The sequence below is a fragment of the Colwellia sp. Bg11-12 genome, from assembly GCF_014076955.1.
GTDB lineage: Bacteria > Pseudomonadota > Gammaproteobacteria > Enterobacterales > Alteromonadaceae > Colwellia_A.
Genome location: NZ_JACGUZ010000080.1, coordinates 1 through 181,941 on the forward strand (window position 1 = coordinate 1; position 181,941 = coordinate 181,941).

Annotated in this window: 156 protein-coding genes, 1 other RNA gene and 2 pseudogenes; 55 read left to right on the forward strand and 104 right to left on the reverse strand. The window is 37.4% G+C overall.

Annotated features, from left to right (window positions below):
* Nucleotides 1-52 precede the first annotated feature (52 nt).
* Complete coding sequence (locus H4J39_RS16425) at nt 53-748, reverse strand: pseudouridine synthase (protein ID WP_182229441.1); 696 nt, start codon at nt 746-748, stop codon at nt 53-55.
* A gap of 379 nt (nt 749-1,127) precedes the next feature.
* Between H4J39_RS16425 and H4J39_RS16430 the strand changes: the two genes are divergently transcribed.
* From H4J39_RS16430 to H4J39_RS16440, 3 genes are read left to right on the forward strand one after another with little or no spacing between them, the layout of a single operon-like run.
* A complete protein-coding gene (locus H4J39_RS16430; RefSeq protein ID WP_182229442.1) occupies nt 1,128-4,832 on the forward strand; it encodes a hybrid sensor histidine kinase/response regulator in 3,705 nt (1,234 codons plus the stop codon).
* Between the two features lie 31 nt (nt 4,833-4,863).
* Complete coding sequence (locus H4J39_RS16435) at nt 4,864-5,499, forward strand: LysE family translocator (RefSeq protein WP_182229443.1); 636 nt, start codon at nt 4,864-4,866, stop codon at nt 5,497-5,499.
* Between the two features lie 24 nt (nt 5,500-5,523).
* The gene (locus tag H4J39_RS16440) at nt 5,524-5,832 is read left to right on the forward strand and encodes a DUF962 domain-containing protein (protein ID WP_182229444.1); all 309 of its coding nucleotides are present in this window, start codon (nt 5,524-5,526) and stop codon (nt 5,830-5,832) included.
* Nucleotides 5,833-6,144: 312 nt separating this feature from the next.
* Here H4J39_RS16440 and H4J39_RS16445 read toward each other — a convergent pair whose 3' ends face one another.
* A complete protein-coding gene (locus H4J39_RS16445) occupies nt 6,145-9,012 on the reverse strand; it encodes an ATP-binding protein (RefSeq protein ID WP_182229445.1) in 2,868 nt (955 codons plus the stop codon).
* Nucleotides 9,013-9,114: 102 nt separating this feature from the next.
* A complete protein-coding gene (locus H4J39_RS16450; RefSeq protein WP_182229446.1) occupies nt 9,115-9,945 on the reverse strand; it encodes an ion transporter in 831 nt (276 codons plus the stop codon).
* A 342-nt stretch (nt 9,946-10,287) separates the two neighbouring features.
* Between H4J39_RS16450 and H4J39_RS16455 the strand changes: the two genes are divergently transcribed.
* Entirely contained in the window at nt 10,288-11,625 is a 1,338-nt protein-coding gene (locus H4J39_RS16455; RefSeq protein WP_182229447.1) for a sodium-dependent transporter, read from the forward strand.
* Nucleotides 11,626-11,703: 78 nt separating this feature from the next.
* On the opposite strand, the gene H4J39_RS16460 is transcribed toward H4J39_RS16455, so the two are convergent.
* The 4 genes from H4J39_RS16460 to H4J39_RS16475 form a co-directional block, all read right to left on the reverse strand.
* Nucleotides 11,704-12,903: a GGDEF domain-containing protein gene (locus H4J39_RS16460; RefSeq protein ID WP_220462234.1), complete on the reverse strand. Its 1,200-nt coding sequence runs from the start codon at nt 12,901-12,903 to the stop codon at nt 11,704-11,706.
* Between the two features lie 43 nt (nt 12,904-12,946).
* The gene (locus H4J39_RS16465; RefSeq protein ID WP_259368865.1) at nt 12,947-14,425 is read right to left on the reverse strand and encodes a DNA recombination protein RmuC; all 1,479 of its coding nucleotides are present in this window, start codon (nt 14,423-14,425) and stop codon (nt 12,947-12,949) included.
* Between the two features lie 99 nt (nt 14,426-14,524).
* Nucleotides 14,525-14,743 carry a TIGR02922 family protein gene (locus tag H4J39_RS16470; protein ID WP_182229448.1) on the reverse strand — a complete coding sequence of 73 codons (219 nt, stop codon included), beginning with the start codon at nt 14,741-14,743 and terminating at the stop codon, nt 14,525-14,527.
* A gap of 132 nt (nt 14,744-14,875) precedes the next feature.
* Nucleotides 14,876-16,399, reverse strand: a complete 1,524-nt coding sequence (locus H4J39_RS16475) for a fumarate hydratase (protein WP_182229449.1) — start codon at nt 16,397-16,399, stop codon at nt 14,876-14,878.
* Between the two features lie 168 nt (nt 16,400-16,567).
* On the opposite strand from H4J39_RS16475, the gene pabB reads away from it, so the two are divergent.
* The 3 genes from pabB to H4J39_RS16490 all read left to right on the forward strand — a co-directional run bounded on the left by pabB (nt 16,568) and on the right by H4J39_RS16490 (nt 20,133).
* Nucleotides 16,568-17,989, forward strand: coding sequence for an aminodeoxychorismate synthase component I (gene pabB / locus H4J39_RS16480; RefSeq protein ID WP_182229450.1), 1,422 nt, complete (start codon nt 16,568-16,570; stop codon nt 17,987-17,989).
* 51 nt (nt 17,990-18,040) lie between these two features.
* Nucleotides 18,041-18,610 carry a CoA pyrophosphatase gene (locus tag H4J39_RS16485; protein WP_182229451.1) on the forward strand — a complete coding sequence of 190 codons (570 nt, stop codon included), beginning with the start codon at nt 18,041-18,043 and terminating at the stop codon, nt 18,608-18,610.
* A gap of 131 nt (nt 18,611-18,741) precedes the next feature.
* Nucleotides 18,742-20,133 carry an L-serine ammonia-lyase gene (locus H4J39_RS16490; RefSeq protein ID WP_182229452.1) on the forward strand — a complete coding sequence of 464 codons (1,392 nt, stop codon included), beginning with the start codon at nt 18,742-18,744 and terminating at the stop codon, nt 20,131-20,133.
* Here the strand turns inward: H4J39_RS16490 and H4J39_RS16495 are convergent.
* On the reverse strand, nt 20,130-20,270 hold the full coding sequence (locus tag H4J39_RS16495) for a hypothetical protein (protein ID WP_182229453.1): 141 nt from the start codon (nt 20,268-20,270) through the stop codon (nt 20,130-20,132). The genes H4J39_RS16490 and H4J39_RS16495 overlap by 4 nt on opposite strands.
* A gap of 81 nt (nt 20,271-20,351) precedes the next feature.
* Nucleotides 20,352-21,326, reverse strand: a complete 975-nt coding sequence (gene cysB, locus H4J39_RS16500; RefSeq protein WP_182229454.1) for an HTH-type transcriptional regulator CysB — start codon at nt 21,324-21,326, stop codon at nt 20,352-20,354.
* 327 nt (nt 21,327-21,653) lie between these two features.
* On the opposite strand from cysB, the gene H4J39_RS16505 reads away from it, so the two are divergent.
* The 4 genes from H4J39_RS16505 to H4J39_RS16520 all read left to right on the forward strand — a co-directional run bounded on the left by H4J39_RS16505 (nt 21,654) and on the right by H4J39_RS16520 (nt 24,870).
* Nucleotides 21,654-22,421: a hypothetical protein gene (locus H4J39_RS16505; protein ID WP_220462235.1), complete on the forward strand. Its 768-nt coding sequence runs from the start codon at nt 21,654-21,656 to the stop codon at nt 22,419-22,421.
* Nucleotides 22,422-22,496: 75 nt separating this feature from the next.
* Nucleotides 22,497-22,874 carry a ribosome recycling factor family protein gene (locus H4J39_RS16510; RefSeq protein ID WP_182229455.1) on the forward strand — a complete coding sequence of 126 codons (378 nt, stop codon included), beginning with the start codon at nt 22,497-22,499 and terminating at the stop codon, nt 22,872-22,874.
* A gap of 81 nt (nt 22,875-22,955) precedes the next feature.
* Nucleotides 22,956-23,489, forward strand: a complete 534-nt coding sequence (locus H4J39_RS16515) for a YaeQ family protein (protein WP_182229456.1) — start codon at nt 22,956-22,958, stop codon at nt 23,487-23,489.
* A 16-nt stretch (nt 23,490-23,505) separates the two neighbouring features.
* Nucleotides 23,506-24,870, forward strand: coding sequence for a M20/M25/M40 family metallo-hydrolase (locus H4J39_RS16520; protein ID WP_182229457.1), 1,365 nt, complete (start codon nt 23,506-23,508; stop codon nt 24,868-24,870).
* A gap of 194 nt (nt 24,871-25,064) precedes the next feature.
* Here the strand turns inward: H4J39_RS16520 and H4J39_RS16525 are convergent, their stop codons facing one another.
* Nucleotides 25,065-25,511 carry a GNAT family N-acetyltransferase gene (locus H4J39_RS16525; RefSeq protein WP_259368866.1) on the reverse strand — a complete coding sequence of 149 codons (447 nt, stop codon included), beginning with the start codon at nt 25,509-25,511 and terminating at the stop codon, nt 25,065-25,067.
* Between the two features lie 297 nt (nt 25,512-25,808).
* On the opposite strand from H4J39_RS16525, the gene H4J39_RS18970 reads away from it, so the two are divergent.
* The 6 genes and pseudogenes from H4J39_RS18970 to H4J39_RS16550 all read left to right on the forward strand — a co-directional run bounded on the left by H4J39_RS18970 (nt 25,809) and on the right by H4J39_RS16550 (nt 30,434).
* Nucleotides 25,809-26,021 (forward strand): transposase, encoded by a 213-nt coding sequence (locus H4J39_RS18970; RefSeq protein ID WP_220462236.1) that lies wholly within the window; start codon nt 25,809-25,811, stop codon nt 26,019-26,021.
* Nucleotides 26,022-26,081: 60 nt separating this feature from the next.
* A pseudogene (locus tag H4J39_RS18975) lies at nt 26,082-26,243 on the forward strand (transposase); the annotation flags it as partial.
* A gap of 16 nt (nt 26,244-26,259) precedes the next feature.
* A pseudogene (locus H4J39_RS19215) lies at nt 26,260-26,558 on the forward strand (aldehyde dehydrogenase family protein).
* A 630-nt stretch (nt 26,559-27,188) separates the two neighbouring features.
* The gene (locus H4J39_RS16540; RefSeq protein WP_182229458.1) at nt 27,189-27,977 is read left to right on the forward strand and encodes a glycosyltransferase family 2 protein; all 789 of its coding nucleotides are present in this window, start codon (nt 27,189-27,191) and stop codon (nt 27,975-27,977) included.
* Between the two features lie 131 nt (nt 27,978-28,108).
* Nucleotides 28,109-29,869 carry a DUF5666 domain-containing protein gene (locus tag H4J39_RS16545; RefSeq protein ID WP_182229459.1) on the forward strand — a complete coding sequence of 587 codons (1,761 nt, stop codon included), beginning with the start codon at nt 28,109-28,111 and terminating at the stop codon, nt 29,867-29,869.
* A gap of 58 nt (nt 29,870-29,927) precedes the next feature.
* Nucleotides 29,928-30,434 carry a helix-turn-helix transcriptional regulator gene (locus H4J39_RS16550; protein WP_182229460.1) on the forward strand — a complete coding sequence of 169 codons (507 nt, stop codon included), beginning with the start codon at nt 29,928-29,930 and terminating at the stop codon, nt 30,432-30,434.
* 432 nt (nt 30,435-30,866) lie between these two features.
* On the opposite strand, the gene tnpB is transcribed toward H4J39_RS16550, so the two are convergent.
* Together tnpB and H4J39_RS16560 are read right to left on the reverse strand one after the other, a co-directional pair.
* Nucleotides 30,867-31,079 (reverse strand): IS66 family insertion sequence element accessory protein TnpB, encoded by a 213-nt coding sequence (gene tnpB, locus H4J39_RS16555; protein ID WP_182229461.1) that lies wholly within the window; start codon nt 31,077-31,079, stop codon nt 30,867-30,869.
* Complete coding sequence (locus H4J39_RS16560; protein WP_259368867.1) at nt 31,076-31,336, reverse strand: IS66 family insertion sequence element accessory protein TnpB; 261 nt, start codon at nt 31,334-31,336, stop codon at nt 31,076-31,078. Before H4J39_RS16560 ends, tnpB begins: the two co-directional genes overlap by 4 nt.
* Before the next feature lie 226 nt (nt 31,337-31,562).
* Between H4J39_RS16560 and H4J39_RS16565 the strand changes: the two genes are divergently transcribed.
* Nucleotides 31,563-32,015, forward strand: coding sequence for an isoprenylcysteine carboxylmethyltransferase family protein (locus tag H4J39_RS16565; RefSeq protein WP_182229462.1), 453 nt, complete (start codon nt 31,563-31,565; stop codon nt 32,013-32,015).
* Between the two features lie 104 nt (nt 32,016-32,119).
* On the opposite strand, the gene H4J39_RS16570 is transcribed toward H4J39_RS16565, so the two are convergent.
* The 20 genes from H4J39_RS16570 to rpsB form a co-directional block, all read right to left on the reverse strand.
* Nucleotides 32,120-32,689, reverse strand: coding sequence for an alkylphosphonate utilization protein (locus H4J39_RS16570; RefSeq protein ID WP_182229463.1), 570 nt, complete (start codon nt 32,687-32,689; stop codon nt 32,120-32,122).
* Nucleotides 32,690-32,854: 165 nt separating this feature from the next.
* Complete coding sequence (sstT, locus tag H4J39_RS16575; protein WP_182229464.1) at nt 32,855-34,096, reverse strand: serine/threonine transporter SstT; 1,242 nt, start codon at nt 34,094-34,096, stop codon at nt 32,855-32,857.
* A gap of 108 nt (nt 34,097-34,204) precedes the next feature.
* Nucleotides 34,205-35,575, reverse strand: a complete 1,371-nt coding sequence (tilS, locus tag H4J39_RS16580) for a tRNA lysidine(34) synthetase TilS (RefSeq protein ID WP_182229465.1) — start codon at nt 35,573-35,575, stop codon at nt 34,205-34,207.
* A gap of 143 nt (nt 35,576-35,718) precedes the next feature.
* On the reverse strand, nt 35,719-36,675 hold the full coding sequence (accA, locus tag H4J39_RS16585; RefSeq protein WP_182180258.1) for an acetyl-CoA carboxylase carboxyl transferase subunit alpha: 957 nt from the start codon (nt 36,673-36,675) through the stop codon (nt 35,719-35,721).
* Between the two features lie 171 nt (nt 36,676-36,846).
* Nucleotides 36,847-40,311 (reverse strand): DNA polymerase III subunit alpha, encoded by a 3,465-nt coding sequence (gene dnaE / locus H4J39_RS16590; protein ID WP_404842697.1) that lies wholly within the window; start codon nt 40,309-40,311, stop codon nt 36,847-36,849.
* 104 nt (nt 40,312-40,415) lie between these two features.
* Nucleotides 40,416-41,141 carry a ribonuclease HII gene (rnhB, locus tag H4J39_RS16595; RefSeq protein ID WP_182229467.1) on the reverse strand — a complete coding sequence of 242 codons (726 nt, stop codon included), beginning with the start codon at nt 41,139-41,141 and terminating at the stop codon, nt 40,416-40,418.
* On the reverse strand, nt 41,138-42,340 hold the full coding sequence (gene lpxB / locus H4J39_RS16600) for a lipid-A-disaccharide synthase (protein ID WP_182229468.1): 1,203 nt from the start codon (nt 42,338-42,340) through the stop codon (nt 41,138-41,140). Before lpxB ends, rnhB begins: the two co-directional genes overlap by 4 nt.
* Nucleotides 42,341-42,375: 35 nt before the next feature.
* Complete coding sequence (lpxA, locus tag H4J39_RS16605; protein WP_182229469.1) at nt 42,376-43,167, reverse strand: acyl-ACP--UDP-N-acetylglucosamine O-acyltransferase; 792 nt, start codon at nt 43,165-43,167, stop codon at nt 42,376-42,378.
* A 3-nt stretch (nt 43,168-43,170) separates the two neighbouring features.
* Complete coding sequence (gene fabZ / locus H4J39_RS16610; RefSeq protein ID WP_182229470.1) at nt 43,171-43,623, reverse strand: 3-hydroxyacyl-ACP dehydratase FabZ; 453 nt, start codon at nt 43,621-43,623, stop codon at nt 43,171-43,173.
* Nucleotides 43,624-43,627: 4 nt separating this feature from the next.
* Nucleotides 43,628-44,668, reverse strand: a complete 1,041-nt coding sequence (gene lpxD, locus H4J39_RS16615) for a UDP-3-O-(3-hydroxymyristoyl)glucosamine N-acyltransferase (protein ID WP_220462239.1) — start codon at nt 44,666-44,668, stop codon at nt 43,628-43,630.
* A gap of 174 nt (nt 44,669-44,842) precedes the next feature.
* A complete protein-coding gene (locus tag H4J39_RS16620) occupies nt 44,843-45,361 on the reverse strand; it encodes an OmpH family outer membrane protein (RefSeq protein ID WP_259368868.1) in 519 nt (172 codons plus the stop codon).
* Nucleotides 45,362-45,506: 145 nt separating this feature from the next.
* Nucleotides 45,507-47,981: an outer membrane protein assembly factor BamA gene (gene bamA, locus H4J39_RS16625; protein WP_182229472.1), complete on the reverse strand. Its 2,475-nt coding sequence runs from the start codon at nt 47,979-47,981 to the stop codon at nt 45,507-45,509.
* A 27-nt stretch (nt 47,982-48,008) separates the two neighbouring features.
* Entirely contained in the window at nt 48,009-49,364 is a 1,356-nt protein-coding gene (gene rseP / locus H4J39_RS16630) for a sigma E protease regulator RseP (RefSeq protein WP_182229473.1), read from the reverse strand.
* Nucleotides 49,365-50,612: a 1-deoxy-D-xylulose-5-phosphate reductoisomerase gene (ispC, locus tag H4J39_RS16635; RefSeq protein WP_182229474.1), complete on the reverse strand. Its 1,248-nt coding sequence runs from the start codon at nt 50,610-50,612 to the stop codon at nt 49,365-49,367. It abuts the gene before it with no gap.
* Nucleotides 50,613-50,620: 8 nt separating this feature from the next.
* Nucleotides 50,621-51,490 (reverse strand): phosphatidate cytidylyltransferase, encoded by an 870-nt coding sequence (locus tag H4J39_RS16640; protein ID WP_182229475.1) that lies wholly within the window; start codon nt 51,488-51,490, stop codon nt 50,621-50,623.
* A 56-nt stretch (nt 51,491-51,546) separates the two neighbouring features.
* Entirely contained in the window at nt 51,547-52,290 is a 744-nt protein-coding gene (gene uppS / locus H4J39_RS16645) for a polyprenyl diphosphate synthase (protein ID WP_259368869.1), read from the reverse strand.
* A gap of 99 nt (nt 52,291-52,389) precedes the next feature.
* On the reverse strand, nt 52,390-52,947 hold the full coding sequence (gene frr, locus H4J39_RS16650) for a ribosome recycling factor (RefSeq protein ID WP_182180236.1): 558 nt from the start codon (nt 52,945-52,947) through the stop codon (nt 52,390-52,392).
* Nucleotides 52,948-52,971: 24 nt separating this feature from the next.
* A complete protein-coding gene (gene pyrH, locus H4J39_RS16655) occupies nt 52,972-53,712 on the reverse strand; it encodes a UMP kinase (RefSeq protein WP_182180233.1) in 741 nt (246 codons plus the stop codon).
* A gap of 144 nt (nt 53,713-53,856) precedes the next feature.
* On the reverse strand, nt 53,857-54,729 hold the full coding sequence (gene tsf, locus H4J39_RS16660; protein WP_182229477.1) for a translation elongation factor Ts: 873 nt from the start codon (nt 54,727-54,729) through the stop codon (nt 53,857-53,859).
* A gap of 120 nt (nt 54,730-54,849) precedes the next feature.
* Complete coding sequence (rpsB, locus tag H4J39_RS16665; protein WP_070374057.1) at nt 54,850-55,578, reverse strand: 30S ribosomal protein S2; 729 nt, start codon at nt 55,576-55,578, stop codon at nt 54,850-54,852.
* A gap of 461 nt (nt 55,579-56,039) precedes the next feature.
* Between rpsB and H4J39_RS16670 the strand changes: the two genes are divergently transcribed.
* From H4J39_RS16670 to H4J39_RS16690, 5 genes are all read left to right on the forward strand, one after another.
* Nucleotides 56,040-56,648 carry a hypothetical protein gene (locus H4J39_RS16670; RefSeq protein WP_182229478.1) on the forward strand — a complete coding sequence of 203 codons (609 nt, stop codon included), beginning with the start codon at nt 56,040-56,042 and terminating at the stop codon, nt 56,646-56,648.
* A 76-nt stretch (nt 56,649-56,724) separates the two neighbouring features.
* A complete protein-coding gene (gene map, locus H4J39_RS16675) occupies nt 56,725-57,513 on the forward strand; it encodes a type I methionyl aminopeptidase (protein WP_182229479.1) in 789 nt (262 codons plus the stop codon).
* A gap of 115 nt (nt 57,514-57,628) precedes the next feature.
* A complete protein-coding gene (glnD, locus tag H4J39_RS16680) occupies nt 57,629-60,232 on the forward strand; it encodes a [protein-PII] uridylyltransferase (RefSeq protein WP_182229480.1) in 2,604 nt (867 codons plus the stop codon).
* Between the two features lie 50 nt (nt 60,233-60,282).
* Nucleotides 60,283-61,113, forward strand: a complete 831-nt coding sequence (gene dapD, locus H4J39_RS16685; RefSeq protein WP_182225408.1) for a 2,3,4,5-tetrahydropyridine-2,6-dicarboxylate N-succinyltransferase — start codon at nt 60,283-60,285, stop codon at nt 61,111-61,113.
* Between the two features lie 270 nt (nt 61,114-61,383).
* The gene (locus tag H4J39_RS16690; protein WP_182229481.1) at nt 61,384-61,713 is read left to right on the forward strand and encodes a hypothetical protein; all 330 of its coding nucleotides are present in this window, start codon (nt 61,384-61,386) and stop codon (nt 61,711-61,713) included.
* A 9-nt stretch (nt 61,714-61,722) separates the two neighbouring features.
* Here the strand turns inward: H4J39_RS16690 and truC are convergent, their stop codons facing one another.
* A complete protein-coding gene (truC, locus tag H4J39_RS16695) occupies nt 61,723-62,484 on the reverse strand; it encodes a tRNA pseudouridine(65) synthase TruC (protein ID WP_220462240.1) in 762 nt (253 codons plus the stop codon).
* Between the two features lie 109 nt (nt 62,485-62,593).
* On the opposite strand from truC, the gene H4J39_RS16700 reads away from it, so the two are divergent.
* Entirely contained in the window at nt 62,594-63,643 is a 1,050-nt protein-coding gene (locus tag H4J39_RS16700; RefSeq protein ID WP_182229482.1) for a DUF3549 family protein, read from the forward strand.
* A 15-nt stretch (nt 63,644-63,658) separates the two neighbouring features.
* Nucleotides 63,659-63,958, forward strand: a complete 300-nt coding sequence (locus tag H4J39_RS16705; protein ID WP_182229483.1) for a DUF3301 domain-containing protein — start codon at nt 63,659-63,661, stop codon at nt 63,956-63,958.
* 218 nt (nt 63,959-64,176) lie between these two features.
* Here the strand turns inward: H4J39_RS16705 and H4J39_RS19335 are convergent, their stop codons facing one another.
* Nucleotides 64,177-65,295 (reverse strand): methyl-accepting chemotaxis protein, encoded by a 1,119-nt coding sequence (locus tag H4J39_RS19335; protein ID WP_182229484.1) that lies wholly within the window; start codon nt 65,293-65,295, stop codon nt 64,177-64,179.
* A 143-nt stretch (nt 65,296-65,438) separates the two neighbouring features.
* On the opposite strand from H4J39_RS19335, the gene H4J39_RS16715 reads away from it, so the two are divergent.
* Nucleotides 65,439-65,957 carry a fused DSP-PTPase phosphatase/NAD kinase-like protein gene (locus tag H4J39_RS16715; protein ID WP_182229485.1) on the forward strand — a complete coding sequence of 173 codons (519 nt, stop codon included), beginning with the start codon at nt 65,439-65,441 and terminating at the stop codon, nt 65,955-65,957.
* Between the two features lie 58 nt (nt 65,958-66,015).
* Here H4J39_RS16715 and H4J39_RS16720 read toward each other — a convergent pair whose 3' ends face one another.
* The 11 genes from H4J39_RS16720 to H4J39_RS16765 form a co-directional block, all read right to left on the reverse strand.
* Complete coding sequence (locus H4J39_RS16720) at nt 66,016-66,345, reverse strand: YbaB/EbfC family nucleoid-associated protein (RefSeq protein ID WP_182180286.1); 330 nt, start codon at nt 66,343-66,345, stop codon at nt 66,016-66,018.
* Nucleotides 66,346-66,408: 63 nt separating this feature from the next.
* Entirely contained in the window at nt 66,409-68,481 is a 2,073-nt protein-coding gene (gene dnaX, locus H4J39_RS16725) for a DNA polymerase III subunit gamma/tau (protein ID WP_182229486.1), read from the reverse strand.
* Nucleotides 68,482-68,489: 8 nt separating this feature from the next.
* Nucleotides 68,490-69,044, reverse strand: coding sequence for an adenine phosphoribosyltransferase (apt, locus tag H4J39_RS16730; protein WP_220462241.1), 555 nt, complete (start codon nt 69,042-69,044; stop codon nt 68,490-68,492).
* 52 nt (nt 69,045-69,096) lie between these two features.
* A complete protein-coding gene (locus H4J39_RS16735) occupies nt 69,097-69,480 on the reverse strand; it encodes a response regulator (RefSeq protein ID WP_182229488.1) in 384 nt (127 codons plus the stop codon).
* A gap of 40 nt (nt 69,481-69,520) precedes the next feature.
* On the reverse strand, nt 69,521-69,646 hold the full coding sequence (locus tag H4J39_RS19230) for a hypothetical protein (protein WP_259368870.1): 126 nt from the start codon (nt 69,644-69,646) through the stop codon (nt 69,521-69,523).
* A gap of 195 nt (nt 69,647-69,841) precedes the next feature.
* Nucleotides 69,842-71,113 carry a lipopolysaccharide assembly protein LapB gene (locus tag H4J39_RS16740; RefSeq protein ID WP_182229489.1) on the reverse strand — a complete coding sequence of 424 codons (1,272 nt, stop codon included), beginning with the start codon at nt 71,111-71,113 and terminating at the stop codon, nt 69,842-69,844.
* A gap of 5 nt (nt 71,114-71,118) precedes the next feature.
* Entirely contained in the window at nt 71,119-71,733 is a 615-nt protein-coding gene (locus H4J39_RS16745; RefSeq protein WP_182180204.1) for an energy transducer TonB, read from the reverse strand.
* Nucleotides 71,734-71,736: 3 nt separating this feature from the next.
* Nucleotides 71,737-72,138 carry a biopolymer transporter ExbD gene (locus tag H4J39_RS16750; protein ID WP_182180202.1) on the reverse strand — a complete coding sequence of 134 codons (402 nt, stop codon included), beginning with the start codon at nt 72,136-72,138 and terminating at the stop codon, nt 71,737-71,739.
* Nucleotides 72,139-72,150: 12 nt separating this feature from the next.
* Nucleotides 72,151-72,675 (reverse strand): MotA/TolQ/ExbB proton channel family protein, encoded by a 525-nt coding sequence (locus H4J39_RS16755; RefSeq protein WP_182180200.1) that lies wholly within the window; start codon nt 72,673-72,675, stop codon nt 72,151-72,153.
* Nucleotides 72,675-74,018, reverse strand: a complete 1,344-nt coding sequence (locus H4J39_RS16760; RefSeq protein WP_182229490.1) for a MotA/TolQ/ExbB proton channel family protein — start codon at nt 74,016-74,018, stop codon at nt 72,675-72,677. Before H4J39_RS16760 ends, H4J39_RS16755 begins: the two co-directional genes overlap by 1 nt.
* A complete protein-coding gene (locus H4J39_RS16765) occupies nt 74,018-74,797 on the reverse strand; it encodes a DUF3450 domain-containing protein (RefSeq protein WP_182229491.1) in 780 nt (259 codons plus the stop codon). Before H4J39_RS16765 ends, H4J39_RS16760 begins: the two co-directional genes overlap by 1 nt.
* A gap of 446 nt (nt 74,798-75,243) precedes the next feature.
* Between H4J39_RS16765 and H4J39_RS16770 the strand changes: the two genes are divergently transcribed.
* From H4J39_RS16770 to H4J39_RS16780, 3 genes are all read left to right on the forward strand, one after another.
* Nucleotides 75,244-76,029: a TSUP family transporter gene (locus H4J39_RS16770; protein WP_182229492.1), complete on the forward strand. Its 786-nt coding sequence runs from the start codon at nt 75,244-75,246 to the stop codon at nt 76,027-76,029.
* Between the two features lie 21 nt (nt 76,030-76,050).
* Nucleotides 76,051-76,656 (forward strand): primosomal replication protein PriC, encoded by a 606-nt coding sequence (gene priC / locus H4J39_RS16775; RefSeq protein WP_182229493.1) that lies wholly within the window; start codon nt 76,051-76,053, stop codon nt 76,654-76,656.
* 99 nt (nt 76,657-76,755) lie between these two features.
* Entirely contained in the window at nt 76,756-77,019 is a 264-nt protein-coding gene (locus H4J39_RS16780; protein WP_182229494.1) for a late competence development ComFB family protein, read from the forward strand.
* A gap of 3 nt (nt 77,020-77,022) precedes the next feature.
* On the opposite strand, the gene H4J39_RS16785 is transcribed toward H4J39_RS16780, so the two are convergent.
* Entirely contained in the window at nt 77,023-77,718 is a 696-nt protein-coding gene (locus H4J39_RS16785; RefSeq protein ID WP_259368871.1) for a flagellar brake protein, read from the reverse strand.
* 250 nt (nt 77,719-77,968) lie between these two features.
* On the opposite strand from H4J39_RS16785, the gene H4J39_RS16790 reads away from it, so the two are divergent.
* Entirely contained in the window at nt 77,969-78,622 is a 654-nt protein-coding gene (locus H4J39_RS16790) for a nitroreductase family protein (RefSeq protein ID WP_182229495.1), read from the forward strand.
* A gap of 806 nt (nt 78,623-79,428) precedes the next feature.
* Here H4J39_RS16790 and H4J39_RS16795 read toward each other — a convergent pair.
* The 16 genes from H4J39_RS16795 to pspA form a co-directional block, all read right to left on the reverse strand.
* Nucleotides 79,429-80,607: a primase-helicase family protein gene (locus H4J39_RS16795; RefSeq protein ID WP_182229496.1), complete on the reverse strand. Its 1,179-nt coding sequence runs from the start codon at nt 80,605-80,607 to the stop codon at nt 79,429-79,431.
* Between the two features lie 385 nt (nt 80,608-80,992).
* Nucleotides 80,993-81,571, reverse strand: a complete 579-nt coding sequence (locus H4J39_RS16800; RefSeq protein WP_182229497.1) for a recombinase family protein — start codon at nt 81,569-81,571, stop codon at nt 80,993-80,995.
* Between the two features lie 284 nt (nt 81,572-81,855).
* Entirely contained in the window at nt 81,856-82,605 is a 750-nt protein-coding gene (locus tag H4J39_RS16805) for a hypothetical protein (protein WP_182229498.1), read from the reverse strand.
* A complete protein-coding gene (locus tag H4J39_RS16810; RefSeq protein ID WP_182229499.1) occupies nt 82,605-83,432 on the reverse strand; it encodes a hypothetical protein in 828 nt (275 codons plus the stop codon). The genes H4J39_RS16805 and H4J39_RS16810 overlap by 1 nt, the downstream gene beginning before the upstream one ends.
* 301 nt (nt 83,433-83,733) lie before the next feature.
* On the reverse strand, nt 83,734-84,792 hold the full coding sequence (locus H4J39_RS16815; protein ID WP_182229500.1) for a site-specific integrase: 1,059 nt from the start codon (nt 84,790-84,792) through the stop codon (nt 83,734-83,736).
* A gap of 68 nt (nt 84,793-84,860) precedes the next feature.
* Nucleotides 84,861-84,957: signal recognition particle sRNA small type (ffs, locus tag H4J39_RS16820), an RNA gene on the reverse strand.
* A 149-nt stretch (nt 84,958-85,106) separates the two neighbouring features.
* A complete protein-coding gene (locus H4J39_RS16825) occupies nt 85,107-85,964 on the reverse strand; it encodes a DUF3014 domain-containing protein (protein ID WP_182229501.1) in 858 nt (285 codons plus the stop codon).
* Nucleotides 85,965-86,112: 148 nt separating this feature from the next.
* Nucleotides 86,113-86,766, reverse strand: coding sequence for a maleylacetoacetate isomerase (gene maiA, locus H4J39_RS16830; protein WP_182229502.1), 654 nt, complete (start codon nt 86,764-86,766; stop codon nt 86,113-86,115).
* A 33-nt stretch (nt 86,767-86,799) separates the two neighbouring features.
* On the reverse strand, nt 86,800-88,350 hold the full coding sequence (gene tyrR / locus H4J39_RS16835) for a transcriptional regulator TyrR (RefSeq protein WP_182229503.1): 1,551 nt from the start codon (nt 88,348-88,350) through the stop codon (nt 86,800-86,802).
* A 112-nt stretch (nt 88,351-88,462) separates the two neighbouring features.
* A complete protein-coding gene (locus H4J39_RS16840) occupies nt 88,463-88,801 on the reverse strand; it encodes a 4a-hydroxytetrahydrobiopterin dehydratase (RefSeq protein ID WP_182229504.1) in 339 nt (112 codons plus the stop codon).
* Between the two features lie 9 nt (nt 88,802-88,810).
* On the reverse strand, nt 88,811-89,623 hold the full coding sequence (gene phhA / locus H4J39_RS16845) for a phenylalanine 4-monooxygenase (protein WP_182229505.1): 813 nt from the start codon (nt 89,621-89,623) through the stop codon (nt 88,811-88,813).
* A 230-nt stretch (nt 89,624-89,853) separates the two neighbouring features.
* On the reverse strand, nt 89,854-90,897 hold the full coding sequence (locus H4J39_RS16850) for a YcjF family protein (protein WP_182229506.1): 1,044 nt from the start codon (nt 90,895-90,897) through the stop codon (nt 89,854-89,856).
* Nucleotides 90,898-90,957: 60 nt separating this feature from the next.
* Nucleotides 90,958-92,388, reverse strand: coding sequence for a YcjX family protein (locus H4J39_RS16855; RefSeq protein WP_182223152.1), 1,431 nt, complete (start codon nt 92,386-92,388; stop codon nt 90,958-90,960).
* 225 nt (nt 92,389-92,613) lie between these two features.
* Nucleotides 92,614-93,060: an envelope stress response membrane protein PspC gene (gene pspC, locus H4J39_RS16860; RefSeq protein WP_182229507.1), complete on the reverse strand. Its 447-nt coding sequence runs from the start codon at nt 93,058-93,060 to the stop codon at nt 92,614-92,616.
* Nucleotides 93,057-93,269 carry an envelope stress response membrane protein PspB gene (pspB, locus tag H4J39_RS16865; RefSeq protein WP_182180172.1) on the reverse strand — a complete coding sequence of 71 codons (213 nt, stop codon included), beginning with the start codon at nt 93,267-93,269 and terminating at the stop codon, nt 93,057-93,059. Before pspB ends, pspC begins: the two co-directional genes overlap by 4 nt.
* A 52-nt stretch (nt 93,270-93,321) precedes the next feature.
* Entirely contained in the window at nt 93,322-93,993 is a 672-nt protein-coding gene (gene pspA / locus H4J39_RS16870) for a phage shock protein PspA (RefSeq protein WP_182223150.1), read from the reverse strand.
* A 191-nt stretch (nt 93,994-94,184) separates the two neighbouring features.
* Between pspA and pspF the strand changes: the two genes are divergently transcribed.
* From pspF to H4J39_RS16900, 6 genes are read left to right on the forward strand one after another with little or no spacing between them, the layout of a single operon-like run.
* The gene (pspF, locus tag H4J39_RS16875) at nt 94,185-95,276 is read left to right on the forward strand and encodes a phage shock protein operon transcriptional activator (RefSeq protein ID WP_182229508.1); all 1,092 of its coding nucleotides are present in this window, start codon (nt 94,185-94,187) and stop codon (nt 95,274-95,276) included.
* Nucleotides 95,277-95,286: 10 nt separating this feature from the next.
* A complete protein-coding gene (locus H4J39_RS16880) occupies nt 95,287-96,912 on the forward strand; it encodes an ABC transporter substrate-binding protein (RefSeq protein WP_259368872.1) in 1,626 nt (541 codons plus the stop codon).
* A gap of 1 nt (nt 96,913) precedes the next feature.
* Complete coding sequence (locus H4J39_RS16885) at nt 96,914-97,942, forward strand: ABC transporter permease (RefSeq protein ID WP_182180166.1); 1,029 nt, start codon at nt 96,914-96,916, stop codon at nt 97,940-97,942.
* Nucleotides 97,932-98,825, forward strand: coding sequence for an ABC transporter permease subunit (locus H4J39_RS16890; RefSeq protein WP_182180164.1), 894 nt, complete (start codon nt 97,932-97,934; stop codon nt 98,823-98,825). Before H4J39_RS16885 ends, H4J39_RS16890 begins: the two co-directional genes overlap by 11 nt.
* Complete coding sequence (locus H4J39_RS16895) at nt 98,825-99,814, forward strand: oligopeptide/dipeptide ABC transporter ATP-binding protein (protein ID WP_182229509.1); 990 nt, start codon at nt 98,825-98,827, stop codon at nt 99,812-99,814. The genes H4J39_RS16890 and H4J39_RS16895 overlap by 1 nt, the downstream gene beginning before the upstream one ends.
* Before the next feature lies 1 nt (nt 99,815).
* Nucleotides 99,816-100,598, forward strand: a complete 783-nt coding sequence (locus tag H4J39_RS16900) for an ATP-binding cassette domain-containing protein (protein ID WP_182229510.1) — start codon at nt 99,816-99,818, stop codon at nt 100,596-100,598.
* A gap of 94 nt (nt 100,599-100,692) precedes the next feature.
* Here H4J39_RS16900 and yeiP read toward each other — a convergent pair whose 3' ends face one another.
* The 4 genes from yeiP to H4J39_RS16920 all read right to left on the reverse strand — a co-directional run bounded on the left by yeiP (nt 100,693) and on the right by H4J39_RS16920 (nt 105,835).
* Entirely contained in the window at nt 100,693-101,265 is a 573-nt protein-coding gene (gene yeiP / locus H4J39_RS16905; RefSeq protein WP_182229511.1) for an elongation factor P-like protein YeiP, read from the reverse strand.
* A gap of 203 nt (nt 101,266-101,468) precedes the next feature.
* Entirely contained in the window at nt 101,469-103,868 is a 2,400-nt protein-coding gene (locus tag H4J39_RS16910; RefSeq protein ID WP_182229512.1) for an ABC transporter permease, read from the reverse strand.
* Entirely contained in the window at nt 103,858-104,565 is a 708-nt protein-coding gene (locus tag H4J39_RS16915) for an ABC transporter ATP-binding protein (protein WP_182229513.1), read from the reverse strand. The genes H4J39_RS16910 and H4J39_RS16915 overlap by 11 nt, the downstream gene beginning before the upstream one ends.
* Nucleotides 104,558-105,835: an HlyD family secretion protein gene (locus H4J39_RS16920; RefSeq protein WP_182229514.1), complete on the reverse strand. Its 1,278-nt coding sequence runs from the start codon at nt 105,833-105,835 to the stop codon at nt 104,558-104,560. The genes H4J39_RS16915 and H4J39_RS16920 overlap by 8 nt, the downstream gene beginning before the upstream one ends.
* Nucleotides 105,836-106,195: 360 nt before the next feature.
* Between H4J39_RS16920 and H4J39_RS16925 the strand changes: the two genes are divergently transcribed.
* On the forward strand, nt 106,196-106,666 hold the full coding sequence (locus tag H4J39_RS16925) for a hypothetical protein (protein ID WP_182229515.1): 471 nt from the start codon (nt 106,196-106,198) through the stop codon (nt 106,664-106,666).
* Nucleotides 106,667-106,869: 203 nt separating this feature from the next.
* Here H4J39_RS16925 and H4J39_RS16930 read toward each other — a convergent pair whose 3' ends face one another.
* The 10 genes from H4J39_RS16930 to mgtE form a co-directional block, all read right to left on the reverse strand.
* A complete protein-coding gene (locus H4J39_RS16930; RefSeq protein ID WP_182229516.1) occupies nt 106,870-107,790 on the reverse strand; it encodes a M14 family metallocarboxypeptidase in 921 nt (306 codons plus the stop codon).
* 199 nt (nt 107,791-107,989) lie between these two features.
* A complete protein-coding gene (locus H4J39_RS16935) occupies nt 107,990-110,530 on the reverse strand; it encodes an exo 1,3/1,4-beta-D-glucan glucohydrolase (protein WP_182229576.1) in 2,541 nt (846 codons plus the stop codon).
* 46 nt (nt 110,531-110,576) lie between these two features.
* The gene (locus tag H4J39_RS16940; RefSeq protein ID WP_182180146.1) at nt 110,577-111,854 is read right to left on the reverse strand and encodes a sugar MFS transporter; all 1,278 of its coding nucleotides are present in this window, start codon (nt 111,852-111,854) and stop codon (nt 110,577-110,579) included.
* 151 nt (nt 111,855-112,005) lie between these two features.
* Nucleotides 112,006-114,981 carry a TonB-dependent receptor gene (locus tag H4J39_RS16945; RefSeq protein WP_182229517.1) on the reverse strand — a complete coding sequence of 992 codons (2,976 nt, stop codon included), beginning with the start codon at nt 114,979-114,981 and terminating at the stop codon, nt 112,006-112,008.
* Nucleotides 114,982-115,088: 107 nt separating this feature from the next.
* A complete protein-coding gene (locus H4J39_RS16950; RefSeq protein WP_182229518.1) occupies nt 115,089-117,692 on the reverse strand; it encodes a glycoside hydrolase family 16 protein in 2,604 nt (867 codons plus the stop codon).
* Between the two features lie 269 nt (nt 117,693-117,961).
* Nucleotides 117,962-118,795 carry a LytTR family DNA-binding domain-containing protein gene (locus H4J39_RS16955; protein WP_259368874.1) on the reverse strand — a complete coding sequence of 278 codons (834 nt, stop codon included), beginning with the start codon at nt 118,793-118,795 and terminating at the stop codon, nt 117,962-117,964.
* A 13-nt stretch (nt 118,796-118,808) separates the two neighbouring features.
* A complete protein-coding gene (locus H4J39_RS16960) occupies nt 118,809-119,921 on the reverse strand; it encodes a sensor histidine kinase (RefSeq protein ID WP_182229520.1) in 1,113 nt (370 codons plus the stop codon).
* Between the two features lie 153 nt (nt 119,922-120,074).
* Nucleotides 120,075-121,841: a nitrilase-related carbon-nitrogen hydrolase gene (locus tag H4J39_RS16965; RefSeq protein ID WP_182229521.1), complete on the reverse strand. Its 1,767-nt coding sequence runs from the start codon at nt 121,839-121,841 to the stop codon at nt 120,075-120,077.
* Nucleotides 121,842-122,024: 183 nt separating this feature from the next.
* Nucleotides 122,025-122,945, reverse strand: a complete 921-nt coding sequence (locus H4J39_RS16970) for a phospholipase A (RefSeq protein WP_259368875.1) — start codon at nt 122,943-122,945, stop codon at nt 122,025-122,027.
* A gap of 264 nt (nt 122,946-123,209) precedes the next feature.
* Nucleotides 123,210-124,565: a magnesium transporter gene (mgtE, locus tag H4J39_RS16975; protein WP_182229522.1), complete on the reverse strand. Its 1,356-nt coding sequence runs from the start codon at nt 124,563-124,565 to the stop codon at nt 123,210-123,212.
* A gap of 294 nt (nt 124,566-124,859) precedes the next feature.
* Between mgtE and H4J39_RS16980 the strand changes: the two genes are divergently transcribed.
* On the forward strand, nt 124,860-125,567 hold the full coding sequence (locus tag H4J39_RS16980) for a hypothetical protein (protein WP_182229523.1): 708 nt from the start codon (nt 124,860-124,862) through the stop codon (nt 125,565-125,567).
* Between the two features lie 10 nt (nt 125,568-125,577).
* Here H4J39_RS16980 and H4J39_RS16985 read toward each other — a convergent pair whose 3' ends face one another.
* Together H4J39_RS16985 and H4J39_RS16990 are read right to left on the reverse strand one after the other, a co-directional pair.
* On the reverse strand, nt 125,578-126,543 hold the full coding sequence (locus H4J39_RS16985; protein WP_182229524.1) for an alpha/beta fold hydrolase: 966 nt from the start codon (nt 126,541-126,543) through the stop codon (nt 125,578-125,580).
* 187 nt (nt 126,544-126,730) lie between these two features.
* Nucleotides 126,731-127,399: a glutathione S-transferase family protein gene (locus H4J39_RS16990; protein WP_182229525.1), complete on the reverse strand. Its 669-nt coding sequence runs from the start codon at nt 127,397-127,399 to the stop codon at nt 126,731-126,733.
* 176 nt (nt 127,400-127,575) lie between these two features.
* Between H4J39_RS16990 and H4J39_RS16995 the strand changes: the two genes are divergently transcribed.
* Nucleotides 127,576-128,397 (forward strand): AraC family transcriptional regulator, encoded by an 822-nt coding sequence (locus H4J39_RS16995; RefSeq protein WP_182229526.1) that lies wholly within the window; start codon nt 127,576-127,578, stop codon nt 128,395-128,397.
* A gap of 362 nt (nt 128,398-128,759) precedes the next feature.
* Here H4J39_RS16995 and H4J39_RS17000 read toward each other — a convergent pair whose 3' ends face one another.
* Entirely contained in the window at nt 128,760-129,443 is a 684-nt protein-coding gene (locus H4J39_RS17000; protein ID WP_182229527.1) for a glucosaminidase domain-containing protein, read from the reverse strand.
* Nucleotides 129,444-129,687: 244 nt separating this feature from the next.
* Between H4J39_RS17000 and H4J39_RS17005 the strand changes: the two genes are divergently transcribed.
* From H4J39_RS17005 to H4J39_RS17035, 7 genes are all read left to right on the forward strand, one after another.
* A complete protein-coding gene (locus H4J39_RS17005) occupies nt 129,688-130,437 on the forward strand; it encodes an ABC transporter substrate-binding protein (RefSeq protein ID WP_182229528.1) in 750 nt (249 codons plus the stop codon).
* A 254-nt stretch (nt 130,438-130,691) separates the two neighbouring features.
* Complete coding sequence (locus H4J39_RS17010; protein ID WP_182229529.1) at nt 130,692-132,560, forward strand: glutathionylspermidine synthase family protein; 1,869 nt, start codon at nt 130,692-130,694, stop codon at nt 132,558-132,560.
* 195 nt (nt 132,561-132,755) lie between these two features.
* A complete protein-coding gene (locus H4J39_RS17015; RefSeq protein WP_182229530.1) occupies nt 132,756-133,379 on the forward strand; it encodes a DUF502 domain-containing protein in 624 nt (207 codons plus the stop codon).
* A 120-nt stretch (nt 133,380-133,499) separates the two neighbouring features.
* Nucleotides 133,500-134,771: a flavohemoglobin expression-modulating QEGLA motif protein gene (locus H4J39_RS17020; protein WP_182229531.1), complete on the forward strand. Its 1,272-nt coding sequence runs from the start codon at nt 133,500-133,502 to the stop codon at nt 134,769-134,771.
* Between the two features lie 690 nt (nt 134,772-135,461).
* Nucleotides 135,462-137,270, forward strand: coding sequence for a winged helix-turn-helix domain-containing protein (locus H4J39_RS17025; RefSeq protein ID WP_182229532.1), 1,809 nt, complete (start codon nt 135,462-135,464; stop codon nt 137,268-137,270).
* A gap of 485 nt (nt 137,271-137,755) precedes the next feature.
* Nucleotides 137,756-138,349 carry a hypothetical protein gene (locus H4J39_RS17030; protein WP_182229533.1) on the forward strand — a complete coding sequence of 198 codons (594 nt, stop codon included), beginning with the start codon at nt 137,756-137,758 and terminating at the stop codon, nt 138,347-138,349.
* Nucleotides 138,350-138,464: 115 nt separating this feature from the next.
* On the forward strand, nt 138,465-138,968 hold the full coding sequence (locus H4J39_RS17035; protein WP_182229534.1) for a hypothetical protein: 504 nt from the start codon (nt 138,465-138,467) through the stop codon (nt 138,966-138,968).
* Nucleotides 138,969-139,556: 588 nt separating this feature from the next.
* On the opposite strand, the gene H4J39_RS17040 is transcribed toward H4J39_RS17035, so the two are convergent.
* The 3 genes from H4J39_RS17040 to H4J39_RS17050 form a co-directional block, all read right to left on the reverse strand.
* Nucleotides 139,557-139,862 carry a hypothetical protein gene (locus H4J39_RS17040; protein ID WP_182229535.1) on the reverse strand — a complete coding sequence of 102 codons (306 nt, stop codon included), beginning with the start codon at nt 139,860-139,862 and terminating at the stop codon, nt 139,557-139,559.
* 2 nt (nt 139,863-139,864) lie between these two features.
* Nucleotides 139,865-140,248: a hypothetical protein gene (locus H4J39_RS17045; RefSeq protein ID WP_182229536.1), complete on the reverse strand. Its 384-nt coding sequence runs from the start codon at nt 140,246-140,248 to the stop codon at nt 139,865-139,867.
* A 449-nt stretch (nt 140,249-140,697) separates the two neighbouring features.
* The gene (locus tag H4J39_RS17050) at nt 140,698-141,096 is read right to left on the reverse strand and encodes a hypothetical protein (protein WP_182229537.1); all 399 of its coding nucleotides are present in this window, start codon (nt 141,094-141,096) and stop codon (nt 140,698-140,700) included.
* A 414-nt stretch (nt 141,097-141,510) separates the two neighbouring features.
* Between H4J39_RS17050 and H4J39_RS17055 the strand changes: the two genes are divergently transcribed.
* The gene (locus tag H4J39_RS17055; RefSeq protein ID WP_182229538.1) at nt 141,511-142,611 is read left to right on the forward strand and encodes a hypothetical protein; all 1,101 of its coding nucleotides are present in this window, start codon (nt 141,511-141,513) and stop codon (nt 142,609-142,611) included.
* A 339-nt stretch (nt 142,612-142,950) separates the two neighbouring features.
* Here H4J39_RS17055 and H4J39_RS17060 read toward each other — a convergent pair whose 3' ends face one another.
* The 4 genes from H4J39_RS17060 to H4J39_RS17075 all read right to left on the reverse strand — a co-directional run bounded on the left by H4J39_RS17060 (nt 142,951) and on the right by H4J39_RS17075 (nt 147,357).
* Nucleotides 142,951-143,892, reverse strand: a complete 942-nt coding sequence (locus H4J39_RS17060; protein WP_182229539.1) for an ABC transporter substrate-binding protein — start codon at nt 143,890-143,892, stop codon at nt 142,951-142,953.
* Between the two features lie 668 nt (nt 143,893-144,560).
* Entirely contained in the window at nt 144,561-145,337 is a 777-nt protein-coding gene (locus H4J39_RS17065; protein WP_182229540.1) for an ABC transporter substrate-binding protein, read from the reverse strand.
* Between the two features lie 172 nt (nt 145,338-145,509).
* Nucleotides 145,510-145,830, reverse strand: coding sequence for a DUF4144 family protein (locus tag H4J39_RS17070; RefSeq protein ID WP_182229541.1), 321 nt, complete (start codon nt 145,828-145,830; stop codon nt 145,510-145,512).
* A 69-nt stretch (nt 145,831-145,899) separates the two neighbouring features.
* Nucleotides 145,900-147,357, reverse strand: a complete 1,458-nt coding sequence (locus H4J39_RS17075) for an NAD(P)/FAD-dependent oxidoreductase (protein ID WP_182229542.1) — start codon at nt 147,355-147,357, stop codon at nt 145,900-145,902.
* A gap of 487 nt (nt 147,358-147,844) precedes the next feature.
* Between H4J39_RS17075 and H4J39_RS17080 the strand changes: the two genes are divergently transcribed.
* Together H4J39_RS17080 and H4J39_RS17085 are read left to right on the forward strand one after the other, a co-directional pair.
* Nucleotides 147,845-148,627 carry a 3-hydroxybutyrate dehydrogenase gene (locus H4J39_RS17080; RefSeq protein ID WP_182229543.1) on the forward strand — a complete coding sequence of 261 codons (783 nt, stop codon included), beginning with the start codon at nt 147,845-147,847 and terminating at the stop codon, nt 148,625-148,627.
* A gap of 17 nt (nt 148,628-148,644) precedes the next feature.
* Complete coding sequence (locus H4J39_RS17085) at nt 148,645-149,013, forward strand: carboxymuconolactone decarboxylase family protein (protein ID WP_182229544.1); 369 nt, start codon at nt 148,645-148,647, stop codon at nt 149,011-149,013.
* A gap of 102 nt (nt 149,014-149,115) precedes the next feature.
* Here the strand turns inward: H4J39_RS17085 and H4J39_RS17090 are convergent, their stop codons facing one another.
* The 3 genes from H4J39_RS17090 to H4J39_RS17100 all read right to left on the reverse strand — a co-directional run bounded on the left by H4J39_RS17090 (nt 149,116) and on the right by H4J39_RS17100 (nt 153,536).
* A complete protein-coding gene (locus H4J39_RS17090) occupies nt 149,116-151,116 on the reverse strand; it encodes an alpha-amylase family protein (RefSeq protein ID WP_182229545.1) in 2,001 nt (666 codons plus the stop codon).
* A 303-nt stretch (nt 151,117-151,419) separates the two neighbouring features.
* The gene (locus H4J39_RS17095) at nt 151,420-152,349 is read right to left on the reverse strand and encodes an alpha/beta hydrolase (protein WP_182229546.1); all 930 of its coding nucleotides are present in this window, start codon (nt 152,347-152,349) and stop codon (nt 151,420-151,422) included.
* Nucleotides 152,337-153,536: a CynX/NimT family MFS transporter gene (locus H4J39_RS17100; RefSeq protein ID WP_182229547.1), complete on the reverse strand. Its 1,200-nt coding sequence runs from the start codon at nt 153,534-153,536 to the stop codon at nt 152,337-152,339. Before H4J39_RS17100 ends, H4J39_RS17095 begins: the two co-directional genes overlap by 13 nt.
* A 191-nt stretch (nt 153,537-153,727) precedes the next feature.
* On the opposite strand from H4J39_RS17100, the gene H4J39_RS17105 reads away from it, so the two are divergent.
* Nucleotides 153,728-157,183: a PAS domain-containing hybrid sensor histidine kinase/response regulator gene (locus tag H4J39_RS17105; RefSeq protein WP_182229548.1), complete on the forward strand. Its 3,456-nt coding sequence runs from the start codon at nt 153,728-153,730 to the stop codon at nt 157,181-157,183.
* Nucleotides 157,184-157,241: 58 nt separating this feature from the next.
* On the opposite strand, the gene H4J39_RS17110 is transcribed toward H4J39_RS17105, so the two are convergent.
* Nucleotides 157,242-157,925, reverse strand: coding sequence for a 3-oxoacid CoA-transferase subunit B (locus tag H4J39_RS17110; protein WP_182229549.1), 684 nt, complete (start codon nt 157,923-157,925; stop codon nt 157,242-157,244).
* 2 nt (nt 157,926-157,927) lie between these two features.
* A complete protein-coding gene (locus H4J39_RS17115; protein WP_182229550.1) occupies nt 157,928-158,638 on the reverse strand; it encodes a CoA transferase subunit A in 711 nt (236 codons plus the stop codon).
* Between the two features lie 128 nt (nt 158,639-158,766).
* On the opposite strand from H4J39_RS17115, the gene H4J39_RS17120 reads away from it, so the two are divergent.
* Nucleotides 158,767-159,657, forward strand: a complete 891-nt coding sequence (locus H4J39_RS17120; protein WP_182229551.1) for a LysR family transcriptional regulator — start codon at nt 158,767-158,769, stop codon at nt 159,655-159,657.
* A gap of 22 nt (nt 159,658-159,679) precedes the next feature.
* On the opposite strand, the gene H4J39_RS17125 is transcribed toward H4J39_RS17120, so the two are convergent.
* The 4 genes from H4J39_RS17125 to H4J39_RS17140 all read right to left on the reverse strand — a co-directional run bounded on the left by H4J39_RS17125 (nt 159,680) and on the right by H4J39_RS17140 (nt 168,212).
* Nucleotides 159,680-163,603: a response regulator gene (locus H4J39_RS17125; RefSeq protein ID WP_182229552.1), complete on the reverse strand. Its 3,924-nt coding sequence runs from the start codon at nt 163,601-163,603 to the stop codon at nt 159,680-159,682.
* 355 nt (nt 163,604-163,958) lie between these two features.
* Entirely contained in the window at nt 163,959-164,624 is a 666-nt protein-coding gene (locus H4J39_RS17130) for a response regulator transcription factor (protein ID WP_182229553.1), read from the reverse strand.
* 162 nt (nt 164,625-164,786) lie between these two features.
* Entirely contained in the window at nt 164,787-167,072 is a 2,286-nt protein-coding gene (locus H4J39_RS17135) for a TonB-dependent receptor (protein ID WP_182229554.1), read from the reverse strand.
* A gap of 189 nt (nt 167,073-167,261) precedes the next feature.
* A complete protein-coding gene (locus tag H4J39_RS17140) occupies nt 167,262-168,212 on the reverse strand; it encodes a PHB depolymerase family esterase (protein WP_182229555.1) in 951 nt (316 codons plus the stop codon).
* Between the two features lie 350 nt (nt 168,213-168,562).
* On the opposite strand from H4J39_RS17140, the gene H4J39_RS17145 reads away from it, so the two are divergent.
* A complete protein-coding gene (locus tag H4J39_RS17145) occupies nt 168,563-169,453 on the forward strand; it encodes a dienelactone hydrolase family protein (RefSeq protein WP_182229556.1) in 891 nt (296 codons plus the stop codon).
* Between the two features lie 137 nt (nt 169,454-169,590).
* Here H4J39_RS17145 and H4J39_RS17150 read toward each other — a convergent pair whose 3' ends face one another.
* Nucleotides 169,591-169,752, reverse strand: a complete 162-nt coding sequence (locus H4J39_RS17150) for a hypothetical protein (RefSeq protein ID WP_182229557.1) — start codon at nt 169,750-169,752, stop codon at nt 169,591-169,593.
* A gap of 645 nt (nt 169,753-170,397) precedes the next feature.
* On the opposite strand from H4J39_RS17150, the gene htpX reads away from it, so the two are divergent.
* Together htpX and H4J39_RS17160 are read left to right on the forward strand one after the other, a co-directional pair.
* On the forward strand, nt 170,398-171,267 hold the full coding sequence (htpX, locus tag H4J39_RS17155) for a protease HtpX (protein ID WP_182229558.1): 870 nt from the start codon (nt 170,398-170,400) through the stop codon (nt 171,265-171,267).
* A gap of 14 nt (nt 171,268-171,281) precedes the next feature.
* Nucleotides 171,282-172,958 (forward strand): SulP family inorganic anion transporter, encoded by a 1,677-nt coding sequence (locus H4J39_RS17160; RefSeq protein WP_182229559.1) that lies wholly within the window; start codon nt 171,282-171,284, stop codon nt 172,956-172,958.
* Nucleotides 172,959-173,223: 265 nt separating this feature from the next.
* Here the strand turns inward: H4J39_RS17160 and H4J39_RS17165 are convergent, their stop codons facing one another.
* The 3 genes from H4J39_RS17165 to H4J39_RS17175 form a co-directional block, all read right to left on the reverse strand.
* Complete coding sequence (locus tag H4J39_RS17165) at nt 173,224-173,718, reverse strand: fasciclin domain-containing protein (RefSeq protein ID WP_182229560.1); 495 nt, start codon at nt 173,716-173,718, stop codon at nt 173,224-173,226.
* A gap of 781 nt (nt 173,719-174,499) precedes the next feature.
* Nucleotides 174,500-174,751, reverse strand: coding sequence for a GlsB/YeaQ/YmgE family stress response membrane protein (locus H4J39_RS17170; protein WP_182229561.1), 252 nt, complete (start codon nt 174,749-174,751; stop codon nt 174,500-174,502).
* A 156-nt stretch (nt 174,752-174,907) separates the two neighbouring features.
* The gene (locus tag H4J39_RS17175) at nt 174,908-176,287 is read right to left on the reverse strand and encodes a CorA family divalent cation transporter (RefSeq protein WP_310649771.1); all 1,380 of its coding nucleotides are present in this window, start codon (nt 176,285-176,287) and stop codon (nt 174,908-174,910) included.
* 335 nt (nt 176,288-176,622) lie between these two features.
* Between H4J39_RS17175 and rimK the strand changes: the two genes are divergently transcribed.
* Entirely contained in the window at nt 176,623-177,549 is a 927-nt protein-coding gene (gene rimK / locus H4J39_RS17180) for a 30S ribosomal protein S6--L-glutamate ligase (RefSeq protein ID WP_182229563.1), read from the forward strand.
* 204 nt (nt 177,550-177,753) lie between these two features.
* On the opposite strand, the gene H4J39_RS17185 is transcribed toward rimK, so the two are convergent.
* The 5 genes from H4J39_RS17185 to H4J39_RS17205 all read right to left on the reverse strand — a co-directional run.
* On the reverse strand, nt 177,754-178,656 hold the full coding sequence (locus H4J39_RS17185) for a radical SAM protein (RefSeq protein WP_182229564.1): 903 nt from the start codon (nt 178,654-178,656) through the stop codon (nt 177,754-177,756).
* 183 nt (nt 178,657-178,839) lie between these two features.
* Nucleotides 178,840-179,649: a crotonase/enoyl-CoA hydratase family protein gene (locus tag H4J39_RS17190; protein ID WP_182229565.1), complete on the reverse strand. Its 810-nt coding sequence runs from the start codon at nt 179,647-179,649 to the stop codon at nt 178,840-178,842.
* 321 nt (nt 179,650-179,970) lie between these two features.
* Nucleotides 179,971-180,237, reverse strand: coding sequence for a hypothetical protein (locus tag H4J39_RS17195; RefSeq protein ID WP_182180055.1), 267 nt, complete (start codon nt 180,235-180,237; stop codon nt 179,971-179,973).
* Between the two features lie 111 nt (nt 180,238-180,348).
* The gene (locus tag H4J39_RS17200; RefSeq protein WP_182229566.1) at nt 180,349-180,744 is read right to left on the reverse strand and encodes a DUF3465 domain-containing protein; all 396 of its coding nucleotides are present in this window, start codon (nt 180,742-180,744) and stop codon (nt 180,349-180,351) included.
* Nucleotides 180,745-181,415: 671 nt separating this feature from the next.
* A partial coding sequence (locus H4J39_RS17205) for a hypothetical protein (RefSeq protein ID WP_220462242.1) occupies nt 181,416-181,941 on the reverse strand: 526 nt, incomplete at its 5' end.

Genomic DNA, 181,941 nt, shown 5'->3' on the forward strand with positions numbered 1-181,941 from the left:
TTATTTTCTTTTTCTATTGTGCCTTCTGTGTATTATTACCCCTAATGTTTTACTAAAAACTATTAACTTCATCATTAGTGAGGTAGCGCCAAGTACCTAGTTCAACATCTAAGTTGATCTTGCCAATTTGCTGGCGATGTAAACCAACCACTTTGTTACCAACCGCGGCAAACATACGCTTAACTTGGTGGTATTTACCTTCAGTAATAGTGAGTAGCACTTCTTTTTCATTGATGATGTCTAATATAGCGGGTAGCGTTAGTTGGTCTTCACCTTGTAATTGTAATCCAGATTTGAACCGTTCGATTAGCTCTACTGACTTTTCTGACAATATTGCATTGCGTAAATTAACGCGATAAACCTTAGCACACTCTTTTTTGGGTGAAATAATATTATGTGACCAGCGGCCATCGTCAGTAACGAGTACCAACCCCGTTGTATCTGCATCAAGACGACCTGCGATATGAAGATCAAACGCTTTATCTACTTCGATATAGTGGAGTAATGACGGGTAAACTTCATCAACATTAGAACAAATGGTATCAAGGGGTTTATGCATCATAATATAACGAGAACTGCGCGCAGTAAGCTCAGCACCATCAACGGTGACGCTGTTATTTTCATGTACTTGTGTTGCCGCATTTTTAATAACTTCACCATTGACGCGCACTTCACCCATTTTTAGTAATTTTTTAGCTTCACTTCTGGTGAGTTCGGTACTTTTACATATAAATTTATCAATGCGCATAGTTAATTGGATTCTGTAGTTAGTTATGACTAGGCCGGCTATTATCCTTAATAGCTCGCAAGAATCAACTAAGAAAAAGAAAAAGAGAATAAGATTCCCATACATTTATAAGTGTTATTGTTAAAAATCAATTCAATTTTTTTTTAGCTAGCGTTAAAAGTGGCTATTAATGTGTAGAACGTGTGCTGAAAATGACTAGGCTGTAATTTTAATACACAACATAGCCGTTAAAAATTAACGATTAACCTATAAATATGGGTATAACTTAAAAAACTTTAAGTCTTTATTATGAAAGACTTAAAATTGTGTCTATAATTTATCAGATATAAATTAACAGATATAAATTAACAGATATAAATTAACAGCAGGGTAAAATAACTTGAGTCTCGTATCAAACAGTGAATATCGTCAAAATAATATTGTCATTATTCTTATACTATTAGCTGTTGCCATTGGTTTTACTGAGTTTTTAATCATGCAGTTTTTACCTTGGCTACAAGCCATATTTCCCTATTTACCAAAAGCACTATTAGACTCACTATTATTAAGCCTATCGATCACTCCTATTGTTTACTTACTCATTAGAAAACATATTGTTAATATTTCATCAGATGGCTCTAATATTCGCAAAAAACTGATAGTTTCTTCTGGTTTACCCCTTATTATTGCTATTGCATTGATGTTAAATATCGTCAATAAAAATCAAGATGACATAGCCATTTTAAACCATACCGAAAGCATCATTAAACTCGATATAAAGATTGCTCAACTGATCGATGCAACTAACCAAGAATTAGAGTTTAGCGCCCTTTTATTGTATGAATACTCTGCTACGCCAGAAAAAAAACAGTCAAAAAGTGAGCCACTAAGTCAACTAAAAGCCCTTCGCATAACTGTTGATACGTTAATTCAGTCATTGAAAGAAGGGATAACCACTAAGCACATAGAGGTAGGTGAGTTTAATCAACAATATATAGCCCGCTTTAAAAGCGACTTACTAGATATCAGACATGCGATTGATGAACGGAATGTATCTTGGCTGCAAGTCATTAGTTATTATATTGATTGGAAAGATCAATTTTTAAGTCGATTACAAACATTTTCAGACCAAATTAGCCATAAAGACATCGGGAGAATGCACAGTAATTTTATTACGTTATTAAAGCTAAAATCTTTAAACCTACTGAGTAACTCTATTTGGGTTATCGCTTTTGAAAATGAAAAAAGAAAGATTAATACGCTTGATATTCGTCCTCTTAAGCTAAGTATTCGCCAGCTAAATAATCAGGAAAAACTCTACAATGATATATTTATTTCATCACTCTTTAAACGTGATGAAAAACATGTCATTCAATTACTTGATAACACCACAATAAAAGAAGCTTACCGACTTCAAAACGTGTTATTTGAAAAAAACACCGAACAGCTTGTCGCTCAACTAAAAGCATCAATCGGTTATAATGGCCTTATTCACCAATTTAAGAATTATGTACTACGTGATAATGAAAAATACCGAGCCAATTATTTAACGCTGCACCATGATGTAGAAAAAATTATAGACAACTTACGAGATATCAATCAGTACAATAAAAAAGCACTTTTCCACCTTGATGAATTTTCAGCGGTAATCAACCAGTATCAACAAAAACTCTCCAGTATTAGTAAATATAGAAAACAAGGTAAGTCTGTTTCTGAAATTGATCAGCTTGTTATGATAGACGACGCTCCAGCGAATAAAGCTTTAGAGTATTTACAAAACAACTTATGGGAAACGGATCCGCAATATACTTTAGGTGTGCTTAAGGATAAAAGTGTAATTCTAAAGAATATTGAAAACTTCCTTAGTCAACAAATACAAAATAAGCTGAATAACTTACTAACAGAAAAGCAAAATGAGTCATATATTACCGCGGCCATCGCTCTGTTTCTCAGCCTCTTTGTTAGTGCTCTTTTACTCGTTACCAGCCGAAATATTAATGATTCATATCAAGAAAGGATCGCAGCACTTAAAAAAGCGGAAGAAGCCGCAAAACTAAAATCAGAGTTTTTAGCGAATATGAGCCATGAAATACGCACCCCCATGAACGGCGTATTAGGAATGCTAGGATTATTACTCAATAGTAATTTAGATGAAGAGCAAAAACACAGAGTTAATATCGCTAAATCAAGTGCAGACTCTTTGTTAACTTTAATTAATGATATTTTAGACTTTTCAAAAGTTGATGCTGGAAAACTAGAATTAGAACACTTGGACTTTAATTTAAGAAACTTATTTGGTGATTTTGCTGAATCGATGGCATTACCTGCACAAGAAAAAGGGTTAGAAATAGTACTTGATTTAGCCGGTATAGAAGACTCGATGATCAAATCTGACCCGGGCAGAATTAGGCAAATACTGACGAACCTTTTAGGTAATGCTATAAAATTCACCCATCACGGCGAAATAGTGATTAAGGCGAAACTGATCACAGAAAATATGAATAATGACAAGAAATTAATCTTACAATGTAGTATTTCAGATACCGGCATTGGCATACCCGAAGATAAAAAAATGTCTCTTTTTTCTGCATTTAATCAAGTAGATTCTTCAACGACTCGAAAATATGGCGGTACCGGTCTTGGACTAACCATTACGAAAAGGCTGTGTAATTTAATGAATGGCGATATAAAAGTTGTTGATAAAGAGGGAGAAGGTAGTTGTTTTGAATTTACCTTATTAGTTGAAAAGAGTGACCGTTCAACACTTGTCATACCCAAAGTAGATATTTCAACTCTGCACATTCTAATTGTTGATGACAATGAAACTAATCGAGATGTACTGCGCTCTCAATTACAACTGTGGGGCGCAAATATTAAAGAAGCGAGCAGTGGCGCAGAAGCATTAGCGCTATGTAAAGAAAGAGAAGAAGATAAGAATCTGCCATTTTTTGATATTGCTTTGCTTGATATGCAAATGCCTAATATGTCAGGTGAATCGTTAGCTAAAATATTTCAAGGTGAACCTGCTTTTAAAGCAATGAAACTGGTCATGATGACATCAATGGGTGAAAGAGGTGATGCAAAATATTTTGCAGACATTGGCTTTAGTGCTTACTTTCCTAAACCAACAACTACATCAGATCTCTTTAAAGCACTGTCTGTTGTTGCCCACGGTGGTGAAATTCTAAAACAAGCCTCTCCTTTGGTTACTCATCATTATTTAAACGCGATGAATATTGCAGAAACCAATGATACAAAAATATTAACCAGTAGTTGGCCTAAAGGCACCAGGATATTGGTTGTTGAAGATAATCGTATAAACCAAATGGTTGCTTTAGGCGTTTTACAAGAATTGGGATTACTTGCTGATGCCGTAGCAAATGGCTTAGAAGCGTTAACAAGCTTAAAAGAAGCATTAAAAAACCATCCCTACTCTTTAGTTATCATGGATTGCCAGATGCCTGAAATGGATGGCTATGAAGCAACACAACGTATTCGCCTTGGTGAAGCAGGAGAAGAAAACAAAATAATACCGATTATCGCCATGACCGCTAATGCAATGCAAGGTGATAAAGAAAAATGCTTAACCGCAGGTATGGATGACTATCTAACCAAACCTATAGAGCCAAATAACGTCAATAATAGATTAAAGTTATGGTTAGGTGTTAAAGCAGAGCAAATAACGACTGTAGATGCCCGTACGTTAAATACAGACTATTTAACGTTGAGCCCCGAATCAAAAGAAAAGTCAGCAAGCGAAGATGACTGTCTCTGGCAGCAATCGGCACTATTAAAAAGGCTCGGTGGTAACCCTAAAAAAATGACACTATTAGTAAAATGTTACTTAGACGACTGTGAAGAAAAAACACTCGATTTAAAAAATGCCATAAAGGAAGAGAACTGGCAGCAAATAAATTATAACCTGCACTCAATAAAAGGGGCTGTAGGTAATTTAGGGGGATCTCAAGTACAAACCTTAGTGAGTTCAATAGAAGCGCTATCAAAAGAAGAAGATATAACGTTACTGAACGAAAGCATCCCTGAACTTTATCTGGCTTTAGATACTTTTAATTCATTACTTGCTGAACACTTAAAAGAACATTAAAGTTTCATAAATAATATCAACGAGAAATATCATGGAACTTTTACAAGGTTTACTATTAATTAGTTCAATTCACCTGTTAGCCGCTGCCTCGCCAGGCCCTGACTTTATTTTAGTTTCTCAGCAAACATTAAGCCAAGGGAAAAAAGCGGGCTTAATGTGCAGTATTGGTATTGCGTTGGGCTTATCTATACACATTATTTATTCTGCCTTAGGTTTAGCGGCAATTATTGCCAATTCATCAGCGACTTTGTGGGTAATAAAAATACTGGGGGGAAGTTACTTATTATATTTAGGAGTTCAGGGGATCCGCGCAAAAGCCTCTTCAACCACACCCACAAAAGTTAAGTTGCAAGCAACGCTTAAACGTTCATCTTTAAAAAATATTGGTGTTGGATTTTTATGTAATGCCTTAAACCCCAAAGCACCTATTTATTTCGTCGCACTTTTTACCGTTGTACTCTCTCCCAACTTACCCTTATCACATTTAGTTATTTATGGGCTTTGGATGATGGCAATACAGCTTGCATGGTTCTCATCCGTAGTGATGTTGTTATCCCAACCCAAAATAAATGAAAAATTTCAGCGTTTAGGTCATTGGATAGACCGTATTTTAGGTGGTGCAATGATACTGATTGGTTTAAAAATATTGACCAGTAAAATTAATTAGTACTATAAAGTTGAGGCATAAACAGTGACTATAAAAAAATATCAATCTTTTGCAGAATTTTATCCCTTCTATTTAAGTCAACACCAGAACCGAACATGTCGGCGGTTACATTTTATCGGTTCATCACTCATATTATTACTCATTTTTTATTGTATTAATTATAGTCACTGGCAAGGTTTATGGTTCATTCCGGTGATTGGCTATGGGTTTGCTTGGCTTGGTCATTTTATATTTGAAAAAAACAAACCTGCAACCTTTACCTATCCTGTCTACAGTTTTATAGGCGACTGGGTGATGTTTGCAGATATATTGACCAGAAAAATTAAGTTTTAGTTAGGTGATTAAGTCTTATTACTTCTTAAAATCGTGCCTATGAATGCTCAGCCTTAGGTGATTTCAGGTGATTTTTTACGGGCGTCTCAATTTACATTTACAATGGCTGGTTTACCTAAATAATATGAAATTCTCCATTGGGTTATTACTTTTATCTTATTTGCAGAGATTATTAGCACGTTTATAAAAGGAAAATACTCCTCCTTCATTATAAATGGCTTTCAAAATTGCCTATCTATTTGAACAACGATAAACCACGTGTTTTTTATAAAGAAGGAAACGAAGCCCCATAAAGCCAAGTGCTATAAATAACTACCAAAGCACTTGGTCTATTTCATTAAGTAAACTTTGCGCCGCTTCACTAATGAGATGAGAAGATCCCGCTTTAATATGTTTCTCTAATTTTATCGCACTGACTGAAACAAGTGAAAAACCAAACATTTGTGCGGCGCCAGCAATGCGATGAGCTAGCTCAGCAAGCTTTTTCAATTCATTATTTTTAATATGGAGGATCAAGTCTTGCTGCTCTAGTACTAGGTTAGATTTAAATTCAATCACCAAATCAGACATGTCAACTGAAGCAATAGTCTTTGCAGCTGTATTTTCATCAGCATGTTCACCAAAGTATCTTGCAATGGTGGCAATAAATAATTTTCGTTCAATAGGCTTTTTTAAATGTCCGTCAAAGCCCAGTGCTAAATATTTGTCTACTTCATGGGACATCGCATTAGCTGTTAATGCAACAATAGGCTGAACGCAACCTTTCTGACGCAATACTTTAAAAGCTTCGATGCCATCCATTTCTGGCATTTGAATATCCATAAGAATAAGCTTAGGTTTACTTTCCAAGCAAAGTTCAACTGCTTCTCTACCGTTGCTCGCACACAAAACATCTAAACCTAATGATGTTAATAAACGAGCGATTAAACGCCTATTATCATCATGATCATCAGCAAGTAACACTTGTCCTTCAAATTTAGTCTCATGGGGTACTAGCGCTAAAGTAGTAGCAACAATTTTTGTCGGGGAAATATCCGCTAATTGTATCGACTCAAGTTGCTTACAGGGTAAGACTAACGTAAATGTACTGCCTTTATTTAAGGTACTTGTTACTGATATTTTTCCTAACATTAATTTTGCTAATTGTTCAGACAAACATAAACCTAAGCCTGAACCACCAAAGCGTCGGCTAATGCTACTATCACCCTGAGTAAAACTTGTAAATACTTCCTGTAACTGCGTTTCACTCATTCCAATACCCGTATCACTGACAGCAATGGTGAGTGCCGCGTCTTTTATCGATACATTTAACGTAACCGATCCCTTGTTGGTAAACTTAATCGCATTTGAACATAAATTAATTAAAATTTGCTTTAAACGAAAGCCATCAATGCTGAGGAGAAGTGAGCTGGGCAAGGTATGAATAATTTGAAAATGTAGCCCTTTAGCTTTTGCTGATTTGATAAAAAGATTAGCCAGATCATGTAAGATAACCTGCAAATCTTGCTCGACTAATTCCAACTCTAACTTATTGGCTTCAACTTTACTTAAGTCCAAGATGTTATTAATAAGCTCTAATAAATGTAAACTATTTCCATGAATAATTTCGACTTCTTTATGTAAATGTTTTTCATCAATATCACCATTAGTGATCGCCTCAGCTTGACCAATAATTGAGGTTAAAGGAGTTCTAATTTCGTGGCTCATATTGGCTAAAAATTGGCTTTTAATCGCATTAGCTTTCACTAATTCACTGGTTAGTAGCTCTAATTCTTGTGTGCGATTTTTTACCCGCTCAGATAGCTTTAATTTTGAGCGACGTTCTATATTACGATTCAAGATAAATAACACGAGCACAATGATAAAAGCAGCCGCCGCTAAACTAAAGTTACGTTTTTGATTAGCCTGCTCTATTTGTAATTGCTGGAGTTTTTCGTTTTGTTTGAGTTGACTATTTTCTTGTTTTAGTTTTTCAGATTCAAAATCTGACAATTGACTATTGAGCTGATTATTCGCAATTTTTCCTGTTCTTTTAATATATTCTTGATGTGTTTCGAAGGCTGCACTTTTTTTATTTTGTGCCGCATAAATCAGCGCCAGCAGCGCTATATTATTCGTTATTTGTTCTTCATGACCCATTTTCTTAGCTATTTCATCAGAGAGCTTTAAGTTTTTATAGGCTTTTTCAACATAGCCCAACGAAAACTCTGCTTGCGCTAGACTATACAAGCCACCTGCATAAGCGGTGTTATGGTTTGCAACTTTAGCCAAATTTATCGCTTGTGTTGCATACTTAATTGCATTTATTGGCTGGTTCATCATATTATAAAGACCGGCAATATTATGACTAAAAGACGCTAAATAATAGTCGTTATTAGATTGTTCAAAATACGCTATTGCCTGTGACAGCAATTTAAGAGATTGCTGATACTCTCCTGAATATTTATAAACAGTACCCAATTCTCCTCTGGCTTTAGCTAAGGTGATCTTGTCATCGACAAAGGCAAGCTGTGCAATAACATCGAGATAGAGTTCAATCGCGATATCGTATCTTTTTAAAGTTAAATATAAACCAGCAATGTTATAACGCACATCTATTTTATCTTGCTTAGTACCAAGTTCATTGTAGATGCTTTCAGCTAGTTGAAAATTTACTAAGGTTTTACTGGTATTACCCAGCTTAATATAAGCCAAGGCAATATTATTGTATAACCCAGCCAATCTAAGCGGCTCAGGTGAATTTATATAATAACTTAATGCGGCTTGAGAAGCGGATATAGACTCTGAATAATTACCGATTAAATAGTGATATATACCGATCATTTTATCCGCATCAGCTGCTATTTTTTTAAAGTTGTTTTCAGTTGCAATTAATTTTATTCGTTGAGCGCTAGCTAGTCCTAATCGAAGTTCGCTTAACTGATAGTAACGTCCTTCTTGAATATGTAAGATGTCAATGATTTGCTTGGGGATTAAAGCTGAGCGCGTTAATAATGATATTGAGTAATCAACCGCTTGCTGGTCATCTTCAATTCTTTTAAGAATTTCAATTTGTTGAGATATGTTTTTATCGCCACTGAGCACCTCACGTTTATCAGCTGCATAAGTTACAGAGGAAAAGAATGAAGTTTGTATGATAATAACAATAAAAAAGTAAACAATTCGCTTAAAAGCAATCATTAAGAACAACCAAAACACTTGAATTAAATATGATTTTTACTTTTATAACATCTTATTTAATTAAATCCCACAAGTGTTCTTTAAACTTTAAAAAAATTAAAGTTAGTGGCTGAGTTTTTCTTTCAATAAAGCTTTAATCTCTGCTAACTCACTTTCAAGATTTTCAATTTGAGCGCGACTAGCAGGTTTTCCGCCATCCCCCGTTTCACCATGTTGTTCAGCTCTATAGTTTTCGTTTTCTTGTCCCATCACTTCTAAGATAGTGCCCACCATCATATTTAAAAATATAAACGCGGTTAAAAAGATAAAGGTCAAATAATAAATCCAGCTAAGCGGATGAACAGCCATCGTTTCGTACATTACATCTGTCCAATCTTCAAACGTCGCGATACGAAACAATGTCAGCATAGAGATTGAAACATCTCCCCAGAGCTCTTTATTGATATTATTAAAAACCATACTGCCTACCGCAGCATAAATATAAAAAATAACAAACATTAGTAAAGCAATATATCCCATACGTGGAATAGCTTTAAGAAGTGAGTTAATCAGCAAGCGTAGCTCTGGTACCATAGAAACTAAACGTAGAACCCTAAAGACCCTTAATAAACGTGCTAGTAATACCCCAGAGCCGCCAGTCGGTATTAAGCTACCAATGACAATTAAAGTATCAAAAATATTCCAACCACTTTTAAAGAAATTCTTTTTATCAGGAAGTGCCATAAAACGTATGGTTAATTCGATAACAAAAAACACCGTAATAACGCTGTCTAAAAAAACCAAAACTCTCAATACTTGCGGGGGTAAATTATGTGTTTTTGCGCCAATAAGTAATGCTGAAATAATAATAACAGCAATAATCGACCATTGAAAAAAGGGGCTAGCGTCTATTTTCTTCAGGCGTTGTTGTACTCGTAACACAAAGGAATTCATAAATAAGGTTCTCTCAAAAATAATATTAAGCCGTATTGTTCTCAACAAACAGTTTATTACGACGTTCATCGCCAAAATAACGGGTAGTTTGGTTAGAATAGCGTCTACGGAGTATTTGAAAATTTAGTGTAACGAGCACTTTTATAAGTATTTATTATCACAAATAATTTAACTTCAACATATATAGGGATGATATTGTTTAAAGCAAGTTTATTAGGTTATTAATTGTGCGGTTTACACGGTTTATATTTTCTTAAAAACAATTTTTTAAAAAATCGTTGCTATATGATCTGAACTCGGTAAGCTCTTGTGCAAATAAAAACAATATGCATTCAAGAATATATGACACACACAAGAGATTCCTTTCATTCCCGTATCGGTTTTGTATTAGCCGCCGCAGGTTCAGCAATTGGTTTGGGTAATATTTGGGGATTCCCTACACAGGCAGCTAATAATGGGGGTGGCGCATTTTTATTTGTTTATTTGTTAGTCACCCTACTTCTCGCACTTCCTGCATTATACGCAGAAATATATATTGGCAACCAAGCACAAAAAAATCCTGTTGCCGCTTTAAAAGACGCTTGCCAAGACAGCCTGCCAAATGTAGGTAAATACGCGGGAATAATCGGTTTATGTGGCGCGATTATGATGCTCAGCTTTTACACTATCGTTGCGGGATGGATGTTAGCGCATGCACTTTCTGCCTTTACAGAACTATTAGGCTTAACCAGTATTTCGCAATGGTTATCAACATCAAGTACCGAGCGTAATTTATTATTCACTCCACTTTTTATCTTACTCGGTGCAGCCATTATTCATCAGGGTGTTAATGCAGGTATCGAAAAGTGGTCAGCACGTTTAATGCCTTTATTGTTAGTGATGCTTATTGGCTTAATTATTTATATTTTACGTCAACCCGGTGCTGAGAAAGGTTTAGCGTTATATTTAATTCCTGATTTTTCACAAGTCACCAACCCAAAACTCATTATATCAGCCATGGGACAGGCCTTCTTTTCATTATCTATTGGCGTAGGTGGCATGATGGTTTATGGCTCGTATATGCAAAAAGGTAAAGATATTGGTAAATTAGCCCTGTCAATTACCGCACTTGATACCTTTATTGCTTTTATGGCGGGTCTTTTAATTATTCCTGCGCTTTTTGTTGCTCAAGAAGCGGGGGTTAAAGTTTTTAGTAATAATGAGTTAATTGGTGAGGGGCAGTTAATTTTCAGAATTCTGCCTGAATTGTTTAATTCGATGGGTGATGTTGGCTTGATTGTTTCAAGTTGTTTTTTCTTGTTATTGTCAATTGCCGCATTAACATCAACCATATCCTCAACGGAAGTCCCCGTCTCTTATTTAATGGAAGATAAAAGCTTTACTCGTTCAAAAGCAACTTGGTTAGTCTCATTCGTTGTGCTTTGTGCCAGCATGTTGTTAATTGCTTTTTTCGATGAACTGTTTGGCTTAGTTATTCGATTATTAACGACTATTTTACAACCCTTAAGTTGTTTATTTTACTTTATCGTTGTTGGTTGGTTATGGAATCGTGGTAATAAGCTACGTGATAAGTCGTTACAAGAAGGAAGGAAGTGGTTGCCACTTTGGGGAAATTACCTCCGCTTTGTTTGCCCTTTGTTACTAACCGTTGTATTTGTTAATGTGGCAATTTTAAATTAAGATTATTGTTAACCTTATATAGATATTGGCTTTGATCATACTAAGTTTCTGTGTATGACAAAGCCAATGCATCTAACCTTAATAGCTCACGTTGTTCCGACCTTTCTTCTTCGCTTTATATAACGCTTGATCTGAGCATTTTAACGCTTGCTCAAAGCTTTGCTTGTTCTCTCTAACCGCTGCACCTATTGAAATAGTGACACTCACCGTTTTAAAATCACTCTGCTTGTTTCCTTTCTTTACATTTCGCGCTTGCTTTGTTTTACGTTGAGGGTGTCGAATAACAATTTTATATTTTTCAATAGCTTCACGGACAGCTTCTAACTCAGACAATGCTTGGTCAATATTTTTACGGGGAAATACTATCGTAAATTCTTCTCCCCCGTAACGAAACGCTTTACCTCCTCCTTTAACACAGCCAATTTTTTTCGCGACTAATTTTAATACTTGGTCGCCTATATCATGGCCATAAGTGTCATTAAATTTCTTAAAGTGATCAATATCTAACATGGCGACGGTATACTTTCGCCCAAGTGACAGTGCAAATTGGTTTAGTGCGCGCCGTGATGGTAGTCCGGTTAAATCATCACGATAAGCAAGGAAATAAGCATCGATAGTAATCACTAACACATAGTACAAGCTGAGTAATGTTAGCATTAAACTTATTGGTAGCGGGGTTAATTGGTATTGATTGCAAAGCCAAAACAGCAAAGAAATACAAATAGCTGAGGTCACTAAATCTGCTTTAATCATTGCCCGCACAACAATCACTACACTGCACACGAGAAGAGGTAATTCTAAACGGATCGTTTCTTTAAGCAGTTCGGCATTAGCAAAGCCTTCAACAAAAATGATAACTGATCCGCTAATCTCCAGCCAAAATAATGCAACCACGCCAGCTAAAAAAATAGAGAACAAGCGATAAACACCATGAATTGAAACCACACCACGGTCTTTTGTTAATGAAAAGAGCAGTAAAGTAAAACAGCCAAATATTGTTAGCCAATCATTTTGTTTTGCTAACCAATTCGACCAAGGGGGAGAAAAAGTGATACTGCCATAATAAAGCAACCACAATAACGATAAATAAGCTAAACGGCTTCGATTAAAATAACTCGCAAAAACAGTAACCACCACCAGTAATACAATCAGTAAGGGGTCGATAATAGCGATTTGCTTTAGCCAAAATACTTGGCTTTGCACCACCAAAAAATAAACGAAAGCAAAAGTGACGACGCTAAAAAATAATGTTTTTAGCGCCTTAATTCTTTGATACAACGTTAACTCCTTAAACTAGATGATATTTGAGCAATTAAATAATTTACGCAACGGGTAATGCTTCTTTGTTTTCTTTATGATTTTCCATTTCACTTGGCTCCTCATCGTCTTCTTTTTTCAACTCAACTTGTTCTATTTTGTCAAAGCGTGATGATATTTTATCCGCTGAAGTATGAATTTGTTTAACATCAGTCGCGGCTTGATCAATATGCTTTGCCAAATTCGCAAATCGAGATTTAAAACGGCCAAAGTCTTGAGATAGATGTGACAAATGTGCTTGAATAACATGAACTTGCTTTCGAGTAGCCTCGTCTTTCAGCACAGATCTTGAGGTTGTTAATATCGCCATTAATGTCGTAGGAGACGCCAACCAAACACGTTTTTTATTCGCGTAGTCAACAAGATCACCTTGATGGGCATGAATTTCAGCAAAAATAGCTTCTGCAGGAATAAACATAATTGCGCCATCAGCCGTTTCTTTTTCAATTAAGTATTTATCACTAATGTCATTAATGTGTTTTTTTATGTCAACTTTAAACTGACGTTCAGCGGCTTTTCGGTCATGATCGCCCAGTTGGTTATCTAACATTTTTTTATAATTCTCTAAAGGGAACTTAGAATCGATAACGACATTCCCCGTTGGCTCAGGTAAAAATAAAATACAGTCGGCAATTTTTCCGTTTGACAATGTATGCTGTAAGGAAAAATTTTGCTCTGGAATGACATTACGAATGAGACTATTAAGCTGCACTTCACCAAAAGCACCACGGGAACGTTTATCACTTAATACTTCTTGTAAGCTCACTACGTTGGATGAAAGTTCGGTGATTTTCTTTTGTGCATCATCAATCAATGCTAAACGCTGTAATATGTCATTAAAGGTTTTTGTTGTTTTATCAAAACCTTCCGCCAATCGTTTTTCAACTTGTCCGCTAATTTCTTTCAGGCGGTTGTCTGTTGACACCGTTAATTCATCAATGCGTTTGGCCATTTGCTCACTCGATGCCTGCAATGACTTCGTTAAGTCTTCTCGGCTTACTTGAGTCACTCTATTAAGATGCTCTACAAGTTGGTCAACCGATTTCAGTTGGTTTTGATTAAAAACCACTTGGTGTTCATGTAGCGCTTTATTTAACTTCTCACTACTTGCATGCAAACTTGATGTTTGTTTTTCACCCTGCTCTGCATGCTGGTACAAGAGTTTAATTTTAAAATCAGATATTTGTTGTTCAAAATAGGTTTTTAGCTCGGCTTGCTGATTTGCTAGCTGTTGATGATTAAAACTTAATTGTTGTTGTTGTTGTTGTTGATAGTTATTTGAAACTTCACTATCGACCGATAGTTTTTCAAATAAGAGTTGAGACTTTTCATTTTGAGCGGTCAATTGCAATGACATTTTTTTTATTTTAAAAAATAAGATAAAACTAATTAAAAAACAAAATACCGATAAAATAGCGCTCAACAAAATAAGAAGCTCAGCAGGAATTTTTTCTAAAAAAGCAGGCAGTACCATAAAAAACATAAGGAACACATCAGTAACACTGTAAATATTATCAGTATTAAAGCATAGAAATATACTCAGGTTAAGTTTATTCTAACGTTAGCATTAATAAGTGAATATTTAATAATCATTTATTAAATGAATACGATCCCCCACTTTATTAAGAATAGTAATTTCTCCATCACAAACAGCAATAATTGATTTTTCTTCCTTAAATTGTTCTGAAATAATGACACGACCACTGGAATTTTGTGGAAACTGACCAATAAAGTGCATTAATTCAAGTGAGTTATCACAATAATAAATAATGGTAACGGTACGTAGCTTAGTGTTAGTCATAATTAAGGATATTTTAGGCTTTATTTTTTGCGTGTTATATCAGTGTAGTTTAAAAAGCGAACATTACTGTAGGTAATAAAAAAACGCCCTGAGGCGCTTTCTATAAATTGATTACCACAAAATCGCCATCAATTAGCTTTTTGACTGAGCATCTTGTACTTCAATCTTAGCTTTCCAAATAGCCGGTCCAGTAACATGAACAGATTCGCCTTGAGTATCAACAGCAACTGTTACTGGCATATCTTCAACTTCAAATTCATAGATAGCTTCCATACCCATATCTTCAAAAGCAACCACTTTAGCTTTTTTGATTGCCTTTGATACGAGGTATGCTGCGCCGCCTACAGCCATTAAATACACTGACTTATGCTTTTTAATTGTTTCAACAGTAGCCGCACCACGTTCCGCTTTACCAATAGAGCCAAGTAAACCTGTTTCAGCAAGCATCATTTCCATGAATTTATCCATACGTGTTGCTGTTGTTGGTCCGGCTGGGCCAACGGCTTCATCACGTATAGCATCGACTGGGCCTACGTAGTAAATAAACTTATCCGTAAAATCTACAGGTAATTTTTCGCCTTTTGCTAACATCTCTTGAATACGCTTATGAGCAGCATCACGTCCTGTTAATATCGTACCGCTCAGTAAAACGGTTTCACCAGTTTTCCATGAGCTTATATCGGATTTCTTTAAATCATCAACGTTAACACGGCGAACGTTTTCACCCACTTCCCAAGTAATTTCTGGCCAGTCTTCTAACTTAGGTGGCGTTAAATTAGCGGGTCCTGAACCATCTAAATGAAAGTGTACGTGACGAGTTGCTGCACAATTAGGGATCATGACCACAGGTTTTGATGCGGCGTGCGTTGGCGCCGACATGATTTTAATATCAACAACCGTTGTTAAACCACCAAGGCCTTGTGCGCCAATGCCGAGTTTATTTACGCGTTCAAAAATTTCTAAACGGAGCTTTTCTTCTGCTGTTTCTGCACCACGGTCAATTAACTCTTGAATATCAACAGGGTCCATCAAACTTTCTTTAGCAAGCACGCCTGCTTTTTCAGCCGTACCACCAATACCTATCCCTAACATGCCCGGTGGACACCAACCTGCACCCATTGTTGGTAGTGTTTTAACAACCCAGTCAGCAATTGAATCGCTTGGGTTTAACATTACCATTTTAGATTTATTTTCACTGCCCCCACCCTTTGCAGCAATCATAATATCGACACCACCGCCTGGCACCATATCAATATGCACAACTGATGGCGTATTGTCTTTGGTGTTAATACGTGCACCAGCAGGGTCTTTAACAATAGAGGCGCGTAAAGGGTTGTTTGGATTTAAATAAGCTTGTCGAGTACCTTCATCAACCATTTGCTGGACGGTTAAATCAGTTTTATCCCATTGAACATCCATTCCGACTTTTACAAAACATGTCACTATGCCCGTATCTTGACAAATTGGGCGCTGCCCGTGAGCTGACATTCTAGAATTAATTAAGATCTGAGCAATAGCGTCTTTCGCTGCTGTGCTTTCTTCTTTATGATAAGCTTTTTCAAGAGCTTGAATGAAGTCTAACGGGTGATAATAAGAAATATACTGTAATGCATCAGCAATACTTTCAATTAAATCTTGTTGTTTAATGATAGTCATGAGGGCCTCTTTTATGCAGATCTACATATGTAGTCCAACCGCATTTTCCTACTTCCCTGAAATTACAGATAATATCGGGTAGATGAAAAGGGTTGAAAGTTATAAATTTGCAGATATCATACCCTTCTTGTTAACGAGCTACCACAATATTATCGAGTAAAACCTGTCATGTTCACTATTTCTGCCCAGCATTTTACTGTAGACAAATCTATTGATGTAGCCGCTCTATTCTCAGTTTTTAGTCACCAGCCTTGGGCGATGTGGCTTGATTCCTGTGGGAATAAAAAGGCGCCTTCTCACGTTGATAGTAATTTTGACATTATGGTTTGGCAACCAGAAGTCACACTAACCACACACGGTGAACAAACTGAAATACATTGGCTAAAAGATAACAAGAAAGAAATTAGTGATGAAAACCCCTTAGCACTTATTAAAAATATTCAGCAACAGTGTTTTAGTGATATTAACGTTACTCGTAGCCATCTGCCTTTTAATGGTGGCAGTCTTGGGTATTTCTCTTATGACTTAGGTCGACGCTTTGAAGCACTACCTAATCTAACCACCCATGATATTGATTTAGCTGAAATGTCAGTTGGCATCTATTTACAAGCTTTAATTTTTGATCACAAAGAGCAGCAGTTCTGGCTTGTTTGTCCACAATCACTTCGCGAAAGCTTAACCGTTACCATAAATGAGCAACTCGCTTTAGCCGCTCAATGCCAACAAGCAACTGAAAAGTTTTCATTAACGTCAACGTGGCAGTCGAATATGAGTAAAGCCAGTTATGATAAAAAATTTCAACAAGTACAAAACTATTTATTGTCCGGTGATTGTTATCAAATTAATTTAGCTCAGCGTTTTAAAGCGACTTATCAAGGTAATGAATTTGACGCTTATTGTGCACTTCGTGAGAAAAATAAAGCGCCATTTTCTGCTTTTTTACGGTTTGATAATGCAAGTGTTTTAAGTATTTCTCCTGAACGATTCTTACAAAAAATAGCGAATAAAGTACAAAGTAAGCCCATTAAAGGCACCAAACCACGTAGCGATGATGCGACCATTGACCTGCAAAATTCGATTGATTTACAGCATTCAGAGAAAGATCGCGCCGAAAACTTAATGATTGTAGATTTACTCAGAAATGACATCAGTAAAGTTTGTATGCCCGGTTCAGTCAAAGTTCCTAAGTTGTTTAACATTGAAAGCTTTCCTGCGGTTCATCATTTAGTGAGTACTGTTGAAGGTGAATTAGCACCGCAGTATCAAGCGACAGACTTATTAGCAGCATCATTTCCTGGTGGCTCAATTACCGGTGCCCCAAAAATAAGAGCCATGGAAATCATTGACGAATTAGAGCCCCATCAACGCAGTATTTATTGTGGCTCTGTTGGTTATATCTCTGCTTGTGGAAACATGGACACGAGTATTACCATTCGTACTTTATTGTGTGAAAGAAACACCGTAACAAAAGAAAACGTCGTCTATTGCTGGGCTGGAGGTGGTGTGGTTGCAGATTCAAAGGTAGACTGTGAATATCAAGAAACCTTTGATAAAGTAAATAAAATATTACCTGTGTTATCAGCACTTTAATTTTTCGCTCCTTTTGCTGTTTTAGCTTTATTCGCAATGGATGGATTTATAATGACAAAGCATGATTTTCTGCAAAAATTTCAGCTATCAATACTCAACGATTCACTTCATCAATATCAGCACCATACGACGCTTAAACCTGCAGCCGTCCTTATTGCCTTAATTGAAGAAAATAAGCAGTTGTCTGTTGTGCTTACCAAACGCGCCAGCCATTTAAAGCATCATCCAGGACAAATTAGTTTTCCCGGCGGTAAAATGGAAGATTTTGATGCCGGTTTTGTTAGTGCGGCGATTAGAGAAGCTGAAGAAGAAATTGGCCTAAATAGTGACAACATAAATATTGTCGGCCAATTGCTCCCTTATGAAACAATTAGTGGCTATGTGGTTACCCCCATTATCGCTTTTATTGATAAGAAACAAAATTATGTAATAGATGAAAATGAGGTTGCTGAAATCTTTCATGTACCCTTACAGCACTTTCTCAACGTGAGTAATCATTATACCGTCACCATAGAGCGCCATCGAAAACCATTTTCAATTCACTTTATGCCCTTTGAGCATCATAATATATGGGGCGCAACCGCAGTTATGCTTAAAGATTTAGCCATTCAATTATCATAACGTTTAAATGTTTGTCTAATATCATCTATAATTAGGCTATTATTGTTTTTCATGGTGATAGCTTTCAGTTACAATTACCGAAGATAATTCCAACTTTTGTTAATTTTAACAAAATAAATTCAGGTTTAAGTATGATTAGTGTATTTGATATGTTTTCCATTGGCATTGGCCCGTCAAGCTCTCACACCGTAGGTCCAATGAAGGCTGCGAAGTTATTTGTTGAACAGCTCAAAAATGAGAATAAATTAACCCAAACAACGCGCGTAAAATGCGAGCTTTTTGGCTCATTAGGGCAAACAGGTATTGGCCATGGAACCGGTAAAGCTGTTATTTTAGGCTTGTCTGGCGAAAACCCTGACACGATTGCCGTAGAAGATATTGATTCAATTCTTGAAGCCGTGGTTAGTAGCCAACAAATATCACTTAATGGCGAGCACATTGTTTCATTTCCTAAAAATGACGCTATTATTTATCATCGTCGAAAAACATTACCGGCTCACTCTAATGCGATGACTATATTCGCTTATGCAGAAGATGCTGGAAAAGAAAGTACTTTATTACTCGAACAAACATACTATTCAATTGGTGGCGGTTTTATTGTTAACGCACGCGATTTTGAAAAAGAAAAAGACAAAGCACTATCTCTTCATAATAATATAAAACGCCCACATTATTTTTCATCAGCAACCGAGTTGATTAACGAAGCGAATGAGAAAAACCTCAGAATCAGTACCATCATGATGAACAATGAAAAGTGCTTAGCTGATGAAGCGACGGTTAGAGCTAAGTTAGTTGATATTTGGCAAGCAATGAAAGATTGTGTTGACCGAGGTATTAAAACGGAAGGTATTTTACCTGGTGGTTTAAAAGTTGCTCGCAGGGCCCCTGCTCTATTTAAAGCATTGTCTGTTGAAAATAATAACGATCCACTTATTGCTATGGATTGGGTGAACTTATTTGCATTAGCGGTTAATGAAGAAAATGCTGCCGGTAGCCGTGTAGTTACCGCTCCAACTAATGGCGCCGCTGGTATTATTCCTGCTGTGCTGTGTTATTACGATAAATTTGTTAAACCCGTTGATGAAGACACTTGTGTTCGCTACTTACTAACTGCAGCAGCCATTGGCATTTTGTACAAAACAAATGCATCAATTTCTGGCGCTGAAGTGGGTTGTCAGGGCGAAGTGGGTGTTGCTTGCTCTATGGCTGCAGGTGCATTAACTGAAATTATGGGAGGCACGCCAAGTAAAGTAGAAAACGCAGCAGAAATAGGTATGGAGCATAATTTAGGATTAACCTGTGATCCTGTTGGTGGTTTAGTACAAGTTCCTTGTATTGAACGTAATGCAATGGGCTCTGTTAAAGCGATTAACGCCTCTCGCTTAGCATTACGCGGAACGGGGAATCAAAAAGTACCACTGGATAAAGTGATTAAAACCATGTGGGAAACGGGCAACGATATGAAGACTAAATATAAAGAAACGTCACGTGGCGGCTTAGCGGTGAACATTACTGAATGTTAAGACATTTTTAATCGAAAAGCGGCAACAGACAAAGGGTTGATGGCAGAGCATTTGTCGTTCCTTACTATCGATGGCACCACGACATACCGTTCATCCTGAACATTCGTCGCTCCTTGCCATCCATGGCACCACGACATACCGTTCATCCTGAACATAAAAAAGCGACTGATATCAGTCGCTTTTTTATTGGGCTATTTAAGTTTAGGTCAACGCATTTATTAACGAATGGGCAATTTAATATCAGCAAACATTTCATCTATTTCATTATTGTTTTTCAGTAAAACAGCTTTAGTTACTAAATCACGATTTAAGTGAGGTGCGAACCGTTCGATAAAATCAAACATATACCCCCGTAAAAAAGTACCACGTCTAAAACCTATTTTGGTCGTACTTGAATTAAATAGATGACTTGCATCGATAGCCACTAAATCACTATCAATTCTAGAGTCTATTGCCATTGTTGCAATTACACCGACACCAACACCTAAACGAACATACGTTTTAATCACATCAGCATCAGTCGCTGTAAACGCTATTTTAGGTTCCATGCCGACACTATTAAAAGCGGTATCGAGTTCTGATCGGCCAGTAAAACCAAAAACATAAGTGACTAAAGAATACTTTGCTAAGTCTTCAATGGTAATGCCTTGTTTCTTCGCTAAAGGGTGATCAGGTCGCACGATGATACTGCGGTTCCAGTGATAGCAAGGTAACATGACTAAATCGTTATATAAGTGCAATGATTCTGTCGCTATTGCAAAGTCTGCATCGCCTTTTCCAGCAGCATCACTTATTTGTGAGGGGGTGCCTTGTGACATTTGCAAAGAAACTTTTGAGTACTTCTTCATGAAACCTTTGATGACTTCCGGTAATGCGTAGCGCGCTTGGGTATGCGTTGTTGCTATACGTAATTTACCTTCATCTGGCTGAGTATGTTCTCTGGCAACCGCTTTTATGGCTTCAACTTTAGAGAGAATTTCTGTGGCTATATTAATCACTTCGTTACCTGGCGCGGTAACATGAGTTAAATGTTTACCACTGCGTCCAAATATTTGAATACCGAGTTCATCTTCTAGCATGCGAACTTGCTTGCTTATGCCCGGTTGAGAGGTGAATAAACTTTCTGCTGTTGCAGACACATTTAAATTATTGTTGAGTACTTCAACAATGTAGCGCAGTTGTTGCAGTTTCATAATTATACTTCAAAATTTTTTATACTGATTGCTTATGCAAAAAATATATACTTAAATGAAGACTTATTCCATATTAATTTTAATTAATATGCTAATTTTTGTGATTAACTTTAAAAATGTAGGATTATTACAACAATAATACCAAAAAGTCACGATGAAGCCGCTGTGAGATTTTCAAATGACAATTTTCATTCAAAATATAAATAATACAAACAGGCTTGAAGACTCCCCGCTAATAAAAGGTTCATATAAGGCTATGCTAATGTGTACATTTTTTGTAGACTGCGTTAAAGACATTTTCATTTTCATAGACGAGTAGTTAATATTATGGGCATTATCATTGCTTTAATTATCGCATTAATCATTATTGTTGTAGCTGTTAGTGCATTTCAGCAACACAAAGAAAAACAAGATAAAGAAAAACGAACAAAAGCAGCAAAGCAAAAAGCAATTATAGATGAAAGTGAAGATCTTATTCTTAATCTAGCTAATTTGCCAAGTAACCCTAATCTTGTCAATATTCTTAATCGTCGCAGCCTAACCGCAGCAAAGATGATGAAGTCTATTTTGCCTGAATCAAAGCAAATAAAAAATAAGGTAAATGAAATAGAAGCAAGGTTAAAAGCCTCTGAAGAACTTTCGGCTTCACAACCAGCACAAGAAGAACAATTCCTTCTTCCTGATAATGAACAACAGCTTGTTGCTATTTTACAGTGTATCAAAAAATTACGACTAACATTAAAATCAGAGCAAGCCAAAGGTGCATTAGACGCACAAACATTCACCCATGAAGATAAAAAGCTCGATACTATGCAACTTCAAATTGGTGTGGAAAGTTTGTTGAAGCGTGGCAATATCGCTTATGAAAAAGAGATGTTAGGTTCAGCCCGTCAATATTATGAAAAAACATTGCAAACATTGTCATCTCACCCTTTGCAGTCAGAATATACCACGAATAAAAAAGCTGAAGTTGAGATTCAACTCGAAGAAATAACCAATGCACTTAAAAGCACAAACGCTAAAGATGCTGCCAAGAAAGCTAAAGATCAAGAAGACGATTTAGATATGTTATTTCAACCAAAGAAAAAATGGTAATAATCTACCTTTAGTAAAAACTCAAACCAGCACTTTGCTGGTTTTTTATTTTTCTTTTAAAATCCGATTTAACTCATGAAAACATCTCCCAGTCATATACCTGTCATTAACCTCCCCTCATTGCTGAGAAAAGTTATAAAAGCTTATGCCCTTAAAGCAGGTATAAGAGCATGTGGCTGTGAACTTTATAGGATTGGTCGTTCTCGTAATTGGCAACTAAAAGCGAGCTTTGAGCAATTAGAAGCGGTTGTCGCATTTATACAAGGTTCAGAGGAACCCAGCTGGCAGTGGCTAGTCAGTTATTTAATGAGCCAGCGACAAGCACTCAGTCATGATGAACTTATGCGAATTGCCCAATTAAAGTCTCCTCTTACTGTTAACCAGTTAATGGCTCGCACTGACTGTACGATTGCTGAAGCAAGAAAAGTGATAGATGAATTAGAATGGCAGTAGAATAAAAGACTTACAAGCTGTATTCCCTCTATTAGAACGAGTACTATAGCTAAATTAGCATCATTTACTTTACGGATAATCATGGCACTAAAAGCAACAATCAATAAAGCCAGTATACAACTGTCTGATATGGACAGAAATTACTACGACACCCTCAATTTAACCATCGCCCAACACCCTTCGGAAACAGATATTCGCATGATGGTTCGTCTGTTAGCCTTCATTTTAAACGCAAGTGAAAATTTGCAGTTTGGTAAAGGCGTTAGTGACGAAGAGGAAGCCGCTATTTGGCAAATTAACTACTCAGAAGTCATTGAATTATGGATAGAGCTTGGCCAGCTTGATGAAAAACGTCTTAAAAAAGCATGTAACCGTGCCCAAAAAGTTATTCTTTACACCTATGGTAGTAGTGCGGAAACATGGTGGAAACAATCACAAAATAAATTGCGCTTACTAAATAAACTTTCCGTCGAGATGGTTAGTCAAGAAACCTGTGATGCATTAGCAAAACTTGCTGGACGCTCAATGGATTTTCAATGCAGTATTCAAGATAGTCAGTTATGGCTAACCTCAGGCGATGAAACTCTTTTAATTGAAACGACAACATTACAATAATAACTAAGGACTAATAATGATAATAAAAAACAACCTTAAAAAAAGCCGTTTAACCTTAGCACTTCTCGCTGGAATAACCTTGCTTGCAGCCTGTGGTGAACAACCAACACCTGCGGTAAAAATTGCTAAAATGAACTCAATACAAGTTGTCAAAGATATCACTTACCTTGCCAGCGATAACCTAAAAGGGCGAGCAAGCTTTTCACCAGAAATTGATCAAGCCGCTGATTATATTAACCAACGTTTTACAGAAATAGGGTTAATTCCACTCGATACTAATAAAGACTTCAAGCAAACCTTCAAAGTCACCAGCATTATGCCAAGCAGTTTAACGGTAACATTAAACGGTAATGCCATTGAGGTCGCCCAATTAGGTATGGCAAGCACCATCGCGACTCTTGCATGGAACAGTGCAGAAGATGTTAATACCCATATTATTGGCGAAACTGACAATATGCGTGCGGCTTTAGGTAAAATGAATAATGAAGGCGGCGAACACTTTGTTATTATTCATTCAGCTCACGCTAAAACTTTTGCCGGTTATCAAGGTTACTTTAAACGTGGCTTAACTAAGCTTAGTCTTAAGCACCAAGGTGCTATTGTTATGGTGTTAGCTGATGACAGTGAAATAACCTCTCTAGTGGTTAATGCGGCCACGAGCATTACTGAGAAAACGTTAACCAATATTGTTGCGATACTCCCAGGCAAAGATAAAAATCTAGACAAGGCAAAAGAAGTCGTTTTATATTCATCTCACTACGACCACTTAGGGTTAAGCGCAGATGGTAAAGAGGTTTTTAATGGTGCTGATGATGATGCATCAGGTACTTCAGCTGTTATTAACCTTGCACAGCATTACGCGAGCCAAGGTACTAATAAAAGAACATTGATGTTCAGCGCCTTTACTGCTGAGGAAATTGGTGGCTTTGGCTCGAAATATTTTTCACAACAATTGAACCCTGATGATGTCGTGGCAATGATCAACATTGAAATGATCGGTAAACCTTCAAAATTTGGTGCGGGTACAATGTGGATGACAGGAATGGAACGTTCAAACTTAGGCGAATTACTTAACGCCAGTTTGCAGGAAAAAAACACTGAAGTATACAAAGACCCATATCCTGAGCAAGGTTTATTTTATCGTTCAGACAATGCGACACTCGCCAGACTAGGTGTTCCAGCCCATAGTTTTAGTAGCACACAACTTGATAAAGACCAGCATTATCATCAATCATCTGATGATATCAATAGCCTAGACTTAGATTCGATGTACGAAGTTATAGAGTCGTTATCAGTAGCGACTCAAGGTTTAGTCGATGGCAGTATTACGCCAACACGTATCGATGTAAGTACCGTTCGAGCAAGTGGAAAAATTTACTAAGTATTGCCATTCATTCTGAACATTGTCACTGTTTGTCATCGACGTACAAGGATGTACGATTGTCGTAAAGGAATTGACACCTATAAACGACAATGCCGCCGTGATATTGCCTACAAGGATGTAGGTATTTATTATTTTTCTGAGGCATAAATCATGACCGTTCATCGTGAACATAAAAAGCTCTCTAATTCTTATCAATCACAACGCATTTGATACTCTAATTCATTCTGCCCAATGACGATAAAACCATGGCGTAAATATAAAGAGATCACCGGATTTGCCAACAGAACGTTTAAAGTTAATGGTAACTTAAGTTCCTTCGCTTTTTTTTTGACTAAAGCTAACACTTTACTGCCCACCCCTTTTCCTTGGTATTTTGGAGATATCTGTAATTGTCTGATATGTAATTTATCAGCTAAAACTCCCAGTTTTATTAATCCTATGGGCTGTTTATCCATCAAAATAATAGATGAATCAGTCAAGAACTCACTGATCCGTTCTAGGTGCTGTTGATCAGATAAATTTAGTCCAGCACTGACAAGATGCTCTCCCATTGAGTCTTTTCTTAATTGCAGTAAATAGGGAATATCACTTTGCTGTGCTTGTCGAAATCCTATTGTTACTTTTTCATCATTCTGCATATTTTTACGTTTTTTTAATCACAAATCACCCACTATTCAATACAATACATAAAAACAACTAATCGTGTCTACTAAAGAACAGTGAGCGTATAGGTAACGGCACCTAGCTGCGCTCAACATTCCATGGTAAGAATGGTTCAAGATTATTTGGTTGCTCGGCAATATACTGCAAACATGTTGAGATATAGTCATGCACAACAAGACTATAGACCCTGTAACAAAATCTGTGTAACTGCCTATTATTAATACCCATGTAAGGTTAAGGGCAGGTAGACTATAAATAAGAAAGCACTTGAGGTGTTTGCGAAGCAAGCCGCCAAATCAATTAAAATCGAGTCAGACTTAACCGACTTTCGTAAAATGTTAACCAAGGTCACCGTTGAAGCAGCACTCAATGCTGAATTAGACGAGCACCTAGGTTATTCCCGTCATGAGCAATCCCGCAAAGATAACTACCGTAATGGCTATTCACCAAAACTATTCGTACAGAAGATTGTGAAGTATCATTAGACACGCCACGTGATGAGACCCTAGCTTTGAGCCTCTGCTCGTTAACAAAAATCAAACCCGCTTTACCTCGCCTTATGTGTCAATGTTGAAGGCCATAAAGAGTTACTCGGTATGTGGATATCAGAAAATGAAGGCGCAAAGTTCTGCCTTAATGTACTGACTGAACGTAAACGTCTGGGTGAAAGCACATATGCGCCAACCGTGCTACTTGCCTCCCGTTGATGACAAAGTGTCTACCATGGAATTTTTAGGCCCTGTGGTTTGTGTCTATGGCTATGACGATATTAACCAAGCCATTGCTCAAGCTAATTCGTTGGAATATGCCTTTCAATCCTCTGTGTTTACCAAAACCTTGATATAGCAATGAAAGCAATACAGGCATTGGACGCTACAGCAGTAATGGTAAATGACCATACGGCCTTTCGCGTTAATTGGATGCCTTCCGCTGGACGTAAAAAATCGGGTTATAATACCGGTGGTATCGCTTATACCATGCACGATATGTCTCAGGATAAAATGGCGGTTATTAAGCTCTAACGTTAATAATCTGTGCTATAAATACCCATTAAAAAAAGAGTCTCTAATTATTAGCGACTCTTTTTTATACACCCGGTTAACTTAAAAATTATTGCACCGCGATAATTCGCTCAACATCTGTGCTGCGTTATTATGCCAAAAGACAAAGTGTGACCAAATATAACTTGAAAATAAATCAATAAAATATTCATCTGATAGTTAATTTTGATTTTGTTAAATAATCAATAGAATGCAGGAGGACAATTCGCGGCTACTCTTAAACTTTTCTTAAGCTTTCCTTAAGTTTTACTTGATAAAATCATTGGTAATAGCGCGTAACTAAGTTGATATACCTTATGCATTACTTTTTAAAATCATGGTGTTATTCATAGTCCTTTTATCAGCCAGTTTATGTTCACTTTAATCAACAAAGCGGCTTAACTATTTAAGGGACCACGGTCTTGAAAAAATAAAATTTGGCTAAATTAGAACGCCAGCTAAAAAAATAGAATTCATTCGAGCAGCAAGTTTTAACATAAGTCTGTCTGAACTAGCTAAATAGGCTGATGAATGCCATTAAAAGTTAAAAGCTGTAGATGGCCTTCATCAGTAATTTAAATACATAACATCAAATATATTTGCAATCACTCTATGAATGTAATCACACCGAAGTCATTACCCATTAGCGTTTTTATCATTACCAAAAATGAAGAGGCTTACATTGAACAAGTATTATTGAGTGTTTCCAGTATGAATGAAGTCATACTAGTTGATTCAGGTAGTACAGATAACACGGTTAACATCGCAAAAAAACACGGTGCCAAAGTTTACCATCAAGCATGGTTAGGTTATGCCCGTCAAAAACAATTTGCTATGTCATTATGCTCAAATGAATGGGTCTTAAACTTAGATGGTGATGAAATACTGAACGCTGCTATTATTGCTCGTTTCAAAAAAATAGTTGAAAATAACGAAGCGGATAGTGTTAGATTTTTACGTCATGATATTTTTATTGGCAAGGTGTCATCTCGCTTTACCAAAAAAGCTAATAATCTTCGTCTTTATAAAAAATCTAAAGCTCATTTCAATGAAAATGACTTAGTACATGAAAGTGCAACCGTCGAGGGTAAAGAAATTTTCATTAATGAGTCATTTGATCATTATGGTTATGGTAGCGTTGCTGTAATGACCGATAAATGTAATCAGTACTCAAGTTTAAAGGCTCAAGAAAAAATTTTAAAAAGCAGATCCTATTCCACATTAAAGTTATTTCTTGTCTTTCCAGTGACATTTATTAAAAAATATATTGTTCAAGGCCATATTTTCTCTGGTAATAGAGGCTTAATAACGGCCATGATAGCTTCGTACTATGCCTTGATAAAAGAAGCAAAACTGTATGAACTACATCAGTTAAACAAACTGAATAAAAATAATCACTAAATATATTTTAGTTATTAATTATCAGGCTGCAGCGCCTATAAATAGCCGCATAGGTCATTCAACCCATGTGAATAAAACTTAGTATTTGATATCTTCGTATCAATTAGATTAACCAACAGGTAGCAGCACTTATGTCTTACAACAAAAAAAAGATTTACTCACTGAATATAATTACCGCGACACTGCTTTTTGGTTGCGGCGGCTCAGGAGGCTCTGAAACGACTATCACGCCAGCTCCACCGAGCCAACCAGAACCTATTGCAAGTTCACCTAGTTTAGTCTCCTCGACCGGTGTTATTACTGGCTTTGGCAGTGTTTATGTTAATGGCGTACGATATCTTACTGACAATGCTGACATCAATATCAATGGCAATAGTGGTGCTGATGTCTCGTTGTTGAAGGTAGGTATGCATGTAACTATTGCTTCAAGCGACGATAATAGTGAGAGCCCCGAAGCCTTAAGAGTGACTTATGAATCTGAAGTAGAAGGTATGGTGAGCTCAATAGATCGGGATAACCAAACCATCATTGTCGCAGGCACGTTAATCTCCTATAACAATCTCACTCACTTTATTGATATTACTGAAGCTAACTTGTCTGTGTCTCAGCGAATAGAAGTTAATGGCTATTTAAGACAGGATAATTCTTATCTAGCAACTATGATAAAACTTGACGCTGATACCAGTAATGACCAGGCTGAATATACCCGAGGATTAATTGAACAGCTCAATACAACGAATAGAACCTTTCGCTTAGATCAATTGATTATTGACTACAATACCGCCTCAATTGAAGGGGAACTCAGTAATGGGGCTTTAGTCAAAGTTGAAGGTGTTCTAACCAACGAAACGATTATCGCATCTCACATTGAAACCGAGATGTTTGACGGCAATAGCGACTCTTCATCGGAAGAGTTCTCTCGTTATGAAGTTGAAGGCATAGTATCGGCGTTCGATGCCACGAACAACACCATAACCGTCAATGGCTATACCTTTACGCTTGCTGATACAGTTCAATACCAAGGTGGCACAGCAGATGCTTTAATAGCTGGTGCATTTGTTGAACTCGAATTATCGACTAGCAAAGCAGTCTTACGTATTGAATTTGAAGCAGACAAATATCGTTATGATGGCAAAGTTAAAGGCAATATTGAGCAAATTGATTTAGATAATCAATTAATTACCCTGTATGGCCAAGCTTATAAGCTAAGTATCAATACCCGATTTGAAGATGATGACGATCAATATGTTAATTTACAAAATCTACAAGTTAATGATGCTGTTGAAATAGTGTTTGCTCTGATTGATGGCATTAAAGTCATACAGCGAATTGAGCGAGAAAACAGCAGCGAATTTAACGATGAGTGGGAAATTGAAGGGGTTGTCAGTGCATTCGACACTTCATCAATCACGGTTAATGGTGTAAGAATTTTGTTGAATAATAGCAGCCTGTATCTTAATCAAGATATTGTGGTTGCAATGGATGATTTCATTAATGCGCTTGTACTAGGTATCTCTGTCGAAATAGAAGGTTACTACGATAGTAATAATCAATTAGTCATTAACAAACTTGAACTAAAGTCACCTTCACAAGGTGATGATCCATCAGACGACCAAGACGATTCATCCGACGATGATGCTGGCCAAGGTTACGTAGAAATCGAAGGTCGGGTATCGCAATTACTATCTGCAACTAGCTTTACGCTTAATGGCTATGAAGTACGTTTAGATAATAGCGCTAGCTTAGAACTCAATGATCAAAACGTTAATTTAGTTGACTTTATGAATGCAGTATCGGTTAATACCCCGGTAGATATTGAAGGTGTATGGGTTGAAAATACCTATATTCGCGTATTAGAAGCTGAAATTGAATCGAATGGAAACGATGATTAAACTCAAAGGAGTGTAACAATAAAGCGAGGTTTATCCTCGCTTTTTTTATGGGATTAAAATGCATAAAGATAAAATAATATCACTGGCCCTTTCACTTATCATTGGCTTTAAACTGGTAGATATTTATGTCGATTTTAAAAGTGAAGTTAGCTACATTCATTTAGCACAAGAGCTCACTCTGGTTATTATTTCGTTATCACTTTTTATCTTTCTCATGAAAGATATTTTTACCCGCAGCAAGCAAACTAACTATTTACTGGGACAATTAGACTCCAGCCAACACCAGCAAAAAATACTCAATAAGCAATTAGAAAGAAGTAAGAACAGTTTTTTTGATGCCATTAACGCGCAATTCGCTATTTGGGAACTCACTGCGGCAGAACATGATATTGCTCTTTTTCTCTTAAAAGGCTTAACGATTGCTGAAATTGCTTCGCTAATGCAAAAATCAGAAAAAACAGTGCGTAACCAGGCTTCGTCGGTTTATAAAAAATCCCAAGTCAGCGGCCGGCATGAACTAGCAGCAATTTTCTTTGAGTTTTGGGAAGTAGATTCCAAGCATTAACCTTAATGCCCTGAGTAATAACTAGTGCTAATAGCTAGTGTTAATGCCGAATACTCTTACTAATACTCGTGCCAATAACCAGTAAATAAAAAGGCCGCAATCTGTGGTGATATAAGCATTATAATATAAAAGTGATTAGCGTATTGAAAACAGCGTTTCACTTTATTAGCTTGGTATAGGGTGCTTGGTTAGGAATCTACCTTCAAATAAAAAATACTATTTAGGACCGAAACATAAGCTATTTATTGGACCATTACACTAATTAAGTGATCTACTTTATCAGGCTGAAAAATGGATAAATGCAAGGTAATTAACTATCGATGTACTTGTTACTTTTACTTAATTCATCCCCCTGCTAATCAGTAGTTAATCAGTATACTGTAAGCGTATGGGGATCAGCACCTAGCGGTGCTCAATTGAACTTTTGTTTTTCTAAGCGCTTTTGCCAAAGCGCAATTCAGTTTTGTCCCAGTACAGTATTTTCAGTTTATCTTTGGCTTTATTGCAAAAAACGAATAAAGCCCCCGTATAGGCATTACGGTTTAGCTTATCTTCAACAAGTGCCGCAAGGTCATTTATTGCCTTGCGAAAGTCGATAAAATCTCGATGTAAGAAAACCACTGAAGGGTCAACAAACATCTTCATAAAACTAACGCTCGTAATAATAGACTTAAATAGGTAGCGAAAGTGGTACTTGGCAAGCTGACGTTAGCCGTACCAATGGTTAGCGTTATTAACGCTTGCTCTTCAAGGATTTCCACTTGATGGGTTATTTTGGCACGAACAAAGTTTTCAGACGTCAAACTAGGTTTATGTTTAACCGCATAAAGACTCGATGTTGATAACTGCTGTTGTTGGCAATAGTCAATGATGGTTAAGCCGCTGGTTTGTTGATCATCCATAATGGTTTGCCATTGTTCTTGCTACGCGTAATTCTCATGTTTATCTCCTAAATGAAGTGTGGAGATAACATACCGGAGATCAAACGCAAACAGCAGGTGTCGTTAGCTATACGCTTACAAAGAACCTATAACGGCTAATGATAAATTTATCGATTAATGATGATCAACAAGCAACACAGTCTGCTAACATACTACTTAATAAAGCATATTAACATTAAGGAAAATCATGGAGTTAAAGATAATACCTGTTGTACAAGTACTGATCGCTGTTATCTTGATGATAACCTTCAGTAAATTGTGGCCTATGTTTTCATTCAATTGGCCAGCGCACCTGATAGTTGCTCTATTGTTATTAGTACTTTCGGTGGGGGTGGGTATTTCAGCAATAGTCAGTTTTAAAAAGCACAAAACAACGGTTAACCCAACAAAACCAGAAACAAGTTCAACAGTCGTCAGTTCAGGCATTTATGCTACTTCTCGTAACCCGATGTATTTAGCCATGCTTATAGCACTCGTATCTCTCACTTATTACTTACAGCATTTGATGTGCTTACCCGTGATACTTATTTTTATGAGTTACATGACGCTTTATCAAATTATTCCAGAAGAACAGATGTTAACGAAGATATTTGGCCAGCAGTACATTGATTACCAGGCAAAAGTTAGGCGGTGGTTATAACCCGAGAGGTGAATATCTTAAAGCCCTAAATTAAAGGGCGATAAGACATTGAGTATTCTTCATGCACCCTAATGCATTTAAACGCTTTTAGCATGATGGTTTGATTACGCTTTTTTCAAGTACGCCGAAACTAAAACAATACGCGTACCGTTTACTTTACCTTCTATGTGCTCAGGGTTATCTGTTAGTGCAATACCACGTACCATAGTGCCCTGCTTAGCCGTAAAGTTAGCGCCTTTTACTTTTAAATCTTTAATCAAGGTAACATCGTCGCCATCTTGTAATTCAGTACCGTTACTGTCTCGTGTAGGTCCTTCGCGCTCAGCGGCTGCGATACCTTGCTCTGCCCAGGTTTTTACATCATCTTCCATGTAAATCATTTCAAGTGCATCTTGCGCCCAGCTTTCTGCAGAAAGTTTATGAAGCAGACGATACGACATTACTTGCACAGCAGGTTCTTGGCTCCACATACTGTCATTTAGACAACGCCAGTGACTAACGTCTATTTCTGTCTCGCCATTAATTTGTGCCGTACAAGTAGCACAGAGGTATATACACTGCTGAGCACTTAAATCACTGGTTGGGGGGACAGGAAATACCGCTAGTTTGTCGATTGAGGTACACAATTCACAGCGAGTGTTACTGCGTGCTTTTAATGCATTTTCGGTAGGCATAATATTAATTCACTAATTTTTGAAAAGATAATTTTTGGCTATTATGCTCCTAATTCAGTGATTTAAAAAGTGCTGATTAATCACTGAAGGTAAATGGCGTTCCCCTTTCATTTAAAGACAGTACCTTAAGGCATTAAAACACTGTCTTTAAGAGAAGGGTAAAAGCTATTGCTCTAAGTTTTTAGTGATATGGTGCGAGGCTGCTGCGGTAAAAATAACATCTGTAGAGCTATTCAACGCCGTCTCAGCAGAGTCTTGAATAACACCAATAATAAAGCCTATTGCGACAACTTGCATCGCAATGTCGCTATCGATACCAAACAAACCACAAGCCAATGGAATAAGTAATAAAGACCCACCTGCCACACCAGAAGCACCACAAGCTGATACCGAGGCAATAACGCTCAATAAAATAGCAGTCGCAAAATCAACTTCGATGTTTAAAGTATTCGCCGCCGCAAGTGTTAAAACGGTAATAGTAATGGCGGCTCCCGCCATATTAATAGTTGCCCCTAAAGGAATTGAAACTGAGTAAGTATCTTCATGTAGGTTAAGCTTTTCACATAATTCCATATTCACAGGAATATTTGCCGCCGAACTACGCGTAAAGAATGCAGTAATACCTGATTCTTTTAAACATGTGAGTACTAACGGATAAGGATTTTTACGCATAATAAAATAAACAATAATAGGATTAACAACCAACGCAATAATAAGCATTGAACCTAAAAGTACCAGCACTAAATGGCTAAATTCACCCAAGGTATCAAAACCTGTCGTTGCTATCGTATTAGCAACCAACCCCATAATACCTAAAGGTGCGAAACGGATGACCAATTTGACAACGCTTGAGATAGCTTCAGCGAAATCGTGAACCATCACCTTTGTTGATTCACTGCCTTTTTTTAAGGCGAAACCTAAGCCTAAGCCCCAAGCTAAAATTCCAATAAAATTCCCTGTAACAACGGCATTGAAAGGATTATCAACAATTTTAAATGCTAGCGTTGATAATATTTCACCTAAACCTTGTGGCGGATTAGCATTTGCGCCAACTATATCTAACGTTAATTGCACAGGAAAAGCAAAACTTAATGCGACAGCAACTAACGCGGCACTAATTGTTCCAAGTAAGTAAAGACCAACTATAGGTTTTAAGTTAGCGTCACTATTAGTTTTTTGATTTGCAATTGATGAGGCGACTAAAGCGAGCACCAAAATAGGAGCTACCGCTTTTAATGCACTAACAAATAAACTCCCTAGTATAGAAAATGACTGAGCTATTTCAGGTGAAATAAGGGCGATAAGAACGCCAAAAACAATTGCAATAATGATTTGGTTTACGATGTTAATAGATTTTAGCTTGCCAAATAGCGACTGGTTTTCTAAAGAAGTATTATCTGTTGTCATAGTTTTTCTTATATTAGTTATTGTTCTTATTATTAAGATAAGGTGTTGATGAAAGATTTTTACCACTTATGCACCAACACTGTCTAGTTTATTCGTTTCACGGTCACTTTATAAAGACAGTTCACCCTCCCATGAAAGCGCAAAAGCTGAACTTTCGTTATCTGCTAAATAAGCCTTACAGACAAACTGTCCTATTACAGCAACTAATTCATTGTCATAAAATAGAAAAGGTAATCTTTTTCTCTGCCAAGGTGGAATAACAAGCTCTTGTAAGATCTTTTTCACAGGCCGTGAATGCTGCCGGTATTGTGGCAAACATTTTGGGTTTTCATGAGAAAATCGAATGGTGACTATTTCGTTATTTATTGGCTTTTTAATAAACGCTTGCCAATGTTTAGTTACGGGCTTTTCACGAGTGGGCATAAAAAAGCTCAATAAACCTAATTTATCTGGTAGCACGATATTGACGAGTTTTTTATCTGCTAAAGCCGCTAAATTGACATCATGCTGCCATAAAGAAAGGTCTTGGAAAATAGATGTTAGATAAAGTTCGCCTTTAAATCTCCTTATGCAACACTCAGCTAATTGAACAACCGGCGACTTATCTGCGTCTGCATTTAATTGCTGACATATTTGCTTTAGTTGCTGACGACTCGGCATTAAAAAATCACCAAGTGATAGAAAATAGCGTAATAGATTCTTAAGCCGCGGTTCACTCAAGCTATTCAAATAAAGCACAGAAAGCGTATTAGTTGACTGCTGGCAATTAGCTAAGTCTTGCTGCGCTAATTCATCAAGCAACTGCTGCGCTTCAAGACAATGCTCGGCACTTCGTGCAATGGTTTTGTTGATGCTTGGCCAGCGCTCAGTTAATTTAGGTAAGATTTGGTGGCGAAGAAAATTTCGATCAAAGCGCTCATCAATATTAGATTCGTCTTCTATCCAGTTTAACGCATGCTCTTTTGCATAAGCTTCAATCTGCGTTCGAGAAATCGTTAATAAGGGTCTAACAAGTAACTGAGCTGAGAACGTTATTTCACTTTGCATCGCTGACAAACCTTTTAAACCCGAGCCTCTTTTTAGCGCGAGTAGGAAGGTTTCCGCTTGGTCGTCACTATGATGACCCGTAACAATTAAGTCATTTGATGTCGCAACTGACTTGAGTGCTTTATAACGTGCATCACGCGCTTGTGCTTCTAAACTCTGTTGTGCGGTGGCTTGCACATTTACAGAAATAATTTCTAACGGAAGATCAAATTTTTGGCATTGTTCTTTAGCAAATGCTTGCCATTTTAAAGCATTAGGACTTAAGCCATGATCAACATGACAGACACGAATATTGGTATTAATTGCATTTTGTTTTTTTAAAGAAGCAAGATTGTGTAAAAGAACTTGTGAGTCAATACCGCCACTGTAGGCAATAAGGAGTGATGATGTAGGATGTTGAGAAAAAAAATCTCTTAACGTATTTTCAATCATAATTTACTTTGTAAATAGACACTGGCATGAACAAAGCTGAAGCTTTAACTTAAATATAAATATAAATATAAATATAAAGATAAAGCTGCAACTTTATCAGCAAAGTGTTAAATAACACTTTACCGATGTCGGCTTAAAACGACTTAACAGTAACCGAAAGACATTAATCTGTCGTAACGCTTTTCTATTAATTCATCTTTTGATAACCCTTCTAACTCAGCAAGGTTAGATTTTAATTCTTGCTTTAAGTTAGCAGCCATAATATCCATATCACGATGTGCACCGCCTAATGGCTCTTCAACAATATTATCAATAAGCTCTAACTCTTTAATACGTGTAGCCGTAATACCCATTGCGGCGGCAGCAGTCGGTGCTTTTTCTGCCGTTTTCCACAAAATTGAAGCACAACCTTCAGGAGAAATTACTGAATACGTAGAGTATTTGAGCATATTAACGCGGTCACCTACGCCAATCGCTAATGCCCCACCAGAACCACCTTCACCAATAACAGTACAAACAATGGGTACGGTTAATCGTGACATCACTTTTAAGTTCATCGCTATCGCTTCACTTTGACCACGTTCTTCTGCGCCAATACCTGGGTATGCGCCTGGGGTGTCAATAAAGGTGATTATTGGCATATTGAAACGTTCAGCCATTTGCATTAAGCGTAAAGCCTTGCGGTAACCTTCAGGGCGAGGCATACCGAAGTTGCGTTTAACTTTTTCGGCTGTTGAACGGCCTTTTTGATGACCAATAATCATGACAGGCTTTCCGTCTAAGCGTGCAGTACCACCAACAATCGCGCGATCGTCTGCGTAATGTCTGTCACCTGCGAGCTCGTCGAATTCAGTAAAGATGCGCGGAATATAATCAAGCGTATATGGACGCTGTGGATGACGAGCAACGCGGGCTGTTTGCCAAGGGTCAAGATTAGCGAAAATCTTTTTGGTTAACTCTGCATTCTTACCACGTAATTGGGTAATTTGCTCTTCGAGATCAAGATCTAATTCTTGACCATTATTCACTAATTCTAATTCTTCAATTTTTGCATCAAGCTCTGCAATAGGTTGCTCGAAATCTAAAAAATTTAATGACATATGATTATTCTTACCTATGTTCTATGCCGTTTTATCAACAACAGCATTATTATTCAAATAGAGTACTGAGTAGTTATCCATAACGGCTCAGTTGTTAACAAAGTCGTCATCGACATTGTTATAAATTGTTTTTATGGGTTAACAGTAAGTTACCATTTAATGCGACCTAAATCATTTAAACCTTAAAGTAACATCTCCATCACCTAATAAAGTTTTCAATTCATGTAATAAAGGGTCTGCAGGCGTTACACGCCATTGTACGCCTAATTCTAGCATAGCTTTTGCTTCATCTCTTTGATAAAACAGGCGAACTGGGCACGTACCATCTTTGTACGGTGTTAATACATCAGTAAATTTCTCAATAAAACCTTTACCTGCTTTAGTTTTATTAACATTTATATCGACTGAAGTAACATAATTTTCTCGAGCATCGGCAACTGTCATGATATCTCGAGCGGTCATTGTAATGCCTCCGGAGTATTCATCAAAGCTGACCTGTCCGCTACACACTAAAATAGCATCACTAATGAGCAATTCTGCAAATTTATCATAGTCATCAGGAAAGAGTCTAATATCCATTCGAGCACTTTTATCGTCAAGCGTAACCAGTGCCCATCGTCTACCCCGTTTATTGACCATCACTCTTACGCCTAAGACCAAACCTACGGCAACGGTAGTTTTATCTTTGCTAGTCGGCTGCAAGCTTACTAAGCGCCCTGAGGCGTAGTACTTAATCTCACTTAAGAATCGATTAATGGGGTGGCCTGTTAGATATAGGCCCAGCGTCTCTTTTTCGCCATTAAGCCAAACTTCCTCTGCCCACATTGGCACATCTTTAAACGCTTGTCGGGTATCTTCTGGCTCTTCATTAATTAAGCCAAATAAATCATTTTGCCCAACCGCTTGTGCTTTAGCATATTGATCTGCCGCTTTAATCGCTTCAGGTAACGTTTCAAATAAAACGGCTCGATTGGGCACTTCTTTGCCATTAATTATTTTTTTCGGGCCTAAGCTATCCATTGCACCCGCTTTGACCAATTTTTCTAAGACACGTTTATTAATTTTTTTCAGATCAAGGCGAGCACAAAAATCAAAGAGATCGCTAAATTCACCTCCAAGCTCACGTGCAGCAATAATGGCTTCAATAGGACCCTCTCCCACGCCCTTTACTGCGCCAATGCCATAAACAATTTGATCTTGTTCGTTAACCGTAAATTTATATTGGCCAGCGTTGACATCAGGAGGGAGTAAATCGATGCCCATATTGCCACATTCATCAACAAGGGTAACAATTTTGTCAGTGTTATCGATATCTGCTGACATTACCGCAGCCATAAAGGGTGCAGGAAAATGGGTCTTCATCCATAAGGTTTGATAAGAAACCAGTGCGTAAGCCGCTGAATGTGATTTATTAAAACCATAACCAGCGAATTTTTCAACCAGATCGAAAATTTTCATGGCGAGTTCGCCATCAACACCACGGTCAATAGCTCCTTGCTCAAAACCAGCACGCTGCTTAGCCATTTCTTCAGGCTTTTTCTTACCCATAGCACGACGCAGCATATCGGCGCCACCTAGCGAGTAGCCAGCCAATACTTGTGCAATTTGCATTACCTGCTCTTGGTATAAAATAATACCGTAAGTGGGTTCAAGAATAGGTTTTAAATCAATATGCTGCCATGTAGCATCGGGGTAACTAACAACTTCACGACCGTGTTTACGTTCGATAAAGTTATCAACCATGCCTGACTGTAATGGGCCCGGCCTAAAAAGTGCCACAAGCGCGATAATATCTTCAAAGCAATCGGGTTTTAGTTTAGCAATAAGCGATTTCATACCGCTAGACTCAAGCTGGAAAACAGCTGTTGTCTCTGACTTCAATAACACCTTAAAGCTAGCGGGGTCTTCTAAAGGGATGCGCGAAATATCGATAGGTGCTTTGCCTTCCTTTAACAACTTTACGTCAGCCATTTCAATAGCCCACTGTAAAATGGTTAACGTTCTAAGCCCTAGAAAGTCAAACTTGACTAACCCCGCATCTTCAACATCATTTTTATCGAACTGTGTAACCGGGTTTTTACCTTCGTCGTCACAATAAAGTGGCGCAAAATCTGTGATGGTTGTTGGCGAAATAACAACACCACCAGCATGTTTACCGGCATTACGTGTCGTACCTTCTAAAATACGACACATATCAATTAAATCTTTTACCTCAGAGTCTTGCGCATAAGCTTCAGGTAATTTTGGCTCTTCCTCGAAAGCTTTCGCTAAAGTCATTCCCGGTGTTGGCGGAATAAGTTTTGAAATACGGTCAACAAAACCATAAGGATGGCCAAGTACACGGCCAACATCTCGAATAACCGCTTTTGCTGCCATCGTACCAAAGGTGATAATTTGCGACACCGCATCACGGCCATAAAGTTCAGCAACGTGGTCGATCACTTCATCTCGTCTGTCCATACAGAAATCAATATCAAAATCGGGCATTGATACACGTTCAGGATTCAAGAAACGTTCAAACAGTAAGTCGTATTCAAGGGGATCTAAGTCAGTAATTTTTTGTGCATAGGCTACGAGTGAACCAGCGCCAGAACCACGACCTGGGCCAACGGGAATATTGTTATCTTTACTCCACTGAATGAACTCCATGACGATCAAGAAATAACCGGGAAAACCCATATTATTTACAACTTTAAGCTCTATGGCTAAGCGTTCATCGTAAGGTTTACGTTTTTCAGCAAAGTCTGGCGAATCTTTATCAAATAAGGTTTCTAAGCGGTCTTGTAAACCCTCTTCAGACACTTTAACGAGGTAATCCTCTATTGATAAACCTTCTGTAGGAAAGTCAGGTAAAACATATTCACCAAGCCTTACAGTAACATTACAGCGTTTAGCTATTTCTACAGTATTTTCAAGTGCTTCAGGAATGTCAGAAAATAATTCACACATTTCCTCTTCACTACGAAGGTATTGTTCTTTGGAATATTTTTTAGGGCGTCGTTTATCATTAAGCGTAAAACCATCATGTATAGCTACACGTATTTCATGGGCATCGAATCGCTTAGGAGAAATAAACATAACTTCATTGGTGGCAACCACCGGGAGTGATACCCTTTCGGCAAGCTCTACCGCTAAATGAATATAGTTTTCTTCATTTTCTCTATTGGTTCTGATCAGTTCAAGGTAAAAGCAGTTAGGAAAATACTGTTGATAAAAGTCAACCATTTGCTCAACAAGATCTGTATTCCCTTTAATTAACGCTTTACCAATATCACCTTCGCGGCCAGCCGATAATAGAATTAACCCTGGCGCATATTTAATCAACCAAAGCTTATCGATAACCGCTTTGCCTTGAATATGACCGCGAAGATAGGCTTGAGAAATAAGCTCGGTTAAATTTTTATAACCGACATTATCTGTCGCTAAGACAACAATGCGAAAAAGTTCATTTTCTAACTCTTCACTTTTCACCCAGAAATCACAACCAATAATAGGCTTAATACCTGCGCCATGAGCAGCATGATAATACTTAACTAAACCACAAAGGTTGGTTTGGTCAGTAAGTGCAAGGGCTGGCATTCCTAAATCGGCCGCTTTAGCGATAATCGGTTTTACTTTATTCAAACCGTCACACATTGAATAGTCACTGTGCACGCGCAAATGAATAAACTTGGGTTGAGGCGCAGGCTGAACGATTTCTTGCGCTAAATCATTAATCTCGACTAATGCTTGTTCAGACATTAGCACTTCACCTGAACTGTATCTGGCTTGGTTTTAGTGGGTAAAACGCCTTGCATAGCAATAACCTGTGCTACCGGTTTAAAGCTGGCACGGTAACAGTCAAGTACACCATGCTCTACGATTTTTTCTAAGTGCGCTTTCGTTGGGTAGCCTTTATGTTTAGCAAAGCCATACTCTGGATGTAATTCATCTAAAGCGAACATCTCATCGTCTCGAACTACTTTTGCAAGTATTGATGCCGCACTTATTTCACTAACCCGATCATCGCCTTTAACGACTGATTGACTAGCGATATTACCATCCGCCTGCATAAAAATAGGGCAACGATTACCATCAACTAAAACATAATCGGGTGTTACTGATAAATCTTGTACTGCTCGTTGCATCGCTAACATGGTGGCATGGAGAATATTTAAGGTGTCTATTTCTTCGGGGCTGGCACGGCCAACGGCCCAAGCAATCGCTTTTTCTTTTATTTCTACAAAAAGGAGTTGGCGCTTTTTTTCAGAGAGTTTCTTTGAATCCATCAACCCTTCAATAGGGTTTTCTGGATCAAGTATCACCGCAGCGGTAACTACATCACCAACTAGAGGCCCACGACCAACTTCATCAACACCCGCAATACAATAGGCAATGGGGTATTCAAAAGGGGCGAAAACTTTTTTTGGTTTTGCCACTTTTTTATTTTTTGTTATATTTGTTTCAACGGCGGTTTCATTACTCATTTTGACATTAGATCCATAACCGCTTTCGCCGCTTGTTTACTCGCATTTTGCTTTAACGCAAGATGAATGTTCATATATTCATCTTCAAGCGAAGTTTGATCTTGGTATAGACGTTCTTTAACTAACGGTACTATATTATCAACGCTAACTTTACTTTGAAGTAATTCAGGTACAAGTGACTTTTGTGTCAATAAATTAGGCAATGAAAACCACTCTAATTTTACCAAACCTTTAAACATGTGATACGTAAATGCATTGAATTTATAGCAAATAACCATTGGCCGTTTAACCAGCGCTGCTTCAAGCGTTACAGTACCTGATGCCATTAATAAGCAATCACTTGCCGCCATAACTTGCTGAGTTTTATGGGTAATAATAGTAACCGGTAAATGGGGTGCTATATTTTGTTTCAGTTGTGTAAATTGTTCGGCTCTCTTTTCACTGATCATGGGTACAACGAAGTGTAAATCAGGGTCTTGTTCAAAAAGTTGCTCAGCAGAAAGTAAAAAAGGTTCGGTTAAACGAGATAATTCACCCGCACGACTGCCAGGCATAAGCGCAAGTATTTTTTTGTTAACAGGTAAATTAAGCGCTTGTCTTGCTTCAACTTTATCTGAGGTAAACGGAATATCATCAGCAAGCGGGTGACCAACAAAAGTACAAGGTACTTCATATTTATCGTAAAAATCTTTTTCAAACGGTAATAACGACAACACCATATCGGTGGCGGCTTCAATTTTAAAAATACGTTTTTCACGCCACGCCCAAACCGATGGACTAACATAATGGACTGTTTTAATACCGGCTTTCTTTAATTGTCTTTCTAAACGCAGATTAAAGTCTGGTGCGTCGATGCCAATAAAAACATCAGGCTTATGATCAATAAACTGCTCAGCTAAACGGTCTTTGACATGAAATAAACGTTTCAGACGACCTAACACTTCAAAAATGCCCATCACTGAAAGTTCATCCATTTCAAATAAACTTTCAAAGCCCAACGATTGCATTTTAGGGCCACCAATACCAATAAATTTAGCATTAGGATAAACACACATTAATGAAGTCATTAAGCCGGCACCAAGTGTATCGCCAGAATGTTCACCGACAACAATGCCAAAGACGGGGCATTGCTCAGCAGTCGAGTCATTAATTGTTGATGCTGTTGGAAGGTTATCTTGGTTTTCTACTGTTTGGGTCATTAACGTTTACTCTACTACTTTTTAAACAATTATTTTTAACGGGCAATACCACGACTAGAGTTTTTAATAAACTCGGCAAAAAAAGTTAACTCTGGCATATCATCAGCTAATGCGGCAACGTTAACTAAAGCTTCGTTAACATTTAAACCTTTGCGATAGATTTCTTTATATGCACGCTTGATGGTTAAAATAACATTTTTATCAAAACCGCGACGTTTTAACCCTTCTGAATTCAAACCAAAGGGGGAAGCCGGTTGACCAGAAACCATCAAGTATGGCGGAATATCTTTTAAAACAAGTGCGTTTGCCGCAACAAAACTATGCGCGCCAATATGACAAAACTGATGAACACCTGTCATACCGCCTAAAATAGCGTAATCACCAACGTGTACATGCCCAGCAATGGAAGCATTATTGGCTAAAATACAATGATTTCCCACGACGCAATCATGTGCAACATGGGTGTAAGCCATAAATAAGTTATTACTGCCAATTTGCGTTAGGCTGTTATCTTGAATGGTGCCACGATGAACCGTACAGGATTCGCGGAAGGTATTGTTATTACCAATAATTAATTCGGTTCTTTCACCCGCATATTTTAAATCTTGGCAGTCTTCACCAATACTAGCAAATTGGAAAAAATGATTACCTTCACCAATTTTGGTTGGTCCTTTGATAACCACATGAGAATTAATCACACAGTTGTCACCAATAACAACATCCTTGGCAATATAAGTCCAAGGACCAATGCTCACATTATTCCCGATACAGGCACCTTCTTCTATAATTGCCTGTGGATGAATTAAACTCTCGTTGTTGGAAGTCACAATTTATACCACTCTTCTTGCACACATAAGTTCAGCAGAACACACAACTTTTCCTTCAACCCTAGCTTCGCCATAAAACTTCCACATACCTCGACGTTCTTTTAAGAATTCAACATGCAAGTGCATAGTATCGCCAGGCACAACCGATTTCTTAAACTTTGCTTTATCAATAGAGGCAAACAAGTACATTTCATTTTCATCACGGCCATCCGTGCTTTTAAAGCCCAAGAGACCCGTTGCTTGTGCTAAAGCTTCAAGGATCATCACTCCTGGAAAAATAGGGAGATCAGGAAAATGACCATTAAACACAGGTTCGTTAATGCTGACATTTTTAATAGCGTGCAATGTTTTCATCGGTTGATAATCTAAAACGCGATCAACCAATAACATTGGATAACGGTGTGGCAGTAATACTTTGATTTCTGCAATTTCAATGGTGTTTTTTGCTAATTCCAACGGACTATTCCTTTTCAATAATTTTGTTTAAGTGCTCAATTTCATGCTCTGCACTTTTGATGCGCTTAAGTATACTTTCTAACTTACGAATTCTTGCATTATTTTTATTCCACTCTTTATTCGTTTGACACGGCATGCCAGAAGAATAAACACCGGGTTCATTAATATTTTTTGTCACCATACTCATGCCAGTGAAAACACAACCGTCACCAATGTCGATATGCCCATTGATACCAACGAGGCCGGCTATTACACAATTTTTTCCAATTGTTGTACTGCCTGCAATAACACTACAAGCTGCCATCGCGGTGTTTTCCCCGATAACGACATTATGAGCAATTTGAATTTGGTTATCTAAAATGACACCATTTTTAATAACGGTGTCTTCTAATGCGCCACGGTCTATTGTTGTGCTAGCACCAATTTCGACGTTGTCACCAATAATAACACCGCCCAACTGAGGGATTTTCAACCATTTACCTTTGTCATTCGCATAACCGAAGCCATCAGAGCCAATAACAGTATTGGCTTGAATTAAACAGTTTTGGCCAATTTTGACTCGATGATAAATACTAACATTTGCCCATAACTTAGTATGAGACCCTATTAATGTTTCTTCTCCAATAAAACAGCCTGCACCTATAATAACATTATCGCTAATAACAACACCTTTCTCTATTACCGCATTAGCACCGATAGCAACATTTACACCTAAAGTAACATCAGGTGAAATTTGAGCAGAGGGGTGAATATTATGAGCGGGTTTAGGGGTTGTATCGAGTAATTGTGCGGTAAGTGCATAGCCTAAGTAGGGGTTGTCCATAACTAAGGCATGAGTGTTACAGTCATTAATATTTTGGGAAGAAATAATAACCGCTCCTGCATTTGTTTCAGAAAGCTGTTGGCTATATTTTTTATTTGCTAAAAATGCAATTTGCTGTGCACCGGCACTTGATAATGTTGCAAGTGAATCAATAATATAAGATCCATCACCGTGTACTTCTGCACCAATTTTTTCAGCTAGTTGTTTGAGAGTATATGACATAAACACTTAATATTTTTATGGATGCTATGGGAGCATAACTGGAAAAGACGCTAAAACCAATATGATTTCTTTTAGGATAGAAAAAAAACTTGCAACTAATATTATAAATAATAGTTGCAAGTTTTATAACGATAATGTCTGATTTAGCACATTATCTAATACCTAAATGTAGACTTAGTTAAGTTTACTAACCTGCTCTACCACTTTGTTAGTGATCGTTGCATCTGGCTTAGAAAAAACAACCGCTTGTTGTTCTAAAACAAGGTCATACTTTTCTTTTGCTGCGATGTTGTCAATTGCCTGACGAACTAAAGCAACAATTTTATTCGTTTCTTCGTTCTTACGTAAACCAGTAGCTTGTTGAAAAGCTTTACCTTTAGCTTGGTAATCTTGGTATAAAGTACCAATTTGAGCATCAAGTTCTTCTATATCTTTAGCGCTCATTAAAGAAGCATCACGTTGCTTCTTCTCTTGATAGTACTTAATGTCTTTTTCTAATTGAGCTAAAACGGCTTTATCATCTTTAAATTCAACTTCTAAACTCTGCATTACCGTAGCTGTTTGTGGAATTTTACTCATCACTTCTTGAAAATTAACCACTGCAATTTTTTGATCTGCTGCCATAACAGAACTTGCTAATAATAAACTTGACGCTACTGCTGAATAGGTAACTGTTTTAATGAATTTTTTCAATTTTATCTCCAAAATATTATTTCTAAGTAACTTTGGTTTAAGCTACATTAATTATTATAATTATCATTTAATTGCTATGGGGGCTAACTTATATAATTAAACCCCTTTAGACTATTTTTCTTTTAAATGGTAAACGCTCTTTTAGTTAAAAAGTTTTGCCTATATTAAAACTAAAGAACTCTTTATCATCATCTTTTTCTGATTTTAATGCCTTAGCAAAACTAAAAATCATTGGGCCCATTGGCGATAACCACTGAACAGATAAACCTGCAGAACTTCTATAACGACCAACATCTGAATAATCATCAATTTTGCCAAACTCAGGAGTCGCTAAATCGTTGTAGTCATTTAAGTTAAACTCTGTATCCCATACGTTGCCCACATCAACGAAAAAGCTGGTACGAACACTATTAGAAAAACCTTCATCTATCAATGGTGTTGGTACAATAAGTTCAACACCCGCAACAACAATGGCGTTACCACCGACAGAGCGCGATGAAACATTAATAAAGTCATGATCAGGTCCTAAACAACAGCTACTACCGGCTTCTACTGGATCAGGAGCACCCGTTATAGCGGTTGGGTAACGGAATACCGCACGTGGCCCAACAATATTGTTCTCAAAACCACGTAAGGTGTCAGAGCCACCCGCTCTAAAGTTTTCCCAAAATGGTAATACTTGGTCATTACCTTCAACGGTGCCATAACCATTACCATAACCGGCATTGAAACGTGCTAGTACCGTCCAACGTTGGTCTTGTGTTAATGGAAAGTACCATTTTGTGTCTACATTAATTTTAAAATAGTTTACGTCTGAATTAGGTGTTGTCATTTTATAAGACAAACTTTGACTAGAGCCGTCTGTTGGAAATGTACCGCGGTTTAAGGTAGTACGGGAAATACCAACAGATAAATCAAAGCTCTCAAATTCTAAACCACCATCTGGGTTACTAGGATCAGAATAAATTTCATAAAACTTTTGAATTTGCTCATAAGTATCTAAACGGGTAATACCGTTATTTTTATAGCCGACACCAAAATTCAAGCGAACATATTCATTAATAGGAAAGCCTAAATTAAGTCCTATACCATACGTTTTATTGTTGTATTCTACTAAGTTGGCATTACCTGCATCAAATTCGCTGTAGTATATTTGCCCACCTAAAGAAACAGCATCAACCGTAAAATATGGGTCAGTGTAAGAAATACTCGCACTTTGTTGATAGCTCATGGTATTGACATTAAAAGCCAGTCGATTACCCGTACCTAAAAAGTTGTTCTGTTGTATACCCGCACTTAAACTTAAATTAGTCGTTGAACCATATCCTATACCGGCAGTAAAAGAACCTGATGGCTGTTCTTTAACTGAAAAATCGATATCAACGAGGTCATCTTCGCCCGGTAACTGCTTAGTTTCATATTCAACATTTTCCAAATAAGGTAAACGCTGTAACCATGCCTTTGAACTTTCTGCAGCATTATTCGATAACCAAGCACCTTCCATCTGACGCATTTCACGGCGTAGCACTTTGTCTGAAGTAACATTGTTACCCTGAAAATTAATGCGATTAACATAAACACGCTTACCAGGGTCAATTGAAATAGAAAGCTTAACCGTTTTATCTTCTTCATTAATTTGAGGAATAACATTTACTTTAGGATATGCATAACCGTATCTCCCCAAAAAACGACTAATCGTTTCTTCGGTATAAGTGACTTCTGCACCATTATAAAGCTTACCAGCTCTCAATGGGTTAATGGCACGAATAGTACGTTCAAAGCCAGCCATATCACCCATAAAATCTATTTCGCTGACTTTAAACTGTTCACCTTCAGTGACATTTAAAGCAATGTAAACGGCTTTTTTATCAGGCGTCATTGAAACTTGAGTTGAGTCAACTTTATATTGCAGGTAACCCCGGTCTAAATAGTAACTTTTGATGGTTTCGATATCACCTTGAAGGGTTTGTTTTTGATAGCGGTCTTGCGCCATAAAATCCCACCAAGGAGAGTCATACGTTAGCTCTATACGCTCAAGAAGATCTTTGTCTGAAAATATCTCATTACCTACAACATTAATTTGCTCTATGGCTGCAGCTTCGCCTTCTGTAAAGACAAAATTAATGTTTACACGGTTACGCGGTAAATGCGTTATTTCCGCTTTTACGTTAGCATTATATTTACCGATACTATGATAGAAATCTTCTAAGCCAACTTCAATGCCCGAAATAATAGTCATATCGAGTGTTTCACCCACTCTAATATCACTGCCATCAAGACTTTCAGTGAGTTGTTCTTCTTTTAAATCTTTGTTTCCATCAAAGGTAATTTCACTGATCGTTGAACGCTCATGAACACGATAAATAATTCTATTCGCTTCACGATAGACTACAACATCATTGAAATGCCCTGATTTATAGAGAGACTTTATCGACTGAGAAATACGAAATTCATTCAGAGTATCACCCGTATTAAAAGGAATATGGGTCAAAGCGGCACCGAGAGCGACACGCTGTAACCCTTTTACTTCAATATCTTCTACTTGAAATTCTTCAGAGGCTTGAACTGTTGTACCTAAGGCACCTAATAATACCGCAAGGGCAATTTTTTTAATTATCATAAATGCTTACTTTTATTACTTCTTTTGTTATAACCGCGAAAAATCGTTAAATAATGCGATACTCATTAAGCCTAAGAGGGCTAGTGTACCAAACTTAAAACCTATTTCTTGTATTTTTTCTGGTACCGGTTTTCCTGTGACTATTTCCACAAGATAATAAAATAAATGTCCTCCATCAAGAACGGGTAAAGGTAATAAATTTATTATGCCTAAGTTAATGCTAATTAAAGCAAGAAAACCTAAAAAATATACCAAACCATATTCTGCACTACTTCCGGCTCCTTGTGCGATAGATATAGGCCCACTTAAGTTTTTAACAGAAACGTCACCTGTTATAAGTTTGCCTATCATGTCAAAACTTAACACCACTAAATTCCAAGTGCGCTGTAAACTTTGTCCTAAAGCATCAACAACACCGTAACGTAGTTCAAATAAATATTCTTTTGGGTAGGGATCAGACTTAGGTACCACACCTAAATAACCTACTTTTTTACCCGAACGTTCTATTAAAGTAGGTGTTACAGAGATTTCCTGATTTACACCTTGTCTTTGGACGATCAAAACAACGTTTTGTTCCGGCAGTTGGCTAATATTATTTGAAAACATTGCCCAACTGCCCTTTATTTCTTCGCTATTGATACTTATTAATTTATCTTCAACTTTTAGTCCTGCTTTATCTGCAGCACTTCCTTCTTCAACATAAGCTAATTCGGCATAAATTGGTGCACGAAACGGGGCGATACCTAGACTAGCAATAGCAGACTCTTTATCTGGAGAAAAAGGCCATACAGATGTATCTAAGTTATGCGTTGTCGATGACGCACTTCCCTTATCTTTCGTTATTATCGTGAAGCTTGTCTCACCAATTTGAGAGACTAATGCTAAATTGACATCTTGCCAATCTAATGTTTTTTGGCCGGCTACTTCAATAATTTGACTATCACTGTTTATTTTTGCTTTCTGTGCAATAGATTGTGGCGATATTTCACCAACAATAGGTTTTACACTTGGAACACCGATAAGAAACATCAGATAGAATGCAAAAATGGCAAAAGCGAAATTAGCAAATGGTCCAGCAGCAATAATGGCTATACGTTGATAAACTGTTTTATTGTTAAAAGTTTTATCAAGATCTTCAGACTGTACGTCATCAACGCGACCATCAAGCATTTTAACGTATCCACCTAGCGGGATTAAGGCAATAACAAACTCAGTGCCTTCTTTGTTAACTTTGCGCCACAGCACTTTACCAAAGCCGATTGAAAAGCGTTCTACTTGCACACCGTTTCTTCGGGCAACCCAATAATGTCCGTACTCATGAACAGTAATCAAAATACCTAAAGCAACAACAAAAGACGCTAAATTCCAGAAAAAATCAAACAACTAACTATTACCTTTTTTATTAACTTCTTTAATCACAACACGACCAGCTTCAAAACAGCCACTCGCAATTAAATTACGTGAAAATTCGCGCGCACTTGCGTCAAGTGCCATTACGTCATCAATTGATGCTACCCTTTCTGAGACAAATTTATCCATAGAAGTTTCATTTATTTTTGCAATATCGGTAAATTTTATTTTTTCGTTCAAAAAAGCATCAACAGCTACTTCATTTGCAGCGTTTAGTGCTGTACATGCACCTTGACCACTTCGACAAGCATCAATCGCTAATTTTAAATTAGGGTATTTTTGATAATCGACATCTTCAAATTCAAATGATTGAGTGTTGAAAAAATCTAAAGGGGCAACACCCGAGTCAATTCTTTCAGGGAAAGCTAATGCATGAGCAATAGGGGTACGCATATCAGGATTACCCATTTGTGCGATTACCGTACCGTCTTTATATTGCACCATAGAATGGATGGTACTTTGTGGATGTAAAACAACTTGAATATCATCAGGGTCTATGTTGAATAACCATTTAGCTTCAATAAATTCTAAACCTTTGTTCATCATAGTCGCAGAGTCTACAGAGATTTTTCGCCCCATATCCCAATTAGGATGGGCGCAAGCTTGTGCGGGTGTTACATGCTCTAACTGTTCAACTGAAAAAGTTCTGAAAGGTCCGCCCGAGCCTGTTAGCAATATTTTACTGACACCATTTTTTTCGAGGTCACATCGGCCTGGTGTCGCTTGAACATTAGCAGGTAAACACTGAAAAATAGCATTATGCTCACTGTCAATGGGCAATAATTCAGCGCCGTATTTTTCAACAGCATCTATAAACAAAGCACCAGAGGTAACCAATGCTTCTTTATTTGCAAGTAGTACCCTTTTACCTGACTTTACAGCAGCCATGGTAGGCAGTAAACCTGATGCACCAACAATTGCAGCCATTACAGTATCGCTAGAATCAGCTTGGGCTATGTCGATTAAGCCTTGCTCGCCACTACGCACTTCAATAGTATGCAAGCCACTTTGAAATAGTTTTTCTTTTAATGCCTGAGCGGCATTATCATCAACCATAACAACCGTGCTTGGATTAAATTCCTGACACTGCGCCAGCATTTCATCAACACGGGTATTAGCCGACAAGCACTCAATAGAAAATAGCGTTGGATGACGTCGTACTACGTCTAATGTACTTAAACCAATAGAGCCAGTAGAGCCTAAAACACAAAGTTTACGCATCGTTCAACCTACTGCCAGCCTAAAAAAGCATAACATAATGCATAAATAGGCGCCGTTGCCGTTAAACTGTCAATTCGGTCTAATATGCCGCCATGACCCGGTAAAATTGAGCCGCTATCTTTTATGCCCGCTTGGCGTTTAAACATACTTTCATTTAGATCACCTAATACTGAAACTGTTGTAATGATAGCGGTAACCGTTAGCGCTAAAGTAAACTGGTGCAACTGCCAGTCAAGGGAGTAACCCGCGATGGCAATAAATATACATGCACAAACAACACCGCCAACAAAACCTTCTAGCGTTTTACCAGGGCTAACGTTAGGAAGAAGTTTACGTTTTCCTATTGATTTACCAACGAAGTAGGCGCCGATGTCGGCACTCCAAACCATTAAAAAGAGAAACATGATGAGTTGGGCGCCATGGTATGGGTCTTGGCTATATTCATTACTGCGGATCACCATAAAAGCAAGCCAAGTAGGAATAAGCGTTAACCAACCAAATACGCCGCGAATTGAACGATGGCTTGACCAGAACTTACTGTACCGAGGATAAAGAAAAGTGAGTGTTGCAGACAAAAGCCACCAACCCACGGCAATCCACAATACGAGGGAAACACCTGAATGCAGTTCGCCGTTAGCAGACCATAGTTCTAATAAAGGTAGCGTGTACCAAAGCGCAGAAATAAGAATGATGGTTGCAGAAACAAAAGCGAGTCGACGTCGTTTATTGGCAAAGCCCATTAAAGGTCCCCATTCCCATGCACCAATAGCCATAACGGCCATAAATAAAGCCGCAAATTTATCTAAAGGTAAATAAAAAATGGCAGAAATAGTTAAAGGCGCTAAGATAACAGCCGTAATAATTCGTTGTTTTAACAAATGGAAACCCTTTTAAATGCTATATATTTTGTCGTTATTATTTTAATTTTATAGTCTTATGTTTTTATTTGTTCGCCCGTCTGACCAAAACGTCTTTCCCTCTGGTCGAAACAGCCCATTGCAGTAATGAAAGCTTGCTCATCAAAATCAGGCCATAGCGTTTCGGTAAAATAAAATTCAGCGTAAGCCGCTTGCCATAGTAGAAAGTTACTTATTCGAAAGTCACCACCGGTGCGAATAAGTAGATCAAGTTCAGGTAAATTTGCTAAGCAAGTATGCTGGTGTAATGTTTCTTCTGATATTTCATCAACAGACATAGTGTTGTTGGCCACTTTTCCAGCTAAAATTTTAGCGGCATTAGCGATGTCCCAACGTCCCCCATAGTTAGCTGCAACAGACAATACCATACCTTCATTGTTTGCGGTTAAATCTTCTGAAATTTTTATTTTTTTCTGTAAGTTGTCTGAAAAACGAGAAACATCACCAATCACTTGAAAGCGCACACCGTTTTTGTGAAGCTTTTTAACTTCTCGTGTTAGCACAAACATAAAGAGATCCATCAACACACTAACTTCTTGTTCTGGGCGTTGCCAGTTTTCACTACTAAAAGCAAAGAGTGTTAATGCTTTCACCCCCTGTTTTATCGCGGTGCTTACTGATGTCCGAACAGATTCAACACCTGATTTATGACCAGCAACGCGTGTTTTTCCACGCTGCTGTGCCCAACGACCATTACCATCCATAATAATGGCAACATGCTGTGGCACTTTGGTTAAAGTTTCTGTAATTGCTTCAGTCATAAACGTTCCGTAATGCTCTTCAAGCTTCATTCAAATTTTATGTAAAAAAAACCGTAGTGACCATTTAAAGACTACGGCTTATTTTATCGGTTAAAGGCGTTATATTTCCATTAACTCTTTTTCTTTGATTGATAAAATATCATCAACTTGTTTGACATAAGTATCAGTCAGCTTTTGAATGTCGTCTTCTGATTGATGCATTTCATCATCACTGATTTCTTTTTCTTTATTCAAAGATTTAACGTCAGAGTTAGCATCACGGCGGATATTACGAATAGCAACCTTGCCATTTTCAGCTTCATTTTTAACCACTTTAACAAGGTCTTTACGACGTTCTTCTGTTAATGGCGGTAATGGAATACGAATAAGCGTACCTTGAGATGACGGATTTAAGCCTAAATCAGATTTCAAAATTGCTTTTTCAACAGCACCGATCATACCTTTATCAAAAACGGTAATCGCTAAAGTACGCGCGTCCGGTGTTGCAATATTGCCCACTTGGCTCAATGGTGTTTCCATACCGTAATAATCAACAACAATATTATCAAGTAATGAACGATGTGCACGGCCTGTTCTTACTTTATTTAGATTGCTTTTTAATGAGTCGATACTTTTGCTCATACGGTCTTGAGCATCTTGTTTTATTTCGTTTATCACGTTGAATTTCCTTTAAATCAAAAATTAAACTAAGTTTTCTGTGTGATCGATAGTTGTACCTTCATCGCCACCCATTACCACGTTTTTTAATGCACCTGGCTTGTTCATGTTAAAAACACGAATAGTCATGCTGTGATCACGAGCTAGCGTGAATGCAGCTAGATCCATCACTTTAAGTTCTTTCTCTAATACTTCGTTATAGCTTAACTGGCTATATAACGTAGCATCTGGATTCTTAACTGGGTCTTCTGAATAGATGCCATCAACTTTAGTGGCTTTTAAAACGACATCAGCCTCTATTTCAATACCGCGTAAACACGCTGCAGAATCGGTTGTGAAAAAAGGGTTACCTGTGCCAGCACTAAAAATAACAACACGGCCAGATTTTAATAAGCTGATACCTTCAGCCCAGTTGTAGCGGTCACAAACACCTGCTAAATCAATTGCAGACATTAATTTAGCATTAACAAAGGCACGGTGTAATGCGTCACGCATTGCAAGACCATTCATTACGGTTGCTAACATACCCATTTGGTCGCCAACAACACGGTTCATTCCGGCTTCTGCCAGACCTGCACCACGAAATAAGTTACCTCCGCCGATAACTAATCCCACTTGAATGCCCATTTCAATCAGTTCTTTAATTTCTTGAGCCATACGATCCAAAACTTTAGGGTCAATACCGAAACCCTCTTCACCCATTAGGGCTTCACCACTAAGTTTTAATAAAATTCGACGATATATTGGTTTTGGACTGATGCTCATAAAAAACATTCCTGTATTTTGTCTATAAATAGGCGAAAAAAATAGCCGTGATCAATTTGACCGCGGCTATTTTAGTACTTTTAGCTAACTATCGAAAGTCTAAACTGAAAAAAGAACTGTTTTACTGAATTGAATGCTTAAAAATTAAGCTTTTGATGCAGCAATTTGTGCTTCAACTTCAGCAGCAAAATCTTCTTCTTTCTTAGCAATACCTTCACCAACTTCTAAACGAACAAAGTTAGAAACCGTAATGCCTTTCTCTTTAAGAACAACACCAACAGTTTTCTTAGGTTCCATGATGAACGCTTGACCAGTCAAAGAAATTTCACCGGTAAATTTCTTCATACGACCAATGATGATTTTTTCAAGCAATTCAACAGGTTTTTTCTTTTTATCATCAAGAGCATCGTTTTCAGCTTTTAAGATATCTAGTTGAATACGCTGTTCATTTTCTACAACACTATCAGCAACATCTTCAGGCGTTAAAAATTCAGGCTTACTTGCAGCTACGTGCATAGCAATGTGCTTTAATGATTCAGCATCGCCTTCACCAGCAACAACAACACCAATGCTTGCGCCATGGCTATATGAAGCTAATGCAGCGCCTTCAACGTATGATACGCGACGGATATTGATGTTTTCACCAATTTTAGTCACAAGAGTAATACGCTTTTCTTCGAATTGAGCTTGTAGCTCTTCGATTGTCGCTTTTGAAGCTAAAGCTGCGTCTGCAACTTCGTTAGCAAAACCTAAGAAGTTTGCATCTTTTGCAACAAAATCAGTTTGACAGTTAACTTCAAGAAGTGCAGCAACGCCATCAGCGCTTTTAATTAAAATAGCACCTTCAGCAGCGATATTACCGGCTTTTTTAGCCGCTTTTGCTTGACCGTTCTTACGCATATTTTCAATCGCAAGTTCCATGTCGCCTTCAGCTTCTTGTAAAGCTTTTTTACAATCCATCATGCCCGCAGCTGTGCGTTCACGAAGTTCTTTTACCATTGCAGCAGTAATTACCATGAGAGAATTCCTCAATTTTTGTTATCCCCTAAACTATTTAAAGCCGGGCATAAAAATGAATATGTTGCCACAAGCGTTAACGCTTGTGGCAATAGCAAAAAAAATTATGAAAAACTGAAATTATTCAGCTTCTACAAAACCGTCTTTTTCAGCTTGAACAACAATGTTCTTTTCACGACCAGCTAAAACTGCGTTAGCAGCAGAATCAGTGTATAAAGTCACGGCGCGAATTGCATCGTCGTTACCCGGGATAATGAAATCAATGTTATCTGGGTTTGAGTTTGTATCAACTACAGATATTACTGGAATACCTAAGTTTTTAGCTTCTTTGATAGAAATGTGTTCGTGATCAGCATCAATGATGAATAAAACGTCAGGTAAACCACCCATGTTTTTGATTCCACCAAGACTTTTGTCAAGTTTTTCCATTTCGCGTGTACGCATCAAAGCTTCTTTTTTAGTAAGCGCTTCAAAAGTACCGTCAGAGCTTTGTGCTTCAAGATCTTTTAAACGCTTAATTGATTGACGAACTGTTTTCCAGTTAGTCAACATACCACCTAACCAACGGTGATTAACGTAGAATTGATCACATTTGATAGCAGCATCTTTAATTGCATCGCTTGCAGCGCGCTTAGTACCAACAAATAAAACTTTACCTTTTTTCGCAGAAACACCTGATAAGAAAGCTAGGGCTTCATTGAACATAGGAACAGTTTGTTCAAGGTTGATGATATGAACTTTATCGCGTGAACCAAAAATGTAAGTTTTCATTTTTGGGTTCCAGTAACGGGTTTTGTGACCGAAATGAACACCTGCTTTAAGCATATCGCGCATAGAAACGTTTGGCATGATTTTTCCTTTATTTGGTTTAGGGGGTTAAGCGTTCATACATTCAAATATACCTAACTCTTTATTGTTCGATTCTTTGCTTAAATAAGACAAAGTCAAACCGAGCACCCCGGTATATTCTTAATAAATGTATGTGAATTTATAATAAGTACTACTATTTTTAGTAGTACAGGTTTTTAAAGTTAAACATTATTAATAACAGCAACTTAGCCACTGGCTTAGCCAGAAAGCTTAATAACACTAAGATAAAATCTCGGCGACAATACTATTCAATTGATAAATTTAACGGCGCACTTTATAACATATTAGATTACCAAAAGCTAGAAAATAACGATTAAAGGTCAATGCTTTTTAATTAATATAGTCATTATTTTACTGGGATAATTTTTCTGTACGCGCTAAAATTAGCGTCATTATATTTTGATTCAATTTTTGACTTAACACTAGGGCGATATATTACTATGTCTACGGAACTCTTTTTTATTTATGACACACACTGCCCTTGGAGCTTTGTAACAACTTCTTTGGTTAAAGAGATTGCTAATGCTTATCCAAATATTACTTTAAATTTATGGCATTGTGCACATTACGAAGGCGATGAAAAAGTCAGTAAAAAAACGATTGATGATGTTGAAGACCACGTTGGTATTGAATTTAGTCATGAGTATGTAAAAACACTCAACATTGAAAAAGATTCGACATTAAGCGCCAACTTAATTGGATGGGTCGGTCAGAAAGTACCTCACCTGACTTTAGAACTAATAGAAGCGATTCAAAAGCAACACTTTCAACAAGGTACTCCTTTTACCCATGAAAGTGATTTCAATCAGATAGTAGAAGAATTTAAACTTTCACCGCCAGCAAAAGTATTTAAAGAAGGTAAAATAGCCAAAGAGGCTGAGTTTACGCTACAAGAAATTTATGACTTTCAAGAACTCATTGGTACAAAAGCCCTTCCAGCTTTATTAATTGCTCACAATGAGAACTTAACATTGCTCAACCATAACTTATATTTGCAAAACCCTAGCGCGATAATAGAAGCGGTTGAACTTGAAATAGCTAAAGATTAGACCAATAGACAATAACACTACTTTTAGGCAAAATAGCTACTGTAGCATTCACACTAAAAAGACAATTGAGGAATAAATGGGTATTACAATCAAAACTCAGCAAGAAATAGAAAAAATGCGGGTTGCAGGAAAACTTGCAGCAGACGTATTAGAGATGATCACCCCTTATGTTAAAGCCGGTGTGACAACCAATGAGTTAAATACCCTGTGCGCTGAATATACCGATAAAGTGCAAAATGCGATTTCAGCGCCACTAAACTATCACGGTTTTCCCAAATCAATTTGTACATCAGTTAATCATGTCGTTTGTCATGGTATTCCTGACGATGTTATTTTAAAAGATGGTGATATTGTTAATCTAGACATTACCGTGATTAAAGATGGCTACCACGGCGATACCAGCAAAATGTTTTTAATCGGCGAAGTAAGCCTAGAAGACAATCGTTTATGCCGTATTACTAGAGAAGCTTTGTATGTCGGATTAAAGAAAGTAAAACCTGGCAATACTTTTGGTGAAATTGGCACGGCTATTCAAAAGTTCCTTAAAAAATCAGGTCGCTACTCTATTGTTAAAGAATATTGTGGTCATGGTATTGGCAACGTATTTCACGAAGAACCACAAATTGTTCATTACAAAAATAACGATAAAGAAAAAATGGTTGAAGGTATGTGCTTTACCATTGAGCCTATGGTAAACCTAGGTCGCGCTAATACGCTTTTAGATAAAGAAGATAATTGGACCGTTTACACCTTAGATGGCAAAAAGTCAGCGCAGTGGGAACATACCATTGTAGTTACTCGAACAGGCTGTGAAATATTAACACTTCATAGCGATGATACTATTCCGAGACACTTACAAAACTAATTTTTTTCTTGTTATTATAATAAAGTCCACGTTAGCGATAGTCGTTATTTGCTTTTACATCGATAAATAAAGCATGATGTCTATCGCCTTAACCTACTAAGTAAAATAATCAGCTATGCAAACTCTTCTACCTATAGAATATAGCAAATCCTTAGCCGTTAGCTCTCCTTATATTTCTACTCAAGACATCTGTCAACTCAGCCGTGACTTTCAGCAATGGCAAAAAGACACATTTCCTTATGTAGAAGTGTCTGTTTTGGTCTCAACACGCTCACAGTTTGTAGACCATGTGTTGTCTAAACTTTGGTGTCAGCATAACTTAGATGAACATCAAATTAGCTTACTTGCTGTAGGAGGTTATGGGCGAGGTGAGTTACACCCTTATTCTGATGTCGATATATTATTACTGACTCAGGAAAAAATCAGTGATGAATTATCAGAAAAAATATCAACGTTTATCACCCAATTATGGGATGTAAAACTCGACATTGGCCACAGTGTTAGAAGTGTTAAAGAGTGTATAAAGCAGGCAAAAAGTGATGTCACTATTGCCACAAACCTGTTGGAAATTCGTCAAATTTGTGGAAATGAAGCATTAACCCAAAATTTATATCCATTATTAGCTAAAGATGTTTTTTGGACGTCTAAGAAATTTTTCTTGGCCAAACGTGAGGAACAGTTTGAGCGTCATCAACAATACCATGGTGCATCTTACACATTAGAGCCAAATTTAAAAGCAAACCCCGGTGGCCTGAGAGATATACAAACCATTGCTTGGGTGGCAAAACGTCACTTTGTTGCCGACTCTCTTGAAGAACTTGTTGCTCATCATTATTTAACACAAAATGAGTTTTTTGAGTTGTTAGAGTGTCAAGACTATTTATGGCGTATGCGTGCTGCTTTACACATTATTGCTGGTCGTAATGAAAACCGTTTACTCTTTGACTATCAAGGTGAAGTTGCCAGCTTAATGGGCTTTGGTGATGAAGGTAAACGTGCCATTGAACGTATGATGAAACGATTTTTCCGTATCATAGGTCGTGTTGCTGAACTTAATAAGATGCTCCTACAGCATTTCGACTACGCCATTATCAAAAAAAACCACCCTGTTGTGCCACTCAATAAAGATTTTACTATTATCGATGGGCAGATAAATGCGGTTAACGACAGAGTATTCATGAGCTCTGTAAAAATTATGGAAATGTTTTTACTCGTCGCTAAAAACGAAAATATTACCGATTTACATCCTCATACGCTGCGGTTATTGAGAAATGCCCGCAGACGGTTAATTTCTGGTTTAATGGATTACGCCGAATGTCGAAGAATTTTCATTGAAATAATGAGGCACCCTAATGGCTTAGGGCTAACTTTTAGCTTAATGCATCGTCATTCAATTATCGCCGCTTATTTGCCACAATGGCGTAATATTGTCGGGCAAATGCAATTTGATTTATTTCATGCTTACTCTGTAGATGAACATAGCTACCGATTAATTAAAAACATTTATCGTTTTAGCCAGCCAGAATATAACAACGACTACCCACTTTGTAGCAAGATAATGCAGCGCATTCGCAAACCTGAGGTATTGTATATAGCCGGAATCTTTCATGACATTGCAAAAGGTCGTGGTGGCGATCATGCTAAGTTAGGGGCGGTTGATGCGTTAGAATTCAGCAAAGTGCATCCGATAAACGATCACGACGGCCGTATGATTGCTTGGTTAGTCAAAAATCACTTAGTTATGTCTGTTACCGCACAACGTCGCGATATATCAGATGAAGAGGTGATCAGAACATTTGCTGGTATTGTTAGAGATGAAGCGCATCTAGATTACCTTTATTGCTTAACCGTTGCTGATATGCGTGCCACCAATGAAAGTTTATGGAACAGCTGGAAAGCAAACTTACTTGAAGAGCTTTATTTTAATACTAAAAGAGCTTTTCGACGAGGACTTGAAAAGCAAGTTGATTTACGCGCAAAAACACGCGAGAACCAAGAAGCAGCACTCGAGTTACTTAAAGAATATGAATGTGATGTGACTCACATTAAAACTTTTTGGAACAAACTTAAAGCGGATTACTTCTTACGTTACTCTCCCGTGCAAATTGCTTGGCATAGCAGGCACATCATTAAACACAGTATTGTTAAGCCTTTAGTCTTGATCAGCCCAAAACCTTATCGAGGTGGTACTGAGATATTTATTTATACTAAAGCCTCTGTTAATATTTTTGCCAAAATGGTGACATTGCTCGACGCGCAACGTTTGTCCATTCATGACGCTAAAATTATTAGTAGTAAAAAAGGTTATACATTAAATACTTTTGTTGTATTAGACCAAAAAAACAAAGCGATTACTGACAGTAGCCGTGCGTTAGATATAGCGAAAAAACTGACTAAGTCATTAATGAAGGCTTCACCAAAAATAAAAACCAAACCTGCTCCAACGTATATTGATAATTTTAAAATTCCCACTAAAGTGAGTTTTATTGAAACAGCTACAGAGAAAACCACTTTATTAGAAATAATCGCGCTAGACCGCCCTGGCCTATTAGCCAAGTTTGCTCGAATATTTCAACAAAACAAATTACACATTCATTCTGCAAAAATCACCACTTTTGGTGAAAAAGTAGATGATGTTTTTACTGTTTCAAATGCTGATAATGTGGCTTTAACACAAGAGCAGCAACAACAACTCTCCGCGATGTTATGTGAAAAATAACTGAACAGATCAAACTTTATAAATTAAATTTAAAAAGAATAGGAATTAGCATGTCAAACTTACAAAGTACGATAGAACAAGCTTTCGAAGATAGAATGAATATTACCCCAAAAACTGTATCGAGTGATGTTAAGCAAGCTGTTTTAGATGCTTTAGCCGCACTTAACAATGGTTCAGCTCGTGTTGCAGAAAAAGTAGCGGGTGAATGGGTTGTTCATCAATGGCTTAAAAAAGCCGTTTTGCTTTCTTTTAGAATTTGGGACAACAGCGTTATTGACGGCGCTGAAAGTACTTTTTTCGATAAAGTTCCAATGAAATACACTGGCTACACACAAGCCGATTTTGAAGCTGATGGCGTACGTGTTGTACCCGGCGCTTCCGTGCGTACAGGTAGCTTCATTGGTAAGAACGTTGTAGTAATGCCAAGCTTTGTTAATATCGGCGCATTTGTTGATGAAGGCTGTATGGTTGATGCATGGGCAACTGTAGGCTCGTGTGCTCAAATTGGTAAGAATGTACATTTATCGGGTGGCGTTGGCATTGGCGGTGTTTTAGAGCCTTTACAGGCGGGACCAACAATTATTGAAGATGACTGTTTTATAGGTGCTCGCTCTGAAATTGTTGAAGGTGTTGTTGTTGAAGCAGGAGCTGTAATTTCCATGGGCGTTTATATTGGTCAAAGTACACGAATTTTTGATCGTGAAACAGGTGAAATACATTACGGTCGTGTCCCTGCAGGTTCGGTTGTTGTGCCGGGTAACTTACCTTCTAAATGTGGTACTTATAGTTTATATGCGGCAATCATCGTTAAGAAAGTAGATGCTAAAACACGTGCAAAAGTAGGCATTAATGCTTTACTTCGTTCGGTTTCAGAAGAGTAAAAATTTAAACTTTTCTCTATGGATAGCGGTGGTTTTCTCACCGCTATTTTTTTGACACTTGAATGAGAAAAACAAATAACTTCACGAGAAAACCTAGCATACTTTACAAAAAACCTTCATTTTAATAAATAAAACCTATCAAATTTTCATATATATAACAGTTAATTAATTAGCTTTTCATTATATAAGCCAGCTAATTTAACCTTTAATAAAACACTTGGCATAGCATTTGCCATCTAGAGGTATCGTTTGCTTTATTATTGACTGAATATGAAAAATATTTTGACTTCACTTGCTTTGCTCTTCGCTTTTTTACTTACTGCTTGTAGTTCGATACCACAAGATAAAATAGTAAAAAAACCATTGATTTCTGATCATCATCTCATGATGTCATTACTTCATCGCCCTGTTACGGAAGATCAAAAAATGATGCTGGCATTCGCCGAACAACGCGAACGTTACAGTAACGATATTTTTATTAATACCGTTAGTATAAAAGGCCCAAGAACTGACGAGGATAATACTCAAAGAACACAACATGTTTATGCCGCATTAATTGAAAGAGACGTGAATTCAATCAGGATTATGGCAGCAGAATAAATTGATTTTTTAAGAAGTTAAGCTATTTATTGTCTTTGGATCCCAAGCGAGTTCATCAAAAACCTGTAACCACTGTTGGTCAAAACTAGCCTCGATGATCACCTGACACTTTGTAATAGGATGAATAAACTCTACTTTTTTTGCTATGAGCATTAAGCGTTTGAAACCAAAATGTTTGATGAAAAATGGATTTTGTTTATTATCACCATAATTAATATCGCCAATAATAGGATGCCGTAAATGCGCTAGGTGTCGGCGAATTTGATGCCTTCTTCCCGTAACGGGTCGTAATTTCATCAAAGAATATCGGACACTATCAAACTTACCCACTTGTATTGGTAAGCTTGCCGTTAGTAACGATTCAAAGTAAGTAACAGCCTCTTGTGGCGCCTTGTCTGGACTGACATTTTTATCACCTAATTTATCTAATTTTTCTTTTAACGGATGATCTATCTCTCCTTCGCCAAGCAAATGTCCACGTGATAAAGCGATATATGTTTTTTGAATTTTTTTATCAATAAATACTTGCCCCATTAAACGCGCAACCTCTTCATTTAAACCAAATAATAAAACCCCTGATGTTGGTCTGTCTAATCGGTGAAGGGGATAAACATATTTTCCCACTTGGTCGCGAACTAACTGTAAAGCAAAGTATATTTCATCTTTGTCCATATAACTTCTATGGACAAATAAGCCCGCTGGTTTATCAACCGCGACGATATATTCATCTTGATATAATATCGTTAATATGGGTTTTTCATCAAAAGGCATGATTATCTCAGGGTTTATTATCTATGATGCAAAAAGCAAATAGTATTGATCTATTATTATCTCTATAATGCCAACATTATTCGATTATTATTTTATTTATTATTTATCTATGAGTACTATTTCTACTATTTCTGAATTATTAACACTTTCTGGATCTCAATATAGGGTTTTTGATATTGGCCGGAAAATAGATAAATTATCTAAAGAAACGTTTACTAAAATTGAAGCTAACCAAATTCCTTACCCATTCCCTTCTCAAGGGCATGCATTTATAGCGATATCTTTTTGGCAAAAGCCGAACTCGTCGCTATATTTATGGTTTGTAAAATTACCGCTTGATGAGCGAGGTTTACTTAACCTTGTAGCAAGAGATCATTTTATTGCGATTATTATTGAAGCATTGGGCGCAGAGCTTAATACCTCGCCAAACGAGCAACAAGAAGAATTACTTAAAAGTAACCCCTATCATTTTACACCACCACAGTACAAATTAGCTTATTTAAATAGTTTGATTTCTGTGGAAACAAAAAATAAGAGCAGCCAATACTTTTCAGGCGCATTAGGCTACTTATCAGGTGATAATGATTGGCAAGACTGGCAGTCTGTTGGTGTGCAAGGGTTAAATGATTTTGCTGTGCGTTTATCTGATAAGAAAATGCAAAAAATATTAGTGGATGCTTTACCACATTTACCTAAGCCCGTTTTACAACCCTTATGTTCTGCATTAGAAAATGTAAAATTACCGGTAGAAGTTATTGATGTACTCATTGCAAAATTTGAAAACCTAGTAACCGATAAAGAGACTAACCAAACAACAGAGTTGAGTTTTTTATTACGCAGTTTAGCCTCAAGTTTTCAGCACCCCCATGTTGTACGATTTATTAATGCTCTTATAGAGCAACCATCACCTGAAACGTCAATGTCTGAAGAAATAGCCATAGTCATTGCAGGAAGATGTTGGCAATTTTTCAATAATGAACAACAAATAATGATCTTTTTTGAGTTATTAGTTGACCAGCAAGAACTTGAAGTATTTCAAGCGATTTTCAAAGACCTTGTTGCTATCCCTGCATTACGTCCATTAATATTTCAATGTATGAGATCGCCAAAACGTAGCCAAGCATTAAGTAAAGCTATTGGTCTATTATTTCAACGCTAACTATAGAGACCTCGAATGGAAAATATATATTTATTGCTGATTGTTTGTTTATTTTTGTGGTACTTCATTTATCTCAGAAAAGTATCTGAATATGCTTTACGCCATATAAAGGCCTATTGTGATAAGGATGGCTTGCAGTTTATTTCACTTTCTCGAAGCTCAAGTCGATTAACCTTTAACAAAGCTTTAGGGCCTCATTGGATAAGTGTCTTTGACTTTGAGTTTAGCGGAGATAGGGAATCAAGTTATCAAGGTCAAGCGACTTTAAAAGGGTTTAAACTTGAGAGTATCCATGTACCGATGTACAAAATTTAAATGCCAAACGACAATTAACAGTGGCAAAAAAAGTTAAAAAAATACAGACCTACATTAGATGCTCGCCATCTTATTATAATGTTCATCCTGAACATATATGCTCTTTGGTATCCATACCATCTCATTATACCGTTCATCCTGAACATAAATGCCATTCGGTATAATCGAATGGCATTTTTTGACTTAGGTATTATTAAAACCTTTTACAGAGATTTATCTTAATCAACTGCACCGATGTCTTTAGCTAATTGCTTAGAGAGTGACGTTAATGCATCAACCACTTTGAAACTTGCACTCTCCATCACTGTAAGTGCTTTTAGGGCACGTTCATTATCACCTTCAGCATGCGCCTTCAACGCTTCAATACCATAACTATGAACGTCAATATGTGGGGTTTCTATCTGCTTGAAGGCACTTTTACTGGCGTACTTTTCTGCTCCTTCTCCTTGGTAAAACCACTTTCCTAGTCGACACATCGTATGGTCAGTAAAGTCAGCAGCAGTTTTATCAGACATACCGAGCATCACCTTATAGACATCAAGTTTCCAAACGACATGGTCCATTTTTACCGTTTGTAAAAATGAATCGGCGGTAGTACTAGTGATAACCGAGTACATGTTTTTAGATAAGGTGACAATTTGCTTAGCCGTGGTTTCTATAGAAGAGGTACTCGCACTTATTTCTTCACTATTATCTCCCACATGGCTTATACCACTGATCACTTCTCCCATTTGTGTATTTACTTGCTCAATAAGATTGGATATTTCATTAGAAGCTTCTGCCGAGCGTTGTGCCAATGTTCGGACTTCATCGGCAACAACAGCAAAACCTCGACCTTGCTCTCCCGCCCTAGCGGCTTCTATGGCGGCATTTAATGCCAATAAGTTTGTTTGGTCTGAAATGCCTTTAATAATATTTACAAAGTCATTAATACCTGATGTTACTGTTTTTAATTGATCGGCTGATGAAGAAGCCGCTTGAGTATCTGTAGATATTTGTGAAGTAGAAATAATCGTGCTCGACAGCATCTCCATAATTTGGTCAAAGAGCGCTTGTGACGATTGAAACGTATCTCGATGTTGATTTAAATGGGCTGATGACAAGGCTAGATCTTCACGAATAAGGTTAACGAGCGACGATGATTGCAGCCATAGTTTATTTATTTCTTCTTGCGTACGATAACGTGTAGAATTAATTGAAATATCTTCGACAAGTTGACCACTCTCTTTTTCAGCTAAAGATAAATCAGCCTCTAACGTTTCGATACGTGTCTTTAATTGACGGTTCTCAATAGTAAGCCGGGAAATTTCTTCTTTATTTTTTGCACCAAAAATCATGTTATTTACTGCCTTTAATATAAGATTTCATATTGTTAATATATATTAAAAAAAGCCGATGCATAGGCTTTTTTAGCTATATATATAAGAGTATGCTAAAAACAACAATGCTTAAATTAATTAACAAAACGGAAGTAGAAACAATGAATAACGCAATAAAGGTATTTACGGTTTTATTTATTCTAACATTATCTTTTTCAAACTATGCCCTAGCATCAGATAGTGTTATTGAAAAAATATCAGCAAAAAATGTTCAACAGTTTAGCCCGCAATTTATTATTGCTGGTCAACCTAACGAAAATGATTTAGTTATATTATCGAAAAATGGTATTAAAACGGTAATTAACTTACGTGGTGAAGGTGAATTTAACGGGTTTGACGAACAAGCCAAAGTAGAAGCGTTAGGCATGAATTATATCGCAGTGCCCATTAACGGTGCCAGTGGTATTAATAAAGAAAATCTCGCGCTATTTACTTCAGCAATATCAAATCAAGAGAAAACATTTGTTCATTGCGCAAGTGGTAACCGTGTTGGTGCTATGTTCGCACTAGATGCACACTTCAATCACGGTAAAAATATTGAAGAAGCAATCACTACAGGAAAAAGCTCGGGCTTAGCAAGCTTAGAATCGACTGTTAGAGAGATTATCATAACTCAGTAAGTAAAATGCCAGTTTCTTGTTAAAGAAACTGGCACATTAATTCACAACGTAACGTTGATTAAAACGGCATTTTCATCCCAGGTGGTAATTGCATACCACCGGTTAAAGCACCCATTTTATCTTTATTTTGTTCTTCAACACGACGAACGGCATCATTAAACGCCGCTGAAATCAGATCTTCAAGCATATCTTTATCATCAGCCATAAGACTATCGTCAATTTCAACACGTCGAACGCTGTGACTACCTGTCATCGTTACTTTAACCATACCGGCACCTGACTCACCGATAACTTCCATTTTAGCTAATTCTTCTTGGGCTTTAGCCATTTTTTCTTGCATTTGTTGGGCTTGTTTCATTAAGTTGCCCATGCCACCTTTCATCATAATCTTTTCTCCAAAGTTCTATTACCGGCAAAGATAGAGCTTAACACGGCAAATATCAAGTAGCAGTTATAATGCTACAATTGTGTTTTCATCTAATTGTGCTTGAAAATGCTTTTTCAAGCCCATAATTATTTCATCATTTTCTAATAATTCTTTCGCATAATCATAACGTTTATCATTGATATGCGATTGAATTTGATACGGATCATGCGAAGTCTCGTCGACTATCGTTAATTCTACAGTAATTTTTCGCTTTAAAAACTCAGAGATGGATTGCTCTAGCTTTTTGTGAGCAACATCACTGTTTAAATGTTTTGTCGCTTGATTTAAATTAAGTAGCAACAAATCGTCAGTAGATTGCTCATTAACTGTTGCATGTATTGCTAATTGACGCAGACGCCCGGTAAGTGACATTGCATCAATCATATTTGCCCATTTATCAACTTGGTTTGCTGAGCGAATCTTGGCTGGGTCAATCACATTTACATCAAAAGCCTGCTCTGAAATAGACTCAAACCTAGGAATATCAAGTCTTGGTGCTTCCTCTATTTTTGATACCATAACCTCGTTACTGGAAGTATCTTGACGCCCTATAGCGTCATCAGACTTTTTTGCGCTTTTCTCCAAACCTTTTTTTCGACTACGTAGCATATTTCTTGTTGCTAAAGCACGCTCTATAGGCGATTGAACAGAGGGTGTATCGCTAATTGATGGTTCAATATCTATATTTTCAGGAGCAACCGTTGAGTTGTGATCAACTTGTTCTAATGAATTATCAAAGGGTGTTAAAGTCTCTGTATCAATATAACGAGGAGAATTATTCTCTTGCTCTATATCCCCAAGTGCATTTATTTCTAAAGGAGGTATTTCAGCCGGTGATAATGGCGGTGTTATCGCTTCAATCTCTGGTAAAGTGTTAGCTTCCTCAAAAGAAGGCTCCTCTGTTACCAGGTTAACGTTGCTCAATGTTTTATTGATATTTGTTTCGTCAAATGTGACATCATCGAAATCATTTGTAGCGCGGGTAGAATTATCAGGAATGCTTTCACTATTTTTTATTGGTGTAAACGCCAACAACCGAAGTAATAGCATATCAAACGCCGCTTGCTCGTCTGATGCATAAGGCAAATCTTTTCGTCCATTGAGCACAATTTGATAGTACAACTGAATATCTTCAGCGCTCATGGCTTGACTGAATTTTTCAACCAGGAGGTTATGCTCTGGTGATAAATCAAAGTGTTGCCCGATGACTTGTGTCATGGCTACCTGATGTAACAACTGAATAAGTTCAGCGGTTAAACGACTGTAATTAGGTGCATAAGAAGCAATGTCTAATGAAAGGTGCATTAGCGCCTTTGGGTCTTGCTTTAACAACGTAATGAGTATTTTAAAGACCCAGTTTTGATCGACACCACCAAGCATTTGCTGCACATTGGCTAAGGTAATACTCCCCTGGCCTTGTGCAATACTTTGGTCGGTTAAGCTTAAACAGTCACGCATACTGCCGCGAGCGGCTTTTGCTAATAACGTTAAAGCGCCCTTTTCAACTGAAACATTTTCTGCATCAAGTATCTGCTGAGTCTTTTGCTCTATTTGACTCACCGTTAATGCTTTTAAATGAAATTGCAAACAACGAGATAACACAGTAACAGGAAGTTTTTGTGGATCAGTTGTCGCCAAAATAAACTTCACATGCTCAGGTGGTTCTTCAAGCGTTTTCAATAACGCATTAAAACTACTACGAGAAAGCATATGAACTTCATCAATTAAATAAACTTTATAACGGCCTCGTGTTGGCGCATATTGTACGTTATCAAGAATTTCACGGGTATCATCAACTTTTGTTTTAGAAGCGGCATCAATTTCGAGTAAATCAATAAAACGGCCTTGGTCGATATCTTGGCAAGTATCACAAACGCCACAGGGTGTTGAAGTAATACCTTGTTCGCAGTTCAAACTTTTAGCAAAAATTCGAGCTATCGTCGTTTTGCCAACACCACGCGTCCCCGTAAATAAATAGGCATGATGCAAACGCTGCTGTGCTAGCGCATTGACTAAAACAGTAACGACATGTTCTTGACCCACTAATTCTGTAAATTTTTTAGGGCGCCATTTACGTGCTAATACTTGATAACTCATATTACTGCCTAATCGCCGTTATATTGCAATAAAGAGTGAATAGATAACCCAAGATCTGTTAAACGTTTTTCTCCGCCCAAATCAGGTAATGAAATCACGAAAGCAGCGTATTTAACTTCAGCCCCTAGCCCTTTTACAAGGCTCATCGTTGCTTCAATTGTTCCACCCGTTGCAAGAAGATCATCTACTATTAAAACTTTATCATTGCTGGTTAATGCATCTTGATGAATTTCTAACGTATCAGTACCATATTCTAATTGATAGCTTTGGCTATTCCTGGCTCTTGGAAGCTTGCCAGGTTTACGAACAGGAATAAAGCTTATCCCTAGCGCTAGGGCCAAAGGAGCACCAAAAAAGAAACCACGCGCTTCGGTACCAATAATTTTAGTAAAACCGTGATCTTTATATTTAGCAGCAAATAAATCTATCGTTAACTGGTAAGCAGCAGGGTTATCGAGCAGGCCAGTAATATCACGAAATAAAATACCTGGTTTAGGATAGTCAGGAACAGCATGAATTGAATTTTGTAAAAGTAAAAGTTGTATTTCGGTCATCGTTAGCATATCAAAAGTATAAATTTATGAAGGCTAAAGAATAAAGCAAAAGCAGGATGATTTACAGTGAATAACGACTTGTATTGTTTTTATTTATTATATTTACAGCACTGAGCAAACGGTTTTCGTCAATTGGCTTCGCTATAATAGCTTCAAAAGAAAAGAAGCGGGTTAGCGCGATGACATCAGTTGTATTTTGCGTCGTCATAAAAATAATAGGAATATTAGCTGTATTTGGATTTTTAAGAAGGTTTCGGCTTAGTTGGATACCATTCATAACAGGCATAAGATGGTCAATAATAAACAAGTCAAACGGTTGTTGTTGCGCCTTTTCAAACGCATCTAAACCGTTTGAAGCTGTATCAATGGTATTCCCTTGTTGTTCCAGCAATGGCCTAATAAAATCTAAGACCTTCTTTTTATCGTCAACAAGCAATATATGCATAGTTTTAATTCTTCTTAATTTTTAGTTAAATGAACAGTTACTAATTTGAAAGAAGCGTGAACCAACCCATAACCATGGGTAAAAGAGGTGCAGAGAATAAGGCAATAATAGCTACCAATAAATGACGTTTCGATGTGCTGTCTTTAAAGTCTTCGTTATCTGACATTATTATTCCTGTAACTACAAAATTATGAGCGCGCATTCTAGCCGAGAACGTAATTTATTTCTAGATAAACTTGATCTAGATCAAAAAAGAACGGGTTAATTCATCTCCTTCTCTCTTTATATAAGCCAGCAAATAAAATTCTAGATATAAAAAAACCAGCCCCGAGGCTGGTTTTTAAAACGAAAACACAAGAAACTAAATAGAAACGTTCTTACGTGCCGCTGTATCTTTTATGTAACTAACCCAACCTTTAGCTGTTCTACGAGCCTTAGGGTCTTTTAATGCTTTTTGAACATAAACATAGGCTTGTTTATAGTCTCCAAGATAAAAGTAAGATTCTGCAATACTTTGATTCAGTCGACCTTCGTTTGATACACCTATTTCAATAGCTTTCTTTAAAGCAACGATCGCTTTAGCGAACTGTTCATCTTGATTTAGCAACATACCTTGCTTGCTATAATGCTTAGATAGATTAGTCATTTTAGCTAATTCGCCATAATAACCGGCAGCTTTGCTAATATGCTGAGACGCATGCCATGTATTTGCTAAAGTGAAAACATTCTTATCATCACGTTTAACAACACCTGAATCTATATATTTTTCCAGTAAAACCGCTGCTTTATGAGGGATTTCACTTTGAGCATATAAATTCGCAAGCATAACTATCTCGCTTTCTTTATCAAGAAAACCTTTCTTATAAGCTAATTCCAATGTTGATAAACTTTTTGGATAATTCTCAGTCATCGCATAAAATGAAGCTAACTGAGTCCAAAACAATTTAATGTCAGGAAGTACTTGTACTGCAGTTTCTAAAACCCCAACACATTCCTTATACATTTTACGTTCATAGAACGCATTTAGCTTAAGAACATAAGGATTCTGATTAACTTTATCACCTAACTCAGCGATAGCATTATCAGCAGCTGGAACAACTTTAGCGTACTGTTTGAGTTCTAAATTAGCCTGAGCTATTTTCATCCAAACATTGGCATCAGATTTTCCAGTGAAGTCCATCCAAGCATCGTATGCTATTAGTGCTTCTTTGTAACCTTGGACTTGCATTTGCAAATCACCAATGACTTTTAATGCATCAGCTTGCTCTGTTTCGTTAAGAATATCAGGTGCAACAGCTTTATTAAGATAATCGATTGCATTTTTTTCATCACTTTTTTGGGCATACATCATACCAATAAAGCGATTCAAGAAAGCAACGTCGTAATCTTTTTTTGCATTGATGTCTAATAGCAGAACTAAAGCATTATCAACGTTAGAACCATCATCAGCTTCAACACCGTAAGCTTCAAATGCTTTCGCTACCTTTTTACCAACAGATGCACCTACAAGCTGAGTTTTACGCTTTGGTTTTTCTGCTTGGTCTGCTCCTACAGCATAAGCTGTAGAAGACAAAGGTAAATGAGCAATCGTTACTGAACCTATGATCAATATAGATATAAAAATCTTATTCATTCTGATTACCCCTTATTCATACTGAAGTCTAGTTGTACAGTTAAACCAGGACGACGCATAGCTTTACCATCAACAACTTTCGGTTTGTAACGCCATTTTTTCAAAGCACGTTTAGCCGCTTTGTCAAATATACGTCTAGGATCTGCATCCATAACCTCAACATCTTCAACACCACCGAGTTCGTTAATGGTAAATGAAAGCTTAACCCAGCCTTCTTTACCGTCACGAGCAGCTTGCTGTGGATATTTAGGGTCAATACGTACAATCGGCGATGCATCACCATCACGTCCAAAACCAGCTCCCGGAGGAGACATACCCGTATTTGCGCCTGATAACTGCACGCTCGGCATGTTAAAGGTTAAGCCACCTGAATTGTTATTCACTTCAGGCTCTGGAGCCTGAGGCTTAGGTGGTGTTTTTGGCGGCGGAGGCGGCGGCGGCGGTACACGCTGTCGACGCTCAGCTGCTGACTTAGGCGGCGTAGTATTAACTTCTACAACAATATTATTCAATGACTCTTGTTTCGTCATGTCACCACTTGAAACAAGAAAGGCCATAAAAGAAAATAGTGCAAAAGTTACCGCTGCGCCTAGTAGTAATGAAACTAAAAAGCGAACCATAAACTACCCCTTAGCTGCAGCAATAGAGATTCTATCTATACCTGCATCTTTAATCGCATCCATCACTTTAACAACAATGCCATGTTTTGCATTTTTGTCTGCTTGAATGATAACAACATCAGTTGGTTGCTCTGCTAACAATTTTTCAATGTTTGCTGCAACACGTTCGACATCAACGCGACGTTTATCTAACCAAATCTCACCATTTTCTCTAACAGCAATAAAGATGTTAGCTGATTTTTGCTTGCTTTGGTTAGCCGCTTTAGGTTTGTTTACTTCAATACCAGCTTCTTTTACAAATGAAGTGGTTACAATGAAGAAGATCAGCATGATAAATACGATGTCAAGCATCGGTGTCATATCAATTACTGCTTCTTCGTCTTCACGAATACGTTTACGTGCCATTCGAATATCTCTCTAGTGATGAGGTAAACTGTCAACCAGTTTAGCCTTTGCTAGTTTAACTTTAGCGTCTAACCTTGAACTGAAAAACACTCCTGATAATGCAGCAACCATTCCCGCCATTGTCGGGATAGTAGCCATTGATATACCAGCAGCCATCAGACGCGGATTACCTGTACCTTGTTGAGCCATAGTCTCAAAGACACCAATCATACCGGTGACCGTACCAAGTAAGCCAATCAGTGGACACATTGCCACTAAGGTTCTAATTGTGAGCATACGCTGCTCTAGTAATTCTGTCGCTTCGGAGATCCAAGTATCTCTAATCCGATGGGCATACCAAGATGTAGTATCTTGGCGTGCATCCCAACGATTGACGATATCGTCTTTCATTGCAGGATAAATTTTTGATAAGAACCAGTAGCGTTCAATCATCATTACCCACATCAGTAAGAGAGCGAAGGCAACAACATATAAAACGTTACCACCTGTCGCAATAAAACTCCTGACAGATTCCCAAAGCTCTATCAGGAATAACATTATTTAGACTCCTTCTCAGCAATCGAGGCGATTAGTCCTGCAGTTTGCTCATCAAGCTTTTGCAATACAGACTTACTTTTACCCGCAACAACGCTGTGGATTAAGATAAGAGGTAATGCACAAATTAGACCTAATGCAGTTGTTACAAGTGCAAGAGAGATGTCACCCGCCATAATTTTCGGGTCGCCTGTACCAAATAATGTAATCGTTTGGAAGGTCATGATCATACCAATAACCGTACCTAATAGACCCATTAAAGGAGCAATAGCAGCGAACATCTTAATCAAGTTAATACCACGATCAATTTTTGGTGTTTCGCGTAAAATAGCTTCATCAAGTTTAAGTTCAAGTGTTTCAGCGTCAACATTTCTGTTTTCGTGATAAACCTTAATTAAACGACCTAATGGGTTATTGTCAGTTGGATTTTCAAGGTCTTTTTCTTGAGTCTTGATACGTGAACTAACCGTACTTAAGAAAATCATACGTTCTAAAGCGATTAAGAAACCAATAACTAACAATACTGTAATTGCGTAACCAACAGTGCCACCTTGATGATAGAATTCCATAAGTACTCTTTTACGAGTTTCAAGGGCTAATATACCGCCACGTGAAGGATCTATATATAAAGGATGATGACCTGAAGTTTCAGCAAAGAAATCAGAAGCAGTGTCAGTAATGTATCCAGATGGTTGTTTAGCCAAAGGTTGAACTTGACCAACTTCATCATTGTAGTTTAAGAAACCGTTCGCAGAAACTAAGTTAAAAGTACCGATACGTGTAATAGTTTCCGTAGATTTTGAACCATCTAAGCTCGTTACATCTGAGCTAAACTGAGACACTTTACCTGATTGAGTCATTTCGGTTTGCAATGCAATCCACAATTCTTCAAGTTGCTCAAGTTCAGGAATTTCTTTTGAGTTAGCGATAACATCAAGAACTTTGCCACGACCAGGAAATTCAGCACTTACAATTGAAGTAACTACTTGACCATAGGCATCAGCAGCGGCAGCACGAGTAACACCGAACATTTCGCCTAAAGTACCTGTAGCATTAGCAAGTTCTACAGACTTCTGCGCGAGAGTGATCTCATTTGCTGCATACTCATTAGTTAAGCGATTGTTACGAGTATTTTGATTAGCTAATTCTTTTTTAGCTTTATTCAAAAGTGCTTGTTTGTCAGCACGAGCCGATGTGAACTCTGCTTCACGCTTTTTATCAAGCTTGCCTTCAGAGATTCTATCGTTTTTAACTTGCTTTAATAAATCATCTAAATCATTAGCTAGGGCTGATGTTGCTACCGTCATTGAGGCAGCAAGCATTATAAAGTTAATAAATTTTTTCATTATTTAGCTCCTGCTGCAAATACTGGTAATTTAGTTAAGTTCTTAGGTAATTGATTACGCGCCATGGCGATAGCATCTTTAATAGGTTTTAAATATTCGTCACCTAATGCTTCCCAACCGCGAGTTTCATTATTCCAAACCCAAACGTTTTTCATGTCTAGTGATTGTGCAACTAAAGAAACACGTCCCATATGAACGAAATCAGCAGTGATTACACGGTCGCCTAAATCAAGTTCACCTTGGTAAGCTGCAAAAACAGTACCGTAGTTTGCTTCAATTTCATAAGCTTCAAGTACCATGCGGAACTGTTCTGAAACTGATACATCTGATGAACTTAATAAATCACGTAAATTTGCAACACGCTCTTTACGAGATTCAATGTTCACAGGAATATCTAATTCAACAAATTTATCTAACGTATCAATCATCTTATACATAAGAGGAACAATACCTTGCTTAGTTTTTTCAATACCAGCGATTTGAACTTCTAATGAATTAATATTCGCGAGTTGGTCATTAACCATCAACTGAATGTGATCATTGTACTGAGATAAAGTTTCAGCTTCATCAACCGTTAAACGATACTCACCTAAAAGTTCAATAGTTTGTTCATAAATACTATTGATTTTTAGTTGTGATCTTTTAGAAGCTTGAAATGTAGTAGCTTCTGCTTTTTGTAGTTCTTTTAATGCATCTGCAGAAGCAAAGTTGCTTGCTGTTAATGCTAATGTGCCAATTATCGTTGAAGCGATAAGGCTTTTCTTGCTAAATTTGGACATAGTTCCCAACCAATTGCTATTGAATGTGGATAACATGGAGATGTTAACGCAAATCTAATAATCTGCCATTTTAAGTTTTTATTTCTCTAGAATAAAACCATGCAATATTCCCAGACGACAGCGTTGCTGTCAACTAGGTACATAAAAAAGGCTGCTAATTACCGGCAAATCACGTGAATAAGCCAGTTTTGTTACACGAAATAAACATCCGGTTAAAAAACCCTAAAAGATCAAGGCAACTTTTTGATTAAATCGGTTAACAAACAAACACAATTCTCTGTATATATAATTGCTCCTATTAGTTTTACTAATTCATTCGTACTAAGTCAAATTTATTTATTAAAATATTCAAAATATTTAGACAAAAAATGTGAATAAAATGACATATTTACTGTTAACAACCGTGCTACTATTCAGCTATAGCACTAATTTACCTATATTTAATTATGTTAATTGATTCAACTTTTAATTTTGAAATTTGGTTCACACTATGCGCCATTGGTTTCATTGCCGGACTCATCGATGCGATAGCGGGAGGTGGAGGTATGCTAACTGTCCCAACTTTGCTCTCTGCGGGTTTGCCTCCTCATATTGCGTTAGGAACAAATAAACTGGCGGCCTCTTTTGGCTCACTGACAGCCTCAGTAACATTTTATCGTAAGAAGCTATTTGATCCCCATTTTTGGCGACTTTCTATTATATATACCGCAATAGGTGCTGTTTTAGGGACTTTGGCTGTTGGATACTTATCAAATGATTTTCTTGAGAAATCTATACCGATACTTATTGTAATTACGGCTATTTATACTTTGCTTTCGAAAACAGTTGTGACCGAAATCAAAGGCCTCCCCCCCTTATCTGTCCGTATAAAAAAGATACAAAGCACTCAAGGCTTCATCCTAGGATTTTACGATGGGTTAGCAGGTCCTGGCACTGGCGCATTTTGGACAGCATCTTCAAGTGCCCTATACAAAATAAACATTTTGCTTAGCTGTGGTTTAGCGCGTTCAACCAATTTTGTTAGCAACATCTGTAGTTTATTAACCTTTGCTTACTTCGGATATGTTAACTTTGTTATTGGTATTTCGATGGGAATATTCATTATGTTAGGCGCTGGTGTAGGCTCACATTGGGCAATAAAATTTGGTAATCGCTTTATTCGCCCCGTTTTTATCGTCGTCGTTATTTCTATGTCAGTAAATTTAACTTATCATGCATGGTTCTCTCAATAACAATATACATAGGTTGTCAAAATGCAATTATCGCTCGACAGAATTACTGCTGTTTTAGATAGCCTAGCAGAGCAAGCTAAAATTATAGATGCTGAAAATCAGCAAACCAAATCTCATTATTTATTGAAAGATAAAGACATATTTTCAGAAGCCTTATTTGTTACTAATAGTGATAAAATACAAGCATATGTAGATGAGGTGCGTGGTAAGACCATCGAATTATCAAGATTGCTTCACAGTGGAAAAAAAGAACTTTCTCAAAATAGATTACAAGGTATTGAACAACAAATTTCAGCTATTATTAATGCCATAAGATCAAACAAAGGTATTCACCAAGAAGCACAATATAGACTTACAGCTATTAATGCCCGCCGGTATAAGAAAGCAGCAAAAGAGCTCTTTAAATCCAGTCAAGCGCTTTACCAGCAATTATCAGAGCACCACGAGTTTGAGCGACGATTACTTGTTATGCTTGAAGAAAGAGAACTCTTGCGCAAAAGCGCAACACCAAGCAAAGCTAAAAAATTATCAGATGAAGTGCTTGCTCTTCATCAAAGATTAGGTCGTTGTCGCCAAGCCATTTCAAAAATAGAGCGTCAAATAGAAGTTTCAGAAAAACCTCGTTGATATGACTAAAATAACTCGCTTTTTACCTCATCTGGCATTAATCTTAAATGACAATAAAAAATAAATTTAACTGCTTGTTAATTGTAAAAGAGGGTTGGAATGAGAATATCTGATGACATTCATAATTATTATGAAAAATTAGTCGTACAACATTTTGCTGCACTGAAATTAGAAGAAAAATATGAAGATGATTTTATTGCTGATTTAACTTGTGTGGTGTTAAATCAATTACCTACTCGTTATATTAGGCATGAAGTTGATATGTCTTTCTATTTGCCTGCCTCTGAACGTTTTGAAATGGAAAATAACGTCAAAGTGGCGATCAGCAAAGCCTTAGAGTTTATGAAAACACACCAGGCTTAATACCTATAAGAAACTTTCATTGATAAACAATTGTTCAAGTAAATTGCTCACTTGTTTATCATCATCAAAAAAGCTTATACCCACACTGACCTTACCTGCTTCATTCCTGCTATTACAGGCCCTTGCAGGTATTCTAATCTCTCCTGCACTTGGGTGCTGAATGCATACAAATATGTCGCATTTATTGACCGAAACCTTAAAGTTATCCGCTTTAAATATAAAACCACACCCTTTTACTGATATATCGGCAATGATGCCATTTAAACGCACTTCTTTTTTCTCTACCCCTTCCATATCCAACATAATAGATGCAGGTAAATGGGTAGTAATTCGTTGTTGTAAGCGAAGTTGACGGCTTTCTATTTTTTTAGGGTAATTTAGAATTAAGAAGCTTTCTGGATATTGGGTGATATGTTTAATGGTAGAACGAAAAGCAAAACACTCGCCGTGCTCTCCCTCTAAGATATAGCGAACAATAACAACATTACCTTCCACTAAAACATCTTGATATGAACTAACGCGATGAGTAACCGGATATTTAAGGATAATATATTTCCCCATTTCGTAGCCAATTAAAGGGACTTTAATACGAAGTTTTACCGGATGATTAATTTCTATATCAACAGGCTTCCCTGGCTGTAATTGAAACATATCAAATTTTCGGGTCTTAACTGATTCTTGGGGGGTAGATACTGACATTACGTCCTTGCAATATATTAAAAAACATCAGGTAATATAAACAGGTAACGAAATTAAAACAACGCTTTAATTTAACGATACGGCCTAAAAGGCTTACTTTAACTATTTGATAATAGATACTGGTAAATCGAAATATTAAAAAATTAGAAGAGTAAGCATAAATAATTAATTAGTTATACGGGCTTTGTTTTTAATAAAACAGCTCAACATAGTAAACATCGGCAAAATAGGCCACCTAACGGAGAACCCCATGACCCACCCAATTATTAGTGATTTAGAAAAACGTTACACTACTAAGCGCTATACAACCAGGCGTATTGCTCAAGATGACCTAGACGTAGTTTTTGAAGCTATGCGCCTTTCTCCTTCATCAATTAACTCACAACCTTGGAAGTTTATTGTTATTGAGTCTGATGAAGCTAAAGAACGTATGCATAATACCTTTGCTAATAAATTTCAGTTTAATCAGCCACATATTAAAACAGCTTCGCACGTTATTTTATTTGCTTACAATCCTGAATATACTCGCGATGATTACGCACGAGTAATTGATGCCGATATTAAAAATGGTCGTACCCAAGCAGAAAATCGTGAGCAAGCATTTGGCGCTTTTGCTTTTGTTGATATGAATACAGATGAGCAAGGCAACAATGCGACATGGACTAAAGCGCAAACCTACATTGCTTTAGGTAACACAATGCATGCAGCAGCGCGTTTAGGTATTGATTCGACCCCAATGGAAGGCGTAGATGCTGAGCTTATTGGTGAAGTTTTTGAAAAAGAATTAGGCGGTTATATATGTGAGGTAGCATTAGTTCTTGGCTATCACGATGATTCTGAAGATTATAACGCTAAGCTACCTAAGTCTCGTTTGACGAAAGAACAAATAATCCAAGTTTTATAAGCTTTTTAAAAAGCTTTAAACGCTAACCAATCTGAGTGTTGGTTAAATAAACTAAGCCACTTATATTTTAAGTGGCTTTTTTGTTGTTTAATAATCTTTGTAGAGTAAAAAAAGACCTGTGACGAAATCACTAGCCTAAAACTGTTTTATTAACCGGAACTCGGGGTTATTGCTTCAAGAGGGCAACGGCCGAATAAAGCTGTAGTGGATATGTTTTGAGGTGTTAATGATGTGACAATTATTGCTGGCGTAGCGCCAAATAATGTAAAGCTCAACTTTCTAAAGGCTTATTTTTTACAACGAGTTCTTAATGACTTCCAAACAGATTGATTACGATAGTAATAGATACCATTTCGACAATGTAAGTAGGGAATATTTGTAGCTTTCATGTTAGCAGTCCATGTAACAAAATTCTAAAAGGATGCGTAGCTGTTGAATAAAAGGGGAATTGGGTGGCAACCCTAGCAGCCACACCTCGGCACATGAGTCGTCTGCTGCGGTTGCTTCCTTCCTTAATGACCAAGACTTACAGAAATTAATTAAGAAATCATATTGTAGCAATTGTTGTAGCTAAAACAATTTAAATATCGTCGTCACTAAACTTTCTAATAACCCCCTTTTGCCACACATAAAGTTTTTCTGTTCAAGATGAAGCTAACAAGCGGGACTCTAAGGGACATCAAAACACACCTAAAATATTAGACGCCCCCTTCCCAACGCTCGTTTTTAAAGGCTTGTAGGCAAACGGATACAGCTGGGACGCTAAACCCCGCTTATTATATAATTAGTAACTATTGTAAAAGTACTTAATGGTTCGCCCAACACCTGCTCTTCCTACCTGTTAATATGTTCTTTCTTGAACCCAATGAAATGTAACCGTTAGCCCTAAAGACACCTGTAATCACACTAGAATTACTATCTTTAGATAATCCTAACTCAGCTTTAATATTCTCAGTGAAAACTATATCACCAGCATCCAATATGGCCTTCAACGTTTTTTCTTTCATGTTTGGTTCACGCTTTACAGTGAGTAATTTAGCTATGAGACTTTGACTTTTATTGTCGCTTATTAGCTTTAGTAAATATCTATTAAGCTTACTTAAACCATCATCACAATCAATAAACTTAGCAAGCTTTCCAATAAAATCTTTAGTCTCTGACATACTTTTTTTATGTTCTATATATGGAAGTAGTTTTAACCTCCTATAAAGATTTTCAGTTTGTTCAAAAGGTATTCGAAGATTAGAGCAAAAGACAAATGATGCCGTAATTTTTTCAGATGTTGCATCCTTACCTTTTTCTTCGACTACGACCGTTTTATTACCAATCAAGTTAAGCAGATTATTTTGCGCTCCTGTTTGAAGTTCATCACAAAAAATTAAACTCTTCTTAGATGCACCTATCGCAAACTTACCCTTTAATTGATGCATTGATATACGTTGATAATTTGAATCACCAATTAAAGGTTTAACTATAGAGTCTATTAAAAATGACTTCCCTGTACCACTATCTCCAACCAATACAGGAGCAAAACCAAACACGTCTTGAGGTTTGTGAACCAATCCTGCCAACCAACACAAAACCCCCATCCTAATATCATCATCTGGAAACAATCTCTTAAAGTACAAATCAAACATATCTGGGATAACTAGCTCTGATGACTTTTCTAATTGGAAAATTGATGGTTTATAGGTATTCAGGTTATAATCTAATGTTGTAACACTTCTATCAATTAAGTGACCAGCACTGATAACAGGCTTATAAATAACTCTTCTAACCATAGGTACTGTTGACAGTATTTCAGTATCAACTTCTTCTTTATTATCAATCACATCAATCCTCCTTCTAACCAAAGACTGAATTACACCATAGTTTATGGTCGTATCATCTTCAACACGAAGATAAACAAGATATCCTTGCTTATTGGTGACTTTATAAAAACTCTTTTCTATATAACTTTTAACCTCTTTTGGTAATTTAAACATATATACTCCTTACATTTTTTAATTAGATAGCTTAATAGCCCTCTCTCTTTAGTTAATCAATTCAATTACTACAGAACCATTTAACACATCCTTTTCAGGACGTACGCTCCAGCCCTTTAGCCGCTTTACTTACAATAAAAAATACTACAACATTCTATTGTTAATATTTTAATTTATGGCGATAAACACACTTATTTACAGACACAAAAAAGCCCGTAATTAACCGATTCTGAACACTCCTGAGAGGTAGCTTTAGGAATCGTTAAAGACGAGCTTAAACACTTACGAAAATTACATATTCACCTGATAACAATCAAATGAACAACGACAATATACAAAAGAATGACATCCTAAAAACAAGCCTTGTCAAACTTCATCAATTATCTTATAGGTTTTTTGTTGTACCTTTCAATTTAGGAAAGGAATCTCTTAACCTCATTATGGACTGTCTACTAACACCATACTCTCGAGCAAGTGCGCTGACACTTTCACCAACAGCAAGTTTGTTCATAATTTCATCCTGCTGCTGAGGTGTAGTGGACTTCTTTCTCCCACCCTTCTTTCCTGTCCTTTCTCTACCAGACTGTAATCTATCAACAATAATTGAATGCTCAAGTTCAGCAAATAATCCCAATAGATGCACCATTGCTTTATTCATGGGTGAGTCATCACTGGTATCAACCTGACCGTCTAAAGTGACCAATGTTGCACCTTTATCAGTAATACGTTGAAGTACCTGTAAAACTTGATTAAGGCTTCTACCTAGCCTGTCAAACTTAGTAACAACCACTTTGTCGCCACTTCTTATATAATCTACAAGCTCTGATAGTTTTTCGAAGTTTTCATCTGATTTCCCAGACTGCTTACCTGAGAAAACCTTCTCGCAACCATATTCATGTAAAGAGTCAATTTGTGATTCTAAATCTTGGTCTTGAGTACTAACTCTTGCATATCCAAATATCATAAAGCACCTGTACGAAACTATGTAGTTGTGAACAGTACAATACTTGATGTACGAAACATTGTCAACAGTAGTTTCGGACAGTGTGCGAATCAATGCATTACAATCGGACAAGAAGTGTAGGTGGATTCTATTTGTATTTTTTAAGAATTACTTGAGGAAGGGGGATTTTAAAAATACCACGGAAAATACAACCAAACCAAGAGACCTACTAAAGACCTCAGCATATATGACTATTATGCTATAATTTCAAAATTACCGGTAAATTGACATTTGAGCCACGAAAACTAAATGGAGTCGTAGTAATCCTGAAGCTTTAAATCCTTCATCACTTCTTTGAAGTCTTTATTGCCATTCAAATATCTACTACTAGCGTAATTCCCATACCTCATTGTAATAAGCATCAACCTTACCATTGAGTAATCTGTAAAATTAACCAATGTGACAATATACTCCTTTCGTAACTTAGAGTGCTCCTCATCGTCATCAGGAAATGCATCACAAATCAATTTCACTATAACGTAAAAAACTCTTACCAAAGAGAAAATATCATCGTCATCATCAAGCCTTTTGATTAACTCGCCTTTGTAGTTCTTTGCATTATCTAGCCCATCAAGAGAACTCAACACATCCTCTAAAGACGATATAGCCTTAGAGGACTTAAATGTTTCAATCCCCCCTTCGTCAAATGTAAAGTCCAATGAAAAATTAGCAAAAGAAACTTTTTGAGAGTCGATTAAGTTAAAAAATTTGGAATCAAAGCGCCTAACCACATCACCTTTCTTGTTTCGCTCTAACTCATTAAACATATTGACATTAGCTTTATTCTGAAGAGTTAGTGACTTTATAAGAAGCGCTATAGAGATTAGACTAAAAAACGGCCCCAAAACCCCTCCCATAAAACTACCAAGCTGCCCCCATGAGTTAGGGTCATCAGATAAAGGAAGGTCAAGAAACAATCCAAAATAAGCACCGTAAGACAAAGCAGCAAGAATCAACACCAGCACAGCAAAGCCTAACATACCCTTACCGCTCATCAGTCAGCTAACCCAGTCACAATGTACTTCACTATCCGACCATTGGGTAGAGTCATTTTTTTTACATTTACCTTCATGAATCCCCTATCCTCCTCTAGTGCAGCATTATTACTATGAAGATTTCTAGACATTGCTAGCTTTAACTGCTTACGCACAGACTCTAGTTGAGCCCCAAAACCGAACGAAAAAGTCTGAATTGCATCTACAGTAAGAAAGCGACCGTTACCTGTTAATGAGTTAAATCTACTCACCATAATCTCCATTACAGACACCTCACCCCCAACTACAGCCGAAAGGTTAGTAGCAGTGCCCCCATTGAAATTAGCAATAGGAGTTTTATCAACAGAGTCTGGAGTAGCCTTATAATTCAACACCACCTCATTCCCATAATTTGAGGGAATTTTATGTATTTCTTTAAGTGGATTGGCGACCCTTTTAATCAATTCATCTGCAATTGGTTCCATTTCAAGTACCACAGCCTCAGCTTTTTTAGAGAGCTCTATTTCATTTTCCAAATACAATGCCTCTCTAATAAAGTAGGAGAGTACCTCCATAAATGCTTCTTTACCTATTTTTTGAAGTCTTCCGACCCTTACTTCGTCATTTACCTTAATGCTGAATCTTTGACCATAAGACCCTTCAAAAGAACCCTTCAGATTAGAGCGTACATCACTACGCCTCGTTCTCTTTTCAGGAACCCTAAGGTTGAGTATTGATTCTGCTATAATACATGTAACGTCTGACGTCCCTTTTAGTGTATCCAAACCATACTGCATATCAATTTGATATTCGTTTTTCTTAACGACGACGTCCAAGTCAATTTCCATAAGCTACACCTAATAATAGTTAAGGCAGTAGTATCCTCAATCATTTGATAATAATCAACATTATTTAATAATCAATAGCGCCCTTGGTATCTATAAAGAGTATTTCCACATAACCAACAAGAAAAAGCCTAGAGCCAGTAATATTATAACTGTATATTTATACATGCACCAGAAAAGTTCTTCTCTGATTACAAAGTGCTTCAGATAAGAGTGAATTATTTATTGCATGCAATCAGGTATATTGCGTAACACAGACAAAATATTCGCACTAAGAAGCGAAGTCCCTTCGGATGTATCTGCGTTAAATATCACCGATAAAACTTATTATCGATTTTAATTTATTATTTGATACATCTTTGCCATACCTATCATAGGTTATATTCCCATTACTATGACCTAGTATTTGTGCTGAATACTGACTTGCTACACCAGCTTGCTTTAACTCAGTAGCAACCGTATGCCTTAATGAGTGATAATCAACTTCAGCCCTCCCACCCTTAACAATTGATTTAAAAGGGTTGTTCCTACTAAACCAACGACTAGCAGCATGACTATGAGAGCCTCTAACAGGGCGCCATTCGTGAAATAGACGCTCTTTGACGCAATTACCTACCCAGTCTAAAAGACCTAATTCAATGAGCTTAGGGTGCGTAGGAATAGACCTTTTGGCATTATCCGTTTTAAGTACATCACCACGAATATGTATAACTTCTTCAGTGACATCTCTTGGTTTTAGCTGACAAATCTCATTCATTCTTGCCCCTGTATAACGACCAATCATAATCAACCAGTAACGCTTGTCATTGTTATCAAATTGATTAGTGAACTTCATTAACACTTCAAGTTGCTCTTTACCGTAAGCCTTTCTCTGCTTGGATATAGGTACTTTCTTTTCTAGCACCTTTAAACCATCAAAGGGATTAATTACCACATTGGCATTATTTGAGATAACCCATCGATAGAAAGCATTAAAGTATTTGAGGTAACGGTTAAACGTGGTGATTGTCTTAGATACTAAAATAGACTTTTTGAGCGCTATAGCTTTTTCTTTAGTGATAACACCTGTAGGCAAGAACTTAAGTGAGCTGTTTATTCGTGTATATTCTCTAGCACACCACCTGTGACCGTTTTCACTTAAGTAATCCGTGATTAACTTTGAAGTTGTGGGAATCGTTGGCGTATTAACAGCTTGAACTTTAGGTTTATCACTAACGGCTGACAAAGTACCAAAAAGAATGTGACTAACTCTTCTAAAGGCTTTTTTCTTACAACGAGTTCTTAATGACTTCCAAACTGAATTATTACGATAGTAATAAATACCATTACGGATGTATAAATGAGGGATTTTTGCTGACAGCATTGTAGCACCAATTGTAGCAGTTAAGCTTTATCTGGTGTAAGTTATTGATAAATAAAGAATGGTGGCAACCCTAGCAGCCACACCTCGGCACATGAGTCGTCTGCTGCGGTTGCTTCCTTCCGGATCTGGCCGAGTTCACAGAGTATCATTGCGAGGGGACCGAAAGGGTCACCATAGAAAGTTGCGGTTCTCACTACAACGGCGCGAATTATGGCTAAAGATTTAGCTTGATGCAAGCCCTAGTTAAACAAATAAAGTTGTTCGCTTGTTTTTTAAACATATAAGCAAGTAAACAACTCAATTATCACTTAAATCTATGAACCTTGACGCGCTAACCGCTCATTAATCTCTAATAAGACTGACTTAATTACGAGTAAGTTTTCTTTGCCTAAACGTAGCAAGAGTTTGTCTGCATCATCGAGTGCCTCTACTTCTTCACTTTTATAACGAAACATTACACTTGGACGAACTAAATCTAATGATTCTTTTGGAATTTCCATATCGAGTACTTTAGTAATCGCATCATGTAATACATCGGTAAAGTTGTCCTCTGGATAACCTAACTCTGCATAAGCTTGGTCTATCAAGGGCTTCATTTCAAAGTACCACTGCACCAGTGTTTCACTGTCAAATGATCTCAATAAATCGACATAAAGAGTAAACCTCTGTGTTGCTGACTCATTCCATTTCCAATCGGTAGTTGTACCGTTATTAATTTCATTGGCTAAAAATTCAGTACTAGGCTTAACAAGAGGACTATGAGCGTATGCTAGATTTCCTTGCGCAAAGTTGTCGGTAAAAACAACAAAACGACGAACCATATCTTTATTGATTACGAGTTTTAAAAGCTCTTTACGCCATGTATAGTTTGGTAACTTTTCTTGTACCCAAGCGTCACTTTCATCTAAGCTGGGTAATATAATTTCGGGTATAGTTTCAACAAAAGGTTCTGGCTCTACCATAGGCGCTATTTCTGGTTCTACTGACTCTGTTTCAGGTATTGGCTCGGCAGCAATTTCAGCCTTAACAACAGGTGTTAAAGGAACGTCGGCCATTTTTTCTTGCTGAGTGGATGAAACATATAACCAAACTAAAGCAGCTATCACTATAACAATAATTACGGCAATAATGCCCCAAGAGGTTTGTTTAACTTTTTGCGCTTGATCTTCCATAGGTACCTATAATTCAATTTATCTTAAGAAAAAATGAGAATATCCCATTGCAACGCGTTTTCATGTCAGTTGCAAGGGAAATACGAGATCTTAAATAACTTTTATTCAAGATTTAGTTTTTATACTTTATATTGCCATTACACAACAATTATAAAGTAGCATCTTCTTGGTTTTCAGGCATTGCTTTTATAAAAGCAGGTAACTGATTACAACGTTCAACAATAGCATTGATAAGCGGAAATGCTGACATGTCTACCTTGAATCGATTGGCATTATAAACCTGAGGAACAAGACATAAATCGGCAACGGTTACATGGTCGCCATAACAATACTTTCCTGATACCTTTTGCAGTTTTTCTTCAAATGCAGCAAAGCCAAGGCACATCCAGTGAGGCCCCCATGCTGATTTATTAGCATCATCAACACCCAGCGTTTTCACTAAATATTGTTGAACACGCAGATTAGTTACCGGGTGAATCTCACAAGCAATATCTAAAGCAAGTGCTTGTACCTGAGCTTTATCAACTATACTTTCAGGATAAAGCGCAGGTTGCGGGTGCTTACTCTCAAGGTAATCAAGTATTGCTATACTCTGATTTAACACTAGTTCACCATCAAGCGTGTCGTCAATTAACGTCGGCACTAAATGTGTTGGGTTTAATGCAACATATGCTTCACTGTGTTGCTCCCCGCCATTTTTAACTAAATGGACAGGAACATATTCACAATCAATATTTTTTAAATGCAGAGCGATTCTTACTCGATAAGCTGCGGATGACCGCCAATAGCCAAAAAGTTTCATTTTATCTCTCTCTTCGTTATCTATATGAGTTATTTATATTTTTACAGTTTTTTTGTTAATATCGTATTCACGTAATTTATTCGCAATTGCGGTATGACTTAATCCTAGTTTTTTAGCAAGTTGTCGTGTGCTTGGATAAGCTGGGTATAGTTTTCTCAATAGGTTCGCTTCAAAACCTTTAACCGCAGCGTCTAATGTGCCAACAAACTCTTGCTCTAAGTAGCCATGTTCACGTGTATAAGCCGGTAATTGCAAATGAGAGGTCATCACGATACTCCCTTCCATTAACGATACAGCACGGATCAGAACATTTTCAAGTTGACGAACATTTCCAGGCCAAGGATAGTGTTCGATAAAGTCACGACAATCATCAGACATAGTAACAATGGTTTTACCAATGCGTTGACCAAATTTCACAATAAAAAATTCTGCCAGGGGAATAATGTCAGAACGTCTATCACGTAAAGAAGGTATATTTAGACCGAGTACATTAAGTCGGTAATATAGATCTTCTCTAAATTGACCTGCTGAGACCATATTAAGTAAGTCACAGTTTGTTGAACTGATGATCCTAACATTCACTCTTATTTCAGCTTCATCATTAACGCGGCGAAAAATACCATCTTGAATAACGCGTAGCACTTTAATTTGTAATTTTGGCGACATTTCTCCGACTTCATCAAGAAAGATAGTGCCACCATCTGCTGATTCGAATAATCCACGTTTTGCTTTGATATCACCTTGTGAACCCGCACCAAACAGCTCTGTTTCTGCGGCATCATCAGGCAATGCGGCACAACTTAAGGTCATAAAAGGCTTATTACTACGATCGCTGGCTGCATGGCAGGCATGAGCTAAAAGTTCTTTACCTGTACCTGTTTCGCCAACAATGAGCATTGAAGAGTCGAGTAATGCCATGCGTTTTGCTTCACGAATAACTTTGCGCATACTGCCACTACTCGCTTGAATACCAGCAAAATTATTTTCATTAGCTTGTTTAAAAGCGCTGATTTGCTGACCTAAACGCGCTTCTGATTTTAGAATTAATACCGCTCCTGCCAATACAGGTATTCCGCTTTGATCTGTGACATGGATAGGCATTATATCAGCCACAAAATCATCATCTTGAAATTTTAATCGGCGAGTTTGTGCAAGGACTTCATCAGCATCTAACCAGCGGTTAAAGTTAAAGCCTTTCAACCAATTGCTGACATTATCTCCAACGACCTCGTGCTCTTTACAACCCATAATGCCCGCAGCAACCGTATTAACAATGCGAATATCGCCCTTTGCATCGATAGAAATAAAAGGGTCGGGGAAAGTTTTAATCAGCGTTGCTAATTCATTTCGCTCACGTTCAGATGGCATAAAAGGTGTGGTTTTTACATCATTAACACCTTCAATTAAGCGCAAGCGCGGCATAAAAGTTTGTAACTCGCTAAATTCTAAATCAGGGATATTTATAAAAATTTCTCCTGGCTGTTTTAGTTCGATACCACGTAAATTTATCTTATGTTCAACAAATATTTCTAATACTTCTTGTGCAATGCCAACTCGATCACAACAAACAATTTCTAAACGCATTTACCTTACTCTACTATAGCCAAGTGTACCTATTTGCTATTGTAAACTATTTTGTACAACAAAAAAAAGCCCCCTGAGGTAGGAGGCTGTTATTATCTAGTGTAAGCAAATATTACAAGAGTTTATCGGTTTTTGCTGCGCAGATAAAATCATTACGGTGTAGGCCTTTAATAGCATGCGTCCACCAAGTGATTTTCACTTTACCCCACTCTAATAAAATAGCAGGATGATGAAACTCTTCTTCAGCTAATTCAGAGACTTTATTTGCAAATGCCCATGATAACTTGTAATTTTTAAATTTATATTCACGCTCAAGCATCATGACACCATCACGAACTTCAGGGATCCAATCAGGTATTTGTGACAATAATTCTGGTAATTCTTCATCGCTAACTTGTGGCGCGCCTACTTGGCATGCTTCACATTTTTGTACAGATAATTGCTCAGTCATCTCTTTTCCTTAACTTTCATTATTAATTTCTTTTGCTGGAAACTTGGCAGGATATAAGCCTAACGCTTTTGCTTGCTCAACCAATTCCATAATATCAGACACTTCATATTTTCTAAGATTGTCTAAATCACTCACTTTATTCAACATATAATAAATAGGCTGAATAACATCAATTCGATAAGGTGTTCTTAATACATCAAGTATTTCGAGCTTTTCACGCACTACATGCTCGTTTTCTGTGGCATGAATTGTTTCACTGGGTGAAGATAAAATACCTCCACCATAAATTTTAATACCTTCTGGGGTATCCAATAAACCAAACTCAACGGTGAACCAATATAAACGTGCTAGAAAGACTCTTTGCTCTTTTGTTGCATTCAAGCCCATTTTGCCATAAGCCTCAGTATAATCTGCAAAAGACTTATTGGTTAACAAAGGACAGTGACCAAATATTTCATGAAAAATATCAGGCTCTTGTAAATAATCAAACTCTTCTCTGCTACGGATAAAAGTAGCAACGGGAAATTTTTTCTCTGATAGCAGCTTAAAGAATGCACCAAAACCTATCAGTGCTGGTACGGGCTCACACTGCCAACCGGTTGTTTCTTTAAGCACCTTACTGACTTCAGCGAGTTGTGGAATCCGGTCATGTGGTAAATTTAATAATTTTGAACCAAATTTATATTCGTCACACGCTTTGTCTTCGACACATTTTAATTGACGAGTGATCAATTCTTGCCATACGCTATTTTCTTCATCTGACCAATGAATGTGACCATTTTCATCAGCAACTCGCGAAATATACTTCGTCGCCATCCCCATGATATTACCTTATTTTAATTTTTATCATCATTCACTAACCAATGAGTGAGTAATGTTCTTTACTGATAATAAAACAAGCTTGCTGGGAAAAATACTAAACGCCAACTGGCTATTATTTAGTCAGATAATAATAGCGTATAGAAAAAATTACAAAAATGTAAATATAAAAACAATAACCAATTAAATCATATAGATAAAAACAAGTCATTTAAGACTTACACCGCTTAAAACTATCTTATTAGTAACTTTTTTACTTGACTGAGTATTTTTTTTCTAACTTGGGCCACTTTGGGTGTGTTTTCTTCAAAAGGAATAGGCCGACAAAGCTTAATCGTTTGAATCCCTAAACGTGACGTTAGCATACCCGCGCCGAGCCCTTGGGCCATTCGCGCAGATAGTTTTCCTAACAGCTCAGCGCCAACCAAGTCAGCGCCTAGATCAATCACTAACTCGCTTGCGCCAGCGTAAGCCATATTAACAAATACCTGTTTAATTAATCTGATCCGACTCCAATAGCCGATTTTTAAACCGTAAAGAGCGGCAATTTTGTCTATCATGCGTAAGTTCCGCCAAAACATCAGCATCATATCAACAAGTGCAATCGGACTTAACGCAACTAATACCACCGCCTCAGTTGAAAACTTAGCTACTTCAGCAAGCGCTTTTTCATCCACCTTTGTTAAAACTTCACGAGAGTATAATTGCAGTAGCTCTTCGTCACTGTATTCTTCTTTAACCAATGACTGCCAGCTTTTTTCATGCTCAGACATTAAGTCACAAGGTAAATTGGCTGAAATACTTTCACATAATGCTTTTGCATTAATCTTACTGTTTGAACCTAATTCAGCTGATAATATGTTTTGGGCGTTAGCTTTCGTACGTTGCTGCCTTTTGAATTGCCTTAGCGCTGAATATTCTCGTATTGCCGTGGAACCAACGACCACTGATAAGCCAAATAACAGAACGCCATACATCGCGGCTAATATCGGCGATTGGGCAAAACCCTGTTGAAAAAAATTAAACGTTTCTACAATAACAACGCCTGCAAAAACACTGCCAATAACCCGCCATAGCCAACGAGGCTTTGATTTTTCTTTCGGGTTGTCATCATTTAAATAACCTTGCTTTACTAGCGATAAGTCTTCTGTTTCTTGCCAGTCGTCATTACCTACAATGACTTGTTGCCCGTTTGCAGGTAGATTATTAGTCTTTGTGATTAACTCATCATTTTCAAAAAGAATTTGCTGTTGATATTTTTCATCAAGTTCATTCATTTATTTTATCTCCGAGTAAAAACCACATCACTTGATCCATATGAATTATTTGAGGGTCTATCATCTCATTTTATCTCCGAGTAAAAATTGCATTACTTGATCCATACGCAGATGAGGTAGGCACTCATGCTGGCCAACAGGTTCTAAAGGAGCAAATCTTATATAGTTAAAAGCCTCTTTCTGCCAAAAATCTTGCTCGGGTAATTTACTCGGTACCGCGCCAGGAAAAACGGTAATAAGTTCACCATTTTCAGAACGTTTGCCGCGAAGTACCGGAATGTCTTGTCCCTGATAACGACTCGTACCTGCTTGTGTCGTTTTAACTGATGCGAGTGCCAGCGTTTTCATTTCTATAACATCATAATTTAACTGATGCTTAGTTTGATAAACCAACTGGTCGAGTAAGCGCACTAAATTCTTATGTTGCTCAGGTGTCACATGATCCGCTTTAGTCGCAGCAAATAATAATTTATCTATTTTGGGTGCGAACAATCGAGAGAACAAACTACTTTGACCATAACTGAAACTTTCCATAATCATGGTCATTGCCATTTTTAAATCAGCAAAACTATCAGGGCCATTGTTTAGTGGTGTTAAACAGTCAGCCAAGACAATTTGTCGGTCGAAATTAACAAAATGTTCTTTATAAAAAGCTTTAACAACGCGCTCTTTGTATTCAATAAACCTTGCTCTTAACATGCCTATTAAGCAGTCGTCACTGGCATTTTGATAAGCATTCTTATCTATTTTCTCAAAGTGTGTAAAAGGAAAGAACTGCAAAATAGGTGCATCTTCTAATTCACCCGGTAAAATAAAGCGACCTGGCTGAATAACCGACATACCTAGTTCGTGGCGAAAGTGTAATAAAAGCTGAGTATATTCTTTGGATAGATCAGCCAGCATTTGCTCATCAACGGTTGCAAAGGGATCTATTTGATTAATTTTCTCGATAAAACTTTCAGCTGATTTAAATCTTGGCTCGGTAAGTAATAATGCGGTTGTTTGTTTTGACCACTGTTCAAACGTTTGATTTAACATCGGTAAATCAAGTAACCATTCTCCTGGATAATCGGTAATATCAAGGTATAAGGTTGCAGTATCACTCGCATATTTCAATAGAGAATCTTTTGGCTTATAGCGAATAGCTAAACGCATTTCACTGATACCGTGGGTAGGCTCAGGCCATGTTGGCTCAATTTGTGAAAACGCTGTCATAGCGCGATCATATTCAAAGCGGCCAATATGTAAGTGTTTTTGAGGAACTCTTTTTGCCGCAATAAATCGCCCTTGATGAACAACATTAAAAAAACCTAATTGTGAGTTATTACCTTCATTAACAAGTTGATTGACTAAAGAGGTAATAAAGGCTGTTTTCCCACTGCGACTAAGCCCAGTAACGGCTAAGGTAACATGTTGGTCAAGCGTTCGATTTAATAAGTCATTTGCTTTTTGTTTTAATTTATTTAAGTTTTTTTTATTTATAAGTGCCATGGATTATCTTACAGAAAGTTATAAACCTGTTACAACTCAAGATACAGGTTTCAAAGTGCTTGAGCAATTTCAATTCAAGGCACAGCCATAAAAGGTAGTTATTTAGCATAAGTGACAACGACGATGAGTCAGGTTATCTAGCCCCTTTTCAATGAAACTAAAAATGATTTAATACCGTGTCAACTTGCAAAAAAGCGGCAGACGCCGCTTTTTATTTGAGTATATTTACAGCTTATTAATTTCTCGTGAAACAGTAAACTCTGGCGAGGTCACATAATGTTCCATCGCACGTACTTCTCTTTCTAATGATTTAAATTTTTGCCTAATATCTTGAAAAGCTTGCTTTGGTGGTTCTCCTGACTGCCAAACACGAGACTTTACTTTAATTGATTCAGAGGAAAGTTCAGCTTCTGCATGGTTGCTTGTTGATGCATATTGAGATTGAGTTTGTTGGTTTTTCTTATTCAATGTCCCTGGCTTTTTATCCAAAATAAACCAGCCAGCAATATAAATAACAATAAACCATCCCATACCTAATAAAACACCTGACACGACCAAAATACGCACTAACCATGTTTCCCAACCAAAGTAATCAGCTAAGCCAGCACAGACACCTGCAATTTTTCCTTGGCTTGAATTTCGGTATAATTCACCCCGACGCTTGTCTGTCATACCTTATTCCTCCAGTCTGGTGTTTCAGCATCTAAAATGGCTTCAAGCGTTTTAATTCTATCGGTCATTTTATCCGCTAATTCGGAGAGTTCTGATAATTGCTTGTACTCTTCCTCACTAAAACCTTGGGTTATTTGACGTTTACTTCGGTAATGTAAAATCAACCAAATAGGGGCAACCAGTAGCATAAAAATGATGACTGGAATCATAATAAGTTGTTCCACGATACTTCTCCTTATTCGTTATTCAATACAAACTAAATTACTTAGTTTTCTTCTCTGATTTCATTCTAGCTTTTAATTGTGCTAATTCATCGTCAATATTTTCGTCAGATTCTAAATCAGCAATTTCATCGGCTAACGATTTACTGCCTAAATCAAGAGATTCAACTTGTGATTCAATGTCATCAATTTTACGTTCATAACTATCGAAACGACTCAATGCGTCATTAACGCGGTCACTATCGATATTCTTTTTAACCTTTAAGCGAGAAGTAGCTGTTTTCTCACGCATGATTATCGCTTTTTGTCTCGCTTTCGCATCAGCTAGCTTTTCTTGTAACTGTGAAATCTCACTTTGTAACTTCGCAATATGGTCATCAACGTGTGTCAATTCATCTAATAATGATGCTGCGTTTTCCCCACACTTTTTCTTTTCCATTAGCGCAGCTCTTGCTAAGTCTTCTCGGCCTTTACTTAACGCTAACTCTGCTTTTTCCTGCCATTGTTGTTCGTCTTTCTCAAAACGACTGGCTTGGCGAGCTAAATCTTTCTTATCCGCTAAAATTTTAGCAGATGACGAACGCACTTCAACTAAAGTGTCTTCCATTTCTTGAATGATCAATCTAACCATTTTTGCAGGATCTTCTGCCTTATCTAAAAGGTTGTTAATATTCGAATTAATAATATCTGTAAACCTAGAAAAAATACCCATAACAACTTCCTCATTCAATTATTTTATTTAATTTTGCTAATATGCTTTATTCATGTTCTGCGCCAAGTTTTATTATTAACTTAACTCTCTGTTTTAAATAAAGTTATTATAATTAAAAAAAACACTTCAAACCTGATGATTAATAAAATACACTATTTGTTAGTGAAATAAACCAATTATTAGGTCAAGCGATGTCGCGTTTTAACCAAAAAGATAATCTTCTTGGACAAGCAAATAATTTTCTTGAAGTTTTAGAGCAAGTATCACAAATAGCCCAACTGAGTAAACCGGTGCTTATTATTGGTGAAAGAGGCACGGGTAAAGAACTTATAGCTGCTCGTCTTCATTACTTATCTAAACGTTGGGATCAAAATTATTTAAAGCTTAATTGCGCAGCATTAAATGAAAATTTATTAGAAACAGAGCTCTTTGGTTATGATAGTGGCGCATTCACCGGCGCAGGAAAACGCCATGAAGGCCGTTTCGAGCGAGCAGACAACGGCACATTGTTTCTTGATGAAATTGCCAATACTTCGGGCCTTATTCAAGAAAAACTCTTAAGAGTTGTTGAATATGGAGAATTTGAACGTGTTGGTGGTTCAAGAACTATCCGCACAAATGTTCGTTTAATTGCCGCAACTAATGAAGACTTACCGACGTTAGCGGATGCGGGTGAATTTAGAGCAGATTTACTTGACCGCCTCGCCTTTGACGTTATCACCCTACCGCCACTTCGTGAACGTATTGAAGACATACTTTTGTTGGCTGAAAGCTTTGCGATTAATATGGCCCGTGAATTAGAATTTGAGCTCTTTAGTGGTTTTACCGAAAAGGCAAAGCGTTCAATGCTTGAATATCATTGGCCAGGTAATGTGCGTGAATTGAAAAATGTTGTAGAGCGAAGTGTTTACCGTTGTAATAATCCACATTTACCCGTTCATGATCTCGTTATTGACCCCTTTGAATCGCCGTATCGACCTTCTCAGCGTATCAAAACTCAAGACAGAGTAGCAGTGCCAATTAAAAGTATTGATGAAAGTAATAACGAAGAGAAACGACAAGAAATCATTCAGCAACAGTTACCTGTCAGTAAATCTTTAGAGTTTCCTTTATCATTAAAAGATCTCTCACAGGACTATGAAATTGATCTGATCCAATCCGCTTTAGAAAATTGCCAATATAATCAAAAGAAAACTGCCGATGCACTCAAATTAACCTATCATCAACTAAGAGGTTATTTGAAGAAGTATAACTTATTAGAAAGTGCTGTAGACGAAGGGTAGTTAAGTTTATATGTCGATATTCGCTGTTAAAAAACGCTCATTGAAGGCCATGTTCTTGCCAATTTTATGCCTAGTATCGGCATGTAATGTCGACAAGGATCAATCGCTGAGTGACCATAGTATTGTCTATTGCTCAGAAGGCTCTCCAGAAAGTTTTAACCCACAAACTGTTACGTCAGGTACAACGATTGATGCGACCTCAAATCAACTGTATAACCGATTAATTTCATTTCGGGGTGAAGATAACACCATCGCACCATCGCTTGCTAAGTCTTGGCATGTAACACGTGACGGTAAAATGATCACTTTTTATCTACGTAAAAATGTCGCTTTTCATCAAACAGATTATTTTACACCAACACGCTTCTTTAATGCTGACGACGTACTTTTTAGCTTTAACCGAATATTATTACCTAAACATCCCTTTCATCAAGTTTCGGGTGGCAAGTACCCTTTTTTTCAAAGTGTAAGTTTTTCTAATGTTGTTGAGAGTATTGAAAAAATCAATGACCATACTATTCGTTTTAAGTTCAAGTATGCTGATAGTTCGATTCTAGCGAATATAGCGAGTGACTTTGCCGTTATTTTGTCAAAAGAATATGCTGATACATTAGTGTTAAAAAATATTAAGCGGGAAATAGACACCTTACCTATTGGTACGGGTCCCTTTAAGCTAAAAGAATATCGCCCTGGCGCCTATATTCGCTACGCAACCCATAAAAAATATTGGGATACACCCAGTACACTTGAGCAACTTGTGTTTGATATAACCCCAAGTAACACCAGTCGATTAACAAAATTATTGGCGGGTGAATGTGATGTTATTGCTTTTCCTATTGCCCATAAAAAAATAAAGAGTAAGCCTCAATTACAGCTTGAAGCCGTCACGTCTTTTAATGTCGGCTACCTTGGTTTTAACACACTCAAACCGCCCTTTAATGATGTAAAAGTTCGACAAGCTGTTGCACTCGCGGTAAACAAACAAGCTATTATTGACACGGTTTATCGCTCAAAAGCTGATATAGCAAACAGTTTACTACCAAAAACTTCATGGGCTTATGACAAGAACACCCGTTCTCAAACTTACGATTTATCCCAGGCAAAAAAATTAATAACCGAAGCCGGTTTCCCTGATGGTTTTACCATGAGTTTATGGGCTTTACCTGTACAGCGAGCATACAATCCTGACGCTGTTACCATGGCAAAATTGATTCAAGCCGATTTAAAGAAAATAGGTATAAAAGTACTGATTGAAAACTCTCTCGACATGGGGTCTTTTCTTGAGCAGTTGTCAAAAGGTGAACATCAAAGTGTATTATTAGGCTGGTCGGCAGATCACCCTGATCCAGATAATTTTTTTACCCCCTTATTAAGCTGTTCTTCAGCTGAGAGTGGTAACAACAGAACGTTTTGGTGTAATGAGGATTTTGACAACTTAATACAACAGGCCTTAGAAACCACAAATGTAGCTCAAAGAAAGCAGTTATATAGCCAAGCGTTGGCGATTATTTCTACTGAAGTACCATTAATTCCCATTGCTCACTCTAAACGATTTCAAGCGAGAAAAAACATTGTGAAAGGCCAATTATTATCTCCCTTTGGCGGTATTGATTTTAGTAAGGTAAGTAAAAACTGATATGCTGATATTTACGCTACGCCGCCTTAATTTATTTATTTTTACTATATTTTTACTGACTTTGCTGTCTTTCAGTTTAAGTTTTCTCTTTCCTGGTGACCAATTAATTAATATTTCTGGTCAGATCAATGCAACACCTAAGCAACTCATTGTTTTAGCTGAGCAATACCAAACTAACAATAATATTTTTCAACAGTACTTTGCCTATATAAGTCATCTTTTCCATGGTGACTTAGGCATTTCAATGGCGAGCCAATTATCTATTAGTACCGAAATCATGAGTTTTTTACCGGCAACGATAGAACTGACCTTAGTGGCCCTCTTTATTGCCATGCTGTTTGGCATTCCTATAGGCTTTATCGCTGCAATTAACCATCGTAAAGCAACCGACAATATAATTTTAAGTATTTCCATGATTGGTTATTCGATCCCTGTTTTTTGGTTAGGCTTATTAGCGATCCTCATTTTTTCTATCCAATTAGGTTGGTTACCCTCTGCTGGTCAACTCAGTTTACTTTTTGAAATTGAGCATGTCACCGGCATACAATTTATAGATATATTGTTAAGTGATAGTCCTTACAAGTGGCAAGCCTTTCAAGATGCAAGCGCTCATATTTTCCTACCCGCTTGTGTTATTGCCTTAGCGCCTGCAACCATATTTGTTCGCTTAGCTCGTACGGCAATGATGGATGTATTAGACAGCCAATACATTCGAGCCGCCAAAGCAAAAGGGTTAAGCTTTAAGCAAATTATTTATCATCACGCGATACGAAATGCCATGGTGCATGTTATTAGAGATGTTGGTTTGCAATTCGCGAACTTAGTCACTATTGCAATGGTCACTGAAGTTATTTTTAGTTGGCCAGGCATTGGTCGTTGGCTAATAGAGAGTATTTTTCAACGAGACCATACCTCAATTCAAGGTGGGCTTTTAGTGCTTTCTAGTTTTATTTTTATTGTGCATATTGTCATCGATTTTATCTATGCAGCACTTAACCCGTTAGCAAGAGAGAGTCGTTATGGCACGTGATAAAATATATTTAGAGGAAGAGTTCCCTTCTCCCTTGCTACAGCTTTGGCATAATTTCAAAGAAACACCCGTGGTGATGATTGGCTTTAGTTGTTTTATTTTTTTAACCATATTAGCTCTATTTTCCCCTTTGTTAACGCCCTATACATCGGTTGAAAATCACTTAGATTTCTTGCTGTTGCCTCCTGCTTGGAACGACGATGGCAATGTAAGTTTTTTATTAGGGACTGACAACTTAGGCCGAGATATGCTGTCACGCTTAATGCACGGCACTTCACTCACCTTTGGTTTAAGTTTTGTGGTGGTACTTATCTCTTTAGGTATTGGCTTAGTTATTGGCTCTTTATCCGCGTTAACATCAGGCATAAAATCGAGTTTTCTTAACCATTTTCTTGATGTTATTCTGTCTATTCCTTCTTTGTTACTTGCGATTGTCATTGTAGCGATTTTGGGGCCAGGCTTAAGTAACACCTTATGGGCGATAATAATAGTGTTGATCCCACAGTTTGTGCATATAACCCGTAATGCGGTTACCCAAGAATTCAGAAAAGATTATGTGCTCGCCTCTCGTTTAGATGGCGCAAGTTCATTTAGAATTTTATATCATTCCGTGTTTCCAAATATTCTAGAAAAATTAATTAGCCAAGCAACACTGGCGCAGTCTGCAGCCATACTTGATATTGCGGCTTTAGGCTTTCTAGGTCTTGGCGCACAAATTCCTATGGCTGAATGGGGCGCGATGCTAAAAAATGGTATTGATTTATTCTACATTGCTCCGTGGACAGTGTATTTACCTGGGTTAGCGATTTTGTTTGCCGTGGTTGCAACCAATCTAGTCGGTGAAGGTATGAGACATGCGCTTAAAGTCAGTAAGGAAGCTTAATGAATCTTTTAGATATTAGAAATCTTTCTATTGTACTCAAATCGGCGACTAATCCTATTTTAGCCGTTGACCGTGTCAGTTTAACGATGAAAGAAGGCGAAGTTCGTGGTTTAGTTGGAGAATCTGGATCCGGGAAGTCATTACTTGCACAAGCTATTATTGGCGTACTTGATGACAAGTGGCAAGTAGATGCAGATAGATTTCACTGGCGAGGCAAAGACTTGATGCGTTTGTCGATAGATGAACGCAAAGCCATTATTTCAAAAGATGTGGCGATGATATTCCAAGAACCGATGGCCTGTCTAGATCCGACAATGACGATAGGAAAGCAGCTTACCGAGGCTGTTGATGGCGAGCAGTTAAGTGGTTATTTTTGGCAAAAAAACCGACAACGTAAAGAAAACGCAATGAGTCTCTTACATAAAGTAGGGATAAAGCAGCACAAAATTTGTTTAAAAAAATACCCTCACCAGCTTAACGATGCTTTATGCCAGCGAGTGATGATCGCTATGGCGCTAGCCAAACGCCCTATTTTGTTGATTGCAGATGAACCCACAGCGGCAATGGAAAGTACGAATCAAGGACAAATTTTTCGTTTGTTGGCCAGTTTGAATCAACTCAAGAATATGTCGATATTGTTGATCAGCCATGATCTTGAAAATGTCACTCATTGGACAAATACCATCACGGTGATGTATAGCGGGCAATTTGTGGAGGCGGGAACCACTAAACAGATATTTGAACAACCTTTTCATCCCTATACCCGAGCGCTTGTCGACAGTAGCCCAAAATCAAATAGAGGCTTACCTGCAAAATCGCGACTCATGGCATTACCCGGTAGTATTCCTATTTTACAACATTTACCTATCGGTTGTAGACTAGGACCTAGGTGCCCCAGAGCTCAACAAGAATGTGTAATAGCACCCAAAGTCACTAATTACCATGGACATCAGTTTAGTTGTCATTTTTCATTAAAGGACAGTTATTAAAATGCCGACACTCTTAGAGGTTAACAACTTAAGTAAATCTTTTAAATTGAACCGTAATTGGTTTGATAGAAAAGCCTTTACCGCATTAGAACCGATATCATTTGAAGTACAAGCCCACCAAACATTAGCTATTGTTGGTGAAACAGGCTCAGGAAAATCAACCTTAGCAAAGTTATTAGTAGGTGCTGAACTTCCCACTACGGGCAGTATTAAACTCAATGGGCAAACATTACAGCCGGGAGACTTTAAACAACGATGTCAGCATATTCGGATGATATTTCAAGACTCCGGTACAACGTTAAACCCAAGTTTAACCATCGGACAACTACTCAACGAACCTTTACTGCTCAATACAAAATTAAATGAAGAAGACCGTCACTGTTTAACTCGAGAAACATTACAGAAAGTAGGCTTACTGGCTGAACATATGAATTTTTATCCACACATGTTCTCTGGTGGTCAAAAACAACGTATATCGTTAGCTAGGGCTATAATACTGCAACCGCAGGTCATTATATTAGATGAAGCGTTAGCTTCACTAGACCCCTCTCTACGCTCACAAATGATTAACTTATTACTCGACTTACAAGAACAGATGGGACTCGCTTATATTTTAATTTCTCATAACTTAGGTATTGTTAGACATTTCAGCGATAAAATAATGGTCTTAAGTAAAGGGCAAGTGATGGAGATGGGCGAAACCTCGGTTATTCTGAAGAAGCCAAAACATCAATATACTAAAAAACTTATTTTAAACCAAAGATTTCAATTACTGCATAAGTAAAAAGTTAGCGTGTGTTAAATAGATTTTTAACAAAAATAAAGCCAGCGTAATGCTGGCTTTATACGTTAAATAATGAGTAAAACGGGTTAGCTATTTACTTTTCTGCGCGACCCATAAATTTACGTTCTTCTGTATTTACTTTAATTTTATCACCTGTAGAAATATGCTCAGGTACTTGAACCGTTAAGCCCGTAGATAAAATTGCGGGCTTAGTACGTGCTGTTGCTGACCCACCTTTTATAGACGGGTCAGTTTCTGTAATGACTAATTCAACACTTGGTGGCAAATCAACACCAACCGCAACACCATCAACAATAATCACTGACAAACCTATGGTGTCTTCACAAATAAATAAAGCTTCTTCAGCAATACTCTCTTTATTTAGGTTATATGGCGTGTAATCTTCATTGTCCATAAATACATATTCGTCACCATCTATGTATGAAAACATAGCAGGACGACGGCTTAAGTCAGCAAAATTAAGCATATCTGAGTCTTTAAACGTCTCATCAATCTTACCGCCAGTGACTACGTCGTACATACGCATGCGATATAGACTACCACCAGCACGACCTTGAGGAACTGAACGCTCAATATCTCTTACAATAAATACTTTTCCGTTGTGCTCTACAGCAGCATTTTTCTTTATATCACTGGCCTTTGGCATTGATAATAATTCCTAAAATTAAATGTGGAGACAAATATCAAGAACTTCACAGGATAAAAATGTTTAGCTCGCCAATTTATCGACTTTTAATGATTATAAACTGAGGTTTAACGATTTCCAAGAGTTTCCCACACGCATGGTAACTATATATTTACCTGCCCGTGGTATTCTTCACTAATTTTGTATCAAAACACGGTGTTTTATTACTCTTGTTGTGTCAGTAAAGTGCTTATTGGCAAACGAATTAAGGTGATTATTGCACCACCACCAAAAAGTAAAACGAATAAGAACACTAAAAATGAACACGCTAAAAAACTGCTCATCAGCAGTAGCGAAATTGACAAGTAGCTTTGAGTTACACTTTCTAGGCTTTGCAAAACCATCCAGGCCATGGGTAACGCCATCGTTAAACTCAATAATAGTTTTTTAAAAATACGTAAAAATAACGCAGGTTGGTTAATACCTAATGCCAGCATCACCCCGTATTTATTTTTTTCTCTCATTAAATTTGCTTTAACCTGATAATACAAAGTTAAGGCGAGTAACACTAAAATAATAAGTGCCATAAAGCCACTGGTGACAAATAACAGCCGCCCCCCTAAATTCAAAGCAAATATTTGCGCTTTTAATGTTGATTGTAGTTGATATGGATTTACATTAACCGTTTCATGCTTTACCCAATTATTAATAACGTTTAATGCTTCTTGAGTTGACTTTTCTTTACTAAAAAAAATCGGTAACACTTTATAAATGATCATTGTATGGATATTCGCGTAATGCAGATAAACAACAGGGTTACCCTTTCCAACACCATGATGTGGCGCATTTTCGGTGATCATCGCAATCGGGTAATATGAAGCACTTGGAAATGAGTTTACCTTAATAGGCATACCGATAAGTGCAGATAAAGGTTGCTCTGCTGCAATCATTCCTTGAGATTTTAGTTGCTCAGCAAAAGCGATATTAATAGCAAAAGTGTTTTTAGTAAATATACCGTTTACCACAATAGGTATGTCTAATACCGAAAAGTAATTGCTAGAAACGTAAGTACCGCTGACATTAAAACCATCATTTGTAGCATCCGCTGTTAAGTTATAACTGAGGCTACTGTCATCTAAGTTAGTAAAGGGATTATAAGCGATAGCTAATTCAACCTGCTTTTGATTGCTCCAATCACCTTTTTTTTGTTGCTCACTCAGGTAAACTTGTGCATCTTTTATTTTGTTAAAGTTAAACGAAATAACAGCTGGGTTCACAAAATTTATTTGTTGTTTTTGCCATTCGCTGATAAAAACATTGGTCGTAAAAACAAAAGCTAAAGTAGCAATACACAGTTGTAACACTAAATTACCTTGAGAAAACAGGGTTTGTAACTTTGTTTTACTGCCTAGTGACGAGCGACTAAAGCTATTATTACGGTTTAGTTTCAATAGCGGCAATAAGGTACAGCTGAAAAAAAACAACTGAGAAATAACCAGTGATACAAACCAGTTAAACCAATTAAGTTCAAAATCGCTAGAGAAATAACGTTGATATAAAATCCCATCTTGTAAAATAGATTTAAGTAAAAAAATAAAAAAAATACTAAAGACCACAGAGGTTAATGCCATCATAAAATTTTCAGCAAGACAACGGTTTACTAAATCAGACACTTTAGCGCCTAGTGCTATTTTTAAAGAAAACTCTGCTTTTCGGTCAATCAATTGTTGGCTATATATTGAAAATATTGTACTAAAAATAATAAAACCAAAACTGGCGATCAAAAAAATTAATGTCCAACATTGAACGATCAATACTTTTTTTGCTTCAGGGTCTAATTCTATACCCGCAATTAACCACGGGGCATCATGCTCTTTAACAAATATCGCTTCATGATTAGGATAAGTGTCAATTTGCTCACGAAAATATTCTTGTAAATCAGTTGTATTTACTGATTTAGACAACTCTGCAAAACCAAAATAGTCAGGTTTACTGTTTAAAAAAGGTTTTGCATCGGGAATAAACTCTGGCACATAAAGCGATAAAAAACTGTCAGGCAGCCAAACATCCACTTTATACTGATTCACGTTATTCATATTGGCGGGCATAACTCCTGCGACCAATAATTTCTGCCCTTTTATTAGCAAAGTTTTACCAATAATATTATCTTGTCCATTAAGCTGATACTGCCAAAAAGCATCGCTAATGTAGACGTTGTTTTTTACAAACGAGTCGGCTGAAAAAGGCGCTGGCAGTTCCAGTAGTACAGGTAAGTTAGTTGAATAAAAAGCCAAAGATGTTTTTTGAAACGCTATATCGTTCACAGTAATGTTTTTTGTTTGAAAAGAAAGACTCGCGATATTGTTTACCGCTGGGTGCTTGTTAAGTAAGTCAATATTATAGCGTGTTTGCTTTTTTATTTGCCCTGAAATACCTATGGCGGCAATCGTGACTAAAGGCTTGGTATTTCCCACCCAGCTAGGGCTTTCATTATTTATCTCTCTGAATAAGTTAAGTGTTAAGCTAAAAAGCGCACAAAACAAAGCTAAGCCAAGCACTAAAGTAAACCATTTTAACCGTTGCCCTTGCCACTTGCGCCAACCGTAAACAATATCAAACAACATTTTTTAATCCTGTTGCTGGCGTTAACACTAATTTCCCGTCATTAATGCGATATATTTTTTGGCACTGCTCTGAAATTTCAGCGCTGTGGGTTATCAATAAAATAGTACAGTTTTCTTGATGAAATTCATGAAAAAGTTGCATCACTAACTCAGCGTTTTCACTGTCAAGATTACCTGTCGGTTCATCACAAAGCAGTATTTCTGGTTCGGTAATAAGCGCACGAGCAATAGCGACACGCTGTTGTTGCCCCCCCGAAAGTTCACTTGGGAAACTACCTGCTTTTTCGAGTAAGCCTACTTTTTTTAGTACGTTTGAAACTTTTTCACTGTATTGAGATTTTTTAAGCGTTTTATCAAAAGTTAACGGTAAAACAATATTTTCAGCAACGGTCATATCCCCAACTAAGTTGAAATTTTGAAAAATCCAACCGATATGCTTATTTCGTAATACAGATTTCTGAAAAGTAGATAACGTATCAATGGCTTGACCACATAATTGATAGTCGCCACTCGTTTGCTCGTCAAGTAAACCTAAAATCGACAGTAATGTAGATTTACCACTACCTGACGGCCCCACTATTGCGACCATTTCTCCAGGAAAAATACTAAAATTAACATTGTTTAACACTTGCTGTTTGCTGTTGCCACGGCCAAAGACTTTACACAACTTATCCGTAGCAATAATGGGCTTACTCATAAACATGCTCCGCGCTTATTTTATCTTGTAGACTTAACTGTGCTGGCATCGTCAATAAAATTTCATCTCCGATGTTGATATCAGATAAAATTTGCATAACGTCTTGAGTAATTTCGCCAATATTTACCTGCTGACGATAGAAGAAGCTGTCGCCTTTAGGGCGAACAAATAAGGTTTGCTCAGAGCCGGGTTTGACAATTAACACACTGCGTTTAGCTATAAGCGTCTTTTCAATATTAACTATATTAACTTCACCGGTAACATCAATATTAGGCATGGCACTGTTCGGTAAAGCTTGCTTAAATTCTACATCTATTTTGACACTCCCATTAATAACCGTAGGTGCAATTCGGGAAATATAACCGACAATTTTTTCACCTTTAATAAACAGATCAACCGTTTGATTAAATCGAATTTTATCAGCTTCACTCGCGCTAACAACGAGCTCTGCATATAAGCTTTTAGTATCAACCACGGTACCTAAGTGGCTACCCGCCATTATTTGCTGCCCTATTTCGAGCTTGTCATCTAACTGAATAAGAATACCCGCCATAGAAGCGGTAATTGACAGGTTATCAATGTCATTTTTTAGCATATCTACGGCTGATTGTGCACACTTAATTCTATATGAGGCGGCCTTTCTGGTCGATTGATGCGTTTTTGTTAAAGTAGATAGTTTCTTAGTTTCAATATTGAGTTTTGTTTGCGCTTTGTTACGCTGCATTATTACTTTTTGCAACTTTAGCTCAGAAACCACATTGGTTTCTCGTAACTTGAGATTCGCTTTTAAATCAACATCATTGATAGAAAGATCGGCTTTAGCCAATTCAATATCAGCTTCTTGCTGAAAATAGGCAAGCGATAATTCAGCAGAGAGTTTCTCAATTTTTGCTTGTTCTTCTAATAAATCTAACTGACTATTTTGATAAGCTTTAATGAGCTTGGGATTTGTCAACGTAAGGATAGTTGCGCCTTTTTCTAACTTAGCGCCAGGCCTTAATTGAATATCGCTGATATGGCCTTGACTCATCGCGATAATACCGCGACGAACTTTGGCTTTAAGTCGACCATAGGTGTCGACATTGACCTTAATTTGACCGTATTTAATCACACTAATTTGTGCTTGAGTTTGTAAACGCTCTGCTTTGTCACTTTTATTGTTATCAGCATAAATCTGCCATAAAACCAAAAGACAGCAGATGCCAATGAAAAACGCTAACCCAAATAACCCTCGTTTTTTGTTATTTTGATCGGTGGGGATAGTAAGCATTCTTTATAAAATCCTTTTATTATTAAAAGTAATCGCACTGATATTGTTGCCTTACCGTTAAAGTACCCTAACTTTCGTTTAAGCACAACATGTTGACTTAAAGTAAATATATAGTTAACTTGTGATTTATTAAATGATGCAAATACGATATTTATCATCAATCAAGCTCGGCTGTATTTTATAATTAATCGGTAAACAAGCTTTATAAAAATTCAGTGAATCGGCTTTATTGTTGTGCAAAAATTTAAACTTAGTGGTTTTATTGTATTTATGAGCGCGTTATCAATGTTAAGTTCTGAGTTATCGCATATAGAGATGAATATATTTATTTTTAAATTATTTTATAAAAGGAATTACCTCATGAAATGTTTCATCAGTTTGATTGTTATCTTATTGTTCAGCCACTCAGCCATTGCGCAACAACCTGTAACTATCGCAAATGATATATTTAACGTTTATAAACTTCATGGTGAAGTTGCAGGTAAGCCGCCTATCCCTGCGTTATTTATTTATGATAGCCAAACGCAAAAAATAATGTCCCCACAAAAAGTATTGAACATTTTTTCAAGAGACAAAACGTTAACAACAATGGCGGTAAAAGGTATCACCGTTTTCACAAAAAAAACCTCAACAGCTACAATTAGCCAAACTGAGTTAGAAAAAGCATCGCGATTTATTAGTATAGATACTCGCTATGTCGCCTTTTTTCATAATATGGGACAAGGTATGGCTGCAGGCTTCCCTGAATTCCCAGAATTACTAGCCGCAGAAAAAGCTATTATTAAACACCTAAGCGCACAAGATGACGTGAGCTTATACACCTTGATGTGATTGTTATGGATAGATTAACGTTTTGAGCATTTACCAATGATATATATTGTTGGGTAATGTAGTTATACATGGTTTTAAGAACATCAGGTTTTGGCAGACTTGCTTAACAGTAAAAATAAGTGGCTAAGCTAATGGTACGAACTAAACATGGTAATAATGCTTAGTTCGCTAATATTAATGTTAGTAAAACACTAAATCATGAGTTAAGTATTTTTTAAAACATAATCTAAACCGCCGGTAATAGCGGCAACTTGTGCAAGATTACAATTCTCAGCATCTGATGAAGGGCTGTCTGGATAAACCTCTGTTGTGGTCATGTATTTAGCATCTGTTAAGCCCATGCATAAACCTAAATCGCGTGCCGCGTAATTAATAACACCTACCTGCTCAAGTGGTACGCCAATTAATTTACCACTTTCGTCTGCTGGCGCTATATGGGTGACTTTCTCAACGGCATCAATAATAGCTTTTTGAAAACCTATTTCCGGATCAACGCTATTCGCAACTAAATAAAAGCCATCTGGTATATCCCAAGCTTTTTGCTCTATAGCATCGCGCGCAGCAAGTGCCGGTCGGAAGGTTGAATTATCGGTATCCGTGGTTTCGTGTAAATCAATATGAACAAAAATATCAGTCTTAAGCTCAGCAACATATTTCATTATTGCTGCAGACTCCTCTGCTGGGCTATTTTTATAAAAAGAACGGTTTGGATCTATCGCTTTAGTGTTCCAACGGTTAACGGTTTCATAACCCCAAGGGCTAATACAAGGTGCCACTATAATATTGAAATGTTCAGCATATTGATTAGCTTTGGTTTGAACAAAACGTAATGCGCCTTGCACACCACTGGTTTCATAGCCGTGAACACCACCCGTTACTAAAACTGTTTTTTTATTGTCATCCCAGTTTTTTGTTTTAATAACAAATAAAGGGTAGCGGTTTTCATCAAGTGAAAGTGCGCCATACTGTTGCACATCAAAATCTGTTTTTAATACGATTATTTTTTCAACCACTTCACTTTGGTATGAACGTTTAAGGGTTTGTGCTTCAAACCATTGAGTGTTTTCAGTTTCAGTCCATTTTTGACCTGGCGTGCCGATTGGATAGTTTTCTTCTTGATTCATTTTATTTTCTTTTGATGTTTTTAGATTAAGACCAAGTTTACACGGAGAAAGAAGTAAGGGTAAGCGTTAGATAATTAAATAACCTCACCTCTTGTTAAGTAGTCAGCCTATAGTTGAAGTAAAAAAAGGGTAAAACTAACAATGTTAGTTTTACCCTTTTAGCTTGTTTTTATAAGGGTCCTTTATAAAGGACTCTTTTTTAAAGGCAGTTAGAGACGGTATTTTCGACTTTACTTGCCGTTAAACGAATATGGTTAATAGACAAATTAACCATACCTTGGGTGCGAAGTTCAAAAGGCATAGCCACTTTACTGAGCTGAACACCTTTATCAGCGAAGCAATGTAGGCTTATTGATATATCTTGCCATTCACCTAACGGCAAACTGGCAAGTTCTTTTTGAATATCAATACGCGCCTGACAACTTGATTGAGTATCACCAATAGTTTCGCAGTTCATCGACACATAAACAGGCTGGTCAATATTACTGTCTCTCAACACAGTGAAAGTTAATGTCGCATTTCTTTCAAGCTCAGAAGATAAGTCTTCTCTAAACCCGTTACCACTAATGAATTTTACTCCTACGTTTTTGTTACCTGTCGATTCAAGGCGGAAAGAATCTTCTTGAACAAGTTTATCAACGGTTCGATAAGATATACCAGGGAGTGACTTACTATTGGCATTTATTTCAGTTACTTGTTGCTCTGAAACTAATAACATTTTCCATGGCTCTACAGCTTTTCCCTTAAATATATCGGTATCATGCTTGGTATTCATCACCGCGTCTGATTTTTCAGATAAGTCGTCTACTAAAGTATCGTCATCGTTGTAAGTCAAACCATAGCCATAAGGAAATAAGGGCTGGTATACATCATCAAATCGATTAACAATTTGGGTCGGCGATTTAGGCCAAGAAAATGACAACCTTCCTTTAAAGTCATGTTGTACCTTAGCGCTTTTATCTGTTAATAAAACATCAGCAACAGCCTTACCTTCTGATCCAGGTAACCATGCTGCCACAAAAGCATCACTGGCATTAATCTCTGCATTTACCCACATAGGTCGACCACTAATAAAAACGGCAACAACAGGTATCCCTTTTGCTTTGAGTGATTTTAGTAACGTTAAATCTTTTTTATTACCGCGCTGATACTCAAGGTTATCTATGTCGCCATGACCTTCTGCATATGGCTCTTCGCCAAAAACAACAATCGCCACATCAGGTTTTTGAGTATAACTACCATCAACACTCAGTGTCGTTTTACCACCGGCGTCATTGACCCTTTTTTCTATGCCTGAATAAATAGAAGATGCACCTGGAAAATCAGCATTTTTATTACCTGTACCTTGCCAAGTAATTGTCCAACCACCTGATTGCTTACCAATATTATCAGCAGCATCACCAGCCACTAAAACATGTTGATTTGGTAATAGTGGTAACAAGTGATTTTTATTTTTCAACAATACTAAAGACTCACGAACAGCTTGTTGCGCAACATCGCGATGTGCTTTTGCACCGATTAAAGCCGTTTTACCTGAAAGGACACGATTGGCAGGGCTTGGTTTTTCAAAAAGTCCGGCACGTACTTTTACGCGTAAAACACGAGTAACCGCATCGTCTATGCGCGATTGAGCAATCACGCCTTTGTTGACTTGTGCGATAATATTTTCATAAAGTGGTTTCCACGCATCGGTTGGCACCATAAAAACATCCAAACCGGCATTAACCGCTTGTGAACAACTTTCATTTACACAGCCTTTTACTTGTCCGTGACCATTCCAGTCACCCACTATAAAGCCGTCAAAACCCATTCTATTTTTTAACACGTCGGTCAAAAGATACTTATGTCCGTGTACTTTATCTCCGTTCCAGCTGTTAAAAGAAGCCATTACAGATTGAGCACCCGCCGTTAAGCCGCCAACATAACCTTGTGCGTGAATAGTAAATAGTTCCTGCTCTGAAACTAAATTATCACCTTGGTCGTCACCATATTGGGTACCACCGTCACCAATAAAATGCTTAACGGTGCTAATAACCCGTTTATTACCTAAAAAGTCTTCATTAGCATGGCCTTGTAAGCCTTTTACAATAGAAGCAGAATAAGTACGCACGATTTCAGGATCTTCAGAATACCCTTCATATGTGCGCCCCCAGCGATCATCTCTCACAACAGCAACGGTAGGTGCAAAAACCCAATCAATTCCCGTCACCATAACTTCGGTCGCCGTTATTTCAGCTATTTTTTCAATTAGATCAGGATTGTTTGCCGCCCCTAAACCAATATTGTGTGGAAATAGCGTTGCTCCAACAACATTGTTATGACCATGTACAGCGTCAGTTCCCCACATAGTAGGAATAGTTGAACCGTCTACTGAATCATCAATTGACGCTTGATACATTTTCTCAGCTAAAGAAATCCAATCAGCAGGCGTAGAATGTTTATTGTTATTGGGAAACGCACCACCACCATTTAGATAAGAGCCAAAACCATAGGTACGCATATCTTCAACAGTAATATCGCGAATTTCAGGTTGTATCATCTGTGCAACTTTTTGTTGCAAGGTCATTTTTGCGAGTAAACTTGCCACCCTAGCTTCGATTTTATCGTCTTTTTTAACTTCACTTTCAAGCTTAGGCCAAATATTATCTGTTTTATTTTCTTCAATAGATTGAGCACTTGCATCCGTTGAACGCGTAACTGATGACTGACCACACCCCAGAATAAAGAGAGGTAACGCCATAAAAATCAGGCTTTTTGTTTTTAATTTATAATATTTCATCTTTGTCTCATCCATTAACTGTACTGGCTATTTTGCTACCCTTTACACCATAATAAATGATGTATATATAACAAAATAAAGGCAATATGAAGGCAACCTGAACATTAGATATGTCAGCTAATATGCCTTGTAATACAGGAAGAATTGCCCCACCAACGATGGCTAAACAAAGGATACCGGCACCTTGGCTGGTGTGTTTTTCAAGACCACTTAACGCTAAGCTAAAAATAGTTGGGAACATAATCGAGTTAAATAACCCCACTAATAGTATCGCCCACATGGCAATACTGCCTGAACTAAGCACGGTTACGAGTATCAAAATGGCAGAACATACCGCATTAAAGGCTAATGTTTTACCCGCATCGACTTTTTGCATAACGGCTGCGCCAATAAAGCGGCCAACCATTGCTCCGCCCCAGTAATAGGTAAGGTACTTAGCCGCATCTGTTTCTTCTAAACCGGCAATATGAGCTTCACCTAAAAAGCTAACCAAAAAGCTACCTATTGATACTTCTGCGCCAACATAAACAAAAATACCAATGGCACCTAATACCAAATGACGATGCTGCCATGCAGAGCCTTCAATTTTTTCACCTTCAACCACTTCAGCACTTTCAATATGCGGCAGTTTCAGTAAAGCAAAAATAGCGGCAAGTACGAGCAATGCAGCCATAAGCCCTATATAAGGTAATTGCACCGATTCAGCACTTGTTGCTGACATTGAATCAGTCACTTCATTTAAAATTAATAACGCGCCAAAATAAGGAGCGATAGTCGTGCCTAGTGCATTAAACGCTTGTGTCATGGTTAATCGTGAAGAGGCGGTTTCTGTTGAACCTAATAAGGTTACGTAAGGGTTTGCAGAAACCTGTAAAATAGTGATGCCACTCGCGAGTACAAATAAAGCAGATAAAAAAACAGGATAACTATGTAAAGACGCAGCTGGATAAAACATTAAACAGCCTAATGCGGCAATAACTAAGCCAATAACAATACCTTTTTGATAACCCATACTTTTAACAAGCTTTCCTGCGGGTAAAGATACAAGGAAGTAAGCGCCAAAAAAGCAAAACTGTACGAGCATTGATTGCGCGTAGCTTAAAGAAAAAATAGCTTTTAAATGAGGAATTAAAATATCATTTAAACAGGTTATAAAACCCCACATAAAAAATAATGAGGTTAATGAAAGTAAAGCAAAGCGAGTAGAGCTTTCTCCAACTTTCCCATTAGATAAATGGGTGTCAGAAGCTTTAGCTTGCCCTAAAGATGAGGGTGTTACAGCCATGAGGTAAAATCCTATACTTGTTTATAACAGATACGCGTCAACGACAGCTATTATTGAAGCGTATCGTCTAGTTTGTATTGCATGCTAATGAAAATTTTGGCGCTCATGACTTATTAACTGAAAGCATATGAACGCCAATATTGAAGACCTGTTATTTAAAGCTATAACGAACGCCCAAGGTATATCTTGAACCGTATTGACGAGCAAAAAGAAATTGCTCTTCATAACGGCCATAACCTTGTTCTGTTTCGTTATTCAGGTTGAGTCCTTCAAAGAATACGGTGAAGTTTTCATCAATGTCGTAATTGACACTCATATCAACTTGACCAAACTCTTTAGCAAACTGTGGTGGGTTATCAGAAGAACCTTGCCCTTGGCCTACACCAATAAGGTACTCGTCTCGCCATGCATAAGTAACCTTCACCGACAAGCCATCTTTTTCGTAGAACAACTGAAAGTTAGCTGAGTCACTTAATCCGGTTAACGGTGTTTGTGGCGCTAAATCTGCGATACTGTCAACTCGGGTTATATCATCAACATCAAACTCAACATCACCATCAACAAAAGTAGCATTTGCACCAAAACCAAAACCACTTTCACCAAAGAAATGTTGAACCGCTAGCTCTATACCATCGACCATCTTGTCATCTGGCGTGTTGAATGGACGAGTAATATCCCATTGCATCAGTGGATCATCACTTGCTGGCTCAATAAAACCTTGAGCATTCAACGTAGCACCATTGAGCTGCATTTGAGCGAAGATTTCATCACTCGTAGGAGTACCACCTAAGTCTGTAACGGCTTGGTTCCAACGTGGGCCTTGGTAAATATCACGTATATCATCAACTGCGGTAGTAACTGTTTGGCTACTAATGAAGTTCTTTACATCTTTTCTGAAGTAACCCACAGCAGCATAACTGCCCTCTGCGTAGTAATATTCTAGAGAAATATCAAGGTTGGTAGACTCATAAGGGTCTAAATTAGTATTGCCTTCGCCGCCAATACGAGAATTAGGCCTGGTACTTGCGCCTAACGAACGGCCACCCGCTAAACTTCCTAAAGGTGCACGAGCAATAGTTTTACCCCAAGATGCACGAGCAATAATTTCATCAGTAAGTTCAACTTTCATGTCAATCATAGGTAAAAACACATCATGTTCACCTTCGAGCGATAAGATAGTATTTTCACCGGGTTGATACTGGGTAAGCCACTCGCTGCCACCTTTCCACCAAACTTCAGTTGGGATAGGTTGCAAGACATTACTGGTTACATCTGTTTGCTCATATCTAAACCCAAGACTCACCTGTACGGGGAAATCAGCAAGTTCAAACTCAAATAAAGAAGAAGCATAAATACTGGTAGTATCTTCATCGACTGAAGCTTTCGATTGAACACTGCCTTCTCGGTAAGGGTCTGTACTAAAATAGTCATCACCTAACAAGTCAGTGTTTAAATAAGCTTGTGAACGGGCAACAGCTTCATCAAAATCGAAGCTGTAATAGTAACCAGCGCCAATTGGGTTGTCACCATTTGAAAACTCATCTAAAAAGCCATCAGTTGTGTTGTATGCAAACATTCCATCGGGAAAAGCAGCAGAATAATTAGGGCTAAACAAGAATCCCCCAATTAACCCACTCCAAGAGCTTGAACCGCCCATGGTCTGCTCAGTACGAGCAAGTCCAAATTTAATGAGTTTTAATGGGGAATCATCAGGATTTTCCCATGAACCATCGATTTGCAATTGCTCTATTTCAGACTTACCTGGACTGTGAATAAACTGACTAAAATGAGAGTCCATTTCACCGGGTGCGAGCGTTGTAGAGCCATTTTTCCAGAAAATTGTGCCTTGTGGAATATCACCGTCTCTAAAGTCATAATGTTTATTAACCAGCTGGTCTGAACCAAAGACTAATGATCCTGTACCATTCATCCCCGTATCTTTACCATTGTCAGCTTTATTTTCTGAGTTATGGTAATCAACTGAAAAAATAAATTGATCATTCGCTTGCCACTCGACATTAAAACCCAATGAACTTTCATTCGTTTCTGTGGTGTCACGATTGGCGGTATATGAACCATCGTTGCCCGACAGATCAGCGAACATAACCGTGCCATTTTCATCTAATTCGTAAGCATTAATGTTACCGCCAAAATCATGCCATTGACCCCAACCAATAGAGTTACGACCAGTTGTCGATTCTCCCATGGTGTAATCAAGTGTCAGTATGACGCTGTCAATGGGCGCATATTGGAAAGTAACATTAGCGTTAGTTCTTTCACGTTCAATATTAGCAATACCGTAGTTCATGTCACGAGGAAAAAATGCACCTGCCGCTGCATTAGCATCTCGATTATCAATCACTTTATCGGCATCTAGTTCTGGAAGTTGCCCGTTTGGCTGAAATTGCCAACCTTGAATATTTGCCGATTGTTGTTGAAAATCACGTTCTTGATGAGAGAAGGAGAAAGCAAAACCTAAGGTATCATCAGCAAAGGTATTGCTGTACAAGCCCGAAAATTCAGGTGTAACATCATCACCCTCTACATTTGACGAGTCATAAATGCCTTTACCTGAGAGTACAAATTTCTCACCAGGGCTAGCAAAAGGTTTCATCGTAATGATATTTACAGTCGCGCCGAGGCCACCACTTGGGTTTTCAGCGCGTGCTGTTTTATGAACTTCAAGTGCGCTAACGCCGTCAGAAGATAAATTCTCTAAACTGTATGAGCGAGAGTTACCTGTACCCGGCATTTGACGTCCGTTCAAAGTAATTAAGTTAAACTCTGGGCCAAAACCGCGCACGGTAATTTGACTACCTTCGCCATTTGAACGGCTAACAGAAACACCGGTAATACGTTGTAATGACTCAGCTAAATTGGTATCTGGAAATTTACCCATATCTTCAGCCGAGATAACATCAACAACACCTGAGGCATTTCTTTTTACCGACATTGAACGCGATAGACTGCTCATAATACCGGTAACTTCAATCACTTCTATTGCAGCGTCTTTGTCACTGCTTTTTACTTTTGCTTCTTCAGCAAATACCGGTAAAGAAAAAGCGGTACCTATTAACATTGTTATAGTTGCCGCGATTTTTGTTTTTTTGAAATTAGTTGTTTTCATAACTTTCCTACCATTCATTTTATGTTATCGCTGTATAGAGATATTGAATACATATACAGCTGGAAAACGGGCGCTGATGCGCCCAACACATTTAGGGCTTAACGGCGTTATTTGTTCACATAACGAATATTATCGAACTTAACGGTCATAACCCCTGTAGGCTCCATAACAAATGGGTTAACTATGTTAGTAGGGTCAGCAAAACTACCTGCTGAAAATGCATTATCGTCAGCCAGTAAGGTTTGTAAATTAATTCTGACTTCTTGCCATTCACCTAACGTTGAAGAATCAACAATAACATCACTCACATTAGGCCAACCACTGTCTAGTTTGATATATAGCTCAACGCCTGCATCAGCACTGACGACATACATATCGAAAACTAATTCACTAAAAACGCCATAACCGCTGATATCAAACGGAGCAACTGAACTATCAAGATACCAGTTACCTGTTCCGCCTGTTTTAACTATTTCAATCACATTGCCACGGTCAGCTTCAGCTATCTCAGTTGCTGTAACAAAGCCGTCTGGGTTATAGCTATTAAAGATAAGATCGCCAGTAACAGCGTCGTCATACAAAGCTATCTCGTCCTCACTATCATCGGGTGATTCATAACGAATATTATCGAACTTAACCGTCATAACCCCGGTAGGCTCCATAACAAATGGGTTAACTATATTAGTAGGGTCAGCAAAACTACCTGCTGAAAATGCATTTTCGTCAGCCAGTAAGGTTTGTAAATTAATTCTGACTTCTTGCCATTCACCTAACATTGAAGAATCAACAATAAGATCACTCACATTAGGCCAACCGCTATCTAGTTTGATATATAACTCAACACCTGCATCAGCACTGACGACATACATATCGAAGACTAATTCACTACCCACTGCATAACCGCTGATATCGAATGGGGCAGCTGAACTATCAAGGTACCAGTTACCCGTTGCGCCTGTTTTAACTATTTCAATCACATTGCCACGGTCAGTTTCAGCCACTTCAGTTGCGGTAACAAAGCTATCTGGATTATAGCTATTGAAAACGATATCGCCGATAACAGCGTCGTCATACAAGTTTGCAACCACTTGAGTATTACCATTATTATTACCTGCGGCAACAATACGAACGTTGTCAAGTTGAGCAACAAAGCCATTCTGATTTCCCCAAGTAGGGAAAAATGCTAACGGTGTATTTATATTGGATATCTCTAAAGTATCGCCTGAGCTAGCTACCAAGTCTGACAACAGTATGCTGTACGATGTCCATACGCCTTGGGCAGGCTTATCGATAGAGTAATCGCCCGAGCTACATGGGTGTACACAATCCATTTTGATAACAAAGCCATCAGCGCCGTTATCATTTACCACAAAAATATCAAACTCAAGTGTGGCGTAACCTCTAAAATCTTGGACATTACCTGGAGCAAGTTGGAAATAACCAAGAGCTTCATCAGTGTTAAAGGTGAACTGTTTCACGATACCGTGGTCACCACCAACATCAAGCTCTTCGATGACAACTTCACCATTAGCAGCATAATGGCCCGCTAAGAAATCGGTATCTGCATCACTAAATATGTCAAAGACAGAACCAGGTGCAACAGGAATTGCTGCTACAGGTGGGTTAGGTGCTTTACCTTCAACCAACGCGCCGTTAGGAAATTCGTCACTTGCTATTTGGTTGTAACCAGATCGGATTGTTTCACAACCTTTACCCGTATTAGTGTTTTGGTTACATTGATATACGCGAATATAGTCAATTTCAAACGTTTGCCCATTAACAAAAGCTTCGGGGTCAATACCTGTGTTATTGGAGTTCTCTGCCCAATCGCCACCAACAGCATTATTTAATATCATGAAGAACTCTTGATCAAAGGGCGCATTATCCCAATGGGTCGTCAATTCCCCGGTGGTTGCGTCAAAATACTCAGTGAACCAACCTCGATGATTCAAACCTAAGATTTCACCGTCAGGTTTAGTCTTTAGCTCAGATGCTTTTTGAGTTGCATATAAATAGTCATCTACATACCAACGGATCTGACCTTCTTGCCATTCTATAGCATACACATGAAAATCGTCTGCAGGATTAACGCCACTAGGTAAACTGTAAGCAGCACCTGAATATGCGTGATCTGCTACATTGGGTCCATAATGTAATGTCCCATGAACATTGTTTTCAACAACACCCTCTTCATTAACCGTTTTTAAATTAACAGTTTCAAGAATATCTATTTCACCTGAATAAGGCCAGCCGCCATATACATCATCTGAAGGCATCATCCAAAATGCAGGGAAGCTACCTTGTCCAAAGGGCATTTTGGCTCTAACTTCAAAACGACCATATTTGAAATTTACTTTATTTTCGCTGACAATACGTGCTGAAGTATACGGCAGGGCAGCACCTTCTGCTGCCGGTAATGCGACAAGTTTAAGTGTGCCATCGCTTACAAATGAGTTGCTCGAATCTTCGGTGTAACACTGTTTTTCTTGATTACCACCACCGTCACAGTTAACTTCATGCGTCCAGTTTTGAGTGTTTATATTACTTCCATCAAACTCATCGCTCCAGACCATTGTCCAGTCGCTGACTGGTTGAGCTGGGTCTACTTTACTTGCGTCTGTTTTGGTTTCTGCACCGCCACCACACCCTAGTAACGATACTGTTGTTACCAAAGTAAACAACTGTGTAAGTGTTCTTGTTGCTTTCATCATAATTTATTTTCCAAATCGCCAACTACTTTACTATGCCACTTAACCCTGTTGTTTTAATTATCTTATTTATATTGATTACAGGATTAGGTTTCATCATAGCTTGGCAGTAAAACAGCTAGGCTTATTAACTGTTTATACTCCCCCCAAAATCATACTCGTATAAACGACAAATAGTTACAATTCAAATGCGGTATGGCGGTTATTGAATGAGGCAATAGTAAAATCATAGTTATTATTGAGGTGAAGCGAGACAAAAAAGAGATAACAGGTTAGCTTTTTTTTGATTCCACTATTTGTTGAATAGCAGAGCTATAGTTTCGACTCACTTTAAGGCGCACCTCATTGCCTAATTCTAAAATACTTTCGCTGTTTCGCATTGCTCGAACGCTCTTAATACAATGAATGTTTACTAAAGTAGATTTATGTATGCGAGTAAATATAATAGGGTCTAATAATTCGACGAGTTTCTTCATCGTTATACGTACAACATGAGTATCTTCATTGGTGTGGACACACATATAGTCGCCGGCAGCATCAATCCAGCGAATGTCTTTAACAGGCAAAAATACTTTTTCATGGTCACTATTTTTGATCACTAACTCTTGGTGAAAAGGGCTAGGAAGCGGAGAATCTGTTTCTAACCAATTTTCAAGTTCGCTAATGGCAAGGCCTGACGTTTCACCTAATGCTTTAAGTAATTTAAACTTTTCTTTATCTGAATTTTTAGGAGAATAACGCTGCAAAATACGTTCAACTGTTTGCTTTAGTCGCCCTAAATTTGCCGGTTTTAACACATAGTCAATAGCATTTAATTCAAAGGCATCGAGGGCGTACTCACCATAAGCACTCACAAAAACTATCATAGGTAAGACATCAGACTGTAAAGCCTGAACAACTTCAATACCACTTAACCCTGGTAAGCGTAAGTCAAGAAAAAGCACGTCGGGGCAATGTATTTGGCAAAGTTGTATCGCTTGGTCACCATCACTTGCCTCAGCAATAACATTTATTTCTGGAATTTTTTCTAACCGCAACCTGAGACCTTCTAATGCAAGTGGCTCATCATCAACAATAATCGCGGTTAATGGTTTAGTTAGCGGCAAAAGTGTCTCCATTTTATGTTAACGTCACGAAAGGAATAGAAATAAAAACAGTTGTACCATTACCATCGCTCTCATTAATATCTACTTTAAAGTCTGCATTAAACATAGCATCTAAACGCGCTTTTGTATTGCTAATACCGATACCAAAACCATCACTTACTTTTTGGCTAATTGCCTGCCCATTATCAATCACTTTAAGCACGAGTCTGTCGTTTACCTTAGTCGCTTTAATTTGAATAATGCCCCCTTGTTTTCGAAGCTCGATGGCATATTTAATTGAATTCTCTACCAGTGGTTGCAGTAACATACTGGGTACTAAGCAATTCATAGCATTATTACAAATATCAATATCGACAGTTAAACGAGCACCAAAACGAACCTTTTCGATACAGAGATAAAGGTCGAGTAACTCCAATTCCTTTTTTAAGGTGGTTTTGCTTTTGTCATTTCTATCTAACGAATAACGAAAAAACTCACAAAGCTTGTCTAACATTTCATTCGCTTTTTCGTTTTCATTTTTATAGATAAGAGTTGATATTGCGTTCATGGTATTAAACATAAAATGAGGGTTTAGCTGATAACGTAACATTTCTAACTGCGCATCTTTTGCTGCGGTTTGTGCTCGAAGCAGCATTTCATGTTCTTTTTGCAACTTATTATTATAGAGCATAATAAAAAATATTGATGTCCAAACAAACATCGTTGTTAATGAAAATAGCAACCAACCGCCAAATTCCAACATGTCCCATGCTTCATTCCATTGTTGCTGATAAATAATAACTTTATAGGTGCTTAACTTTATTATATTAAAAATAACGCCAAAAGTAGCTGCTGATAAGAAACTAAAAAAGAGTGTTTTATTTAAAGGTAAGTGAACAATTCGTTGAATAAGCAGCCATTGTAAATAAGATAAAATAAAACCACTTAACGTTTCTAAAACTAAATTTAGTAATTGTCCTGAAAGGTTGAAGGTTTCTTGACCTATTTGAGGACGAATAATCGCTAAAAAAACAACAACGGCATAACCTAGCCAACCCGCAATTTGTAATGTCCAAAATTGGTGACTTTGTTTTGAGAAAGCTTGATCTCCTAGCTCGAGAATATGGTGTTCTTTATTTACTGCCATTGTTTCACTTAACGTTAAATTGATCCTTTATAAAGGTATAACAAATATAGGATAAAAAAGAGTTTTTGCGACAAACCGTGCTTTTACAGCGTTAACTCATGCAATGAGAACTTAGCCTTGTTGTTACCCAACTTTAATTACCCACCATTTACGCTAATGCTTGGTACAAGCGGTAATAGGATGGATCACCGCTTTGGTTATTTTTCCATATTGGTATTTAACCAGTGGTTGGTTAATATAGCCATTCAATCGGCCAAATTCACTCGAGGTTAAGAATGCAAAATCTTTAGTTAAATTAACAATTAGGCCGGTAGACTTCTTAGACTTCGTTTTGTTTTTATCTTTATTATTATTTTGGGTATTATTCTGGGTATTATATTGACCACCATCAGTTGATAAACTATTAGTCGATAAGTCATCAGGAAAACTCTGCTCGCGACTCGCGGCAACGATACAGATCCTATGTTCAGCAGCACGAGATAATAAACAATATTCAACCTCACCCGGCTCTTGAATTTCAAAAGGTACCAGTAATAAATGCGCATTATTTAAAGCGGCTACCTTCACTATTTCGGGTATATTGGCGTCGTCAGCCGTAAGCATAGCCACATTAATATTCCCTTGTTCTAAGGGTAATTCGACAATCGTTAACGCATCACCCAGTGAGGTCCACAGATATCGTTGACAAAAATGTAATTGTTGTTGCTTAGCAAAGAGTCCATGTTCACTTATTAAAACGGCCTGATGCGCGCCCTCAATCACTAAACTGGTACAGACATATTGAAAAGGTCTTAGTACCGAGCTAATTTGTTTAATTAACTGTTCGCTCAAGCATTCAATCTCAACTAATTGCTCAGTATGATGGGTGATTTTTTTATCTGCGATAAAGAACAATTCAGGTAATTGAATAATATCACTGAGGTTGTTTTCAATATAAAAACACACATCCTCAATGGCCTCTTCATTTGATTTATAGGTTGCAAAGATAGCAACATTGGCGGTTTCAGGTAGTTTGTTACTAGGATTATTGACCTGTTGGTGCATAGGTTGTGTTAACCCTTGATAAAGTTCAGGTCTTCGCTGTTTGAAAAGTTCTGTACCATCAGGGCGGCATTTGTTATTCGCGGGTATTTCAGCCTCAGCCAACTCTATATCAGCAAAAACAAAACCTTCTTCCTTATGGTCTATCTTTGCTAACACCTTGCCCTGAGGAGAAACTATTTGGCTTTGGCCTTCGCCAACAATAGCGCCAGTTAATGCGAGAGCACCCACTTTATTTGCTGCAGCCAAAAACACTTTGTTTTCGCACGCGCGGGCAGGATCATATAATTGGCTTTGATCAATGGCGAATGAACTCATTGAATGACACAATAATTGTGCGCCCTGTAAAGCAAATTTACGCGGTGTATCAAAGGTCATTGTATCGTTGCCTGCCAACAAACCAAGTTTTCCAAAAGACGTTTTGGCCTCTCCCGACGGGTGACTTCGATGCATAAAAAAATCATTTTCATGACCAACTAATGTTTGTTTATCTTCTTGGTGAACAAGCTCTCCAAGCGGTGAAAACAAGCAGGAAGTGATACTAATATTTCTTTTAAGCGTCGTATTTTGAGGTGTGTTCAACAAGTCACCCGCACCACTTCGCCTTAAGGTAGCGTTAAGGACAATATAACAATTATGCTTTTTTGCTTGCTCTGCGATAGCTTGCATAAAGGGTCCATCAACAACTAAAGCTTCATTCCATGCCTGATTATGATCACTGTAACAAGGCAACATGTGGCAGAAAAGCGTATTACAATATTCAGGAAGCACAATAAGCGCTGGCTGACATACGGCCACCTTATTTATCATACGAATACAGGTTGCTAGATTTTCTTGTGAATTTGAAGAGGTGGCAAACTGAGAAACGGCGACGCGCATAATATATATTTTCCGGGTAATTAGAGGTAAATGTTGCAGTATTAAAGCATTATGCTTAATCAAGATATTATAATTTTAAACATATTGAAGCCCAAACGTTTACAAAATTAAATTTGGGCCAATGATTAACGGCTGATTATCATCATGTAATGATAAAACATAATAAACATACATTTCAGTTATTTATAAAAACTTCATTTGCATACCTAAACTGATGCGCTGTTGATGGCGGTCATAGTCGATAAGTGAATCGCCATAACCATTAAAATACTGTATTAGAATATCGTAACCTTCGGTAAGTCCATAAGATAGATTGAATTCGACACTGCCTTTATTATCGTTACGTTTAAGGTTATTACGTACCGCGGTAAAAAGGTTAAATTTGCCTAACTGAGTACCAACCCCCAATTCCATATGTCCCAGATAATTTGTAATGTCTGGATTGTCATCGCCGACCACAGAAAGTGGTGTTTCTTTTTCCTCTTCTGCTAGGCGGTGCCAAGCTTTTAAATAATAAAAAGCACTTTCATCGCTAAAAACTAACGAAGCAAATACTCGGTTCCAACTGCGCGATGAAAGACCACTTTGACCATTAGATTGATGATTAATCCCTAGCTGAATTTGATTAAATTCAAAGCCCAATATACGGTTTTTCTGTTGCCAACTGTAAAATAATTCGGGTTCATAATTCGTTTCTCTAAAAGGCTTCGATGTTTCACTATTATACAATTGCCAGTACGATACCGCAGTAAAACCAAAATAAAGACCTGACGCATCGGCTGTTTTGGGTAAATAAATTGGAAACTTGATGCTAATTTGATATTTAGCTTCTACGTTATCAACATTATCATCATTTAACTCTTCGACAGTGCGTGTCCCCGGATTACTAATATATGAAACTGGCAGCAGGTAATTTAATCTATGTTGTGAAATAGAAAACGGATTAGACGCGGTTTTCAATAGCGCCTTTTCTCTATTCTCCAGAATAGACTTTTCCTTTACAACTGATATAGGAGCTTCTTCTGCCATCAGTAACTGAGGTATAAAAAACAGAATTGAGCATAAGGTTTTAGTGATGAGCGTTGGTATCTGGACGTTGTTCAAGTGTTATTTCTCATAAAAATTTAGTATAGGATCAACTTTTCTCCAATGTCTGAAGACATTGTCATTGTCGGTTTATTTAGCGTTATTTATAGTTTTGTTATTAAGTCGTTAAACGGGGTGACTAAATACAGGATTAACTTTTATTTATAATAGCTATAATAACAGGTAAATCCAGTTTGGTCTGTCAATCTTATTTTTAGACAACGTGAATGGGCAGCCACACACACTGCAGATTGACCTAATGCGCTTTATAAAACAGTGCAATTAAATCAGAATATAAGTCGCCGTACCCAAGAATATTAAAAAACCTACTGCGTCGGTAATCGTTGTTAACACAACACCGCCAGCAATTGCAGGGTCAACACCCAGCTTTTTCAAGGCAATTGGAATGAGTGCCCCTGAAAGCGTACCCGTTAAGCTAACAACAAAAAGTGCCAGCGCAAAAACGCCTCCTAATTTCCAATCGTCATACCATAAAATAGTGATTATAAAGACCACTGCAGCCCAGAGTAAACCATTAATAAAAGAGACTTTTAATTCATGAAAGGTCAGCGAAACAATATTCGCACTGCTCACTAGGTCACGAGCAATACCTCGGGTAACAACCGTTAGGGTTTGGCTTCCGGTGACGCCACCCATACTTGCCACTACTGGCATCAGTACAGCAAGTGCAACAAGCTGCTCTATGGAAGCTTCAAAAAAGCCGATCACCCAAGCCGCGACGAATGCGGTAATTAAATTAGTGCCTAACCAAATCGCTCTATTGAAAGAGATATGGGCAACAGGCGCAAACATATCTAGCTCTTCGTTAAGACCAGCAGAGGCCAATAAACGTTGCTCAGAACTATTTTTTAAAACATCAATAACATCATCAACTGTTATCCGACCTAACAAATAATTATTTTGGTCAACAACCGGAGCTGATATTAAGTCGTGATCTTCAAAGATTTGCGCAACCTGAGTTGCCGATTGTAATGAATCGATTAACGGCACATCGTTTTTCATGACATCGCCAACCGACAAACTGTTGTCCATTGAAACCAAATCACTGAGGTATAAAGTGCCTTGTACTTTATTATTTCTGTCGACAACGACGAGCTGGTCAAGTTGTTCAGGCAACATGCCCTCTTTTTTTCTTAACTTGCACAAATACCGATAAACAGCCTTAAGGCTAACATCCTTTCTTACGGCAGTGGCGTCAACATCCATCATCCCACCAGCGGTGTTATCAGGAAAAGAAGCAACTGTCTGGTAGCGCTCTTTTCGTTGGCTGTCCATGGCTTCAACCATAGCGCTTACTACGGGTAGAGGTAAATCCGCATCAATATCTGCCAACTCATCCATTTGAAGCGTAGACAAACATTTAAGTAAATCAGCTTCACTGGTTCTTTTTATTAGAAATTGACGCAATTCTCGATGTACAGAGAGTAAGACCTCACCTTTACCATTAACGGGGATCAAACTCCAAAAGTCGTCTCGATATTTATTGGGGAGCGATTCAAGTAAACGGCCCAATTTAGCTGGATGATATTTCTCTATGGAAACCAGCAACTCGTGATCGTTTTCTTGCTCTAATGAATGCGTTAATTGACTGACAAGTTTAGTAAAAGTATTGCTCATAGTGTCTACTTATAATGGACGTTCGACTGCTTATCGAAGAAGATAATTAATAACGAGTACTGAGTAAGTCGCTTGCGCAGTAACTTAGACGCAATCAACGATGACATCAAGGCTTATTATAGATAAACGTTAATTTTATATTGTTTAAAATAAATCCCCGATAGTGTGCGTGTTAGTCCAATTATGGTAATGACGATTAATGTAAACAGATAACTTTATTCTCTAATAAATACCATACAGCAAAACAATTAGCGTATACACTGAGGCAATTATTTGCGCCAAACAAGAGTTACAATGAAGCAACATATGCAGACATTCATCGATTTATTATCAAAAGGTGACAATGATGCCTTGCTCAACCATTACTTAACATCAGCAGAATCTGAGAATATTGTTCAGTTAGCGCATCTATTTCAAGAAGGAATAAGCGTGTTGGCCTCCTTTGATTTTTATCAAAAAATAGCCACAACATTAATAGAAAGTAAGCGCTTACCCAGCGCACTTATCGCACAAATTAAAACAAACGATACCTTAAGCTTTTTTACACCAGCCCTGCAGTTAAAAGACAATTTCAAGCAAATAGACCATCAGCAACGCAATGCTTTACATTACTTATTAGCGGGTAATAAATTAATTGAAAGCATACCTCCCTTTATTTATTTGCGCTCGATGATGTTATTTGGCAGTAATGAAACATTACGTGATGGGTTGTGCCAACGTGATTATCAAAACTTAACACCCATCGAAGTTTATTTATTTTCTCATCAAAATTTGACCGTTTTACCCCCCCATGAACTTACGGCGTTATTGGCATTAATAGAAATTGAAAGTAAACAACAAACAATAGATACGACTAACTATCGACCAATCATACAAGCAGTTGCTAAGTTATGTCGTCGTCAAGGTCAAGAATTGAGCAGTGAATCACAAAGACTCGTCTTAATCGCCATTTACTTCAAAAGACCTATTCAAGTGATCATCAATGAGATGAGCAAAGTTTGATAAGACATACTCACAAAGGTGATTTAATCTTATTTTTTTGTAAAAATTGTTTAACGACCAATACCGTCGCCTGAGGATCTTCTTCGTGGGGTACATGACCGAGTTCGTCAAAGACAACCAATTCACTTGTTGCGATTTCTTGTTTAAATTTCAATCCAACCTCAAGGGGGATTAACTTATCTTTTCTCCCCCAAATTAAAAGTGTGGGTATATTTATTGTTCTGATTTTTTTAGCTAAAGGCCCTGGTAGTGTTTGATCAAAACGTTCTGTCAAAGCGCCACGATTACCCTCTCGAAGTGATAGTTCATAGTATCGTTCAACTAATTCATCAGTCACCAAATCAGGATCCCCATAAACATTTTCAACACTTTTTTTAACCAATGACTTAGGCAGTACATTTTTTAATAAGCCACTCATTAAAGGGCTTTTTGAGAGTTTAAAGGCAAGCGGTACAGACTCAGATTTAAAAGGATACCCACTTGCATCAACTAAAATCAACTGGGATACTCTGTCAGGGTACAACACAGCAGTCGCCCAAGAAATATATCCACCTAAAGAATTACCCGCCAGCACACCTTTTTTAACATCTAATTTATCTAATACGGCGATAACAACTTCAGCATAATGTTCAATCGTGTAATCGTTCTTAGATTCTGGTCCCGTTAAACCAAAGGCGGGTAAGTCGAAACGAATAACTCTTCGTTGCTCTTTTAAGGCTTCAACCCAGCCGTCCCAAGTATGTAACGAAGCACTCGTACCATGAATCAAAATAATAGGCTCTTCATCAGATTTGGGACCTTCGTCTCTTAAATGTATGTTCATACCGGCAATATTTAAAAACTGTGAAGGCTCCCCTGCCCAGCGTGGCGTAAGCGCTGCCACAGATTTGTCATATGCTACATTTGAATAAAGATAAATAACGAGTAAAAACACAGCAATTAATAGTAAATACACACTATTCTTTAAAATTTTCAAAACGTATTACACCTTATTATTTGTTATATCGAATGAGTGAATGAATTTATCATTATAAAAATCATAATATTAAATCATAACTCACGCTTACCATCAGTAACATTTTATCTTCAAGCAGTCGACTATCAGAAAATTGTTAATATCAATAAACACTTCCTGTTTACTCGAAACGATTGAAGCACTGTGATTAAGCATAATCGTAAGTGCCTCCAGACTTTAAGGCCCTTTGATAAGAAGCTCGTGCCTGAAATCGTTTTACATAAGCAATAATTTCAGGATAATTATTTTCACTGGTATTTCTTGAAACCCAAGCCTCTAAGGGGAAACTCATTTGAATATCGGCGCCTGATAGCTGGTGGCCAGCAAACCACTCATTATTTTTTAAATGACTTTCGATGAAGTCTAAATTACCTTTAATATTTGGACCAACATATCCGGTCATTATTTTTTTCATAATACCTTTGGCGATAGGTTTAATAAGAAAGGGCATAGCGTGCTTGACTATTTTTTCAAAAATCAATTTTAGTAATAGCTGTGGCATCAAGGTTCCCTCAGAAAAATGCAGCCAATAAAGGTACTGACGATGGGCCTCACTTTGAGCCTTTGGAATAAAATCTTTCTGCCCATAGGTTTGAGCAAGGTATTCGATAATAGCCCCTGACTCTGCAACTGTAATTTTACCATCGGTGATCACCGGAGATTTCCCCAGAGGATGTATATTTTTTAGACTAACAGGGGCAAGGTTTGTTTTGAGATCGCGTTCATATCGTTTCACTTCATATGGAACGCCTAGCTCTTCCAATGCCCAAAGTACCCGTTGAGACCGAGAATTATTAAGGTGGTGTACAACAATCATATTTTTCTCCATTAAAATGAATAGTAAGTTAGCACTACAGTTATCTATTGCTTGCGAAAAAGTCGCTCTCCTAACTATAGAAAGTACAATAGTGCTATATTTATATTATTTTAGTAGCTTTATTAAATGGTGTCGCATACGATTGAATCACATAATTGTACTATCGGACTATTTTAATGCTTTGGACATCAAGTGTTATGCTGCGTCGAGATATCGACCAACACCAACATAACCTACATGAGTTTGTTGTCTGTTTAAAAGGGGCGGTAAATATTAGCCTCAATGGTGAAATGCATCATTTGTCTACGGGTGATTCTGTTTTTATCCCTGCTGAGTATCTACATTCAATTTGTATTACTCAAGAAATTGAAACAAAATTACTTTTTGCATGTATTGACCCTTTGTCATTTAATACTTTGTCAACTCACGCCAACAGCCTGTATTTAAAGACACTTTCCCAAGGGAGATTTTTAACAAATAACGTTAACCTAAACACAATTCACTGCACTGAAGAAATGCAAAAAATAGCGACTGAAATCGCCACTTATCCTAACTCCAGTTCACCTTTGCATGCGTGTTTGAAAGAAAATTTATACTTACGATTATTACTCATTCATATCAGTAGCGCCGGCTATGAAAAAAATAAAGACACCCACTCATCTCTGCGAATGACGAATGCTCAAAACTGGATAAATAACAACTACACAATGGATATCACCTTAGATAAGGTGGCAAATCACGTTAACATATCAAGAAGTCATTTCGCTCGCCAATTTCGACAACATACCGGATTCAGTGTCATTGAATATTTACTCAAAGTGCGTTGCGACGCAGGGGCTAAAATGCTTGCGAGCTCAAACACTGATATAACCGAAATTGCTTTCGCCTCTGGTTTTAGTAATTTGAGCCATTTTTATCGACATTTTAAGCGCCGCTTCGGTATAACCCCTGGCGCTTTTAGGCAGATGATTAGACATCAAGGGATCACAGCTCAATGAGTGTTGCTTATCAACGTTATATTGATAAGCCAATGAATATAAAATTCAATGATAATCTTAAGGTCGTGGAACCCGGTTTAGAAAATAAATGAGTTGATATGCCAATGTTCTAAAAAAACTCCTGTTAAAAAGACAGGGAGTTCTCCGTATTTGAAATGTCGAACACTTGTTCATGAAGAGCGAAAAAGAAAAGATGTTTATCAAGAAGTAAGCGTTAGCTTGTAAGTTTAACTTGCCTAAAAACTGGGTTCACTTGAACCACAAACGACATTTTTTGCCCTTACAAGCAATATATTATTAACTTATTTTATAAATTTTAAAAATATTCTATGGCTTAGTAATGATAATAAAAGGGAAGCCCACTATTCGTCGTAGCTATTAAAATCATTAAATTTAATAATTGATGTTAATTCTTCACCATATTCTGCACCCTTTTCAGAATAACGATCTAACCTTTTGACTAAAGAGAACGGGTTATCTGTTTTCAACCTTAATTGTCTGAACTTTTCAAATGCAGCACTGCGTCCAAGCGTTCGATAATAATCTTTTACAGAGGCTTTAACCGAAGGATACTTTTTTAACCAAATTGTTTTATCACCCCGTTTTTTGAGTGCCGCTATTCTAGGTTCATCTTTATCAAATGACCAAACACCAAATATATTATTAGCTTCGTTAAAGAAGCGAGAGGTTGCCCAAGAACTTTCCATTGCTGCTTGTGCAATGGCAATACTCTTTGGATGCGGTTTAAGCGCCATTAATAGTTCGTTGTCACTCTCTGCTTTGTATTCTATTTTAAGCCTTTCTATCATATCGTTGTTATCCCCCGAAATAAGTGACTCTGAAACATCAAGGTACTGAACCGTAAGTTCGTCATAGACTTCATTTACAGCTGGAATAATTAAATTTTTAAAACGAGCTTTTTTCTCTTGCACCGTCATTTTGGGCAGAGCAACCTCTTTGGCTGAATAAAAGTAAATAGCGACAGAAAGTAAGAGTAGGGAAAAAAGTGCTAATAATATTTTAGATTGCAAAGCCGTTAATTTCATATAAAACCTTTCTATTGAGTGTAAAGGGATGGTTAGCAGCTAGAAGTATAGCATAGAGACTTTTCTGTTTTAAAAACAAAATGGCTGAGTGCATTAACATTTAAAATTGATTATTAATTTTCATCCTAAAGTTACTTGTACATTAGCCGTTGTTTTTTTTAAATATCTATAGATATTTTTTATTTGTCTATATTTATTCGTCTATACTTATCCTATCTTTTTATTTTATAGTTTTAATGAGAATATGCAGCTAAAAACACTTTTATTCATACTCTTTTTTTCATTTTCTGTACCCTGTTTTTCGTATCAAAAGATTACCGTCGCATTCGGTGACGCTCTTGCACCTTGGGTAATGCCTGAAACAAACAACGGTATAATCATCACCTTAATAAAAGAATCATTAGAGCCAGCAGGCTATGAAATTACCCCCCTTTATTATCCGTACGCTCGTCGAATAACCTCTTTTAGATCTAAAGATGTTGATGCTGCTTGTGATATGAATCTCAAAACCATCGAAAAGGAAAGTCTGCATGGCTTTTTATCTGACGAAGCTTATGCTTACGAAAACTTCGCTTTTACACTTAAAAAAAATCATTATAAATTTATCCATATCAATGAGTTGGTTTCATATTCCTTAATGTCTTGGCAAGGAGCAAAAACCCATTTAGGCGGGGAATATGAAGAAATGGCGAACAAAAACCCTCTTTACGTAGAAAATCATAACCAAGAATTGCAGGTTCAAATGTTATTTTTAGAGCGTTTTGATGTTATTCAGTTAGATTTGCAAATATTTAACCATTATCGTTCTAAAATTGAAAAGGAAGGTAATATAAAGACCTCAATCCCCGTTGATAAGTTTCCACTGTTTGGACAAAGTCCTAATAATATTCTTTTTCATGATGAAAAAGTTAGAGATGCCTTTAACAAAGGTCTAAAAAAATTAAAACGAAGTGGACGTTATGATGAAATTTTTGCCTCTTATTCTTTAGAATAATAGCTGGGTTTTTACGATTTATTAAATAAAAAACACTTGTAAAGCTCTTTGTATTTGGAGTTATCAATAACTTTACAAGGAAAATATCCCCCAAGTTTATTATGATCTTGACCCAAAGATTAAGCTTACTGTAAAGTAAGAATTAATGAGAATAAATCTCACCTAAATAATTATCTCACTTAACTTCTTTTCAAGGGCAATGCTATACCGCAAGAATGTTTTTTGCCATTAATAGCAACTTAAGTCTGGACAAAATGACTAAAATTAAAAATAGACAAGACGTTTCTTTTGGTACACCTATCGGTGTTGCTCTTGGTAATGTTATCGCATATTCCAGCGACTACGAAACAACTAACCCATTAATCTATAAATCTAGAAGTGATTTTAGAAGTTATGTTGATGGCATTTATATGGGACATAAATGGCAATGTGTTGAGTTTGCACGAAGATGGCTTTACACAAACAAAGGTTATATTTTTAACGATGTCGCTATGGCATACGAAATATTTAATTTACGTTCGGTTCGAGACATTGCTAATAACACTGAGCTTGCTCTTAATGCATTTGAGAATGGCGCAAAGAGATTACCTGAATTAGGAAGTTTGCTCATATGGGAGGAAGGTGGTGAGTTCGAAGAAACAGGTCACGTCGCTATCATTACCGCTGTCTTTAACGATAAAGTGCAAATTGCAGAACAAAATATGGCATTTTCTCCTTGGCCAAAGGGGCAAAACTATTCTCGTGAAATAAAAGCAAAATTAGGTGATGACGGAGACTATTGGCTGCACTGCCCTTCTGATGGTTCAACTATTTTAGGCTGGTTAATACAAACAGATGACGCAGAAAACGCGGTAATTGCTACTCTGCCAATACCCGCATTATTTAACATTGAGTCCTGTACTGCATTACTGCCCAATAAAGATAATTCTCCTTGGTTAAATATTGCCAACGACGATGAATATGCGTTTTTTAAAATGATGAATGGGCATCAATTGTCATACAATAAATCTAGCGCTTTACGCTATTATAATATTTCCTCGCAAGCACAAATAGCACTCGAAACGGCAACAGATGAACTACATCAAATGTTTATGCATGCCACCGATTACGTGCTTGAACACCCTGAATTATTAGAAAAATTTGGTTTACCTACTCATTTACATGAAAAAATTAAACGTTCATGGTCTAACCGAGCCAATCAGTTAGTAACAAGTCGTTTCGATTTTTCCATGTCTGAATATGGCTTAAAGGTCTATGAGTATAATTGTGATTCCGCATCTTGCTATATGGAAGTCGGCAAAGTACAAGGCAAATGGTTAAAACACTACAAAGTGAAAGGGGGCACTGATGCGGGTAAAGACTTGTTTAACCAATTGGTTAAAGCATGGAAAGCTCGAGCGATCAATTCAGTTATTCATATATTACAAGATGATGATCCTGAAGAAACATATCACGCACTCTTTATGAAAAATGCGATTGAGACAGCCGGTCACGAATGTAAAATTATCGTTGGTATAGACACCTTAAAATGGAATGAACACAATGAAATTGAAGACTCAACCGGCATAAAACTTCAATGGATATGGAAAACATGGGCATGGGAAACGGCGCTTGATGAAATAAGAAATTCTGAAGATGAAATACGCAATAAAGTAAAACACCTAAAACATGAGAAACCTCGCTTATCTGACGTACTTTTAAATGACAACATTATGGTATTTGAGCCGCTTTGGACACTTATCCCAAGTAACAAAGCCATTTTACCTGTGCTGTGCACACTCTTTCCAAATCATCCTTATTTATTAAATACTAGCTTTGAGCTAAATGATGATTTGATTCGAAGTGGCTATGTCACTAAGCCTATTGTTGGTAGGTGCGGCGCAAACATAAAGATAGTCGATGAACATCAGCAAGTGATCGCAGAAAAATCAGGAAACTTTGAGACAAGAGATCAAATTTATCAGACATTATTTCCTTTACCTTATATCAATAATTTGTATGTACAGGTTTGTACTTTTACTGCAAATGGTAACTATGCAGGTAGCGGGGTTCGAGTAGATACGTCCATGATTATAGATAGAGATAGTGATTGTTTGGCATTACAATGTAAACATGACACATAAGCAAAAATTAACCATGAAAAATAGATAATCTATCCCTACGTTATTTAATCAACTTGGTCTAATATCTGGTTCACAGTGGTCTATATTAGTGGACGAAATAGACGTAATATTACGATAGTAAGCTTTATTATTTCGGTTAAAATCTTGCTAACTTTAATTTTTTACTATTATTTAAAATATTTATAGGATTTTACTTTGCAATTATTAAGTATATTAAAAAAGCTTAAAAGTTTTTTGTTGACGGCATTCATTGGTGGGATAGTAATATTACTGCCCGTTGTTATTCTTTTTAAAATAGCTTTTTGGTTATTAAATTCGTTATCAATGGCGTTTGAGCCAATATCTACTTTCTTCTCAACGCAATTTGTCGAGCATATCCCTCTAGCTGAAATACTGGCTTTTGCAGCTGTCTTTTTATTATGTTTTATTATTGGATTACTGGTTCAAACAGCATGGGGACGCTATGTTCATGGTCAATTAGAACAACGATTGCTTGTTCCTATTCCTGGTTACACCTTGATAAGAGATCTGCTGAGCCAATTTAAAAGTAAAGAAGGGGGATCTTTCACTCGTCCAGTAATGCTAAAAGCATTCCAATCAGAACAATTTGTTTTGGGGTATATCACCGACGAGTTAGAAGAACATTTTGCTGTATTTGTGCCAACAAGCCCTAGCCCATTTAATGGTTTTGTGATTTTTGCACCAAAAGAAGATGTTAAACATATTGAAGGCAGCGCTAAGAATGCGATGAACTTGATTGTTGGTTGCGGTGTAGGTTCTTCAAAAACATTAACAAGTAATGATTTTAAAATGCCTTAATTCACTATAAAATATTGATTTAATTACCATTAATGATAATGGTATTTTTACTCTATGTCGTTGCCCCCTTTTAGCATAAGAGAGTCAGTGACTTGTGATCACCATGGAATTTAATAACCGATGAATGCAACAGAAGTAGAAAAAGAACGAATTTGTAAAATTAGTTCGATTCTATATAGCGCCAGTCAGCCGATTAGAATACTGTCTCATCTTGAGTGGAACAGAGATATCAAAAGCCAATTTTTTGCCGATAAGTGTAAAGAACTCCCCATAGTAAGCTACCCTTCATTCGATCCGAGTAAGACTTTAACCTTGGTGAATGAAGCAAGAGCTCTGATGGGGAATTCAGACATAGATGAATGGCTAAATCGTACTGCAATTAAACTTGAATATGGTGCCTTAATGATGGCATCTGTAGGCACTAAACAGTTTTATGAGTTCTCTGAAAAACTTTATGGCAAACCCACTAACCCTTTTGCTGACGGTAAGTCGACACCACTTGAATTAGCTAAAGCCTTTGACAAACAAATTAGCAGTTATGCAAGTTACGATTTTGGAGCGCCACCTCCGATGTGTTATCTCGCTTCTGATATTGCAGAACAAATGCAAACAGCTGTCACCAAAATGTTTGGTGTCGATGCACCCAAAGTCGAAATTGTTGACGAACTTTCAGCTAATGCTTTAGCAAACCCAAAACTCATTAGGATTAGAAAAACGGCATGTTTTACCGATCTTGATGCTCAACAGCTGATCAATCATGAAGCACACATCCATGTTGCCACATCAATTAATGGCTTAAATCAGCCGTACCTTAAAATATTGGCTGCAGGCCATCCTGGGACCACAAAAACACAAGAAGGATTAGCGGTATTTGCTGAATACATTACTAATTCAATTGACTTAGATAGGCTACGTAGACTAGCTGACCGTATTATTGCGATACAAATGTCGATTGAAGGAGCTGACTTCTTAGAGGTTTATAACTATTTCCTAGGCCGTATAGGTAACGAATCACAGGCTTATGAAAATAGCCGAAGAGTTTTCAGAGGTGGTCTATTAACCGGTGGTGCGCCATTCACTAAAGACGGTGTTTATTTAGAAGGGCTTATACGAGTACATAACTTCTTAAAAGCCGTCGCTGCCAATGGTAGAGCAGATTGCCTTAAATTATTATTTTGTGGGAAGCTCGATATTGAAGACATCCCCGTATTGTATAAATTAGAAGAAATGGGACTCTGCCAACTTGGAAAGTACCTACCACCATGGGTTGAAGATGCTCGCTACCTATTGGCTTACTTAACTTGCTCTGATTTTTTGAATAAGATGGATATGCCTAAGGTTTACACGCATTATGATGAGTTATTGCATAGTATTCCAAAAACGTTCAATTAGTACTAAAACGCCTGTCATTGAAAATTGCTGCCATTAGGTTTTTAGTACCGTGGCAGTAATACTTCTACATAAAATACGATTAACTAAGCGCCATTTTTTGTTTGACTGGTAAAAGCTAAATAAAGATAAAAACAAAAATCCCAAGCAAGCCTACTTATGCTGTTAAATAAAAATGCGCTTTGTGAATAAAGATAGAAAAAAATGTGGTAGTACCTTTTATGTAATAAAAAAGTACTAAAAACACTTCAAATAAAGTTGGAACATGACTTCAACGACAGAAGTGAACCTTAATAGTCATTCGATGACATATCATAAAATGACTGTGTTAACGTCTTCTGTGTGCGCACAGAAGACCTTAGTCTCACTTTTTTTGCTTAAATTTTATAATGGGAATATTGACTGATAATACTTTCTGTTTCTACAACTTTGAAAATAGGATTTTTTTGTGAAATTCTAAATTGACCTTTTTAATATTTTAAAAAATAGATTTTAATTATGTAAAAAACATTACAGCAATTGTGGACTAATATTTATTTTACTATCGAAAACGATAAATATTATTTTCAGAAATGACAAGCTGTGGGACAAGTCCTGTAATATCTAATCAGATTCTGATACATATACAGATTTAGTGCAGTGTCGCTCTATTTTTGGTAAAGTTCGATCATTCAACGCCTATAAGCAATTGCAATGTCGAAAGAAAATACATTTTTGGTGGGAGATTGGCTAGTTAAGCTTGATGGCTTAAGTATTCAAAACAAACATCTGCACAAAGACCTTGATTCAAAAGTGATGCTATTATTGGTTTATCTTATGAATAATCGGCAACGTGTGGTTACCAGAAATGAACTGCTTGATCAGCTATGGAAAAATCAAGTAGTCGCTGATGATGTACTTAGTGTGGCGATTAGTAGCTTGCGTAAAGCATTAGGCGATGATTTCAAATCACCTTCTTATATCAAAACTTTATCCAAAAAAGGATATCAACTGATAGCGCCAGTTAAAGCAATGTCCCCGAATAACCATAGTATTAAAGTAAATTGGATGGTCGCAGCCCTACTCGGGTTGGTTATTTTCATAGCGCTGTGGTTTCAACTTACCCCCGAGGACAACTCTTCAAATAGAAATCTAGATTCAAATCAAGCTGCCCGGCTGGCGGTTTTGCCATTCGATTTTTATTCTTCGAGCAAGAATAGAGAGTATATCGCCGATGGCTTAACTGACATTATTATTAATCAACTGGTACAAGAGTCGGATCTTCAAGTGACGTCTCGATCATCCGTTATGCAATATAAAGGGAATAAAATTTCCGTAAAGGAAGTGGTTGAACAGTTAAATGTAGATTGGATATTAGAAGGCTCCGTTCAACTCGAAGGTGACAAAATTCAAGTGACGGCACAATTAATTAATGCCGTGAAAGATGTTCATATTTGGAGTGAAACGTATCAACGAAATTTAAGTGATTTGTTTGAAATACAAGCAGAAGTCGCTTCCAAAATAGTCACTCGTTTAAATTTGTCATCAAATCAGGTTATATTAAACAACAATTCAAAGTTAAGTCCTATACCTGCCGTGGCTTATGATAGTTTTTTGCGGGCTCAATTTTTTCATTACCAAGGTAAAAATGAAAAATCGATGAATGCCTATCAACAAGCTATAGATCTCTACCCAGATTATGCACAAGCATATGCTCATCTATCTTATAGTTATTATTATGGTTATCTTTTAAAATCCTTGTCAGGAGAAGTACAAACGGGTGGGTTTATTGATAAGGCAAGCAAATTAGCCATCAAGGCATTACAGCTAGATCCCAATCCTGCTTACGTTCAATTGGCGGTAGCGTTATCTTATCTGTATAAAGATCATAATTATCAAGCGGCGGGCCAAGCTTTTCAACTAGCTTTTGAACGAGGTAATCAAGACCTGATGATTTTAGAATGGTACATCGAATATTCATTAATTACCGAGCAATTTGATAAAGCTGAACAGCTGGCAAAACATATGCTTACGATTAGTCCACTGGCTTACAATAAAATTAGGGCTTATGAGGCTTTTTATTACCGTGGTGATTTTAAAAGGGCTGATCGTGAAGTAGCGAAAAAGGCGGCGACTTTTTCTGCGGGTTATCGAGAATCACTTTATGTATGGAATTCATTAGCTAGTGGCAATGATGATGCTTTGTTAAGTCATGCGCCGTTATTTTTTAAAGAACTTAAGATACCGCAAAATACCATTGCTGAGTTTATAATTTTGCTGAAAGAGAAGGGGCGAAGTAGTGCGCTTAATTTCATCGTTGAAAATATCCCTACTTTTAACAACTATGAAAAAGCAAAGTTTTATGCATGGGCTGGTGAAAATGAAAAAGCGATTTTATTATTACAAACTTTGGTGGCTGAACGAGATATTGAAGTGTTTAAATTAGCGATAGAACCGGCTTTTAAATTACTTGGTGATGAATCGGCTTATATTACTTTACTCAAACAGCTAAAACTCGATTGACTATAAGACCCTGAAACAGGTTTTGTTATAGGGTCGACATAATTCGAAGGCATAGACTTTAGTTCGTTACTAAGCCAGTTATTAATATTCTGTGCTGGTGAAATTTAGAACTCAAACGCACTTAATTGGGCTAATCCAATCGCTCTGACTTAAAGCCAGAGAAGTATTACCTTATTACCAATTCGAATAAAAATTTACTCACCTTTACTAATTAAAACTAACAATAGCTGCCTTTCTTCCATTCTCGTTTACCTTTGAATACGCGACATTTCCAATATACTTTACCTATTTTGTCGAGTTTAGCTAAAACACCATATTTTCCCAGCTTACCTACAATAAATACATACACTTATATTTCAATAACTTAGACATTAATTAGAAGTTTTTATATTTTGTTAAGGACTTATCAGTGGCTAATAGAATAGATTCCAAATCAAAATTAACGTTTGGCAAGGCGTTATAATTTATCAAATTATGGAGTTAGAATGAATAAAATTCAGTTAGCATGTATCGGTGGTTTATCAATTACTTTATTAGCTTGTGGAGGTTCTGGAAGTGATCCAGTTGTTGGTGGGTCTGTTGAAAGTGGTTCTGGTGGTTCTGTTGGAAGTGGTTCTGTTGTAAATGGTTCGAAAGAGGAATTTATAAAAAAGATATCTGAAACATCTTGGTTGAGAGAATGTTTTCCTTCTTATATTCACGGCTTAACAGATTCTAATTGGAGTTATTTTAACATAAGAATTAGTATAAACTCATCTCTAGAATCAATTACTACAGCTATACCTTTTTCCGAGCAGGACTGTAATCACCATTCACGCGGGCCAACAATCTCTTTCACTACCCAACTTGAAATCACAGATAAGATTATTAGTGAAGAAGGTATCGAGGTCTATGGTCTTAATAGCTATTTAATTGAAAGTCCTTACTTTACAGAGCTACCTCCGTCATATAGCTTAATTTACCTTGATAGTGAAAAATTATATTATGGCATAGCTTCGGGAGCAAATAGCGGCATGTCTAAGGAAACGAGGCATTCCTCTATATCTTTGGATGATTATTTTTGGCAAGGCTTATACTAAGTTTATTAACATCAACTTGATCAAATGGACAAAAGCAGTTGGCTTTCGCTCATTCCTCTAATTTTTGCCAGTAAACGATGCGTTAGCTAACTAAAGAATCCAACAAGGAGTAGTTATGAAGAAAATTATATTAGTGCTATCTATTTTATTGTTCACGCTAGTGTCTTTTACCAGCAAAGCCACAAGTAATAAACCATTGTATAAAATAGTGAAAGATTTTGAGAGTGCAATAACAACTAAAGACAGATCCAGATATTTTAATTTGTTTTATGAAGGAACCATCTCTTGGATTGGGGTTTCATCGAGCCATGATTTTAATCAAGAAAAAAGTAGAGCCGACACAGCAATAGCTAAAGGTGAGCGTGCTACGCAGCCAATGAAAACCTATCCAGGTGACCATATACATTTTTTTGATGTCATTATCTCACCAACCAACGATTCTAAAATAATGTTTGAAAATGTTAAAATACAACATGATGGCGATATAGCAAGTGTATATTTTGATTACGCGTTTTATGCGGGAGATGTAAGGTCAGCCTGGGGAAAGAAGAGTTTGCTTTTGGTTAACACTGAAAGTGGCTGGAAAATTAATTCAGTTGTTTTCTCTATTAATACCTAGCAGATAGAAGTTAGCTATCAAGCCAATCATCAGAACTTAAAACAGTTATTTTTTAGTCATTTATCTAGCTTTTTTTCACTATTTAAGTAGGGGGAAATCGATATAAAATATAATCCGAAATGTCATTTCAACATTAACACACAACGTACGTTTTGTGATATTAGTGAGTATGGAGAAACTTTTCAATCTCATTCAATGTCCAATAATCTCACTAGTGATGTCTATTCACAATATGTTAGATTTTCTCATCTGCTGACGCGTTTCTCATTATTTATGACGCCTCCACATATGTGGTTCTTCATTAATAATGAGAATTCTCGTTCAGGATTTTTTTGGCTGTAGCTAGATTGAGTTAAATCAATTGAAAAATTTACGTCAAAAGTCGTGAGAAAACTATAAAAAACGTCACAAAAAATAAGAAAATTTGAAAACCTCCTAAGCGATGTACTGAATGGTCACTTATTAGCCACAAGCTGACATTATAAAAATCTATGGGACAAGATCACAGTGCCAAAAGCGGTCTGTTAGTATTTCTCTAATGTATTGGTTTGAGAGCAAACAGGTTATACAATTAGTCACAAAAATAGATCAATTCCATTCAAACCAAGTGCCATCTGTTTCTATCACAATAGAAGAGTAACCTGTTCTTTTTTTCATATTTTTATCAATATTTGAAAGATCATAATTACACATTACTTGTCCAGAGCGATTACCGTCAGTCCCCATAAGAGAGCCTTCTCTATACTTAACTGAATTATATTTCCATTTGATATCATTTTTAAATAGCTCCAGATATTTCCCTGAGCACATACGATCAACTTCTTTCTGACTTGGGTATTCCACTGCTATCAATGTTGAACTAAAAAATATTAGTAAGGTGATTGCGTATTTCATTTTTACATTCCTTTGTTTACATTATTTTTGCCATCATCTCGTTCAATAGCATGTTGAATAATCCCAACTTGAAAGGCATATATTTCTTTAAATGGTCCTCTATCAGGAACTGTTTTAATGCAACGAGCCCCCCAATGAATTACTTCATTAGTTATCCTAGAATTCTCTTCTGGTCTAACTTCAGCTAAACCAAAATAGTTTCGATGTGCCCAGACAGTCATAAAGGTTTCACCTTTAACTGTGTATATGCCGTTTGATTGGTACTCTGGCGAAGCGGAACTATAATTCTCTTCTCTATCAGGTGTATGTCCTAATATCTCTACAAAACTCATAATATAAAATAATAATGCACCATAAAAAATATTATATATTATAAAAAAATACAATTCTACAACAGGTAAAAACCCTTACTCTGACAGTTATTTGAAATTCCATATAACCTATCAATATATCGAGTTGTAGCCACAATAATCCGAATCAAGAGACACTAAAGAGGAGGGTTAGCTTAATAGTTTTTTGATGGTATTGAATATTATCTCTATTACGCTATCGCCCCAGACCAAAATACTACAAAAGATAATTTCAAATATTTTTGAGTAAAATCGGACCCCTACAGGTTAAATTTTTTATCATAAATCAACTTTTAAGGTCTGTTCTTTGCTCAAAAAATCCTGATAGCATTAAAATAGATCTTCTAGGTACGTCAACACTATTGAAAAGCATTAGGTAGAACCTGAAATGTCAGCTCTCGTATCTTTGTTAACATAGAACAGTGAGAATTAGAGCATTTTTTAGCTACCGAGAAATATACAAAATATCTAGATGATTCGGTTGCTTAATTGTCTTGAGATTCATTAACTTCTTCAAATGTTACAACATAATAACCGTCAATTAGAACATTCTTCAACTCAGTGCAAACATTAAACCGCTTAACACCATTGTGCTTTGTTTTAATATTAACCGTCATACTAACAAAACTATCGTTGTCAGAGTCTAAGGACTCCATACTCAATTCCCATAGGCTCTCAACAACTTTTTGATACTGTACATCTGGGTAGACCTTGTGCCACCAATGATCCTTATCTGGTATTTCTTTAAGACTCCAGCCAATAATGCTATTAAACTTATTATTTAAAAAGACAAAAGTATGATTAAGTGTCTCCTCAGTAAATTCTACCACTACAACAGGCAACGGTAACATATCTAAAAACTTAGTTGGAATTGGCTGAGACAAGATGGACCTCCTTAACATCATACTTTTCATATTTATAGCACACATTTAATTCAAACTTTACGTTATGTAGCGGTTAACTAATTTTGTCCACAGATTTGTATTTAGTATTTAGTATTTAGTATTTAGTGGTCCACTGTAACTGAAATGTCATCATCCTTGCAGTTCAATCATGCCAGCTATCCTATCTTTGTTAACATTGGGCTAGTGATTATTAGAGACGTCTTCAGCTAGCCAAGAGCCTACATTAGAAAATTCTGTGGGGGCCGTTCCGTGCCATTAACAGCCTGATGAAAAAAAATAATCTACTGAATCTATAATAAAGTAATCTAATACATCATTTAATACTCAAAGTGCATAAATCGTGTCTATGTGGTTTAATCTGCAAGAATAATAAAAATTTAATAAAGGGAACTTATGACAAACATCGCATTCAATACCGATATCAGTTCAATGATCAAAACTAGGTATTCGATAGCTCTTGCTACTCTTCCTTTCACGCTGATGTTCTCCTCATTCGGTGTTATGTGGCTTATATCAATATGGTTAGAACTGGACACCGATACCCCCTTGAGAGAATTCGATAATAGCCTAGTTTGGGTTATTGGATTTATCGGCCTTATGGTAATTCTAATGATTGGATTTTATCTTTTAGGATGGTTAATAAACGCTCTGATTTCTTCGACCGTTTTAGGTTGGGATAAAGATAAAGTAAAAAATGTATATCTAAGATCTCAAGTACCGGATAACTGGTTAAAAGGAAATCAGAACTTAGAAACTGCAATGGCTAATAGAATAGAGAATTGGCGCGAGAAAAGAGAAAGCGGCATGTTTTTTTATATCTTACAGACTGGTGTATTGAGCTGGGGTTTGATCATGTATTTGGTTATGGCTGTAGTGCCAGCGCTAAAAAGTTCCGATCCGTTAGATCTAGTTTCACTATTGTGGCAAGGCGGAGTATGGGCTATAGGGGGCGCGTTATTTGGATATGTTGGCTGGCTATTTAGTGAAAGACAGTATTCAAAGTATTTATCGGAAACACCTAGCTTTGAAATAAAAAACGAATCTGAAGTTACAAGCTTAGGTCAAAATACCAAACTCAGCTCATACATCGTTTTAGGCGCTATTGGTGGTGTAATGATCAGCTATTGGGCCATGAGTGGACTTTTAGGTGCTACCAAAAGCAACACTGCTGATATTTTATCTGACACCGCCATTCAACTTAACGAAAGATTGCCGATGGTAATAGATGAAGAAACAACTTGGATTGCAAGTTCATCCCATGAAGATACATTCTCTTACACATATCAATTACCAAATTACAAAAAAGAAAACATTGATATTGAAATATTTGTTGATGCTATGACTCCTAATATTAAAACGAGTGTCTGCAACGGAGAATCTATGAAAGCATTTAGATATTTGAAGGCTGTCGTTATCTATGATTACTTGGATAATAAACAAGAACTCGTCACGCAAATTAAAATAGACACTAAAAATTGTGAACAACCTGAGTAGAAAAGCGAAGAAGTAAAATATGGATATTTATGTATTTGGTCACACTGTAGTGGTAAGTGATATTTGTCACTTATATAGATTAATTATAGAATCAGAAACAAGTTAGCTAGAACGTCTCTGATCGGCACTTTACGGTCAATAATTGCAGCTTACAAAACCAAAAATCCAGTGACCGAAATTCGATAACTGCGCTTCCTAGCTGGCAGACAAAAAATGTCAGCTATCGTATCTTTGTTAACATAGAACAGTGATTATTAGAGACTTCTTCAACTAGCCATAAGCTAACATTAGCTTTTGCAATTTGTATTACTCATTAACGATTTTTGTTTAAAGGTGTAACTATATGCAAGTTTTTGATATCCATTTTTTTATTTCGTTCGCGTATAAACGCGACCATTTTATTGCAGCATCGTCATCAGATAGTTTTTTGACAACAGTCAAAGAAGACGCATCCCTTATCATTTGATTCGTGAAATTAATATTTTGAACTAGTCTAAAAACACATGGAAAACTTTCTTTTAATTTCATCGAACCAGCTTTTTTTAACCAGCCGTTTCTACGATTTCCACAATCGTTAATAAGTCTTTTATTTAGTCCCCACTCTGGATCTGTTCCACATTTTTTTGTGTACAAAGGGAAGTTTACGAATTCTCCTGAGATGTAATTGTCAGTCCAGTTTGGACTCCAATTAAGCAAAATAATAGGGCGTTTATTGCTTATTGCTAAAGATAATTCATCCCACAATTCAGATGCATCTGTCAGTCGTCCTATCGTATAATTTATTCCTAATGCACGAATGATTTCAGCATCTCCATAATTCCATGGTCCTCCATAATATAGTCCTTTTGAGTTAGATGAGCTGGTTTCAAATAGCTTTTTACATTTATTTAATGCTCTCCAGTTCGGCAGTTCTGGGCATAGCTCTTCTACGTATTTTGGATACCACCATTCTTCTATTACTTTTGCATCATGCGTACCTAAATCAACAATTTGGCCACTTGCTATCAGGCTTTCGAACTCTTTTTTCATGGAAGGTTCCCAAACTTCCAGTTGGAAGTGAATTACTCCACGTTGTATAGCCCCCCATTGCTTGTCTGCACTTATATTAATGTATTCTACTGGTGTACCTGATTTTTCTATTATTTGGCCAATGGCTTTAGACAGGACTCGCTGACTTGCCCATTTATTTAATGGAATGAAGACCGCATCTAATTCATTGTTTTTAATGGAATAAGAAATATTTGAAAATAACAACAATGACCATAAAAATAGTGTTTTCATTAAATGACTTCCAATTAATATTGATCTTTGTATACCAAAAGTACCTGTGTACTGAAAATATTCTAGTTAAGTATATACAATAAGAGAACTGTCTGGAATACGACAATAGTACACTTTAAGCTCACCATCTCAATAGCCCCCTTGTTTGAAGAGCTGACGTTTTAATTTAAAGTATTTATGATCTCTATGGTGGCTTAATTCACATTCAGGCTTAAAGACTCACTGACAGAAGTCATCATCAAAAAACTCTTGTTATTATATATAGAGGAACTTCCGGTATCGTATCTTTGTTGACTGTTTTGAGGTCGATTTATCATTCATAAGAACGTCCGGAATGTGGCAGTCACTGCCCGCAGAGTTATATTTTAGAAGCTAACTATTTCAAAGTTTACTTAAATTTTTTAAAAGGTATTTGCGGTGCTAAACGTAATAACTCTAGTTTCCGACTTTATTTAATAGTTTCCATCTTGATTAAGAAAGCTCCAACTTTATTTAATTTCTACAGCACTATAGGGTCAAAATGCTCAGGCATCATTTAACCATCTCCTTCGATAATTATTTCCACGACTTTTTCATGGCTAAAAGCAATAGTTTGGTAATTTACAGTCTGATAATTTATTAAAAAAATGGTGTTATGTATTGGTAATTATTATTTGAATCGTTTTTCATCAATACTCAGCTTCGGGTAACTCATAAGACTTTTTAATACTCAATCGTTGGCTAGCTATATCATCAAATGCTTTTTGATAAGCATTAATAACTTCATCCGTTGTATTAATATTAAAGGCCAAGTAGTTACCTATTTTATTAACCTGCCAGACCTGTTCATAATCATTTGTATCAAAATCGAGCTGTTTTGCTAAATAAGCAAAACCATGAATAGAAACAACAATCATATCGACGCGGTCTGACTCCATCATTAAAAAGGCTTGCTTTAGTTGAGAAACTTTTGCCAAATTAGATGAAGGAAACCCTACTTGATGAAGTGATATCTCTGAAATATCACCTGCTATTGTCGCCACTTTATGATAAAAAATTTGTCCTAAATTAGTAAAACTAAAGTTTCTTGATTTTTTTGCTATTAATACATGAGTAGAATGAAAGATAGGCCCTACCCACTTAAATAAATTTTCACGCGGATGCGTTTTAGAAACCGTAAATAACGCGGTGTTATTTTTATCCAAGGTAAATCTGTAGCCCCGCGACCAGGGAACGACCAATATTTCTTGCTCTGTAATATCCAAATGTTTCCAGATAGCTTTCAAAGTATCAACTGAAATTCCTTTAAGTTGGTCGTTAACGAAATAATTAGCCGGTGGGTAATCTTCAGTATAAAAGATAATATTTTCTTTTGATGACGGGAATTGAAATGCATTCGGTTGAGGAAGCACTAAAATAAAGATCAACATTGTTTTTAAAATAAATTTTGTTATTAAAATAAACATACCCCACCATTAATAAAAAAAGTAATAATACTTTTTGTATTCATTAACTTTAGCTTTATTTATAGCCAGTTTACTTGTGCAAATCAACGTTATTATCAATTGAAGGGATTTATTTATAAAAAAATACGAGGAATATTCAATAAGATAATATCAAGTGACCCCTATAAAAAAATCAGTTTAAGTTAATCAATGAATTAATAGCATCTGACACTGTTAAAAAATGAATTTTAGTTAGACACAATTCAGCTTTATTAAACTCATGAGCGCGAATTAAATGTGTAACTTCTTCTACAACGACTACCCGTTCGGTTTTAGCTAATACGGGCTTATCTGTTATCATTTCGATTAAATAACAATAACCTGTTGAATCTATTACATAGTCATCATCACTAAGGATTAATTCTGTACATTCCTCGTTGAAAAATTGCTCAGAGCTTAAATAAATAAGCTCATCATCACCCTCTAGCTTTAGTATACAAGGCCAAAAAATCATCTAAATACCTCAATAAATATAGCTTCCGACTAAGCGGTCGTCAGTTAATTTTTCTTAAAATAAACCTGATCACTTTAGACATCGTCCTCGGGGCTCGTCGCTCTCATGGAGCACAATGTCAGAATGAAGGAACTCTGCAGCCTCTGCTGAATCTCTTACTTTAGACGCACTGCGTGTTAACATTTCTGTTTCAAATTCAGTTAACACACTTTTTCTCATACCCGCTTCTCTCCACTGTGATAGAGGTCGACACCCTATAGATATTCCACGAGCCAGTGCCAAAGCATCCAGTAGAGCTTGATTCGCTCCCTGTCCTTTGAATGGGCTCATCGGATGAGCCGCATCTCCAATCAGTGTTACTTGCTGGCCTTTAGCCAATAATTCTGCTTCAAGAAGTGGTCGGTCATACACTGGATAACCAGAAACCTGACTTGTCTGTGTTGCCGCCAAAATTTGAGGAATAGGATCATGCCACTGCGTTCTTCGACACGCCTCATACTTGAGGGCTTTTGCACCTTCTGCACTTAACGCCTTAGCCTCTTCTTCGGGCATAGGAAAACTAAGTTGCCACATCACTGAATCTGCGTCATAAGGCATTATATAAATGCGTTCATTGCCATTGGCTGTTTGAAATACCGTTGCTGAATCTAACAACGAATTTTCAAGCCCGTCGAGAGCCGTCAAGGGGCAAATCCCCAAAATAACAATACAACCAAGGTACTGTAAAGGGCTTATATCGTCGCCAATCAGTAACTTTCGCACAGCACTGCGAATACCGTCAGCACCCACCACAAGATCAGCCTTGGCGATTTTTATTTCCCCGTCTACTTGAAAGCTAAGTTCAATGTTTTTATCCTCACTTTCCTTAGCTCTTTCTTTAAAACCAACTAACTGGTGTCCCCATTGCACCGCATCATGCCCACCGAGTTGCTCAAGTAAAGCTAAACGTAAAGATTGTCGTGCGATATGTATATTGGTGCGTTTGACCGATGTTTTCACCGCTGAAGGATGCCACTTTCTGATCCCCCATTCACCGATCACTTTTCCATCGGTGGTATGCACAACATGTCTGGTGGAGACCACCCCTGCTGCTAACGAAATAATGCCAAGTCCTTCGATCGCTTTACTCCCTTGCTGCAGAGTAAGACCATACCCTTGAGAGCGTGTATCGAAACCGCTATCACGTTCATAAAGTGTGAAAGGGATCCCGCGGTGTAAGCAAGCAACCGCTAATGCAACGCCACCTATACCACCACCAATAATAGCAATATGTGGGTAATTTTCTTTATCTACAAACGGTTGGCTATCACAATGAACTAAACCCGTTCCACCGCAGTTCAAACAATCATAAAGGTGCCCTTTTGGACGAACGGGTGCCAAGCCTTCGCCTTGCATTTTTTCAAACTCAAGTAATTCCCGCTGATACTGAAGTCGCAGTTTTTTACGGGGCCTTCTGCTTTTTTTGCCACGTCCCTGACATTCCTGACAAATAGTCCAGCTGCTTTCTTCATTTTTCAACGTTTTCATTTCCTCTTTATTTAACCCCGTTTAATTGACTTTCGTTAGAGAGAATTTAGCCTAAGCGCTTGCGGTAGTTATGATTTTCATTACGGTATTCATAATTTAATGCTAGAAAATTTAGGTCTGTTTTGTGGCATAAGCGATTATTGAGCACCATTTAGCCAAGGAACACTGCGCGGGCTAAGATTTTAGACTTCTTTATGCAAAGAAGACACTAGTTTGATGAAAGTTTATTGCCTTTTTCTCGCTAATAATTACCGTACTATTAATTTTAAATAAATTATTTAATACAGGAAAATCAATTTACCCAGCTTATGGTACTAAGGTGCCAATTAAAAAGTTAACAGTTTGCTTTATTATATAACAACCATGCTATCTACGATGAGATGAGCGCTCTTCCTCTTGCTATATTTCTTAGTGCGTAGTGACTCATTAACATAATGTTTATAAAGAAAAAAACACAATTGAACAACATCATTAAACAGGAAAAATTATGCTAAAAGGCAAAACTGCACTCATCACAGGTTCAACCAGTGGTATTGGCTTAGCCGCTGCTCATGTACTGGCTGAACAAGGTATTAACTTAGTACTACACGGTTTAATGAATAACCAAGAAGGTCAAAATTTAGCAGAAAATTTCGCTAAAAAATATAGTATCAACACGCTTTTTGATAATGCTAACTTGATGGACGCACAAGATATTTCAGTGTTTATGGCTAAGGCTATTCAAGTAATGGGATCTATCGATATACTTGTCAATAATGCCGGCATTCAACATACCGAAAGTATTGATACTTTTCCTGAAAATAAGTGGGATGCGATAATCGCCATCAATTTAACATCCGCATTTCACACCATTCAAAAGTCACTTGCGGGTATGAAAGCTAATGGTTGGGGTCGCATTATTAATATTGCCTCTGTTCATGGACTTGTCGCCTCGCTAAATAAATCGGCTTATGTTGCGGCAAAGCATGGCATGGTTGGTTTAACAAAGGCTGTTGCGCTTGAGTGCGCCGAGCATGGTATTACCGTTAATTCTATTTGCCCAGGTTGGGTAGATACCCCATTAATTAATAATCAAATTAATGATATAGCACAACAAAAAAGTGTTAGCTTCGAACAAGCTAAATATGCTTTAGTGACCGCTAAGCAACCCTTACCCGAAATGATGGACCCTCGCCAAATTGGCGAATTTATTTTATTCTTATGTAGCGATAGTGCGCGTAGTATCACCGGTTCGGCACTACCAATGGACGGCGCTTGGACCGCCCAATAAAAAAAACAGGATAATATATGACGATAGCTAACAACGAAAAAACAGCGGGTGAAAAAATTCGCCGGCAAGTAATGGGCGATGAGTTTGTTGACCGCGCGCTTAATAATGCCGATGATTTTAGTCAACCTATGCAAGACTACATCAACGTTCATGGCTGGGGAGCAACGTGGCAGCGAACAGAATTAGATCTTAAAACCCGCAGTTTAGTGACTATCGCTATGCTGGCAGCGCTAAGAACCCCTCAAGAACTTAAAGGGCATATTCGTGGTGCATTAAATAATGGTGCGACTAAAGAAGAAATACGAGAAGTATTACTACACAGCGCTGTATATTGTGGCGCGCCAGCTGCACAAGAAGCTTTTAGAGCCGCTAAAGACGTTTTATAGGTCGTGTATAAATAACGCTGTAAAGTCGTAAAGGCTAGACAAAAAATTGCCTAGCCTGCTCAATTATTTAGTTAAAAATCATCATAAACACGCGACGAAATTCTAAAAATCGCGACTTTCTACGGTATGACTATTAAAGTCAAATTTGTTGATTTTGCCACATTCAGCAACATGATTAACCGATGTATAAGGTGTGTTAGCTTGGCTAATATCACCTTCCCAACCTTGCCCATTCTTAACATAGGCCTTTACTTCAAACTTATTATTAACCGCTTTACTACAATCCATATCAACATCTAACATCCAGTAATGTTGACCCCAAATATTTAATGGCTCTTCACCATAACCATCAGTAGCAACGGTGCGCTTTGCTCCCCAACCTGTAGGCCAAACATTAGTGGTCCAATCAAGTGGTGTACCTTCGGCTGCGCTACTTTGAGCGACTTCACTGCCATACCAATCTAAGTAGCTTTCGTTGGTTTTCCATGGTGTTGTCGTTGCGCTTTTTAGATTGTTATGGCTAATAGGTATTGCACAATCAAAATTAGTGGTTTGACAATTTCTACCAAGACTATTATTGGCGTAATTGTGATCAATACCACCACGAACAAACATATTTTGACCGCTTTGAGTTTGTGCTTTAATAAATATCACGGTACGTTTTAATGTTGTTGGGCCCGTTACGCCGCCATTAACTTTTGCGCCTTGATGAATCGCAAATGCATCCCAAACACCCACATTAGCATTAATACTTCCACCATTGTTCACTGTAATCGTTTCGCCGCTACATGATTTAGCATCAGCAGATAATTGCCCTTTTAACACGTTACAATAAGTACCTGCGCTCATATCCGTATTTAGCGTAGTCGTTAAATTAACCTCTTCTTTATTAATTGCGACAAAACCCGAGCTACCTCGACCAAAAGCAATTTGGTTATTGCCATTATCCCACCAGTTTGTGGTGCTCCAATTATCTGCAGTATTATTTCTAAAGTCGACACCACCAGCAATATATGACCATCGATGCTCACACTTCCAACTACTGCCAAAGCATTCTAGATTACCATTGTTATGTACCGGAACACTTGGAGCACCCGCATCAGTATCACCATGAAAGTCATAGCTCGACATAACTTTTGGGTAACCATACGGATAAGCCAACATAAATACATTCGCTAAGTCGTATAAACGGCCATCTTCAAAAGTAATCACATTACCACCGCCACCATGACCGCGTTGATTATCATGGTTATCGACAAAAACCACCGCGGAACTACTCGGTAAAAAGCCCCAAGCTTCACCAAAACTACTCAGTGATGCTAAGCTGCCATTTTTGAAGGTGTTACCTAGCTGTGTGGTATATTTAAATTCTGTTACTAAACCTGTGCTTTGATATTCACTCGAGGTGATAGGCTCACCGCCTTGATCAATCACTTCCTGAAACACCAAAGGCGAGCCATTAACTCTCGACAATACCCCTTGAATATCGCCTAATGACATGTGCTTAGAGGCGTCAAATCGAAAACCTGTAACACCAATATCTTGCAAGTCGTTTAAATAACCTGCGAGTGTTTCTTGTACATAAGCGGCACCGGTATTGAGATCGGTTAAGCCCACGAGCTCACAGTTTTGTACTTGCCAACGATTGTTATAGTCGGTAATGGCACAAGTATCATGAAAGTCTTGTGGCCCGTAATTAGGGAAGCTTTTGTTACCATAATTACTCCCTGCCATACCCGTACCATTGCCAGACGCCATATGATTTAAAACTGCATCAACATATATTTCTACACCGACGGCCTTGCAACGATTCACCATGTCGACAAACTGCGAGCGGTTACCGCCTCGACTCTCAATTTTATAGCTTACTGGTTGATATCGAGTCCACCATTGTCCCCCTTGAATATGCTCATTAGGGGGTGACACCTGAACTGCGGCATAACCTTTAGGGCCTAAATAGTCTTCACACTCTTGGGCAACATCTTGCCAGTTCCATTCAAATAGATGAACAAAAGTAGTCGGTTGAGCTGCGGCTTGAACCTGACAAACAATGCCTAGTGCCAGACCTGTCGTTAATAACGATTTTATTACTTTAGTTTTCATTTTTATTTTTATTCCTAATGTAAAATCAATGTTTATATTTGCTTATTAAATAGCCAAGACAGGTTGCGTTAAATTTAAACAAAGCGCTATATCAAAGAAGATGAATACGTATTCAACCATTTTTTGTAGGTGTTTTACCGAGCAAGAAACTATATTGAAATTATGATGACCTAGATGAAGATGAAACGTGTTGACAACGTCGGTAACGGGATCACTGACATTATGATAAAGAGATCTTGCTCTCTGGTAACAAGACCTTGCGATAATTAATGCTTTTGCCACAGAAATCTGTGGCAAGCTTAGCTATTTATTAATAAAGTTAGCGATCAGCTGAAAAGTTTGCTGACACTCTTCTTCAACCAATGCATCAAGTAACATATAAGCATGCGTTAACCCATCGAACTGATGATGATGCACCGCGACTCCAACCGTTTTTAACGCTTTAGCATAAGCTAAACCTTCATCTCTTAACGGGTCGCATCCGGCGGTAATAATTAAAGTTTCAGGCAAAGCTTTACTTATTTCACCATACAAAGGTGATGCAGCTTTACTGTTATCACTCGCTTTAAAATACTGATTGAAATACCAAGTTATTTTATCTTGCTCAAGTAAAAAACCTGACCCATTCTCGGTAAAAGAAGGCTGTTGACGGGTGTAATCAACACTCGGGTAAATTAAAATCTGCTTATCGATTCTTAAGCGTTTATCTTGCTGGCTTTGCATAGCAAGCGTAGTACAAATAGCGCCGCCAGCACTATCACCGATAATATAAAGTGCGTTAGAAAAGTTGAGCCCAGCTAAACAAGCTTGATAATTAATTAACACCTCTCGACAATCATCGATACCTGCTGGATAAGGATGCTCTGGTGCTAAACGGTATTCGACACTGATAACAATGCAATGACTTTGTGCGGCAATTTTACGACAAATGGGATCGTATAATTCAACACTGCCACACATATGACCACCGCCATGATAATGAATAACTACGGGTAATGCTTCCTCTGGCGCGGGGCTATAAACTCGCACAGCAATAGCGCGTTCTTCTGCTTGCACTGCACGGTCTTGCACAAAACTGAGTGCTGGCCCCTCACCTATCAAAGGCGCCAATTTATCTAAATTTGAGCGAACCAGTGCAGGAGAAAATTGCACACCTTGTTTTTTTGACTCGGCTAACGCTTCATTTGCCTGCGCTAAAAAGGGCGCTAACTTTTCTGAAATTATACCTCGCATAATTCATCTTCCTTGTTTTTTTGTTGACCCGTTTCAGTTAAGAAAAAACTACCTATAAAGAAAGTACCACTGACCAAGGTGGTTAAAGCAAATGCCCATGTATAGTCACCTTGGTGAATATCAACTAACTTGCCAAACAACCATAAAACCAAGGTACCCACCATATAACTTATCGAATAGAACAAACTAAAAACAACGGTTATTTTTTGGCTGGTCATTTTTGACAACTCATGAGGTATTGCCACTAATGCCGTTATTGGAAAGAATATAGAAAAACCTAACACCATAGCACTAAGTGTTTGTATTACTTCTGACGGGCTAAAAGATAAAGTAAACACAGTGATCACAATCAGTAAACCTGACCAACGGATCACAGGCACCCGTAAAGGGAATTTTTTACTGTAAATAATACCGGCTAACGTTCCTATTATTCCAAAACCTATCAATAACGCACTTTGACTAATGCCCGCTTTAGGATAGAAGGTGAACAAACATAAATAAAAGGCAAGAATACCTGAATAGGTTAACGCATAGATCCATGAAAACTTGTCTTTTAAGCCGTCTGTGTAGGAATAATGTGCGTTAATTTTATTGGTGTCTTTGGCTTTGCTATCAGGTTTTGCTTCGTCAACAAATAACCAAGCAATACTTAACGCCAGACTTGCTAATGAAAAAATAATCAGCGTATTTTGCCAGCTACCTGTTAACGAATTAAAATTGCTCATTTGCCATAAAATAATGCCTGTGCCCAAATTAAAAGCAACCGCATTAATCCCGTTTATCGTGGCACGCTCTTCTGGAGGAAACCAAGACATAACGATGGGGTTAAAATATACAATCATAAACGCCCCGCCTAATCCCATTAGAAATCGACTCACTAATAGCAATTCATAATTGGGCGCGAAAGGTGTTAATAGCCCCACTGAAATTAAAATACCTGATGCAAAAAAAGCATACTTACCGCCTAATTTTAAGGCTAACCAAGCGGCGGCAAAGGTGCCTACAATTTTAGCTAAAGTAACCGCACCACTAATAAAGCTGGCTGAGGCTAAACTGTTAATATTCATTGCCGCCATAATTTGATTCATGCTTGCGGTGCCGCCAACCCATGCCATTGCAAATAAGGTGTAACTAATAAAAACAATGGCTTCTACTAAATACTTGTTACTTATCTTAAGAGTTCTCATATAGATTAATTTCTAATATAGTAATGTCAAAATTCAGCTTAACTAAATAAATTATCTATTGATGTACTACCTTCGTGCACTGTGGTGAAATTTAATCGATGTTATAATGTCTATTGCCATTTTACTTGCAGATGTAAGGTTAAGGTGGCATCGGTATATAGTAAAATGTTGCTATTTATAAGGTATTTTCAGTGTTAATTTGGCTTTCTCTTAATACCTGGTTGGTGTCTTTTCTTGCCATTGGTTATTTATTACTATTATTTATTGTTGCCTACTCGGGACAAAAGCAAACCACTAAGCAGTGGCATTCTCGCCCTTGGGTTTACAGTTTAGCTTTAGGGGTAAGCTGCACCTCTTGGGCTTTTTATGGCACTGTTGGGCAAGCAGCAACAACCGGAGCTTGGCTTGCTCCCATCTACATTGGCTCGATTTTATGCTTTGTTTTAGCTTGGCCTATGTTGCTGCGAATATTGCGCATTACCAAGCAACAAAACCTAACCTCGATTGCTGATTTCATTGCCTGTCGCTACGACAGGTCGCCTAAAATAGCAGCCACAGTAACCTTAGTCGCACTGCTGGGCACCATTCCCTATATCGCACTGCAATTAAGAGCAATAAGCAAAAGTTTTGACTTACTCACTGGTACATACCGCTCTGGAATAAGCACAACCTTTGTCGTGACCTTAGTATTAATTATTTTCAGTATATTATTTGGTGCTCGCCAAGTTGCCGCTAATAAACAAAATCAAGGCTTAGTCTTAGCGATCGCTTTTAGTTCGCTCGTTAAATTATTTGCTTTAACCGCGATAGGCATTTTTGCGACATTTTTTGTTTTTGATGGTATCGGCGATTTAATGAGCCAAGCCGAAACCTCCCCTAACTATCAACCAGTAAAAAATACTTATTTTGCGATATCACAAGCCATACTTGGCGTAATTACTATTTTCATTTTGCCCCAGCAATATCACATGTTGATGATAGAAAATCATCAGCAAAAAGAATTAAAAATGGCGCGATGGCTCTACCCATTATATTTAATTTTAATTAATTTATTCATTTTACCTATTGCCTTAGCGGGTCAAAGTTTATTTCCTGGTGGTGGTGTTGATGCCGATACTTATGTCATTACTATCCCGCTCTTTTTTCAGCAAGCATGGCTTGGCGGTCTTGCTTTTATTGGTGGTTTAGCCGCAGCAACAAGTATGGTTATAGTCGCTACGATAGTGCTCAGCACGATGGTGACAACAGAAATAGTTAACCCACTACTATTACATTACAACAGCTATATAAACACACAAAAAAAGCAACTGTCAGGTCTGCTACTTAACATTCGACGCATAGCAATTGCTTTGCTGCTGCTCTTAGCCTTTGGCTTTGAACGGATCGTTAATCAACAAAATCACCTTGCGACCATTGGCCTATTATCATTCGTACTTTTATCACAATTAGCCCCTTTAGTTGTTGGCGCCTTATATTGGCGAAGGGCAACCAGTAACGCTGCTTTTATTGGCTTAGTTGTCGGTAGTTTATGTTGGTTTTATACCCTGTTACTACCGAGTTTGCTGCCTAATACTCAATGGGTTAGCCAAGGTTTATTTGGCATAGACGGGTTAAAACCTTATGCACTTTTTGGTCTCGATTTTCTCGACAATATTAGCCACGGTTTATTATTTAGTTTATTAGCCAATACGTGCTGTTTTATTGGTTTTTCATTATTAGGCCAACGCAGTGTCGGCGAAAGATTGCAAGCCGAGCTTTTTATCAGTAAAAAGCAAGGCGCTGTTCAACAAAACCTATCAAGCAAAGACCTTTATCACTTATTGCAGCGCTTCGTTAATGACGCGAGCGCCGATGATTTCCATCATAGTCATGCAAAACAACTAAGTAATACCGCCGCCAGTCAAAAGCTGGTCGACTATACCCGCTTGCAGTTATCGAGCGTGTTAGGCTCAGCGTCGACCCGAATGGTAATGAAGGCGGCGAGCAAGCAACAAGCATTGCCCTTAGAAGATGTTGTTAACATTGTTGATGAAGCTAACAAGTTATTCCAATTTAATCGTGAATTACTGCAAGCTGGAGTGGAAAACATTGAACAAGGCATTAGTGTTGTTGACGCTGATATGCGTGTAGTCGCTTGGAATAAACGCTACATAGAATTACTCGATTACCCAAATAATTTAGTTTGCGTGGGAAAGCCTATATCTGATCTTATTCAATACAATGCTGACCGAGGTGTAATTATTGCCGATAAAAGTAGTTCTAACGGTGAGAGTACTCATGACTTTATAACCCGCAGAATTAATTATATGCGTGAGGGCAACAGTCATTATTCTCAGCGAGAAATGCCGAATGGTATTGTCTTAGAAATTAGAGGTCAGGCTATGCCAGGCGGTGGTTTTGTTAGTACTTTTTCAGATATAACCGCGCATATAGAAGCAGAAAAGGCCTTGCAAAGAGCTAATGAGAACTTAGAACAGCGAGTGATTGAACGTACCCGTGAATTAAACCACGCGAAAGCCGAAGCCGAAGAGGCGAATATCAGTAAAACTAAATTTTTAGCGGCTGCTAGCCATGATTTAATGCAGCCTTTCAACGCATTATCTTTATTTACTAGCATGCTTAATAAAAAAGTAACGGGCACTCATTTAGAAGAATTAGCAGGTAATATTCGCCATTCACTCAATGCTGCTGAAAGCTTACTCTCTGATCTTGTTGAAATATCTCGCTTAGGCGGCAAGTCACAACATATTGCTATTACCTCTTTTTATGTCGACGAATTATTAGCCCCCTTAAGTAAAGAGTTTTTCTTACTCACTGAACAAGCTAACTTGGCTTTTAACTATGTAAAATCAAGCTGCATTATTGAAACTGACCAACGGTTGTTGCGCCGTGTTATACAAAATTTTCTCTCCAATGCTATTAATTATTGTCCACAAACGCAGCGCCAAGGCAAAGTGTTACTCGGTGTTCGACGACAACAAGAACACATCGTTATTGAAGTCTGGGACAATGGTCCAGGTATTGCCAAAAACAAACAACAAACCATATTCAAAGAATTTGAACGCTTAAACGAAACTCAGGAGCAGCCTGGCTTAGGGCTTGGCTTAGCCATTTCAGATCGTATTGCTAAATTATTAGGGTTAACCATTTCAGTAAAATCTATGGTTGGTAAAGGTTCATGCTTTAGTATTACCCTACCTCGTAGTAAGTTATTACCGGCGAAAGTATCGGTTGTTCATACACAAAAAAGTATTAGCGCCACAGATGAATTTAACCAATTATCGGTTTTGCTTATTGATAATGAGCCTTTGATGCTAAAAGCTATGCAATCACAACTCGAGGAATGGGGTTGTGTTGTTATTGCGGCGAAAAATGAAAATAATTTGATTGAAGCGCTAGCGGGGCAAAATTTTACACCTGCATTGATCATTTCAGACTACCACTTAGATGATGATAAAAATGGTGTTGATTTAGTCCAGCAAAGGTTATCTAGCTATAATTGGCGAGCCCCTTGTATTATCTGCTCTGCCGATCCCTCAGAGCAAGTACGAGAACATACCAACAGTGCTAACTTCTCTTTTATGCGCAAACCAATTAAAGCGTTAGCGTTAAAAAAATTAATGCGACAGTTACTCTCAACATTTTGATAAACCTCAATCATTGATAAATAATGATTGAGGTGGTTTTAACTTCTCGCTTTATATTTTAAAGTGTAGGAGTGACGACAAACTCGCTAAACCGCATTTCAGGAACATGATCAGGAACGACTAATTCACCCGCTGTTAACTTAATAATTTCTTCAACACTAACGCCAGGAGCCCGTTCAAGTAAATGAAAACGCCCTTCTTTAATCTCAATAAAGGCCAAATCGGTTAATACTTTTTTTATACAGCCCTTGCCTGTTAAAGGTAGCGTGCAATTTGCCAGTAATTTAGAGTCACCATGTTTTGACGCATGGGTCATAGTTACTATGATATTGTCTGCGCCAGCAACCAAGTCCATTGCACCGCCCATACCTTTAATTAGCTTACCAGGGATCATATATGAAGCAATATTACCGTGAACATCGACTTCAAAAGCGCCCAGCACCGTTAAATCAACATGTCCGCCACGGATCATGGCAAACGACTGTGCTGAATCAAATATTGATGCACCGGTCGCCATGGTCACGGTTTGTTTACCTGCATTAATTAAGTCGGCATCGACTTCAGCTTCACTGGGAAATTGTCCCATACCTAGTAAACCATTTTCAGATTGCAACATCACTTCAATGCCCTCGGGGACATAGTTAGCCACTAAGGTAGGAATACCAATACCAAGATTAACATAGAAGCCATCTTGTAATTCTTGCGCGACACGCTGAGCGAGTTGATTTCGGTCTAAAGCCATGATTATTCTCCTGTTGTCGTGCAAATAGTGCGTTGTTCAATACGTTTTTCAAAAGTGCCTTGTATAACACGGTTAACATAAATTCCCGGTGTATGGATTTCATCTGGGTCTAGCTCACCTGGCTCAACAATTTCTTCAACTTCTACCACGGTAATTTTTCCTGCGGTCGCGGCTAATGGATTAAAGTTACGTGCTGTTTTTCTGTAAACTAAATTACCAAACTTATCAGCCTTCCATGCTTTAATAATGGCAAAATCACCCGTAATAGCTTCTTCAAGAATATAATCTCGTCCATTAAACTGCCGTTGATCTTTACCTGCTGCCACTAAAGTGCCAACACCTGTTGCGGTATAAAAAGCGGGTATACCCGCGCCACCTGCGCGCATTTTTTCAGCTAAAGTACCTTGTGGTGTTAATTCCACGTCTAATTCACCCGACATCATTTGTCGTTCAAATTCAGCATTTTCTCCAACATAAGAAGCAATAATTTTTTTAATTTGCCGCTTAGGTAGCAACAGCCCTAAACCAAAGTCATCAACACCACAGTTATTAGAAACTAGCGTTAGCCCTTTAATGCCTTTAGACTCGATTTCTTTGATTAAATTCTCAGGAATACCACATAAACCAAAGCCACCAGCAATAACGGTCATATTGTCGGTTAACCCTGACATTGCTTCTTCATAGGTATTCACTACTTTATTAAAACCTGCCATTATTTTTATCCATTTATTAAGGAAGTTGACTTAACACCAGCATTATACAATTGCATAAATATGTAAAATTAATTAATATTAACTATTAATAAATAAAAATTATAACTGGCTATATTTAGGATAATTGCATGAATATTACCCTCAAACAACTACGCACTTTTATCACCATTGCCCAATCTAAAAGCTTTGCCGAAGCCAGTGAAATTTTACATTTATCACAGCCAGCATTAAGTATTAGTATCAAAAATTTAGAAGAAACCATTGGTGGTAAGTTACTGGCGCGTTCAACAAGAACCTTATCATTAACGCCTGAAGGACAACTTTTTTTACCGACAGCGAAACGTTTATTAGCAGACTTTGATGATGCTTTTATAGAGCTTGCTGAGCTATTCTCTTTAAAGCGTGGCAATTTATCTTTAGCAGCAATGCCATCATTTGCGAGTACCCATTTACCGCAACATTTACTGGCTTTTACCACTGATTATCAAGAAATTAAAGTAAGAGTGCATGATGTTATCGCCGAAGAAGCCGTTGCTATGGTTCGAAATGGTAAAGTAGAGTTTGCCATTACTTTTGATCCTGGCGAATTTGATGATTTACATTTTGAAACACTGTTTAGTGATGAATTACTGGCGGTATTCCCAGATAACCATAACCTAGAACAAGCTAGTGAGTTAACTTGGCAGCAACTCAGCCATTATCCTTTTATTGCCTTGCAACGACCATCGAGTATTCGCATGCTAATGGAAGATACACTGGCCGAGCAAGCTTTATTTTTAAAGGTAAAATATGAAAGTAATCAGTTAGCCACTGTCGTTCAAATGGTCGCTAATAAACTGGGCGTCAGTGCAATACCGTCTTTGTATAAACAACAAATACAATCACTTAACATTAAATATTGTCCATTAACTTCGCCAACAATCAGTCGTCGGGTTGGTATTATTACCAGAAAGCGTTATCCGTTATCGCAGTCTGCACAGTTTTTTGTTGAATTATTACGTCTGCATTATCAAAAATAAACAAAGACAGTAGTATGCCCCGTTAACTATTCTTTTTGTCATGAAATATTTTTATTGTGTCTTCTACTTGCGCTTTGTTAATAGGTTTAACTAAATAATCATCCATACCGGCAGATAAACATTTTTCTTTATCGCCAAGCATCGCATTAGCCGTCATAGCAACAATAGGTATATTTTGGTACCTCGCTCCTGCAACCGCTTGTCTAATTAACGTTGTCGCTTCGTAACCATCCATTTCAGGCATTTGACAATCCATAAAAATAAAAGTGAATGGACAACTATCGTCACTCGATCTAAGCTTCTCGATTGCCTCTTTTCCGTTTGCTGCGATAACGCATTGAGTTATGCCTATTTTTTTTAATACCCCCATAGCAACCATTTGATTAACACGATTGTCTTCCACTAAGAGTAACTTAATACCTTGCGTCCAGGCTTTATCTAACTTAGGCGCTAGATTAGCCCCCGAAGCTGATAGTGTTGTTAATTTTAGCGTAGCGTCACTAAGCGGGACTTTTTCGGCGCTCGCTAACATCAAGTTTAATGCACTATGTAAGTCAGAGGTAGTGACCGGTTTAGGAAATAAACCATCAATACCCATTTGAGCATTATCGGTTAAATCGAGCTGACTGCTCATTAGCGTCATAAACACTATTTTGAGATCTTTGTTAAAAGGATTTGAACGTACTTCTCTTACAAAAGCTAAAGCATCTAGGTCAGGGAGTTGCCGATTTACTATCAATAAGTCATATGGTGGATTTTCTGCTGATTTACTAAGTGCAGATAAGGCCGGTTGTACACTGTTTATCAAATTAGCTTCAATTTTCCAGCACAGTAATTGTCGCTTAATAACTTCGCCACACGATTGATTGTTTTCTAAAATTAGCACCTTTTTACCATGTACCCCTTTTATCGGCATTGCCAACAACGTATCTGCTGATTTCTCTAATAATAAGTCGCAACTAAAAACACTACCTTGTCCTTCATTGCTTTCTACCTTGACACTACCTTGCATGCATAAACACAGCTTTTTAACGATAGCTAATCCTAGACCCGTGCCACCATATTCACGCGTAGTTGACGCATCAACTTGGGTAAAGACTTCAAACAACTCTTTTTGCTTACTTTTTGAAATGCCTATTCCGGTGTCTGACACACAAGCGATAATACGCCAATGGGAAGCAGAGTGAGATTGCTGGCTAAGACGAATAACAACTTCACCTTGTTTGGTAAATTTAATCGCATTCGCTAATAAATTTGTTAATATTTGACGAAGTCGGTTTGAATCGCCAACCACCAGTGACTCTTCGATATTAACAAGATCAATGATCAATTCTAAACCCTTGCTTTGTGCTTGTTGGGCAAAAGATTCAGCTAAGTCATCAATCATTTCACGTAGATTAAAGCTGAGATTCTCAAGCTCTAACTTATTAGCATCTATCTTTGAAAAGTCTAAAATGTCGTTGATTAAAGATAAGAGTGAGTTAGCACTTTGTTGAGCGATACCCAAGCGGTGTTTTTGTTCTTGGTTTAACGGTGAGTCTTTAACTAAATCAATCATACCAATAACACCGTTCATAGGTGTTCTTATCTCGTGACTCATGCTTGCAAAAAATTCATTTTTCGCTGTTACGGCAACCTCAGCCTGATCTTTTGCTGCGATAAGCGCTATTTCATTCTCAACTAATGCGGTAACGTCATAATTTACCCCTATCATGGAAAGTGGCAGATTATTATTATCGTAGCTGATAACTGCTGCAGATTTTATATGCTTTATTGCCCCATTTGGACATATGATCCGAAATTGGGTATCTATCTTGCGATGTGCCTCAATCGCTTGATTAAAGTGTTTAACCGCTTTGTCTAAATCATTAGGATGTACTGCTTTTTCCCATGCTTGATAAGTCCCTGAAAACTGCTCACCAGAAACACCATGTAACTTAAACATCCAGTCGTCCCACTTCAGCTCATGAGTAACAAGGTTGAGTTCCCAAACCCCTATACCTGCTGAGTCTGCTGCTAAAGTCATACGTTGGTTGTGGTTAATAATTCTCTGTTGGGTGGTCATTTTTTCGGTAATGTCTTGAAACGAGCCGTATAAACGAACACATTCTCCATTTACAAACTCACTTCGACCTCGACCCGCTACCCAAATCTCATTACCTTTGGCTGTAATGAGCTGTAAATCTTGTTCAAAGTCGGTACCGTCTTCTATGCTTTTTTTGACTAACATTTGAATTTTGTCTCTGCTCTCACCTTCTTTGTAAAAGTTAATACTTTCTGATAATTCTGGCTGGTAGTCACTTGAGACTTCATGGATATCTTTGGTCATACTTGACCAGTAAACTTTATTACTTGTCAGATCAACCTCCCATGTTCCAATGCGAGCTTGCTGAGCCATTTGCTCCATTAAGGATTGCTGTCCCAATAACTCATCTTGCTGCTTAACACGAGTAAGCTCTGCGCTTATCCAATGAGAAAACAATTGAATTAACTCTAATTCTCGATCGGTAAATGGCCGAGATGATGCTTCAGGGCCAGAAAAATTCAAGGTACCAAATCGTCTACCATCAACAACGAGTGGTACACCAATATAACTTTCTAAACCGAAGGCGTGATAACACGGATGGTCTTTTATCTGACTAGAGCCAGCCTGATGAAAAGCAATAGGTTTATCAGCTTGTAAAGTATGAATACAATAAGTATTACCCACTTCAAATTTGTCACCCGGATTAATTTCGTTATTCGGTGTATGGCAATAAACAACACGGTAGTCTTGCTCGCGTATTTCACTGATTATTGCGAGCGGTAAATTAAAAACTTGTTTACCAAGTGCTAGGATATTTTGAATTTTTTCAATTAAGGTACTTTTTACATCTGAGGTTATTTTATGAAGCTGATTAAGGGTTAGTTCTGTTTGCTTAATTTCACTGATATCGTTCTGAATAACAATATACGACTCTATTCTTTTTTCATTATTTATCACTGGCACGATTGTGGTGCTTAACCAAAGTTCTCGACCCCCTTTAATTTTATTCAGTGATTCTCCATGCCAGTAGTCTTTTCCAGTAATCTCTTTAAATATCGCGTGATAATCTTGTTCCGTATACTGGTAACCAAACAGTTTAAAGGCACTATGCCCAATAATTTCGTCTTCGCTATAACGATAAAAATCAAGGAAACGTTGATTAACGTTTGTAACAGTTCCTTTTTTATTCATATCGACTCTATAAACAATAGCATGCTCATTTATGGCAAGCGTTAACTCAAAGCTTTGTTGCTTTGCAAGCGACAGTTCCTGATGATAATTACTAATGAGTCGTTCTAACGGTCTAAAAATAAACATACTAATGGCAATTAATAATACCATTGTGATTAGCCATAAAATCGCTTCTAGCATTTTTATATGATCGTTACGCTGGCTGGCATGTTGCTCTATTTTTGTAACAATCACATCAAGAGAAACCAGTAAACTTTCTATTAAATCACGATTAAACTTTTGTTTAATAATAGTTTTTGCACTATTTTTGTCTTGGGCTTTAGTTAATTCAATAACACTTTCAACGTAGTCATTAACTTGGTCATTAAGCTGAGTCGGCATATTGAAATACAAAGAAACTATTTCACTGGGCATACTTTTAGATTTATTAATCGCAAGATCTGTTAAAAACGACTGATTATTCGAAAACAATTCAGCCGTACTGAGCAAGTTTTGTATGAGTTTTTCGTCAACTTCACCCAGGGTTACCTGATGAGAATGTTTAATGGCAAGGTAGGCGATTTTTTGCGACAGCATTCTTTGGCTGCCAGCAAGATTAATCGTTACCGAATCTTTAGCTTGTTGATTAAATAATATTGTTAAACTTAAAAAGGAGAGGCTAATTAAAATAGCGATTAAAGAGATCGCTAATAAATTACGACGTTTAATTTTCTGTTGTAGTGCTTTCATATCATCCATAGTAGGTAGTGTACAATCCCTTATGTCAGGACTGTTCATTCAACAATAACGATAAAAAGTAAACTACCCATAACAAACGAGAATAGCTTAAAAGCATTCGTTGATTGCGAACGGTTAAAAATGTGATTAAGTATAGACACTGTTTTTACACTATCTAGCGATTAGATGCTAATAATCAATTGCTTATTAAAATAATTCACTCTACTTTAAACAGGTGGCTGTGCTATGAGCGTGAATTAGGTTCTCTATTTAGGGATGAATAGTAGATGTGTATTGTTTATTAGCGTCCTCTAATGATTGTGGAAAGTTTACGCGGTTGGTGCTCTCCCTTATCAATGACAACGTATTAAAGGCTTATATTTTCTTGTGGCGCTAACATCAATTGCTGATAAGCCAATCCGGCTTGAGTTCGGTTATAAACGCCCAACTGCAGCAAAATGGCTGAAACATGTTTTTTAACCGTATTTTCTTTGATCGCTAAAATACCGGCTATTTGCTTATTTAATTGACCGTCGGCAACATAAGACAATACTTTATATTGCTGCGGGGTTAACTTGGCCAATTGTTGAGCCAGCAGCTTATTCGCCGTAACTTGTTCATTGTCTAATGAAATATCAAAGTTATCAGGTAACCAAGTATTACCTGCCAGTACACAATTTATAGCTTGCGCGATAACCGCTAAATCAACAGATTTAGGAATAAAGGCAGCGGCACCAAAATTAATCGCCTTTTGCATGATATGTGGCGTTTCATCAGACGACACCATAATCACAATAAGGTCTGGGTGATTGTTTTGCAGTTGTGTAAGGCCCGTAAAGCCATTATTACCCGGCATATGTAAATCAAGAAAGATTATTTCTAACGCGGGTGACTGTTCTATTTGATGCAATAAGTCGCTAAAATTAGAGGCTTCAATAATGCCCGAATCAGGCATACACTCGACCACCGCTTGTTTTAACGCAGTACGAAACAACGGATGATCATCAGCAATCACGACTTTCGCTGTACTCATACTTTTTTCCTCTATTGGTTTATCGCACAAAAGCCAGTTGATAGTATTAACTATTATAAGCGCTATTCTTCTATTAAGCAGCTTTCTATTTTTCAACTAAAATAGCAACTTAACGAAAAAAGAGCGAGTATTAACTCGCCCTTTTTGATTTAAAATAACTGACTAGAAACTATAACCTATAGTCAATGCAACCGTCGATGGGTCGCCATAATAACCAATCAGCGTAGTATCACCACCTAGACCCGGTGCGTAGCTGCCATCATCATTTTGTTCCCCAAGAAAAGCATAGTTACCCACTAAGTATTCTTTATCAGTAATGTTTTTCCAGTGTAGTGAAGCGGTCCAATCGCTATCGTTGCTATACCAATTAACACCAAAATTTAATAACCCATAGCCATCTTGTGTTAATAAATTATCTGTTGGTGTTAAATCATAGTCGCTGCGGTAATAGTAATTACCATTGACAACAAAGCTCCCCATTGAGGTATCCATATTGTAAGCAAAACCGACGTTGGCTGTAGTGTCTGGTGTATTAGTAATCGTAAAAGTATCACTGATATCAATAGATTTACCGTCGCCATCAAAAGAGTTTACTTTTTCAAACGAAGCATCAATTAGGCCCAATGTTGCAAAAAGGTTTAAATTGTCGGTGGCGGCATATTCAATTTCGAGCTCTAAACCAGAAGCAGTTGACTGTCCTATATTACCTAAACGTTGGCTTAATTCACTACCGTCACCACCTTCTATAGGTAGCACAGTAACAAACTGGCGATCGGTATGGTCAAGGTAAAATACTGTTGCATTAATTCTTAAGTTGTCATTCCATTCGCTTTTCACGCCCACTTCAAAAGAATCAACTACTTCAGGGTCTACTGCTGGCTCAGGGCCACTTGCTCTTGGATTAAAAGTACCTGATTTAAAACCTTGTGAGTAACTGGCAAATAACATCATGTCAGTGGTGTACTGATACTCAATACCTACTCGTGGTGTGAAACGAGACCAATCTTCGCTGTCTTTTAATACTTCAGGGAATTCTATATCACTTCGGACATAACCAGATACCCAGTCACTTTCAGGATAAACTGTTTCATATGCTAGACCATTATTCACGTTCGCCGTTTTTTCTTCTTCGGTATAACGAGCACCTAAAGTCATTGAAAGTTTATCCGTAAGATTATACGAACCTTGTGCATATACTGCATAACTTTCGCTGTTATTACAGCCAGCGACTTCTCGAGTAAGCCCTGGTAAGCTAAGAGATTTTCCTAAATGCTCAAGAATGGCATCAAAATTCCCACAAGACTCACCATCAAAATAATACAGGCCAGAAACAAAGGTTAAGTTGTCAGAGTCATAATTTAATTGAAACTCTTGCGTAAACTGTTCGTCGTCATAAATAGCCGGTACATCAAAGATGCGCTCAGCGGTATTATCAAAATCAATATTTGTTTTAGAATAGTTATCTCTGCTAGCCGTAATTGACTTTATTGACCAAGTATCATTAACCCTATATTCTGCGGTTAAACTAAAGCCCTCTGATTCAACACTATTCCATGTAGGCATACTTGTATAAGAGTCGTAAACACTGTCAGGGATAGGCGCGTCAGTAACCATACTGGGTAAAAGTCTATAGCCGCCTTTTGCATTTGAGTCATCAATTGTTTTGTCGTAATTGAAACGGAAAAACAGATCATCTGTTGGCGTGAATTCAACAGTAACACGACCGGCAAAAACATCTTTATTGTAATTCTCTAAATCTTGACCGGGTAAACTAGACTGTAAAAACTCACCATAGCCATCGCGGGTTAAGTTAGCTAAAGCAAATCCAACATAAAGCTTATCTTCAATGACAGGTATTTTTCCAGCCAGTTTATAATCTTGACGAGCATAGCTACCTACAGTCGCTTTTAAATCTAATTCAACATCACCTGACATCTTCTTAGTGACATATTTAATCGCACCACCAATCGTATTTTTACCATAGAGACTACCTTGTGGGCCACGTAATACCTCTATGCGTTCTACATCAAGAATATCAAGTACCGCACCTTGTGGACGAGCGATATAAACATCATCAACATAAATGCCAACACCTGGTTCATACCCCCATAAAGGGTCGTCTTGACCCACACCGCGAATAAAGGCTGTTAACGTTGAGTTAGTACCTCGACTGCTTTGTAGCGTAGTATTAGGCGAAAACTGCTGCACTTCTGTCATTGCACTAATACCACTTTGCGCGAGTTGCTCTGCCCCCACAGAAGTAACAGCGACAGGAACACGTTGTAAGCTTTCAACTTTTTTACGTGCAGTAACTTCAATTCGTTCAAGCCCTGAGTCTTTTGCCGCTGGTGTAGTATCTTCAGCTTCGGCTGCAAAAGTTATATGGCTTGTTAATGCTGCGGCAATTGCCAAAGCAAGATAACTTCTCTTTCTGTTGAACTGTTTCATGGAGTAACCCTTATTATATTTTTTGTATTTTGAGTTATGAGTAAAGCGTCATGCTTGTTATGTTGAACCCCGACTTTAGTCACGTTGTTATTACAACTATTTACACTCTACTTGATAAATTAACAAAAATAATTAGCACTATAGTACCACAAGCAAACCATTGTTTTTAAAGAACTATATTTATTAATGTTATTGTTTTACTGAGGATAAGTGCCAAAAGTCAATAATATGTTTAGCGGTACTAATCGGTGATTCAAGTAAGTAGTCAGCTGCTTCTCCACCATTAACTTCATTAGGATTTACCATGATGCCATGGCCGACATCAGCCACGACAATAAGCTCTACTTGCGCTTTATCCTGCTTATTCCCCCATGATTTAATACTAATTCCTACTTTGCTTTTTACCTGAGGCATTGGCGTTATTCCAGATAAATTAGCCCACTGTTCTGCTAAAGTGATGGCATTTAACGGATTAACAATCGCATCATTAGCCCCTGTCCATACCGATAGTTTTGGCCATGACTTTTGATTTGAATTTAATTTACTTACTAACAATGTTAACTCACTTGAGCTTTGTGAAGGGCCGTTTTTCATGCAAGAAATAGCGGTGATCAAACCATCTGCACAGGGAAATGGAATGCCTGCAACGATTGCGCCCGCTTTGAACAGGTCAGGATAATTAACTAACAAACTACTCGCCATAGCACCACCAGCAGACAATCCTAAAATATACACATCTGCTCCACCTAAGTGCTGTTTTAACGTAAGTATCATATTTTTTATCGATAGATTTTCACCGGTTTCTTTAGCAAAGTCACTGGCTGAATACCAATTAAAGCACCCTTTAATATTATTTTCTAAACTTTGCTGAGGCATTAACAAGGCAAAATCATGTTGCTTCGCTAAGCCGAGTAAACCACTCTGCTTCGCTAATTTTTCGCCCGTTTGCGCGCAGCCATGCAACAAAACGACGATGCTGGGTTTAGCCATTTTTGGGGAAAAGTAACTGGCCGTTAAATTGCCAGGGTTTTCACTAAAGTCGGTTAACTCAACAAATTGAGCAGAGACAGGTTGACTCAATAAACTAAACACTAACGTGAGTGATATAGACAGCGAAGTTAAAAATTTTAGAATAAACATAGTATCAACCAAAATAAAAAGTGGCTTGTATAATGAATGAAAGTTTAGTGATCAAGCAATAGCACTTTAGTGCCCACAATTATCTACGCTAAAGTCAGGTTGACGTTTATGACTAATTTTATTGAGTCGCTTCTCTATGAAAGTGCGTTTTCTGCCTAATTAGAATAAATACAAACTTGATTATAATTAGGTAATAAATGGAAAGATAAAAAGCCACTATTTTTATTCATAACGATTAATAATTAGGGCTTAATAACGCTTTAAATTTGCGAAATCTTTTAAATAAATATATTTTATAAGTATGTAAAATATTCAGTTCGCTAAAAATAACATTCAAAAGTGAGAGCAAAATGTCAAAAAAATTAAAAGAAGATATTCCTCAAGAAGCATTTGACTGGTATGACGAATATGCGCATGGAGGAATGAACCGCAGAACTTTTATGGCGAAATTAAGCACTTTAGTTGCGGTTGGTTATTCAATGACCGTACTCACATCAGCGCTGCTACCTAATTATGCCTTAGCTGAACAAGTCTCTTTCAATGATGACGAAATAAAAGCAACTTATGAGACCTTTGATTCTCCAAACGGTTACGGTAAAGGCGTAGGTTATTTAGTCACACCCACTCAGAAAACAGGTGTTTTACCTGTTGTTTTAGTTATTCATGAAAATAGGGGCTTAAACCCATACGTGAAAGATGTTGCTCGCCGCTTGGCTAAAGCAGGCTACCTTGCCTTTGCTCCAGACGCTCTGTTTTCATTAGGCGGATACCCAGGTAACGATGATGAAGGTAGAGCAATGCAAAAAGCGTTAGACGGCTCTAAAATTCAACAAGATTTTATTGCTGCGGCTAAATTTGTCAAAACTCATCAAAGAAGCAACGGGAAACTAGGTGCTGTTGGCTTTTGTTTTGGGGGCTACATGGTTAATTACTTAGCGGCAATTGAGCCTGAACTCATTGTTGCAGGTGTCCCCTTTTATGGAACACCTGCAAAAAAAGAATTAAGAAAAAATATCAAGGCTCCATTACTTATTCAGCTTGGCGAACTCGATGAAAGAGTTAATAGCTCTTGGCCTGAATATGAGAACGACCTAAAAAGTGCTGGAGTTCCTTATCAAATGCATATGTATAAAAATGCAAAACATGGTTTTCATAATGACTCTACTAGTCGCTATGATAAAGAAAATGCCGAACTTGCATGGGATCGTACATTGGCTTTTTTTGCTGAAAACCTTACCTAATAACCTTACTTTCTAGACCTGCGGATAGCGATAAATCTATTCGCTCAAACAAAAAAATAAGAAATAATGAAATAAATACTATAAAAGAAAAAATACTTGTCGGCTCTAGAGAAACTATAGGTTTACCCGAATTAACGCTATTTTATGTTGCAACAAGCATTGATACCGAGCTCTTCAATACCCACGACGCGTGCAATGAAAAATATAGAGAACTTTGCAATATTACCTAAGGGCTTTGGTTGATTAAATGAAGAAACTTCAGCTGCACTCTCAATCATCACACCAACAAGATTACCCAAAAAATAACCCACCATCACAATAGAACGAGCTTCATTTTGAAGTCTATCAGACCAAACATCATTACCTCGAAAAACTTTTGATTCAAGGTCAACACTGGCGTTAAACCAAGGGCGGTATAAATCTTTATCTTTACTTGAAATGCATATGATTATGTCATCAGCAAGATTAACTGTTGCAAGTTTAATCCAGACATTATTACCTTCGCTGCGGACATCTTTAACTAGGTTGGTATCTGAATTAGCACATTGAATATATTTTGTTCTGCGTTAACAGACCGGTTTATAAATAGACCCATCAATAAAAATAAAGCTCTCATACATTTCCTTTACGTTTTTTTGTCATATTTTTTGTGGTGTTTTTGTGGCAATAATCTTCCCACATTTCTCTAGACTCTCAACGCAAGAATAAAGTCACATCAACTTGGAAAAAACAAACGTTTGTATTAAATAAACTGACAGAACACTAGAAAAACCTTAGGGAAGCCGCTATAAACTTTAAAGTAAATAGAAGAACAAAATAATACTATTGCGTGTAATCAAAATACTTTGATTACCGGACAACTATTTGATTAAATTACTTTGTGACTATTTGATTAATAGCCCTGTCTATAAAGACATTATTATTGCTAAATTAAGAGATAAACAATGAGAATTTTACTGTTTTTGGCGACCAACATTGCCATTATGATGATTTTGAGTATTACCTTTCGCTTATTCGGTATTGAAGGGCTATTAGCCGAAAATGGTGTCGACCTTAACCTTCAATCCTTGCTCATTTATGCCGCGGTTATCGGCTTTAGTGGCTCATTTATCTCCTTGTTTATTTCTAAGTTTATGGCAAAGAGGAGTATGGGCGTTGAGGTTATCGTGACGCCGAGCAACCAAACCGAACGGTGGTTACTAAAAACAGTGCAAGAACAAGCCCTTAAAGCCAACATAGGATTACCTGAAGTCGGTATTTTTAATCACCCTTCACCCAACGCTTTTGCGACGGGCTGGAATAGAAATAATGCCTTAGTTGCGGTGAGTACCGGCTTGTTAAGTCACATGAGTCAAAATGAAGTAGAAGCGGTACTTGCTCATGAGATAAGTCATGTAGCCAATGGTGACATGGTCACTATGACGCTACTTCAAGGCGTTTTAAATACCTTCGTGGTGTTCTTATCACGCATTATTGGTCATGTGGTTGACCGCAATGTATTTAACGTAAAAAGTGGTCACGGACCAGCCTTTTGGATTGTCTCAATGGTTTCTCAACTCGTCTTAGGGTTATTAGCAACTATGATTATGATGTGGTTTTCTCGCTATCGAGAATTTAGAGCCGATGAAGGTGGGGCTAATATTGCGGGTCGTCAAAATATGATTGCTGCGCTAAGTAAACTAGAACAACTGCAAAACTTACCACAACTACCAAAAGAAATGTCAGCTTTTGCCATTAGTTCAAGTAAAATGAGTGCGCTCTTTTCGAGTCATCCACCATTAGCAAAACGCATAGCATCACTGCGAATTAAATAAATAAGGGTACTTTAGTGTTGTCACGTTTGTATGATTTTATGCCGGGTTTAAATACCTTGTGTCACTATGAAAGAAGTTGGTTTGCTGATGATGTTAAAGCAGCACTGTCGGTTGCAGCTGTTGCGTTACCGGTTGCTATAGCTTATGCCCAACTCACAGGAGTTAATGCGGCTGTAGGTCTGTATTCCTGCGTATTACCTATGATGGTCTATGCATTATTTGGTACCTCTAAGCAATTAATTGTCGGTCCTGATGCTGCAACCTGTGCCGTTATCGCCGCATTAATAACACCTTTAGCAGCTGGTGACAGTATTAAACACTGGCAATTAGTCATCACGATGACCGCTATGACTGGTTTTTGGTGCATACTTGCCAGTCGTTTTAAGCTAGGCGTATTAGCTGACTTCTTATCTAAGCCTATATTAATGGGCCTATTAAATGGAGTTGCGATCACTGTTATTGTTGGTCAATTCTCTAAAATATTTGGCTTTACCTTCGATGAAAGATACCTGCTTGAACGTTTGGGAGGCGTTCCAACCTACCTATCACAAACGCATTACCCAACCTTATCAATAGCTTTACTTACCGTGGGTATTTATTTTGGTATAAAGCATATAAGACCCTCTTGGCCGGCTTCTATGTTTGCCATCGCCTTGGGGGCGACTTTGGTATGGCTTTTAAATTTAGAGCAGTTTGGCGTAAAAACCATAGGTATTGTCGAAGGAGGTTTACCGTTATTTCAAACACCTGAATTTAATGTTGGCATTATTCGAGAACTTGTTATGCCTGCACTTAACTTAGCGATAGTTAGCTTTGTCAGTATGATGCTAACCGCCCGCAGTTTTGCGGCAAAAAATGGCTATGATGTAGATGCTGACAAAGAGTTTATGGCGTTAGGTATTGCTAATGTAGCGTCTGCTTTATCGCAAGGTTTTGCGGTGAGTGGCGCATCATCTCGCACCGCAGTTAACGATACGAATGGCGGAAAAACGCAACTAGTCTCCATTATAGCTGCCGCCATTATTGCTATTATTGCTATTTTTTTTACTGCCCCCCTTAAATTCATTCCTAGTGCGGCATTGGGTGTGGTATTGATTATTGCTTCTTTACACCTGCTAGATTTAAAAATGGTATGGAAACTCAGGTTAAAAGACCGACAAGCATTTTACTTAACTTTAACTACTTTATTGGCGGTGTTATTTATTGGTGTTATCCCCGGCATTACACTTGCAGTATTGCTCGGTTTATTCCAATTTATTCGCACAGTAATGCGCCCCACTGACCATATACTCGGCGTTGATATCAACGGTGTGGTAAGAAGTCTAGATGCCAGTGATAAGGCAAAATCGGTAGATGGTATTTTTATCTATCGTTTTAATTCACCCTTAACTTACTTTAACTCTAGTTTTTTTAAGCGCCGGTTGTTAGAGCAATATGCCAGACAAAAAGATGATATTGAGTGTGTCATTATCGATGCAGTGCCATGCTTCACCCATTTAGACTTAAGTGTTATGGCAATGTTGGCTGATTTAGACCTTATCTTTAGAAAACGCGGCGTACGCCTTGAGCTTGCTGGCAGAAAAAGACAGTTGTTGGCATGGTTTGAAAAAGCAGAGATAAAATCAGGTCACGAAGGAATTTATGTTCATTCTGACTTGTATTTAGCGTTGAGAATAAACCAAAGTAAATAAATTATCAAAGAAGTTAGTTGCGTAGAAGAAGTTCTGCTTTAATGACAATAAACATAATGGTATTTATTGTCATACTAAAATATAGGTTGTGTGCGCCATAACCTATATTTTTATTGTGAATAAATTTTATTATTGCAGATTTTATTTTAGTTTGATTTCTAAAATGACTCGCTTTTATAATACTTTTTATAAATAGGGAAGTCGCGATAAGACTCTTGGAGTATCGATTATATGAGAAATAACCGACACCCTACCGAGCTTACTACTAAGGAATTAATACCGTATCAATAACGTGTATAACACCATTACTTGCTTTTACATCTGCCATGATGATTTTTGCTTTATTTATCATTACATTTCCATCGATGACTTTAACCATCAACATTTTACCTTGAATGGTAGGCGCACTTGTTACTTTTACGACATCTGTAGACATCACTTTTCCAGAAACTACGTGATATGTTAATATATCAACGAGTTTATCTTTGTTTTCTGGTTTCAAAAGCATTTCAAGCGTGCCTTCAGGTAACTTTGCAAAAGCCTCATCTGTGGGTGCAAATACAGTAAAAGGCCCATCACCTTTGAGTGTTCCAACAAGCCCACCTGCTTTAACTGCTGCAACAAGTGTATTGAAAGAGCCATTTTCAGCAGCCACATCAACAATATCTTTCTTCATACCATGATGCTCAGCATAAGAGACCGGCATAAAAGCTAAGCTGGCAACCACAATTGATACTGTTGTAATAAATTTATTTAACATTGTATTTTCCTATTCAGTGAGTTTTAGTTAATACTATTTTGTTTTCACAATGTATTTACGTAAGGTTTAGAAATTAAGATCAGTATTGCCTATTTACCTGAAATAAAACGTTCGGTTATGTCATCGTTGATGCTAACGCGCGCATTGTTTACCGATATGGCATTAACATAGGTGGGTTTTCGAGGAATATGCCGGTAGTTTGATGTAAAATCAAATATTATAGGTTAAAAACGACGTGTAGCTATTATGAAAATAAAGTCATTAACATTTTACAAATAATGCCTAGCTCTGATGAAAAAGGTATAGGTGACTCCTTATTAACACCTAAAAGCTCAGCTTAAAACAGGCTAAAAAAAGTACCGTCAATATTAGCTTCCCTTTGAAATATCTTATTATGACTGGAGTTTAAGCCACTTTATTGCTGTAATTTTATCTTCAAAATGTTTATCATTTTGTAAACGTCTTGCAAGAGCCCTATTTTCTAATCACGTTAAAGTTACTGGTGAGTTAATAACGACGGCTTTGGCGATAAGATTTTATAAAATTAATGTCGTCTTCAACTGAAATAAAGCATTGCCAGTGGGTATCGTCATCGTTTCACTCAAAGTCATAACGCCACATTAAGTGACAAATAATAGCTGATTAAAAGAGAAGTAAACTCATCAACAACTAGCTATTTTTTGTTTATTTGAACTTATGATTAGCAGCAAAATTATTGGCTACCGTGTCAATGGAATAAAACAGCCAACTATTTTGTCAGTTTACTCGCCTTGCTAGATTGTTACGCCTTTTTAATTATTCCTATAATAAAAAGCAGTAAGGCAGCACCTGCAGTTGCGGTAACAACTGAGCCAATTAATCCACCTACTGATATACCTAAGAAGTTAAAGACAAACCCGCCTAGTACCGCACCAATTACACCAATAACTATATTACCGAGTAAACCAAAACCACGACCTTTCATCAATGTTCCTGCTAGCCAACCTGCACACGCACCAATGGCTAAAAATATAATTAATTCTGTTATGTCCATAATTTTACCTCTGTTGTTTAAAAATACTGACGTTATCTGTAATAGACGCCAGCTAAATAATGCGTGGCTAACCTTATGTCGCCAAGTAAAACCTAGCCAGCGGTTATCTGTCAATATTAATTTTCATCCATGCTTATTAAGAGCAAAGAGCAAAAATTAACGCAGCCAGCCTTTAATGGCAAAAACATAAAGGCTCAATGTCATACCCACCCCTACTCCAAAAGCAACTTGAGACAGCGTTGCTGGCCAAGGAGCATCGGTTATATTCATGCCAAGTAATCCGCCAATCGTAGCAGGAATAAGTGCTAAAGCAGTGAGCAAGGCTAATAATCTCATTACACGATTCATTTGAAATGAAGATACGTTAAGCCTAAGTTCAACAAGGCTCTGCAAAGATTCACGTAAATCGTCTATGTTGTCATATAAGTCATTAGCGTCGTCGGCCAAGTAACGAAAAAGCTCACGATCACTGTGGCTGGCACTCGCAATAATTATTTTGCCACTAGATAAATCTCTGATCACACTTTTTAAGTGTTTAAGACTTCCACGTGCATTCAAAATATCAGCTCTGAGTAAAAATGTGTGCGCTAAAAAAGCCTCATCTCCCATTTGCCTTTGCGTTATTTCTAACTGTGTCAGAGCAACTTCTATGCTTGTGGCTACGTGGGTGTAGGCCGACATTATTTCACTAACTAGTGCTAAAGTTGCCCGCACAATTTTGGGTGTATTGGTGTCAATACTCGCCAAGCGTAATTGTACCTTTTCGTCGAGGTCGGTCTGCTCACGGCTCAACACCACCACGTTCTCTGGCGTTCCAACCAATAAGATAGGCGTGCGTATTAGCCGTTCTCCTGGCAGCATAGGCATGGGGTATCGAACAAAAAATGTGGAGAAGTGCTCAAGCGTATCAAACCCAGGACTGACCGACTGGAACAAACCTTGAACCGCACTAACGGGAACTCTAAGTGCATCAGTAATAGACGTTAGCCGCGATTCGTCAAGACCAGAAATAAAAAGCCAATCAGGTTCGCCACTTCGAATACGGTTAAGCCCTTGCTCCCAGCTAATGACTTGAAATTCTTTACCTGAGGGGCCCAGTAATTGCACCTTTAACTTGGTGATCCCCTGATTCTCAGCAGTGTTTACCGTATTATTGTCAATATTGAGCGCAAGACTCGAACGCGCACCTAATAGCGCAATCCGCCCTACCCGTATCAATCTAAATACGGGTGAATGCCTCAAAACATCAGGCACTAAAGGAATAAAAGCGATTAATGCGCTAGTGATAATTAACAGATCAATAACCCGCCTGCCATCGGTTAAAAATCTGAGTTTATTTTTAGCAAGCAAAAAGCCACTTACGTATTCCAATAGAAACAACAAAATAATACCGTATTCTAAAGCGTCTACGGTATGTTGTGCCATATCATTAAACGTAAAGACTAAAGGAGCAATAAACGAAAAAAATGACAATAAAGCAAAGAAGCCAAGTACTGCATCGGTTAAATAACGTTCAACAAATCGCGCATACGACACCTTTTTCAAATTTGCATTCCCTGATTACTATAAATAAATATCATGATAATTGATAAATAACGAAATTTTTACATAAGTCAGTTTACAAATATGGTTAACATAATGCTAGCGCCTTGAACGTTAAGAGACCTTATATCTGTCAACAAATATAGTTAACACACGACAATCTCATGAATGTAAGAAGCGCAGTAGAAATCAAATTGTCATCTTAACTATTTATGATGAAACAGCGCTTGTTTACTGCCTTTCTTAAAAATATTCATATTATTTTGTGACTATTTTGTAAACAGTCTAGTCTATAGGTTATTGTTCTTTATAAAAACAGGAAATCAAAAATGAAAATAGCAATATTATCTCGAAACAAGAAGTTGTACTCAACCCGTCGATTAAAAGAGGCAGGGGAAGCGCTGGGGCATCAAGTTGACGTTATCGATACACTTCATTGTTACATGGATATCACTAGCGACCGATCCGTTGTTCGCTATAAAGGCCAAGAACTTCCACAGTACGATGCAATAATACCGCGGATCGGTGCATCCATTTCTTTTTATGGCACGGCGGTAGTGCGTCAATTTGAAATGACTGGCGCTTTCAGTGTCAATGAATCTGTGGCGATTAGTCGCTCTAGAGATAAATTACGTTCTATGCAATTACTGTCAAGAAAAGGCATCGGCTTGCCAAGAACAGGCTTTGCTAATCGTCCTGACAATGTCAAAGATTTGATTAAAAATGTTGGTGGTGCTCCTTGCGTTATAAAATTACTTGAGGGTACGCAAGGTATTGGAGTAGTACTTGCAGAAACAACTAAGTCAGCAGAGGCTATTGTTGAAGCCTTTATGGGGTTGAATGCCGATATTTTAATTCAAGAATTTATCAAAGAAGCCGGTGGTGCTGATATTCGATGTTTTGTTGTTGGTGACCGTGTTGTTGCCGCAATGAAACGTCAAGGTGCTGAAGGTGAGTTTAGGTCAAACTTACACCGCGGTGGTTCAGCGGTACTCGTTAAACTTACCCCAGAAGAAAGAGCTACGGCAGTGTCGGCTGCAAACGTTATGGGGCTGCACGTCTGTGGTGTTGATTTACTGCGCGCCGAACGTGGCCCTGTTGTCATGGAAGTTAATTCTTCACCGGGTTTAGCCGGTATTGAAGCCGCGACTGAAAAAGATGTTGCCACTATGATTTTCAAATTTATCGAGAAAAAATTTCTTGAAAAGAATGCTAGCGCTAAATCTAATCGAAATCGTACCCAAGGTAAGGGTTAAATTGATAACCGATAGAGTCTTAATTTATAAATAATATTCACGCTAAAGCCACTGAAACCTATTTTTAAGTACCACCGGCTTTAATGGCACAGAAACGTTTAATATAAATTTATAACCATACAAAGCCGTCCTTTCGGGCGGCTATTATTTACTAACAACCGCTTACTAATGACAATGCATAAATTCACGTTTAGCAAACCACACTTATAGACCCCTTTGCCATTCTTGACGAATAGGTATTTCTGTAGATTGCGCTAACGCCATCTGTACCATATTCACTAATTTATCTTTATCTTTACCTAAGATCCCTTTCAACACCAAGTAATTTGAAGCATGATCAGATCTGAAAATAGTTTTATCTAACTCAAGTGCTGATAACAACGTTTCCATTTCAGTAAACAACTCTTGCTGATGTAAAAGGCGAAAAGGCTGATATTGATGTTCTGTAAATTTTTGGGCAAAACGTTCTTGGCCTAAAGGAAAACTTACCACCAATGTAGAGAGGTAATCAGGTTGAGCTTCATTCATTAATTTAGCAGAGTTAAGGGCATGTTGTTTTGATAGTTCAGGCCCACCTAAACCGTTTAAAATCATCACTGAGCTTTTGATACCTGCTTGCTTGATTTTTTTAAGGGCTATTAAAGAACTTTGGTATGTTTCACCTTTTTCAATTAACTTTAAGACGTCATCGTCTCCACTTTCACAGCCCACATAGAGTAAAGACAAGCCTAAAGATCTTAACTCGGTAAGTTGTTCAACCGTTTTATTAGTTAAATTTCTTGGTAAACAATAACTGGCTACCCGCGTAACATGTGGTAAGTATTTTTTTATCAGTTCAAGAATTTCTTTTAACCGTTTAAACGGCAACATTACGGCATCACCGTCGGCTAAAAACACACGTCCAACAGGTAAGCCTGAATGTGAAATTTTTATTAGTTCTTGCTCAATAAGCTCTACTTTTTTCGGTTTAAATTTTTTATTTTCAGCCGTATACATCTCACAAAAGGAACAGTTATTCCAAGAGCAGCCATTAGTGACTTGCAGTATTAAGCTTTTCCATTCGCTTGGCGGGCGAAAAACCGGTTCTATATATTCAAGGGGATACATACTTTGTCCTATTCACTTTATTCTCTATATACCGTTATCATTTAAAAATGCGGGCCTTGAGTGTACATCTAAGGAAAAATGCCAAGTCACCATATAAAGCAATCGTTATTCTATTGCATCGGTAACGCCACAGATATAGTTTGAAACGCAATAAAACCGGCATATTAAATGAAGATGCTATACCTACCAAGAACCTCTATTTTTAAACGCTTTAGCAGGTTCTTTTTCATGCGTTTGATTATAAGCTTTTATCTTTTGATTTTTACTCAGCATGACTTTGAGTTGATAAAAAGTTTCTCTTGCTAAAGTAAAACGCTCACTGCGCCACCAAACTTTATTATAAAGTTTTTTGACGCCAGCAACAGCATCAGGAGATTGCTGACAAAGTGATACTGCTAACGCTTTTGCAGCAGTCATTGGGTCGGATGATATTTCAGTAATCAAATGATATTCGAGCGCTTGTTTAGCAGAAATTTCTTTTCCTGTCATCGCCAGTAATTTGGCTTGATCAGCAGGCAAGTGTTCTTTTAAAGCCAACGTTCCTCCCATATCAGGAATTAGCCCCCATCTTGCTTCTAAAATGGATAAAGTTGCAGAAGGCTCAACAAAGCGAAAATCACCACCCAAAGCAATTTGTAAGCCACCACCCCAAACTCGTCCATGCAAAACCATGATGACAGGAGCAGGTATTTTACGCCAGCCAGTAGAGACACGTTGTGCTAAATTTGACTGTCCAGGTAACCATTTAAAGAGTAGTTTTAAAATATTGATGGGCGCTTTCATAACCGATTTCACATCTAAGCCACTACAAAAATCTACGCCTTCGCCATGCACAATGATGGCGCGGAGTGTTTTGTCTTTTTGTAATTGCTTAATAATATTATCAAGCTGATAAAACATCACCATATTAATAGCGTTATGCTTCTCTGCACGATTAAGTGCAACATAAGCGATGTTGTTTTCGATAGTTAACAGTACCGTTTTTTCTGACATACACACCTCTGGTTAGACCAGATAAAGTAACCTTGTCGGCATGAGATGTAAATAAAAAATTCTGCCAAGCGTCACTTAAATCAAGCATTATCGACAACCCCAGAGTTTTATCTCACTCGTACCTATATTTAAGAGGGGTTCACTAAACACATCAAAAAAATCAGCAGATGCCATTAGTGTCGTTATGCGTAAAATAATAAAAAGTACAAAGGTATTTTTACTCAAAATCTATTTTGATAAAGGCCAAAACTTGTATTACAAATAAATGCCTTACTCAGAGGCAATTACTGGTTATGTTTGAATAGACAATTATGTCTTCAGCTAAATCACACCGCCAGCCTTTAAAATAATTGCGGTTACGGTTAACAGAAAAGCGCCTGAATAGACCATTTTTCCAGAATACGACGCTTTATCCCAATTCATTGCACAATAAATTAATGAGATTGGAAAAAATAAAAATACAGACCAACCAAATAAATGCTGTTTATTGCCCAAAGCAACCACTGCAGTGAAAATAGAACCTATAACAAGTAGCATTAAACCAATAGAGCCTGTTAATAATGCCACGACTATAATATTTTGAACCATACTTAATTACATACCTTTATTTACAATAAAAATGGGGAGATTTAGTTGACTCACGATGAGTCAACCGAAATAGCCCTCTATGCTTAATTCTTAAAATGGCTTGCGATAAAGCTATTGGTAGACAATACCTTTATGCTTTAACCAACCATTTATATGATGTCTATTTGGGTCTCGATGCGTCCAATGTACTACACCACCTTTTTTATTCCATTCGAATTCACCATAAAAATAAACCATGTCACCCTTTGAAATCAAATTAACTCTTGGCGCAAGGTCAATGTTATGTGCAATTAAAATAGTGTTACCTGAGCTGAGTTTAAGAATAAACTTTTGATGACGTGAACCTTGGTTATCATCATTTAGTATCCGGATAACTTCGCCATGCCCTTTAACTTGAATGTTACTTTGTTTAGTTTTATAGGCTTCATCAAGCGATGTAGCGCAAGCAAAACTTGACCACTGCAATAATGTAAAGCTAACTAAAATCGATATTAATAGGTTACGCATACAACAAACTTTCCTTAGTTTTATTACGCCATTTTACATGGAAAATAATGTTTGACTATAGCCACAGAGTAACTACAAATAATTACCTTGCGTTTAAGTCTAGATGTTTCAGCGACTATGTAAAATGACAATAAAGACATTAAAATTATAATGGATTTATTCACAGCACGTCCCTATGACTAATAGTTCCAGTTAAGAGACAATTATTTGTTGGCTAAAAAATCAAGCTAAATTAAAAAGCCATCTATTTTTCGTGCTTTAAATGGCTCTTTATAGGCAAAAAATCTATTAAGTCTTTTTTAATTCTGGCTTTGATAGGAAGGCGAAAGGAATAGCGAGAGGACCCAGTAACGCCCCCATAAATGCCCAATAATAAGATTGTGCATGACGATATTTAGCAATATAAAAGCAAATAAAGATACATATGATATTCAAAATTAATAATAAAAACATATTCATCCCTTTTAGATTAAATTATAAACAGAATAACTTGTTTTCCTCTCGAGATAAAGTACACATAACACCTTATACAAAGGCAAATTAGTCTTGCCTAAAATAAACAATCAAACGAACAGGCCGCTTATTCTATAGGTTTACGCAAAGTGTTATAAGCGTATTGTAGGGGAATAAACTAATTTAAGCCCCACTATACTTTCAGTTTACGATTATTGTTAAGCATTTTTATGAGATGGTTTTCGCGAAATAATAAATAGAGAAATACCCAACAATGAATATAAGAATATAACCGAATAAGAACGATTAGAATATCGAGGACAAAGTAATGATCGTTCAACCACAACTTGAAGATTATGGTGGTTAGAATGAGCTTCATCTGTTGGATGAGTTATTAAACAAGGGGCAAAACTTAGGCTAAAAACCAGCACTGTTGCCAATAAAACACCTTGGCTAAAGCTAATCATATATTTTTGACTACTTATTCTGAACCTCTCACTAAACATTACAAGACAAAACCCAATGACACAAATCACTAACATAGTGGCATTAAGTAGCTGAAAAGGTAATTTAAAAGCCGCTACCCCCTCCTGATAGCTTTCGCCAATTGCGTTCATGGTTGCACTGACATACATTCCAGTGAATGTTAATAAAGCGACAATAAGGACTATAATTAATTTACTTATTTTCATTAGATACCTAACGCCAGATAACCAGATAACCAGATAACCAGATAACCAGATA

Coding starts and splice junctions, on each gene's coding strand:
- H4J39_RS16800 (WP_182229497.1), bottom strand. CDS start 81,571: ATGATATTTGGATATGCAAGAGTTAGTACTCAAGACCAAGATTTAGAA.
- H4J39_RS17135 (WP_182229554.1), bottom strand. CDS start 167,072: ATGAAACAGTTCAACAGAAAGAGAAGTTATCTTGCTTTGGCAATTGCC.
- H4J39_RS17030 (WP_182229533.1), top strand. CDS start 137,756: ATGAATAAAATTCAGTTAGCATGTATCGGTGGTTTATCAATTACTTTA.
- dnaE (WP_404842697.1), bottom strand. CDS start 40,311: ATGTGTGACGGTTTGAATAAAGTAAAACCGATTATCGCTAAAGCGGCC.
- H4J39_RS17075 (WP_182229542.1), bottom strand. CDS start 147,357: ATGAAAACGTTGAAAAATGAAGAAAGCAGCTGGACTATTTGTCAGGAA.
- tnpB (WP_182229461.1), bottom strand. CDS start 31,079: ATGAAGATGTTTGTTGACCCTTCAGTGGTTTTCTTACATCGAGATTTT.
- H4J39_RS16570 (WP_182229463.1), bottom strand. CDS start 32,689: ATGCCTACCGAAAATGCATTAAAAGCACGCAGTAACACTCGCTGTGAA.
- bamA (WP_182229472.1), bottom strand. CDS start 47,981: ATGATAATTAAAAAAATTGCCCTTGCGGTATTATTAGGTGCCTTAGGT.
- H4J39_RS16520 (WP_182229457.1), top strand. CDS start 23,506: ATGATAATAAAAAACAACCTTAAAAAAAGCCGTTTAACCTTAGCACTT.
- H4J39_RS16445 (WP_182229445.1), bottom strand. CDS start 9,012: ATGATTGCTTTTAAGCGAATTGTTTACTTTTTTATTGTTATTATCATA.
- H4J39_RS17195 (WP_182180055.1), bottom strand. CDS start 180,237: ATGGTTCAAAATATTATAGTCGTGGCATTATTAACAGGCTCTATTGGT.
- H4J39_RS17130 (WP_182229553.1), bottom strand. CDS start 164,624: ATGAGTACAGCGAAAGTCGTGATTGCTGATGATCATCCGTTGTTTCGT.
- H4J39_RS16550 (WP_182229460.1), top strand. CDS start 29,928: ATGCATAAAGATAAAATAATATCACTGGCCCTTTCACTTATCATTGGC.
- H4J39_RS17145 (WP_182229556.1), top strand. CDS start 168,563: ATGTCAAAAAAATTAAAAGAAGATATTCCTCAAGAAGCATTTGACTGG.
- uppS (WP_259368869.1), bottom strand. CDS start 52,290: ATGACTGAAGCAATTACAGAAACTTTAACCAAAGTGCCACAGCATGTT.
- H4J39_RS17090 (WP_182229545.1), bottom strand. CDS start 151,116: ATGAAAACTAAAGTAATAAAATCGTTATTAACGACAGGTCTGGCACTA.
- H4J39_RS17120 (WP_182229551.1), top strand. CDS start 158,767: ATGAATATTACCCTCAAACAACTACGCACTTTTATCACCATTGCCCAA.
- H4J39_RS16465 (WP_259368865.1), bottom strand. CDS start 14,425: ATGTTTTTTATGGTACTGCCTGCTTTTTTAGAAAAAATTCCTGCTGAG.
- H4J39_RS17185 (WP_182229564.1), bottom strand. CDS start 178,656: ATGTATCCCCTTGAATATATAGAACCGGTTTTTCGCCCGCCAAGCGAA.
- pspF (WP_182229508.1), top strand. CDS start 94,185: ATGTCGCGTTTTAACCAAAAAGATAATCTTCTTGGACAAGCAAATAAT.
- cysB (WP_182229454.1), bottom strand. CDS start 21,326: ATGAAACTGCAACAACTGCGCTACATTGTTGAAGTACTCAACAATAAT.
- pyrH (WP_182180233.1), bottom strand. CDS start 53,712: ATGAGCATCAGTCCAAAACCAATATATCGTCGAATTTTATTAAAACTT.
- H4J39_RS16510 (WP_182229455.1), top strand. CDS start 22,497: ATGAAAACATCTCCCAGTCATATACCTGTCATTAACCTCCCCTCATTG.
- tyrR (WP_182229503.1), bottom strand. CDS start 88,350: ATGCGTTTAGAAATTGTTTGTTGTGATCGAGTTGGCATTGCACAAGAA.
- H4J39_RS17010 (WP_182229529.1), top strand. CDS start 130,692: ATGACTAAAATTAAAAATAGACAAGACGTTTCTTTTGGTACACCTATC.
- yeiP (WP_182229511.1), bottom strand. CDS start 101,265: ATGCCAAAGGCCAGTGATATAAAGAAAAATGCTGCTGTAGAGCACAAC.
- sstT (WP_182229464.1), bottom strand. CDS start 34,096: ATGACAACAGATAATACTTCTTTAGAAAACCAGTCGCTATTTGGCAAG.
- tsf (WP_182229477.1), bottom strand. CDS start 54,729: ATGGTAATTACTGCTGCAATGGTAAAAGAACTTCGTGAACGCACAGCT.
- H4J39_RS16690 (WP_182229481.1), top strand. CDS start 61,384: ATGAAAAATATTTTGACTTCACTTGCTTTGCTCTTCGCTTTTTTACTT.
- H4J39_RS17125 (WP_182229552.1), bottom strand. CDS start 163,603: ATGAAAGCACTACAACAGAAAATTAAACGTCGTAATTTATTAGCGATC.
- H4J39_RS17055 (WP_182229538.1), top strand. CDS start 141,511: ATGACAAACATCGCATTCAATACCGATATCAGTTCAATGATCAAAACT.
- H4J39_RS16935 (WP_182229576.1), bottom strand. CDS start 110,530: ATGGCGTTACCTCTCTTTATTCTGGGGTGTGGTCAGTCATCAGTTACG.
- priC (WP_182229493.1), top strand. CDS start 76,051: ATGCAATTATCGCTCGACAGAATTACTGCTGTTTTAGATAGCCTAGCA.
- rnhB (WP_182229467.1), bottom strand. CDS start 41,141: ATGAGTAATGAAACCGCCGTTGAAACAAATATAACAAAAAATAAAAAA.
- H4J39_RS16705 (WP_182229483.1), top strand. CDS start 63,659: ATGGAAAATATATATTTATTGCTGATTGTTTGTTTATTTTTGTGGTAC.
- H4J39_RS17025 (WP_182229532.1), top strand. CDS start 135,462: ATGTCGAAAGAAAATACATTTTTGGTGGGAGATTGGCTAGTTAAGCTT.
- glnD (WP_182229480.1), top strand. CDS start 57,629: ATGCAAACTCTTCTACCTATAGAATATAGCAAATCCTTAGCCGTTAGC.
- H4J39_RS16980 (WP_182229523.1), top strand. CDS start 124,860: ATGAAGCAACATATGCAGACATTCATCGATTTATTATCAAAAGGTGAC.
- H4J39_RS16785 (WP_259368871.1), bottom strand. CDS start 77,718: ATGTCAGTATCTACCCCCCAAGAATCAGTTAAGACCCGAAAATTTGAT.
- H4J39_RS16890 (WP_182180164.1), top strand. CDS start 97,932: ATGGCACGTGATAAAATATATTTAGAGGAAGAGTTCCCTTCTCCCTTG.
- lpxB (WP_182229468.1), bottom strand. CDS start 42,340: ATGACCCAAACAGTAGAAAACCAAGATAACCTTCCAACAGCATCAACA.
- lpxD (WP_220462239.1), bottom strand. CDS start 44,668: ATGTCATATACTCTCAAACAACTAGCTGAAAAAATTGGTGCAGAAGTA.
- H4J39_RS16930 (WP_182229516.1), bottom strand. CDS start 107,790: ATGAATCAAGAAGAAAACTATCCAATCGGCACGCCAGGTCAAAAATGG.
- H4J39_RS16755 (WP_182180200.1), bottom strand. CDS start 72,675: ATGTTATTCCTGATAGAGCTTTGGGAATCTGTCAGGAGTTTTATTGCG.
- H4J39_RS16715 (WP_182229485.1), top strand. CDS start 65,439: ATGAATAACGCAATAAAGGTATTTACGGTTTTATTTATTCTAACATTA.
- H4J39_RS16435 (WP_182229443.1), top strand. CDS start 4,864: ATGGAACTTTTACAAGGTTTACTATTAATTAGTTCAATTCACCTGTTA.
- maiA (WP_182229502.1), bottom strand. CDS start 86,766: ATGAAACTTTTTGGCTATTGGCGGTCATCCGCAGCTTATCGAGTAAGA.
- mgtE (WP_182229522.1), bottom strand. CDS start 124,565: ATGAGCAATACTTTTACTAAACTTGTCAGTCAATTAACGCATTCATTA.
- H4J39_RS16850 (WP_182229506.1), bottom strand. CDS start 90,897: ATGAATGAACTTGATGAAAAATATCAACAGCAAATTCTTTTTGAAAAT.
- H4J39_RS17035 (WP_182229534.1), top strand. CDS start 138,465: ATGAAGAAAATTATATTAGTGCTATCTATTTTATTGTTCACGCTAGTG.
- tilS (WP_182229465.1), bottom strand. CDS start 35,575: ATGATTGAAAATACGTTAAGAGATTTTTTTTCTCAACATCCTACATCA.
- H4J39_RS16470 (WP_182229448.1), bottom strand. CDS start 14,743: ATGACTAACACTAAGCTACGTACCGTTACCATTATTTATTATTGTGAT.
- truC (WP_220462240.1), bottom strand. CDS start 62,484: ATGCCTTTTGATGAAAAACCCATATTAACGATATTATATCAAGATGAA.
- H4J39_RS17000 (WP_182229527.1), bottom strand. CDS start 129,443: ATGAAATTAACGGCTTTGCAATCTAAAATATTATTAGCACTTTTTTCC.
- apt (WP_220462241.1), bottom strand. CDS start 69,044: ATGCTAACGATGACCGAAATACAACTTTTACTTTTACAAAATTCAATT.
- H4J39_RS16505 (WP_220462235.1), top strand. CDS start 21,654: ATGGGCATTATCATTGCTTTAATTATCGCATTAATCATTATTGTTGTA.
- rpsB (WP_070374057.1), bottom strand. CDS start 55,578: ATGCCAAACGTTTCTATGCGCGATATGCTTAAAGCAGGTGTTCATTTC.
- H4J39_RS17100 (WP_182229547.1), bottom strand. CDS start 153,536: ATGAGAACTCTTAAGATAAGTAACAAGTATTTAGTAGAAGCCATTGTT.
- htpX (WP_182229558.1), top strand. CDS start 170,398: ATGAGAATTTTACTGTTTTTGGCGACCAACATTGCCATTATGATGATT.
- H4J39_RS17190 (WP_182229565.1), bottom strand. CDS start 179,649: ATGTCAGAAAAAACGGTACTGTTAACTATCGAAAACAACATCGCTTAT.
- H4J39_RS16450 (WP_182229446.1), bottom strand. CDS start 9,945: ATGAATTCCTTTGTGTTACGAGTACAACAACGCCTGAAGAAAATAGAC.
- H4J39_RS16840 (WP_182229504.1), bottom strand. CDS start 88,801: ATGACTGAGCAATTATCTGTACAAAAATGTGAAGCATGCCAAGTAGGC.
- H4J39_RS16895 (WP_182229509.1), top strand. CDS start 98,825: ATGAATCTTTTAGATATTAGAAATCTTTCTATTGTACTCAAATCGGCG.
- H4J39_RS16915 (WP_182229513.1), bottom strand. CDS start 104,565: ATGAGTAAGCCCATTATTGCTACGGATAAGTTGTGTAAAGTCTTTGGC.
- H4J39_RS17200 (WP_182229566.1), bottom strand. CDS start 180,744: ATGCGTAACCTATTAATATCGATTTTAGTTAGCTTTACATTATTGCAG.
- map (WP_182229479.1), top strand. CDS start 56,725: ATGGGTATTACAATCAAAACTCAGCAAGAAATAGAAAAAATGCGGGTT.
- H4J39_RS16455 (WP_182229447.1), top strand. CDS start 10,288: ATGACACACACAAGAGATTCCTTTCATTCCCGTATCGGTTTTGTATTA.
- H4J39_RS16780 (WP_182229494.1), top strand. CDS start 76,756: ATGAGAATATCTGATGACATTCATAATTATTATGAAAAATTAGTCGTA.
- H4J39_RS16745 (WP_182180204.1), bottom strand. CDS start 71,733: ATGGTTCGCTTTTTAGTTTCATTACTACTAGGCGCAGCGGTAACTTTT.
- H4J39_RS19230 (WP_259368870.1), bottom strand. CDS start 69,646: ATGTCAGATAACGAAGACTTTAAAGACAGCACATCGAAACGTCATTTA.
- H4J39_RS16825 (WP_182229501.1), bottom strand. CDS start 85,964: ATGGAAGATCAAGCGCAAAAAGTTAAACAAACCTCTTGGGGCATTATT.
- dapD (WP_182225408.1), top strand. CDS start 60,283: ATGTCAAACTTACAAAGTACGATAGAACAAGCTTTCGAAGATAGAATG.
- H4J39_RS16995 (WP_182229526.1), top strand. CDS start 127,576: ATGCTTTGGACATCAAGTGTTATGCTGCGTCGAGATATCGACCAACAC.
- ispC (WP_182229474.1), bottom strand. CDS start 50,612: ATGCGTAAACTTTGTGTTTTAGGCTCTACTGGCTCTATTGGTTTAAGT.
- H4J39_RS16790 (WP_182229495.1), top strand. CDS start 77,969: ATGACCCACCCAATTATTAGTGATTTAGAAAAACGTTACACTACTAAG.
- H4J39_RS16795 (WP_182229496.1), bottom strand. CDS start 80,607: ATGTTTAAATTACCAAAAGAGGTTAAAAGTTATATAGAAAAGAGTTTT.
- H4J39_RS19335 (WP_182229484.1), bottom strand. CDS start 65,295: ATGATTTTTGGTGCAAAAAATAAAGAAGAAATTTCCCGGCTTACTATT.
- H4J39_RS17070 (WP_182229541.1), bottom strand. CDS start 145,830: ATGATTTTTTGGCCTTGTATACTAAAGCTAGAGGGTGATGATGAGCTT.
- H4J39_RS16525 (WP_259368866.1), bottom strand. CDS start 25,511: ATGCAGAATGATGAAAAAGTAACAATAGGATTTCGACAAGCACAGCAA.
- H4J39_RS17170 (WP_182229561.1), bottom strand. CDS start 174,751: ATGGACATAACAGAATTAATTATATTTTTAGCCATTGGTGCGTGTGCA.
- H4J39_RS16920 (WP_182229514.1), bottom strand. CDS start 105,835: ATGCTTACTATCCCCACCGATCAAAATAACAAAAAACGAGGGTTATTT.
- H4J39_RS16965 (WP_182229521.1), bottom strand. CDS start 121,841: ATGCGCGTCGCCGTTTCTCAGTTTGCCACCTCTTCAAATTCACAAGAA.
- H4J39_RS16515 (WP_182229456.1), top strand. CDS start 22,956: ATGGCACTAAAAGCAACAATCAATAAAGCCAGTATACAACTGTCTGAT.
- H4J39_RS16805 (WP_182229498.1), bottom strand. CDS start 82,605: ATGAGCGGTAAGGGTATGTTAGGCTTTGCTGTGCTGGTGTTGATTCTT.
- H4J39_RS17115 (WP_182229550.1), bottom strand. CDS start 158,638: ATGGCAGGTTTTAATAAAGTAGTGAATACCTATGAAGAAGCAATGTCA.
- H4J39_RS16810 (WP_182229499.1), bottom strand. CDS start 83,432: ATGGAAATTGACTTGGACGTCGTCGTTAAGAAAAACGAATATCAAATT.
- H4J39_RS16990 (WP_182229525.1), bottom strand. CDS start 127,399: ATGATTGTTGTACACCACCTTAATAATTCTCGGTCTCAACGGGTACTT.
- H4J39_RS16540 (WP_182229458.1), top strand. CDS start 27,189: ATGAATGTAATCACACCGAAGTCATTACCCATTAGCGTTTTTATCATT.
- pspA (WP_182223150.1), bottom strand. CDS start 93,993: ATGGGTATTTTTTCTAGGTTTACAGATATTATTAATTCGAATATTAAC.
- H4J39_RS16900 (WP_182229510.1), top strand. CDS start 99,816: ATGCCGACACTCTTAGAGGTTAACAACTTAAGTAAATCTTTTAAATTG.
- pabB (WP_182229450.1), top strand. CDS start 16,568: ATGTTCACTATTTCTGCCCAGCATTTTACTGTAGACAAATCTATTGAT.
- H4J39_RS16750 (WP_182180202.1), bottom strand. CDS start 72,138: ATGGCACGTAAACGTATTCGTGAAGACGAAGAAGCAGTAATTGATATG.
- H4J39_RS16945 (WP_182229517.1), bottom strand. CDS start 114,981: ATGAAAACAACTAATTTCAAAAAAACAAAAATCGCGGCAACTATAACA.
- H4J39_RS16815 (WP_182229500.1), bottom strand. CDS start 84,792: ATGCTGTCAGCAAAAATCCCTCATTTATACATCCGTAATGGTATTTAT.
- H4J39_RS17060 (WP_182229539.1), bottom strand. CDS start 143,892: ATGAAAACACTATTTTTATGGTCATTGTTGTTATTTTCAAATATTTCT.
- H4J39_RS16495 (WP_182229453.1), bottom strand. CDS start 20,270: ATGTCGTGGTGCCATGGATGGCAAGGAGCGACGAATGTTCAGGATGAA.
- rimK (WP_182229563.1), top strand. CDS start 176,623: ATGAAAATAGCAATATTATCTCGAAACAAGAAGTTGTACTCAACCCGT.
- H4J39_RS16475 (WP_182229449.1), bottom strand. CDS start 16,399: ATGACTATCATTAAACAACAAGATTTAATTGAAAGTATTGCTGATGCA.
- H4J39_RS16700 (WP_182229482.1), top strand. CDS start 62,594: ATGAGTACTATTTCTACTATTTCTGAATTATTAACACTTTCTGGATCT.
- H4J39_RS16485 (WP_182229451.1), top strand. CDS start 18,041: ATGACAAAGCATGATTTTCTGCAAAAATTTCAGCTATCAATACTCAAC.
- H4J39_RS16735 (WP_182229488.1), bottom strand. CDS start 69,480: ATGCATATATTGCTTGTTGACGATAAAAAGAAGGTCTTAGATTTTATT.
- H4J39_RS17085 (WP_182229544.1), top strand. CDS start 148,645: ATGACGATAGCTAACAACGAAAAAACAGCGGGTGAAAAAATTCGCCGG.
- H4J39_RS17140 (WP_182229555.1), bottom strand. CDS start 168,212: ATGTTTATTCTAAAATTTTTAACTTCGCTGTCTATATCACTCACGTTA.
- H4J39_RS16740 (WP_182229489.1), bottom strand. CDS start 71,113: ATGAATAAGATTTTTATATCTATATTGATCATAGGTTCAGTAACGATT.
- H4J39_RS16565 (WP_182229462.1), top strand. CDS start 31,563: ATGGAGTTAAAGATAATACCTGTTGTACAAGTACTGATCGCTGTTATC.
- H4J39_RS16960 (WP_182229520.1), bottom strand. CDS start 119,921: ATGGCAGTAAATAAAGAACACCATATTCTCGAGCTAGGAGATCAAGCT.
- H4J39_RS17165 (WP_182229560.1), bottom strand. CDS start 173,718: ATGTTAAATAAATTTATTACAACAGTATCAATTGTGGTTGCCAGCTTA.
- H4J39_RS17020 (WP_182229531.1), top strand. CDS start 133,500: ATGAATGCAACAGAAGTAGAAAAAGAACGAATTTGTAAAATTAGTTCG.
- pspB (WP_182180172.1), bottom strand. CDS start 93,269: ATGATTCCAGTCATCATTTTTATGCTACTGGTTGCCCCTATTTGGTTG.
- H4J39_RS17065 (WP_182229540.1), bottom strand. CDS start 145,337: ATGTTTATTTTAATAACAAAATTTATTTTAAAAACAATGTTGATCTTT.
- H4J39_RS16880 (WP_259368872.1), top strand. CDS start 95,287: ATGTCGATATTCGCTGTTAAAAAACGCTCATTGAAGGCCATGTTCTTG.
- H4J39_RS16910 (WP_182229512.1), bottom strand. CDS start 103,868: ATGTTGTTTGATATTGTTTACGGTTGGCGCAAGTGGCAAGGGCAACGG.
- H4J39_RS16425 (WP_182229441.1), bottom strand. CDS start 748: ATGCGCATTGATAAATTTATATGTAAAAGTACCGAACTCACCAGAAGT.
- H4J39_RS17110 (WP_182229549.1), bottom strand. CDS start 157,925: ATGGCTTTAGACCGAAATCAACTCGCTCAGCGTGTCGCGCAAGAATTA.
- H4J39_RS16950 (WP_182229518.1), bottom strand. CDS start 117,692: ATGATGAAAGCAACAAGAACACTTACACAGTTGTTTACTTTGGTAACA.
- H4J39_RS16670 (WP_182229478.1), top strand. CDS start 56,040: ATGTCTACGGAACTCTTTTTTATTTATGACACACACTGCCCTTGGAGC.
- H4J39_RS17080 (WP_182229543.1), top strand. CDS start 147,845: ATGCTAAAAGGCAAAACTGCACTCATCACAGGTTCAACCAGTGGTATT.
- H4J39_RS16855 (WP_182223152.1), bottom strand. CDS start 92,388: ATGGCACTTATAAATAAAAAAAACTTAAATAAATTAAAACAAAAAGCA.
- H4J39_RS16760 (WP_182229490.1), bottom strand. CDS start 74,018: ATGAAAAAATTTATTAACTTTATAATGCTTGCTGCCTCAATGACGGTA.
- H4J39_RS16885 (WP_182180166.1), top strand. CDS start 96,914: ATGCTGATATTTACGCTACGCCGCCTTAATTTATTTATTTTTACTATA.
- H4J39_RS17005 (WP_182229528.1), top strand. CDS start 129,688: ATGCAGCTAAAAACACTTTTATTCATACTCTTTTTTTCATTTTCTGTA.
- H4J39_RS16545 (WP_182229459.1), top strand. CDS start 28,109: ATGTCTTACAACAAAAAAAAGATTTACTCACTGAATATAATTACCGCG.
- phhA (WP_182229505.1), bottom strand. CDS start 89,623: ATGGGGATGGCGACGAAGTATATTTCGCGAGTTGCTGATGAAAATGGT.
- H4J39_RS16490 (WP_182229452.1), top strand. CDS start 18,742: ATGATTAGTGTATTTGATATGTTTTCCATTGGCATTGGCCCGTCAAGC.
- H4J39_RS16925 (WP_182229515.1), top strand. CDS start 106,196: ATGAAATGTTTCATCAGTTTGATTGTTATCTTATTGTTCAGCCACTCA.
- accA (WP_182180258.1), bottom strand. CDS start 36,675: ATGTCATTAAATTTTTTAGATTTCGAGCAACCTATTGCAGAGCTTGAT.
- H4J39_RS16765 (WP_182229491.1), bottom strand. CDS start 74,797: ATGTCCAAATTTAGCAAGAAAAGCCTTATCGCTTCAACGATAATTGGC.
- dnaX (WP_182229486.1), bottom strand. CDS start 68,481: ATGAGTTATCAAGTATTAGCACGTAAATGGCGCCCTAAAAAATTTACA.
- H4J39_RS16770 (WP_182229492.1), top strand. CDS start 75,244: ATGTTAATTGATTCAACTTTTAATTTTGAAATTTGGTTCACACTATGC.
- H4J39_RS16560 (WP_259368867.1), bottom strand. CDS start 31,336: ATGGATGATCAACAAACCAGCGGCTTAACCATCATTGACTATTGCCAA.
- H4J39_RS17095 (WP_182229546.1), bottom strand. CDS start 152,349: ATGCGAGGTATAATTTCAGAAAAGTTAGCGCCCTTTTTAGCGCAGGCA.
- H4J39_RS17040 (WP_182229535.1), bottom strand. CDS start 139,862: ATGAAATACGCAATCACCTTACTAATATTTTTTAGTTCAACATTGATA.
- pspC (WP_182229507.1), bottom strand. CDS start 93,060: ATGACAGACAAGCGTCGGGGTGAATTATACCGAAATTCAAGCCAAGGA.
- H4J39_RS16940 (WP_182180146.1), bottom strand. CDS start 111,854: ATGGCTGTAACACCCTCATCTTTAGGGCAAGCTAAAGCTTCTGACACC.